The sequence below is a fragment of the Streptomyces sp. NPDC052016 genome (genome assembly GCF_044548445.1).
GTDB lineage: Bacteria > Actinomycetota > Actinomycetes > Streptomycetales > Streptomycetaceae > Streptomyces.
In genome coordinates this window covers 115343-346028 of sequence record NZ_JBIUBX010000002.1, presented here as the reverse complement: position 1 = coordinate 346028, position 230686 = coordinate 115343, and the positions used below count along the sequence as shown (strand labels likewise).

Genomic DNA, 230686 nt, shown 5'->3' with positions numbered 1-230686 from the left:
TGCGTGAGCGCAAGAAACAGCGCACCCGGGACGCGCTGCTGCGCGCCGCGCTCGAACTGTTCACCACCCGCGGATACGAACGGACCACCGTCGACGAGATCGCCGAGGCCGTCGGCGTCTCGCAGCGCACCTTCTTCCGCTACTTCGCCGGCAAGGAGGAGGCCGCGCTCGCCCTGACGGAGATGACGATCGAGCGCTTCGTCGAGGGGATCCGCGCCCGCCCGCGCCACGAGGCACCGATGGAGGCGCTGCGCCAGGCCGTCCTGGAAGGCTGGGACTCGATCCACGAGGTCGTCGAGGCCGTCGCTCCCATCGAGCTGTATCTGCGCATGTACCGGGTGATCGAGTCGACCCCGGTACTGCTCGCCGCCCATCTGCGGCGCTCGGTGGAGATCGAGGAGGAGATCGCGCGGATCCTGGCGGAGCGCGAAGGGCTCGACGTGGACGCCGACCCCCGCCCACGGGTGGCGGTGGCGGTCTTCGGCGGCGTCATGCGGATGACGGAACGGCAGTGGAGCCTCAGCGAGGACTTCAGCCTGGAGGGCATCCGCGCGCTGACGTCCCGGTACCTCGACCAGGTCGGGCCCGCCCTGCTGGGCGGCTGGCGCCCGGCGTGAGGGCGGCCTCGCACCGGGCCCGAGGAGTGCTATGACCATTCCCACGGCCCCCAAAACGTGATCCCCGTCACTCAGGCCACTCGAGACCTTCCCGTTCTCCTAGTGTGTCCTTTCAGTGACTTCCTTCGACACCTCCCCACAACTCAACGCGTGGCGCGCCCTGCTCGCGCTGGCCGTGGTGTTCGTGATGCTGGCGACCACCGGCTGGACCGCCGTGCGCCACAGCCGGGAGACCAGCGCCCTGCGGGCCTCGCTCGCGGCCTGGGAGGACGGCCGGGTCGCCGGACGCGACCTGCCGGACCCGCACGCGGCACCCGCCCGGCTCGCCCGGTTCTTCGCCTCGCTCACCGCGTCCCAGCGCGTCTCGCTCGCCCGGCGCTACCCGCTCGCAGTCGGCAACATGAACGGCGCGCCCGTCGAGCTGCGCTACCGAGCCAACCGCATCGCGCTGCGCGAGCAGACGGGGATCGAGCGCACCCGCATGCGGGACAGCCGGCTGTCGCCCTCCGGGCAGCACGAGGCCGGCCGTCGCATGCAGCGCTTCCAGTCCATGAGCAGGGCCCACCGCCAGATCCTCGCCTTCGACCCGGAGGGCTCCGGCCGGGCCGCCGAGGTCTTCGGCGACCTCGACCGGGCCGAGCGGGTCTCCGTCGTCGTCCCCGGCGTGGACACCGCGCTGCTCACCTTCCAGCGCACCCACCGCAAGTACTCCGCCCCGGTCGGCATGGCCAAGGCCCTGTACACGGCCGAGCACGAGGTGAGCCCCACGACGCGGACGGCCGTGATCGCGTGGGCCGACTACACCTCCCCCGCCGGTCTCGGCATCGACTCGGCCACCGCGATGCGCGCCGAGTACGGCGCCGTACGGCTCACCGCGCTGCTGCGCGCCCTGCCCGGCGGCGCGCCCGTCTCGCTGTTCTGCCACAGCTACGGCTCGGTGGTGTGCGGCGTCGCCGCGCACACGCTGCCCGACCGGGTGACGGACATAGCCGTGGCCGGCAGTCCCGGCATGCGGGTGGAGAAGGCCGCGCAGCTGCGCACCTCGGCCCGGGTGTGGGCGATGCGGGACGCCGACGACTGGGTGCAGGACGTGCCGTACCTGGAGCTCGGCGGCCTCGGGCACGGCGCCGACCCGGTGTCGTCCGCGTTCGGCGCACGGGTGCTGTCGGCACGGGAGGCCAAGGGGCACGGCGGCTACTTCGAGCCCGGCACGGACAGCCTGCGCAACCTCGCCGGGATCGGCACCGGCGCGTACCGGTCGGTGCGGTGTGCCGGCGACGATGACACCTGCCGGGCCGGTTTGTCCGGCACGACGACGGCCGGACGCGCGTAGAGGTGCAGGAATTGCGGCGCGCACGGGGTGGCGACGAAGGAGCGTGTGCCGCATACGATGAGCCGCATGGGTGACGTACTGGCCGGATTTCATGCCGCCTGGGAGTTCGAGTCCGACTCCGTCCTCATCCGCTACGAACGGGGTATGCGCACACCCAAGCTGCTGGCGGCGCTCGGAGAGCGCCGGATCCCCCTGGCGGCGATCGCGGGTGTGACGCTCGAGCCCGGCAAGCGGGGGACCATGGTGCTGCGGGTCGAGCCGCGGCCCGGTGCCGATCCGCTGATCGAGGCGGCGGCGGGGCAGCTGAAGGAGGCGAGCGACCCCTACCGGCTGGTGCTGCCGGCCGAGCGGGAGGTCCTCGCGGAGTACTACGCCGACGAACTGCGGGCGCGGCTGGGCGGATCCGGCCCGGCCGAGCGGTTCCTGGTGGCCGCGCCGGACGCCCCGCTGTCGTTCAAGGCGTACGACGCGAAGGCGTCCTTCGACGGGCGGACCGTGCGCTTCCGGTGGTTCTGGACGGGGGCGTCCTCGGCGAAGTGGAAGGCGGGCGACCAGAGCTTCCCGGTGTCCGGGCTGAGCGGGGTGGAGTGGCGGTCGCCGGAGGTCTTCGAGGGCCACCTGCGGCTGCTGCGGGGCGAGGACGCTCCGGTGCAGGCGGACCAGGACCCGGCGGCCGTGGTGTTCGGGCTGGGCTACGGGGCCGTCCACGAGTCCCTGCCGTTCGCGGCGGCGGTGCTCGCGGCGGTCCGCTCCCGCGGGGCGGTGGCGCCCGTCCCGGCCGCGACCGCCCCGCGCCGGGACCCCGCGGACGTCGCCGAGCGGATCCGTCACCTCGGGGAGCTGCACCGGGCCGGACTGGTCACCGACGAGGAGTTCTCCGTGAAGAAGGCGGAGCTGCTGTCCGAGCTCTAGGGCTGGCGCCGCGGACGGGCGTGCCGGACCGGCGTGTTCTCCCGTACGGCAGGCCCCAGTTGCGGGCGCGGGCAGGGCCGGGCGTGCCCGCGGGGCCGAGCCGCGGGCCGGGACGGCCCCCGCATTCCGCAGGCGGCGTCACTCACGTCCGGCGGACGTGAACGTCATGTCCGCGTACCGGTCGCCCGCCACCTTGCCCGCGATCTCGTCGAGCGTGGCCAGCTCCTCCCCGGTCAGCTCGATGCTCACCGCCCGCGCGTTCTCCTCCACCCGTCCCGGCCTGCGCGTCCCCGGAATCGGGATCACCGGGAGGCCGTGCACCCGGGACCGGGTCTGGGCCCAGGCCAGGGCGATCTGGGCCGGTGTCGCGTCGTGGGCCTTCGCCACCGCGCGGACCGGCTCCAGCAGGGCCACGTTCGCGCCGGCGTTCTCGCCGGTGAAACGGGGCTGCTGGCGGCGGAAGTCGTCGGCGGTGAGGTCCTTGTCGGCGTCGGCGAAGGAGCCGGTGAGGAAGCCACGGCCGAGCGGGGAGTACGGGACGAGCGCGACACCCAGTTCGCGGGCGGCCGGAACCACCCGGTCCTCGATGTCCCGGCTGAACAGCGACCACTCCGACTGCACGGCGGCGATGGGATGGACGGCATGGGCCGCGCGGAGTTCGGCGGCGGTGACCTCGCTCAGGCCCAGGTGCTTGACCTTGCCCTCGCGCACCAGCTCGGCCATCGCGCCGACGGTGTCCTCGATCGGCACGTCCACATCGCGCCGGTGCATGTAGTAGACGTCGATGACGTCGACGTCGAGACGCCTCAGGCTCGCCTCGACGGCCCGGCGGAGGTAGGGGCGGTCGTTGCGGATGATGCGCCGGGTGGGGTCGTCGGGCGGGATGGACAGGGCGAACTTGGTGGCGATGACCACCTCGTCGCGGTGCGCCTTGAAGAACGGGGAGAGGAAGCGCTCGTTCTCGCCGGCGCCGTACGCGTCCGCCGTGTCGTAGAGGGTGACGCCCAGCTCCAGGGCGCGTTCCAGGGTGGCCCGGGACTCCTTCGCGTCGGAGGGGCCGTAGCCGAAGCTCATGCCCATGCAGCCGAGGCCCTGGACGCCGACCTCCGGACCGCCGTCGCCGAGTCGTACCGTCGGGATCCTGCTGTCGGTCATCGGGTCCTCTCCGCCTCGTAGCTGTGGACGCGCGCGGCGTCCGAGTAGAACGTGATCTTCCGGTCGAGCACGGCGAGCGTGTCCTGCAGCTCGGCGATCCGGGCCTGGACGTCCCGCCGGGTCGCCTCCAGCAGCTCGTACCGCTCGCCGTAGGTGCTGTCGCCCTCGCGGACCAGCTCGGCGTACCGGACCATGTCGGCGACCGGCATGCCGGTCAGCCGCAGCTTGCCGACGAGGTCGAGCCAGTCCAGGTCGCGGTTGCTGTAGCGGCGCTGGCCGGTGTGGGAGCGGTCGACGTGGGCCATCAGCCCGATCCGCTCGTACCACCGCAGGGTGTGCGCGGTCAGGCCGGTGAAGGCGACCACCTCGCTGATCGTGTAGCTGTCCTGCCCGTCGGGGCGGGGATGACGCCGTGGTGGTCCGGAGCAGACGTCTGCGGGGCTGGGGGCTTGCTCGGTGGTCACGGGCGTGGTCTGCAACACCGTCATGGGCTCCACGCTAGGACCTTGGAGTGCGCTCCAAGCAAGCGGAATCGGCAAGAAGTCCGAAGGTAGGCTCATGACCATGTCGCTGAACAGCCTCACGCCGATCGAGAACTGGCCGGTCCCCTCCGCCGCGGCGGGCGTCGTACGGGCCGACGGTACGGTCCTGGGCACCCACGGCCCGGTCGGGCAGCGCTTCCCGCTCGCCTCGGTCACCAAGCCGCTCGCCGCGTACGCCGCGCTCGTCGCGTACGAGGAGGGGGCGATCGAGCTGGACGAACCGGCCGGCCCGCCCGGCGCGACGGTCCGTCATCTGCTCGCCCACACCTCGGGGCTCGCCTTCGACGAGCACAAGGTGACGGCTCCCCCCGGGGAGCGGCGGCTGTACTCCAACGCCGGGTTCGAACAGCTCGGCGACCACATCTCCAAGGCCACGGACATCCCGTTCCCCGAGTACCTGCGGCAGGCCGTGCTGGAGCCGCTCGGCATGACGGCGACCTCGCTGGAGGGCTCCCCGGCGAAGGACGGGGTGTCGACGGTGGAGGACCTGCTGCGGTTCGCCGCGGAGGTGCAGGCGCCGCGGCTGCTCGACCCCCGGACGGTCGCCGAGGCGATGACCGTGCAGTACCCGGGCACGAAGGGCGTCCTGCCGGGGTACGGGCACCAGAACCCCAACGACTGGGGGCTCGGCTTCGAGATCCGCGACTCCAAGACGCCCCACTGGACGGGGTCGTCGTCCTCGCCGCGGACGTTCGGGCACTTCGGGCAGTCCGGCACGTTTTTGTGGATCGACCCCGACGCCCAGGTCGCCGCGGTGGCGCTCACCGACCGGGCGTTCGGGCCGTGGGCGACCGAGGCCTGGCCCGGGTTCACGGACGGCGTGCTCGCCGAGGTGAGGGGCGCGGGCGCGGTGCGGTGATCAGCGCGGTGGGAGACTCGGGCGCCGCGCGCTGATCGGCTTCGGCTAACCTCCCTCTGCACAACACCCATAGGGATCTCGGGGGAGAGCGATGGCAGGGGCACAACCGGGCGGCCAGTTCCGCCCGTTGGAGACCGGCGATCCGGCCACCGTGGCGGGCTACCGCCTCGCGGCACGGCTCGGTTCGGGCGGCATGGGGACGGTGTACCTGTCGTACACCCCGGGCGGGCACCCGATCGCCCTCAAGACGATCCGGCCGGAGCTGAGCGAGGACCCCGAGTTCCGCCGCCGGTTCCAGCAGGAGGTCAAGGCCGCGCAGCGCGTGCAGGGCCTCTACACCGCGCCGGTCATCGACTACGACACCGAGGGCACGCAGCCGTGGCTGGCCGTCGCCTACGTGGCCGGCCCCTCATTGTCCTCGGCCGTCGCCGACCACGGACCGCTGCCGGTGCCGTCGGTCCTGCTGCTGCTGGCGGGGATGGCCGAGGCACTGTCGGTCATCCACGGCGCGGGCATCGTCCACCGCGACCTCAAACCGTCCAACGTGCTGCTCGCCTCCGACGGCCCGCGCGTCATCGACTTCGGCATCGCCCGGGCCGCCGACGCGACGGCGCTGACCGGCACCGGGGTCTCCATCGGCACGCCGGCCTTCATGTCGCCCGAGCAGGCGGCGGGGAAGCCTGTCACGCCCGCCTCCGACGTGTTCGCGCTCGGCCAGGTGGCCGCCTTCGCGGCGCGCGGGACGGGGGCGTACGGGGACGGGCCGTCGCACGCGGTGCTGTACCGGATCGTCCACGAGGAGCCCGACCTCAGCGGCTTGCCGGAGCAGCTCGGGTTCATCGCGCGCTGCCTGGCCAAGGACCCGGCCGAGCGCCCCTCCCCCGCCGAGATCATCTCGCTGTGCCAGGAGGCGTCGCCCACGCCGCTGCGCCAGTCCGGTTCCTGGCTGCCGGAGGCTATCGCCGAGCAGATCACCCAGCGGGTGTCGGCGTCGGCGGCGCTGGCGGAGGCTCCGACGGCCGCGGCCGGCCCGGCCCCGGCGGCGCCCACCGCCCCGGTGACCCAGCCGACCCCGCCGCCCACCGCCCCCGTGACCCAGCAGAGCCCGACGCCGCCGCCCGTGGCGCCTCCGGTCCACGCGGCGCCGACGATGGCGGCCGCGCCCGTCGGCGCCCCGCCCGTACCGGCTCCCGCGCCGCCGTCCACCTATCCGCACCCGCCGGTGTACCCGCAGCAGGCGTACGGCCCGCCGACCGCGCCCCGTCCGCCCTTCGTCCAGCAGCCCGCCTGGCGGCCGCAGCCCCTGCCGCCGCCGAAGCAGAACAAGGTGGGCAAGTGGATCGGGATCTCCGTCGGGGTGGTGATGGGGCTGATCTGGCTCAGCAGCTGCGCGTCGTTCCTCAAGGACCTCGGCGACTCGTCTGACAGCTCCAGGAACAGCTCCTCCTCCACCGGCGGCGGTGGCAGCAGCGGTTCCACGAGCCCCGAGCCGCTGCCCGATCCCACGCCGGTCACCTACACGGGGATCAACATCCCCGAGAGCTACTACGTGCGGTTCGCGGACTCGCCGCCGAAGCCGGTCGAGGCCTCCGACGGCAGCAGCCCCCGGTACGAGGGCGACAGCGACCTCTACTACTACGACGCGGGCGGCTGGGACAACGACCGCCTGCTGGGCAGCTACGGCGAGAAGGTCGTCCTGCTGAACAACGCCCAGAAGGGCTCGCTGGCCACCTGCCGGAGCGAGACCCGGTACACGAAGGAGGTCCAGCTCTCCCAGCTCTCCAAGGGGTCGCAGATGTGCGTGCACACCTCCTCCGGCCACATCGCCCTGGTCACCTTCAAGGGCAGCGCGCCGGAGAACGACCCCAGTGACTACGTGTCCGTGGACATCACGGTGTGGCGCAACGCGGAGGAGCCCAGCGCCCAGGAGTGAGCCCGCTCACGCGGACATCTCCCACACCAGCAGCTCCGCCGGGCCCGACGCGGCGACCACCTCCAGGTCCTTCTCGTCCGCGGCGCGCGCCGCGTCCCCCGGCCCCAGCTCGTGCCGGCCGATCGTCACGGTGCCGCGCACCACGTGGACGTACGCGTACGCCGCGTCCGGCACCGCGGCCCGCTCCCCCGCCGCAAGCCGCCGTACGTGCAGCATCGCGGCCGCCTCCGGGACGGCGTACGGGGTGGAGTCGGCGATGCCCCGAACGATCTCGTAGGCGGGGTCGCCGCCGGGGTCCAGGGGGGCCAGCCACATCTGCACGAAGGTCAGGGGGGCATCGGCGTCGTTGCGCTCCACGTGCCGTACCCCGCCCGCCGAGCTGAGCCGCTGCACGTCGCCGGGGCGGACGGTCGTCTCGTGGCCCCGGGAGTCGCGGTGGGTCAGCTCTCCCTCCACCACCCACGTCACGATCTCGGTGTGGCTGTGCGGATGTTCGTCGAAGCCGGCACCGGGGGCGAGCCGCTCCTCGTTGCAGGCGATCAGCGCGCCGAACCTGAGGTTGTCCGGGTCGTAGTGCGCGCCGAAGGAGAAGGCGTGCAGGCTCTCGATCCCGGCCGCCGGATCCCCACCGCGGTAGCGCCCGTCGGCGCGCCGTACGTCCATCACGCCGCCCACGGTAGCCCGCCCGACGCCCCCGCCGCAGACCCCCGGCCTGCCGGCTCCGGCCCGCACAAGCAGCCCGTCCGGCGCTCAAGGACGAGGCCCGCCCAGGGCCGAAGCGGGGGGTCCGAGGGGCGGCGGCCCCCGGCACGGCACCCCCGCAGACACCCGCACGCTTCCAGTGCCGGCCCGCACAAGCAGCCCGTCCGGCGCTCGAGGAGCGGGACCGCCCAGGGCGATCCGGGCACGCACGCAGCCCGTCCGGCGCTTGAGGACGAGGCCCGTCCCAGGCCGAAGCGGGGGATCCGAGGGGCGGCGGCCCGCCACAGCCACCCCCGCAGACACCCGCACGACTTCCAGTGCCGACCCGCACAAGCAGCCCGTCCGGCGCTCGAGGGCGAGGCCCGTCCAGGGCCGAAGCGGGGGGTCCGAGGGGCGGCGGCCCCCGGCACGGCCACCCCGGCAAACACCCCCGCGCATCCAGTGCTGCCCCCGCACAAGCAGCCCGTCCGGCGCTTGAGGACGAGGCCCGTCCAGGGCCGAAGCGGGGGTCCAGGGGGCGGCAGCCCCCGGCACGGGTGCCCGAGGGCGGAGTCCCGAGGGGCACCCGCCGACCCATGCGCACGTCCCGATAAGGCAGTCTTGTCCCCGTGCCCGAACCCGAAACCAGCAACATCGAAGCCACAGTGCACTCCGTCCATCAGCACTCCGCGACGCTGAAGCGGCTGGAGAGGTCCTCCGGCAGCCTCGCCGCCCAGGCGATCGCGCGCATGGACGAGACCCTGCCGTGGTACCGGGCGATGCCCCCGGAGAACCGTTCCTGGATCGGGCTGGTCGCCCAGGCGGGCATCGCCGCCTTCACGGAGTGGTTCCGGCGTCCCGACGCCCCGCAGGCCATCTCCACCGACGTCTTCGGGACCGCGCCCCGCGAGCTGACCCGGGCCATCACCCTGCGCCAGACCGTCGAGATGGTGCGCACGACCATCGAGGTCATGGAGTCCGCGATCGACGAGGTCGCGGCGCCCGGCGACGAGAGCGTGCTGCGGGAGGCGCTGCTCGTCTACGCCCGCGAGATCGCGTTCGCGACCGCCCAGGTCTACGCCCAGGCCGCCGAGGCACGCGGTGCCTGGGACGCGCGGCTGGAGTCCCTCGTCGTCAACGCCGTCCTGAGCGGCGAGGCCGACGAGGGAGCCGTCAGCCGGGCGGCGGCGCTCGGCTGGAACGCGCCGGAGCATGTCTGCGTCGTCCTCGGAACCGCGCCGGACGGGGACTCGGAACTGACGGTGGAGGCCATCCGGCGGGCCTCGCGCCACGCCAAGCTGCAGGTGCTCACCGGGGTGCTCGGCTCCCGGCTCGTCGTCATCGCGGGCGGCAGCGACAATCCGCTCGCGGTGGCCAAGTCGCTGATCGGGCCTTTCGCCGCCGGACCGGTCGTGGCCGGGCCCGTCGTGCCCGATCTGCTCGCCGCGACCCGGTCCGCGCAGGCCGCCGCGGCGGGCCTGAAGGCGTGTTCGGCCTGGCAGGACGCCCCGCGGCCGGTCCTGGCGGACGACCTCCTTCCGGAGCGCGCCATCGCGGGTGACCCGAGCGCGCGCGAGCAGTTGGTGGAGGAGATCTACAGACCGCTGGAGGAAGCGGGGTCGGCTCTTCTGGAGACGCTCTCCGTGTACCTCGAACAGGCGTCCAGCCTGGAGGGCGCGGCCAGGATGCTGTTCGTGCATCCCAACACCGTGCGCTACCGGCTTCGACGTGTGACTGACGTCACCGGTTGGTCGCCTTCGGATGTACGCTCGGCGTTCACCTTGCGCATCGCACTGATCCTGGGGCGTCTGGTGGATGGAGATCCCCAGACCTAGCCTTTTGTCGGGGGCCCACAAAACCCCCTGCCGTTCTTCGTCCTTGTCCTCACGGGCGGCCGTGGCCGCCCTCAAGAGAGAGTGTGAGAGTGCTCGTACTCGTCGCTCCCGGCCAGGGCGCCCAGACGCCCGGCTTCCTGACCCCCTGGCTCGAACTGCCCGGCGCCGCCGACCGCGTCGCCGCGTGGTCGGACGCCATCGGACTGGACCTCGCCCACTACGGCACGCAGGCCGACGCGGACGCCATCAGGGACACCGCGGTGGCCCAGCCGCTGCTGGTCGCCGCCGGCCTCCTGTCCGCCACGGCACTCGGTGACATCGCGCCGAACGCCGTCGCGGGTCACAGTGTGGGCGAGATCACCGCCGCGGCCTTCGCCGGTGTCCTCGACGACAGTGCCGCCCTGACCCTCGTGCGCAAGCGGGGTCTGGCCATGGCCGAGGCCGCCGCGGTCACCGAGACCGGCATGTCGGCGCTGCTCGGCGGCGACCCGGAGGTCTCCGTGGCGCACCTGGAGAAGCTGGGCCTCACCCCGGCGAACGTCAACGGCGCGGGTCAGATCGTCGCCGCGGGCACGCTGGAGCAGCTCGCCGCGCTGAACGAGGACAAGCCCGAGGGCGTCCGCAAGGTCGTCCCGCTCAAGGTCGCCGGCGCCTTCCACACCCACCACATGGCCCCCGCGGTCGAGGCGCTGGCCACCGCCGCCAAGGAGCTCACGCCCGCCGACCCGACGGTCCCCTACGTCTCCAACAAGGACGGGCGCACCGTCGCCACCGGTGCGGAGGTCCTCGACCGGCTCGTCGGCCAGGTCGCCAACCCGGTCCGCTGGGACCTGTGCATGGAGACCTTCCAGGAACTCGGCGTCACCGCGCTGATCGAGGTGTGCCCCGGCGGCACCCTCACCGGTCTCGCCAAGCGCGCACTGCCCGGCGTGAAGACGCTCGCGCTGAAGACCCCCGACGATCTCGACGCGGCCCGCGAGGTCATCGCCGAGCACCGTGCCTGACAAGGAGTCGACGATCATGTCGAAGATCAAGCCCAGCAAGGGCGCCCCGTACGCGCGCATCCTCGGCGTGGGTGGCTACCGGCCCACCCGTGTGGTGCCCAACGAGGTGATCCTCGAGACGATCGACTCGTCCGACGAGTGGATCCGCTCGCGCTCCGGCATCGAGACGCGGCACTGGGCGAACGACGAGGAGACCGTCGCCGCCATGTCGATCGAGGCGTCCGGCAAGGCGATCGCCGACGCCGGGATCACCGCCGAGCAGATCGGCGCCGTGGTCGTCTCGACCGTGTCGCACTTCAAGCAGACCCCGGCCGTCGCCACCGAGATCGCCGACAAGCTCGGCACGAACAAGGCCGCCGCCTTCGACATCTCGGCCGGCTGCGCGGGCTTCGGCTACGGCCTGACCCTCGCCAAGGGCATGGTCGTCGAGGGCTCCGCCGAGTACGTGCTGGTCATCGGCGTGGAGCGGCTGTCGGACCTGACCGACCTGGAGGACCGGGCGACGGCCTTCCTGTTCGGTGACGGCGCGGGCGCGGTCGTGGTCGGCCCCTCCAAGGAGCCGGCGATCGGTCCGACCGTCTGGGGTTCCGAGGGCGACAAGTCGGAGACCATCAAGCAGACCGTGCCGTGGACGGACTACCGCGACGGCGAGGTCGAGCGCTTCCCGGCCATCACGCAGGAGGGCCAGGCGGTCTTCCGCTGGGCCGTCTTCGAGATGGCGAAGGTCGCCAAGGAGGCGCTGGACGTGGCCGGCATCACCGCGGACGACCTGGACGTCTTCATCCCGCACCAGGCGAACGAGCGGATCATCGACTCGATGGTGAAGACTCTCAAGCTGCCGGAGTCCGTCACGGTCGCCCGTGACGTGCGCACCACCGGCAACACCTCGGCCGCCTCGATCCCGCTCGCGATGGAGCGGCTCCTGGCGACCGGCGAGGCGAAGAGCGGCGACACCGCGCTCGTCATCGGATTCGGGGCGGGTCTCGTGTACGCCGCGACGGTCGTTACCCTCCCCTAGGCACTCCGTGCCGGATCATGCGATCCAGTGCGGGACATGCACCACCTGCCGCTGCCGCGGCGGGCGCCACACCCTGAAGAACACCAACGAAGGAGCGCCAACATGGCCGCCACTCAGGAAGAGATCGTCGCCGGTCTCGCGGAGATCGTGAACGAGATCGCCGGGATCCCGGTTGAGGACGTCCAGCTGGACAAGTCCTTCACCGACGACCTGGACGTCGACTCGCTGTCCATGGTCGAGGTCGTCGTCGCCGCCGAAGAGCGCTTCGACGTCAAGATCCCGGACGAGGACGTCAAGAACCTCAAGACGGTCGGCGACGCGACCGACTACATCCTCAAGCACCAGGCCTGAGCCCTGCTTGGGCCGGACGCTGACCGGCCCCGCCACCCGGCGGTGGCGCCGCTGAATCCCGATCGTTGGAGAAAGAATTCCCGTGAGCCCGACCAATCGCACCGTGGTCGTCACCGGTATCGGCGCAACCACACCGCTGGGTGGCGACGCAGCCTCTACCTGGGAGGGCCTGGTCGCCGGCAAGTCCGGCGTCAAGCCCCTGGAGCAGGACTGGGCGGCCGACCAGGCCGTCCGGATCGCGGCCCCGGTCGCCGTGGAGCCCACCGAGGTCATCCCGCGGCCGCAGGCCCGCAAGCTCGACCGCTCGGCGCAGTTCGCGCTGATCGCGGCTCAGGAGGCGTGGAAGGACGCCGGTTTCGAGGGCCGTGCCGGTGACGACTCGAGCGTCGACCCGGACCGCCTCGGCGCGGTCATCGCCTCCGGCATCGGCGGCGTGACCACCCTCCTCGACCAGTACGACGTGCTGAAGGAGAAGGGCGTCCGCCGCGTCTCCCCGCACACCGTGCCCATGCTGATGCCGAACAGCCCGTCCGCCAACGTGGGCCTGCTCGTCGGCGCCCGCGCGGGCGTGCACACCCCGGTCTCCGCCTGCGCGTCCGGCGCCGAGGCCATCGGCTACGCCATCGAGATGATCCGCACCGGCCGCGCCGACGTCGTCGTCGCCGGCGGTACGGAGGCGGCGATCCACCCGCTGCCCATCGCCGCGTTCGGCAACATGATGGCGATGTCCAAGAACAACGAGGACCCGCAGGGCGCCTCGCGTCCCTACGACGTCGCCCGCGACGGCTTCGTGATGGGCGAGGGCGCCGGTGTCATCGTCCTGGAGTCCGCCGAGCACGCCGCCAAGCGCGGTGCCCGGGTGTACGCCGAGGCCGTCGGCCAGGGCATCTCCGCCGACAGCCACGACATCGTGCAGCCGGAGCCGGAGGGCCGGGGCATCTCGCACGCCCTGCAGAACCTCCTGGACCGCACCGACCTGGACCCGGCGGAGATCGTGCACGTCAACGCGCACGCCACCTCGACGCCGGCCGGTGACATCGCCGAACTGAAGGCGCTGCGCAAGGTGTTCGGCGACGACGCCGACCACATGGCGGTCTCGGCGACGAAGTCGATGACCGGTCACCTGCTGGGCGGCGCGGGCGGTGTCGAGTCCGTGGCGACGATCCTCGCGCTGTACCACCGGGTGGCTCCGCCGACCATCAACGTCGAGAACCTCGACCCCGAGGCCGAGGCCAACGCGGACATCGTGCGGGGGGAGGCGCGCAAGCTGCCCGTCGAGGGCCGCATCGCCGCGCTGAACGACTCGTTCGGCTTCGGCGGGCACAACGTGGTGCTGGCGTTCCGTACGGTCTGATCCTCGCCTGAACGGCGTGTGGCCCGGGCTCCCTGTCGGGAGTCCGGGCCACATGGCGTGGTGGGCCGTCCGCGGGCCGGTGAGGGATCGTCACGCCGCGCGGAGGAGCCGCACATCCCCGTCCGGCGCCCCCGGGGCCGGCTGTCCCCGGTTCGGCTCACACGACCTGGTGCAGCCAGCGCACCGGGGCTCCCTCGCCGGCGTACCGGAACGGCTCCAGTTCGTCGTCCCAGGGCTTGCCGAGGAGCTTGGCGATCTCCGCCTCCAGGTCCGTCTCGTCGCGCTGGGACCGCGTCAGCGCGGCGCGCAGGCGGTCCTCGGGGATGAGGATGTCGCCGTGGATGCCGGTGACGGCGTGGAAGATGCCGAGGTCGGGGGTGCAGCTGTAGCGCTCGCCCTCGGCGGTGGCGCAGGGTTCGGCGGTGACCTCGAAGCGGAGCAGGTGCCAGCCGCGCAGGGCGGAGGCGAGCTTGGAGGCGGTGCCGGCCTGGCCCTGCCAGGAGAACTCCGAGCGCCAGGTGCCGGGGGCGGCGGGCTGCCGGATCCAGTCGAGGCTGACGCGCGTGCCGAGCACCCCGGCGACGGCCCACTCGACGTGCGGGCACAGCGCGCGCGGCGCGGAGTGCACGTACAGAACTCCACGTGTCGTCACCGGGACCTCCGGGCAGAGCGGGACAGGCTTGCAGGCTGGCATGGCGGCGGTGGCAGGGCAGCCACGTTGATGGCGAGGCTACCGTGCGGCGGCGCAAGGAGTGTGACGTACCGTCGGTCCCGGTGCCGCGAAACGTCCGCCATTCACCCGGCAGGACGCCTGTGCGGGCGCGTTCCGTTGCTTCGTGCGGGGCCCGGGAACTCCCGGACGTTGTCATGGGTGGGGCCGGCGACCCGTCCGGCCCAGGACGCGCCGGACGACCGAGGGGACACCAGGGATGCGGATGCGAGGCCACCGCTCGCGGGCCGTGGTCGCCGTCACGGCGGCCGCCGTGCTGGGGGCGGCCGGCTGTGACGCCTTCGGCGGGGGCGGTTCCGAACCGTCGGCCTCGAAGGCGCGGCAGGCGAAGCCCTCGCCGTCACCGAGCCCGGTGTGGGACGGCAGCCCGGCCTCGATCGCCGCGGTGGGCGACTCCATCACGCGCGGCTTCGACGCCTGTACGGTCCTGTCGGACTGCCCCGAGGTGTCCTGGGCGACGGGCGGCAGCGCCGAGGTGAACAGTCTGGCCGTACGCCTGCTGGGGGTGTCGAAGGCGGCGACGCACAGCTGGAACTACGCGGTGACCGGAGCGCGGATGGCGGACCTGCCGGCGCAGATGGCGCGGGCGGCCGCCCGGAAGCCCGACCTGGTGACGGTGATGGCGGGGGCCAACGACGCGTGCCGCGCCTCGACGGTCGAGATGACGTCGGTGGCCGACTTCCGCGCCGGGTTCGAGGAGGCGATGCGGACCCTGCGCCGGGCGGCGCCCCGGACGCAGGTGTACGTGGCGAGCGTGCCGAACCTGAAGCGGCTGTGGTCGCAGGGGCGGACCAGCGAACTGGGCAAGCAGGTGTGGAAGCTGGGGATCTGTCCGTCCATGCTGGGTGACGCGGACGTGCTGGGCTCGGCGGCGAACCTGAGGCGCGACACCGTGCAGCAGCGGGTGGAGGACTACAACACGGTGCTGGAGGAGGTCTGCGCCAAGGACGCGCGGTGCCGTTTCGACGGCGGCGCGGTGTACGCGTACCGGTTCGGCACCGAGCAGTTGAGCCGCTGGGACTGGTTCCATCCCAGCAAGGACGGGCAGGCTCGGCTCGCCGAGATCGCCTACCGGCGGATCACCGCCCGGAGCTCGTGACTTAGGGTTCCGACCATGAGCGAACACTTCGGAACACTTTCCGACGGCACCCCGGTGCACCGCTGGACCCTGGAGCGGGCGGGCGTGCGGGTGCGGGTCCTGTCGTACGGCGGGATCGTGCAGTCGGTGGAGGTCCCGGACCGGGAGGGGCGTACGGCGGACGTGGTGCTGGGGTTCCCCGGCCTGGACGGCTACCTCACCCATCCGGAGCCCTATCTCGGCGCTCTCGTCGGGCGGTACGCGAACCGGATCGCGCACGCCCGGTTCCCGCTGGACGGGGTGACGTACGTGCTCGCGCCGAACAACGCGCCCAACTCCCTGCACGGTGGTGAGCGCGGCTTCGACAAGCGGGTGTGGGAGGTGGAGCCGGTCGAGCACGGCCTGCGGCTGAGCCGGGTCAGCCCGCACGGCGAGGAGGGCTTCCCAGGCCGCCTGGAGGTCTCGGCGACGTACACGCTGGAGGAGTCGGGGGCGCTGCGGATCGCGTACGAGGCGGTCACGGACGCGCCGACGGTGGTGAACCTCACCCACCACGGCTACTTCAACCTCGCCGGCTCGGGGAACGTGGGCGGACACGAGCTGAGGCTGGACGCCTCCCGGTACACGCCGGTCGACGCGGACCTGATCCCGACCGGGGTGGCGGAGGTGGCGGGCACCCGCTTCGACTTCCGCTCCGCCCGCAAGGTCGGCGTCGGGTACGACCACAACTTCGTGCTCGACAAGGGCGTCACGGACACGCCCGTGGAGGTGGCCGAGTTGCACGACCCGGCGTCGGGGCGGGTGCTGACGGTGGCGACGACCGAGCCGGGGATCCAGGTGTACACCGCCGACCACCTGGGTGAGCCCTTCGTGCCCGGCGACGGGGTCGCGCTGGAGACCCAGCACTTCCCGGACTCCCCCAACCGTCCTGAGTTCCCGAGCACCGAGCTGCGGCCGGGCGAGGTGTACCGGTCGGAGACGGTGTACGGCTTCTCCGTGCGGTAGGGCTCCGTACGAAGGCGTGAGCCCCGGTCCAGGGGTCAGGTCCCGGACCGGGGCTGCTTGTGGGGCGAGGAGTCCCGCGTCAGACGTTAATCGCCGCGGTGGTCCTGCGGTCCGCGATGGACCTACCCACCTGGATTTCGTACGAACCCTTCACAAAGAACTACCGGTGGACGGCCTCGTGCCCCACGTGGTGGCGCGCCGCGTGAGCGCGACGACGACCTCGGCGCTCTCCCCGGGGCGCGGCGTCGGCACCGGCGGTGTCACCCGCCGGCGGCCACCGCCGCGACGACCTCGATCTCCACCTGCGCCTCCGGGCGGAACAGCCGGGGCACCTCGAAGGTCATGCTGGTGGGCGGGGTGCCGGTGAGGAACTCCCGGCGGACGGCGCCGTATTCGTCGAGGCGGGAGATGTCCGTCAGGTACGTGCGGATGTTGACGACGTCGGCCAGGGTCGCGCCGTGGGCCTTCAGCAGGGCGTCGATGGTCTCGAAGACGCCCCGGGTCTGCTCGGCGAGGGTGGCGCCCTCGGCGATCTGGCCGGAGAGGAACAACAGGGCGCCGCCGTCGGCCTGCTGGACGCGGGCGACCTGGGAGTAGTAGGGGCTGAGGGGCTGGGGCGCGGAAGCGGGGCTGCCGACGGTGATCTCCATGCGGTCGACGCTAGGACCGGCCCCGTGATGCGACAAGCGAATGTCTAGCATGGCCGCCATGCCGAACCCGCATGACGACGCGTCCGCTCCGCCCGACCTCTCCACCGTCTGGCTGCGGGCGTTCCTGGAGGTGGCCCGGCACGGCTCGTTCACCGTCGCCGCGCGCACCCTGGGCTGGACGCAGTCTGCGATCTCCCGGCAGATCTCCTCGCTGGAGGCCGCGTTGGGCGGGGACCCGCTCTTCGACCGGCTGCCGCGGGGGGTGCGGCTGACGGAGGCGGGGCGGGTGCTGGTGCCGTACGCGCGGTCCGTCGTCGAGACTTTGCGGGGAGCCGGGCGGGACCTGGCGGCGCTGCGGGAGGGCACCGGGGGCCGGCTGCGGTTCGGGGCGTTCGCGACGGCCGACGCGGCGCTGGTGCCGCACGCCCTGGCCGCCTTCCGTGCCCGCCGCCCCGGAGTCGGTGTCACGCGTGAGGAAGGTCTCACTCCCGCGCTGCTGGAGCGGCTGACCGCCGGTCACCTCGACCTGGCGGTGGTGTCGACGACCGGCCGCGCCCCGCTCGACGCGTACACCCTGCATCATCTCCTCGACGAGAGCCTGTACGTCGCCGTCCCGGCCGGCCATCCCCTGGCGGGCCGTGCGGGACCGGTCCGGCTCGGCCGGCTCGCCGACGCCGACTGGATCTCGGGCGCCGCCCGCCCCGAGGGCACCCTGCTGGAGGCGGCCCTGCGCGAGGGCTTCCGGCCGCGGGTCGCGCATGTCGTGGGCGAGTGGACGGCCAAGCAGGGCTACGTGGCCGCGGGTCTCGGCGTGACGCTGGTCCCCGCGCTCGCCGCCACCGCCGTACGGCCGGACGTCGTCCTGCTGCCGGTGCTCGACGAGGGCGGTCCGGCGCGGGCGGTGTACGCGGCGGCGGTGCGGGGGCGGTCGCTCGCACCGGCGGCGCGGGAGTTCCTCGCCGCGCTCCGGGAGGCCGCGGCGGCGATCCCGCGCCCCATGGCGTAGACCACACCCGTCACGCGATACTTCCGCCGTCCCGCGCCACGCGCCCCACAGCGACGGAAGGACCCCAACCCCCATGCCCGCAATACGAGTTCGCATCGGCGTCCTCGGCCTGGCCCTCGTGGCCTGCCTCCCGGCACCGGCGGCCCCGGCCGCGGCCGACGCGGCACCCGCACCCACCGTCGAGGAGCAGCGGCTCGACCGGGCGGTCCCGCGGGAGATCCTCGCGGCCTCCGGATTCGACACGGTGGCCCCGCGGTTCGCCCGGCAGCTGGAGGCCGTGCACTCCTACGCCCAGGCGCGTCGCGTCGTCGTCCGCGAGGGCGCGGCGCTGTGGCGGCGGGCCGTGGACCGGGCGCAGGGGCGCGGTCCGGCGGGCGGCGAGCTGAGCCGCGACGACGACCGGCCGCTGTACTGGGCCAGGCTGGGCATGACCCGTGAAGTACGGACGTGGAAGCCCGGGTTCGCGCTGGGCGAGAAACAACGCGACTCGCTGCTGGCCGACTTGGAGCGCACCTCACGCGGCCAGACCGACATCCGCCTCCCCCGCCGTGCCGGCGAGGGGCCGGCACGCGTCCTGGTCACCGGCTTCGACCCGTTCACGCTGGACCGTGACATCCGCATCTCCAATCCCTCCGGAGCGACCGCGCTCGCCCTGGACGGCACGGTGATCGAGACGCCGGACGGCCCGGCCCGTGTGGAGACGGCGGTGTTCCCGGTGCGCTGGCGGGACTTCGCGGAGGGGACCGTGGAGCGGACGCTGCGGCCGTACCTGAGGCACGTCGACCTCTTCGCGACCGTGAGTCAGGGACGCGTCGGCCGGTTCGACGTCGAGCGGACCAACGGGGCCTGGCGGGGCGGCTTCCCGGACAACGAGAACGTGAGCCGGACCGAGACGGTCCCGGTCACCGACCCCGCCTCGCAGCCCCAGTGGACGACCACGACGCTGCCGTACGCGCAGATCGTGGCGGCGGACACCGGCCGGTTCCCGGTGTACGACAACACGTCCGTCACCGAGATCCCGGCGGGTGGCACGGAGGCCGTCGTGCGGCCGGACGGCCCCACCGCCGGGTCGACCGCACGGGCCGGGGGTGGTGGGAACTACCTCTCCAACGAGATCGCCTACCGGGCGACGCTGCTGCGTGACCGGCTCGGCCTGCACGACACCCTGCCGGGCGGTCATGTCCACACGCCCGTGCTGCAGTTCGGGACCGGGAACACCGACCCGGCGACCGGGACGGTGAGCGACCCCGAGTTCGTGCGCAACCGGCTGGACATCGTCGCGCAGGTCCGGGCGATCGTGACGGCGGCGGTCAGTGCGACGGAGCGAACGCCAGGCTGACGCCCAGCCCGGCCAGGACGGATCCGATGACCTTGTTCAGGACCTTCTGGCCGCGCAGCATCAGCGTGCGCATCCGGTCGTGCGAGAAGAACACGGCGACGACGCCGAACCACAGCAGGTGGGCCAGCGACATGAACAGGCCGTAGCCCACCTGCTGGTACACCGGGGTGCCCGGGCCGACGACCTGGGCGAAGGTGGAGACGACGAAGAGGGTCGTCTTCGGGTTGAGGACGTTGGTGAGGAAGCCGGTGCGCAGGGCGGCGAGCGGGGTGAGTTCCGTCCTGCCGGTCAGGTCGATCTCGACCCCTTCCCCGGTGCGGAAGGTGCGGACGCCGACGTAGATCAGGTAGGCCGCGCCGATCAGCTTGATGAGCGTGAAGAGGAAGGTGGAGGACGCGATCAGCAGGCCCACGCCGAACATCGTGTACGTGACGTGCACGAGGACGCCGGCGGCGACGCCCAGGGCCGCGAACAGACCCGTGCGCCGGCCGTGGAGGTAGCTGTTGCGGACGATCATGGCGAAGTCGGCGCCGGGCGCGATGACCGCCAGCACGGTGATGACGGCGACGGCGACCATCTCGGTCATGGCCGGGTGGTCTCCTCTTCACGGCTGCCGTCGACGGCCTCGCCGACGCCTGTCTCCTCCCCCAGCAGCTCCCGCGCCATCAGGGTCGCGCCCGCGACCGCGCCCGGCATGAGGAACACCGCGACGAACGGGACCAGGAAGGCCAGGCCGAGGGGCGTGCCGAAGCCCCAGACCAGTGTCCTGCGGGAGCGGAGCAGGGCGAGGCGGGCGCGCAGGTCGACGCCCCGGCGCTGGAGGGCGACGGAGGTGAGCTCCTCGGTGAGGAAGAAGCCGGTGACGAAGAAGCCGATCACCGGGACGACGGTCTGCCCGAGGAACGGGACGAACCCGAGGGCGAACAGCAGCACGGCCCACAGCAGCGCCCGGGCCAGGACGCGCAGGCTGTCCCGCGCGGAGATCCACAGCTCGCGCCAGAGCGGCAGCCGCGACTCCGGTGCCGTGCCGTCGGGCGAGACGTCACGGTCGACCGTCTCCGAGAGGCTCTCGTAGAAGGGCTGCCCGATCAGCAGCGTGACCGCGGTGAAGGTCAGGACGGACAGGAGCAGGCCGAGGGCGAAGAGCACGATCGTGAGGAAGCCGCGGAACAGGCCCAGCCAGGGGCTCGACCAGTCGTCGGCGAAGGGCGTCGACCAGGCGACGAAGTCCGCGCCCCACACCGCGAGCGCCACGAGCGCGCCCAGGTAGAGGACGAGTGTGATCAGCCCGGGTACGAGCCCGAAGCCGTACTGCTTGCCGTGCCGGGCCACCCACCGCTGGCCCTCCAGAAGGAACTTGAAACCGGCCCCGAGATCGCGCATGCCGGAACTGTAGCGGGTGGCAGCCGACAGGATTCGCACGCCTGCGCGCGCAGGGCGGCTCGATCGACGGTACTGTCGTTCTGTGTGTTGATGCGCACTTCGCGTTCTGTGTGTTGATGCGCACTTCGCGAGTCACTGACAACAGGCGCAGGCCTCCGTGCCCACTCCGGGGCCACCCCCTTCTCGCTCTGCCGACGGGCGAGTTCGTCGTGTGACGGGCGACTCGGTCGTACTTCCGGGGGCCGTTGGCACGCCCTCGGCACGCCGCGGCGTCCCTCCCTCGGCCCGATGCTCCGCACCTCTCTCCGTACCTCTCCGGGAGGAACCATGTCGCATCACGCCAAGCGGTCCAACGCCGGAGACGGGAAGCCCAGGCCGGCATCCGGCGCGGCCTCCGGCATGCCCGTCCCCTCGGCGCCCGGCACGCCCGCCGGAGACGCGGGCGGTATGCCGGTCCCCGGCGGCAGTCCCGCCTCCGTCCGCCCGGAGACGGGTGGGATGCAGGCGCCCGGCATGCGTCCGGCCCCCGGCTCCGGCGGGCAGGACGGAATGCCGACGCCCGGCATGCCCGCCCCGTCCGGGTCGGGCATGCCCAGGCCGACCGACGCCATGTCCGCGCGCGGGGAGCAGCCCGGCGGGGCTCCGCGAAACGCTCCCGTCCCGGGGGGCGGGCCGTCCGCGGCGCCGGGCGACGGCCGCACCCCGCTCCCCCGCTTCGGCGGCCCGGAGGGCATCGCCCCGCACGGCCAGCCCTACGAACCCGGCGTCGTGGAGGTCGAGTTCCGCGACGGCGTCACCCCGGCCGTCACCGAGCGCGGCGAGGGCGCGCCCGCCGAGGTCAGCAGCCTCACCGAGGGGCCGCTCACCGACTTCAACAGCATCCTGGCGGCCAACGGTCTCGTCTCGGCTGAACCGACGTTCGACATCACGCCGGAGGAGGCCACCGCGGTCCAGGCGAACGCGGCCGCGAGGGGCCACGAGACACCGCATCTGGCACGGTTCCTCACCCTCCACTTCGCCGACGACGCCGACACCGTCGCGATCGCGCAGCGCCTCGACGCGCTGCCCGAGGTCCAGCGGGCCGTCGCGGTCCCGACGGCGCTCCCGCCGACGGTCACCGCGGGCGCGGGCACGCTCGCGCCCGTGGCCCCGCTGACCGAGCCGCTGGTGGGGACGAGCGGCACCGTCGTGGTGGACACGGCCACGGGCCTGGAGAACCAGTGGTACCTCTTCCGCTGCGCGGTGGACCAGGCGTGGAGCCGCCGCTCCACGGGCCGTGGAGTGGTGGTCGCCGACGTCGACTGGGGTTACCGGACCTCCCACCAGGACCTCGCGCCGAACATCGCCAGGACGTTCAACTCCTTCGACGGCACGGCCGACGTCACCCACGGCGACTCGGTCGGTCACGGCACCGCGGTGCTGGGGCTGAGCGGAGCCTCCGCCAATCGCGTCGGCATGGCCGGCATCGCGTACGACGCGACCCTGTGGGCGGTGCAGGCCGACTCGGGAACGAGTCCCGGCATCGGCGGCAACCCCTGGGCGCGCGGCATCGACTGGGTGCGCACCACCGACAGCGGCGGGCGGCGCAAGGTCGTGATCCTGGAGGTCCAGACGGGCGCGTTCGGCAACTACGAGCAGGTGCCGTCCGTGAACGCGGCCATCAGGACGGCGATCGCCGAGGGCGTGGTCGTCTGTGTGGCGGCGGGCAACGGCGACCGGGACGCCTCGGTGGCGGACGACGGCACACCGATCCCGGAGACGGGGTCGATCCTCGTCGGCGCCACCGCCTACGACGCCACGGTCAACCGGCGTGCCTGGTTCAGCAACTTCGGTTCCCGGATCGTGGTCTGCGCGCCCGGCGACAGCTCCCACGACCTGACCTGCGACAGCGGCTCCGACTCGGCGTACCGCAACGGCTTCGGCGGTACGTCGGGGGCGGCCCCGAAGGTCGCCGGCGCGGCGGCGCTGATGCTGGCCGCGAACCCCGCCCTCACCCATGCCGACGTACGCCGGATCCTCCGTGCCACGGGCACTCCCGTCACGCCGGATCCGGACCCGGCCAAGGAGGTCGGCACCTTCCTCAACGCCGGTGCGGCCACGCGCGAGGCCGCGCAGGACGCGGTCGGGCGGCTGGAGGTCTTCGCCCGCGGCGGCGACCAGGCGGTGTGGCACAAGTGGCAGACGGCCGTGAACAACGGCTGGTCGGGTTGGGAGTCGCTCGGCGGCTGGGTCGACCTGGTCTCCCACGGCCGGAACGCGGACGGGCGGCTGGAGATCTTCGCCCGGGGCGCCGACCAGGCCCTCTGGCACATGCGGCAGAACACGCCCGGCGGCGGCTGGTCCGGCTGGGAGTCCCTCGGCGGCTGGATCGACGACCTCGGCGCCGCCCAGAACAACGACGGACGGCTGGAGGTCTTCGCGCGCGGCGCCGACCAGGCACTGTGGCACAAGTGGCAGACGGCCGTGAACGACGGCTGGTCCGGCTGGGCGTCGCTGGGCGGCTGGATCGACCTGATGGCCGTCGACAACAACGCGGACGGGCGGCTCGAGGTGTTCGCGCGCGGCGCCGACCGGGCTCTCTGGCACACGTGGCAGACCGCGCCCGGCGGCGGCTGGTCCGGCTGGGAGTCCCTCGGCGGCTGGATCGACCAGCTCGCGACGGCGCGCAACGCCGACGGGCGGCTGGAGGTCTTCGCCCGCGGCGCCGACCAGGCCCTCTGGCACATGCGGCAGACCGCGCCCGGCGGCGGCTGGTCGGGGTGGGAGTCGCTGGGCGGCTGGATCGACATGATCGCGCCCGGCCGGAACGCGGACGGGCGGCTGGAGGTCTTCGCCCGCGGCGCCGACCAGGCCCTCTGGCACACGTGGCAGAACACGCCCGGCGGCGGCTGGTCCGGCTGGGAGTCCCTCGGCGGCTGGATCGACGACCTGCACGTCAGCCGGAACAACGACGGACGGCTGGAGGTCTTCGCCCGCGGCGCCGACCAGGCCCTCTGGCACAAGTGGCAGACCGCGGCCGGCGACGGCTGGTCCGGCTGGGAGTCCCTCGGCGGCTGGATCGACCGGCTCGACGTGGGACAGAACGCCCTCTGAGCGACGGGGCGCGCGTCCTCCGCGGGGCGGCACCGCGGAGGACGCGGTCGTGGCCCGGACTGTCAGGCCTCGGTCTCGCCGGTCGACAGCATCCGCTGCAGCAACCCCCGCAGCACCACCCGCTCCTCCTCCGCGAGTCCCGCCAGCGGCTCGCGGGCGAAGCGGAGCGACTCCCGCAGCCCCTTGGCCACCCGTCGTCCCTCCTCCGTGGCCGCCGCCAGCTTCACGCGGCGGTCGGCCGGGTCGGGGCGGCGCTCCACCAGACCGCGGGCTTCCAGGCGGTCGACGATTCCGGTCACGTTGGACGGCTCGCACTTCAGCCTGTTCGCCAGCTTCCGCATGGGCAGCGGCTCCAGGGAGAGCAGTCCGAGCAGCTTCGCCTGCGCGCCGGTGAGGGCGTGTCCGGCCGCGGCCTCCTCGTAGTCCGCGTGGTAGCGGGCCACGACCTCGCCGATCAGCTCGACGACTTCCATGGTCAGGGCGTCCGGACGAGGGGTCCGATGTGAGGTGGCCATGGTCCGAGGGTACCCCGCTTACTTGACATCCTGAAATATTCAGGAGCATGGTTGTTTCAGGTACTGAACCATTTTCGATCGCAGGCACGTGAAAGGCAGCCCCCCATGTCCGACTCCGCCCTCCCCGCCACCAGCCGCGAATGGCGCCTGCTCAGCCGCCCCGTCGGCTGGCCGAAGCCCGAGGACTTCGAGCTGGCCGAGGCGGAGATCCGCCGGCCCGGCCCCGGTCAGGTGCTCGTCCGCAACGAGTACCTCTCCGTCGACCCCTACATGCGCGGCCGCATGAGCGCCGCGAAGTCCTACGTGGCCCCCTTCGAGCTGGGCAAGGCCATGCAGGGCGGGGCCGTCGGCGAGGTCGTCGCCTCCGAGGCCGAGGGCATCGCCCCGGGTGACCACGTCCTGCACTTCGGCGGCTGGCGCGAGTACGCCACCTTCGACGCGCAGCAGGCCGTCAAGGTCGACCCCGAGGCCGCACCCCTCTCCACGTACCTCGGCGTCCTGGGCATGACCGGCCTCACCGCCTACGCGGGCCTGCTGCGCACCGCCTCCTTCAAGGAGGGCGACTCGGTGTTCGTGTCGGGCGCGGCGGGGGCCGTCGGCAGTCAGGTCGGCCAGATCGCCAGGCTGAAGGGCGCCTCCCGGGTCATCGGCTCGGCCGGCTCCGACGACAAGGTCAAGCTGCTCGTCGAGGAGTACGGCTTCGACGCCGCCTTCAACTACAAGAACGGCCCGGTCGCCGAGCAGCTGCGCGAGGCGGCGCCCGACGGGGTGGACGTCTACTTCGACAACGTCGGCGGGGACCACCTGGAGGCCGCCATCGGCTCCCTCAACCAGGGCGGCCGCATCGCCGTCTGCGGCATGATCTCGGTCTACAACAACACCGAGCCCGCTCCCGGCCCGAGGAACCTCGCCCGGCTCATCCAGACCCGCGGCCGCATCGAGGGCTTCCTGGTCGGCGACCACTACGACCTGCAGCCGCAGTTCGTCCGGGAGGTCGGCGGCTGGATCCGCTCCGGCGAGCTGAAGTACCGCGAGACGGTCGTCGAGGGCATCGAGAACAACCTGGAGGCCTTCCTCGGGGTTCTGCGCGGCGACAACACCGGGAAGATGATCGTCAAGCTGTAGGACTGTCGCCGGTTTTTCGACATGCGGTAACTTCTTTCCGAAACCGCCGTCGATCGTGGGCGCGAGTCGCGGCGGACGAGGAGAAGGACACCGCATGCCCATTCAGCAGTCCGACGTCCTGTACACCGCCGTCGCCACCGCCGAGAACGGCCGCGCCGGGCGGGTCGCCACCGACGACGGCAAGCTCGACCTCGTCGTCGATCCGCCCGTCGAGATGGGCGGCAGCGGCGCCGGAACCAACCCGGAGCAGCTGTTCGCCGCCGGTTACAGCGCCTGCTTCCAGGGCGCCCTCGGTGTCGTCGCCCGCCAGGAGGGCGCCGACGTCTCCGGCTCCACCGTCACCGCCAAGGTCGGCATCGGCAGGAACGACGACGGCTTCGGCCTGATCGTCGAGATCACCGCGACCGTCCCGCACGTGGACGCGGAGACCGCCCGGGCCCTGATCAAGAAGGCCCACGAGGTCTGCCCCTACTCGAAGGCGACCCGAGGCGACATCACCGTGACGCTCGCCTGACACCGGTCGTTGCGCACGGCGAAGGCCGCACCCCTGGACGTGGGGTGCGGCCTTCACCCTCTCCCCTCATCCGGCCAGCGCCGCGCTGTGCACCGCCCTCACGAACCGATCGTTCTCCGGGGCCGCCCCGCCCGGGTAGGCCCAGCGGCGGCGGGTGTAGCCGTAGGCCAGGCCGGAGCGGGGATCGGCGAAGCCCTGAGAGCCCGCGGCGCCGCTGTGGCCGAAGGCGCCGGCGCCGAGGAAGGGGTAGGCCATGGCGGCGGTCGCCTGGAAGCCGAGGCCGAAGGCGCGGTGGCCCTGGGACACCAGGTCGTGGCCGACGGAGTGGATCTGGCCGACCTCGGCGATGGTGTCGGGCTTGAGCAGCGGCGGCCGCCCGTCCAGCCCGCTGACGGCCGCCGCGTACATCCCGGCGATCCCGCGCGCCGCGGCCACCCCGCCCGCGGACGTCGGTCCCTTGGCGCGGACCAGGCGTGAGTTGGCGTGGTCCACCAGGGTCCCGGCGTCCGGCACATGCTCGTTGAACGCGATGGAGCCCAGCGTGTGCGGCCCCGTCGGTGTCGCGTCCAGCACCGCCTGCTGCTCCGGCGTCGGCGCCATCGGCAGCACGCTGCGGAACCGCGGCTCCAGCGCTTCGGGCAGCCCCAGATGGAAGTCCAGCCCGTACGGCGCCCGCACCCGCTCCTCGAACAGCTCCTGGGTGGTACGGCCGGTGGCCCGCCGCACCACCTCCCCGGTGAGCGCGCCGATCACGAGCGCGTGGTAGCCGAACGCCGTCCCCGGCCGCCAGAACGGACGCTGGTCGGCGATCCGTTCGGCGATCGCCCGGTCGTCGGCCAGCTCCTCCTCGCCGAACCCTGCGTCGAGACCCACCACGCCGGCCCGGTGCGCGAGCAGGTCCCGCAGGGTCACCGCACCCTTGCCCTCGGCGCCGAACTCCGGCCAGTAGTACGTGACCTTCCGGTCCAGCTCCAGGGTGCCGTCCTGCACTAGGAGCGCCACCACGAGGTGCGCCGCGCCCTTGGTCGTGGAGAACACGCCGTACAGGGAGTCGGCCGCCGCGCCCTCGCCGGCCCACAGGTCGACGACCTGCCTGCCGTGCACGTACGCGCACAGCTGCCCCTCGTAGTCCGGCCGTTCCCGGGCCACGAAGGCGGCGAACTCCTCCCTCACCGCCTCGAAACCGTCCGCGACGGTGCCGTGGATCTCCTGTGTCATCCGCTCTCCTCAACCAGACCGCTGCTTGCGTGTGCCATGGTGATCAAAGCCTGTGCGACCTGCGGGAACTGGCCCTTCGGGTGGTCCCGGAAGAGGGGTTCCGTGCCGAACAGGACGGCGTGCGGCGCGCTCACGGCCGAGGGCTGCCCGGCGGCGGCCGCGGGACCGCCCGCACCGTCGGCCAGGGCCCGCCAGTGGCCGGAGACGAGCGGGTTGCCGGCGGCGTACGACTGCTCGACACGCACACCGGGGCCCAGCCCGGTGAACCACACCGGCGCGTAGACGAAGCCGTGGTCGGGGGCGCCGGCCGTCACCGGCCCCGCATTCACCACCCGCACCACGCCGTTGGCGTCCCCGTTGCCCTCGACGGCCGTCACGTCCAGCAGCCCGGCGCCCGTGCCGAGCGCGGCCCCGTCGGCGCCCCGCCCGACCAGGCCGTGGCCCTGGAGGAAGGCGTCGAGGGCGCTCCGGGCGGCCACCGTCAGGGCGGCCCGGTCGAGCCCGGCCGACGCGAACAGCACGTCCACCGACGACCAGTCGAAACCGGCGTTGAGGACGGCCGTGGAGACCGGCGTGACGTCGAAGCCCATCTCGCGCAGCGCGAACAGCTCGCCGGCGGTGACGGCGGCGGCGACGCGGACGCGGTGCAGGGGGGTGGTGGCGCCGGTGCGGGAGGCCGTCGTGAAGGAGACGTCGTGCGTACGGGCCAGCTCGGCGGCCTGCCGCCGCGCCGACGCGGGGACGATCACGCTCCCGTCGGCGGCCCGCCGCACCTGCACGCCCTGCCGCAGGAGGGAGTTGAGGGCCGCGACCGCGGCCGGGTCGTCCAGCCGCAGCCGCAGGTCGCCGCGCGGGGCGACCGTGCCGACCGGGACGGCCCGCGTCACCGGCCGCAACGCGGCGGCGGCCGGGGAGCCGCCCTGGACGGCCACCACCTCCGCGCCCCACAGCCGTCCCAGGCTCCAGCCCGAGATGTCGTACATCACCGACACCTTGTCGCTGATGTCCCGCCCGTCGGCGAGCAGCACGTTCGCCAGGCCGCGCTTGGGCTGGCGCATGTCGACGACGTACGAGCCCGTGGCGTACGTCCGGCCGGCGAGGCGGAAGGGCCGGGTCGCGCGGGTGACGCGGACGTCGTTGGCGAGGAGGTGGCCGACGAGACGGGCGGTGGACGTGGGGGTGCTGCCCGCCGGAAGGACGTAGGCGCGCGGGAAGACGGTCGTGTAGACGTCCTCCGGGCCGATGCCCGGAACCCCCGGAACGGTCTCGGCGGACACCGGGACCTGTGCGGCCCCGGCCGCCCCGCGCCGGAACACCTCGATCTGGTCGGCTACGAGCGCGGTCCGCTCGGTCCGGACGAAGTCGAGGGTGGCGCGCAGGGCGGCGCCCGCCACGTCCACGTTGACGGCGGAACGGCGCCGCAGCTCGCTCTCCGGCAGGCTGGTGTAGGCCGCGTTGTTCACCTGGAGGGGGATCTCGACCGTGTGCGCGGCGACCGTGCCGTGGAAGGCGGCGTACTGGGGGGTGAAGATCGGGGGCCAGTCGTCCCAGCCCTCCTCCTGGTCCCGGAACGGGATCTGCGCGGGCCGCACGCCGTCCTTCGCGGGCGTGTAGCCGAGGCCGTTGACGGCGGCCTCCATGCCGAGGGCGTTGGCGTAGGTGTTCTTCAGGAAGAGGTCGTACTCGTAGTTCTCGCCGTGCGGCGGGGTGGTCGGCTCGATGAGGGTGCCGTTGACGTAGCCGTGCAGGTCCAGCATGACGGCCGGCTGCTTGTCGATCTCGATCTGCCGCATCGCGCGCGCCTCGGGCTGGGAGGCGGTGACGAAGTCCCGGTTCAGGTCGAAGCCGTTGGCGTTGGCGCGGGTGCCGGCGATGCGGCCGTCCGGGTTGGCGGTGATGTTGAAGTACAGCCGGCTGTGGGCGAGGAGGTCCCGGGTCCGCCGGTCGTCGGCGGTGGCGAGCTGCTCGATGAGCTCGAGGGAGGCGTCGGTGCCCTCCCACTCGTTGCCGTGGATGTTGTTGTTGAAGAAGACGGGTGTCTTGTACGCCGACTTCAGGGCGGGGTCCCCGGCCGCGACGGCGGGGGCGTTCTCGATGAGCGCGCGCATCCGTTCCTGGTCGCGGGCCTGACGGGGTGTCTCGGGGGCGGTGACGGTGACGAGGTACAGCCGGTGCCCGCCCGCCGAACGGCCCACCACCTCGACGCTCACCCGGTCACCGAGTGCCTGAAGGGCGTTCAGTCGCGGGGCGATGGCGTGGTACGGGGTGAGGCCGAGCTTGAGGGACTTGTCGGCGGGGTTCACGGGGTCGGGGGACAGCACCTGCCGCCGGGGGTAGCCGCGGGTGGCGGTGAGGTCGGGGGTGGGGGCGGTGAGTGCCTGACGGGCGGCGTGCAGCGGGGACCGAGCAGGCGCGGACACGGAGTCGCGGTCGCGGGTGACGGGTCCCGGTTCGGCGCCGGTGGCGGTGTGGGGGGTGAGCCATAAGGAGCCCGTCGTGGTGAGGGCGAGGGCGGCGAACAGGACAGGCCGGGCCGGGGTGGTTCTCGTGGTGCGCACGCGTACCTCCTCTGACTTCCTGCGATTCCTGGGACGGTGCTGCCGGAGATCGGTACGGCGAGGTGTACCTGTTCGACTCAACTGCAACAAGAGGGTGTTGGTGTCATCGGTAGCCCGGATGGCCTACCGCCCGCGCCGGACGCGGCCTTGCCGAGGGGCACCTCGTGCGCGTGAGGCCGGGGGGAGGGGCCGTGATGTCGGGTGCGCCGGCGGGACGGGAACGCGGAGTGGTCCGGCGCACGGGTACAGGTGCGCCGGACCACTGCGGACGGGAACGTCGGCTCAGGTCTGCTTACGGCTCGTCATGAAGCGCTGTACGAGGATGAACGCGCACAGCAGCACCCCGGTGGCGATCTTCGTCCACCAGGAGCTGAGCGTGCCCTCGAACTGGATGATGCTCTTGATCAGGCCCAGGACGAGGACGCCGAACAGGGTGCCCAGGACGTAGCCGGAGCCGCCCGTCAGCAGCGTGCCGCCGATGACGACCGCGGCGATCGCGTCGAGCTCCATGCCGGTGGCGTGCAGCGGGTCGCCGGACTGGATGTACAGCATGAACAGCAGGCCGGCCAGGGCCGAGCAGAAGCCGCTCACCGTGTACACGGCGATCTTCGTGCCGCCGAGCGGGAGACCCATCAGCAGCGACGACTGCTCGTTGCCGCCGATGGCGTACACGCGGCGTCCGAAGCGCGTGTAGTGCAGCACGTAGAAGGCGACGGCGAGCACCACCAGGGCCACGACCGCACCGATCGACAGGTCTCCCATGCCCAGCGACACACGCGTCTGGGCCAGGCTGCTCACCGAGGAGTCACTGATCGAGATCGACTCCTTGCTGATGACCAGGCACAGGCCGCGGAAGAGGAAGAGGCCGGCGAGGGTCACGATGAACGGCTGGATCTCGAAGTTGTGGATCACGTAGCCCATCAGGAAGCCGCCGAACGCGCCGACGCCCAGGGCGAGGAGGACGGCGAGCGGCAGCGGCACCCCCTGACGCTCCACCAGCCAGGCCGTGAACATCGTCGTGAAGCCGATCAGCGAGCCGACGGACAGGTCGATTCCGCCGGACAGGATCACGAAGGTGACGCCGACGGCGGCGACCAGCAGATAGCCGTTGTCGATGAACAGGTTGAGGAAGACCTGCGGTTCGGCGAACCCGTAGTACTGGTAGCGGCTGAGGCCCACGCCGTACATCACGAGGAAGAGCAGGGCCGTCGCCACGACGGGCAGGCGCCGGTCGCCGAGCAGACGCGCGGCCCTGGACGCGGTACGGCTGTCGGCTGCCGTGGGGCTCTGGGTGGTCGCGCTCATCACGACACCTCCATCTTGGGAGCGGCCTCGGTCGTCGCGGCGGTGTCCACCGGCGCCGGTGCCGGCCTGGCGCTTCCCCTCGCGCCGGAGCCGGCGCCGAACCTGGCGCCGAAGACCTTGGCGCGGAACTTCGGGGACTGGAGCAGGCAGACGACGATGACGACGGCGGCCTTGAAGACCAGGTTGGTCTGGGTCGGCACGCCGATGGTGTAGATCGTGGTGGTCAAGGTCTGGATGACGAGGGCGCCGACCACCGTGCCGCCGATGGAGAACCGGCCGCCGAGGAGAGAGGTGCCGCCGATCACCACGGCGAGGATCGCGTCGAGTTCGATCCACAGGCCGGCGTTGTTGCCGTCGGCGGCCGAGGTGTTGGAGCTGATCATCAGGCCCGCGATGCCCGCGCACAGCGCGCAGAACATGTAGACCATGATCTTGATGCGCCGGGACCGGATGCCGACCAGACGGCTGGCCTCGGCGTTGCCGCCGACCGACTCCACCAGCAGGCCGAGCGCCGTGCGGCGGGTCAGCATCACGGTGACGGCCACGACCACGGCCACCACGAAGATGGAGAAGGGCAGCGTCAGCCAGTAGCCGCCGCCGATCAGCTTGTACGGCTCGCTGTTGACGGTGATGATCTGGCCGTCGGTGATCAGCTGGGCGACACCGCGTCCGGCGACCATGATGATCAGTGTGGCGATGATCGGCTGGATGCCCATCCTGGCGACCAGGAAGCCGTTCCACAGACCGCAGACCACCGCGGCCAGCAGGCCCAGGCCCATGGCGAGCAGCACCCCGGACAAGGCGCTCTGGTCGGCCTGGTCGCTGATGTACGAGCAGGCCAGGGCGCCGGTGATGGCGACCACGGCGCCGACGGAGAGGTCGATGCCGCCGGTGGCGATGACCAGGGTCATGCCGACCGCCACCAGGATGAGGGGCGAGCCGAACAGCACGATCGAGACGAGGCTGCCGTAGAGGTGGCCGTCCGTCATCCGGATCGAGAAGAAGTCGGGCGTGAAGGGGACGTTGACGAGCAGCAGGACGACCAGGACCGCGAGGGGCCAGAAGAGGTGATGGTGCGTCAGCGCTCGCCAGCGGGACGGTGTGGTCACTGAGGGGGTGCTCACTGCTGCTCTCCGCTCGCGATGGTCTCCATGATCCGGCTGGTGGTGATGTCGGGTCCGTTGGCGATCCGCGCCACCAGCCGGCGGTCGCGCAGCACTCCGATGGTGTGGCTGAGCCGGAGTACCTCCTCCAGCTCGGCCGCGATGTACAGCACGGACATGCCGTCCTCGGAGAGGGAGACCACGAGTTTCTGGATCTCCGCCTTGGCTCCGACGTCGATGCCGCGCGTCGGTTCGTCCAGGATCAGCAGCTCGGGCTGGGTGATCAGCCAGCGGGCGAGGAGCACCTTCTGCTGATTTCCGCCGCTGAGCTGCCCCACGCGGGCCTCCGGGTTGGCGGGGCGGATGTCCAGCGCCTTGATGTACCGGGCGACGAGTTCGTCGCGCTGGGAGGCCGGGATCGGCCGGGTCCAGCCGCGGGCCGCCTGGAGGGCGAGGATGATGTTCTCGCGCACCGTCAGATCGGGAACCAGGCCCTCGGTCTTGCGGTTCTCCGAGCAGAACGCGACGCCGGCCCCGATCGCGTCGTTCGGGGCGCTCAGGGAGACCCGCCTGCCGCCGACGGTCAGCTTCCCGCTGTCCGGCTGGTCGGCGCCGAACAGCAGCCGGGCGAGCTCGGTACGGCCCGACCCGAGCAGTCCGGCGAGCCCGAGCACCTCGCCCTTCTTGATCTCCAGGTCGAAGGGGGCGATGCCGCCGGTCCTGCCGAGGCCGTCGGCCTTCAGCAGCGTCTCGCCGACGTCCGCGTGCAGCTGGTGGTCGTGGAGCTCCTCCAGCTGGTCCAGGGCCTTGCCGATCATGAGCTGGATCAGCCCGACCTGGTCGAGGTCGCCGACCATGTGCTCGCCGACGAGGGTGCCGTTGCGCAGGACGGTCATCCGGTCGCAGATCTCGTAGATCTGGTCGAGGAAGTGCGAGACGAACAGGATCGCCACGCCCTCGTCCCTGAGCCGCCGCATCAGGCGGAACAGCTCCTGCACCTCGTCGCGGTCGAGGCTGGACGTCGGCTCGTCCAGGACCAGCACCTTGGTGCCCGAGCCCTGGCCGTCGCTGTCGCCGGTGCCCACCGACCGTACGATCGCGACCAGTTGCTGCACGGCCAGCGGGTACGAGGACAGGGGCGCGGTGACGTCGATGTCGAGGCCGAGCCGGTCCACCAGCTCCGCCGCCTCCTTGCGCATCCGCTTCCACTGGATGCGGCCCAGGCGGGTCGGTTCGCGCCCGATGAAGATGTTCTCCGCCACCGACAGGTTGGGGCAGAGGTTCACCTCCTGGTACACCGTGCTGATGCCGGCGTGCTGCGCCTGCAGCGGGCTGCCGAACAGCACGGACTTCCCGTCCAGGGTGATGGTGCCGCCGTCCAGGGAGTAGACCCCCGTCAGCACCTTGATCAGGGTGGACTTGCCCGCCCCGTTCTCGCCCATCAGGGCGTGGATCTCGCCGGGGAAGAGCCGGAAGTCGACGCCCGACAGAGCCCGTACCCCCGGAAACTCCTTGACTATGCCCGTCATCTTCAGGACGGGCCGCGGCTCTGCCATGGCAGCGCTCCTCATGGGATCGGTTCAGGAGATTGCTTCAGGCCCGCAGGGAGCCCCGGGACCGGTGGCCCGGTCGGCCGGTGGCTCCCTGCCGGTGGGTGCGGTCGGTCAGTACTTGCGGTCGGGGAGCGCGGCGGCGGCCTGGTCCTGCATGAAGTCGCTCTCCTCGGTCTTGATCCAGCGCTCGACCGTCTCGCCGTCCTTGACCTTCTTCACGACGTCCATGAGCTGGGGGCCGAGCAGCGGGTTGCACTCGACGATGGCGTTGATCTTGCCTTCGGACATGGCGACGAAGCCGTCCTTCACGCCGTCGATCGAGACGATGAGGATGTCCTTGCCGGGCTTCTTGCCGGCCGCCTCGATGGACTGGATGGCGCCGATGGCCATGTCGTCGTTGTGCGCGAAGAGGACGTTGATGTCCGGGTTGGACTGCAGGAAGGCCGCCATGACCTGCTTGCCGCCGGCACGGGTGAAGTCACCGGTCTGGCTGACGACGATCTTCCAGTCGTCCTTGTGGCTCGCGTCCATGACCTCCTTGAAGCCCTTGGCGCGCTCGATCGCCGGGGCGGCGCCGGTGGTGCCCTCCAGCTGGGCGATCTTCACCGCGCCCTTGTGGCCGGCCTTCTCCAGGACCTTCTCGAGGATCTTGGCGGCGCGGCGGCCCTCGTCGGTGAAGTCGGAGCCGACCAGGGTGACGTACAGGGACTCGTCGGAGGTCTCCACCGAGCGGTCGGTGAGGACCACCGGGATCTTCGCGGCCTTGGCCTCCTTGAGCACCGCGTCCCAGCCGGTGACGACCACCGGGGAGAAGGCGATGACGTCCACCTTCTGCGCGATGTAGCTGCGGATCGCGGAGATCTGGTTCTCCTGCTTCTGCTGGGCGTCGGAGAACTTCAGGGTGTAGCCGGCCTCCTTGGCGGCGTCCTTCACCGACTGGCTGTTGGCGGTGCGCCAGCCGCTCTCCGAGCCGACCTGGGAGAAGCCGAGCGTGATCGTCTTGCTGCCGCCCCCGGAGGAGGAGCCGGAAGCGCCCTCGTCCTTCTTCGCGCAGGCCGCGAGGCCGCCCGCGGCCGCCACTCCGACCGCAGCGGTGAGGAAGTTCCTTCTGTTGAGCATGTTCTTCTCCTTTGAAGAGCCGGCCCGGGAGGGACCCGCTGGTACTCGATGGGACCGGCCGCACTGCGTCCAGCCTGTCGATCATTGTTCGAAATGTCGGCCACACTGCTGGCGAGAGCGGCCTGTCGGTCCGTCAGAGGGGTACGCCCTCGGCTTGCGGGGTGGACGGGAAAGTACTGGCGCGGACGACGAGTTGGGGTTCGATCGCGATCCGGGGCGTGGTGGGTGGCCGGCCCTCGATCAGCTCCAGGAGCAGCGCGATGCCCCGCTTGCCCACCGTCGCGAAGTCCTGCCGGACGGTGGTGAGGGGAGGCGCGAAGAACTCCGACTCCGGGACGTCGTCGAAGCCGACCACGGCGACGTCCTGGGGGGTTCGGACGCCCGCCTCGCGCAGGGCCCGCAACACCCCCAGTGCCATCTGGTCGTTGGCGACGAAGACGGCGGTCAGCCCCCGGCCCACCCAGCCGGCCAGTTCCTGGCCCGCGCGGTAGCCCGACAGCGGACTCCAGTCCCCCCGCAGCAGCATGGGCGGCTCGATGCCCGCCGCTTCCAGGGTGGCCCGCCAGCCCTCGGCCCGGTCGGCCGCCTCCTGCCAGTCCTCGGGCCCGGCGAGGTGCCAGACCCGGCGGTGGCCGGCCGCGAGCAGATGGCCGGTGGCCAGCCGCGCTCCGAGGTGCTGGTCCACGCTGACGCTGGGGATGTCCACGCCCCCGCTGCCCACGACCACCACCGGGAAGGGGTACCGCAGTCCGGCCAGGGCGTCCACCGCCGACCGCTGCGGGGCGATGGCGACCACCCCTTCCACTCCGCCCTCGCTGAGGTGGTCCAGAGCCTCGGACAGCTTCTCCACGGTCAGTTCACGCAGGCTGACCGTCGAGACGAGATAGCCCTCGGCACGCGCCGCCTCCTCGAGCGCGAACAGGGTGCTGGCGGGCCCGTAGAGCGTGGTGTCGGAGGCGACCACCCCCAGGGTCCGGGTGCGCCGGGTCGCCAGGGCCCGTGCGGAGGAGTTGCGGCGGTAGCCCATCTCCTCGATCGCGCGCAGCACCCTGGCCCGCGTCTCGTCCCGCACATTCGGGTGATCGCCCAGGACGCGGGACACGGTCTGGTGGGACACGCCGGCCAGACGTGCCACGTCGGCCATGGTGGGCGGCCGAAGCTGTGCGTGGGTCACGGCCGCACCTCCTTGGCGGTCGTCTGCCGATAAGGCCCGGGACGTGAGCGGTCGACCCCGCGCCACCGGCTTCACGCCGGGCTTCCGCAAGGCCCGACGCCGTCGGCCGGGACGGCGGGTCGAGGTTCTGCGGGCAGGACGCTCACACCTCCCGTACCGGCGTTGGAAGTTGACTTGTTCATGCGGACGTCATTGTGAGCGCTAACAATTCACGACGGTCAAGGGGTGTGCACCGGATGGTCGTCACGGTTGAATAACGTGCCGGCGGCCGGAGTCGGGAACGCCCGCGGTCCGGCCGCACTCGCCGCCCGGCGTCGCGGCCCGCGCACCAGGTCACGACGGCAGGCGGATCCGCCCGGTGCGGCACCGCGTTCTCCGGCGGTTCGAGGCGCGCTCCGCGCCGGCCGACGGCCGCACGCGGATCAGCGGGCCGATGCGGGCCCGATTCAGGCCCGCGCCAGGGATGTTGGCGGTTCCAGGCGGCTGCGGCGCCGTCCGGCACGGGCTCGCCCAGCCGGGCTTCCGCCCGGCACGGGCTCGTCCAGCCGGGCTTCCGGCCCGCACGGGCTCGTCCAGCCGGGCTTCCGCCCCGCACGGGCTCGCCCAGCCGGGCTTCCGCCCCGCACGGGCTCGCCCAGCCGGGCTTCCGCCCCGCACGGGCTCGCCCAACCGGGCTTCCGCCCCGCGCGGGCTCGCCCAGCCGGGCTTCCGCCCCGCACGGGCTCGTCCAACCGGGCTTCCGCCCCGCACGGGCTCATCCAACCGGGCTTCCGCCCGGCACGGGCTCATCCAACCGGGCTTCCGCCCCGCGCGGACTCGTCCAACCGGGCTTCCGCCCCGCACGGGCTCGTCCAACCGAGCTTCCGCCCCGCACGGGCTCGTCCAACCGAGCTTCCGCCCCGCACGGGCTCGTCCAACCGAGCTTCCGCCCGGCACGGGCTCATCCAGCCGGCTTTCCGTACCGCGCGGGCTCGTCCAGCCGACTTTCCGCCCGCTGGAGCGCTCACAGCGGACGCCCGCCCGGCCCAGGCGTCGGAGAGCGATCCGCGGGCGACCGGAGCCCAGGGCCTGTCCTGCGGATCAGGTCGCGGGGAGGAGACGGTGCTCGTTCAGTGCCGGGGAGCGGGGTCCGGCGCGTGCGGCTGCAAGGCGGAGGAGGGCGGTGATGCGGAGAGCGTCGGCAGCCGGCGACAACGCCGCGGGCGGGCGTGCCGGACCCCGCGTCTGCGGCCCGATCCGAACGTCAGGCCCCTAGGAGCACCACCACAGGAAGCGGGTGCACGTCTCCGTCGGAGACGGTTCGGGCTTCGGGGGCTCCTCCGACGGCGTGGGGTCGGCGGTCGGGGCGGAGTCGGAGGCCGACGGGGCCGTCGGCACGGCGGAGCCGGGGAGGGTGGCCGACTGGGCTTCCCTCGGGGTCGGCGTGGAGTCGCTCGGGGACGCCGACGGGGAGGCGGAGGCGCTGGAGGAGGACGAGGCGCTGGGGGAGGGCGAGGCCTCGTCCGCGCCCGCGTCCGTCCTGTCGTCCAGGGGCCGGCCGGACACGCTCGGCTCCTCCGTGGAGCCGTCGATCTCGGAGGACTCGCCCCCGGCCGCAGCCGGGTCCGGCGGGGAGGAGGAGAACCCCGGTGCGTCCACGCCGAGTTCGGCCAGGCTCAGGGCACCCGCCGCCAGGACGAAGCCGGCGGTTATCAGCACCGTACGTCTGCGGCGCCGGCGATGGACGGCCGCCTTGCGGTCGCGACGGCTCGCGTCCGGTGTCGCGGCGGCCGTGCTCCCCGCGCCCCGCCTGCCGCCCCGGCCCTGCTCGCGGCGGCGCTCCGCGCGGCCCCGCGGCTCGCCGTCGTCGCCCTCGTGATCGCCGTGACGGTCGGGACCGTCCTGATCACCGTGGTCGGCCGGAGCGTGACGGTCGGCCGGAGTGTGGTGGTCGAGCGGAGCGTGGTGGTCGACCTGAGGGTGGTGGTCGCCGTACGACTCCGGCTCGGACGCGTCCTGCGGATACGCGCGTAGCTGTTCGGCAGGTGCGCCGCACCCCGGGCAGGCGAGGGCGCCGTTGAGGTGCCGTCGGCACGGGTGGCAGTAGTCCATGACGCGGGAAGACTAGGTGCCCGGAGCGTCGCGTTCCTAGGTGCGCTCGGTGAAAGTTGTGTGGGAACCGGCCATACCGGTGCGGCGACTTGAGTGACCTGGCGCACACCGCTATACGCCACATCCCACAAGGGACGTCGAAACTGCCGAAACCGTTACCTGTTCGACCCATTGACACCCCCGTCGCGCCGTCCATAGTGTCTGGCCAGCATTTCGAACAGGTGACGAAATCTCGAACAGCCGAAAGGTAACTTCCGTGCGCATCACCGGAATCAGCACGCATGTGGTCGGGACGCCGTGGCGCAACCTGACCTACGTCCTGGTGCACACCGACGAGGGCATCACGGGTGTCGGCGAGACCCGCATGCTGGGCCACACCGACGCACTGATCGGCTACCTGCGTGAGGCCGAGGCCAACCACATTCTCGGTTCCGACCCGTTCGCTGTCGAGGACCTCGTGCGCCGGATGAAGTACGGCGACTACGGGCGCGCCGGCGAGATCGTGATGTCGGGCATCGCCGTCGTCGAGATGGCCTGCTGGGACATCAAGGGCAAGGCCCTCGGGGTCCCGGTGTGGCAGCTGCTCGGCGGGAAGGTGACCGACAAGGTCAAGGCCTACGCCAACGGCTGGTACACCACCGAGCGGACGCCCGAGGCCTACCACAAGGCGGCCCAGGGCGTCATGGAGCGCGGGTACAAGGCGCTCAAGATCGACCCCTTCGGGACCGGCCACTTCGAGCTGGACCACGAGCAGACCCTCTACGCCGTCTCCCTCATCGAGGCCGTGCGCGACGCCATCGGGCCGGACGCCGAGCTGATGCTGGAGATGCACGGCCGCTTCTCCCCCTCCACCGCCGTCCGCCTCGCCAAGGAGCTCGCTCCCTTCAAGCCCGCCTGGCTGGAGGAGCCCTGCCCGCCGGAGAACCTGAAGGCGCTGGAGAAGGTCGCCGCCAAGGTCGACATCCCCGTGGCCACCGGTGAGCGCATCCACGACCGCATCGAGTTCCGCGAGCTCTTCGAGAACCAGGCCGTGGACATCATCCAGCCGGACGTCGGCCACATCGGCGGCATCTGGGAGACGCGCAAGCTCGCCGCGACCGCCGAGACGCACTACATGCTCGTCGCTCCCCACAACGTGGGCGGGTCGGTGCTCACCGCCGCCTCCCTCCAGGTCGGCTTCACCTCCCCGAACTTCAAGATCCTCGAGCACTTCAACGACTTCGCGGACGCGGAGATCAAGAAGGTGGTCAAGGGGGCGCCGGAGGTCGTCGACGGCTACTTCCACCTCTCCGACGCGCCGGGCCTCGGTGTCGAGCTGGACGTCGACGCGGCGGCCGAGTTCCCGCAGCAGCAGGCCCGCTTCGACCTGTGGGCCGAGGGCTGGGAGCAGCGCAAGCCGAAGGGCACGCAGAAGTGAGCACCGCCGTCGTCGTCGAGGCGCCCGGCGAGCACCGGCTCACCGAGCACACGCCTCGCGAGCCCGGCCCCGGGGAGGCGCTCGTGCGGGTGCACGCCGTGGGCATCTGCGGCAGCGACCGCGAGGTGTACCAGGGCAACCGGCCCGAGGGGTACGTCCGCTATCCCCTGACGCCCGGCCACGAGTGGTCGGGGACGGTCGAGGCGGTGGGCGCCGGGGTGCCGGAGTCGCTCGTGGGCCGCAAGGTCGTGGGCGAGGGCTTCCGCAACTGCCAGGTGTGCGACCGCTGCCACGCGGGCGAGACCACGCTGTGCACGGACGGGTACGAGGAGACCGGGTTCACCCAGCCGGGTGCGATGGCCGCCACGCTCACCCTGCCGGCCCGGCTGCTGCACGTCCTGGCCGAGGACGCCGACCTGACGGCGGCGGCCCTGCTGGAGCCGGCCGCCTGCATCGCGGCCGCCGCGATCAAGGCGCACGCCCTGCCGGGCGAGCGGGTCGCGGTCGTGGGGACGGGGACGCTGGGCATGTTCGCCGTCCAGTTCCTCAAGGCGGGCTCACCCTGCGAGCTGCTGGTCGTGGGCACGCGCGACGACCGGGAGGCCCTCTCCCGGCGGTTCGGGGCCACCGACTTCCGCACCCGGGACCAGGAGCTGCCCGACGACTTCGACGTCGTGATCGAGACCGCCGGGTCGGCGTCCGCCGCACGGACCGCCGCCTCCCTGCTGAGGCGCGGCGGGCGGCTGGTGCTGACGGGCATCCCGGCGCCGGGCGCCGACGGGCTCGACCCCACGGACCTGGTCGTACGGCAGCTGGAGGTGCACACCGTCTTCGGCGCGCCGCCGGACGCCTGGTCGCACACGGTGCGGGTGTTCGGGGCCGGGCTGCTCGATCCGCTGCCGCTGGTCACGCACGAGCTGCCGCTCGCCGCGTTCTCCGAGGCGATCGAGCTGGTGGGCTCCGGCGATCCGAAGGTGGGCAAGGTCCTGCTCCGCCCCTAGACGTACGCCGGTGCGGGGGCGACCTGACGGCCCCCGTACCGGCGTACACCCAGGCCCCCCATGCCGTGATCCCCGAATATCGTCCGAAATATCGAACAAGAAGGACAGTCTGTGACGCCCGACGCTTCCGCCACGGCCGCCCGCCGACCCGGTGAGCAGGCACTGACCTCCCTCGGCCTGGGCGCGCCCGCCCTCGACCCCGCCGACACCTCCTCCCACACCTTTCCGGGCGGCGGCCGCTGGCGCACCGAGATCCCCTCGTGCGAGGGTCCCGAAGCGCTGGCCGTCGTCCTGAAGGAAGCCTCGCGGCTCGACGTGCCGATCCACCGGATCAGTCAGGGCAGCGGCGTGTGGATGCTGACCGACGCCGAGATCACCGAGATGGTCGAGGCCACCGGTGAGCGGGACATCGAGCTGTGCCTGTTCACCGGCCCGCGCGGCACGTGGGACATCGGCGGCTCGACCCGCACCGACTCGCGCGGCGGGGGCCTGAGAGCCCGCGGCCACGACGCGGTGGCCGGGTGCGTGGAGGACGCCGTCCGCGCGACGGAACTGGGCGTGAAGTGCCTGCTCGTGGCCGACGAGGGCGTGCTGTGGACGCTGCACCGGGCGCGCGCCGCCGGGATCATCCCGGCCGACACCACCCTGAAGGTCTCCGCGCTGATCGGCCCGGTCAACCCGGCCGCCTTCGCCGTGTACGAGCGGCTGGGCGCCGACTCGATCAACGTGCCCAGCGACCTGACGCTGGATCACCTCACCGAGATCCGCCGGGTGTCCGGGGCCCCCATGGACATGTACATCGAGGCTCCCGACGATCTGGGCGGGTATGTCCGGATGTACGAGGTCGCCGAGCTGATCCGGCGCGGCGCGCCGATCTACCTGAAGTTCGGCCTGTCCAAGGCCCCCGGCATCTACCCCTACGGCCACCACCTGCGGGAGCTGACGCTGTCCACCGCCAAGGAGCGGGTGCGGCGCGGCCGGCTGGCCCTGGACCTGCTCGCACGGCACGGGGCTGACGGCGACATGGCCCCGCTGGGGTCGCGGCTGCCCGGCACGCTGCAGCGGTTCGAAACGTCCGCATAACGTTCCGGCCACGCAGCACAAAAACCCTTCACACAAGGCGACGCAGCCGAACACAATCCCACACGCGCATCTTCTTGGCCCTCCGGCACCACCTTCGAGCGGGACTCCACGTCACGGGGCCGAGACCTCCCTCACCACAGCAAGGATGAACACCATGCGTACTCGCAGAGCCGCCCTCGCCGCCATAGCCGGAGCCGCCTCCCTCGCCCTCACCCTCACCGCCTGCGGCCAGAACAGCGAGGGCGGCAGCGAGGAGAGCGCGGGCAGCGCCAAGGGCGGCACCATCGGCATCTCGATGCCGACCAAGTCCTCCGAGCGCTGGATCGCCGACGGCAAGAACGTCGTGGCGGACCTGGAGTCCAAGGGCTACAAGACCAAGCTCGTCTACGGCGAGGACGACCCCGACCAGCAGGTCTCCCAGATCGAGAACCTGATCACCCAGGGCGTCAAGGCTCTCATCATCGCGGCGATCGACAACAAGTCGCTGAACAACGTGCTCCAGCAGGCGAAGGAGGCGAAGATCCCGGTCATCGCCTACGACCGCCTGATCCTCGGCACGCCGGACGTCGACTACTACGCGTCCTTCGACAACAGCAAGGTCGGCGAGCTCCAGGCCAACTACATCGTCGACAAGCTCGGCCTGAAGAGCGGCAAGGGCCCCTTCAACATCGAGCTGTTCGCCGGCTCCAACGACGACAACAACACGAAGTACTTCTTCAACGGCGCGATGAGCGTCCTGAAGCCGTACATCGACAGCAAGAAGCTGGTCGTCCAGTCCGGCCAGACCAACCTGACCCAGGTCACCACCCTGCGCTGGGACGGCGCCACCGCCCAGCGGCGCATGGACGACATCCTCACCAAGTCGTACAAGTCGGCCAAGGTCGACGCGGTCCTGTCGCCGTACGACGGCATCTCCATCGGCATCCTGTCGGCGCTGAAGTCCGACGGCTACGGCTCGGGGAGCAAGCCGCTGCCGGTGATCACCGGTCAGGACGCCGAGCTGGCCTCGGTCAAGTCGATCATCGCCGGCGGTCAGACGCAGACCGTCTACAAGGACACCCGTGAGCTGGCCAAGGTCGCCTCGAACATGGTCGACGCGGCCCTGAACGGCAAGACGCCCGAGACCAACGACACCAAGACCTACGACAACGGCGCGAAGGTCGTCCCGGCCTACCTGCTGGAGCCGGTCAGCGTCGACAAGACCAACTACACCAAGGTGCTCGTCGACGGCGGCTACTACACCGCGGACCAGCTCAAGTAAGCGCAGAACCACACGGATTGGAAGGCACGACCATGGCGGGACCCGTCCTGGAAATGCGCTCGATCGTCAAGACCTTTCCCGGTGTCAAAGCGCTGTCGGACGTCACGCTGAGCGTCGGGCAGGGCGAGGTCCACGCCATCTGCGGTGAGAACGGCGCCGGAAAGTCGACCTTGATGAAGGTGCTCTCCGGCGTCCATCCGCACGGAAGTTACGAGGGCGAGATCCTCTTCGAAGGAGAGGTCTGCCACTTCAAGGACATCCGGGCGAGCGAGCAACACGGCATCGTGATCATCCACCAGGAGCTGGCGCTGGTGCCGTACCTCTCCCTGGCGGAGAACATCTTCCTCGGCAACGAGCAGGCGACACGCGGCGTCATCAACTGGAACGAGACGCTGCGCAAGGCCAGCGAGCTACTGCGCCGGGTCGGTCTCTCCGACCACCCGCAGACCCGCGTCGCCGACATCGGCGTGGGCAAGCAGCAGCTCGTGGAGATCGCCAAGGCGCTGTCGAAGGAGGTGAAGCTGCTCATCCTGGACGAGCCGACCGCGGCCCTGAACGACGAGGACAGCGACAAACTCCTCGATCTCATCCTGGAGTTGAAGAAGCAGGGCATCACCTCGATCATCATCTCCCACAAGCTCAACGAGATCCGCAAGGTCGCCGACTCGGTCACGATCCTGCGCGACGGGCGCACCATCGAGACGCTCGACGTGAAGGCGGCGGAGACCACCGAGGACCGGATCATCAGCGGCATGGTGGGCCGCGACCTCGACCACCGCTTCCCCGAGCGCACCCCGCACGAGGCGGAGGAGGGCGCGGCGCCCGCCCTGGAGATCCGCAACTGGACCGTTCACCACCCGATCGACCAGCAGCGCAAGGTCGTCGACGACGTGTCGATCCACGTACGGCGCGGCGAGATCGTCGGCATCGCGGGTCTGATGGGCGCCGGCCGCACCGAGCTCGCGATGAGCGTCTTCGGACGCACCTACGGCCGCTACGCGGGCGGCACGGTCCTCAAGGACGGCGAGGAGATCCGCACCAAGACCGTCGCGGAGGCGGTCGACCACGGGATCGCCTACGTCACCGAGGACCGCAAGCACTACGGCCTCAACCTCATCGACACCATCAACCGCAACATCTCCCTGACCGCCCTGAGCAAGGTGGCCAAACGCGGGATCGTCGACGAGCACGAGGAACGGCAGGTCGCCGAGGGCTACCGCAAGTCCATGAACATCAAGGCGCCGACCGTCTTCGAGCCGGTGGGCAAGCTCTCCGGCGGCAACCAGCAGAAGGTCGTCCTCAGCAAGTGGATCTTCGCGGGTCCGGACGTGCTGATCCTGGACGAGCCCACGCGCGGCATCGACGTGGGCGCCAAGTACGAGATCTACACGGTCATCGACCAGTTGGCAGCCCAGGGCAAGGCGGTCGTCTTCATCTCCTCCGAGCTGCCCGAGCTGCTCGGCATGTGCGACCGCATCTACACCATGGCCGCCGGACGCCTCACGGGCGAGGTCCCGCGGGCCGAGGCCACGCAGGAAGTGCTGATGCGTCAGATGACGAAGGACAAAGAGGTAACGCGATGAGCACCGAAGTCACCGACAAGAGCCCGGTAGCCGCGCCGCCGGGCAGGAGCGGCGGGACGGGAGGCGGGAACCTGCTCCAGCTGATGCTCGACGGCCTGCGCCGCAACATGCGTCAGTACGGCATGCTGATCGCCCTCGGTCTGATCGTCGCCCTCTTCGCGGTGTGGACCGACGGCGACCTCCTGCTGCCGCGCAACGTGTCCAACCTGGTGCTGCAGAACAGCTACATCCTGATCCTCGCGATCGGCATGATGCTGGTGATCATCGCGGGCCACATCGACCTGTCGGTCGGTTCGCTGACCGCGTTCGTCGGCGCCTTCGCGGCCGTGCTCACCGTCGAACACAACGTGTCGTGGCCGGTCGCGGTCGTGCTCTGCCTGGTGGTGGGCGCGCTCGCGGGCTCGGTGCAGGGGTATCTGATCGCGTACCTCGGCATACCGTCGTTCATCGTCACCCTCGCCGGCATGCTGGTCTTCCGCGGTATGACGGAGATCTTCCTGGAGGGCCAGACCCTCGGCCCGTTCCCGGACGGGCTGCAGAAGATCGGCAACGGCTTCCTGCCCGAGGCCGGCCCGGAGACCAACTACCACAACATCACCCTGCTGCTGGGCCTGGCCCTGATCGTCTTCGTGGTGCTCCAGGAGGTCCGCGACCGCAGGCGCCAGCAGGAGTTCGCGCTGGACGTGGTACCGCGCAACATCTTCCTGCTCAAGCTGGTCTCCATCGTCGCGGCGATCCTCGTGGTCACCCTGCTGCTCGCCAGCTACAAGGGCGCGCCGATCGTGCTGCTGATCCTGGGTGCCCTGGTGGTCGGCTACGGCTACGTCATGCGCAACGCGGTCTTCGGCCGGCACATCTACGCGATCGGCGGCAACCTGCCGGCGGCGAAGCTGTCCGGTGTGAAGGACAAGAAGGTCACCTTCTACGTCTTCCTGAACATGGGCATGCTGGCGGCCCTGGCCGGCCTGGTGGTCGCCGCCCGTCTGAACGCGGCCGGCCCGAAGGCGGGTCTGAACTTCGAACTCGAGGCGATCGCCTCGGCGTTCATCGGTGGCGCGTCGATGAGCGGCGGTGTCGGCACCGTCCTCGGCGCGATCATCGGTGGTCTCGTCCTCGGTGTCCTGAACAACGGCATGAACCTGCTCGGCGTCGGAAGCGACTGGCAGCAGGTCATCAAGGGCCTGGCCCTGCTGGCCGCGGTCGGGTTCGACGTCTGGAACAAGCGCAAGTCCGGTTCGTGAGTCAGACCGGGCCCCGCCGGGAAACCGGCGGGGCCCCACCCTTGCCCCGGGAGGCGGGACGCCGGTGAAACACCTCTTCGGCAAGCTCGCCGACGGCACCGAGATCCACCGTTGGTCCCTGGAGAACGGCGGGACCAGCCTGAAGGTCCTCTCCTACGGCGGCGTCGTCCAGTGCCTGGAGGTCCCCGACCGGCACGGCCGCCACGCGAACGTCTCCCTCGGCTTCGACACCCTCGAGGACCACGTCGCCGGGAGCCCGTACTTCGGCGCGCTGATCGGCCGCTACGGCAACCGCGTCGGCAGGGGCCGGTTCACCCTCGACGGCCGGGCCCACCAGGTCGGCGTCAACGACGGCGTGAACAGCCTGCACGGCGGCCCCGAGGGCTTCGACCGGCGGATCTGGGACGTCGAGCCCGGACTCGCCGAACAAGCCGTCGTTCCCGTCGACCGCGCTGCGGCCCGGACAGACGTACCGGACGACGACGGTCCACTCGTTCGGCGTCTGACCGCCCCCGCCTTCACAGGGGGCGCACAAGTTCCCGCCGATTCCCCGGTGGTTGAACAGCCCCACCCCAGCCTCCGTATGTAAGGACGGCCCGTGCTCCCCCGCGCGGGCCACCCACATGACGACGGGCCCGGTCGTCCCCACCGGACCCGCCCCATACGGAGGTTCCATGGCCGACAACGTCACCTCGCTGTTCCGCAGCACCGCGGCGCACAGTCCGTCGATGGCGGCGCTGACGCGTGAGGGCGGCGACGGGGTCGGCCCGGTCGACTTCTGCATCCCGTGCAACCCGTACTTCCCCACCCCGCAGATGTTCGACGAGATGTCCGCCCGCCTCCGCGACATCATCACGTACTACCCGAGCAGCGCCGACACGATCACCGCCGAGCTGTGCAGCCTGCTCCAGCTCCCGCCGCAGGCCGTGGCCATGGGGAACGGCTCCACGGAGCTGATCACCTGGATCGACCACCTGCTGGTCCGCGAGTCCCTCGCCGTTCCCGTCCCCACCTTCGGCCGCTGGACCGACCAGCCGATGGAGACCGGCAAGCGGGTCGACATGTTCCCGCTCCAGGAGTCCAGCGGCTTCGCCCTCGACCTCGCCCAGTACGCCGAGTTCATCCGCACGCGCGGCACCCGCGTCGCCGTCATCTGCAACCCGAACAACCCCGACGGCGGGTTCCTGCACAAGCACGCGATCACGCAGTTCATGGACGCGATGGCCGACCTGGACCTGGTGGTCATCGACGAGTCGTTCCTGGAGTTCGCCGACGCGGAGGCCGAGCCGTCCGTCGTCCAGGAGGCGATGCTGCGGCCGAACGTCGTCGTGCTGCGCAGCCTCGGCAAGAACTTCGGTCTGCACGGCATCCGCTTCGGCTACCTGGTGGCGAACCCCGCCCTGGCCGGCCGTGTCCGCTCCATGCTCCCCAAGTGGAACCTCAACTCCTTCGCCGAGCACGTGGTGTTCATGCTGAAGGAGCACGGACCCGAGTACGCGCAGAGCCTGATGCAGGTGCGCCGGGACCGCCTGGAGATGGCGAGCCAGCTCTCCGCCCTGCCGGGCCTGACCGTCTACCCCTCCCAGGGCAACTTCCTCTTCGTGCGCCTGCCCGTGGGCGCCGAGGGCACCGTGGTCCGCGACCGCCTGCTCACCGAGCACCGGATCCTGGTCCGCGAGTGCGGCAACAAGATCGGCTCCTCCAGCCGCTTCCTGCGGCTCGTGGTGCGCCCCCAGGTGGACGTGCGTCGCCTGGTGTCCGGCCTGGAACAGGTGCTCTACGGGACCAGGAGGGGAGCCGCCGTGCCGGAGCTGGGCGCCGGGAACGGCTACAGCTCGGGCACGGCGGCCGTGGACCGGCTGGTGGGCGCCACCAACGGCGCCGGCATGCACGGCCTCGCCGCTCAGGCCGTCGGCGCCGCTACGCCGGGGCTCGCCGCGGCTCCGGCCGCCGCCGGCACGCAGATGCCGGCGGCGGCGCAGCCGGCCCCCTCCCACGGCGGCGGGGTGCCGCTTCCGGCGGCGGCCCAGGTGTTCCCGCAGTCGGTCCCCGCTCCGGCGCCCGCCCCGGCTCCGGCCCCCGCGGCGGCCGCCGCGATGGAGCCCGTGCCGGTGCCCGCGCCCGCTCCGCAGGTGGCCCCCGCTCCCGCCGCCGCGATGGCTCCCGCCGCCATGGCCCCGGCCCCCGCCCCGATGGCGCCGATGGCCCCGATGGCTCCGGCGGCCCCGGCGGGTCCGACCCCGCCCGGCGTCCCGGCCCGCGGCGGGCTCACCGCGGCCCAGGTCCGCGGCACCAACGGCCTCTCCCCCGCCGCGACGACCGGCTGGCCGGGCGCCCAGAGCTGGCCGAACGCGGCGGGGATGGGGCAGGTGGGCTGACCGCTCCGCGGAGCGGGGGCCGGGGGCACCGGGCGGGGACAGGCTCGGGCACTCGGCCCCCGGAACCTGCGCCCGCCCCTCGACAGGGATGCCGCGCGGCCATCCGCCGGCAGGGCATCGGGCATCACGTACTGGTCGGCACCCGGGCGACGCGTGACTGCGCGAACTGGTGCAGCAGGAGCGGCAGGCCGATGACGGCGATGACCCAGACGGCGACCATGAGGCGATCGCCCTGGCCGGCGACCGGGTGGGCGATCTCGGTGGCCACCCCGGTCGCCCCTGCGGCGACGACGATCCATCCGAGGGCGCGGCTGTGCCGGAACAGTGCCCAGGCTCCGCCCGTGATGGCCGCCAGGAGCCAGGGACTGCGCGCCTGTTCCTGGCTCCACTGGGTCCAGTAGTGGCCGTTGAGTTCCGCGAGCAGTGACCAGGGAGTGGCGACGTCGGGGTACTCGTAGTGCTGGGTGAAGGTGTCCTGCAGAGTCTCACCGCTGCCGGGCAGCGAGTACCACGCGCTGAGCAGGGCGATTCCCGCCGTCACGGCGCCCGAGAGCGCGGCCAGCAGGACGGTGCCCCGGTGCCGGGTGTCCCTCACCAGGACCAGACAGACCACTGCGGCGGCGGTGAGCGCCGCCGCCAGGAGCAGTGCCCCGGAGTACTTCACGGCTGTGCCGGTGACCAGAGAGGCGCTCAGCAGGACGGTGCCGGCGGCCAGACGGCGGCTGAGCAGCCACCATGCGCCCAACAGAGCGCCCATGGCCAGAGCCAGGACCGGGCCTTCGGTGAGCCCGAAACCGCCCCACCACCCAATGGGACACGCGTAGTAGAAGGCTTGTCCCCCCGCTGCGAACGGCGCGGGAACCCCGGCTGCCCTCAGCAGTGCGAAGGCGAGCAGCCCTCCGGCCACTGTGAAGAGGACCGACGTCACCAGCAGCCCGGAATCGGCCCCCAGAGCTGCCACGAACGGCACCGCGGCGACAGCGAACCCGGGGCGCACTTCGAAGATCCGCTCGTACCGCGGATGATGGGGGGCCAGTCCCTGGGCCCATTTGGTACGGCAGGCCTCCGCACGCTGCTCCACCGACGGGATCTTGTCCTGGGCCAGCGCGAGCGGGTCGAGCTGGATGCGGCGGACCTCGTAATTCGCCTGGTCACGGCAGTATGCCGCCAGCGCGGTCCGGTGAGCCTGCTCGGGGGAGTCCCCCAGCAGCTCCAGGGAAGCCCTGGCATAGCGGTAGGTGTCGTTGGCGGGCAGCAGCGAGGGCTTGCCGACGAGCTGCAGCAGCACATAGGCCACGGCGATCACGGCAGGCAGGACCCATGCGCGTCTCCATGGTGGTGTCCGGCGGCGCGGTGTACCGGTTGCCCCCGCCCCGCGTATCGGCGGATGGGTCGCTCCACCGGGCTCGGATGCGTTGGCCCCATCGGTGGGAAGACCGGCGGATGGCAGGGTGGTCACGGTGCTGCGGCCTTTCTGAGCACGGCTTGCCGGGGCGGGTGACATCGCGGTGACGAGCGGTGATGCCCGGGTGGGGGGAAGCGACGTCTCAGTATCCCTGTGCCGGCCGCCAGGCCCGTCCGTGCCGTGCGCTTCTGCCGTTCACCTCGCACCACCTCTTCCGGTCTCCCCCACGTCCTGGGCCTACCGTGCAACGCGAACGGCTCCCCCCTGGAACCCAGAGGGGAGCCGCCGGTACCGCATTCGCCTCAGAAGGCGGTCGCCCCGAGGCTACGTGAGGATCGAGAGCAGATCCCGCGCAGCCTTGGATACTTCGGGGTCCGGATCATCCAGCAAACGCCGGAACACACCAGCGCCTGCCAGGACGGCATCCCGGCTTGCGGCCTCCCAAGCGATTTTCTCCTGATACTTCTCCGCATCCTTCGCAGACGCGGCGGAGGCAGTGGACTGCCACTGTCTGGCCGAGTAGATCTTGGAAACGAGCACCAGGAGGTCCGCGCGATGGCGAACGGTGCTCTCTCCAGCCAGCTCCACCAGAAACGGCACTACGTGGGGCGTCGCCTCCGACACCACGAAACCAAGGGCGCACACACGGTTACTCAGTTCATGAGTGCCGCACCCGCGGATGCTTCGTCGCCCCAGGCAGCCATGGAAAGGAGCGCTGGGATGTGCCGAGCGGAGCCCTGCGAGTCCTCGAGCTTCCCCCAGGGAACCTGGGGAACTCTCTTGAGAATGCGCCCCATGCCTACCCTCCGTGCATATCGGTGATGCGAAGCCGGGACATCACAGCCTGGCACATGTCGCAGGCCCGGATCGCGCCGTACGACGGCGCGGCCGACGGGGTGTGAACGGGCCCGGGTGAATGGCCGGAGTTCCACCTGGGCGCGCCTCAGCGGTCTCCCTACGATGCGATCGCCCCGGCTCTTCACAGCAACTTCATTGATTCACAGAGTTGTTGTGCGGAGCCGGACGCATCCACCCCCCACCGATCCCACCGAAGGGGAGAGACCATGACAGCTGCGCTGCTCCTGAGCGGTGCCGCCGCTCTCGTCACGGCCGCGCTGCCGGCGCACAACCCGTCCTCCGGGTTCGTCGACCCGCCCCCGGACAAGATCGCCATCAACGTCGCCATGGTCAACGGTTCCGGCTGAGTTCGACTCCCCGAGGCGCTCGCCTTGCCTGCCACCTCGCCCTGAAGCAGCTCCACGCCTGGGGCGTCCCGCACGGCACGGACGTCTCCGACGCCGTCGCGGTGATCGTCGCCGAGCTGGCGGCGAACGCCGTCACCCACGGACGCGTCCCGGGACGGGACTTCGAGCTGCGGCTGTCGCTGGTGCCGGGGAGCGTGCGGGTGGAGGTCACGGACAGCCGTACCGGACCGCTGCCGCCGGGCCCCCGCGCGACGAGGAACTCGCGCACGCTGGACGAAGCCGGGCGCGGGCTGCCGCTGGTGGACGCGGTCGCGGACCGCTGGGAGGTGCTGGACCAGGAACCGTCCCCGGGGAAGACCGTGCGCGCGGAGGTCGACGTACCGGGCTGGCTGTCGCTCTGCAAGCGGACGCTGTGAGGTGCCTCGCCGGACCTAGGGTCCGGCTTCGTGCGCCGCCAGCCGGGAGAGGTCGCGCACCTGGTCCGCGGTCAGATGCCGCACGTCCCACAGCAGGGCGGCCGTATCGGCGACTTCTGTCGGGAGCCCGCCGCTTTCCGCTGCTCGGCGCACGCCGGTCAAGCGTGCCAGGACGTCGACCGGAATGCCGAGCACGGCCGCGAACCCGTGGAGAAGCTCGGCGTCGAGTTGCTTCGTGCCGCGCCCTACCGCGCCGATCGTGGCGGCAGACAGGTGGACGCCCGACATCAGGGACATCACCTTGGCCGCCGAGGACCATCCCAGATTTCTCAGGGCGAGCATCCGCACGAGGAGCGAGCCGTATCCCGGAGGGTACTGCTCGTAAGGGCGCTGCTGCCTCAAAGCGAGGTGTCGTGGTGCCTCGGACAGGGACCGGGCGCGGTCACGCAGTCGCCGCCGGCCGGGCGCGGGCGCGCGCAGTGCGTGTCGCACCAGTCGGGGGAGTTCACGGCCGGCTTCCTCGTCGAGGAGAAGCTCGTCGTCCGGGACGGCCAGGCCCGCGACGAGGAAGAGGTCGGGGCCCCGCATGCCCAGCCGCTCCGCGAGCCGGCGGAGGTTTTCCCCGGTGAGGGGTTGCTCCACCGTGCCGAGGCGTGCCAGGAGAACGTCGGGGCCGGGGAAAGTCGGAGATTCCATTGCTGCTGCCACATCGGGAGAGGTGTGCGGTCGTGTGGATCAAGCCCGCTGGGGGCAGCCTCCACGAGACTGCCCCCAGCAGATACATGTGCACTCAGCGGCCTGGCGGTCCAGCGTAGTAATCCCAGGCACTGTCGGCGAAGTCCCAGCCGTGCCGTCGGAACGCCCGGCGTGTCACGTCGAGCAACGGGGTGTGGCCCCGGGTGTTCGTCGGACGGTAGTGGCCGGAGAAGTTGTCGATCCTGGAGATCCTTCCGCCTTCGTCGACATCGAAGGTGCCCGCCATGGTCACACCCCGACGGTCACCCAGGGACGTGTGGCCGGCATCCGGGTTGAGATCCCACATCGCCTCGTTCTGCATGGCGCGCAGAGAGCCGTCCTGGCGGACGATGAAGTGGTACTCACCAGGGGCGAGAGGAGATCCCGGCGCGATTCCGGCGCTTGCCGGAAGGGTGCCCTGGTCGGTGTGGTCGACGCCCTCACGGAACGGCTCCCAGACCTTGTCGCAGTTGTGGACCAGGACAGGCGCCGCGCCCACCAGCACGTAGTAGGTGTGGACGTCCGTGACGGTCAGGTTGTGGACCGTCGCCTTCCGCGCCGTCCACGCCTCGACCGCGGCGACCTGGATCCAGGTGCCCGAGGACGTCTGGACCCACTGGCCCGGCTTCAGCTCACCGGCGTCGACCCATTCCCGCAGGGACGGCACCCAGAAGGGGTGACCGGCCGTCGCGGTGACGGTCGCCGTCCGGGCCTCGGCGGAGCCGTCGTGGACCTTCAGCGTGATCCGGACGAGGTCCTTGCTGCCCTTGCCGATGATCGTCGCGGTGGCCGTCTGGACGGAGGTCTTCCCCGTCTTCGGGTCCGTGGCGACGACCTTGTCACCGACCTTGACCTTCTCGATCGGCTTGGTCGACCCGTCGGCCATCAGCACCCGCGTGCCGGGCTTGAAGCTGTTGGACTCGCAGGCCGCTGACTGGGCCTCGTCCTTCGCGGTCTCCTTGGCCTCGTTCCTGACCTCCTTCGCGACCTTCTTCGCCGCCCGTTTCACCTGCGACGGCTTCGGCCTCGGCTTCGGCTGGGAACGGGGCTTGGCACGCGGCTTCGGACGGGCCGCCGCCTTGCGGGCCGCCGCACGACGTGCCGCCGCCCTCTTCGCCGCGGCGCGCGCCGCACGGGCACGGGCCTGCGCCGCCGCCCTGCGTGCCGCCGCCCGCTTGGCCGCCGCACGGGCCGCCGCCCGCTTGGCCGCCGCTCGCTTGGCCGCCGCCGCCTTGCGGGCCGCCTCCCGGCGGGCCTTGGCCGCGGCGCGCTTCGCGGCCTCGATCGCCCGCTTGCGGGCGAGGGCCGCCGCCCGACGGGCCGCAGCCTGGGCCGCCTTGCGGGCCGCGATGATCGCCGCACGGCGGGCCGCCGCGCGGATCGCCGCCTGGATGGCGATACGGGCCGCGATACCGATCAGCACCGGGAAGAACGTCCCCGACGGGTCGGAGAACGTGGCCGGCGCGTTGTTGCTGTACGCGTACGGGTTCATCGTGGCCGGCTGGCCGTAGTCGACCATCGGGTCGACCTGGATGAACCGTCCCGTGACGGGGTCGTAGTCACGGGCGCCCAGGCGGGTCAGACCCGTGTCCTTGTCGACCGTGCCCCCGACGAAGCCACGCTCTCCGGGCCAGGCCGAGGGCTGAGCCCCACGCGCCTCACCGAACGGCATCGACTTGCGCCGCGTCACACCCATCGCCGGGTCCGTCATGTTCACGACCGTGTGGGACGTGCCGTGATGGTCGGCGATCATCAGCTGACGGACGCCGCCGGTCGCGCGGACCGTCGTCATGCCGTCGGGGTGCGCGTAGAACCGCTCCGCCTTCGCGGAGGTGTTGGCCGCGTTGACGGTCAGCTCCGCCTCGCCGAGGTAGAGCGTGCGGCTGCCGTCCGCCCCGGTGCGGATGAGGCGTTCGCCGTCCGAGCCGTACAGGTACGACGTGGTCTGCGTGCCACCGCCCTCGACCGGCTGGGACACCTTGCGCAGATTGCCCTCGACGTCGTACTCGAGCGTCTGGTCGGCGCCGCCGTGCTGGCGTCCGACGGTGTTGCCGGCCGCGTCATAGCGGAAGGTGTTGAGACGCTCGCCCTGCGGGCCGACCGACTTGATCTCGGCCAGCGCGTTCGGACCGCCCACGCCCTCCTTCCCGTACAGGTAGGTGCGGGTGACGTCCTTGGCGGCGTCGCCCGTCGGGTCGTGCTCGACGAGCTTCGTGCGGTTGCCCGCCGCGTCGTACTCGTACGAGTTCCAGTACGCGTCCGGACCGCCGACCGTGTCCTTGGTGGGAGCCGCCGTGCAGTCGTCCGCCGTCTTCGGAGTCCAGGCAGAGGTCATCTGCCGCAGCTGGTCGTAGACGAAGCACTGCGTGTCGGTCTTGCCCGCGTCGCCGGACGCGCTGCCGGGAACGTCGGTGACCTTGGTGACGTTGCCGGCCACGTCGTACCCGTACCGCGTCTCGTTGATGCGGACGGGCGAGATGTCCCGGTCGAAGGTGGCCGTCTGCATGCGGCGGGTGAACTCGTCGTAGACGTACGAGCCGTACACCTTCTTGCCGGCCGGGCCGGACTCGGTGCGCAGCAGCTCACCGAAGGCCGAGTACTCGGCGCCCGAGAAGTAGCTGGAGGCACCGCCGACGCCGATGAGCAGGTCGTCGGAGTTGTATCGGAAGACGACCCGTTCGGTCACCAGACCGCCGATGCCCGGCACCGAGACCCAGGCGAGCTTGCCGGTCGGGGTGTACGCGTACTCGTACTCGTACGTGCCGCCGAGACCCGTCTCCTCGGCGGGGATCACCGTGTTGGTCTTCTTCACCCGGTAGGCGCTGTCGTACTCGGTGACCTCCTCCCGGTAGGCGCGGCCGTTCTCGTAGCGGATCGAGGCCGTCGGCAGACCCTTGACGAGGGTGTCGTACGTCCACTCGAGGCGCTTGGGGCCGGTCGGGCTGTCCTCCCGCAGGGAGGTCGGACGGCCGCCCGCGTCGTAGGTGGTGAACAAGGACCGCTTCAGCGGGTCGACGGTCTCGACCACGTTGTCCGCGTTGTCGTACCGCATCTCGGTACGACCACCGTCGGGCTCCGTGACGGCCGTCTGACGGCCCCGCTTGTCGTACTCGAACGTGGTGACGGCGCCGCCGGGGGCGGTCACCTTCCACAGGTTGTCGAGGTCGTCGTACTCGTAGCGAGTGTCACGCCACTTGGTGCGCTCCGCGTTGGTGTACTCGCGGATCCGCTCGACCCGGCCCTCGGCGTCCTCGAAAGTCGCCGTGACCGTGTCGCCCTTCGGCGGGATCGTCGTGGAGACGTCGCCGTCGTGGACGGTCGTCGTGCGGAGCTTCTCGGTGCCGCGGTAGTAGGTGATCTCCGCGGTGGGCTGGCCCATGCCGTCGAAGGTGGTGCGGTTCTGGGACGGGACGTCCTGGTCACCGACCTGGAGCAGCGTCGCCTCGGGCTCGGAGGCGTTGTAGTAGCCGTCGTTCTCCTTCCACTTGCGTCCGACGCTGTCGTAGAAGGTGTCGTTGACGATCCGGCCGTCGCCGACCGCCTCGTCCTGCGTCTGCCGCTCGCGCAGCAGGCCGTCGAGGATCTCGTACGACACGGCGTACTGGCCGTTGTCCTTCAGCGTCCGCGAGGTGACGACCGTCGGGCCGTCGCGGCGGATGGTGTAGTCGTACGTGGCCGTCGGGGTCTGGGTCGCCGGGTCGCGGTCGATTTCCCAGACCTTCAGCAGACGGCCCAGCGGGTCGTACTGCATGGTCGCCGACTTGCCGTTGGCGTCGGTCTCCTTCAGCGGCATGCCGCGGACGTCGTCGAACTCCGTGGTCTCCGTGTGACCGAGCGGGTCGGTGGAGACCTGCTTGGTCGGACGGGCCACCGTCGCCGGCGTGTACGTCACGGACGTCTTGCGGTTGTCCGCGTCCCACGTCGCGACCTCACGCCCGTGGATGTCGTACTCGGTCTTGTCGATGGTGACGTAACCGTCGCCCTTGGCGTTCATCTCCTGGACCTCGGTGGGCAGACCCTTGGTGGGGGCCGCGCCGAAGGCCAGGTTGTCGTAGAGCGTGCGGGTGTCCTCGACGACCTCGCCGCCGGTGGTGCCGCAGGCGCCGAGCGTGGTCTTCTCGCGGGACTCCAGCTCGATCAGGTACGCCGTGGTGTTGCGGGCGTAGGAGACGGTGGAGCAGCGGACCTTGCCGCCGGGCGTCTTCTCCTCGACCTGGTACGGCAAGCCGTAGCTGTCGTACTTGGTGGTCTCGGTGGAGGTGCGCCAGGTGTCGCCCTTGACGCGCTCGCGGGTGCGGACGGTCTCCGGGCGGGTCATCCACGCCTCGAGCGGGGTGGTTCCGGCACGCGTGCGCGTGGCCGTCTTCACCGCCCAGGGGGTGGTGACGGTCGCCGAGTCGACGGCTCCGCCGTCGGACTCGTAGGTGATCTGCTCCAGGAGCTGACCCTGGTACTGGGGCAGGTCCTGGTGGTCCGTGCCGTCACTGGTGGTGACGGTCGAGGACCGGGTGCCCGACGGCAGCTTGTCGCCGTGCAGGCCGCGGAAGTAGCGGTGCTCGGTGAGCTGCTTGACGTCGCTGCCGCCGCCCTGGCGGGTGCGGACGCGCTCGTAGCCGCGGAACTGCGACCAGGTGCGGTGCTTGTTCTCGGTGAACTCGCTGTCGTCGTAGGCCCACGCGGCGCCGCCGAGGAACTCGTACGAGGTGACCTTGGCGGGGCTGTCGGTGACCAGGTCCTCTTCGCGGACCTCGGTGACGACGTACTTGTGGAACCAGTCCTTCACCGGGTTGAGGGCGCCCTTGGGCGTCCAGTACTGCGGGAAGCAGCGCATGGTGTTGGACTCGGGGCTCGCCGGCATCCGCTTCGGCTCCAGGGCCTGGCAGTCGCGCGGCGAGTAGGTGATGCCGATCCGGCCGCCGGTCTCGGTGTCGATGGCGTGGATCCGGTAGCGGGAGAAGGGCGGCAGGCCCTCCACCTTGTCGACGCGGTTGTCCATCTGGATGCCGGAGAAGGTGACCTTCGGCATGCTCGCCGTGCTGCCCGCGCCGTGGCCGGTGCGGGCGATGGACTCCAGCCACAGGGCCGGCGAGGTGCCGTCACCGGTGGCCGGGAAGGACTGCTCCAGAGTCCAGGAGTCGACCGTCTTCAGGGCGCTGCCGGAGAGCACACTGGTCGTGATCTTCGTCAGGCGCTTGGTCGACCAGAACGTCGGGGAGAACTTGTCGGTGCACTTCGCACCGGACGCGCACTCCTGGTCCAGCGGGGTGTCCGGCCAGTACTTGGCGTTGGCGGTCGTCCGCTTGGACTCGGCGCAGTCGAACGTCGAGTTCGGGATGCAGCGCTCGGCGGTGGTGAAGGCGACCCGGCCGGCCGGCTGGACGCCGAACAGCTTGTCGGATCGCAGACCGTAGTCGATGCGCGCGAGCTGGGCGCTGCGGTCGTACCTGGCCTGCTGGTCGGCCTTCATGTTCTGGCCGTAGAAGTTGGTGTACTTCGTCCACCACAGGGTCATGGCGTCGCCCAGCGGGTCGACCACGTAGTCCAGGTTCCAGCGGTAGGCCTGGGCGCAGTCGGAGTCCATGAAGGCGGTGGCGTGGCACGGCTCGCCCGGGTGGTTGCCGAACACCGGCACGGTGAGGGCCGAGTTGGTGACCGTCCCGTCCGGCGCGCCCGGCAGCTTGTTCAGGCCGAAGTGGTACTGCGTGCCGTCGGTCGTGGTCAGGACCCAGTGCTCGCCGTCCTTGGCGCCGTTGGCGGCGCCGGTCTTGCGCTGCAGGCGCGAGCCGTCGTCGTCGGCGGGACGCCACTCGTCGGTGCCGTCCTTCTTGACGAGTTCGGTGGTGTTGCCGCCGAGCGACATCACCACGTGGTCCGAGCCCCAGCACAGGTCACCGCTGTCGCCGGTGTTGTTGGGCTTCTTGCCGTCGACCTCGCCCTTGTCGTCCGAGCACGAGCGGTACTTCCGCTCGATGAAGCCGGGCTCGTAGTCCCAACCCTCGGCGATCCAGGAGGACTGCGCGTTGGTGGAGGCGGTGCGGCCGTCCACGGCCTGCGACGAGTAGGACAGTTCGACCTCGGGCTGCGGACCGCCGGGCACCTCGGGTGCCTCGATCGGGTACGTCCACGCGAAGCCGCCGGAGGACGAGCCCGCCATCCAGGAGCCGGACGGCGACAGCGAGGTCGCCTCGTGGCTGCCGCCGGGACCGGACGCCTCGGCGGCCGCGGCGAACACGGTCGGCGCGGCGGCCAGGTCGGCGGTGCCGGTGACCGTCTTCGCGGTCGGGTCGTTGGCGCCCGGCAGGGCGGTACGGGTACGGCAGCTCTCCAGCTCGGGCGTGGTCAGCGCACAGGCCGGGAGACGGTAGAGCCGGAGCCGGGAGCCCCAGTTGCCGCCGTAGGTGTCCTTGAACGACGTGTAGTCCAGCTCCAGTTCGACGGAGCCGGACGCCGCGGGAGCCAGGCCGTTCCTGGCGGGTGCCGCGGTGAACAGGACGCCCTGGACGCCGGCCTTGCGTGCGGCGGCCGCGTCCTTGACCTGCACCTGGACGGCTGTACCGGCGTCGGCGGTCGCGCGCTTCGGAGTCAGGCCGCGGGTGCGCAGGTTCTTCTTGGCGGCGGTTGCCGCGGTGGTGGTCTGACGGGCCTTCACCATGCCGGTCTGCACGGTGCTCTGGCCCTGGATCCCCGGGGAGACCGGGGTGGCGCCGGTGGTCAGCGGCGCCCGCTTGGGCAGCTTGTCGCGGCTGTCGGTCACCAGCGTCGTGAACGTGTCCGCCGTGACCTTGCCGGCCGCGGGCTTGAAGGTGCCCTCGGCGTCGTCGCGGGTCTTCGCGCGCTTCTTTTCGAAGTCGCGCCCGGGAACGGACCGGTCTCGTTTCACGTCTGAGATCCGGGTGCCTCCGTCGGCGGCGCTCGCGTCGTCGGGTATCAGCCCGACGAACAGAACAAGCCCGACGAAGAGAGAAACGGATCTGTGCCAGTGACCGAAGTAGCGTAGCTGTCTTATCAGTTGGTCCACTAAAGGACCTCCCCCTCACTCACTCTCTGCGATCTCACTCTGTGTGATCGAGTGTTGAACGGTCAGACAGTAAGCGTTGGCGATCAACCTGACAAGCAAAGCCAAGGCAATGCGACAATCCCCACTTTGACTATGCGTTAGTAAAGAAATCCCCTGTTGGCATGTACTGTTCGGCCTCGCGGGTCTGCGTGAAAGGGCTCGCAGCGGGCCCCGGTCGGGGCTCGCACGGCAACGACTCCGGGGGGATTCGCCCATGCCAGAAACATCCCGAAGACAGCGCCCGACCAGGCGCTCGGCGCGGGCCGCGCTCGTCGCGGTGCTCGCCGGCGGGACGCTCGGGCTGACACCGATTTCACCGCTCACGGCCGCCGCGGCCGACACCGACTCGACCACGGTGGCCGCGAACGCCGAGGAGCGCGCACTCCAGGCGGCCGCCAAGAGCGGCAAGCCCGTGGAGGTGGTGTCCGCCCGCACCGAGACCAGTGAGACGCACGCCCTGCCGAACGGCAACCTGCGTACCACCCAGCACACCCTGCCCGTCCGCGTGAAGCGCGAGGGCACCTGGACCCCGGTGGACACCACGCTCACCGAGGCGGCCGGCCGGATCTCACCCAAGGCGGCACCCGGCCGCGTCACGTTCTCCGCCGGTGGCGACACCCGTCTGGTGACCCTCGCCGACCAGGGCGGCGAACTGGCCCTGACCTGGCCGAAGGCCCTGCCGGAGCCCGTCCTGGACGGCCCCACCGCGACCTACCGGGACGTCTTCCCGGGCGTGGACCTGGCCGTGAAGGCCAGCGTGGACGGCTTCAGCCAGGCCCTGATCGTGAAGACGCCCGAGGCGGCGAACCGTCCGGAGCTGGCGGAGGTCGGCTTCGGTCTGCGCACCAAGGGCCTGGACGTCCGGAAGGACACCGCCAACGGCACGCTGCGTGCCGTGAACGCGGCGGGCCAGACCGTGTTCGCGTCCTCCACGGCGCGGATGTGGGACTCGTCGGGGACGACGGAGGAGGAGGCGGCGGCCGCTTCCTCCGCGTCGACGGCTTCGACCGCGTCGAAGGCGTCGACCGCGTCGACCGCCAGGACGGCGGCCGCGGCGAAGACGGTGCGCACCGCGTCCGTCAGCACGGTTCAGGCCACGACGGCCACCGCCGCCGACACCGAGCCCTCCCCGCTCACTCCCGGCACCAACAGCAGCGAGGTCGAGGTCGAGGTCACCGACGACAAGATCGTCCTGACGCCGGACCAGAAGCTGCTCGACTCGCCGTCCACCGAGTTCCCGGTCTACATCGACCCGCGGATGACCGGTACCCGCGAGGCCTGGACGATCGCCTACAAGCCGCACCCGACCAGCAGCTACTGGAACGGCACCGGCTGGGACGGCGGCACCACCAGCGAGGCCCGCGTCGGCTACGAGAACTCCACCGGCGGCACGGCCCGCTCCTTCTTCCGCGTCGGCTCGAAGTTCCTGGCCGGCGTGAAGGTGGTCGACGCGCAGTTCCAGATCACCGAGACGCACTCGTGGTCCTGCACGCCGAAGCCGGTGGAGCTGTGGCTGACCGGTTCGATCAGTTCGTCGACCACCTGGAACAAGCAGCCGTCCTGGGCGACCCGCCAGGACACCCGCAGCGTCGCCCACGGCAACGAGACCTTCGGCTGCCCGAACGCGGGCGTCGACTTCAACGCCAAGGACGCGGCGGTCAAGGCGGCGGCGAGCAAGTGGTCGAACATCACCTTCGGTCTGCGGGCCCCGCAGAGCGCGGAGGACAACAAGGACGAGTACAGCTGGAAGAAGTTCAAGCCGGACGCCAAGCTGATCGTCGAGTTCAACCGTCCCCCGAAGGCGCCCTGGGCGCTGGACACCATCCCCAGCTCCAAGGTCAGCGCCACGGAGTGCGGCAACGGCTCGTCCTACATCACCCTCGGCAACACGGACGTGACGCTGACCGCGCAGGTGTGGGACCCGGACGGCGGTGACGTCAACGTCCAGTTCCACCTGTGGGCGACCGGCAAGCACGACACCTCACCCGGGATCATCTTCGACAAGAAGGTGAAGGTCACCGTCAAGGCGAGCGACTCCAAGGGCGCGCGGGCGAAGGTCATCGTCGGCAAGGACCTGCTGGCCAAGCACATCGCCGCCGCCAACGGCCAGTTCTCGTGGAAGGCCCAGGCCGAGGACGTCGCCGACGCGGGCTTCGCCTCCGACTGGACGCCGACGGCGGGTGCGCCGGGCTGCCGCTTCGGTTTCGACCCGAAGGCGCCGACCGTGATGCCGACCGTCGACTCCAAGGACGACCTGTTCCCCGAGACGACGGCCGACATGGAGCCGGTCGAGGGCGCGCTGGCCCGCACCAAGGGCGTGTTCGAGTTCGGCGCCAACGGCGAGACGGGGGCGACCGAGTACCTGTACGGCCTGGACCGCACCCCGCCGATCAGCTCGGCCAAGCCCACGACGAAGGGCGGTCCGGCCACGGCGGAGATCACCCCGCTCACCCCGGGACCGCACACGCTGTACGTGCGGATCGTGGACACGGGCGGCAACCCCGGCCCGATCTACCCGTACCGCTTCTACGTCAAGAGCCCGGGCGTGACCGACAAGCCCGGTGACGTCAACGGTGACGGTCTGCCCGACATGTTCGCTATCGACGGCAGCAACAACCTGCGTCTGTACGGCGGCACGGGCGCCGGCAGGGTCGCGACGATGATCCCGCTGTCCTCGGGCGGCGGCTGGGGCGGCTCCCTGCTGACCCACCGCGGCGACTGGACCGACGACTTCTACGAGGACCTGGTGGCCCGCCGTCCCGACGGCAAGCTGTGGCTGTACCCGAACAACGGCCAGGGCGAGTTCACCGAGGACACCAAGCAGGAGGTGTACGTCTTCCCGGACCCGGAGACGGAGGTGTCGATCGACCCGGCGACGATCAAGCAGATCGTCTCGGTCGGTGACATCACCCCGGACAGCGAGTCGACCAACCCCGACTTCGTCGCGGTCATCGGCGACCAGCTGTGGTTCCTGCCGGGCTACGCCTACGGCACGGTCGAGTCGGGCTACATGATCGGCAGCAGCGGCTGGGGCAAGATGCAGCTCGCCTCGCCCGGGGACGTCGACGGCGACGGCTTCACCGATCTGCTCGCCCGTGACACCACCAACGGCGGGCTGTGGGTGTACCACGGCCGCAGCCCGGGTGACGCGGACGGCGACGGGGTCTCCGACGGCGGCACCGACCCGGCGTCGCTGGGCTACGGCCCGGGCCGCACGGCGTACGCCACCGGCTGGACCACCTCGGCCCGCCCGCTGTTCACCGCCCCCGGCGACACGAACGGCGACGGCGTCGCGGACCTCTGGACCACGACCGCGAACACCACGGCGGGCCTGGAGTTCCTGCCCGGTCAGAAGACCGGCGTGGGCACGCCCGTGGTCGTCGGCACCGGTGGCTGGCAGGCGATCAAGGCGATCTCCTGAGGTGAACTGATCCATCCGGCGGAAGCGGCCGGTCGCCCTCGGGCGACCGGCCGCTTTGTCTGCCCCCCTTGACCTGACCGGCCGTCACCACAGCGGTGGTGGCGTCCAGTCGGCGTGCCGGAGGGCCGCGCACGGGGTCGCCGCGGACGGGGCCAGGCGGAGGGCCGTGTCGCGCAGGGCGACGGCGGCGGGATGCCCGAGCCGGTGGACCGTCCGGCCTGCCTGGCGGGCGGCGCGGGCGACGGACCGGGTGCGCGGGCGGGCGGCGTACGGCGTCGTGGCGGCGCAGGGCCGACGGGACGGTGGGCCCGGTGGCGAGACAGGAGGCGAGGACGGCCGCGTCCTCCAGCGCCTGGCTCGCGCCCGGCCCAGGTTCGGGGTCATGGCGTGGGCGGCGTCGCCTGGGACCGCGACCCGGCCAGGCTCGCGTGCGTTCCTCGCGCCGTGGAGAGGGCCGCCCGCCCTCGGACACGGCGTGGGCGGGCGGCCCCTTCCCTCACTTCTCGGGGCACTCCTTCCAGGCCATGTGGTACACGGTGCTGATGTCGCCGTCGGTCGAGTCCATGGTCATGAAGCTGACTCTGCCCGGCGAGGACGTGCCCGCGTTGACGCGGATCTCCGTGTTGATGTTGAAGTTGCGCTGGACCCCGCACGGCGCCCAGACGAGTTGCGCCCAGTCGGTGACGTCAGTGGCCTGCCAGTTGTCGTTGTAGGCGCCCGTGAAGGTGTGGTTCTTGAACGCCGTCTGCGACGAGCCCTGGAAGTAGTACGAGGCCCGCTGGACGGCGCTCGCGCCGGGCTGGAGCGAGGCGAAGCCCCGGTAGTCCGCGCTGGCGATGGCGTACGTGAAGCCCTGCGGGACGTGGACGACCAGGTTGAGCTGGCAGTTCTTGCGGAACGCCGTCGGGTCGGAGTTGCCGCCGGCCTGCGCGAGGTAGTCGCTGTAGGTGACGGTGAAGGCCGTGTTGTCCTCGGAGACGGCGACGGCGGCGGTGCCCGCGGGACAGCCGGAACCGTTGACCGTGGCGACGTTGATGACGATCTTGTCCGGGGGCGGGTCGACGAACCCGGAGGACGGGTTGTGCGCGGGTACCGCGGCGGTGACGAGAGCGGCGACGGCGCCGCCCAGGAGCAGGCCACTTGCCATGGTCTCTCCCCTTCGTTCGGATCGGTGGGGGGTGGATGCGCCCAGGCCCCCCACGGCAACTCCGTGAAGATTCAATGGAGTTGCTGTGAAGAGCCGGGGCGATCGCATCGTAGGGAGACCACTGGGGCGCGCCCAGGTGCAACTCAGGCCATTCACGAGGGCCCGTTCACACCCCCGTCGGTCGCGCTGCGCCGCCGTTCCTCGGCGCGGGGCGCGGCGAGGTGGAAAACGCGCATTCCGGGTCCGGGGCGGCGAGGGCGCGCGCCGGACCCGGGTCAGGGTCAGGCCAGGCGGATCACGTTCCAGGACAGCGGCTCCAGTACCGCGGTCAGCGTCCCGTCCGCGGCCGTCGTGCCCTCGGCCGCGTGCGGGGTGACCCGCTCCGGGTCGGCGAGGGTGTTGCGGGCGTCCGGGTCGGCGTCGGCGAGCACGCTGTGCTCGACGACCCGCGAGACGCCCAGGCCGTTCAGGGTCACCTCCAGCGGGAGCGGTTCGGTGCGGCCGCGGTTGACGGCGAAGACGGTGACCGTGCCGTCCTCCGCGCGCACCGCGGTGGCGTGCAGCAGGTCCGCCTCGCCGTACTTCGCCGTCCCGTACGTCGGGGAGTCGACCCGCACGTCGAGGACCTCGCCCCTGCCGTACTTCGACGCCTGCGCGAAGGGGAAGAACGTCGTCTGCCGCCAGGCGGGGCCGCCCGGCTCGGTGAGGATCGGCGCGATGACGTTGACCAGCTGGGCCAGGCAGGCGACGGTGACGCGGTCGGCGTGCCGGAGGAGGGCGATGAGGAGCGAGCCGAAGACGACCGCGTCCGTGACGCTGTAGTTGTCCTCCAGCAGGCGGGGGGCCTCCGGCCAGTCGGCCGGGTCGCCGGTGCGGGCGTGCTCCTCCCACTTGGACAGGTACCAGACGTTCCACTCGTCGAAGGACAGGTTGATCTTCTTCTTCGACTTCAGCCGCGCGCCCACGTGGTCGCAGGTGGCGACGACGTTCTCGATGAAGGACTCCATGTCGACGGCGGAGGCGAGGAAGGAGTCGACGTCGCCGTCGTGCGGCTCGTAGTAGGCGTGCAGGGAGATGTAGTCGACCAGGTCGTAGGTCTCGGCCAGGACCTTCGCCTCCCATTCGGCGAACGTCGGCATCGACTGGCCCGAGCTGCCGCAGGCGACCAGTTCCACGGCCGGGTCGATCTGGCGCATGGCGCGGGCCGTCTCGGCGGCGATCCGGCCGTACTCCTCGGCCGTCTTGTGGCCGGTCTGCCAGGGGCCGTCCATCTCGTTGCCCAGGCACCACAGCCGGATGCCGAAGGGCTCCTTGTCGCCGTGGGCGGCGCGGAGGTCCGACAGGGCGGTGCCGGACGGGTGGTTGGCGTACTCCTGGAGTTCCAGGGCCTCGGCCACGCCGCGCGTGCCGAGGTTGACGGCCATCATCGGTTCGGCCCGGGGGCCGATCTTCTTCAGGAAGGCGATGTACTCGGAGAGGCCGAAGCGGTTGGTCTCCGTGGAGCGCCAGGCCAGGTCGAGGCGGCGGGGGCGGTCCTCGACGGGGCCGACCGAGTCCTCCCACTTGTAGCCGGAGACGAAGTTGCCGCCGGGGTAGCGGACGGCGGTGACGCCGAGCTCGCGGACCAGGTCGAGGACGTCCGTGCGCAGGCCCTCGGCGTCCGCCGTGGGGTGGTCGGGTTCGTAGATGCCGGTGTAGACGCAGCGGCCGAGGTGTTCGACGAAGGAGCCGAAGAGGCGGGGGTTGACCTGGCCGACGGTGAAGGCGGGGTCGAGGGTGAAGCGGGCGGTGTGCATGGGTGCCTTTCGAGGAGAGTGGCTTGTGGTGCGTCTGCGGCCGCGGGCCGTGGTGGGTTCCCGCGTCCACGCGGCGGGGCCGCACGGGAAGGCGGCCCGGCGCCGTCAGAGGACGGTCGGCCAGCCGTTCCTTGTCCAGTGCAGGACGTTGAGCCCCAGCTTGGGGGTGCCGTCGTCCTCCGCGTCGTAGTAGTGGTACGCCAGCCGGTCCGTGCCCCGGTCGCGGAAGACGGACGCGCCGCCCGTGCCCACGTACCGGCCGTGGCCCTCCAGCAGGAGGTCGCCGCCGCCCTCCAGGAGGGGCTTGCCCGTGCTGTCGACGTACGGACCGGTCACGGAGGTCGCGCGTCCCACCTTGATCTTGTACGTCGAGTTCACGCCCGCGCAGCAGGCGTCGTAGGAGGCGAACAGGTAGTAGTGGCGGCCGTGCTTGACGATGTACGGGCCCTCCACCGCGTAGGGCGCGTCCGGGCGGGTCGCCAGGTGGTGGACGGGGGCGCCCGCGATCGCCTTGCCGGTCCCCGGGTCCAGTTCGACCATGCGGATGCCCGTCCAGTACGAGCCGAAGGACATCCACAACCTGCCGTCCGCGCGGATGATCGCCGGGTCGATGGCGTTCCAGGAGTCGGTGCGTTCGGAGGTGAAGACCTTGCCGTGGTCGGTCCAGGTGCCCGGCAGGCCGCTCGGGGACGTCGCGACGCCGATCGCGGAGTGGTTGGAGCCCCAGGAGGAGACCGCGTAGTAGAGCCAGTAGCGGCCGGCGCGGTAGGAGACGTCGGGGGCCCAGGGGTCGCCGGTGGCGTTGTACTCGTACCACCAGCTCGGCGGCTCGGCGAAGGCGTTGCCCGCGTCGGTCCAGTGGACGCGGTCCTCGGAGGTGCGGGCGCCGATGACGCCGCCGGTCGAGTAGGCGACGTAGCCGCCCGACCTGAGCCGGACGACGGTCGGGTCGTGGATGATCTGCTGTCCGGTGATCGGCTGCGGGTCGGGGTAAGGGACGTCCGCCGCGGCCGTGGTCGGCAGCAGGGTGAGAAGGGCCGCGGCGACGACCGCCGCGATGCTGAGGCGCTTCACTGCGTAGCTCCTTAGGGGAGTTACTGGCCCGCGAGGCCGGTGTGGGCGACACCCGCCACGATCTGGCGCTGGAAGAAGACGAAGACGACGATCAGCGGCAGGCCGGCCATGAGGCCGCCGGCCATGAGCTGGGCCCACTGGATGCCGTAGGAGTTCATGACGGTCGCGATGCCGTTCGGCATGGTCATCAGGTCGGGGTTGTTGGTCACCATGTACGGCCACAGGAAGTTGTTCCAGGAGGCGATGAAGGTGAAGATGCCGACCGCCGCCAGGGAGGGGCGGGAGAGCGGGAGCACGATGGTGAAGAAGACCCGCCAGCGGCCCGCGCCGTCGATGAAGGCCGCCTCCTCCAGTTCCCGCGGGATGCCCTGGAAGAACTTGTAGAGGATGTAGACCATCGCGGCGGGCGCGCACTGCGGCAGGATCATGCCCCAGTAGGTGTCGACCATCCCCATCTGCTGGACCGTGGTGAACAGGGGGACGCCCAGGACGGCCGGGGAGATCATCAGGCCGGCCATGACGACGCCCAGCAGGACCTTCTTGCCGCGGAACTCGGTGCGGGCGAAGCCGTATCCGGCGAGCGCGCTGACGGTCAGCACGACGGTCGTGACGCAGACCGAGACGACCAGGGAGTTCACGAACCAGTCGGTGATGTTGCCGGTCTCGAAGAGCGCCTTCCAGGCCTGGCCCGTCCACTCCTCCGGCAGCCAGTGCGGGGGCACCTCGACGGCCTCGGTCTCCGACTTCAGCGAGGTGAACAGGGCCCAGGCGAACGGCGCGAGGAAGACGGCGGAGACGAGCGTGCCGACGAGGGTGAGGACGATCTGGCTGGGCGTCCAGGGCTTGCGACGGTTGACGCGTACGTCGGGGGCGGTGGTCATCGGCCGGCCTCCTCACGGTTGCGCAGCAGCCACATCCGTCCCAGGGCGACGGCCGCGATGAGCACGAAGAAGATGACGGAGATCGCGGAGGCGTAGCCCACGCGGTAGCTGGTGAAGCCCTGTTCGAGGGTGTACTGCACGAAGGAGCGGGTCGAGTTCTCCGGTCCGGGGCCGAAGTCCATCATCACGACGGCCTGGTCGAAGAGTTGCAGTGAGGCGAGGATCTGGAGCGCGATGACCAGGCCCGTGATGTTGCGCAGCAGCGGCAGCGTGATGTGGACCATGCGGTGCCAGGCGTTGGCACCGTCGAGCTTGGCGGCCTCGTACAGGTGGCCCGGGATGCCCTGGAGGGCGGCGAGGTAGAGCAGGAAGCTGAAGCCGACGGTCCACCACAGGGTCTCGATGACGATGGCGAGCATCGCGTACGACTTGTCGGTCAGCCAGGGGGTGTCGATGCCGAGGACGTGGTTGACCATGCCCGTGCCGATGTTGAACAGCCACTGCCACAGGTTGGCGGCGACGGTGGAGGGCAGCAGGAACGGGGCGAAGAAGCACAGCCGCCACAGCCACGCGCCGCGCTCGATGTTGTGGGCGAGCATCGCCAGCAGGAAGGCGAGGACGGTGATGCAGGGCACGACCAGGAGCGTGAAGTACGCGCTGTGGCCGAGCGCGTCCCACATGAGCTGGTCCTTCAGCGCCTCGCGGTAGTTGTCGAGGCCGACGAAGCTCGCGCCCTCGCCGGAGATGTTGGCGTCGGTGAAGCTGAGCCAGACGCCGCGCAGCAGCGGCCAGATCACGAAGAGCGCGAACAGCACGAGGAACGGGGCGACGAACCAGCCGCCGTGCTGGAAGACCTGCCTGCGGCGGACGGTGGCGCCGGCGGCGGCGCTCTTCGCGCGCGCCGGCGCGAGGACGGTCGGTGTACTGGCGGTTGTCATACGACCGCACCTCCCTGCGCGGCGGTCCTGCCGTCCATCGGGTTCCTGGCGGCGAGCAGCTTCGTGAGCGAGCCCCGCATCCGGCGGGCGGCCGCTTCGGGCTTGGCGGAGCCCATGGTCGAGGAGACGACGATCGGGCCGACGTCCTGGGCGAGGACGCCGGTGGAACCGGCGAACCACACCTTCGGCTCGGTGGCCTGGTGGTCCATGGCGCTGACGTACTCGTTCTGCGGTGCGAGCTTCCGGTACCCGGGCGTGGACAGGGTCGGTGTGTAGGCGGGGATGTGGCCGCCGCCGGCCCAGGACTGGGCGTTGCGGACGATGTACGCGGCGAGCCGGTGGGCGCCGTCGTCGGCGGCGCCGCCGCGCTCCGCCTGGTGGGGCAGGACGAAGGCGTGCGACTCGGCGTGGGTGGCCCGCTCGCCGAAGACGGGCGGCAGCGGGGTGGCGCCGTAGTCGAGCTTCGCTCCGGAGAAGACCGGCACCGACCAGTTGCCCTCCCAGGTGAAGGGGGAGCCGTTGATGAACTGTTCGCCGGTGGGCGCGCCGGGGATGGTGTACCCGTCGGTGACGTGCTGCCGCAGGAACTCGAGGACCTGGGTGGCCTTGTCGACGTCGAAGGTGACCTCGGTGTCGGACTCGTCGAACCAGGTGCCGCCGAGCTGGGTGTAGAAGGTGACGAAGAACCACCACTGGAAGTTCTGGTCGTTGGTCCACAGGCCGATGGTCTGCAGGCCCTTCCTGGTGACCTTGCGCGTCTCCTTCAGGCAGTCGAACCACTCGGTGGTGGACGTGATGGGGACGAGCCTGCCGTCGTCGCCGAGCAGCCCCGCCTTCCTCAGCACGTCCTTGCGGTAGAAGCAGAGCTGGACGTGGATGTCGAGCGGGAGCGCGTAGAGCTTGCCGTCGATGACGCCGCGCTTCCACAGCTCGGGGTTGAAGTCCGTCTCCCTCACGCCGTACTTGGCGAGCAGTCCGACGTCCCAGGGGTCCAGGAGGCGGCCGGGTGAGAAGCCGGTGACCCGGCCCAGGTGCATGACGCCGAGGTCCGGGGCGCGGTTGCCCGCGGCCGCCATGGCGAGCTTGGTGTAGAAGGGGTTGCCCCACTGGAGGGTGGAGTCCTTCACCGCGATGCCGGGGTTGGCCTCACGGAAGGCGTCCAGCATCGCGATCATGTTGTAGCCGTCGCCTCCGCTGAAGAGGTTCCAGTACCGCACGCGCGTGTCCGCACCGGAGGCGAGTGCGTCGGCCCCGGTTCCGAGCGCCGCGAAGCCGAAGCTCCCGGCGACGGTCAATCCGCCTGCCGCGGCGAGAAGTTGCCTGCGGTTCAGGCCAGGTCGTCCCATACCTTGCCCCTGTCGTTCGACATGCCGAATAACGCTCGTAACTTCGAACGGGACCGTAGGTTCGATGCGGCCGCGCGTCAATGGTTCTGACACGACTTCTGATAGCGCTTTCTACCGGGGCGCCGGTGCACGGCTTCACGTGACGCGGACACTTCCAGCCGCGTAGGCTCGAACAAGCCGTCGCAGGGCGGCGAGAAGGGGGACCGGATGGACATCGCGGGCGGGCGCGGTACGGCGACCCGGGCCCGGATCGCCTCGGCGCTGCGGCGCGCGAGGAGCGGGCCGGTCATGCGCGAGCTGGCCGGCGACCTCTCCGCCGCGTTGCGGGCGCGGCCCCACCGCCCGGCCGGCGTGCGGGAGGTGTCCCGGGCCCTGTGCGAGGAGATGGCCGCGCTGCGCGGCGGGCGGCCCGTCGAACTGCGCTTCGAGCGGTTCCCCGACGAGTTCGACGTGACCGGACTGTGGGTGGAGTTCCAGGACTTCGACCTCGTCATCGTCGAGGAGCGCGCCGAGGACGTCCAGCAACTGGTGATTCTCGGCCACGAGTTGTGGCATCTGCACGCCGGTCACCGCCATCACCACGCGGCCGCCGCGCACGCGCTGGCCGAGCGTTCCGGCTGGCGCGACCTCGCCCTGGCCGTGGCCGCCCGCAACGGCTCCCGGGAGACCGACGAGGCGGCCGCCGACGACTTCGGGCACCTGCTCGCGGCCGCCGTACGGCCGTACGCGGGCGGGCCGCGGGAGGGCGGGCCGGACCCCGCCGACCGGGTCCAGCGGTCGCTGGGCTACCGGGGACGAGGAGGCCGGGCGCGGTGACGCACGCGATCGCCCTCGACCGGTTCTACATCTCCTTCTGGATCCCCACCGCCGTCCTGTGCGCGGCCCTGGCCATCAAGCTGCCGACCATCATCCGGCTGTGGCGGGACCCGCTGCTGCGCGCGGTGGGCGGCCTGCTGCTGCTCGCCTGCGCCGTCTTCGTCTTCGTGGCGCCCTCGACGATCGCCTGGACCAACCGGGTCACCGGGGTGCCCAACATCTCGGCGCCCTGGTGCTACTCGCTGCTCACCGCCTTCGCCGGCTCCTGCCTGCTCCTGATCATCGCCTGGCGCAACGGCCTGTCCGAGCGCTCCCCCGCGACCCGCCGCGCCATGCGCTGGGTGATCGGCGCCTACACCGGTGTGATCGTCGCGCTGTGGATCCTGTTCTTCCTCGCCGACGCGGACGTGGAGCGGCTGCGGGACCTCGACACCTACTACGCCAACACCCCGTTCATGCGCGAGGAGATCCTGCTCTACCTCCTCGCGCACTGCGTGGCCGTGCTCATCACCTCACGGCTCATCTGGAACTGGGTGCGCACCGACGGCCTGGACGCCTGGCTGCGCTCGGGGCTGGCGTGCCTGGGCGTCGGCTACGGTCTGAACCTGGTCTTCGACGCGTTCAAGCTCACCGCCGTCGTCGCCCGCTGGACCGGGCACGACCTGGACTGGTTGAGCACCAACGCGGCACCGCCCGTCGCCTGCCTGTCCGCCATCCTCGTCGCGGCCGGCTTCATCCTGCCGCACGCCGGACAGTTCCTGCACGACCGGTGGCGGGTACGGGCGGCGTACCGCGCGCTGCGGCCGCTGTACGTGCTGATGCGGACCGTGCAGGGCTCCGGCATCCCGTTCGCCGTGCGGGCCACTCCCGAACTGCGGCTGATCCGTCGGGAGACCTACATCCGGGACGTGCTGCTGGCGCTGTCCCGGCACATCGACGAGGACGGCATCCGGCGCGCCCACGCCGCCGCGCTCGACCTCGGCCACCCGCCGGAGCGGGCACGGGCCCTGGCCGCCGCCGTGGGCATCCAGGACGCGGTCGCCCGCAAGAACCGGGCGCCCGACGACGGGAGCACGACACGTCCCGACACCACGGACCTGCTCCAGGAGATCGGGGCCGTCTCCCGGGCCCTTCGCACCCCAGACGACGTGGCTGCCGTCCGCGCCCGCGCAGCCGCCCCGCATGAGCCTGATCCCCAGGCCCCGGCAGCAGAGAGCAGCGTTCCCGCACATGAGACCGAGACCGTCCACCGCCACGTCCATCACCGCCGCGACTGATCACGCGCCCGAGCTTCCCGCCGCCGTCGTCCTCGGTGGCTCGCTCGCCGGTCTCCTCGCCGCCCGCGCCCTGGCGGACGCCACGGGTGGCCGTGTCACCGTCGCGGAACGCGACACGCTGCCCACCGGGCCCGAGCCGCGCCGGGGGCTGCCGCAGGCGCGGCACGTGCACCAGATGTGGTCGGGCGGAGCGCGGGCCCTGGCGGAACTGCTGCCGGGCATCACCGACCGGCTGCGCGAGGCCGGGGTACGCCGGCTGCCGGTCACCACGGACATGGTCGCGCTGTCACCGTACGGCTGGTACCGGCGGTGGGAGGAGTCCCACCACATGCTCCTGGCCGGCCGCGACCTGCTGGACGCGACGATCCGCGCGGCGGTCCTCGCGGACGACCGGATCGAGGTACTGGAGCGGACCGAGGGGGTGGGGCTCGTCGGCACGGGGGATGCGGTGACCGGGGTGCGGATCAGTGGGGTCGGCCGTGCCGACACCGCCGAGCGTGTCCTGCGGACCCGGATCGTCGTCGACGCCACCGGGCGCGGTTCCCGGGCCGTGCGCTGGCTCGGCGAGCTGGGTCTGGGTGAGCCGCGGCGGCGGGAGGTGGACTCCGGGGTCGCGTACGCCAGTCGGCTGTTCCGGGCGCCGGAGGCGGCCCGCGAGGTGTTCCCCGTCGTCAACGTCCAGCCCGACCCACGCACCGGCGAGCCGGGGCGGGGCGGGGTGCTGCTGCCGATCGAGGACGGGCAGTGGCTCGTCACGCTGTTCGGCTCCCGCGGCGGCGAACCGAGCGCCGACCCGGCCGACTTCGTCCGCTACGCCCGAGAGGAGCTGCGCCACCCCGTCATCGCCGACCTCCTGGGACAGGCCGAGCCTCTCGGCGAGGTGGCGTTCACCCGCACGACCGCGAATCGGCGGCTCTACTACGAGCGCATGCCGTCCTGGCCGGAGAACTTCGTCGTGGTCGGCGACGCGCTGTGCGCCCTGAACCCGATCTACGGGCACGGCATGTCGGTCGCGGCCCAGGAGGCACTGGCGCTGCGCGAGGTGGTACGCCGTCACGGGCCGGGCTCGCCGGGCCTGTCCCGGCGGATCCAGAAGGCGCTCGCCCGGCGCGCCTCCGCCGCCTGGGACCTGGCCATCGGCATGGACGTGTTCTACCCCGGCGCCACCGAGCACGGGCCCACCCTCCGGGAGCGCCTGCTCGCGGCGTACGTGGGGCGCCTGCTGTACACCGCGACCGGCAACGGCCGTATCGCCCGCCGGGTGACGGACGTCACGTCCCTGGAGCGGGGCGCTGAGGTACTGGTGACGCCGGGGATGCTGGTGGCGGCGGCGGTGGGGCCCTTGAAGCCGGCGCTCACCGCTCCGCCGCTGACGGCCGAGGAGTTGAAGAGGGTGGGGTTGGGGTAGTTCGTCGGGCCCGGTTCGTGGAGGTTGAGCGCCCACACGCGCAGCCGCATGTCGGTCAGCCCCCTGGGCGGGGTCCGGTCACCCCGCGAACAGGGGTTGCCGCAGCCCCTTCCCCGCCCCCGGCACCACCAGCAGCGACCCCGCGACCGGGTGCGGGGCGTCCAGGCCGATCCGGGCCGTCGTGATGTACAGGTCGGTCAGGTCGCTGCCGCCGAAGGCGCAGGCCGTGACCCTCGGGGTGGGCAGCTCGAGCACGCGGTCCAGGGTGCCGTCGGGGGTGTAGCGGCGTACCGCTCCGCCGTCCCAGAGCGCCACCCACACGCAGCCGTCCGCGTCGACGGTCAGGCCGTCGGGGAAGCCGGCCCCGTCCTCGATCTCGACGAACGGGCGACGGCCGGAGACCCGGCCGTCGGCGTGGTCGAAGACGTCGACGCGGCGGGTCGGGGAGTCCACGTAGTACATCAGGCGGCCGTCCGGGCTCCAGCCCGTGCCGTTGCTCACGGCCACGTCGTCGAGGACCACCTCGACGGAGCCGTCCCCGCCGAGACGGGACAGCGTGCCGCCGCCGGGGGCCTCGTCGTAGCGCATGGTGCCGGCCCAGAGGGAGCCGTCGGGGGCGACGGCGGCGTCGTTGGCGCGGCGGCCGGGGACGGGCTCGTGGTGCAGCCAGCGGAGGCCCTCTCCGTCGCCGTCCAGCAGGGCGACGCCGTCCCGCAGGTTGAGGACCAGGCCGCCGCCCGCGCGGGGCTTGGCTGCGCCGACGTGTTGGTCGGTGACCCGGACCGTGCGCCGGCCGGTGGCGGGGTCGTAGGTGTGCAGGCGGGCGCCCAGGATGTCGAGCCAGAGGAGGCGGCCGGCCGCCGGGTCCCAGGTCGGGCCCTCGCCGAGGGTGGCCTCGGCGCGGACCGCCACCTCGTACCGGCTCGTGCGCGTCGTCGTCACGCCACGCTCCGGTAGCCCAGCAGCTCCGACAGCTCGGCGGCGCCCTTGGCGGCGAGCTGCTCCAGTTCGGCGCGGCGCTCGTCGCTCCAGCGGATCATGGGGACGGAGATGGAGAGGGCCGCCACCACCTGGCCGGTGCGGTCACGGACCGGGGCCGCCACACAGCTGACGTCCGGGTTGGACTCGCGGCTCTCCACCGCGATGCCCCGCTCCCGGATCTCCGCCAGCGCCTCGCGCAGGGCGCCCGGTTCGGTGATGCTGTTCGGGGTCATGCGGACGAGGTCGGCGTCGTCGGGGATGCGGGCGGTGAGCTCGGCCTCGGGGAGGGAGGCGAGCAGCATCTTGCCCACGGAGGTGCAGTGGGCGGGGAGGCGGCGGCCCGCGGCCGAGACCATGCGGACCGCGTGCGTGGAGTCGACCTTGGCGATGTAGATGACGTCCGTACCCTCGAGGATGGCCACGTGGACGGTCTCGTCGCAGGTCTCGGCGACCGTTCGGGCCACCTGCTGTCCCTCGGCGGCCAGGTCGAGGTGTTCGGCGTACCGGCTCCCGAGCTGGTACGGACGTACGCCGAGGCGGTAGCGTCCGGGCTGTCCGGGCACGGGGACGATGTAGGACCGGGCCGCGAGCGTGGTCACCAGCTCGTGCACGGTGGTGCGCGGAAGCTGGAGCTTGCGCACGATGTCGGGGGCGGAGAGCGTGCCGTCCCCGTCGAGGAAGAGCTCGAGAATGTCGAGAGCCCGGGTCACGGCAGGTACGAGTCGTCCCACGACGGCCCCCTCCCTTGGTCGTCTCAGGTGCCCGCGTTCGAGATTTCAACAGGCGATCGGCATGACGAACACAGGCTAGCCATAGTCGGTGACGCCGGGCAATGGTCGTGAATCCCCCGGCTGCCGGCGGGCCCGCGCCTCACCTCCGGTCCGTACCCGCCGGACGGTCGCCGTCCGCGGCCCGGACCCGGTGGGCGACGATGGACCCCATGCCGTCCGAGAAGCGCCCCGTCAGCCCGTTCACGCCCCGCGCGTTCCAGCTGGTGCTGCTGCGCCGCATGGCCGACCACAACCCGGAGCTGGTGGAGGACGCCCGGCGTGAGCTGGGCGCCTCCCTGGCGGACATGCGGGAGGCCAACAAGCGGTGGCAGGCGATGGTCCGCTCCCCGCGCGCCCGCGGGCCCCTCTCCCGCTACCGGTCGGTCCTCGGCGAGCCCGAGTCGAGGACGCCGCGCCGCATCGGCGACCTCGACTGCGAGGCCCTGCTCTGGCCGCTCCCCCTCTGGCCGGGCCTGCGCTTCGAGGTGCTGGTCGCCCCGAACGGCGCCGTCTGGAACGAGTGGCTGGTGCGCGCCCCCGGAGCCGAGCCGCCCGCCCTGCGCACCCTCGACGACCTCACCCCCTGGTCCTGCACGGTCGACGAGGCCGCCCGCGCCTTCGCCCCCGCCCGCCCCCTGGAGGGCTCGGCCCCCACCCGCTGGGGCCTGGCCTTCACGGCACCGGACGGGCAGGGGGTGCGGCGGGAGGTGGTGGCCGAGTTCACCTGGGGGCTGCTGCAGCGGACAGCGGTCGGTGAACGGCGCTGAGTCCCGGGCGCGCACCCGCTCCCGGCCCGCGAGGCGCACCTCGGCCCTGGGGCCTGCCCGGCGAACCGGGTCGCGGGAGAGCGACGGCGGCTTACGAACCCGGGTGAGCGGGGGTCGGCGTCTGCGGCTGCGAGGCGGAGGAGGGCGTCGACGCGATGGGGGCCCCTTCCCGCACTGGCGAAGGCGGGCGCGGGGAGGCCGGCGACCGACGGCGACGACGCGGACGCGTGGCAGCCCCGGCGTCCGCGGCGTGACCCGCCGGACGGGCCCTCAGCGGGCCGCCGCCAGGATCGCCTCCGTCACGCGCGGCACCGAGTCCGGATGCAGCCACAGGAACAGGTTCGGCTCGACCAGTTCCAGCTCCATCAGGCGGGGCTCGCCGTCCTCGCCGTCGACGAGGTCGACTCGGGCGTAGAGCAGGTCGGGCGCGCCCGGAACGGCGGCCAGCGCGCGCTCGGCCACGGCCAGTTCGGCGGCGGTCGGCTGCCACACCTCCAGGTCGGGGTGGGCCACCTTGTCGGCGTCGTAGGGCGTGCCGGGGGCGAGGACGGCGCCCTTGCGGCTGGCGTGCAGCAGACGGCCGGCGAAAAACTGCAGCGCGCGTTCACCGTTGACGTCGATGCCCTTGAGGTACGGCTGGACCATCGCGGTGAAGCCCTCCGCGTGCATGCGCTCCAGGTGGCGCAGGGCGGTGTCGTGGTCGTCGGGCGTGTACCGGGCGGCGAAACGGGCGCCGGCGCCGGAGGTCGGCTTGACGACGTACTCGTGGTCGGAGGGGAGGCCGGCCGGCTCGCCGGGGGCCAGGTACCGGGTGGGGACGGTGGGCACCCCGGTCTCGGCGAGTTCCCCGAGGTACCGCTTGTCGGTGTTCCAGCGCACCACGCCGACCGGGTTGGCGAGCCGGGTCAGCCCCGCGCAGCGTTCCAGCCACGCGGTGAACTCGGCCGCCCGCCAGCTGTAGTCCCAGGTGGAGCGGATGACGGCGAGGTCGTAGGAGGCCCAGTCGGCGTCGGGGTCGTCCCAGTGCACGGCCTCCGCCTGGGCTCCGGCCTCCTCCAGCGCCCGTACGAGAACGGGAAGGTCGCTGTCCTTGCTGGGCTCCGGGCCGGGGTCGTAGGTGGCGAGGGCGATGCGGGGCACGGGGGATGACCTCCTCGGACGGCTGTACGACGTCCGCAGGCTAACCGGGACCACGGCGTCCCCGGCAACGGGTTCGACCACCGCCTTCGGGCAGGCCCCGGCATCGGTGGCGGAACGCGAAGAGGGGGCGAACGCACAGGGACCTGCGAACGTGGTGGAGACGGGCCGGGGCAGGGCAGGATCGGGCCCGTCGTGCGAGTGACGGGGATCAAACTGCGGGGGCGCCGGATGACACCGGCTCCTGGGTAGGAACGATCCCGTCGTCCCCTTCCCGAAGGAGTGCCCCGCGTGTCCTCTCTCTTTCCGGCCCTGGCGGACCACCCGCCCGGTCAGGTCGCCCTGCGGTTCGGTGAGCGTTCCCTGACGTACGCGGAACTCGCCGCCGCTGCGGGGGCCGTGGGCGAGCGGGTGCGGGGGGTGGGCCGCGTCGCCGTGTGGGCGACGCCCGCCCTGGAGACCGCGGTCGCCGTGGTCGGGGTGCTGCTCGCCGGGGGCGCCGCCGTCCCGTTGAACCCCAGGTCCGGGGAGAAGGAGCTGGGGCACATCCTGGGAGACAGTGCGCCGGGGCTGGTGCTCGCGGCGCCGGGGGACGAACTGCCGCCTCCGCTGCTCGGCGTCGAGCGGATCGACGTCGACGTGCGGGCCACGGGGACGGCCGTCGCGGAGGGTGTCGGCGAGGGCGATCCCGCTCTGATCGTGTACACGTCGGGCACCACCGGCCCGCCGAAGGGCGCGGTCATCCCGCGGCGGGCGATCGCGACGACGCTGGACGCGCTGGCCGACGCCTGGCGGTGGACGGGGGACGACGTGCTGGTGCACGGGCTGCCGCTGTTCCATGTGCACGGGCTGGTGCTGGGGATCCTGGGCCCGCTGCGGCGCGGCGGATCCGTGCGGCACCTCGGCCGGTTCGCCCCCGAGGGCGTGGCGCGGGAGCTGAACGCCGGGGCGACGATGTTCTTCGGCGTCCCGACGATGTACCACCGGATCGCCCAGACCCTCCCCGACGACCCGGGACTGGCCGAGGCGCTCGGCCGGGCCCGGCTGCTGGTCTCCGGCTCGGCCGCGCTGCCGGTGCACGACCACGAGCGGATCACGGCCGCGACCGGGCAGCGGGTGATCGAGCGGTACGGCATGACCGAGACGCTCATGAACACCAGCGTGCGGGCGGACGGGGAGCCCAGGGCGGGGACGGTGGGCGTGCCCCTGCCGGGCGTGGAACTGCGGCTGGTGGAGGAGGACGGGACGCCGATCGCCTCCCACGACGGGGAGAGCGTGGGCGAGATCCAGGTGCGCGGGCCGAACCTGTTCACCGAGTACCTCAACCGGCCCGACGCCACCGCGGCCGCCTTCACCGCCGACGGCTGGTTCCGGACCGGGGACATGGCGGTGCGCGAGCCGGACGGTTACGTGCGGATCGTGGGGCGCAAGGCCACCGACCTGATCAAGAGCGGCGGGTACAAGATCGGCGCCGGGGAGATCGAGAACGCGCTGCTGGAGCATCCGGGGGTGCGCGAGGCCGCCGTCACCGGGGAGCCGGACGCGGATCTCGGGGAGCGGATCGTGGCGTGGGTCGTGCCGGTGGATCCCGCATCACCGCCGGGCGCCGGCGAGTTGGCCGACCATGTCGCCCGGCGGCTCGCTCCGCACAAACGGCCCCGGACCGTGCGGTACCTCGACGCGCTGCCCCGCAACGACATGGGGAAGATCATGAAGCGGGCGCTGGCCTCATGAGCGCGCCCGCCCGTCCCGGGGCGCGGGAGGTCGTCGCCCTCGTCTCCGACGCGTTCACCGAACTCCCCCACGAGGACGCGGAGCCGGCGCCCGACGGCCCCCTCGGCTGGCCCGGATACGACGACTCGCGCGCCCGTGCCGCCGAGCGCACCGGCGAGTCGGAGTCCGTCGTCTGCGGCACCGCGAGCGTCGAGGGCACCCGTGCGGTGCTCATCGCGTTCGAGTTCGGGTTCCTGGGCGGCTCGCTGGGCGAACGCACCGGCGACCGCCTGGAGGCCGCGTACGCCTACGCCCGTGAACACCGCCTGCCGGTCGTCCCGTTGGTCGCCACCGGCGGCAGCCGGATGCAGGAGGGCATGCTCGCCCTCACCCAGCTCCAGCGGGTCGCACGGCAGTCCGCGCTCACCCGGGAGGCGGGGCTGCCGCAGATCGCCGTGGTGCGCGACCCGACGACCGGCGGCGGCTGGGCGACCCTGGGCGCGGGCGCCGACGTGGTCCTGGCGCTGCCGGGCGCCCAGGTGGGCTTCGCGGGGTCCCGGGTGCGGCCACCGGACGCCGATCCGGCCGCCTACACCGCGGAGGCGCAGGTCGCGGCGGGGTCGGCGGACGCGGTCGTGGCGCCGGAACGGCTGCGGGAGACGCTGGGGCGGTGGCTGCGGCTGCTGACCGGCCCGTCGGACGAACCGGCCCCGGTGCCGCGGGCGCTGGGGGCGACGGACCCGCCGTCCTCCGGCTGGGACGCCGTCCGGCGCGCCCGCTCGCCCCGTCGCCCGCGCGCCGCACGCTACCTGGACGCCTACTTCAGCCACCGCGTGGCGATAGCCGGCGACCGGTGCGGCGGCACCGATCCGGACGGCATTCTGTGCGGCTTCGGCGAGCACGAGGGCCGCACGGTCGCCTACGCCGCCCAGACCGGAGCGGCGACCCGGCCCGCCGGGTACCGCACCGCCACCCGGCTGATCCGGCTCGCGGAGCGGCTCGGCATCCCGGTGCTCACCCTGGTGGACACCCCGGGCGCGGCCAACGACGCCGAGGCGGAACGGCAGGGAGCGGGCGCGGCGATCGCCGAGTTGTTCGGCGCGCTCGCCACCGCGCGCACGCCGGTCACCACGCTGGTGATCGGCGAGGGCGGTTCCGGCGGCGCGCTGGCGCTGGCCGCGCCCGGGCGCACCTGGGCCACCCCGGACAGCTACTTCTCGGTCATCGCCCCGGAGTCGGCCGCCTCGATCCTCAAACGCCCCCCGGAGGAGGTCGAGGCGACGGCGAACCAACTGCGCATCCGCCCGCAGGACCTGGCGGAACTGGGCGTGATCCGGACGGACGGCCCCTGAGGTGGCCGATTTCCGTCGCCGTCGGCCGCCGGCGGGACCGGGAACAGGACAACCTCGCGTACCGTCCGTAACAATGGCGGTGCCCAGAGCCGCAGTTCGACGTGACGCCGACGGGCTCGACAGCGACGACGGGCACGACAGCCCGGCAGGGTCTGCACGACCGACAGGAACGACGGGGGCGCCGTGGCAGGAGTGGTGGAGTTCAGGACGGACGACGGTGCCGTGGTCGCCGTCGAGGCCGTCGAGGAGCAGCGGCCCGGCTCGCGGCTGGTGGCCCGTGGCGACGGTACGGTGCAGGCGGCCCGCACGTTCGAGGGCGCCCTGGACGGGGTGCGCACGGCCGCGGAGTCCGCGCTGCGGGTCTTCCGGGACGGCACGCTGCGCCCCGACGGCGTGGAGATCGAGTTCGGGGTGAAGCTGGCGGCCGAGACCGGCGCGGTCATCGCCAAGGGCTCGGCGGAGGGGCACCTCGTGGTGAGGCTGACCTGGTCCCCCTCCCCCGCCCCGGCGCGGGACGGCGAGGGGCCCGCGCGGCGGGGGGCCGGGCGGGACGCTCCTGCCGAACCGTCCTCGGCCCCCGCTGAGGCGCCCGCCGGTGCGCCGGAGCCGTCCGCCGCCCGGCCGGGGACCTCCGCCGCCTCATGAAGAGCGCCGAGTGGCATGCCCGGATCGAATGCGCCGGCCAGGTCGTCGGGGCGGGCTTCCTCGTCACCCCCCGCAAGGTCCTGACCTGCGCGCACGTCGTGCACGAAGGCCCGGCGGACGCGCTGACGGTGACCTTCACCGAGCGCCCCGGCTCCGCCCCCGTTCCGGCGCGGATCGTCGCCGACGGGGGCTGGGCCGGCTCCCCCACCGACCTCGGCGACCTCGCCGTACTGGAACTCGCCGACGAGGTCCCGATCGCGCCGGCCGCGCTCGCACCCGTCGACGCGGCCCACGCACCGCACGGCGCACCCCCGCGCAAGCTCGTCGTGTACGGCTTCCCGCTCGGCTTCGACGAGGGCACCCTCGCCGAATGCCGCGTCACCGCACCGCAGTTGATCCGCGGGGAGTGGATCCAGCTGGAGGCCTGGCAGTCCGACGGCCGCTCGCTCGCCCCCGGGTTCAGCGGTGCCGCCGTCACCCTCGTCGACACCGGCGAGGTCGTCGGCATGGTCACGGCCGACGGCGGCGCGGACGGCGTGCGCAACGGGCGGATGATGCCCACCGAGGTCATGGCCCGCTACTGGCCCGGCCTGACGGGCCTCGTCCCCACCTCCGACCACCGCACCGCCGACCGCGCCCGGCTGCGCGACCTGGTCGAGCGGGCCGTGCGCGCCGGTCTGGACTGCGATCCCGTACGGCTCTACCGGGCCGCCGCCGGCCCGTTCGACCCGGAGCCGCCGGAGGAGGGCTTCGACTCGCTGCGCTCGGCCGCCCTGTTCGTGCTGTGCGAGGTCGACGGCGAGGACGCGGCCGGCACCGTCGCCCGCTTCACCGAGCACGTCGAGGCGTTGTTCCGGGCGCCCGTCGACACGTCCGCCGCGCCCCACTGGTCGCCCATCCTCGTCGACCTGCAGCACAGCGGCGCGGGCGACGGCCAGGTCCTCGTCGAGGTGTCCGCGTACAGCGGGGGACGGCGGCACCCGGTCGGCTCCGACACCGTCCCGAAGGCCCGGCTGACCGCGTACGTCCAGGACCGGATCGAGGCCGCGTTCCGTCATCTGACGCCCGGCTCCGACGAGTTGATCGCGTTCGCGCTGCCCCGCGACTGGATCGACCTGCCCGTGGACCGCTGGGCGAGCGCACCCGACGACGACACCCCGCTCGGCTGTGTGTACCCGCTCGTCGTCACCGACCAGGCGCGCCGCAGGGCCGGCGCCCGGCACCAGCTGACCCGCGTGTGGAAGCGGCTCGACTCCCTGCCGGGCGCGCGCGTGCACCGCGTCGAGTGCGGCGGCGCCGAGGAACCCGCCCGGCTGCGGGTGCGGCTGCGCAAGCCCGACGCCTGTCTCGCCGGCTTCGCCACCGCCCCTGCCGCGGCCCGCACCCGCGCCCACTTCGACACCTCGCTCACCGCGCCCGCCCCGGTCGTCGTGTGGTCGCGGGGCGGCTGCGACAGCGGCCCGGAGGAGCCCTGCGCGGGCGGCGACGGGTGCGCGGGCAAGACGTTCCTGGACGAGCTCGACGCGGTCGTGTCCGGCGTACCGCCCGCCGAACTGCCCCGCAGGATCCTGGACCTGCGCGAGGAGGCCGACGCCGAGGACGGCCACTGGGCGCGGGACATCCAGCTGCTGTGGGACGACCCGCGCGTCTTCACCGACCCGCACTGCGGCACCGCCGCGCACGCCCGCTCGCCCGTGGCCTGACCCGACCCCGGCCCGGCTTCGCCCCGCTCCCCGGAGGCGCCGCGCCTCGACCCGCCCGGCCGTCCCCCGATCACGTCGCCCCGATCCCCCCGCCTCCGCCCACCGAGTACGTCGCACGGAGAGATCCCCCATGCCGCACTGGTCCGTCTACACCGGGAACAGCCAGCCGCACGACGGCATCGACCGGCTGCCCGCCCCGCCACCCTGGCGGGCCTTCGACGGCGAGCCCGTCCTGCGACCGCCGCGGGACGGTGACGACGAGGCGGCCGTCTCCCCCGACCGCGTGCACCGCGCCCGCACGTACGTGGCCACCCCGGAGAGCGTCCAGCTGGTCAACGCCGCGCTGGTCCTGCGCCGCCCGCTGCTGGTCACCGGCCCGCCCGGCACCGGCAAGTCCTCCCTGGCGTACGCGGTGGCGCGGGAGCTGCGGCTGGGTCCGGTCCTGCGCTGGAACATCACCAGCCGCTCCACCCTGGCCGACGGCCTCTACCACTACGACCCCCTGTCCCGGCTGTACGCGGCCCGCCAGGCGGTGTGGCGTACCGGCGACGGCGATCCGTGGGCGGGCGTCCCCGGGGCGGGGATGCCGGGTGCGGGGATGCCGGGCGCGGGGATGCCGGGCGCGGTAGCACCCGGGGCGGGACTGTCCGGGGCGGGACTGTCCGGGGCGGAGACGCCCCGCGGGGCGGAGACGCCCGCGGCACGGGCATCCGGGGCGGGAACACCCGGCGCGGGGATGCCCGGTGCGGGAGCCCCCGGCGCGTGGACGTCCGGCCCCGGGACGCCGGGCACGAGGATGCCCGGGGCCGGCGGTGTCGAGGAGCATCTGCGGCTCGGCCCGCTCGGCACGGCCCTGCTCCCCTACGAGCGCCCTCGTGTCCTGCTGGTCGACGAGATCGACAAGAGCGACCTCGACCTGCCCAACGACCTGCTGAACGTCCTGGAGGAGGGCCAGTACGAGATCCCCGAACTGATGCGGGCCGCACGCCACTCGGCCGACGCCGGCACCGCCGAGGTCCTCGCCGACGGCACCGACACCCCGGTGACCGTGGCCCGCGGCCGGGTCCGCTGCCGCGCCTTCCCCTTCGTGGTGCTGACCAGCAACGGCGAGCGCGAGTTCCCGCCCGCCTTCCTGCGCCGCTGCGTCCGCCTCAAGCTGCGCCGACCCGACCGCGAGCAGCTCACCGAGATCGTCCGCGCCCACCTCGACACGCCGCCCGCCGAGGCGGACCACCTCATCGACCGATTCCTCGCCCGCGCCGCCGACGGCGAACTCGCCACCGACCAGCTCCTCAACGCCCTCTACCTCACCGGGGTCGCGGGCCTGGACGCGGAGTCCCGCGACGCCCTCGCTGACGAGCTGATGCCGTACCTGAGCGCCACGGCGGACGGCGATGGCTTCTGAGGCGGCGCCGGAAGAGGCCGGCGGTAGCGCCGTCGGCAGGCTGGCCGCGCTCCTGACCGCCGCCGGGCAGAACCCGCCGACCCCGCTGGAACTGGCGGAAGTGCTGTGGCTGGCCCGGCAGTTGGACGGGGGCGGGGAGGACGATCGACAGCGGGACGCGGAGAGCACGGCGGCGTCCGCGTCGCCCGCCGGCCCCGGCCTGGCGCCGGATCCCCCCTCCGCCCCCGCCGCCGGGACGCATCACGGCGACGGCCAGGTCGCGCTGCCGCCCGCGACCGAGCGGGCCCCGCTCGCCGCCCCCGCCGACCGCGTCCCCCTGCACCTTCCCGCACCGGCACGGCCAGCACCGTCACCGCCCCGCGAGGAGCCGGGTCCCCCGGGCGGCGGCTCGTCCTTGCTGGCACCGGCGCCCCCGATGCTCCCCCGCCCCCTCGCCCTCCAGCGGGCCCTGCGCCCGCTGAAGCGGAGGGTGCCGTCGGCGCGCGCCCGGCTCCTGGACGAGCGGGCCACCGCCGACCGCATCGCTCGGCTCGGCGCCCACCCGGACGTCTGGCTGCCCGTCCTGCGCCCGGCGCACGACCGCTGGCTGCGCCTCAACCTCGTGCACGACACCGGCCCCACCATGCCGGTCTGGCGGCCCCTGGTCCGCGAACTGCACACCGTACTGGCCCAGTCGGGCGTCTTCCGCACCGTCACCCTGCACCCGGCGGGACCCGACGGCCGCGCCCGGCACGTCCCCGACCCGGCGGACGGACGGACCGTCACCCTGGTCGTCAGCGACTGCATGGGCCCGCAGTGGCGGCCCGGCCCGGCGGGCGACCGCTGGTACGGCACCCTGCGCCACTGGGCCGCCCGGATGCCGCTGGCCGTCGTCCAGCCGCTGCCCGAACACCTGTGGCCGACCACGGCCCTGCCCGCCGAACCGGGCGTGCTGAGCTCCCCGTCCGCGGCCGCCCCGCTCTCCGCCCTCACCTTCTCCCCCCACGACCCGGACGCCGACCTCCCGCACTCCGCCGCCGTACCCCTGCCCGTCCTGGAACCGGGCGCCCCCTGGCTCGCCCACTGGGCGACGCTCGTGGCCGCCCCGGGCGGCGGCCGCACCCCGGGCGCCGCGGCCTGGCTCCCGCCGAGGCCGGGCGCACCGGCCCCGGCCGACGCGGCACCCGACCCCGCCTCCCTGACCGCACGCGACCTCGTCATGCGCTTCCGCGCCACCGCCTCCCCGGAGGCCTTCCGCCTCGCCGGTCACCTGGCGCTGGCCGTGCCCTCCGTCCCGGTGATGCGGCTGGTCCAGCGCGCCGTGGACCGCGATCCGCGCCCGCAGCACCTGGCCGAGGTGATCCTCAGCGGCATGCTCACCGCCGTCCCCGGCCCACCCGGCTCGTACGCCTTCCGCCCCGGCGTGCGCGACCTGCTGCTGCGGACGCTGCCGCGGACGGCGCGCGGGCGCACCCGGGAACTCCTGGAGCGGATGGGCGGATTGATCGACGAACGGGCTGGTCTGGCGGCCGGCGAGTTCCGCGCGCTCACCGACCGCGGCGACGGCACCGGGGGCGGTGAGACCTTCGCGACGGTGAGCGCGGAGACGGTACGACGGCTGGGAGCAAGCGACGAGGAGGCCGTACGGCAGCCGGTGGACGAGGCCGGGGCGGGGACGGTCGGCGGGCGCTACCGGCTGCTGGGACGGCGCGGACCGGGGCGGCGGATGTGGCAGGCCGTGGACACGCGGACCGAGGAGCCGGTCGTCGTCCACCTGTATCCGGAGCAGCCGGTCCCGCACGAGCGGTTCCTGCGGGAGGCCCGTGCGCTGTCGGAGGTCGACGATCCGCACGTGGTACGGGTCCGGGACTTCGGCGTGGAGGGGAAGACGCCGTACCTGGTCGCGGAGTTCGTGGACGGGGTGACGCTGACGGAGCTCATCGAGGGCAGCGGGCCGGGCGTCTCGTTCCCGGTGTTCGCCCGGCTGGTGAGCGAGGGAACGGCGGGCTTGGACGCCCTGCACCGGCGGGGCCTGGTACGCGGGCAGGACGGCAGGGAGGGCCTGCTGTTGCGCCCGGACGGGTCGGTCGTGTTCAGCCGGTTCGCCCTGGGCGAGGGGTCCCGCAGGTGGAACACGGCCTCGGACACCGCGGCCTTCCAGCGGATGCTGGGGCGGCTGGCCCCCCATGTGCCGGCCCCTCCCCGGTTCCGGACGCTCCTCGCCCGCATCGCGGAGGGTGCGATGCCGCCCTCGGCCCCGGCACGGCTCGCGGCAGCCGGAGACGCCGAACCGCCGCTGGGCATCCGGATGTTCGGCTCGCTGAGCGTCAGCAGTGCCCGGGCGCTCCCCGCCGAACCGTCCCCCGAGGCCCAGGCCCTGCTGTGCATGCTGGTCCTGCACTCCGGGCGCCGTATGACCTACGACCAGCTGGCCGGCGGACTGTGGGAACAGCCGCCCGCCGCTTCCGAGTCCGTCCACCGTGTCGACGCCCTGGCCACGGAGCTGCGCCGCATCCTGGGCCCCGGTACCCTCGCCGCCACGTCGGACGGCTACGCCCTGCACGCGGCCGACGCCCACGTCGATCTCTTCCACTGCGAGGACGTTCTCGCCGACCGGTCGTCCGACAGTGACCCGGAAGGACGACGCGCCCTGCTGGAGGACGCGCTCGGCATGCTCCGCGGCACCCCCCTGGACGGCGTCCCCGGCCCCGCCGCCCGTCGGACCCGCGCCCGGCTGCGCTCCCTCAGGATCGCCCTGCGCACCGCGCTGGCGGAGCTCGAGCTGGGGCTGGGCCAGTTCGACAGCGTGGAGAGCGCGCTCGAGGCCCTTCTCCAGGAGGACCCGGACAACGACGAGGCGCACCGCCTGCGGGCCCGCACCCGCGCGGCCCGGCGCGACAGCGCGCCGCCCCCTCGCCCCACCCTCCTCTTCCAGGCCGACACCGGCCTGAGCACCCGCCCCGAGGCCCGTATCTCCCTCGAGTACGCGGTGCACCAGGTCCTCGCCCGCGGCGACCTCACCCCGCAGCAGTACGAGGTGCGGGTGCGCCCCGACGGCTACCACGTCACGATCGACCCGGACGCCTACCTCCTCCCCGTCCTCGCCGCCCTCCTGCGCTGGCTCCCCGGCCCCCTCGCCGACCTGGCGAACGCGCCGCGTCTGCGGGTGACGTTCCAGGAGGGCGGACGGCAGGACGACGAGCCCTTCGAGCCCTTCGAGAGCGTCACCGGTGTCACCGCTCCCGTCGTGGTCCTGGTCACCCCCGGCCTCTACGAGGTCTTCGCCGACAGTTCCGCCGCCTCCGGGCCCCACCGTTTCCACCCGGTGCACGACATCGCCCCGGACCTTCCACCGGTCGCCTGGTACTGCCCGCTGCCGGCGCAACGCGTCGAGGACGAGGAGCGCGACCTGGTGCGGGGGCCGTTCATCACCCGGGACCTGGGTGCGCTGGGCATCCCCTCACCGGGCCGGACCGCCGTCGTCCACACGCGGTCCGACGGTCCGCTCACCCTTCTCGACCCCGCTCGGCCGCACGGCGGACGCCCGCCGCGGCCGGCGACGTACTACGAGGTCGACCTCACCCCGCACCGCGCCACCCACCGGGTGTCCCTGCCGAGTTCCGGCAAGGGGGACTTCACGGGGACGGTGGAGATGTCCTGGTGGGTCACGGACCCGGTGGCGTTCGTGCACGGACAGACGGTGAACGTGCCCGGCCGGCTGCTGGCCCACCTGCTGGAGAACGCGCCCCGCATCACCCGCCGCCACTCCGTGCGCCGGTCGGTCGGCGCTCAGCGTGCGGTCAACACCCAGCTGGGCGGGTGGCCGGTGCCGGGGCTGGCGGTGAGGTGCGAGGTGCGGCTGGGGCCGGAGTGGGCGCCGCCGCCCGAGCCGCGGCGTGCGGCCCCGGTGGCGCGTCCGGCCGGCGAGGCGCCCGCGAAGCGGACGCCGGCCGCTCTGCTCGCCGAGGCCGAGACCGTGCTGCTCGGATTCGACGGACCCCTCGTGCGTCTGTTCACGGCGACGACGGCGCGCCGGGCCGCGCTGGAGCTGCTGGCGCTCGCCGCCGAGTACCGGGACCCCGAGGACGCCCTGACGGGCCGCCCCCTCGCGGCCGCGTCGGCCCGGGAGTCGGTCGTGCATCCGCTGGACGTGCTACGCGTCTTCGCCCGCGATCCGGTCGGGCCCGTCCTGCGGAACCGTCTGGACACGCTGGAGACGGGCGCCGTACCGAACGCGCCGGCCACCCACCGGGCGGTGGCCCTGGTGCACGCGCTGCACGCGTCCGGGCGGCGGGTGGCCGTGGTGACCGACGCGTGCGAGGAGGCCGTCCACCGGTACATGGCGGCGTACGGGCTGCCGCCGACCGGGATCCACGGCCGCGGCCCGGACCTGAGTCTCCTCACGCCGGACCCGGACTGCCTGGTGCGCGCCCTGCGCTCCGGTGGCGCCCCGGCCTCGACGGGCGTCCTGGTGACCTCCTCGGTGGCGGAGCTGACCGCCGCCCGGCAGATCGGTCTGCGGGTCGTCGGCCTCGCCCGCAATCCGACCGTCGAGCAGGAGCTGCGGGGGGCCGGGTGCGAGGTGACGGTGCCGTCGCTGGCACCGGTGCTGGAGGCGGCCCGGGTGCTGTGACGCCACCCGTCCGCCGCCGCACCCCATAGCACCTCCGCGGGCCCGCGCCCGCCCCTCGGCGCGGGACACCACAGACGAAACCCCCGTTCGGCGGCGCCCCGCCCGGACCCCTCCAGCGGGCGCCCGCCCTTCCGGCCCCGCACGATGCCAAGGAGGCCACCGCCCCGGCGGCCCACACAAGGAAGGCCCGCCGGCCCGGCGGCCGCCACGGTCTGCGCTCTCGGGAGGACCCGCCATGACCGCCACTCTGGACCAGTTGCGCCGCTGCCACTTCGCCGTCGACCTGGGTGCGGCACGGACGCGCGTGTACGTGAAGGGAGCCGGACTCGTCGTCGACCAGCCGTCCGCCGCCGCCGTGAACACCCGCACCGGCGCGCTGATCGCCGTGGGAGAGCTCGCCGAGAAGATGACCGGCCGCACGCCCCACTACATCCGTGTCGTCCGGCCCGTCACCGGCGGCACGGTCGTCGACATCGAGATGGCGCAGCGCATGCTGCGGCACCTGATCGGCGACAAGATCCGCCGCCAGCTGCGCCGCAAGCCGTTCCTGCGCGCCGCCGCCTGCACCCCGCACGACGCCGGCCCGCTCGCCCAGCGCGCGACGATCGAGACGCTGGTCGGGCTGGGCGCCCGGCGGGTGGAGCTGGTGGACACGCTCATCGCGGCCGCCGTCGGCTGCGGGCTGCCCGTCGAGCGGCCCGAGGCCACCATGATCATGGTCTGCGGGGCGGCCGCGACCCAGGTCGCCGTGCTCTCCCTCGGGTCGATCGTGACCGCCGAGCGGATTCCCGTCGGCGGGGAGGCCGTGGACCACGCGATCGTGCAGCACCTGCGGCACGAGCACGAGCTGATGCTCCCGAGCCAGTCGGTACGGCCCCTGCAGCTCGCCCTGTCCGGCAACGGGCTCACCCCGCAGGGCCCGTCCCGCACGGAGATCCACGGCCGGGACGTCGCCACCGGTCTCGCCCGTTCCGTCCAGGTCGACACCGCGGCCGTGCGGGACGCGATCGAGACGCCGCTGACCGCGGTGCTCGACGGCATCGGCCGGGTGCTGCGGGAGTGCCCGCCCGACCTTGTGGCGGATCTCGTCGACCGCGGGATCATGATGGTCGGCGGTTCGGCGCTGCTCCCCGGGTTCGACCAGATGCTGCGGCAGGCCACCGGCATGCCGGTGCACATCGCCGATCGGCCCGACATCTGCGCCGCGCAGGGCCTCGGCGCGATGATGGAGGGCAGGATCCGGCCGCTGACGCTGGAGCCGATCTCGACCTGACGGCCCGACACCTCCACCCGACGCCCGGACACCTCGGACCTGCCGGCCCGCGTTCTCCCTCGAGCCCGTCCGTCTCCACCTGCGGATCCCCCATCACGACCCGAGGATCCGCCGGACCTCGTGGCCGGCGTCCCTTGCCACCCCAGAACCCCTTCGTTAAAATAAGATTGCTGTCTGCAAACAAAAAAACAGATCAGCAAATCGAGGCCATAAGAGCTTCGCTCGGAATATTTCTCGAGCACTTGGGGGATTAATTGGGGGGTTTTCCGGCAGCCGGCCGCGACCAGGCCGTGTGCATCACCGGAATGGGCTGGACGACAGCGCTCGGTGACGGCCTCGACGAGGTCTGGCAGCATCTGCTGAGCGGCCGCGACGGCATCCGGGCGTTACCGGAGGACGGCGCTCTGCCCGCACCGGCCGCCGCCCTCCTGACGGACGGCGGTCCGGCCGGGCCTCCGTCCGAGCGTCAGATCTCCCTCGCGGTGACCACCGCGACCGCCGCCCTGCGCCACGCCGGCTGCCCGGCCGGGGACGTCGGCGCCCTCGTCCTCGGCAGCAGCCTCGGCCCCCATGTGGACGACGCCGCCGACCTCTCGCCGCACGCACTGACGGCCGCCGTCGCCGAGCGGTTGGGCGTGGCCCGGTCCGCGTCGGTGAGCACCGCCTGCTCCTCCGGCGCCGACGCCCTCCTCGCCGGCGCCGCCCTGCTGACCTCCGGCGAGGCCGAACGCTGCCTGTGCGGCGGCATCGACCTGCTGACCGCGGGCAAGCTCCTCGGGCACCGGGCGCTCGGCACCCTCTCCGCCTCCGGCACCGTCCGCCCCTTCGACACCGGCCGCGACGGCACCCTCTTCGGCGAAGGCGCCGGCCTCCTGCTGCTGGAGACCCGGGCCGCGGCCGCGGCCCGCGGCGCCCGCGTCCTGGGCGAGCTGCGCGGCTGGGGCGCCTCCAACGACGGCACCGGCCCGACCGCCCCCGACGAGACCGGCGCCGGCGCGGTCCTCGCCGTGCGGCGCGCGCTGGCCCGGGCCGGGGCGGACACCGGCGACATCGCGGTCATCAACGCCCACGGCACCGGCACCCGCGCCAACGACGCGGCGGAGGCGGCCTGTTACGCCACCGTGTTCGGAGACGATCCGGACGCGGTCGTCTTCGCCACCAAACCCGCCTTCGGCCACACCCTCGGCGCCACCGGAGCCCTGGAGGCGATCGCCCTGCTGCTCGCACTGCGGCACCGCACCGTGCCCCCGCTGCCCCACACCCGCACCGTCATGCCCGAGCTCACCCCGGCCCTGGCGACCGACCGCCCCCGGCAGATCACCGGCTCCCTGGGCATCAGCCTCACCCTCGGCTTCGGCGGCTTCAACACCTGCCTGCTGCTGGCCGCGCCGGAAGGAGGCGCCGTATGAACCAGCCCCAGGCCGGCCACGACCAGGTCCATCGGGACCGGTGGTGCCCCGAAGGCGCCGTGATCACCGGCTCCGCCACCGTGCACGTCGACGACCCGGCCGCCGTCCGGCGCCGGATCCCCGGCGTGTACGCCGACCCGGTGGCCTGGCTGATGGCCGAGGCGGTGGCGGCCGCGCTGGAGGACTGCGGCGACGCCGCGCCCGGGCGGCCCGAGGAGGTGGGCGTGATCGGGGTGAGCGAGCACGCGACGCGGCACACCCTGCGCGCGCTCGCCGACGCCGTGCCGCGCGGCCGGCTCTCCCCGATGCGGTTCGCCGGTGCCGGGCCGGGCTCCCTCGTCGGCGTGATCTGCTCGGCGTTCGGCTTCCACGGCCCGGTGTCGATGCTGCCCATGCCCCTCGGGGCGGCCGTGACACCGGTGAGAGCCCTGTGCGGCGACTGGCTGCTCGGTGACCCGCCCGGCGCCGCACACGTCCTGGTCGTCACCCACACCACGACCGACGAAGGTAAACACCGGGCGCAGAGCCTGGTCGTCAGTGGGCCGGCGCCCACGCGGAGGCCCCGGAGAACATGACCCCGCAGAACAAGACGGAGCAGCACCTCGACCCCACCGTGGTCGGCGACTTCCTCGGCCGTGTCGAGGAGGTGTCGCCGGCGGAGGACCCCGGCCGGTCCGAGCTGTCCGCTCTGGTGGACCGGTTCGCCGCGCTGCCCGCCCCGCCCGGCGCGGTCGTCGTCATCGCCCTGCCGAACGGACTGCGCGCCCTGCGGTTCTTCTTCGCCGTCTCCCTCGCCGGCCACACCCCTGTGCTGCTCTCCCCCTCCACCCCCGTCAGCCGGGTCCGTGAGGTGGCCCGCGAGCTGGGTGCCTGCGCCCTGGTGCGGGCGGCGATCAGGACCGAGGGCGTCACCGGCGTCACCCGGACCGGCGGCGCCGACATGGGCGTCTTCACCGGCTGGGACCACCGGCACCACGGGCCCGGCCATGTGATCCTCATGAGCTCCGGCACCTCCGGCATGGCCACCGGCTGTCTGCACCGCGTGGACGCCCTGCTGCGCAACGCCCGCCGCCACGGCCGTTCCATCGGCCAGCGCGCGGACGACACGGTGCTGGTCAGCCTGCCCGTCTACTACTCCTTCGCCCTGGTCGCGCAGGTCCTCGGCGGCCTGGTGAGCGGCTCCCGCCTGGTGATGGCCGGCCCCCCGTTCTCCGTGGCCAACCACCTGGAGACCGTGACCGCCCGGGGCGTCACCGTCTCCTCCCTCACCCCGAGCCTGGTGAAGTCGATCGTCACCGCCGGCGGCGAACTGCCTCCGCCGCTGCGCACGCTCACCGTCGGCGGCCAGGCCCTCGACCCGTCGTACGTCTCCCGGCTGCTGAAGCTCAACCCCGACCTGGGCCTGTACGTGACCTACGGCCTGACCGAGGCCGGACCGCGCGTGTCCACGCTCGCCGCGCACCGCGAACCACCGCACCGGCACGGCTCGGCGGGGCTGCCGCTGGACGGCGTCGAGGTCCTCACCCGCCCCACCGACACCGGCGAGCGGGAGCTGCTGGTGCGCTCGGACACCGTCTACCGGCGCCGGGTGGGCGAGCCCGCGCCGTCCAAGCGCGGCGACCTGATCGAGCCGGGCCTGCTGGCCACCGGTGACATCGGGCACGTGGACGACGACGGATACGTGTACGTCCACGGCCGCTCCTCGGACTTCGCCATGGTGCGCGGCGAGAAGGTGTCGACGGCGACCGTGCGCCGGGCCGCCGAGTCGCTGCCCGGCGTGGTCCGCGCCGCGACCAGGATCGCCGCCGTCGACGAGGACTCCGCCGTCCTGGAGCTCGACGTCTACGTCGACGACGCCGTACCGCCGTCGGAGGCGGACATGCGGCGGCATCTGCGGTCACTGCTGACCCGCAACGAACTGCCGCTGACGGTCCGCATCCAGCCGCTGCGCGCCGGTGAGCACCACAAATGAGGGCTGTCGAACCGCTCACCCTGTACTGCGTGCCGCACGCGGGCGGCTCCGCCCGCAGCTTCACGCGCTGGCGGCGCGAGCTGCCGCCGGCGGTGCGGGCGCAGCCGCTGGAGATCGCCGGCAAGGGCCTGCGCTCGCGCGAACCCCGGCAGGCGACCCTGCGGGAGGCCGCGGCCGACCTCGCCCGGCGCGTCGACCCGCCGGGCCGGTACGCGCTGTTCGGCCACAGCATGGGCGGCCTGCTCGCCTACGAGACGGCCCGCGCCCTGCACGCGCTGGGCCGCCCCGCCCCCGAGTTCCTCCTCGTCGCCGCGACCCGCCCGCCGCACCTCCTCGGCGACTCCCCCTACGGCCCGCTGCTCGAGCTGGGCGACGACGACGCCCTGCTCGACGCGCTCGCCGGCCACGGCCGCATCCCGCCCGAGGTGCGCCGGTCACCGATGCGGCACCGGTTCGTGCCCGTCATCCGCGGCGATCTCGCCCTCGTCGTCGGCCACCGCCCCGACGCCACTCCCGAACCTGTCCCCGGCGACCTCGTCACCTGGTACGGCACCGGCGACCCCGACACCCCGCCCGAGGTGATGGCCGGCTGGCGGCACTACACGCTCGGCGAGCACCGTGTCGAGGGCTTCGACGGCGGTCACTTCTTCCCGCACGAGTGCTTCGGGGAGGTCGCGGCCCGGCTCGCCTGTCTCGCGCAGCGGTGAGCGGGCCGCCGACCCTCGGTCGGCGGCCCGCTCGCTGTCGGTGCCGGTCAGTGCTGCACCGGGCAGCCGTTCCCGCCGCCGCGCACCGGCGCGTCGGTGTCGTGCCGGGTACCGAGCAGCCAGTACGCCTCCTCCGCCGCCCGCCACAGCTCCGGGAAGAGCGCCAGCTGGGAGCGGGCCTCCAGCGTGGCCAGGGACCGGCCGCCCAGGCTCTGCGGCAGCTCGGCCGCGTCGTTCTCGCCGCTCTCCTTGCGCAGGCCCGGCTGACCGCCCAGCTGGGACCAGACCATGATCAGGTGGTGCTGTTTCCAGCCGAGGACACTGGCGTCGAACCTCAGCATCGCCTCCCGGACCAGAGCCAGGGACTGCGCCTCGGGCGAGCGCGGGCCGTCGTAGCCGTCGTCCTGCTGGGCGATCACGTCCTGCGGGGAGAGCCCGGCCCGCTCCAGGGCCTGCTCGTACGCCTTCCACACCGGCCGGGCCACGCGCCGCAGGTTGCGGTAGCCGGGCGAGTCCAGACCGGTGGCGTCCTCGGGCAGGGCGTTGCGCATCATCAGCAGGCTGTGCTGCGGCAGATGGTCGGTGAGCAGCCGCACCGCCTGCACGGTGACCTCGCTCAGCCCGGTGCACCGGTCGAACAGCCGCACCGCCTGCTGGAACCGGTCGTCGTCCAGGTGGGTGAGGGCCCGGCGCAGTTCGTAGTGGACCTGCACCCAGGCGTACTCGGTGATGAGGTGGGTGACCTGGAAGAACCGCTGGTCGGGGTGTTCGGTCTCGCTCTCCGGGACCAGCGCGCCGAGGGCGTCGGTGAGGTTCAGGACGTTCTCGTAGTTGCTGCCGCGGTCGAAGTCGTACGACAGCAGGGCGTTGGGCTCGTCGGGGTTCAGCGAGCGTTTCACCGGGCCGCCCCCTTGGTGAACTCGAGGAGCCAGTGACCGGGCAGCTCGAACCTCCTCGCGTCCGTGAGGGCGAGGCCCACCTCGGCCCCGAGGTCGCGCAGGTCGTCCCTGGTGCGTTCGCGGCCGCCCAGCAGGACCAGCATCAGCAGGTCGGCGTAGGCCGCCATCACCGGGTCCTTGCCGCTGTCCAGCAGCCGCTCGACGACCACGACCCGCCCGCCGGGGGCGAGCGCCTCCGCGCAGCGGCCGAGGATGCGGGCGGCGTCCCGGTCGCTCCAGTTGTGGAGGGTGTTGGCGATCAGGTAGACGTCGCCGCCGGCCGGCATCGGGTCGAAGAAGCTGCCGGCGACCAGGTCGCAGCGGTCCGCCACCGGGGCGACGGTTCCCTTGGCCTCCGCCACGACGCTCTCCAGCTCCAGCAGTGTTCCGCGCAGCGCGGGGTGCTCGGTGAGGAGCTTCAGCAGCAGGGAGCCGTTGCCGCCGCCGACGTCGACGACGTGTCCCACCGACGCCCAGTCGTAGATGCGGGCCAGTTCCGGCACGAGCCGGCTCGCGATGCGGGCGATGCCGGCGTTGAAGGACTTCTCGATGTCCGGATGTGCCTCCAGGTCCGCCCAGAAGGGCCGTCCGTGCGCCTGCTCGTAGACGGGCAGGCCGGTGCGTACGGCGTCCATGAGCCGGCCGACGGCCGGTTCGAAGCGGGCCTCCATCGCCCGGCTGGGGTCCTCGTAGTCCAGCCAGCGGCGCAGGTTGCTCGGATGGCCGGCGAGCAGCACCCGGCCGACGTCGGTCAGTTCGTACGCCTTGCCCGCGCCGTCGGGGGCGTCGGTCTCCGTGAAGAGGCCGAGGAGGCTCACGTAGTGCAGGACCCGGCCCAGGGACTGCTCGTCGGTGCCGGTCTCGGCGGCCAGGGCGGGCACGGTCCGGTGGCCCTGCTCGACCAGGTCGGGCAGGCGCAGCGTCGCGGTCACACGCACGGCGGTGGGTGTGAACCCGGAGCCCAGCGCGAGGATCGTGTTCAACGGGTCGTGACGGAACACGCAGTTGCTCCTTGTCATGCTCGTTCGTGGGGAGGTTTTCGCCGGGCGTCCCGGAGGTCCGGGGCTGGGCCTGAGCGGGACGGGAATGCCGGGGCGCCGAGCGGACGGCCGGGGGCCGCCCGAAGCCGTCGGGAGACGGTCCGGGGGTTTCTCTCTATGTCCGGGGGTTTCTCTCTATTTCGTCGAGGGCGTCGAGAAACCGCACGAGGTCTTCCTGGGTGCCGAGAGAGGTACGCAGGAATCCAGGGAATCCGAACAGTCCCGCATTGCGAACGAGAATGCCGAAATCTGCGGCGAGGCGATCCTGTGCCGAGGCGCAGTCCCGGGCCGCGACCGCGACGAAATTGGTCACCGAGGGAAGGTGTGCGCGCCCCCGCCGGCCCAGTTCGGCGGTGAACCAGCTGCGCCGCTCGGCGGTGGTGCGGCGCACCCCGTCGACGAAGTCGCGGTCGCCGAGGGCGCTGACCGCGGCCGCCTGCGCGAGCCGGTTCACGCTGAACGGCAGCGAGCGCAGCGTGTGCCGCAGCGCGGCGATCAGCGCGGGCCGGCCCACGGCGTAGCCGACGCGGAGCGCGGCCAGTCCGTACGCCTTGGAGAAGGTCCGCAGCGCGACGACCGGCGCGTCCCCGTCCAGCAGGTCTCGGATCTGCGGGGTGCCCGGGTCGGCGAACTCCATGTAGGCCTCGTCGCACACCAGCGGTACGCCGCTGCGGCCCGAGGCGTCCACCAGAGCGGTCAGCTCCTGCCCGGTGTGGGCCGCGCCGCTGGGGTTGTGCGGGTTGCAGAGGTAGCCGATCCCGTGCTCGGGCAGTCGCGCGGCGAACGCGTCCACGTCGACGTCCGTGCCCGACAGCGGTACGGCGGTGCAACCACGGCCGGTGAGCTCCAGGCAGGACCGGTATCCGGGGAACGTGCCGTCGGTGACGAGGCCGGGGCGGGCGCGGTCCCCGAGCGTGAGGGCGGTGGCCAGCACGAGTTCGTCGCTGCCGTTGGCCACGGCGATGTGGTCCGGGGTGACGTCCCAGTGCTCGGCGAGGGCACGGACCAGTTCCCGCCGTTCCGGGTCGGGATAGACGTTGACGCGTTCCAACTCCCGCTCGGCCGCCCGGAGCGCCGCCCGACTGGCACCGCAGGGGCTCTCGCTCAGATGCAGCCGGATGAGGTGGTCGGCACCGGGGACACTCGCGTTGAACGTTTTCGCGGGGGCGGTCGGGGTCGTTCCCCCGGGTGTCGCCGTCCGGGGAGCGCCAGGGGTCGTCGTCCCCTCGGCCGCGGGTGCCCGGGTCACAGGCGGTCCCCCAGGAGGACGCCGAAGCAGTAGCTGCCGACCTCGGCCTCGAGTGTCAGGAAGCAGTGTTCGCTGCCGGCGGGGATGCGCATCACGGCGGGGGACACCAACTCGTGCCGTCGGCCGTCGAGTTGCACCTCGATGCGGGCGCCGCCCTTGGTGGGGGAGACCAGCAGGTACAGCTCGTCGACCGGGTGGGTGTGGGGTGCGGCGACGGGTTTGCCGACCAGGGCGCTCAGCTCGCCGCCGGCGAGCTGTACGGGCAGGCCGCCGAACATGTCGGCGGTGAGGTAGAAGGGCGCGGGCTGGTGGTGCCCCGCCACGGCGAGGGGGACGGGCAGGTCCTCGACGATCTCGGGGCCGGCCGCGGACGGCTCGCTCATCACTGGGCCTCCAGGACGAAGAGGTAGGTGTGCGGCGCGCCGAAGGGGATCGTGCGGCGCAGGTGCAGGCCTCCCTCGCGGAAGAGGTTCTCGTACTCCTCCCGCGTGTAGATCGGGACCCCCATCAGGGCGTGCGCCAGCTCGAAGCCGCTGGAGAACACCGGCAGGGTGTCGCCCTCGCCGCGCGGGCGGACGGTGGTGTCGCCGAGCAGGAAGGTGTGGGCGTTCGGGAACGCCTTGCGCAGCGCGGGGATGACGTCCATCCGGGTGCTCGGGTCGACGAGCAGGTCGTGCAGGAACATGAAGCTCGTCGCGACGTCCACCTGGTCGGCGCCCTCGATGCGGCGGCCGCGGAAGAGGACGTCCAGGACGTCGGCGCAGATCGGCTGGACCCGGTCGGTCAGTCCGTAGCGTTCGACGGTGCCGGCGGCCAGTTCGGTGGCCGAGGCGCTGATGTCCAGGCCCAGGCCGCGGGCGCCGGGGCGGGAGGCGACGAGGCGGCACACGCGTTCGCTGATGCCGCTGCCCAGGTCGGCGATGACGGAGAAGTCGAGTTCGGCGATCTGCTCGTCGAGGAGATGCCGCATCAGCGCCATGTCGGCCTGGGCCGAACCGAGCGCCACCATGGCCTCGTTCCGCAGGACGTCCCGTCCGAAGACGCGTTCTCCGCGCGTTATGGCAGCGGCACCGGCGAACACGTCGTGGTATCCGCCGACCCCCCAGGTGAAGAACCCGATTTTTCTGCGGAGTTCGCTCCAGGCCGGAGCGGGGGTCACCCGGTCGCCGGTCACGACGAGTTGTCCGAAGGCCTCGGCCACGGACAGCAGTTGACGGAAAACGCTTTCGTCCAGCTTCCGCAGTCGACAGTACTCGGTGACATTTAAATGGTTCGACTCGTCGAACCAGGCGAACAGACCGAGTTGCTCCAAGGCGAACACGACATTCGTGGAGATGAATCCGTTGAAAGCGGTGTCGGCGTCGAGCGGCGTCTTCGCGTCTCCACGCCATTCAGGGGGAGGAACAAAGTTTTCGGCTAACTCTTTTATGCCGTCGCGGGATACGGGAGCAGTCACAGGCAGAGCCTTCCTTGTTGATTTCGGTCGGTCGGCGGACAAGCCGGTCGGCCGACCGGTCACGCTGAGGGAGACGTGGCGGCGATACGTTCCACCGCTACCGCGAGTTCGCGGACGGTGGGATGGTCGAAGAACAGTCGATTGGGCAGGCGGAGCCCGAGCTGCCGGCGGAGCCGGATCAGCACCTGTGTGGCCTTCAGGGAATGGCCACCCGCTTCGAGGAAAGAGGTGTCGTCGTCGAAGTCGTCATGCCCGAGGACCTCGACCCACGCGGCTCTGACCTGGTCCTTCGTTGTCTGTGCGGGCGCGCTCACCGGCGCCTTGGAATGCGTCGCGGAATGCGGTTCTGGACGTGTTTTCACACCGTCGTCGCTCAAAAGGGAGTCCCCTGCGTCAGTGTGGCTCACGGTTCGTCGCCCTGGAATCGGCGCAGCCGAAGAACGGCCCCGCGCATGGGCGTGGCTGAGTGAAGTTTCAATTGTTGATCCCCCGTAGAACGGGCGCACAACCGGTGGGTCAAACCGGTTCGGGCCCCTGAGGTGAATGCTCACCATGGCAGCAAGATTGCCGATATCGGAGCGTAGGCAGCGGCCATCGAGCCAGTCAAGGGTCGATTGTCGGCCACCCCCGACCGGCGGTGTCGGCCAGCACTTCGACGCCGCGTGTCAACCGCCCGCAGCAGGTAGGTGCATCGGCCAGCCGGTTGGCCGAAAAGCAAGTTGACGGCCTGAAGTCGGCCCCCCTACGGTCGGTGAGGCGTTTGTTAACGCAGCATTACAGGGCTGCGCGGTGCTGACATGATCCGGCGCGACAGGGGGAATGATGTACGCCGCCACGGGGGACTGCAGACGGGCCGACCGACCGGTTCGGCACTTCGTCGGAGTCCTTTCCGAAATCCACTGAACGTACGATCGCCGACTGCCCGACCAGCAGCCGCCCGATCCTTCGGAGGCCTTGCCGGCCTTTCCGTTCCCGTTTTTCTGTTCCTGTTCCTTCATCCGGTGTCCCTTTGGGCTGCCCGCCGCACGCGGTGCGGGCCCGCGAGGCACCGGCACTCGCCACGAGATGCATCAGGGAAGCGTGTTGAGGCATGCGATTCTGGGCGCCGGCGGAGTGGGGCTCGCCCTCGGGGCGGCGCTGACCCGCGGCGGCCACGACGTCACGCTGGTGATGCGGGAGTCCACCCGGGCCCGCTACTCCGGCGTGATCGACGTCCACAGCAGGCTGCGCGGAGACCACTCCGTGAAGGCCCGCGCCGTCGACCGGCTCGACGAACCGGTCGACGTCCTGTGGGTGACCGTGAAGGCGCCCGCCCTCGGAGCCGCCCTGGCCCGGATCGCCGCGTCATCGGCGCCGGGCGCGGTGGTGCCGCTGCTCAACGGGCTCGACCATCCCCGGCTGCTGCGCGCCCGGTTCGGCACGCGCCAGGTCGTCGGGGCGATCCGTGTCGAGGCCGAGCGCACGGGGCCGGGCCGGGTGACGTGGAACTCGCTGTTCGCCGAGGTCAGTCTGGCTGCGGAGGAGGCGGACCCCGGCGGCACCGCCGTCACCTCCCTCGGGCAAGCCCTGGCCGACGCCGGCATCGGCTGCGTCCACGAGCCGGATGCGGCGAGCGTCCTGTGGCGCAAGCTGGTCCTGTTGCTGCCGCTGGCCCTGGCCACCACCGCGGCCGACGGCCCGCTCGGCGTCGTCCGCCGGCAGGCCGGGCTGCTGACGCTGCTGCACGGCGCCGCACGGGAGGCGTGCGCCGTCGCGGCGGCCGACGCCGTCGCGGTGGACGACCGGAACCTGGTGCGCACCCTCGACAAGCTGCCGGGCCGGACCGACACCTCCCTGCACCGGGACGTGGCCGCGGGCGTCCGGCCCACCGAACTCGCCGCGCTCACCGAGCCGGTGCTGCGCCGCGCCCGGGAGCACCACGTTCCCGTCCCCGCGATCGCCGAACTGGCGCGCAGGGCCGCGGAACGGGAACGGCAGGCGGAAACTCCCGCGCCGCACGGATCCACCTACAGCAATGGAGAGACGTCATGACAGTCGGTTCGGGCGAGAAGCAGGCCGAAGCCCTGGAAGCGACCCTGAAGGAGATCCTCGTCGAGGACCTCTTCCTGGACGTGCCCGCGGACCGCATCGGGGACGACGACGGTCTGCAGGACGTCCTGGGCCTGGACTCCCTCGGGTTCGTGGAACTGCGGGCCCAGTGCGAGCAGCGCTTCGGCGTGAAGATCACGGACGCCGAGTTCACCCCGATCCACTTCCACTCGGTGCGCACGGTGGCCGACCTGGTGCGCACCCTGCGCGCGAAGGCGGCCGGCGAGCACGTGGCGGTCCCGAAGTGAGGGAACCGGCCTCCTCCGAGCAGCTGGACGTCTGGCTCGCCTGCCAGCGGGAACCGGAGTCCGACCGCTACAACGTCACCGTCGACCTGGAGTTCACGCCGGCCGTCGACGTGCCGGCGCTGCGAGCCGCGCTCGGCGACGTCCTGCGCGCCCATCCGGCGCTGCGCGGCGCCTTCACCACCGAGGGCGGCGAGCTGTGGCGCACCACCGAGCCCGACCCGCCGCTCGCCTTCGTCACCGAGCGGATGCCCGGCCGCTACGACCGTGCCGAAGCCCTCGCCCACGCGGTCGTCGCCGCGCGCGCCCCCTTCGACCTCGCCACGGCACCGCTGCTCCGGGCGACCCTGCTGACCGCGGACGGCGGTGCCCTGCTCGCCGTCACGATGCACCACATCGTCTCCGACGGCTGGTCCAGCCGGATCCTCGCCGAGGACCTGGTGGCGGCGTACCGCTCGCGGGCGGCGGGCGGGCCGGGCCCGAGGCCGCGCGCCGTGTCCGACAACGATGCCGACCTCGGCGACCAGGCCTTTCCCGACCACCACGGCATGTCCGGCACGTCCGGCGCGGACGCGGACACCGGCACCGGCACCGGCACCGGCACCGGTTCCGACGACGACGCCGAAGCCGACGCGTACTGGGCCTCCGTCCTGCGCGACGCCCCCGCCTCGCTCGCGCCCCCGCACGACCTGGTGCCCGAGGACGGTTTCCCCGGCTCCTCCGGACGGGTGGAGGTCGTGCTGCCGGCCGAGGTGAACGCGGGTGTCCGTGCCCTGGCCTCCGCGGAACGCAGCTCCCCCGCCGTGGTGCTGCTCGCGGCGTGGTCGGTGCTGCTGCACGCGTGGGCCGGCGAGTCCGAGGGCACCTTCGGCATGGTCTTCGCCGGTCGCCGGGACACCGACGCCGAACGGGTCGACCTGTTCAGCCGGGCGCTGCCGATGCGTGACCGGCTGAACCCGGAGGACCGATTCCTCGAGGTGACGGCCCGGCTGCGCGACCAGATGCTCGACGCGATGGAGCACGCCCACCTCCCCATGCGGCGGCTGCGTGAGATCCGCAGCGAGCAGGCGGACGGGCCGGGCGTGGAGCGCACGGTGTTCATGTACACGCCCGCGTACGAGGACGAGTGGCGCGCCGGCGACGTGACCGTCCGCCGCTTCGACCACCCCGACGAGACGACGAAGTACGAGTTCTCGCTGAACGTGCTGGAGGGCTCGGCCGGCACCCGGCTGTGCGTCTTCTACGACACCGCGCGCTACCGCCCCGCCACCGCCGAACTCTTCGCCGGGGAGCTGCGCGAGCTGCTGGCCCGCGCGGTGGCCGATCCGGCCGCGACCTGCGGCGAGCTGCTCGCGGTCTGCGACCCGGGCCTGCCGGCGGTCGCCGCGCACGGCGCGCCCGTGGTGTCACCGGCGCCGGGCATCCCGGAGCTGGTGCTGCGACACGCGGCCGCCCGCCCGGACGCCGTCGCGGTACGACACGGCGAGCGCGTCCTCACCTACGGCGAACTCGGCGCCCGCGCCGGCGAGCTGGCCGGCTGGCTGCACGCCCGGGGCGTCACCCCCGGCGACACCGTCGCCCTGCTGCTCTCCCCCGGCATCGACACCCCGGTGTTCTGGCTGGCGAGCGCCCTCGCCGGGGCCGCCTACCTCCCCCTCGACCCGGCCTACCCGCAGGCCCAGCTCCAGCTGATTGTGGACGACGCCCGCCCGGCCGTCCTCGTCGTCGACCCGGACTGCGGACCCGACCTCACCGTGCCGGAGGGCACCGCCGTACGGCTCGACCGGGTACTGGCCGACGCACGCGGGGCGGCGGTGCCCGAGGTGCCGTACGACGACGCCGCGACGCTGTGCGTGCTGTACACCTCCGGGACCACCGGCCGCCCCAAGGGGGTCGTGCTGCCGCACCGCGGGCTGGCCCGCCTGTTCCAGCGGCCCGACTTCATCCCGCTCGACGGGACGGACGTCGTCGCGCAGCTGTGCCCGCTCAACTTCGACGGCGCCAGCTACGAGATCTGGGGCGCCCTGACGCACGGCGCCGAGCTCCTCGTCCTCGACAAGCACCTGGTGCTCAGCCCTCGCGAGATGCGGGCCGTCGTCCGCGAGCGCGGGGTGACGACGCTGCTCGTGACGACCCCGCTGCTCAACCGGATCATCGAGGACGCCCCCGACATGCTGCAGTCTCTGCGGCGGGTCTACTTCGGCGGCGAGTTGATCTCGGTGCAGCACATGCGCCGTGCGCTGCGCTGGAGCCGTCCCGGCGTGCTGCTGCACAGCTACGGTCCCACCGAGAACTCCTTCACCTCGACGTGGTTCCCGATCACCGACCTCGCGGCGAACGCCCGCACCGTCCCCATCGGCCGGCCGGTGCCCGGCACCGAGGTGCGGGTGGTGCAGGAGGGCGGCACCCGGCCGGTGCCCCGCGGCGTGCCCGGCGAACTCCTGCTCGGCGGGGTCGGGTTGGCCGACGGCTACCTCAACGCGCCCGGCATGACCGCCGAGCGCTTCGTCACCGACGGCACCGCCCGGCTCTACCGAACCGGCGACCGGGTGCGCTGGACGCCGGACGGCCTGCTGGAGTTCATCGGCCGCAACGACAACCAGGTGAAGATCCGCAGCCAGCGCGTCGAACTCGGCGAGGTGGAGGCGGTACTGGACGCCCACCCGGCCGTCGAGTCGGTCTTCGTCACCACCCGTGTCAACCGGCGCGGCGAGAAGGAGATCGTCGCCTACGCGGTCGCCGCGCCCGGCACGGACCCCGACGAGATCGGCCGGCACGCCAAGCTGCGGCTGCCCGTCTTCGCCGTCCCGAGCCACCTCGTGCTCGTCGACGAGCTCCCGCTCACCCCGACCGGCAAGATCGACCGGCGCCGGCTGCCGGACGTGGACCGGCAGCCCAACCCGCCGACGCCCGCCGCCCCGGCTCCACCCCCGCAGGTTCCCGCCGCCGCCCCGCCCTCCGTCCTGGACGGCGTACGGGCGGCCTGGCGGGCGGTGCTGGAACACGACGGCTTCGGATCCGACCGCAACTTCTTCGACGCGGGCGGCCATTCGCTGCTGCTGGTCCGGTTGCGGGAGCAGCTCAGGCGCACCACCGGCGTCGACGTCCCGGTCATCGACCTGCTGCGGCACGTCACGGTCCGGGACCAGGCCCGTCTGATCGCCACGACCGGCCGGCCGACGGATGCCCCGGTGGCCGCGCCCGCCGCCGGCGCCGTGCCCCGACGGGCCGTCAGGCAGGCGCCGTCGACGCGTCCGGCACGGGCGGGGACGACCGTGGAGCAGAGCCCCCGGCACCACGTCCTCGCCCTCTCCGCCGCCACCGCCGACGCGCTGGCCGTCGCCCGGGAGCGGCTGGCCGCATATCTGGAGGCGCATCCGGAGGCGGCGCCGGCGGACGTCGCGCACACCCTGGACCGAGGTCGCGAGCGGTTCGCGCACCGGTTCGCCGTGGTGGTGGCCGACCGTGCGCAGGCGATCCGGGCTCTGCGCGACGGCCGGGCGACCTGCGGCCACGTCACCGGGGCCGCCCCCGCCGTGGTGTTCGCCTTCGCGGACGGCACCGACCTCGCGCTCCAGCTCCGCCTGGCCGAGCGGTACGCCGAGCGGGGCGTCACCCCGGCGGCCGTGTACGGCGCCGGCAGCGGCAGGATCGCGGCGGCGGTGGTCTGCGGTGCGCTCGGACCGGAGGAGGGGCACCGGCTCGCGGAGGACCGGTCCGCACCGGTACGGGCCATGCCCGCACCGGTGCGCCCCGCGCTGCTGTGGAGCACCGCGCTCGGACCGGTCGCGCCCGACGGGCCCGCCCCGCAGGAGGAACACCTGACGGCCGAGGGCGAGCCCGAGAAGCTGCTCCAGGCCGCCCGGGACCGGCTCGGCGAGGTGGCCGTCGTCGACGTACCGGCGGCGGACCTCGACGACGAAGACCTGCTCAAGACCGTCGCCGCCCTGTGGTGCCAGGGCGTCGAGGCACGGCTGACGCCGCCCGGCCCGGCCCGTCGGCTGCGGCTTCCCGGCCACCCCCTGTCCTGGGCGCATCCCGCCCGCCCCGACCACTCGTGAACGTCCCCGAACCTCGTGAACGTCCCTGAACAAGGAAGGTCCGCATGCCGCACGTACGTGGCGAAGCCGCCGTTCTCGTCGAACCCGGGCGCCTGGAGGTGGAGGAGGTCGCCTTCCGGGAGCTGCGCGAGGACGAGGTCCTCGTCCGCAACACCGTGGCCGCCATCTGCGGCAGCGATGTGCACCGGGTGCGCGCCGAGTCCCCCTTCTTCCGGGACATGCGCGACCACCCCTACCCCTGCCCGGCGGGCTATCCGGGGCACGAGGGCGTCGGTGAGGTCGTGGAGAGCCGGTCGGCGCGGTTCGCGCCGGGCGACCTCGTGCTGACCGTGCCCAACCACGCCTACATGGCGTCGTTCGCCCGCTACCAGACGATCGCCGACCGGTTCCTGCTGCCGGTGAAGGACACCGGGGCGCCGACCGTCCCTCTGATGGCGCAGCAGCTCGGGACGGTCGTCTTCGCGCTGAAACGGTTCTGGCCGGAGCCCGTGCCGGAGGGCCGGACCGCCGCCGTCGTCGGCGTCGGCTCGGCGGGCCTGCTGTTCCTCCAGCTGCTCAGGCACCGCGGTTTCGAGAAGGTCGTCGCGGTGGACCTGGAGCCGGGACGGCTGGAGGTGGCGCGTGCCCTCGGCGCCGAGGCGACCGTGCACGTGCCGGGACAGAGCGCCGAGGACGTCGTCATGGAGCTGACCGGCGGCCAGGGCGCCGACCTCGTCGTCGAGGCGGCCGGCACCGACGGGGCGCGCGAGCACGCGATGCGGATGGTCGGCCAGCAGGGCCGGCTGGGCTTCTTCGGCATGCCCGAGGACTACGAGATGCGCATCCCGTACGCCCATCTCTTCGTCCGCAACGCCCACTTGATCCACGCGGTGGGCGGCGCCCAGCTGGAGCCGGGCCTCGCCTCCTTCCGCACCGCCCTCGACCTGATCGGGGACGGCTCGATCCGCGTCGACGACCACATCACCCACACCTTCGACATCAAGAACGTCGCCGACGCCTTCGACCTCGCGCACACCCGGCAGGACGGGGTCGTCAAGGTCGCGCTCACCTTCGGCTGAGGGAGGTCCCATGTCAGAGCACTCCGCTCCCGTGGCCGTCGTCGGCGTGGGCGGCCGGTTCGCCGAGGCGCCCGACGTCGCGGCGTTCTGGGACAACCTCGTCGCGGGCCGCGACTGCTTCCGGCGCGAGCCGGTGCCGGTCGTGGAGGACCTGGGCGACGACCGGCTGCGGGTCCACTCCTGGGGAACGGCCCCGCACCGGGACACCTACGACAGCGCGCTCGTCGGCGTGGAGGGCCTGGACCCGCAGCACGGCATCCTCCAGGAGTCGCTGTGGCAGGCGGCTGAGGACGCCGGGGTGCGGCTGTCGGCGATCGCCGACCGGACGGCCGTGTACGCCGGCTGCGCCCGCACCAAGCACGTGCCGCGGGCCGCCTTCGACGACGTGGTGCACGTCGACCCGACGTTCGCCGGGCCCTACTTCTCCTACCTCCAGGACCTGTGGGGCGAGTCGCTGATGCTGGACTCGGCGTGCGCCACCTCGGCGGTCGCCGTCCATCTGGCCTGCCAGAGCCTGCGGCTGCACGCCTGTGACTACGCGCTGGCCGGCGCGGTGGCCGTCCAGGAGGACTCCGACGGCTCCTACCTGCGCACCCCGCGCAGCATCTACTCCACCGAGGGCATCGTGCGCCCCTTCGACCGCCGCCACAACGGCGTGGTCCCGGGCGACGGCTCCGGAGCGGTCCTGCTGCGCCGGCTCGACGACGCGCTCCGCGACGGCGATCCGGTCCACGCCGTCATCCGGGGCAGCGCCGTCACCAACGACGGCCGCGCCAAGCCGGGCTTCGTCATCCCCGGCGTCGACGGCAAGGTCCGCGCGGTCCGCCGGGCGCTGGACGCGGCCGGCCTGACCGGCGCCGACGTCGACTACGTCGAGGCGCACGGCGTCGGCATCCCGCTGAACGACCAGATCGAGGCGACCGCCCTGATCGAGGCGCTCGGCACGGACGGGCCACCGGTGGCGGTCGGCTCGGTGAAGGCCTCCGTCGGCCACTGCGACACCGCGGCGGGCATGGCCGCTCTGATCAAGACGTGTCTCGCCCTGGACCACGGCTTCCTGCCGGCGACACCGAACACCGAGGACCCGATCGAGGAGTTCACCGGTCGCGGAGCCCGCTTCGGCATCCTCCCCGAGGGCCGCCCCTGGCCCGCGCACGGCCGCCCCCGCACGGCCGGTCTGATGTCGGCCGGCGTGGGCGGCACCAACGCCTTCCTCGTCCTGGAGGAGGCCCCGGCCTCCTGACCAGCCGGCTCCCCGCCGGCCTCCCCGTTTCCCCTGTCGAACACCGATCAAGGAGCACGCATGTCCGTCACCGCCGACCTCTACATCGAGGTCAAGAACTTCTACGCCCGCCAGATGCGCGTCCTGGACGACCTGGACATCGAGCGGTTCACCGCCACCTTCACCGAGGACGGTTCGGTCGCCCACCCGCACCGCGGGGAGAAGGTGGAGGGGCGCGAGGCGATGCGCGCCAAGATGAAGAGCATGCTCCCGATGTACGAGGGGCTGGTCACCCGCCACTGGTTCGACCACTTCCTGATCGAGCCGGCCGAGGACGACGGCCTGCGCGTCACCTACTACTCCCTGGTGACCCAGACCAACACCGAGGACGAGGTCCACTTCTTCTCCTCCTCCAGCGTCGAGGACCGCATGGTCCGCGAGAACGGTGAACTGCGCATCCGCGCGCGGGTCATCCACCGCGACAACCCCAAGTACGGCCGGGTCATCTGACCCCCTCCCCACCGATCACGCCTCACGAAGGAGGGCAGAGCAGATGGCAGAGCCCTGGGAGCTGCCGCCGGCCGCGTGGAACGACACGGCACGGCCGTTCGAGGACCGGGCGAGCATGATCGACCTGATCGAACGGCGGGTACGGGAGCACCCGGACGCCCCGGCCGTCCGTCTCGGCGAGGGGGAGGTCAGAACGTACGGGCAGCTGTGGGCCGACTCCGGCCTGCTCGCCCGCTTCCTGAGCGGTCAGGGGGTGGGCCCGGGCTCGTACGTCGGCATCCTGCACGAGAACTCGTACGACAGTGTGCGGGCGGTCGTCGGTGTGCTGCGCACCGGCGCCGCCTACGTGCCGCTGGACGCGCGCTGGCCCGCCGCCCGGATCGCCGCGCCGGTGCGGCAGTTGGGCATCGGCTGGCTCGCCACCGGTCATGCGCTGGCGCGCCGGGCTGAGGAGGCCGGGCTCCTCGCGGGCACCGGTCTGCGGCTGGTCTGCACGGATCTGCGCGCCACGGCGCCGGACCCGCTCGACACGGAGGCGGTGGGCCTGCTGTGGGACACCGTCGCGGAGGACGAGGACCTGGCCCGGGCCTCGGGCTTCAACCAGAACCCGGCCGACGACGTCTCCGCCGCCCAGATCGACACCTACGTCTCCCGAGTGCGCGACCTCGTGCTGTCGGTGGCGGACCGGCCGAGGGTCGTCGAGGTGGGCTGCGGCGCCGGTCTGATCGCGGGCGCGCTGCGCGACCGGGTCGCCGCCTACACGGGTGTCGACGTGTCGTCGGTGGCGCTGGAGCGGGCCGGCCGGGAGTACGGCGAGAGCGCGCGGTTCGTGCACGCTTCCGCCGACGAACTGGGCCGGGTGGTGGCGCCGGGCAGCGCCGACGTGGTGGTGCTGGCCAGCGTCGCCCAGTTCTTCCCGGGGTTCGAGTACCTGCGGTCGGTGCTCCGGGACGCGCTGGGCGCCCTGGCGCCGGGCGGGGCGGTGGTCCTCGCCGACCTGGCGGAACCGGGCGAGGGCCATGACGCGGGTCATCTGCCCGTGCCCGCCGCCTGGTTCGACCGTCTGTCCGCCCGGCTCGGCGTGCCGGTCCGGGCGGAGATCCACCGCCGCGACGGGGACGCCTGGCCGCCGGTGCTGCGCCACCGCTACGACGTCGTGCTGCGCCCCGCGCCGACGGAGCCGGTCACCTCGTACGCGCCGGTGATCAGTACGTGGAGCGACGTGGAGGCCGCGCGCGACCTGCCGCTGCCCGCGGGGCCGGGCGCCGACGACTGCGCCTACGTCATCTTCACCTCGGGCTCCACCGGGGTGCCGAAGGGCGTCTCGGTGCGCCACCGCAGTGCCGTGAACGTCATCCAGTGGGTCAACGAGACCTACCGGGTGGGGCCGGGCGACTGTCTGCTCTGGGTCACCGCCCTCACCTTCGACCTCTCCGTCTACGACCTGCTGGGAGTCCTCGCGGCGGGCGCCAGCCTGCGGGTGGTCCCCGCGGCCGAACTCTCCGACGGGGAGCGGCTGCTGGAGATCATGGTGCGGGAGCCGGTGACCTTCTGGGACTCGGCGCCGGCCGCGCTGAGCATGGTGATGTCCTTCGCCGAGGAGCCGGAGGAGGGCGCCCCGGTGCCGAGCCTGCGGCTGGTCTTCCTCAGCGGCGACTGGGTGCCGCTGTCCCTGCCCGACCGGGTCCGGGCCCGCTTCCCGAAGGCCCACGTCGTGGCGCTGGGCGGCGCCACCGAGGCGACGATCTGGTCCAACCACTTCGACGTCGGCGCGATCGACCCCGAGTGGACGAGCATCCCGTACGGCAAGCCGATCCAGAACGCCCGCTACTACGTCCTGGACGACGACCGCAAGCCGTGCCCGATCGGCGTGGAGGGGGACCTCCACATCGCGGGCGTCGCCGTCGCGGACGGGTACGTCGGCGACCCGGAGCTGTCGGCCGCGAAGTTCACGGCGGACACGGTCGGCGGCCGGGAGGGCGAGCGGATGTACGCCACGGGCGACCGGGCCCGCTGGATGGCCGACGGCAACCTGGAGTTCCGGGGCCGCCGGGACGACCAGGTCAAGGTCCGCGGCTACCGGATCGAACTGGGCGAGGTGCTGGCCGCGTTGCGGCAGGTGCCGGGCGTGGTGGACTGCGCGGTCACCACGCTGCGCGGCGACGACGGTCCGCAGATCGTGGCGGGCGTGGCGACGGGCGGCGACGGGCCGGAGCTCTCCGGAGGTCTCGTGCGCCGGCACCTCACCAGGACCCTCCCCGGCTACATGCTCCCCGAGCACGTGCTCGTCCTGCCGGCCCTGCCGGTCGGGCCGACGGGCAAGGTGGACCGGGAGCAGTTGGCCCGGCTCGCCGCCCGCCCCCGGGGAGGCCGGCGGACGTGAGGGAGGAGGGGGACACCCGGCCGGTGCCGGATGTCCCCCGGCCTCGCCCGGCGCTACTTGCGCACGCCCAGCTTCCACACCATCGCCGCCACGGCGTCGGTGTTGACGTCCAGGGCGCGCCGGTCGATGTTGGCGGGGGTGTCGCAGGCCAGGTGGTAGCACTTGTCCATGGCCTCACCGGCGGTGCCGCCCCACTTCGCGGCCTGTTCCGGGGTCTTGATCTCGGCGGAGCCGGTGAAGATCCCGCCGACCCGGACGCCCTTGGCCAGGAACGGCTCGTGGTCGCTCCGGCCGTTGAGGGCGGTGGCGGGTTCGGTGGGGATGCCCTTGGCGGTGAAGTACTGGTTGAAGTGCCGGGCCACATCGGGGCTCTGGTCGTAGACGAAGTACCCGGGGTTGGGCGAGCCGATCATGTCGAAGTTCAGATAGGCGCTGATGCGGGACAGTTCGGCGGGCGGCAGAGTGTTCACGTAGTGGGTGGAGCCGATGTACGTCTCCTCCTCGGTGCCCCAGAAGGCGAACCGGAGGTGCTGGGAAGGGGTGACCTTCTTCGCGGAGACCGTCAGCGCGGTTTCCAGGATGGCCGCCACGCTGGATCCGTTGTCGTTGATTCCAGGGCTGGTGTCCACCGAGTCGAGATGCGCCCCGACCATGAGAACCTTTCCGGACTGACCGCCGCGAGGCCAGTCGGCGATCAGGTTCCAGCTCTTCTTCCCGTTGAATTCGAATTCCTGGAGCGAGGTTTTGTATCCGGCCGCGTCCAGCTTTTCCCTGACGTAGTCCACGGACGCCTGATAACCGGTCGTGCCGTGGGCCCGGTTTCCGTTGTTCGCGTCGGAGATCCGCTGGAGCGCATGGAGGTGCCGCATCACCTCGGCCACCGGAACATCGGGCGCAACACGCTCCTGAACAGGCTCTTCGGCGTGCACACCGGCCGTCCCCAAGAGCAGGACGGACAGCGTGGAGGCCGCGACGACGGCAGGGCGTAACGACTTGAAAGGCACTGCGTATTTCCCCTTTGCGGTGCGGGTGCGGTTTTCCGATCCGGGGTTCCCGTGATCACCATGAATACTTCCACGGCCCCCGGACGCACACCACCCACTTTCACAACCGGAATGAAGCGGACGCTCCTTTTCCGCCAGACCGGCGACAACGGCTTTCTCGGGCGGGGGCACACCGAAAATGACGGGTGCACGGCTTCGCGTGTACTGATGTCCCGGGTGAATTCATGGCGCATTTCATTCCTCGCCCGGCCGCCGTCCACCGGTCCGGCGCCGCCCGGCCCGCGTGGGCGCGGGGCGCGGGAAGCCCGTCGCGCCGTGGACCCACCGGGCGCCCGTCGTTCCCCGGCACGGGCGCCGGCCGGCTCCGCCCCGCGCAAGGGGGCGGAGCCGGCGCTTTCCGGAAGTGCGGGATTCCCCCTGACCGGGCGCCGGTGCTCGGCTAGCCTCGTCTTCTCTTGATGCCGAACTGACGTACGTCGAAAAGCACTTCGGGGGATCAGTGTCAGAACAGCGGCCGGTGCCACCGGGCCCCGACGCGAGCGGGGCAGCCGCGCTGCGCCGGGCCGGCGCCACACCCCTGCGTCCCGCCGACCCGGACCTCGTGGGCCCCTATGTGCCGCTCGCGCTCCTCGGCAGCGGCGGCATGGGCCGGGTCTATCTGGCCCGCCCCGTGGACGACAGCCCCGGCCTGGTCGCGCTGAAGGTGATCAGGCCCGAGTACGCGGAGGACGCCCGGTTCCGGCGCCGGTTCGAGCGCGAGGCGTCGGTGCACGCCCGGCTCCGCACCCCGTACACCCCGAGGCTGTGCGGGACGGGCTTCCGGGACGAACTGCTGTGGATGGCCACCGAGTACCTCCCGGGCCTCGACCTGGCGGAGGCCGTGCGCGAGGACGGCGCCCTGGAGGCGGCCCCGGTATGGCGGCTGACGGCGTGTCTGGCACGGGCGCTCGCCGAGCTCGCCGCCGCGGGGGTCGTGCACCGGGACCTGAAGCCGTCCAACGTCCTGCTGTCCGTCCGGGGCGCGCATGTGATCGACTTCGGCATCTCGAAGGCGGTGGACTCGAGTTCCCTCACCGGCACGGGCAACCGGGTGGGAACTCCGGCCTACATGTCGCCCGAGCACCTCCGGACCGGCCGTTCCGACACGGCGTCGGACGTCTTCTCGCTGGCCGGGACGCTGGTCTACGCGGCGACGGGACGGGCTCCGTTCGGTGACGGCACGGGCGTCGACGTGATGCACCGGGTGGCGTTCGAGGAACCGGATCCGGACCTGCTCGGCGGCATCGCGTCGGCGGACCCGGCCCTCGGCGCACTGCTGTCCGCCTGTCTGGCCAAGGAGCCCGGACAGCGGCCCACCCCGCAGGACCTCGTGGACGCGGCCGCCCCGCACGCCGGGGCGGCCGACTGGGCCGAGCCCCTGCGCGGCAGGGTGCTGGCCCGGCAGGAGGCGTACGAGACGCTGCACCGCCTTCCCGCGGCGCGGAGGTACCGCCCGGGCCCTCCGGACCAGCGGGCGATCCCTCCCGTGCCTCCCGCTCCGGCCCCACCGGCGGAAACCCCCGGCTCTCCGGTCACCCCGCCCTCCGGAGGGCCGCGCCCGTCGGCACTCCGTGTCCGGGGCCGCGGCAAGCCGGCGCGGGCCGTGGTCGCGGCCGCCGCCCTCTGCGCGGTCACCGCGGGCGTCGTCCTCGTGCTGACCCGCCAGGACGCGCCCGCCACGACCGCGCACCCCCCGACGGCCCTCGACGGCCCCGTGGCCGGCGAGGCCGCCTCCCCCGCGCCCGGGGCGGCGGACGGAACCTCTCCCGAGGTCAGGTCGGGCAGCGCTCCGCACGCCGACGGCGCCGCCGAGGACCCCGCGGTCCCGGTGACCCCGGCGCCCGCCTTCGCATCCCCCGACGGCACCCGCCCGGGCGCCCCCTCCCCGTCCGCCGTGGAGTCCGAGCCCTCCGCCGACGTCACGGCATCCCCCGTGAGCCCGTCCCCCACCCCCACGGCCCCGCCCTGGATCTCCGACTGCGCCTACTACTCCGGCAAGGGACGCACCGGCCCGGGGGACAGCGGCAGACGCGTCCTGCAGGTGCAGTGCATGCTGACGGAACGCGGGTACGCCGTGGGCGACGGCGGCGTGGACGGCGAGTTCGGCGCCGGCACGGAGTCCGCCGTACGGAGACTGCAGAGCGACAAGGGCCTGACCGCGGACGGTGTGGTGGCCCGGGAGACCTGGGCGGCGCTGCGCGGCCCGGAGTGACGCCGGCGCGCCGCCCGGCGCGGGTCACCCGCGGGCGGCGCCCGTCACCTCCACGCAGAGGTCGTTGTCGGCCGTGTAGCAGGGACGCACTGCGGCGCCACCGACCGAGCCCGTCGGATAGACGAAGATCTCCTTGCGGTCCGCCACGTCGTCGAACAGGCGCCCCACCCGGATCGTCGGAGCCTCGTCGGCGGATCCGGCCCGCACGGACACGTCCCAGACGTGGCGTCCGGTCGCGTCGTCGGCAACCAGCTCCCCGTGGCCGACGGTGAAGGAGAATCCCCTGCCGTCGTCCTCCACCCGTGGTCGCAGGGTCCGTACGGCGCCGCTCGCGTCCCTGCGGCGCAGGTGGACGGCGGCGCCCTCGGAGAGCGAAGCGCCGTACAGCCGGGCCGTGACGGTCGTCGACCGGTCCGTGACCGCGATGCCCCCGACCTCCGCGTGGGCGGTGCGCAGCCAGGCCCGTACCGCGAGGTGGCCGTCCTTGGTGGGGTACGGAATCCGCACGGCCACCGGTGACGGCCATGCGCGGAGGTGCCCGTCGACGAGGGCCCGCAGGTCGCGCAGACCGGGCCGCAGCCGGCGTTCCGCGGCTCCCGGTTCGGGGAGCAGGCAGGCGTCCCAGTGCCCTTCGGCGAGCGCGATCCGCGGCTCCAGGACGGCGCGTCGGCGGCCGTCGCCCACGGGTTCCAGGTCGAGGACGTGCGGGGTGGTCGCGGGCCGGCCCTTCTCGGGACGCAGCCGCAGCAGCAGTCGGGGTGACGGGAGGTCGTCGGCCTGCGGCCGCAGCACGAAGGTGATCCGGCCGTCGGTGTCGGCCGTGCAGTCGGCACGCGGGTGCGTCTCGTGTGCGGTGCGGGGTTCCGTGGTCATCGCCGCCTCCGGCGTATCGGGCGCAGCGCGCGGGCGGCCGCGGCATGGGCGGTGTCGCGCGCGGCGTACCCCTGACCGACCAGGGCCCGTCGCAGCCGGCCCGTTCCCCGTGCGGCCGGCCGCCCGGTCCTCCTCGCCGACATGGCCTCCTCGATCAGGCGCTCGGCCTGCTCCAGGACGGGCCCGGGGGCGAACCGTCGCGCGTTCTCGACGGCCGTGCGGCCCATCCGCCGGCGCCGCTCGTCGTCGCGGACGAGGTCCAGCAGCGCGGCGCCCAGCGCGTCCCGGTCGCCGACCGGCACCAGCCGTCCGTCGGCCCCGTCCTCGATGATCTCGCCGGGTCCGTACCGGCAGTCGGTGCTCACCACCGGCAGTCCGCAGCGCATCGCCTCGACGATGGTCATGCCGAACGGCTCGAAGTCGGACGCCGCGGCGCCGATCGAGCCCTTGACCCACTCCGCCTCCATGGGCGCCGCGGCGCCCATGAGGAAGACGTTGTCGGACAGGTCGAGGCGGTGGACGAGCGCCCGCAGCCGGGCGTGTTCGTCCCCGTTGCCGTAGATGCGCAGCCGCCAGTCCGGGTGCTCGGCGGCGACCAGGGCGAACGCCTCGATGAGCAGGTCGTACCGCTTCACCGGGACCAGCCGGCCGGCCGCGACGACCACCTTCGCGGTGCCGTCGGCGGCCGGCAGCACCGGATCGGGAACACTGTTGGGCAGGGCTTCGACCCGTACGCCGGGCAGCCACATCTTGCGCCGGTAGGCGGCGGCGTCCGCCTGCGTGACCGTGGTGAGCACGTCGAGCCGGCGGTAGGCCCGGCGCAGCGCGGTGCGCAGCCGGGGCGGATGGTTGTCCAGGGTGAGGTGCTCCTGCCCGACGCGCGCGACGTGTTCCGGCGCCTGGAGGGCGAGGTGCACGTTGAGGCCCGGCCGGGTGCCGATGACCACGTCGGCGCCGATCGTCGCCAGGCACTCGCCGATCCGCTGGTCCGTCAGTTCGCTGTACTGGCGGTGGCGGTACTCGGCGGCGGGGAACACGAGCGCCGGACGCCGGTGGAGGGGATGCGCCTTCTCGTGCCGCAGGTCCACCAGCGGGCGTAAGGAAACTCTCGGGTCCAGGGCGAAGTTGGGGTCCTCGCGGTGCCGGAACACGGACACGATCTCCACGTCGTGCCGCCCGGCCAGCGCCTGGGCCAGATTGAAGGTCGTGGTGATCGTGCCTCCGATCCCGTAGGCGTTGTGGAGCAGGAATGAGATCTTCATGCGCCCTAGACTGCGCCGACTTCCCCGGGGTTGCCCGCTGTTATCGCTTCGTGGTCCGACGGAGCGGGCCGTCCCGGGCGCCCGACGGCCCGGCGCCGGGCGGTGCACGAACACGGCGATGACCCTGCCGAGTCGTACGTCGCCCGCGACGGGTGCCCGTGGGTCGGTGCCGCGTTCCCGCGCCTCGCCGGCGCGCACCGGGGCGTGCCGGGCGAGCGGGCCGTCTTGCCACCGGTACCCGGGTACGGGTTTACCGTCGAACACGTCCCCGCCCGCACGGTGCGGGTGCCCAACGACGGGAGTGGTCACCATGACGACCTGGGTGCCGCGGTCCTGCACGCTGCCCGGCGCAGAGCAGCCGCTGCGGGTCGCGGAGTTCGACGCGTTGTTCGCCGGGCACCTGGCCGGTTCCTCCCGGCCGGACCGGCTGCGGCTGCGGCTGGTGTTCACCGGCGGGCCGGGCGTGGAGGAGACGGTGCGCGACCTGGTGGCCCGTGAGAGCGGCTGCTGCTCGTTCTTCACCTTCACCATCGGCCCCGGCCCGGAGCGGATCCATCTGGACGTCGAGGTGGACGGCGTCCACGAGGGCGTCCTGGACGCCCTCGAACAGCGGGCCGCGGTGGCCTCCGGCCGGGACCTGCCGTGAGTGGCGGCGGCCTGCGCAGCGGTCAGGTCGCGGAGGCGGCCGGGGTGAACATCCAGACCCTGCGCTACTACGAGCGGCGGGGCCTGCTGGCCGAGCCCGGCCGCAGTTCCTGCGGGCACCGCGTCTACGGCGAGGACGCGGTCACCGTGCTGCGGGTGATCAAGGCGGCCCAGCGTCTGGGCTTCACCCTCGACGAGGTGGCCGGGTTGCTGGAGGCCGGCCGCCACCGGCACGGCCGGCCCGTCGCGGGATTCCAGGAGCGCGCCGCGGCCAAGCTCGCCGAGGTCGACGCGAGGATCGCCGATCTGCACACCGTCCGCGCCGCTCTGCTCACCGCGGTCGCCGCGGGTTGCGACGACCTGACGGCGTGCGCGTCGACGCCCTGCTGCCCCCTGCCGTTCGGCGACCTCGCCGCGGGGAGCCGCCACGTCGGCCCTTGCGACTGATCGCCTGAGGGTGACTCATGTGACCGCGATGAGCCGTGGATCACCTGCGCGATCTCCACGGGCGGGCGCCGCCTTCGGGCGGTCACCTCGGAGAAGACCCCAGCGAACACCCCGGGCGACACGCGAGCAGCGCGCTCGGTCCGTCGGGTCGGAGCCGGGACTCCGACCTTCGCAGGGAACGTTTCCCCAGGTCAGAAGGTGGAGGTGGGGCGGGTGGGACTCGAACCCACGGCCGACGGATTATGAGTCCGCTGCTCTAACCGGCTGAGCTACCGCCCCATAGCGGCGTGTCGCGTACATGTGTGCGCGCCGTCTGCCGCAGCATAGCCGCTCATACGATCTCACGCTCCGCCTGGTCCGACGTCGCACGACCATGAGGACCCCGCCGCGACCTGCGCGGTTCCCGCCGGAGTGGAACCCACATGAAAAAGGACCCCTACGGGGTCCTCGATCACGATGCTCCCCCGACTGGACTCGAACCAGTAACCTGCCGGTTAACAGCCGGCTGCTCTGCCAATTGAGCTACGGAGGACCGAGCTCCCCCGACTGGACTCGAACCAGTAACCTGCCGGTTAACAGCCGGCTGCTCTGCCAATTGAGCTACGGAGGAATGCCTCGTTGCATCGAACGTACCTACCTGGGTATTCGCCAGGGGGCGGGCGCTCGCTGCGACACATACATTAGCGCAAGCAGGGGGGTGCTCCGCCAATCGGTTCCCCCGGCACCGATGTCGCACCGCAGACCTACACGAGGGAAGGGTGGCCGTCATGCGCTACCGGCTCACGTTCGTCGTCGGACTCGCCCTGGGCTACGTGCTGGGCACGCGCGCCGGGCGCGAGCGTTACGAGCAGCTGAAGAAGTCCGCCCGGCAGGTGGCGCAGAACCCGGCGGTGCGCAACACCGCGGAGTCGGCGGCGCAGCAGGGCCGCCAGTTCGCGGGCCGGGCCTATCACGTGGTGAGCACCAAGGTCGGGGACCGGATGCCCGACTCGGTCGCGGACCGGGTGCGGTCGCTGCGGGAGCGCTCCGCGCACAGCAACGGGTCGGACGACTGGGGCACCAGTAACACGTAGGGGTGGCGGAGCCGACACGTTCACCCCCCGCGGTGCGGCAGAATTTTCGCCATGGGGATAGTCGCCGGGTTGGACAGTTCGCCCGATTTCACTCGTATCGTCGTCTGCGACACGGACACGGGGGCCGTGCTCAGGCAGGGATATGCGCCGCATCCGGTGGAGAGCCCCGAGGCCGGGGGGCGGGCCAGCGACGTCGATCCCCAGGCCTGGCTGCTGTCCCTGGGGGAGGCGGCCGGCGGGGGCCTGCTCGAAGGGGTGCAGGCCATCGGGGTGTCCTCGCAGCAGAACGCGGTCGTGCCGCTGGACGCGCAGGGCGGCACCGTGCGGCCCGCGATGGTCGGCGGTGACAAGCGGGCGCAGGTCGCGGCCGCCGATCTGATCGACGCGCTCGGCGGGCGCGAGGCCTGGGCGCAGGCCGTGGGCTGTGTGCCGCAGGCCGCGCAGCCGGTGACCAAGCTGCGCTGGCTGGCGAAGAACGAGCCCGACGCGGCGATGCGTACCGCCGTGCTGATGCAGGCCCACGACTGGCTGGTGTGGCAGTTGCTCGGGCGGCCCGTGCGGCGGACCACCGACCGGGGCGGGGCCTCCGGCACGGGGTACTGGTCGGCCGCCACCGGCGGCTACCGGCCCGACCTCGTGGAGCTGGCGCTCGGTCACCAGGCCATGCTGCCCGAGGTGATCGGCCCGTCGGACGCGGCCGGTACGACCCCGGAGGGCCTGCTGATCTCCGCCGGGACCGGCGAGACCATGGCGGCGGCCCTGGGGCTGGGGATCGGGCTCGGCGACGCGGTGGTGTCGCTCGGCGCGTCCGGGTCCGTGATGGCCGTCCACCCCGAGGCGCTCGTCGACCAGACCGGGATGATCACCTCTTTGGCGGACGCGACGGGCATGCACCTGCCGGTCGTGACCACCCTGAACGCCGTACGGACCCTGCGCGGGGCCGCCGAGCTGCTCGGGGTACCGGATCTGGAGAGTCTGTCCGAGCTGGCGATGAAGTCGACGCCGGGGGCGCACGGGCTGGTGCTGCTGCCCTACCTGGAGGGCGAGCGCACGCCGAACCTGCCGCACACGGCGGGCACGCTGGCGGGGCTACGGCGCGAGTCGATGAAGCCGGAGCACTTCGCGCGGGCCGCCTTCGAGGGCATGCTGTGCGGGCTCGCGGACGCGCTGGACGTGCTGCGCGGGCGGGGCGTGGAGGTGCGGCGGATCTTCCTGCTCGGCGCGGCGGCCGAGCTGCCGGCCGTGCAGGCGGCGGCGCCCGCGCTGTTCGGGGCGCAGGTCGTCGTCCCGCAGCCGGCCGACTACGCGGCGATCGGGGCGGCGCGGCAGGCCGCCTGGGCGCTCGGGGTGTCCCAGGGCACCCTCGATCCGCGGATGCCACCGGCCTGGCACGGGCCGGCGGCGCAGGTGCTGGAGCCGGGCGAGGAGCTGGCCGTCGGGCAGGCGGTGCGGCAGCAGTTCGTGTCGGTGCGGGAGCAGACGCATCCGTCGGCGTTCCGCCCGTAGGGCCGCCCGCCGCTCGTGGGGCGGCGGGCGGGAAGAGGCGACCTGGCACACCGCCCTGGCGTTAATCAGTTGAGGTAACGCCGGTGGAGTGTTCGACGATAGGGGCCACGGGCAACCAATGCCCCTACCGCCGACTCCGAGAGACGTAGCGTGCTCATACGACTTCTGCGGACCTATCTCAGGCCCTACAAGAAACCCATCACCCTGCTGGTGCTGCTGCAGTTCCTGCAGACCTGCGCCACCCTCTACCTGCCCACGCTGAACGCCGACATCATCGACACCGGCGTGGTCAACGGGGACACCGGATACATCCTGTCCTTCGGTGGCCTGATGATCGGCATCTCGCTGGCGCAGGTCGTGTGCAACGTCGGCGCCGTGTACTACGGCGCGCGGACGGCCGCGGCGATCGGCCGGGACATGCGTGCGGGCGTCTTCGACCGGGTGCAGTCCTTCTCCGCGCGCGAGGTGGGCCACTTCGGGGCGCCCTCGCTGATCACGCGGACCACGAACGACGTCCAGCAGATCCAGATGCTGGCCCTGATGACGTTCACGCTGATGGTGTCGGCGCCGATCATGTGCGTGGGCGGGATCGTCCTGGCGCTCGGTCTGGACGTGCCGCTGTCGGGGGTGCTCGTCGCGGTCGTGCCCGTGCTGGGCATCTGCGTGACGCTCATCGTGCGGCGGCTGCGGCCGCTGTTCCGGTCCATGCAGGAGCGGCTGGACACGGTGAACCGGGTGCTGCGCGAGCAGATCACCGGCAACCGGGTGATCCGTGCCTTCGTCCGCGACGCGTACGAGGAGCAGCGCTTCCGGAAGGCCAACACCGATCTCACCGACATCTCGCTCAAGGCCGGCAACCTGCTGGCGCTGATGTTCCCGGTGGTCATGACCACGGTGAACCTGTCGTCGATCGCCGTGGTGTGGTTCGGCGCCCACCGGATCGACAGCGGCGGCATGCAGATCGGTGACCTGACCGCCTTCCTCGCCTACCTCATGCAGATCGTCATGTCCGTGATGATGGCCACCTTCATGTTCATGATGGTGCCGCGCGCGGAGGTGTGCGCCGAGCGCATCCAGGAGGTCCTGGGCACCGAGTCGAGCGTGGTGCCGCCGGTGGCGCCGGTGCGGGAGCTGAGGCGGCACGGGCACCTGGAGATCCGGGGGGCGGGGTTCCGCTATCCGGGTGCGGAGGAGCCCGTGCTGAAGGCCGTCGACCTGGTCGCCCGGCCCGGTGAGACGACCGCCGTGATCGGCTCCACCGGCAGCGGCAAGTCCACGCTGCTGGGGCTGGTGCCCCGGCTGTTCGACGCCACCGACGGCGAGGTCCTCGTCGACGGGGTGCCGGTCGCCGACATCGACCCCCGGCTGCTGGCGAGGACCGTCGGACTCGTGCCGCAGAAGCCGTACCTCTTCGCCGGGACCGTCGCCACCAACCTGCGCTACGGCAATCCCGACGCGAGCGACGAGGAGCTGTGGCACGCGCTCCGGGTGGCGCAGGCCGAGGACTTCGTGCGGAAGCTGGAGGGCGGGCTCGACGCGCCCATCGCGCAGGGCGGGACGAACGTCTCCGGTGGTCAGCGGCAGCGGCTCGCCATCGCCCGCACGCTGGTGCAGCGGCCGGAGATCTACCTGTTCGACGACTCCTTCTCCGCCCTCGACTACGCCACGGACGCGGCGCTGCGCGCGGCGCTCGGGCAGGAGACCGCCGAGGCGACCGTCGTCATCGTCGCCCAGCGTGTGGCGACCATCCGCGACGCCGACCGGATCGTCGTCCTCGACGAGGGCCGGGTCGTCGGCACGGGCACGCACGCCGAGCTGATGGCGGACAACGAGACCTACCGGGAGATCGTGCTCTCCCAGCTGACGGAAGCGGAGGCTGCCTGATGGCGGGGCCCATGGGGCGGATGATGGCCGGCAGCGGCCCCGACAACCGCTCGCTGGACTTCAAGGTGTCCGGGCGGCGACTGCTCGCCCAGTTCAAACCGGAGCGGCTGACCCTCTACGGGATGCTGTTCTGCGTGGTCGTGAGCGTCGGCCTGAACGTCGTGGGGCCGAAGATCCTCGGCCAGGCCACCGACCTGGTCTTCGCCGGCATCGTCGGGCGGGAGATGCCGGCCGGGGCGAGCAAGGAGCAGGTCCTGGACTCGATGCGGCAGCGCGGCGAGGGCGAGGTCGCCGACATGCTCCGCAGCACGGACTTCACCCCGGGCGAGGGCATCGACTTCGGCGCCGTCGCGAACGTCCTGCTGTTCGCGCTCGTCGTGTTCCTCGTCGCCGGTCTGCTGATGGCGGTGGCGACGCGGCTGGTCAACGCGGCCGTCAACCGCACGATGTTCCGGATGCGCGAGGACGTGCAGACCAAGCTGTCGCGGCTGCCGCTGTCGTACTTCGACAAGCGGCAGCGCGGTGAGGTGCTGTCGCGGGCGACCAACGACATCGACAACATCGGGCAGACGCTCCAGCAGTCGCTGGGCCAGCTCATCAACTCGCTGCTGACGATCGTCGGCGTGCTGGCCGTGATGTTCTGGCTGTCGTGGATCCTCGCGCTGGTCGCGCTGGTGACCGTGCCGCTGTCGGCGGTCGTCGCCGCGAGGGTGGGCAAGCGGTCGCAGCCGCACTTCGTGCAGCAGTGGCGCTCCACCGGAAAGCTGAACGCCCACATCGAGGAGATGTACACCGGCCACACCCTGGTGAAGGTGTTCGGCCGGCAGGAGGAGTCGGCGCGGCAGTTCGCCGAGCAGAACGACGCGCTGTACGAGGCGGGGTTCCGGGCGCAGTTCAACAGCGGGATCATGCAGCCGCTGATGCTGTTCGTGTCGAACATCAACTACGTGCTGGTGGCCGTCGTCGGCGGGCTGCGGGTCGCGTCCGGCTCGCTGTCCATCGGTGACGTGCAGGCGTTCATCCAGTACTCGCGGCAGTTCTCGATGCCGCTGACGCAGGTCGCGTCGATGGCGAACCTGGTGCAGTCGGGTGTCGCCTCCGCCGAGCGGATCTTCGAGCTGCTCGACGCGGAGGAGCAGGCGCCCGACCCGGCGGCGGGCGTGCGGCCCGAGGAGCTGCGCGGGCGGGTGGCGCTGGAGCATGTGTCCTTCCGCTACGACCCCGAGAAGCCGCTGATCGAGGACCTGTCGCTGGTCGTCGAGCCCGGCCACACGGTCGCGATCGTGGGCCCGACCGGAGCGGGCAAGACCACACTGGTCAATCTGCTCATGCGGTTCTACGACGTCTCCGGCGGGCGCATCACCCTCGACGGCGTCGACGTCGCCGCGATGTCCCGGGACGAACTGCGCGCCGGGATCGGCATGGTGCTGCAGGACACCTGGCTGTTCGGCGGCACCATCGCGGAGAACATCGCCTACGGGGCGTCCCGGGAGGTGACCCGGGGAGAGATCGAGGAGGCGGCGCGGGCCGCCCACGCGGACCGGTTCATCCGGACGCTGCCCGACGGCTACGACACCGTGATCGACGACGAGGGCAGCGGCGTCAGCGCGGGCGAGAAGCAACTGATCACCATCGCGCGGGCGTTCCTGTCCGACCCGGTGATCCTCGTCCTCGACGAGGCGACCAGCTCCGTCGACACCCGTACGGAGGTGCTGATCCAGAAGGCGATGGCGAAGCTCGCGCACGGGCGGACCTCGTTCGTCATCGCCCACCGGCTGTCGACGATCCGGGACGCGGACACGATCCTCGTGATGGAGAACGGGTCGATCGTGGAGCAGGGCGCGCACGCGGACCTGCTCGCCTCCGGCGGGGCGTACGCGCGGCTGTACGAGGCGCAGTTCGCGCAGGCGGTGGCCGAGGTGGACTGAGGTCGCCCCGGGCCGGGACGGGTGGGTGCACTCCCCGCGTGTGGCGGGTGCGGCTGCGCCCACCCTTCCCCGCTCCCGGCCGACAGGCCTCAGTCCAGGTAGCCGCGCAGCTGGTCCGCGAAGGCGTGGTCGCGCAGTTTGCCGAGGGTCTTGGACTCGATCTGCCGTATCCGCTCCCGGGTGACACCGAAGATGCGGCCGATCTCCTCCAGGGTGCGCGGGCGGCCGTCGTCCAGGCCGTAGCGGAGCTGGACGACCTTGCGCTCGCGTTCGCCGAGGGTCGACAGGACGGCCTCCAGGTGCTCCCTGAGCAGCAGGAACGCCGCGGACTCGACCGGGCTCGCGGCGTCGCCGTCCTCGATGAGGTCGCCGAGGGCGACGTCGTCCTCCTCGCCCACGGGTGCGTGCAGGGAGACCGGCTCCTGGGCGAGGCGGAGGACCTCGCCGACGCGTTCCGGCGGCAGGTCGAGCTGGGCGGCGACCTCGTCGGCGGTGGGTTCGTAGCCGCGTTCCTGGAGCATGCGGCGCTGGACGCGGACGACCCGGTTGATCAGCTCGACCACGTGGACGGGGACCCGGATGGTGCGGGCCTGGTCGGCGAGGGCACGGGACATGGCCTGCCTGATCCACCAGGTGGCGTACGTGGAGAACTTGTAGCCGCGGGCGTAGTCGAACTTCTCGACCGCCCGGATGAGGCCCAGGTTGCCCTCCTGGACGAGGTCGAGCATGGTCAGCCCGCGGCCGACGTACCGCTTGGCCACCGACACGACGAGCCGCAGGTTGGCCTCGATCAGGCGGCGCTTGGCCATGCGGCCCATGACGACCAGCCGGTCGAGGTCGAGGGCGAGTTCGCTGTCCAGGTCGGGGGTGTTGCCCAGCTTCTCCTCGGCGAACAGGCCGGCCTCGACCCGGCGGGCCAGTTCGACCTCCTCGGCCGCGGTGAGCAGCGGGATCCGGCCGATCTCACGCAGGTACTGGCGGAACAGGTCCGAGGACGGCCCCGCCGTCTCGGCGGCGCGGGGGGTGGGCGTCTCGACGGGCTCGGGGGCCTCTTCCAGCGCCTCGGCGGGCGGGCCGTCCGGCTCCGGCTCCATGCCGGGCTCCGTTCCGGGTTCCGGGCGCGTACGCGGGTCTGTTTCGGGGTGGTGCGCGGCACGGTTCTGCGGCGGGACCGCGACCAGGACATCCGTCTCGGTGTCCGGTTCCGTGCCGTCGGTACGCGTGTCGTTCTGGGTGAGGGTCTGGGTCTGCACGGGGGCGACCTCCAGGATGTCCGCTGCCGAGAGGTGCGGCAGCGCTGCTTCGAGGGCGGAGTCGGCGGCCTCGCCGCTGTCCGTCCCGTACGCGATGAGCGGAACCGCGGGGGTGGGACCCGCTGGGGACGGATCGGCCGCGCTCCGGGGACTCAGGCACCGGAACCCAGTGTGGAGTACGACACATCGCCGCCACGAGGGGCGTGCGATGACTTTTTGCGTCCGGTCCGTGACCGCCTGGTGACCGTGGCGGGCGGACGGCTCAGAGAGCCGCGGCTCCGTGCTCGCGCAATGCCTGGTCGTACTGCTGAAGGACCCACAGCTCGTTCTGCACGGCGGCCAGTTGCGCCGGGTCGCCGCCCGCGGCGAGGCGGGTCAGCTGGGACTGGACGTCACGGACGCGGCGCTCGACGGCGCGGCGGCGGACCTGGACGAGGACCGTGCCCGCGTACACCTCGTCCACGGCGCGCCGCATGATCGGCTCCACGGCCAGCTCGGTGACCATGGCGCGGACGGTGTCGTCGGGCGCCGCGTCGCGGACCCGGACCAGGTACTCCTGCCCGTCCGGTACGCCGTACTCGGCGCCGCCCGCGTCGAGGATCGCCTGGCGTACGGCGGCGTAGGGGGCGGCGGTGAACTCGTCGACGCCGTACGCGTCGAAGGCCGGGGAGACCAGTTCGGGGCGCTGGAGGGCGAGTTTGAGGAGTTCCCGTTCGGTGGCGTAGACGGGGTTGCGCAGGGTGAGGGCGGGGCCGGAGACGGCGGGGCGGCGGGCGGGTTCGTAGGGCTGGGTGTGGGCGCCGCGGGCCGGCGCGGGTCCCTTGCCGCCGCGGTCGCGGGCCCAACGGGCGAGCTGTGCCACGCGTTTGACGACGAACTGGGTGTCGAGGATGCCGAGCATGCCGGCGAGCTGGACGGCGACCTCGTGCTGGGCGCCGCTGTTCTTGATGCGGGCCACGACGGGCGCGGCCTCGTCCAGCGCGGCCGCGCGGCCGGCCGGGGTGTCGAGGTCGTAGCGGCTCACGATCTGGCGCAGCGCGAACTCGAAGAGCGGGGTGCGGGGTTCGACGAGGTCGGCGACCGCGTCGTCGCCCTTGGTGAGGCGCAGGTCACAGGGGTCCATGCCGTCCGGGGCGATCGCGATGTACGTCTCGGCGGCGAACTTCTGGTCGTCCTCGAAGGCGCGCAGGGCCGCCTTCTGGCCGGCCGCGTCACCGTCGAAGGTGAAGATGACGCGGGCGCTGCCGTTGTCCATCAGCAGCCGGCGGAGGATCTTGATGTGGTCGCCGCCGAAGGCGGTGCCGCAGGTCGCGATGGCGGTGGTGACGCCGGCGAGGTGGCAGGCCATGACGTCGGTGTAGCCCTCGACGACGACCGCGCGGGACGTCTTGGCGATCTCCTTCTTCGCGAGGTCGATGCCGTAGAGCACCTGGGACTTCTTGTAGATCGCCGTCTCGGGGGTGTTGAGGTACTTGGGGCCGGTGTCGGCCTCGTAGAGCCTGCGGGCGCCGAAGCCGACGACCTCCCCGCCGATGTCGCGGATCGGCCACATCAGGCGGCCGCGGAAGCGGTCGATGGGGCCGCGGCGGCCCTCCTGCGACAGCCCGGAAAGGATCAGCTCCTTGTCGGTGAAGCCCTTGCCGCGCAGGTAGCGGGTGAGGTGGTCCCAGCCCTGCGGGCTGTAGCCGACGCCGAAGTGGACGGCGGCGGCCTGGTCGAAGCCGCGCTCGGCGAGGAAGATCCGGCCGGTGTCGGCCTCGGGGCTGACGGCGAGCTGTTCCGCGTACCACTCGGCGGCGATCTTGTGGGCCTCGACCAGGCGGATGCGCTCACCGCGCTGGTGGGAGGGGTTGTAGCCGCCCTCCTCGTACCGCAGGGTGATGCCGGCCTGCGCGGCGAGGCGCTCGACCGCCTCGGAGAAGGTGAGGTGGTCGACCTTCATCACGAACGTGATGGTGTCGCCGCCCTCCTGGCAGCCGAAGCAGTGGAAGAGACCCTTGCTGGGGCTGACCTGGAAGGACGGCGACTTCTCGTCGTGGAACGGGCACAGGCCCTTGAGGTTGCCGCCGCCCGCGTTGCGCAGCTGGAGGTACTCGGACACCACGGCGTCGATCGGGACCGCGTCCCGTACCGCCTTCACGTCCTCGTCGTTGATCCGTCCTGCCACGCGTGAATTCTACGGGGGCGCTGTGACATCCACGGGGCGCCGCAGCGCCCAGTCGGCGGCGCGGGGAACCGCGCGACCTGCCGCCCGCGGCCCGCACCCACCGGGCGACGGCCCCCGGCGGACGCCTAGGCGACCAGGCTCTCCAACGGCACGTGCGGGTCCGCCAGGGCCTCCGTGTCGACCCGCGCGCGCGAGCGCACCAGCTTCTGGATCGGCTCTGTGACGTCCCACACGTTCACGTTCATCCCGGCGAGGACACGGCCCTCCTTCACCCAGAACGCGATGAACTCCCGCTTCCCCGCGTCCCCGCGGATCACCACCTCGTCGTACGTCCCCGGGGGCGCCCACCCGCTGTACTCCATGCCGAGGTCGTACTGGTCGGTGAAGAAGTAGGGCACGCGGTCGTAGGTGACGTCCCGGCCGAGCATCGCGCGAGCGGCCGCGGGCCCGCCGTTCAGCGCGTTGGCCCAGTGCTCGACGCGCAGCGTCGTGTCGAACAGGCCGAGCGGGAAGGACGCCACGTCACCGGCGGCGTAGATGTCGGGGTCGGAGGTGCGCAGCCGTGCGTCCACGGCGACGCCGCCGCCGTGCGCCCGGTCGGCCAGCTCCAGCCCCGCCGCCTCCGCCAGCCCCGTACGGGGAGCCGCCCCGACGGCGGCGAGGACGTCGTGCGCCGGGTGCTCCTCACCGTCGTCGGTGCGGGCCGCGAGCACCATGCCGTCCTGGCCGACGATCTCCGTCAGCCGGACGCCGAAGCGGAAGCGGACCCCGTGCTCGCGGTGCAGCTCGGCGAAGACGTTGCCGAGCTCGGGACCGAGCGCGCCGTGCAGCGGGGTGGGCTCGGGCTCCACGACGGTGACCTCCGCGCCGTACTCGCGGGCCGCCGCCGCGATCTCCAGGCCGATCCAGCCGGCGCCGGCGATGACGAGGTGGCCGTTGTCGCGGCCCAGGGCGGCCAGGACGCCCTTGAGGCGGTCGGCGTGCGCCAGGCGGCGCAGGTGGTGCACGCCGGCGAGGTCGGTGCCGGGGACGTCCAGGCGGCGCGGCTCCGCGCCGGTGGCCAGCAGCAGCTTGTCGTAGTGGACGAGGGTGCCGTCGTCGCCGAAGCGGACCGTCTTCGCCGTGCGGTCGATGGCGTCGACGGTCTGGCCGAGGTGCAGCTCGACGTCGTGCTGCGCGTACCAGGCCGGCTCGTGCACGAAGACGCTCTCGCGGGCCTCCTTGCCGAGCAGATAGCCCTTCGACAGCGGCGGGCGCTCGTAGGGGTGGTCACGTTCGTCGCCGATCAGTATCACGCGGCCGGTGAAACCCTCCGCCCTCAGCGTCTCGGCCGCCTTGGCGCCGGCCAGGCCTCCTCCGACGATGACGAATGTCTGGTCCGCGTCGACCACGTGATGCCTCCTACGGGGGTCTGGGGGATGTCCCCCCAGTGAACGCTGCGTGCTGCCGCCCCACGAGCGTCCCGCACGCAGCGTGAGGGGGGAAGAGGACGTGACCCGATCAGGCCACGCACGGTCACGTTCGGGTCTGTTCGCGGCGCTTTCGCCCCTCGCGTCACAGGCCCCTTCGTCAGACGGGCCGGCCGGTGAGGCGCCCGTGCAGGGAGCGGGCCGAGGCGTCGGTGAGGGAGGCGATCTGGTCGACGACGACCCGCTTGCGGGCCCGGTCGTCGGGCGCCCGGTCGAACCACGCGCGGAACTGGGGGTCGAGACCGTCGGGGGCGCGGGCGGTGAGCGCCTCGGCCAGTTCGCTGATGACGACACGCTGGTCGGCGCGGAGCCGCGTCTGCTCCGCCCGCTGCATGACGTACCGGTCGGCGACGGCCTTGAGGACCGCGCACTCCAGGCGCGTCTCGTGCGGTACGACGAGCTCGGCGCCGTAGCGGGTGAGGCGGCCGGAGCCGTACCGGGCCCGGGTGGCGCCCTCGGCGGCGAGGCAGAAGCGGCCGATGAGCTGGCTGGTGGCGTCCTTGAGACGGGCCTGCGCGACCGCCGTGCCGTCGTAGCCGTGCGGCCACCATTCCTGGTCCTGGAGGCGGTCGAGGGCGGCGGCGAGTTCGGCCGGGTCGGTGCCGGCGGGTGCGTACCGGCCGGCGGCGACCCGGAAGACCTCCTGTCGCTCCGGCTCGGCGTGCAGGCAGTCGGGGTCGATGTGGCCGGCGTGCAGGCCGTCCTCCACGTCGTGCACCGAGTACGCCACGTCGTCGGACCAGTCCATGACCTGGGCCTCGAAGCAGGCGCGGCGGCCGGGGGCCTGCTCGCGGACCCAGTCGAAGACGGGGCGGTCGTCCTCGTAGACGCCGAACTTGGGGGACGCCGGGTCGGTGGGGTGGGCGCCGCGGGGCCAGGGGTACTTGGTGGCGGCGTCGAGGGTCGCGCGGGTGAGGTTGAGGCCGACGGAGCCCTCGGCGGTGAACCGTTTGGGCTCGATGCGGGTGAGGAGCCGGAGGGACTGGGCGTTGCCCTCGAAGCCGCCGCAGTCGTGGGCGAAGTCGTTCAGTGCCTGTTCGCCGTTGTGGCCGAAGGGGGGATGGCCGAGGTCGTGGGAGAGGCACGCGGCTTCGACGAGGTCGGGGTCGCAGCCGAGGGCCGCGCCCAGCTCACGGCCCACCTGGGCGCACTCCAGGGAGTGGGTGAGGCGGGTGCGGGGGGTGGCGTCCCAGGCCTGGCTGCTGGCACCCGGGGTGACGACCTGGGTCTTGCCCGCGAGCCTCCTCAGCGCCGAGGAGTGCAGGATGCGGGCGCGGTCCCGCTGGAAGGCGGTGCGGCCGGGGCGCTTGTCGTGCTCGGGGGCCCAGCGGGCCACGGATGTGGGGTCGTAGGCGATGGGGGGTGTGCCTTCCATGCCTCGACAGTAAGCGGGGGTGGTGACAATCGGGCGCCGGGGCGGGGCGGGTCGTGCCGTCGGGGTGCCGGCCCGTCGTGGCGTGTCGCGTCCACGCGGCGGAGCCGCACCTCGATGCGGTCCCGTGCCCCGAGGGGTCCGCCGCCCGTGTCGGGCCGCCGCCGGTTCCCCGCGCCCCTCAGGCGGCGTTGCTGTTGCCGGCCGCCGCCGCGGACCGGTCGTAGCGGTGCAGGACCAGGCGGGCCATCGCCTCGTGGGTGCCCAGGGGGGCCGAGGCGATCCAGGGGGCCGCTTGCGCGCATTCCGTGGCGAAGCGTCCGGGGGCGGTGAAGCAGGAGGCGACGGCGATGCGGTGGCGTCCTCGGGCGGTGAGGGCGCGGACGGCGGTGGGGACGGTGGGCGTGGCCGTCGTGGCGTAGGCGGGGACCACCGGGACGCCGAGGCGCTGGGCGAGCAGGTGGGCCGTGCGGCGGGTGTCGACGGCCGAGTCGGGGTCGCGGGAGCCGGCCGCCGCGAGGACGACGGCGCTCTCGCGGCGCTCCGTCTCCGTCATGCGGGTGCGCCACCCGGCCTCGACGAGGCGGTCGTACAGGGTGTCCACGAGGAGGGGGTGGGGGCCGAGCGGGGCCGCCACGCGGGTGCGTACCGCCACGGCGCCGGCCATCTCGGGGATGTCCCGCTTGACGTGGTAGCCGCGGCTGAGCAGGAGCGGCACCAGGACGGCCTCCGCCGTGCCGCGGGCCTCGAGGCCGGCGAGGGTGTCCGTCAGCAGCGGCTCGTTGAGCTCGATGTGGCCGAGGTGCACGGGCAGGTCCGGGCGCAGGTCGCGGACGCGGTCGAGGAGGGTGCGGACGGTGCTCAGGGCGCGCGGGTCGCGGCTGCCGTGGGCCACGACGACCAGCGCGGGCGGGCCGGGGCGCCGGCGGCCGTCGAGTGAGACGAGGCTGAGCTGGGCGGCGAGCTGGGTGCTGATCCGGTTCATGATGTGCGCCGTACTGTCGAGGTGGGCGCCACCGGGCAGCGGGCTGCCGGGGCGGGGGGCGGACTCGTCGTACTGGGAGGGCGACGCCGTCATGGACCGATCCTGGCGGGGGGAGGTTGCACGGCCGTTGCGCGACCGTCACGACTATTTTCCGGGCGTTCACCGCGCGGGCGGCGGCGGTGTGAGGTCCGGCTTGCGGGGGTTGGGGCGTGATGTGACGCAGGTGACGGCGGGGAAGGCGAACCCGAGCGGGCCCACCCCCGCGTCCTCCCTGGTCGAAGGGGGGCACCGCATGGGCATACGTCGACCGCGGCTGCCGCGCACCCGGACGGGGTGGCGGCGGCTGGTGCAGGGCGTGATGGGCGCGTGTGTGCTGGGGCTGCTGCCGTCGACCTGGCTGTTCGTGTCGACGGCGGACCGGCTGGGCACGACGGCCGACGCGCCGCGCACCGAGGTAGCCGTCGTCTTCGGCGCCGGGCTGTGGGACGGGGAGCCGTCGCCGTATCTCGCGCACCGGCTGGACGCGGCGGCCGAGCTCTACCGGGCGGGGCGGATCGAGGTCGTGCTGGTCACCGGCGACAACAGCCGCAAGGACTACGACGAGCCCGACGCGATGCGGACCTACCTGACCCGGCACGGGGTCCCGGACGCGCGCATCGTCAGCGACTACGCGGGCTTCGACACCTGGGACTCCTGCGTGCGCGCCAGGAAGATCTTCGGGGTGGACCGCGCCGTGCTGATCAGCCAGGGCTTCCACATCCGGCGGGCGGTCGCCCTGTGCCGGGAGGCGGGGGTGGAGTCGTACGGCGTCGGCGTGGACGCCGTGCACGACGCGACCTGGTACTACGGGGGCGCGCGGGAGGTCCTCGCCGCCGGGAAGGCCGCGCTGGACGCGGTGTTCGAGCCGGATCCCCGGTTCCTGGGGCCGAAGGAGCCGGGGGTGGAAAGGGCCTTGGGCACGGCCGAATGAGCGTCCGGCGCGACCGAGACCATCGGTCTGGAGCCGGGCGACGAGCCGTACGACGCGTACGAGTGCTGACCGGGCGCGCCGACTGAACGAGCCGGGGACGGAACGGCGGCGGCCGCTGCCGTCCCCGGCTCTCCCGTTCCGGGCCGCCCCGTGCCTCACGCCGGGCGGGTGCGGTCGGGGAGGTCACCAGCACACCGCCGTAACAGGACGCCGCACGGCGTGTAACACGGCCGAAGCACGCTGAAAGGCATGCAGACCACCTCGACGCCCACCCACTGCCCGTACTGCGCCCTGCAGTGCGGGATGAATCTGTCGCCCTTGCCACAGGGGGGCGTCGAGGTGGTCGAGCGCACCGACTTCCCGGTGAACCGGGGCGCGCTGTGCGGCAAGGGCCGTACGGCGCCGGCGGTGCTGTCGTCCCGGGTGCGGCTGACCTCCCCCTTGGTGCGCTCCGGCGGCACGCTCGTGCCCGCCACCTGGGACGAGGCGCTCGACCGGATCGCCGGGGAACTGGCGCGGATACGCGCGGAGCACGGGCCGGACGCGCTCGGCGTGTTCGGCGGGGGCGGGCTGACGAACGAGAAGGCCTACACGCTCGGCAAGTTCGCCCGCGTCGTGCTCGGCACCTCGCAGATCGACTACAACGGGCGTTTCTGCATGTCGTCCGCGGCGGCGGCCGGCATCAAGGCGTTCGGCCTGGACCGCGGGCTGCCCTTCCCCCTGGAGGACATCCCGAGGACGGGGTGCGTGATCCTCGTCGGGTCCAACCTGGCCGAGACCATGCCGCCGTCACTGCGCTTCTTCCACGAGCTGCGCGAGAACGGCGGCACGCTGATCGTCGTGGACCCGCGCCGCACCAAGACCGCCGAGCAGGCCGACCTCCACCTGATGCCGCGCCCCGGCACCGATCTGGCGCTGGCGCTCGGACTGCTGCACCTGGTGGTCGCCGAGGGACGCGTCGACGAGGAGTACGTCCGGGAGCGGACCGTCGGCTGGGAGGACGCCCGGGCGGCGGCCATGGCGCACTGGCCGGAGTACGTGGAACGGATCACGGGGGTGTCCGTTCCGCAGCTCCGGGAGACCGTGCGGCTGTTCTGCGAGCCCGAGTCCGCGATGGTGCTGACGGCCCGCGGGCCCGAGCAGCAGTCCAAGGGCACCGACACCGTGGGCGCGTGGATCAACCTGTGCCTGGCCACCGGGCGGGCCGGGCGGCCGCTGTCCGGCTACGGCTGCCTGACCGGGCAGGGCAACGGGCAGGGCGGCCGCGAGCACGGCCAGAAGGCCGACCAGCTGCCGGGCTACCGCAAGCTGGACGACCCGGCGGCGCGGCGGCACGTGGCCGAGGTCTGGGGCGTGGACCCCGACTCGCTTCCGGGGCCGGGGCGCAGTGCGTACGAGCTGCTGGACGCGCTGGGCACGGACGTGCGCTCCCTGCTGCTGATGGCGTCCAACCCGGTGGTGTCCGCGCCGCGCGCCGCGCACATCGAGGAACGGCTCAGGTCCCTGGACTTCCTGGCGGTCTGCGACGTCGTGCTGTCGGAGACGGCCGCTCTCGCGGACGTGGTCCTGCCGGTCACGCAGTGGGCGGAGGAGACGGGGACCACGACCAGCCTCGAGGGGCGTGTGCTGCTGCGGCGACAGGCGATCACCCCGCCCGAGGGCGTCCGCAGCGACCTGGAGGTGCTGCACGAGCTGGCCGCCCGGCTGGGCGTGGAGAAGGGCTTCCCGACCGACCCCGAGGAGGTCTTCGAGGAACTCCGCCGGGCCAGCGCGGGCGGGCCCGCCGACTACTCCGGGATCACCTATCGCCGGCTGGTGGAGGAGAACGGGGTGTTCTGGCCGTGCCCGACGGCCGTCGACACGGACGGCGCGGCCGTCGCGAGCGGCGCCGGTGGGACGGGCGTCGCCGGCGGCACGGGCGGGACGGCCGTCGCCAGCGGGACAGGCGGGACCGCCGTCGCCAGCGGGACGGCCGTCGCGGACGGCGCCGCCGGGACGGACGACTGTGAGGACGCCTCGCTGGACGCGGGCACGGACGACCCTTCGCGGGACGACGAACACGACGAACACGGCGGTCACGGCGGCCACGGCGTCCCGCCCGTCCACCCGGGCACGCCCCGCCTCTTCCTCGACCGGTTCGCGACGCCGGACGGCCGGGCGCGCTTCGTGCCCGTCTCGCACCGGCCCGTCGCCGAGGAACCGGACGACGAGTACCCCGTCCTGCTCACCACCGGCCGCGTCGTCGCCCAGTACCAGTCCGGCGCCCAGACCCGGCGCGTGGCCGAGCTGAACGCCGCCGCGCCCGGACCGTTCGTCGAGCTCCACCCGCGGCTCGCCGCCCGGCTCGGCGCGGCGGAGGGCGATCCGGTGGCCGTCGTCTCCCGGCGGGGCCGTGCGGTGGCACCGGCCCGCATCACCCCGGGCATCCGGCCCGACACCGTCTTCATGCCCTTTCACTGGCCCGGCGAGGGCCGCGCCAACACCCTGACCAACCCCGCCCTGGACCCGACGTCACGGATGCCGGAGTTCAAGGTGTGCGCGGTGCGCGTGGAGGCGGTCGAGCCGTAGTCCCCGGGGCGAGCCGTGACCCCTGGGCGGCGCCGCGGCGTGTCCGGCGCGGCGGGGACACCGACCCGAAGGAAGTGACGCACGCCACATCCAGCTCTGTCACATCGCGCCGGCCCGCTCCGTCAAGAAGGTGTAACCATCCGCCACGGCACTGGAGTTCACCATGGACGCGCGTCTGAACCTCTTCGGCAACCCGGTCGCGGGCACGTTCTTCAAGTACCTCAACTCGGCGGGCAAGGCGGTCTCCGACTCGACGCTGCCGGCCGCGACCCAGGAACTGGTGAAGATCCGCGCCAGCCAGATCAACGGCTGCGGATTCTGCACCGACATGCACACCAAGGACGCCGCGCACGCCGGTGAGACCGCGCAGCGCCTCCACCTGGTCGCCGCCTGGCGGGAGGCCACGGTCTTCACGGACGCCGAGCGCGCCGCCCTGGAGCTGACGGAGCAGGGCACCCGCATCGCCGACGCGGCCGGCGGCGTCACGGACGAGGCCTGGGCGAACGCCGCCAAGCACTACGACGAGGACCAGCTCGCCGCGCTGGTCTCCCTCATCGCCCTCATCAACGCCTACAACCGCGTGAACGTCATCGTCCGGCAGCCCGCCGGGGACTACCAGCCCGGCCAGTTCGGATGACGGGCAGTGGTCCTGCCGGGCGGGCCGGCGGCTCAGCGGCGCCGCCGGGCCCGCCGGCGGCTCCTCAGCCGGCGGTCCAGCCCGGGACGGTCGGCAGCACCTTCTCGGCGACGCGGAGCAGCGCCGCGTCGTCGGGCGGGAGGGTGTCCTGCCGCCAGATCGCGAGCTCGTAGGAGCCGCCGCTGTCCTTCGCGTCCGGGGCGATCAGCAGACTGCGGGCGACGCCGCCGGGGCCGGTCTCGGACTCACCGCCGCCCAGGTTGAAGCGGATGGCGATCGTCTGGCTCGAGTAGAGGACCGCGGGACGGCCCAGGACCGTCCTCTTCTCCGCGCTGTTCAGCAGATTCTCCGTTCCCGCGACCGGGAGGTCGTCGTAGGAGCGGGTGAGCTGCACGGTGTAGGTGCCGAATTTCACGGTCGCCTCGGGGGTGGCCGTCTCGGTGCCGCCCGCCGTCTTGACCGAGCCGTCACTGCCGTAGGCCGTCTGCGCCTGCTCCTTGGGCGTGCCGAGGAGCACCGGCAGGTCCGCGCGGTTCAGGGCCGTGCACAGTTGCGCTCCCGAGATCCGCTGCGAGGGCTCGGCGTCCTCGTCGGCCGAGCAGACCGCCGGCGCGTCCGGGTCCGCTCCCCCGGCGAACCGGTCCTGCACCCACAGCCCGCCCCCGAGAGCCCCGATCAGCGCCAGCGCCGTGACGGCCTGCGCCCACGCGTTCGGGCTCTTCTCCGCTGCGGCGGCTTCCTGTGTCATGTTCCCCATTACCCCCGGTTTCCCCTGGTCACCCTGCTCCCCCGGCGCACGCCGGACGCGCGCGCCGGGGGAGCCTAACGGGTGATCCATTCGCGGGGAAGCGGGTTTACCCGGCCGTGAGCCGCGTAGGGACGGTCAGTTCACGTTCACCGCGCTCCACGCGGCGGCCACCGCGTCGTACTCGGCGCTGCCGGCGCCGTAGAGGTCGCGGGCGGCGTCGAGGGTGGCCGTGCGGGCTCCCGCGTAGTTCGTCGAGGACGTCATGTAGACGGTGAGCGCCCGGTACCAGATCCTGCCGAGCTTGTCCCGGCCGATGCCCGTCACCGTGGAGCCGTCGTGGGTGGGCGAGTCGTAGGTGACGCCGTTGACGGTCTTGGTGCCGCTGCCCTCCGCCAGGAGGTAGGCGAAGTGGTTGGCGACGCCGGAGGAGTAGTGGACGTCGAGGCCGCCGACCGAACTGCTCCAGTAGTCGGCGGAGTTGCCGTCCTTGGAGGGCTTGTCCATGTAGCGCAGGGCGTCCCGGCCGAAGCCGGAGCGGACGATCTTCTCCCCGATCAGGTAGTCGCCGGCGTCGGAGGCGTTGTCCGCGTGGAACTCCACCAGCGTGCCGAAGATGTCCGAGGTCGCCTCGTTGAGGCCGCCGGACTCGCCCGAGTAGGTCAGGTTGGCCGTCTTCGAGGTCACGCCGTGGGTCATCTCGTGGCCGGCCACGTCCAGCGACACCAGCGGGCCGAGCTGGGTGCCGTCACCGTCGCCGTAGGTCATGCAGAAACAACTGTCGTCCCAGAAGGCGTTGTTGTACCGGGTGCCGTAGTGGACGCGGTTGTAGGAGCCCTTGCCGTCGTTCGCGATGCCGTTGCGGCCGTGGACGTTCTTGTAGTAGTCCCAGGTCACGTCCGTGCCGTACTGGGCGTCCACGGCGACCGTCGCGCGGTCGGCGGTCGTGCCGGTGCCCCAGTGGTTGTCGGCGTCCGTGAAGACGGTCGAGGGGGCGCGGCTGACGCAGATGCCGAGGATGCACAGGTCGGTCTTGCCGGCCGCGTCGCCGGTGTAGGTGCCGCCGCGGGTCGGGTCCTTGAGCTGGTACGTGGAGCCGGAGAGCGTCGTCTCCAGCGGGACGGTGCCGCCGTACAGGGACGTGCCGTCGCCGGTGGCCGTCTCCAGGGTGTCCCAGGCGTCGATCTGGGCGCCGGTGCGGGCGTCGGTCAGGACCGCGCGGGCGACCGGGTTGCCGAGGGAGTCCAGGGCCGCCGCGTTCGTCTCCCAGGCCAGCCTGGGGGCGCCGTGGAGGGCGTCGACGACCAGGCGGGGCTTGGCGGTCATCTTCGTCAGGGTCTCGCCGAGGTGCGCGGCGCGCAGGGCGTTCGCGGCGACGTCGGCGGCCTTCGGGGCGGACAGCGCGGGGGTGACCGTGGAGAGGGAGATCTGGCTCCTGGTGGCGCGGTTCGCGCCGCGGTAGGTTCCGTCGGGGGCGAGGTGGACCACGAAGTCGCCGCCCAGGACGGGCAGTCGGCGATAGGTGCGGTCGTAACGGACGTGCTGGGTGCCGTCCTTGTCGACGATGACGTCCCGGACGGAGGTGCTCTGGGCGGAGGTCAGGCCCAGGCTCGCGGCGTGCTCGGCCAGGGCCGAGGCCGCGTTGTCGATCGCGGTGGCCCGGCTCGGCCGGTCCGCCGCGCCGGCGGCGGGGGTGAGTACGGCGGCCAGCAGGGTGGCCGTGGTGGCGGCGATGCCGGCGGTGGCGAGGCGCGAACCTCGGGCGTGCTGCCGTATCCGGCTCATCGGTCTCCTCAGGAAGGCGCCATGGGGCGCGGGGCGGCGCTGACGTGGTCCTGAGATTCAAGAGGGCATGACATGTCATGTCCATAGCCGAACGTGCGGGTGCGGTGCGGGTGCGGTGAGGGGAGAGAATCGTTTCCGTGAGCGCGCCCGAACTCCCCTTCTTCGTCTACGGAACCCTCCGCCCCGGCGAGGTCAACCACGACCTCCTCCTGCGCGGCCGCACCCTCGCCGAGGAGCCCGCCCGGCTGCGGGACGCGGTCCTGTACGACGGCCCCGGCTATCCGTACGCCGTGGAGGAGCCCGGCGGCGTCGTGACCGGGGACCTCGTCACCGCGCTCCCGGAGGACTACGGGCGGCTGCTCACCGAGCTGGACCGGCTGGAGGAGTACCGGCCGGGCGACCCGCGCAACCTGTACGAGCGGGTGGCGCGGGAGGTGGTCCGGGGCGGCGACGGCCGGCCGGTGCGGGCGTGGGTGTACGTCGCCGCGCCGGGCGTCGCGGCGGGGCTGCGGGCGCGGGGGAAGCCGATCGAGGGCGGAGACTGGCGGGACCGCCGCAGTCCCCTCCAGGGCGGGGACCGGCGGGAGGGGGCGGATCCGCGCGGTGAGGGCGGTCACCCGTTCACACCCCCGCGGCCGTAATTCCGCGGGGTGTTCGCCGCGCGGCGATGACCTGCCGAAACGCCCGCACGACCACCCCGGCCGCCGTCCGCCCGACACCCGTTCGCCCCAATCCTGACGCTCTCTCAGGAAGCGCGCTCGCGCCGCTGCCACTTACCTCGGAAGGGCAGGGGCGTGACCGACGCTGCGGCACATGGGGGTGCCGCGGGCCGTGCCCCTCGACGAGCTCGGAGGAGCACGATGCGACGTACCGCCGTCCGACTCCTGACCGGCACCGTGTTCGCCGCCGCCACCGCCGCGGGGGTCGCCGCGCCCGCGTACGGCGCCGGCGGTCTGGAGGTGTCCCCCTCCACCGCGCTGCCGGGCGGCGAGGTGACCGTGGACACGGCGGCCTGTGGGGACGACGGGATAGCGGCGGGTGACGCCGGCGCGGTGGGCGCCGGACGCTTCACGCTGGCTCCCAGCGCGGACGAGGGCAAGGCGATCGGGCACTTCCGGGTGCCGCCGAGCGCGCAGCCGGGGACGTACGAGATCGTCGCGGAGTGCGGCGCGGACGGGCGGAAGCTCACCGGGGACCTGGTGGTGACGCTGAGTGCCGCGCCTCAGCAGGTGTACCCGCGAGGAAGCGTGAAGACGGGGGTCGGTGGCGCACTGGGCCCCGACCCCGTGCAGACCGCGGCCGGTGTGGCGACTCTCGCCGTCGCCGCCGCGGGCGGTACCTGGCTCCTGCATCGCCGGGCGAGAGGCGACGGGTTCTGACGGACACCCTCCGCTGTCCGTCGCCGGTACCGCGTGTCCCCTCCCCCTCCGGGTCCGACGCCCCTCGCGGCCCGGAGGGGGGCACGGGGCTGCTACCGACCGCCGAGAGGGGTTCACTGATGTACAGGGTCGGCAACACCTCCATAGCGGCCGTGACCGTGGCCGCCCTCTTCTCGGGTGCGTGGCTGCTGCACAGCGGCACCGACGGGCACGCCCCGCCGCAGCCGTCCGTCGCCCAGGCGCACCCGCGCCACCCCGACGCGCGCTCCGCGCCCGCCCTGCCGCCCTCCCCGCCCGACCGCATCCGCATCCCGTCGATCGGCGTCGACGCCCCCCTGACGGCTCTGGGACTCACGAAGTCCGGCAACCTCGACGTGCCGCCCCCCGACCGCGAGAACCTCGCCGGCTGGTACGAGGCCGGCACCACCCCCGGTGAGACCGGCACCGCGATCGTCGCCGGCCACGTCGACAACGCCGACGGCCCCGCCGTCTTCTACGACCTGGGCGCGCTGAAGCGGGGCGCCACGATCGAGGTGGCCCGGCGCGACGGCGGTGTCGCGGTGTTCACCGTCGACGCGGTCGAGGTGTACGAGGCCCGCGCCTTCCCCGACAGGAAGGTGTACGGAGCGGCCGGGCGCCCGGAGTTGCGCGTCATCACCTGCGGCGGGGGCTACTCACGGACGACGGGATACAAGGGCAACGTGGTGGTGTTCGCGCATCTCACGGGGGGTCGGGCGGGCTGACCGGCCCGGTGGCCCCCGACGGCCCGGCGAGCCGTCAGGCCAGCCACTGTTCGTACGCCAGGTTCGCCACCAGGGCGAAGACCACCGTCAGCAGCACGATGCGGACGAAACCGCTGCCCTTCTTCAGGGCCGTACGGGCGCCCAGCATGCCGCCCGTGAGGTTGAAGGCGGCCATCACGACCGCCAGTTGCCACAGCACCGCGCCCTGCCAGGCGAACATCGCGAGGGCGCCGGCGTTGGTGCAGCAGTTGACGATCTTGGCGGTGGCGGACGCGGTCACCAGGTCGAGGTGGAGGACGGCGGTCAGGGCGAGGACCAGGAACGTGCCGGTGCCGGGGCCGATGAAACCGTCGTAGAAGCCGATCCCGAGGCCCGCGAGGCCGATCGCGGCGAGGACCCGGCGGGGGCCCACCGGGCCGGTCGCGGGGGCGGTGCCGAAGGCGGGGCGCAGGATGACGAAGGCGGCCACGCCGAGCAGCACCACCATGATCACCGGCTTGAGGACCTCGGTGCTCATCCCGGCGGCGAAGAAGGCCCCCGCCGACGACCCGGCGAGTGCCGCGAGCCCGATCCGGACGGCCACCCCCACGTCGACCGGCGCCTTGCGGGCGTACGTCACGGCCGCCCCGGCCGTGCCGACGATCGCCACCGCCTTGTTGGTGCCGAGCGCGTGCGCGGCCGGGGTGCCGGCCGGCAGTCCCAGCAGCAGCGCCGGGAGCAGCAGGAGCCCGCCACCGCCGACCACGGCGTCGATCCAGCCGGCCGCGAGGGCGGCGAGACAGAGCAGGGCCACCATGGTCAGGGGTATGTCGGGCATGATCGCGACCCTACGGGACCGGATACATGCCCTGTCCATCCACCCGAGCGTCTTCTGAGCTTGCGGCCGGGGTTCCGCCGGGCCGGCCCGGGGCTCGCGCCGGACCCGCGGGCCGGTCGCGGAAAGGCCCCGCGCCCCCGGCTCACCCGCGTCCCCCACCCCCGCCCGAGAACCCTCACAGGTGAGGCCCGCCCCCGCTGAGGGCAGCGTTCCTCGCGGGAAACAACCGTGATGCGACCGGGTAACGTCCGCATCGCACGCTCGACGGCATGACCTCGAATTCGCGTGTGGTGGTGATCGGCGCCGGCCTCGCGGGCGTGCGACTCGCCCGGCGGCTCGGTGAGCTCGGCACGCCCGCGCTGCTGATCGGCGAGGAGGAGCACGTCCCGTACAACCGGGTCCTGCTCGCCGAGGTGCTGGCCGGACGCTACGCCCCCGAGGTGATCGCGCTGCCCGCGCCCGCCGAGCTGGTCCGGGCCCGGGTCACCGGCATCGACCGCGACCGGCGGACCGTGGCCTGCGCGGACGGCTCGGAGATCGCATACGACACGCTGGTGCTGGCCACCGGCTCCAACCCGGTGCTGCCGCCGCTGCGCGGCCTGTTCACGCCGGACCACGTGCTGCCGGAGGGCGTGCACGCGTTCCGCACCATGGACGACTGCCTGGGCCTGTCCAAGGCGGTCCGGCCGGGCGTGCGGGCCGTCGTCATCGGCGGCGGGCTCCTCGGGGTGTCCGCGGCCCGCGCGCTCGCCGTGCGCGGTGCGCAGGTCGTCCTCGCCCAGCAGTCCGAGCGGCTCATGGAGCGCCAGCTCGACCCGGGCGCCTCCGGGCTCGTCCTGCGGCACCTGCGGGACCTCGGCGTCGAGGTGCACACCGAGTGCCGGGTGCGGGACGTGCGCTGCGTCGGCGGCGCGGTCCGCTCGGTGGAGATGGCCGACGGGTACGCCCTCGACGCCGACCTGGTGGTGCTGGCCTGCGGGGTCCACCCGCGCGCCGGTCTCGCCCAGGCCGCGGGGCTCGCCGTCCACAAGGGCGTCCTCGTCGACGACGAACTGCGCACCTCCGACCCGAACGTCCGGGCGATCGGCGACTGCGCCCAGCACGACGGCAACGTCTACGGCCTCGCCGCCCCCGCCCTCGAACAGGCGGACGTGCTGGCCGAGTCGCTCGCCGGGAACGCCGCCGCCCGCTACACCGGCACCCGTTCCCTGACCCGTCTCACGCTCAGCGGACACACCGCCTTCGACCTCGCCTCGTTCGGCGAGACCGAGGCGCGCCCCGGCGACCACGTCGTGCAGCTCGCCGACGCCACCCGCGGCACCTACCGCAAGGTCGTCGTCCGCGACGACCGCCTGGTCGGCGGGGTGCTCGTCGGCGAACTCGGCACCGTCGGCGCGCTCGCGCGCGCCTGGGAGGGAGCAGAGCCGCTCCCGCGCAACGGCGCTCCTCTGCTCCACCTGCTCACCAACGATGGAGGCTCCTGATGTCGGACACCCCCACGATCGTGCTCGTCGGCCATGGCATGGTCGGCCAGCGCTTCCTCGAAGCGCTCGCCGAGCGCGGCCTGACCGCCACGCACCGCGTGGTCGTGCTGTGCGAGGAGCCGCGTCCGGCGTACGACCGCGTGGCGCTCACCTCGTACTTCTCGGGCAGGACGCCCGAGGACCTGTCGATGACCGACATGGGGTTCATCAAGGACCACGGCATCGAGCTGTACGTCGGCGACCCGGCGGAGACCGTCGACCGCGAGGCCCGCAAGGTGACCGCCCGGTCCGGTCTGGTCGTCGACTACGACGTCCTGGTCCTGGCCACCGGCTCGTACCCGTTCGTGCCGCCGGTACCGAACAAGGACGCCGAGGGCTGCTTCGTCTACCGCACCATCGAGGACCTGCTCGCGATCGAGGAGTACGCGAAGACCAGGGCGACGACCGGCGCCGTGGTCGGCGGCGGTCTGCTCGGCCTGGAAGCGGCCGGCGCCCTCAAGGGCCTCGGACTCCAGTCCCACATCGTGGAGTTCGCACCGCGGCTGATGCCCGTGCAGGTCGACGAGGGCGGCGGCGCCGCGCTGCTGCGCACCATCGAGGACATGGGCCTGACCGTCCACACGGGCGTGGGCACGCAGGAGATCGTCACGGACGCCTCGGGCGCCGTGACCGGCATGAAGCTGTCCGACGGCTCCGAACTCGCCACCGACATAGTGGTGTTCTCCGCCGGTGTCCGCCCCCGCGACCAGCTGGCCCGCGACTGCGGTCTGGCGGTCGGCGAGCGCGGCGGCATCACCGTCGACGAGCAGTGCCGCACGGTCACCGACCCGCACGTCTTCGCGATCGGCGAGTGCGCGCTGGCCGCCGACGGCCGGGTGTACGGCCTGGTCGCCCCCGGTTACGAGCAGGCCGAGACGGCCGCCGCGACGATCGCCGCGGACGAGGCCTCCTTCACCGGCGCCGACCTCTCCACCAAGCTGAAGCTGCTCGGCGTGGACGTGGCCTCCTTCGGCGACGCGCACGGCACCACCGAGGACTGCCTCGACGTCGTCTACTCCGACTCCCGCTCCGGGCTGTACAAGAAGCTCGTCATCGGCCGCGACGGCACGCTGCTCGGCGGCATCCTGGTCGGCGACGCCGACGCCTACGGCACGCTGAAGGCCTTCACCGGCTCGGTCCCGCCGGTCTCCCCGGAGGCCCTGGTGCTGCCGGCCGGTGCGGGCGCCCCCGCCCAGCTCGGCCCCTCCGCCCTCCCCGACGAGGCGATCATCTGCTCCTGCCACAACGTCTCCAAGGGCACGATCCGCGGCGCGGTCACCGAGCACCGGTGCACGACCGTGCCCGAGGTCAAGAAGTGCACCAAGGCGGGCACCGGCTGCGGCTCCTGCGTCAAGGTCCTCGGCCAGCTGGTCACCGCCGAGCTGGAGGCCGGCGGCGTCGAGGTCGACAAGGGCCTGTGCGGCTGCTTCGCGCAGACCCGCGAGGAGCTGTACGAGATCGTCCTCGCCCTGCGCATCAACACCTACCAGGAGCTCCTCGACCGCTACGGCCGCGAGGGCGCCCGGGGCGGCGACGGCTGCGAGATCTGCAAGCCGACGGTGGGTTCGATCATCGCCTCCCTGGCGCCCACGATCGGTGCGAGCGGCTACGTCCTGGACGGCGAGCAGGCGGCCCTGCAGGACAGCAACGACCACTTCCTCGCCAACCTCCAGAAGAACGGCTCGTACTCGGTCGTCCCGCGCATCCCCGGCGGCGAGATCACCCCCGAGGGCCTGATCGTGATCGGTGAGATCGCCCGCGACTTCGGCCTCTACACGAAGATCACCGGCGGTCAGCGGATCGACATGTTCGGCGCGCGCGTCGAGCAGCTCCCGCTGATCTGGGCGCGCCTGGTGGACGCGGGCTTCGAGTCCGGCCACGCCTACGGCAAGGCGCTGCGCACCGTGAAGTCCTGCGTCGGTCAGACCTGGTGCCGCTACGGCGTCCAGGACTCCGTCCGCATGGCGATCGACCTGGAGCTGCGCTACCGGGGCCTGCGCTCCCCGCACAAGCTGAAGTCGGCGGTCTCCGGCTGCCAGCGCGAGTGCGCCGAGGCCCAGTCGAAGGACTTCGGCGTGATCGCCACGGCCAACGGCTGGAACCTGTACGTCGGCGGCAACGGCGGCGCCACCCCGCGTCACGCGGACCTGCTCGCCCAGGACCTGTCCGACGCCGAGCTGATCCGGCTGATCGACCGCTTCCTGATGTTCTACATCCGCACCGCCGACCGTCTGGAGCGGACCTCGACCTGGCTGGAGCGGATCCCGGGCGGCCTGGACCACGTGCGGGACGTCGTGGTGGAGGACTCCCTCGGCATCTGCGAGGAGCTGGAGTCCCTGATGGCGGCCCACGTGGCGCACTACGCCGACGAGTGGGCGACGACCATCAACGACCCCGAGAAGCTGGCCCGGTTCGTGTCCTTCGTCAACGCGCCCGACACCCCCGACCCGGTCGTCGGCTTCGTCCCCGAGCGCGACCAGATCAAGCCCGACCTGCCGCTGCTGTCCATCGGCATGCGCCCCACGGAAGACGTCCTGGAAGGAAGCGCCCAGCGATGACCCTGGCACCCGAGACGACCGACCTGAAGGTCCAGCTCAGGCTGGACTCCCCGGCAGACGACTGGTTCACCGTCTGCGACCTGCACCAGCTCGTCCCCGGCCGGGGCGTGGCCGCCCTGCTGCCGGACGGCCGCCAGGTGGCCCTGTTCCGCGACCGCAAGGGCGAGCTGTACGCCATCGACAACCGCGACCCGTTCGGCGGCGCGGCCGTCCTCTCCCGCGGCCTGATCGGCTCCCACCAGGGCCGGCCGTTCGTCGCCTCGCCCCTGCTCAAGCAGCGCTTCGACCTGCGGAGCGGACAGTGCCTGGACGACGAGTCGGTGCGCGTCCCCACGTGGGAGGTACGGACGGCCTGAACGGCCGCACCGAGCCCGTCCGGCGATCGAGGACGAGACCCGTTCAGGGTCGACACGGGGCCGGGGGAGCCCCCGGGCACTGGACAGCGGAGGGGCGGCGGGGGTGAGAGGAAACCCCCGCCGCCCCTCCGCCGCCTCCGCGACGACCACCACCCCGCCTGCCCGCCGACGGCCGTCTCGGCTCAACGCCCGCCCGGGACCGCTCTCTGCAACGGTCTCGACGGCCGCGCCAAGCCTGCGCCCGGGTTCGCGCGGGCTGCCGCCGGAAGGCGGACCACCGCGTCCAGGCCGCCGCGCGGCGCCGGCCGCAGAACCGCCTCGCCGCCGCTCGCGTGGGCGAGGCGCTGCACCAGGGCCAGCCCCAGGCCGGTACCGCCCTTGGGGGCGTCCGGGGCGCGCCAGAAACGGTCGAAGGCGCGGCGGCGCTGCTCCTCGGTCATCCCGGGGCCCTCGTCCACGACGTGCAGCTCCACCCACCCCGCCCCGGTCGGGCGGTGCGGGAAGCGGCGTTCGTGCGGCACGTGACGGCGTGGGTCCAGGGAGACCGTGGACCCCGGGGGCGACACGCGCAGGGCGTTGGAGAGCAGGTTGTCGAGGATCTGCTCGACCGCCCCGGGCACCGCCAGCGCCTCGCCCGCGTGGTCCCCGGCCTGCGCGAGGTGGACGCCGTGCTGTGCGAACAGCGGGCTCCAGGCGCGGTGACGTTCCGCGCACACCCGGTCCAGGTCGACCCGCTCACGTTCGGCGGCGCTCTCGTCGAGCCGGGCCATCGCCAGCAGGCCCTCGACCATCCGGGCCAGCCGGTCCGTCTCGGTCAGCGCGGCGGTGAGGCCGCCCCGGGCGTGCTGGGCGATCTCGTTCTCCAGGTTCTCCAGCCGCAGCCGCAGCGCCGCCAGCGGGGTCTTCAGCTGGTGCGAGGCCTCACCGGCGAAGGCCCGCTGGGAGGCCAGGAGGTGTTCCAGGCGGGCGGCGGTGCGGTTGAAGGTCGCGGCGAGGCTGCGCACCTCCGGCGGCCCCTTGGTGATCGCCACCGGGACGGCGGTGCCGCCCACGGCCAGCGCGTGGGTGGCGCGCTCCAGTTCCCGGATCGGCCGGCCCGTCCAGCGGGCGATGGCGAAGCCCACGGCGACCACCGCGGTGAGCACCCCCAGACCGCCGAGCACCAGCAACAGCCAGACGTGCCGGACCCGTTCGTGCACCGTTCGGGTCGGCACGGTGATGCGGGCGGCCCCCAGCTCCTCGGCGCCGTGCCGCACCGGGGTGGCCACCGCCAGGTACTCCACACCGCCGATGGTGGAGGTGCGCACGTCCGCGGTGGCGGTCCCCTCCAGCGCGGCCGCGATGCCCGGCCAGGTCGCCAGTGTGCGTTCCTCCCGCTCGGACAGCGGGTGGGAACTCGCCAGCAGCGCACCCGACCTGTCCACGATCAGCACCTTGCCGCCGATGCGCTCGGCGCAGTGCGCGGCCCGCTCGGGCAGGTCCTGCGCGGCCCGGCCCGCCGAGATGGACAGCGCGGCGAACGCCGACACCGACTCCGCCTCCTCCTTCGCCGCGTTGGTCACCCGTTCCCGCTCGCCCCGCGAGTAGACGAAGCCCAGCGGGATCTCCAGGCAGACCAGCACCAAGGCGGCGAGGGTGAGGTAACTGAGCAGCAGCCGACGGGTCATCGACAGGCCGCCGGGTGGGTGTCCGTGGCGTCGTACGGCGGCGGCGGCCGGTACGCCGACGACGTGCGGGACGGCTCGTCCGTCGACGGGGGGCCCGGCGGGCCGGTGTGCACCGCCAGCCGGAAGCCCACCCCGCGCAGGGTCTGGATCCACGCCGGGTCGCCCAGCTTCCGCCGCAGCGTGGCGACATGCACGTCCAGCGTCTTGGTCGGCCCTTCGTAGTGCGGGTCCCACACCCGGTCCAGGATCTGCTGCCGCGAGTACACGGCCCCCGGGTCCTCGGTGAGCAGCGCGAGCAGCTCGAACTCCTTGGGCGTCAGCACCACCGCCTCCTCCCCCACCCAGACCTGCCGGGTCCGCCGGTCGACGACCAGGGGGCCCACGGCGCCCTCAGCGGCCCCGGGGGGCGGGGGTACGGGGTCGTGGGGAGCGGTGGAGGGAGTGAAGGTGGTGGTGGGGGCGTCGGCGGTGACGGGAGCGGGAGCGGCGGGGGCGGGCTCCCGGGTGGTGGTGACGGTCGGGTCGGCGCCCGGGACCTCGGGGACGGACGGGGCCGTGAACGCGACCGCCGCGGCACCGCCCGCCGTAAACGGCTCGCCCCCGAACGGCTGCTGGGCGCCCGCGAGCTCCTCGCCCCGCGCCCCGTGCCGGCTCCGCCGCGTCACCGCCCGCACCCGCGCCACCAGCTCCCGCATGCTGAACGGTTTCGCCAGGTAGTCGTCGGCGCCCAGCTCCAGACCCAGCACCCGGTCGGCCTCCTCGCCCCGCGCGCTCAGGATGATGATGGGGACGTCGGACGTCTGCCGGATCCCCCGGCAGACGTCGATGCCGTCCATGTCCGGCAACCCCAGGTCGAGCAGGACGACATCGCCGTACGGCCCCCTCAACCCCTCGCCTCCGGTGCGGACGTGATGCACCGCCAGCCCGAAGTGCCCGAGACCCTCGACGAGCGGCTCGGCGATCGTCTGGTCGTCCTCGATGAGCAGGACTCGTGCGCCCATGCGTTCCCGTCTCTCCCGTGAACAGAATTCGCGTGTTCCGTGTTCCGTGTTCCGTGGAATCGACACGCTACAAGAACGGTCGAAAAACGTCCCGCGCATGTCGGTCGATGTGATCAGCGGCTCAGCACCGAACGAAAACTGTCCGCATTCTGTCGGCGATTTAGTGTGCTCCTAACCTTCGCCTGGCAGAGCCTCCTCTACGGTGGTGCAGGCCTGGCCGGAACTCCCCTCCGGTCAAGCCGTGACCTGCACTGATCCAGGTCCGGAAAACATCACCGGGAGGAACCGTGAAGGCATTGCTGGACCGCGCCCGTTCGTTCAGGCGACGGGTCGACTTCGAAAGCGGCGAATACCGGAGGCTGGCCGACGGCCAATATCCCGAGGCGCTGTTCATCACCTGTTCGGACTCCCGGGTGATACCCGCCCTCATCACGGGCGCACGGCCCGGCGAGATATTCGAGCTGCGCAATGCGGGCAATATCGTTCCGCCGCACGGCCGAGCGGGCGCCTCGGGCGAGGCCGCCACCATCGAGTACGCGTTGGAGGTGCTCGGCGTTCAGGACGTCGTGGTGTGTGGTCATTCCCACTGCGGCGCGATGGGCGCCCTGAAGTCCGGCGACGACCTGTCCGCCCTGCCCGGGGTGGACGCCTGGCTGCAACTGGCCCGGCCGAGGCTGGCTCCCGTCCTGGACGGCGTCATCGAGGATCCGCGCCTGCCGGAGATCGCCCAGCTGAACGTCGTCAACCAGCTCGCGGCGCTGCGGAGTTACCCGTCGGCACGGCGCCGCCTCGACGAGGGACGGCTGCGGCTGCACGGCTGGTACTACGAGGTGGACACCGGCCAGGTGCACGAACTGGACGAGGACGGCCTGTTCCGGGTGCACGCGGCATGAGCGGCGCACACGCCCGGCACGCCCGGGGCCGGGGCACGGGGCCGGAGGCCACGGGACGCACCTTCCGGGAGGCCGGCGGGACACCGTTCTCGCGCCCGCGGTCCAGGACCGTCCCGCAGGACGTCCCGATGCCTGAACCCCCCACGCGGGGCCCCGACCTCACGGAGCCGGGCTTCACGGAGCCGGGCTCAACGAACCCGAGCTTCACGGCTCCGGGTTTCTCCGCCCCCGACTTCGCGGGTCCCGACCTCACGAGGCTGGACTTCGCGGGCCCCGACGTCACGGCCCCCGAGGCCGACCCGTCGGAGGCCGGAAGGCCGACGGGCAGGAGGTCCGCGAAGCCGAGGGCCTGGAAGGGCTCGGGCGGAAAGGGCTCGGACGGCGAGGAGTCCGCCGGGAAGGGATCCGCCGCCAGGGGCGCCGCCGGGAAGGCGCCGAAGGGCGACCTGGCCACCGAGATCACCGCCTCCCTCGTCGTCTTCCTGGTCGCGCTCCCCCTGTGCATCGGCGTGGCCGTCGCCTCCGGGGTCCCCGCCGAGCTGGGCATCATCTCGGGTGTCGTCGGCGGTCTGGTGGTGGGCGCGGCCCGCGGCAGCACGCTCCAGGTCAGCGGCCCCGCCGCCGGTCTCGCCGCGCTGGTCGCCGAGACGGTCCTGGAGCACGGCGTGGCCATGCTCGGCGTGATCGTGCTGTTCTCCGGCCTCCTGCAGATCGTCCTCGGACTGGTGCGGCTCGGCCGGTTCTTCCAGGCGATCTCCCTGGCCGTCGTCCAGGGCATGCTCGCGGGCATCGGCCTGCCGCTGATGTTCAGCCAGGCGTACCCGGCCGCCGACGCGAAGGCGCCCGGCACCCCGATCGAGAACATGGCCGGCGTCCCCGGCCTGTTCGCAGACACGGTCAGCGACCCGCAGTCGATGATCGCGGCAGGCCTGGGCATCGTCACGGTCGTGCTGAGCTTCCTGTGGAAGAAGGTGCCTGGCCCGGTCCAGAAGGTCCCGGCGGCCCTGGTGGCGGTGGGCATCGGCATCGCGGTCGCCGCGCTGCCCGGCGTGGAGGTGAACACCCTCCAGGTCGGCAACCTGCTCGCCTCCGTCGACGTACCCGGCGCGGAGCAGTTCGCGGGCCTAGCGGACGCCGGGATCATCACCGCGATCCTGACCTTCACCGTGATCGCCTCCGCCGAGTCCCTGTTCACCGCGGCCGCCGTGGACCGTATGCACGACGGACCGCGCACCCGCTACAACCCCGAGCTGATCGCCCAGGGCGCCGGCAACACCGTCGCCGGGCTCCTCGGCGCGCTGCCCGTCACGGCGGTCGTGGCCCGCAGTTCGGCCAACGTGCAGGCCGGCGCCACGACCCGCCTCTCCCGCACCTTCCACGGCCTGTGGCTGCTCGCCTTCGCGCTGCTGCTTCCCCAGGTGCTGGCCCTGATCCCGATCTCGGTCCTCGCGGGCGTGCTGATCCACAGCGGCTGGAAGCTCTTCGCACCCGCGGAGTTCCCGAAGATGTGGCGGCAGGACCGGGGCGAGTTCGCGGTCATGACGCTCACCACGCTGGTCATCGTCGCGACGGCCCTCCTGGAGGGCGTCCTGATCGGCCTCGCGGCCGGCATCGTGCTCGCCGCCGTGCGGATGTCCCGGACCGTCATCCGCCAGCACCTCGAGGACGACACCGCGAAGGTGGTCATGGCCGGGAACGCGACCTTCCTGCGGCTGCCCCAGGTCATCGAGGCCCTGGAGGCCGCCGCCGAGGCGCGGAAGCCTCGCATCCGCCTGGACCTCACCGGCGTCGCCCACCTCGACCACGCCTGCCGCAGCCAGGTGGAGGAGTTCGTGGCCCAGCAGCGCGGCAAGGGCCTGCGGGTGGAACTCCTGATGCCGGGGCCGGCGGAACGACCGGGGCGGGAGCCGGGCGCGGACCGGGCCGGGGACGCGGAGCCGCCGACCGGTCGCCCCCGCCCGCCGACCGCCCCGCTGCCCCGACGCCCGACCACCGCCCCGGCGGCCGCCTCCGCCGCCCCCGGCCCGACCGCCGAGTGGTTCTACCTGGACACCAGGCCGATGCCGGAGGACTTCGCGGAGCGGTACGCGCAGGAGTACGCGCCGCGTTCCACGTCCGCGGACCGGCCGGAGCACGCACAGGGGCATCCCCAGGAGTACGCACAGGGTCATGCGCCGGAGTCCTCGTCGGGGTACTCCCCGGGGTACGCCTCCCGCTGACGGCCCACCCGTACGCCACCCTGCGCTCACCCCGGGCCGGGTCCGACCGCGCCCGGGGCCGGGTCGGACCCGCAGTCACGGGAGGAGAGCGGCGTCACCCGGGGCCGAGGGCTCCCGCCGCCTGTGCCTGAGGGCGGCCGTCAGCCGCCCTTCATCCGGTAGGTCACCCCGGTCAGCCGTTCCGACTCCGCCCACAGCAGTTCCCCCGCCCGGTCGTCGAGTGTCCAGGGCGCCCGCCACGAGGGGGCGGGCGCCCCGCGCCACATCGCCAGGGACGGGCCGGTGAAGGAGTCGGGCGTCACGTCCGGCGCGGTGGCGGCGTACAGGGCGGGCAGCGCGCCCGCCTCGGCGGGCTGGGCGAAGAAGCGGTTGCCGATCTCCACGAGCCGCTCGGCGGCCCGGCGCCCCTCCGCCCGGGGCCCTGCGGTCTGCAGGTTGGTCGCGGCGTACCCGGGGTGCGCGGCGACCGCGGTGACGTCGCTCCCGGCCGCCGCCAGCCGGCGTGCGAGCTCGTGCGTGAAGAGCAGGTTGGCGGTCTTGGAGCGGCCGTAGGCGACCCAACGCCGATAGCTCCGCTCGGAGTTGAGGTCCCGGAGGTCGATGTTCCCGAGCAGGTGGGCCATGCTGGAGACGGTCACCACGCGCGCGCCGGGCGTGGTGAGCAGCGCGGGCAACAGCAGTCCGGTGAGGGCGAAGTGGCCGAGATGGTTCACCCCGAACTGCGTCTCGAACCCGTCGGCGGTCGTGCCGTACGGCAACGCCATCACGCCCGCGTTGTTGACGAGCAGGTCGAGCCGTTCGCAGGGAAGGCCGGCCGCGAACGCCCTCACGGAGGCCAGATCCCCGAGGTCCAGGAGCCGCAACGCGACGTCTCCGTCGGGCACTTCGCGGGCCAGCCGCTCGAGGGCCTCCTGCCCCCGCGCCTCGCTGCGGCAGGCGAGGACGACCCGGGCCCCCTTGCGGGCCAGCTCCCGCGCGGTGACGTAGCCCAGACCGCTGTTGGCGCCGGTGACGACGGCGGTGCGACCGTCCTGGCCGGGGATGTCTCGCGTGCTCCAGTGGGACATGGCCGTCCTCCCTCCACTGCTGTCCCCAGCCTAGGCACTCCGCCGTCACGGCGTGTCCACGACACGGCCACCCGGCGCTTCTAGCCTCCCTGAGCGCACGACCCCGCTGCCGACCGGCGGCGGGGCGGTCACGACACCCTCTGGGAGTGAGCGTGGAACGTCGTACCCTCCTGCGTGCGGCCGTGCTGGGCGGATCCTCCGCGGCGCTCGGCGGAACCCTGTGGCGCGGCGCCGCGTACGCGGCGCCGGCGCAGCCCGGCGCCGGCCCGTACGGGACGCTCGGCGCACCGGACGCCAACGGCATCCGCCTTCCGAGCGGCTTCACCAGCCGGGTCATCGCCCGCTCCGGGCAGACGGTGCCCGGCACCTCGTACACCTGGCACAACGCCCCGGACGGAGGAGCCTGTTACGCGGACGGCAGCGGCTGGATCTACGTCTCCAACTCGGAGATCAGCCCGAACGGCGGCGCGAGCGCGGTGAAGTTCTCCTCGACGGGGACGATCACCTCGGCGTACCGCATCCTCTCCGGCACCCGGACCAACTGCGCGGGCGGCAAGACGCCGTGGAACACCTGGCTGTCCTGCGAGGAGGTGTCGCTGGGCTACGTCTACGAGACGGACCCCTGGGGGGTGAAGGCGGCGGTGCAGCGGCCCGCGATGGGCCGCTTCAAACACGAGGCGGCCGCCGCCGACCCGGTGCGCAAGGTGGTCTACCTGACCGAGGACGAGACGAACGGCCGCTTCTACCGCTTCGTACCGACGACCTGGGGCGACCTGTCCTCCGGCACCCTCCAGGTCATGGTCGCCGGCACCGCCACGTCCGGCTCCTTCACCTGGGTGAACGTCCCCGACCCGGACGGCTCCCCCACGACCACCCGCACCCAGGTGTCGGGCTCCAAGTCCTTCAACGGCGGCGAGGGCTGCCACTACGCCGACGACACGGTCTGGTTCACGACGAAGGGCGACAACCGCGTCTGGCAGCTCGACCTCACCACCCACACCTACCAACTGGCGTACGACGACTCCCTGGTCACGTCCGGCACGGCCCCCCTCACCGGGGTCGACAACATCACCGGCTCCGCCTCCGGCGACCTGTTCGTGGCGGAGGACGGCGGGAACATGGAGATCTGCGTGATCACGCCGGACGACGTCGTCGCGCCGTTCCTCCGCATCGACGGCCAGTCGGCCTCGGAGATCACGGGCCCGGCCTTCTCCCCCGACGGCACGCGCCTGTACTTCTCGAGCCAGCGGGGCACGTCGGGCAGCTCGTCGGGCGGGATCACCTACGAGGTGCGGGGCCCGTTCCGCGTGTAGGACCGGCTCGGGCGGCTGACAGGAATCCGACGGCTCGATTGAAAGGAACCTGACAGCCGCAGAGAGGAACACGGTCGGACGGCGGCTCGTTACTCGCCAACGAAGTTCAAACTGGAAGCAAAGCCGGAAGCACAGCAGTCCATGGCGAGCCCGCCGCCCGACCCCACCCCCGGAGGCACCGACATGACCGCCAACCCCTCCCGCCGCACCGTCCTCGGCGGCACCCTGGCCGCCCTCACCCTGGCCGCCACGGCAGCGCCCGCCGAGGCCGAGTCCGGCGCCGGCCGGGCGACTTGGCCCACGGTCTTCCCCCTCCCCGACGGCTGGCTCCCGGAGGGCATCACCATCGGCAGCAGGCCGTTCGCCTACATGGGCTCCCGCGCCGACGGCGGCATCTACCGCACCGACCTGCGCACCGGCGAGGGCACGGTGCTCCACGAGGGCGGCGCCGGGCTCGCGTCCATCGGCCTGAAGCTGGACGACGACGGCCTGCTGTACGTCTGCGGCGGCGCCGGCGGAACCGCGAAGATCATCGACTCCCGCTCGGGCAAGCTGCTCACCACCCACCAGCTCACCCGGAACACCGCGCCGTTCATCAACGACGTGGTCCTGCACAAGGACCGGGCCTGGTTCACCGACTCCCGCGACGACGTCCTCTACGGCGTCCCGCGCGGCCGCACCGGCGAGATCCGCGCCCTCCCCCTCACCGGCGAATGGGTGCAGGCGCCCGCCGGAACCAACAGCGCCAACGGCCTCGTCGCGACACCCGACGGCCGCGGCCTGATCGTCGTCAACGCGGGACAGCTGTACAACGTGAGCCTCAGGACCGGCCACGCCACCAGGATCACGCTGACCGGCGCCGCCGACGTGACCAACGGCGACGGCCTGGTCCGCATCGGACGCACCCTGTACGTCGTACAGAACCGCCTGAACAAGATCACCGTCTGGGGCCTCGACAGGACGGCGACCACCGCCACCCTGACCCGCACGATCACCTCCCCCCACTTCGACGTCCCCACCACGGCGGCCCGCTACGGCAACCGCCTCTACCTGGTCAACGCCCGCTTCACGAGCCCGCAGACCCCGGAGACGACGTTCACGGGCGTGGCCGTACCCCTCTGACCCGCCCGCCGGCCGCACAGGGGCGGCCCCCGCATTCCCGGGGAGGGGCCGACGCCCGGCGGCGTGATGTCCGGCATGATGAGCGGCATGCAGACGACCATCCGCCGAAAGGCACATGCCGCGTAACCGCCCGGGCGCCCTGCGCGCCGCCGCCACCCCCGGCCCCCGTACCCGCCCCGTCCCCCCACCGAGCCGCATACCCGGCCTCTCCGCGCGCACCAGCCTGGCCGTCCACCGGGCCGACCCCTCCGGCACCACGGTGAGCGCCCTGCGCGCCTACCGCGCCTTCCTCGCCCAGCCCGGCCGGCGCCCCCTCCACCCACGCGCATCGGCATGCCCCGCCTGCCCCGGTTGCGCCCTGGACGACGTCCGCGAGGCGCGCGACGTCCTGGCCGGGACGGTCCCGCTCCTCCCCCCACGCCCCCGCGCCGAACTGTCCCGCACCCTGGCCGCACTCGACCGCCGCTACCGCCTGCGCACCCTGCCCGACCCGAGGGTGGACGGCACGGAGCCGTGGTGGCGCCGGCGGCTGGCGGAGGGGGCGGAGGGATGGTGACGCCGACCCGCGGGGACCGAGGCGCGGGACTCCGCCGGCGCCGTCCCCTCTCACGCGGGCAGCAGCCGCGACAGTTCGGGGCGGATCCGCTGGGCGAGGTAGGCGTGTCCGGCGTTCGTGGGGTGCACGCCGTCGCTTCCGATGAACCGGTGAGCGGATCCGGTGAACCACCCGCGGCGCACCGCGGACACGTAGCGGATGCCGAGTTGCGCCGCCGCGGCCGAGACCGCCTCGTCGATCGGGTGCGAGCCGATCGGCTTCGGATACGAGTAGATCGGCCCGACGACCAGGATGCGCGCACGGGGCAGCCCCGCACGGAGACGACGCAGGGTGTCCGCCGCGGCGGCTCGGGTCTTCGTCGGCCCGCCGTCGTTGCGGGAGCCCTCGACGATCACCACGTCCGGCTTCGCGGCCACGGCGTCCTTGACCCGCTGCGGGTACGGCCGTCCGCCCTTCTGCCGACCACCGGTGGTGTAACCGGTGCCCCCCTTGCCGTCGAGACGCAGCGTCAGTCCGAGCTGCTTGGCGACCAGCGAGGGCCAGCCGTGCGGCCCCTTGCCGCCCTGGGCGCTGCCGCCGGCGATGCTGTCCCCCAGGACGAACAACTTCAGCCGCGGGGCGGCAGCGTCGGCCCGGACGTCGGCGCCCGTGGCCACGAGGGCGCAGAACAGGGTCACCAGCACCGTTGCGCGGCATGTCAGCCGTGTCGCACATATGCCCATGCTTCAGAAGCTAAGGCGCGTGACCGGGCGCTTCACCGATGGACTACTCCGAACGGGTCACCGTGGGAACGCCCACCACGCAGAGGAGAGGGCGGCACCCCCGCACGGGTTGCCGCCCTCTCTTGGTGCACCGGAGCCGCCGCGATCGGTACTGAGGGTCGGGGACCGCAGCGGCTCCGGGGTCAACGGGAGATCAGTGGTGACCGCCGATCCGGCGAAGATCCGCGGTCACCGCCGATCACCGAGGCTCAGCGGTGGTCGCTGCCCTCCGACTGCGTGGCCGCCCGCCCCGCCTCCAGCCGCGCCACCGGGATCCGGAAGGGGGAGCAGGAGACGTAGTCGAGGCCGACCTCGTGGAAGAAGTGGACCGACTCCGGGTCGCCGCCGTGTTCGCCGCACACGCCGAGCTTGAGGTCGGGGCGGGTACGGCGGCCCGCCTCCGCGGCCGACTTGACCAGGGAGCCGACGCCGTCCTTGTCGATCGTCTCGAACGGGGAGACGCCGAAGATGCCCTTCTCCAGGTAGGCGGTGAAGAAGGAGGCCTCCACGTCGTCCCGGCTGAAGCCCCACACCGTCTGCGTCAGGTCGTTCGTGCCGAAGGAGAAGAACTCCGCGGCCTCGGCGATCTGACCGGCGGTCAGCGCGGCGCGCGGCAGCTCGATCATCGTGCCGATCGACAGCTTGAGGGTGACGCCCGTCGCCGCCTCGACCTCCGCGATGACCTGGTCGGCCTCCTCGCGCACGATCTCCAGCTCCTGGACCGTGCCGACGAGCGGGATCATGATCTCGGCGCGCGGGTCGCCCTTGGCGTTCTTGCGTTCGGCCGCCGCCTCGGCGATGGCGCGGACCTGCATCGTGAACAGGCCGGGGATGACCAGGCCGAGGCGCACGCCGCGCAGACCCAGCATCGGGTTCTGCTCGTGCAGGCGGTGTACCGCCTGGAGCAGGCGCAGGTCGTTCTCGTGGGACTCCTGGCGGGACTCCGCCAGGGCCACGCGGACCGACAGTTCGGTGATGTCGGGGAGGAACTCGTGCAGCGGCGGGTCGAGGAGACGGATCGTCACCGGCAGGCCGTCCATCGCCTCGAAGAGCTCGACGAAGTCCTGCTTCTGGAGGGGGAGCAGCTCCTTCAGGGACTCCTCGCGCTCGGCCTCCGTGTCCGCCAGGATCAGGCGCTCGACCAGTTCGCGGCGGTCGCCGAGGAACATGTGCTCCGTGCGGCACAGGCCGATGCCCTGCGCGCCGAAGCGGCGGGCGCGCAGCGCGTCCTCGGCGTTGTCCGCGTTGGCCCGGACGCGCAGGCGGCGCTTGCGGTCGGCGAAGGCCATGATGCGGTGGACCGCCTCGACCAGTTCGTCCGCGTCGTCGGCGCCGGCGTGCATCCGGCCCTCGAAGTACTCGACCACGGGGGACGGGACCACCGGGACCTCGCCCAGGTAGACCTTGCCGGTCGAGCCGTCGATGGAGATGAGGTCGCCTTCCTCCACCACCCGGCCGCCGGGGACCGTCATCCGGCGGCGCTTGGTGTCGACCTCCAGCTCCTCCGCGCCGCACACGCAGGTCTTGCCCATGCCCCGGGCCACCACGGCGGCGTGCGAGGTCTTGCCGCCCCGGCTCGTCAGGATGCCCTCCGCAGCGATCATGCCGTCGAGGTCGTCGGGGTTGGTCTCGCGGCGGACGAGGATGACCTTCTCGCCGGAGCGCGACCACTTCACGGCCGTGTACGAGTCGAAGACGGCCTTGCCGACGGCCGCGCCCGGCGAGGCGGCGATGCCCCGGCCGACCTGCTCGGTCCTGGCGTGCTCGTCGAAGCGGGGGAACATCAGCTGGGCGAGCTGGGCGCCGGTGACGCGCTGCAGCGCCTCCGTCTCGTCGATCAGGCCCTGGTCGACGAGCTGGGTGGCGATGCGGAAGGCCGCGCCCGCGGTGCGCTTGCCGACGCGCGTCTGGAGCATCCACAGCTGTCCGCGCTCGATGGTGAACTCGATGTCGCAGAGGTCCTTGTAGTGGTTCTCCAGCGTCTCCATGATGCCGAGGAGCTGGTCGTAGGACTTCTTGTCGATCTGCTCCAGCTCCGCCAGCGGGACGGTGTTGCGGATGCCCGCGACGACGTCCTCGCCCTGGGCGTTCTGGAGGTAGTCGCCGTAGACGCCCTGGTGGCCGGAGGCGGGGTCGCGGGTGAAGGCGACGCCGGTGCCGGAGTCGGGGCCGAGGTTGCCGAAGACCATGGAGCAGACGTTGACCGCGGTGCCGAGGTCGTGCGGGATGCGCTCCTGGCGCCGGTAGAGCTTGGCGCGGTCGCCGTTCCAGGAGTCGAAGACGGCCTTGATCGCGAGGTCCATCTGCTCACGCGGGTCCTGCGGGAAGTCGCGGCCGGCCTCGGTCTTGACGATCTTCTTGAACTTGGTGACCAGCTTCTTGAGGTCCGCGGCCTCCAGCTCGGTGTCGACCGTGACCTTCTTGGCCGCCTTCGCCGCCTCCAGGGCCTCCTCGAAGAGGTCGCCGTCGACGCCGAGGACGGTCTTGCCGAACATCTGGATCAGGCGGCGGTAGGAGTCCCAGGCGAAGCGGTCGTCGCCGGCCTGCTTGGCCAGGCCCTGGACGGACTTGTCGGAGAGGCCGATGTTGAGGACGGTGTCCATCATGCCGGGCATGGAGAACTTGGCGCCGGAGCGGACCGAGACGAGGAGGGGGTTGTCGGCCTGGCCGAGCTTCTTGCCCATCTTCTCTTCGAGGGCGACGAGGTGCGCACTCACCTCGTCACGCAGTGCCGCCGGCTCCTCGCCGCTGTCGAGGTAGACCTTGCAGGCCTCGGTGGTGATGGTGAACCCGGGAGGGACCGGCAGGCCGAGGTTGGTCATCTCGGCGAGGTTCGCGCCCTTGCCGCCGAGGAGGTCCTTGAGGTCCTTGTTGCCCTCGGTGAAGTCGTAAACGAACTTCACGCCCTCAACGCTCGCTGCCTGCTCAGCTACGTGGGGATCTTTGATTTCCGACACGGGTCTCGACTCCTCGAGGACGCGGTGGCTGCCCTGACGGCGAGGAACATACCCAGATCGAAGGCGTCTGGGTACGTCCACTTGTGCGTCATGCGCCTGTAACCAGTCGTCCGCCAGGGGATCGAAAGTCAAGACTGGGCAAGCGCTGAGCGGCTGATGTTTTCACTTCTTGAACGCAAGCACCTTCACGACCTCTATTTTACGCTCAGATGAGCACTGCGCAGCCCGTCTGATTTCGATCGATGAACGATCAAGGGATGGCACTCAGTGCCACCCCTTGAGGAAGTGCATCCGAGCATGATCCGCTCATCTGAGCGCCACCCCTATCAAGGGTGGCGAGAATCACGCTCTTTCGAGCGTCGCGATTTCACCATGCGGACGCGCCTCGGGACGGAAACAAGCTCGTCACACGCCGAGCGCGACAGGCGCCCCTTCGCACCGCGCGAGCAGGCGATCCTCGACCTCAGGCGCCCGTTCGCGGGGCGCCGGTCCGCGACCTCAGACGCCGGTCCGCGACGCCGACGCCGCTCCGCGACTGTCCGCGACCTCAGGCGCCGGTTCGCGACCTCAGGCGCCCGTCCGTGAGGTCAGGCGCCCGTCCGCGACGTCACACGCCGAGCGCCAGCAACCGCTCCTCCACCCGCTCGGGCGCGTAGAGGTGCTCCACGACCAGCGCCCCGGCCCCCACCAGCCCCGCCCGCTCCCCCAGCCGCGAGGTCACCACCTCCAGGCGGGCGGTGGAGCGGGGCAGCGCCCGCTGATACAGCAGTTCGCGCACGCCGGTGACGAAGGGCGTGCCGGCCAGGTCCCCGGCGATCATCAGCACCCCGGGGTTGAGCAGGGTGACGACCGTCGCGAGCACGTCGCCCACCTGGCGCCCGGCCTCCCGGGCCAGCGCGGCCGCCCTCGGGTGCCCGGCCGCCAGCAGATCGCGCACGTCGGACCCGGAGGCCGCGGGGACCCCCGCCTCGGCCAGCTTCCGGGCCACGGCGCCACCGCTCGCGACCGCCGCGAGGCAGCCGTAGGAGCCGCAGCGGCACAGCGCCTCCGTGCCCACACGGATGTGGCCGATGTCGCCGGCGCCGCCGTCGACGCCCCGGTAGATCGTGCCGTCGACCACGACGCCCGCGCCGATCCCCGTCGAGACCTTCACGAGCACGAACGCCGAGCAGTCCGGGTGGGCGGTGCGCTGTTCGCCGTACGCCATGAGATTGGCGTCGTTGTCGATGAGGACCGGGACCGGTGGCGCGCCCGTGCGTTCCGTGACCGCCCTGGCGAGGCGGCCGCGCAGGTCGTGGCCGTCCCAGCCGGGCATGATCGGCGGCTGGACGACCCGGCCGGTCCCGCTGTCGACCGGGCCGGGGACGGCGAGGCCGACGCCGCAGACCTCGTCCGCCCGGTGGCCGGCCTTCTCCAGGAGCTCGCCGAACCAGCGGCCCAGCTCGTCGAGGACGGCGTCCGGGCCGTCCTCGACGACCAGCGTGCCCGAGTGTTCGGCGAGGATCTCGCCGTTCAGGGACAGTACGGCCGCGCGCGCGTGGCGGGTGTCGAGGTCGGCGGAGAGGACGACCGCGTGCGCGTCGTCGAACTCCAGCGTGATGGAGGGGCGTCCGCCCAGCGGGGAGCCGACCGGGCCTCCCGCGCCCTCGCGCAGCCAGCCCGCGCGGAAGAGACGGTCCAGCCGCTGTCCGACGGTGGCGCGTGAGAGGCCCGTGGCCTGCTGGAGGGCACCGCGCGTCGTCGCCCGCCCCGTGCGTACCAGTGCGAGCAGATCTCCGGCGCCGGCCTGGCCGACGCCCCTGCCGGTCCGTCCCGGCCGTCCGGTCATGCACACCCCCTTGTGTTTCCCAAGTTTGCCTTACATATTGAGTTTTGCGTGTTAAATGGACGTAACCCTACGGTAGCCATGGCCGAACCGGGTTGCTTGTGCCGTCGTCGCCGCTCTCCCGGGGAGCCCCGAGTGGATCGCACCGCCCAACTCGTCGCCCGCCCAGCGGAGCGCACCTCCGTATACGATCCCGGCACCTCGGCCGGGTCGTTGCACCTCAGAGCGGTGGCGGTACTCGAGCGCAACTGGACGGGCACGTCGACGGTGCCCTCGCGGCGGCTGTACCCGCACCAGTGGTCCTGGGACTCGGCCTTCATCGCGATCGGGCTGCGGCACGTGTCGCCGCGCCGGGCCCAGACCGAGCTGGAGACGCTGCTGGACGCCCAGTGGGGCGACGGGCGGATCCCGCACATCGTCTTCAACCCCTCCGTGCCGCTCGACGCGTACTTCCCGAGCCCCGACTTCTGGCGCTCCTCGACCGCGGGGCGCGCTGCGGGCGCCCCGCGCACCGTACAGACGTCCGGCATCGTGCAGCCACCCGTGCACGCGCTGGCGGCCTGGCTGGTGCACTGCGCCGACCCGGGTCTCTCGCGGGCGCGCGGCTTCCTCACCCGGGTGTACCCCCGGCTTGCCGCCTGGCACCGCTATCTGCTGCACCGGCGGGACGCGGGCGGGGGCGGGCTGGTGTCCGTCGTGCACCCGTGGGAGCAGGGCATGGACAACGCCCCCTCGTGGGACGCCCCGCTCGCCCGGATCGCCCCGGCCCCGGCCCGCTCCTTCCGCCGCGCCGACCTCGACCACGGGGCCGCGGAGGACCGGCCCACGGACCTGGACTACGGGCGGTACGTGCGGCTGGCGGCGGACTACCGGGACCGGGGATACCGGGACGGGCCGGGCGAAGGGTACGGGGAGGGGGCCCGCGAGGGGGACCGGGGCGGGCCGGGCGGGGAAGGCGCGACCGGCGGGGGCGACTTCGCCGTCGAGGATCCCGCCTTCAACGCGCTGCTCATCGCCTCCGAGCACGCGCTGGCGCGCATCGCGCACGAGTTGGGCGCGACGGGCACGGCCCGGCAGGTGCGTGCCGGGCGGCTGACGGCGGCGCTCGTCGACCGGCTGTGGGATCCGGCGCAGGGGCTGTTCTTGTGCCGGGACGTGCGGGGCGGGGGGCTGATCCGCGAGCGCGGGGTCTCCGGGCTGGTGCCGTTGCTGCTGCCCGGCCTGCCGCGCGAGATCGCCACCGCCCTCGTGGAGACCCTGCGCGGCCCGCACTTCGGGCTGGGCGGCGCCACCCGCCTCGTGCCCAGCTACGACCTGCTCGGCGAGGCCTTCGACCCGCACCGCTACTGGCGCGGCCCCGCCTGGTTCAACACCGGCTGGCTGCTGGAGCGGGGCCTGCGGGCGCACGGCGAGCGGGCGCACGCGGACGCGTTGCGCGCGGCCGTGCTGGACATCGCGGGCACGTCGGAGTTCGCCGAGTACGTCCACCCGTACACGGGTGAGGCCTGCGGGGCGACCGGCTTCAGCTGGACCGCCGCGCTCACGCTCGACCTGCTGCACGACACGGCCGGCCTGTACGGCACGGCCCTGTACGACACGGACGACCAGGACGACCAGGACGACCAGGACGACACGGACGCGGCCTGTACGACACCGGAAGCGCCAGGGACGACACCGCACTCAAGGGAGGGGACCGGGGATGACGGACCGGCATCATCTGCTCGTGTACGGCGGGACGTTCGCCGCCGTCGGTGACCGCGGGGACATCAGCGGCGTGCGGGGCGCCGGTGCTCCGGACGGGTTGTTCGTCAGGGACGCGCGGCACCTCAGCCGCTGGCAGCTCACCGTCGACGGGGCCGTGCCCGAGGTGCTCGTGCCGGTCGCGGACGGGGACACCGCGCGGTGCGTGCTGGTCCCGCGCGGCGGCCGCACCGAGCCGCCGGCGTGCACGATCTTCCGGGAACAGGCGGTCGGGGACAGCTCGTTCGTGGAGCTGCTGCGGGTCGTCAGCAACCGCCCGGTGCCCCTGACGGTCCGCCTGGCGCTCACCGTGGACGCCGACTTCACCGACCAGTTCGAACTCCGCTCCGACCACCGCACCTACGCCAAGGCCGGCGCCGTCCGCAGCCGCCAGGTCCTCGACCACGGGGTGGAGTTCACCTACCGGCGCGGTGAGTGGCGGTCCGTGACGGCGGTGAGCGCCGAGCCCGCGCCGGACGCCGTGGAGGAGACCGGCACCGGCGCCCGCCGCCTGGTGTGGAAGCTGGAACTGGAGCCCCAGGGCTCGGCCGCGCTGACCCTGCGGGTGATGGCCCGCCCGCACGGCGAGAAGCGGGCGCTGCGCGTGCCCAGCTCACCGGCGGCACTGAACGGGACGTTACTCGCGCAGGAGGGCGAGTTCGTGGAGGGCGTGGCCTTCCCGACCGGCTGGCCCGAACTGGCCGCGGCCTGTGCGCGCGGCCTCGCGGACCTGGCCGCGCTGCAGGTCCCGGCGACCGGCCCGGACGGCGAGGAGGTGCGCGTACCGGCGGCGGGCGCTCCCTGGTTCCTGACGCTGCTGGGCCGGGACGCCCTGCTCACCTCCCTCTTCGCGCTCCCCTACCGCCCCCGCCCGGCGGCCGCCACGCTGCTGGCGCTCGCCGCGACCCAGGCCACCGAGACCGCCCAGGAGTCCGTCGCACAGCCCGGCAAGATCGTCCACGAGGTGCGGCACGGCGAACTCGCCCACTTCCGCCAGGTCCCCTACGGCCGCTACTACGGCTCGGTGGACGCCACCCCGCTCTTCCTCGTCCTCCTCGGCGCGTACGTCGAGCAGACCGGCGACGCGGCCCTCGCCCGCCGGCTGGAGCAAAACGCCCGCGCGGCCGTCGGCTGGATGCTCGACCACGGCGGCCTCACCTCGCGCGGCTACCTGGTCTACCGCGCCGACCGGGGCGGCCTCGCCAACCAGAACTGGAAGGACTCCCCCGGCGCCATCTGCTCGGCCGACGGCACCCGGGCGAGCGGCCCGGTGACGGCGGCGGGGGCGCAGGGCTACGCGTACGACGCGTTGCGCCGCACGGCGTGGGTGGCGCGCGCGGTGTGGGCGGACGAGACGTACGCGGACCTGCTGGAGCAGGCCGCCGCCGATCTGCGCGACCGCTTCCAGCGGGACTTCTGGATGCCGGAGCACTCCTTCCCCGCCCTCGCGCTGGACGGGGAGGGCCGCCGGCTCGACGCGCTGGCCTCCGACGCGGGCCATCTGCTCTGGTCCGGGCTGCTGGACAAGGAGTACGGGGAGGCGGTCGGCCGGCGCCTGCTGGAGCCGGACTTCTTCTCCGGCTGGGGCGTGCGCACCCTGGCGGCCGGGCAGCCGGCGTACCACCCGCTGTCGTACCACCGGGGTTCGGTATGGCCGCATGACAACGCGCTGATCACGCTCGGTCTGGCCCGCTACGGTCTGCACGACGAGGCCCGTACGGTCGCCCACGGCCTGGTCGACGCGGCGACCGCGACCGGCCACCGGCTGCCCGAGGTCCTCGCCGGGTACGGCCGTGACACCCACGCCGAGCCGGTGCCGTACCCTCACGCCTGCGTGCGGGAATCCCGTTCGGCGGCGGCCCCGTTGGCACTGCTCACGGCGGTGGGCGGCGCCTAGGGAGGTCTCTTCCGGAGGGCGCCGTCCGCCAAGGCGCCCCTCCGAAGGGGGGCTTGGCCGGGTGTTTGCACGGTGTTTGCCGGCCGCGGGTCGAGCGGGGTGAACACCGGCCGGGAGCAAGCCGTACGAAACGGTGGCGGACCCGATCCCCCCGGGCGGATCCGCCGATCCACCCGGCTTCGTACGGAAGGACCCTCGGGTGCCCGTCTTCACACGCTCTCGCCCGTCGCCCGACCTGAAGGAACCCGAGGACGCCGCGGCCGGCGTGCGGGACGCGGAGGAGGGTGCGGAGCCCGGCGCCGCGCCCCGCACCCTCAGGGACCGCGTCGCGCACTGGCGTGCCTGGCGGAGCCGGTACCCGCGCGCCGCGCGGGGGCTGTGGCGGACGGCGACCGTGCTGTCGGCCGTGCTGGTGCTCGGGGCCCTGCTGCTGCCGAACCGGCTCGACGCGCTCCAGTTCAACCGGTTCACCCGGCTGCCCGGGGAGGCGATACTCGGCGCCGCCGTGCTGCTGGCGCTGCCGCGCCGGCCGCGGGTGGCCGCAGCGGCGCTGGCCGGGGCCTCCCTCGGGGCGCTGACCGTGCTGAACGTGCTCGACATGGGCTTCGTCGAGTACCTGGGCCGCGACTTCAACCTCGTCCTGGACTGGATCCTGCTGGACGACGCCCAGTCCTACGTGGCGGACTCGATGGGAGGCACCACGGCGTTCGCCGCCACGGTCGGCGTGTTCCTCCTGGTCGCCCTGCTGGTCACCGTGACGGCCCTGGCGACCGTCCGGCTGGCCGGGCTGCTGGCGCGCGACACCCGGCGGGCGACCCGGGCCACGCTGATCTCCGGGACGGCCTGGATCACCTGCTCCATCGTCGGTCTGCAGAACGCCGGCGTGCCCGTCGCCTCCTACCGCGTCGCGGACACGCTGGTGAACGAGGCCCGGCAGGTGCGCACCACACTGAAGGACGAGGCCGCCTTCGCGAAGGAGGCCCGCACCGACACCTTCGGCGCCACCCCGCCCGCCCAGCTCGTGCCCGACCTGCGCGGCAAGGACGTGATCTTCACCTTCATCGAGAGCTACGGCCGCAGCGCCATCGAGGACCCGGTCATGGCGCCCGGTGTGGGCGAGACCCTCGAGACGGGCACGCGGGCCCTGGCGCAGGCCGGTTTCCAGGCCAGGAGCGGCTGGCTGACCTCGGCGACCTTCGGCGGCAGCAGCTGGCTCGGCCACTCCACCGCGATGTCGGGCCTGTGGGTCGACACCCAGCAGCGCTACCGCACGGTCATGGCCAGCGACCATCTCAGCCTCACCAAGGCTTTCCGGAAAACCGGCGCCTGGGACACCGTCGGCATCATGCCCGGGGTGCAGAAACGCTGGCCGGAGGCGGAGTACTACGGCCTCGACAACGTCTACGACGCCTTCGAGATGGGCTACCGGGGGCCGAAGTTCAGCTGGTCGACGATGCCCGACCAGTACGCGCTGGAGGCGTTCCAGCGGCTGGAGCACGGCAGGGAACGCGACAGGCCGCTGATGGCGGAGATCATCCTGACCTCCAGCCACCAGCCCTGGGCGCCGATCCCGACGATGGTCGGCTGGGACGAGCTGGGCGACGGTTCGGTCTTCGAGGGCATCGAGAAGGCCGGGAAGGACGCCTCCGCCGTCATCGACGACTCGGCCGAGTCCCGTGAGGAGTACGGCAGGTCGATCCAGTACTCGGTGACCGCCCTCACCCAGTGGCTGGAGCGCTACGGCACCGACGACACCGTCCTGGTGTTCCTCGGCGACCACCAGCCCATCGCCCGGGTCAGCGGCAGCGACGCGAGCCGCGACGTGCCGGTCTCCGTGGTCGCCAAGGACCCGAAGGTCCTCGACAAGATCGCCGGCTGGAAGTGGACGGAGGGACTGAAGCCCGCGCACGACGCCCCGGTGTGGAAGATGAGTTCCTTCCGTGACCGCTTCCTGCTGGCGTACGGGTCGACCCCGCACCCCAGCGAGGGCTGAGCGTCAGCCGCCGGAGGTGTCCAGCTCCGCGTCCTCGCCGACGCCCGCGCAGTCGTACGGGTCCTTCAGCCAGCCGTCCGGCAGCACCACCCGGTTATTGCCGGACGTACGGCCTCGGGGCCCGTCGGCGCCGACGGGCCAGGGCTGGTCGAGGTCCAGCTCGTCGAGCCCGGCCCGCAGTTCCTCCAGGGAGGAGGTGACGGCGAGCCGCTTGCGCATCTCGGAGCCGACCGCGAAGCCCTTCAGGTACCAGGCGACGTGCTTGCGGAAGTCGACGACGCCCTTGGACTCGTCGCCGATCCACTCGCCGAGCAGGGTGGCGTGCCGCACCATGACGTCGGCGACCTCGCGCAGCGCCGGGCGGGCGACGTCCTCCGGGCGCCCCTCGAACGCGGCGACCAGGTCCGCGAACAGCCACGGCCGTCCCAGGCAGCCCCGGCCGACGACCACGCCGTCGCAGCCGGTCTCGCGCACCATCCGCAGGGCGTCCTGCGCCGACCAGATGTCGCCGTTGCCGAGGACGGGGATCTCCGGGACGTGCTCCTTCAGGCGGGCGATGGCGTCCCAGTCGGCGGTGCCGCCGTAGTGCTGGGCGGCCGTGCGGCCGTGCAGGGCGATGGCGGTCACGCCCTCCTCGACGGCGATACGGCCGGCGTCGAGGTAGGTGATGTGGTCGTCGTCGATGCCCTTGCGCATCTTCATCGTCACCGGGAGGTCCCCGGCGCCGCTGACGGCCTCGCGCAGGATGGCGCGGAGCAGGTGGCGCTTGTAGGGCAGCGCGGAGCCGCCGCCCTTCCTGGTCACCTTCGGGACCGGGCAGCCGAAGTTCAGGTCGATGTGGTCGGCGAGGTCCTCCTCCGCGATCATGCGGACGGCCTTGCCGACGGTCGCCGGGTCGACGCCGTACAGCTGGATCGAGCGCGGCGTCTCGGTCGCGTCGAAGTGGATCAGCTGCATGGTCTTCTCGTTGCGCTCGACCAGCGCCCGGGTGGTGATCATCTCGCTCACGAACAGGCCCTTGCCGCCGCTGAACTCCCGGCACAGGGTCCGGAAGGGCGCGTTGGTGATCCCGGCCATGGGGGCGAGGACCACGGGTGGCTGGACGGCGTGCGGGCCGATCCGCAGGGTCGTGTTCTGTGGGGGCGCGGTCGTGGGCATTCCCCCATTGTCACGCACGCGGGAGGGTGGACGGATCAAAATCTTGGCGGAGTCATTAGTTAACCGCACTATCGATGCGGGCTACGATGGTTCCCATGCCCGAGCTCAGCCATCGCCGACGTCTGGTCGTCCTCGCGATCTGCTGCATGAGCCTGCTGATCGTGAGCCTCGACAACACCGTCCTCAACGTGGCCCTGCCCGCGATGGAGCGCGACCTGCACGCCACCACCGCCGGCCTGCAGTGGACGATCGACGCCTACACGCTGGTGCTGGCCGCTCTGCTGATGCTCGCGGGCTCCACCGCCGACCGGATCGGCCGCCGGAAGGTGTTCCTGGCGGGCCTGGTCGTGTTCTCGGCGGGCTCCCTGCTGTGTTCCCTCGCGCCGAACCTCGATCTGCTGATCGCGGCCCGCGCGGTGCAGGCGGTCGGCGGCTCGATGCTCAACCCGGTCGCCATGTCGATCATCACCAACACTTTCACCGACCCGCGTGAGCGCGCGCGCGCGATCGGCGTCTGGGGTGCGGTCGTCGGCATCTCCATGGCCGCCGGCCCCCTGGTGGGCGGCCTGCTGGTGGAGTCCGTCGGCTGGCGCTCGATCTTCTGGGTCAACCTGCCCGTCGGCCTCGCGGCCCTCCTCCTCACCCTGCGCTTCGTGCCCGAGTCCCGCGCCCCCAGGGCCCGCCGCCCGGATCCCGTCGGCCAACTGCTGGTCATCGCGCTCTTCGGCTCCCTGACGTACGCGATCATCGAGGCGCCGACGGCCGGGGCCGCGGTGAGCGGGCCGTTCGCGGCGGTGGCGCTTGCCGCGCTGCTCGGCCTGCTGTGGTACGAGCCCCGGAGGGACGAGCCCCTCATCGACCTGCGGTTCTTCCGGTCGGCGCCGTTCAGCGGGGCCACCGTGATCGCGATCAGCGCGTTCGCCTCGCTCGGCGGGTTCCTCTTCCTGTCCACGCTGTACCTGCAGAACGTACGCGGCCTGGACGCCCTGCACGCCGGCCTGTGGATGCTGCCCATGGCCCTGCCGACGTTCCTGTGCGCACCCCTGTCCGGGCGGCTCGTGGCCGGCAAGGGGCCGCGGCTGCCGCTGCTGATCGCCGGGGTCGCGATGACGGCGAGCGGCGTCCTGTTCGCCGCGTTCGACGCCGAGACGTCCGATGTGACGCTCTTCATCGGGTACGTGCTCTTCGGCATCGGCTTCGGCTTCGTGAACGCGCCGATCACCAATACGGCGGTGTCGGGGATGCCGCGGAGCCAGGCGGGGGTCGCGGCGGCCGTCGCGTCCACCAGCCGGCAGCTGGGCCAGACACTCGGGGTCGCCGTGGTGGGCGCCGTGCTGGCGTCGGGCATCGGTTCCTCCTCGTACCGCGACGCCTTCGTCTCCGCCGCCGTGCCCGGCTGGTGGATCCTGGCCGGGTGCGGGTTCGCGGTGCTGGTGGTGGGTGCGGTCAGCAGCGGGCGGTGGGCCCGGCGAACGGCCGAGCGGGCCGCCGAGCAGCTGGACGCGTCGGAGGTGCGGGAGGCGGCCGGCGTGGGGGCGTGAGCCGCTGCCGGCGCTCCTCACCGCTCATCGCCCCTCCCCTCACTCCCCCTCGACGATCTGGTTCAGCAGGGGCAGCGCACCGCCCGCCGCGGCCAGTCCGGCGCCCGCCGCGTCGGCCCAGGCCTGACGGGCCGCGTACACGAGCGCCCCGGCCAGCAGCCCGACGAGGGCTGCCAGCAGGAAGACCAGTGCGGCCCGGACGCTGATCAGCGACGGTGTCGAAGCCGCCCGCGGGGACCGGGTGTGCTCGGGCTCGTGGGGTGCCGGGTGCGTCATGGCCTGCTCCTCGTGGTCGTCGTCCATGCCCGGCCACCGTGCGGGGCAAGGCCGTTCGGACGCATCGGGGGACAGGGAAACCGCCGGAAACCGCCATGCCGTTCGACCACGGGGACTAGCCTGCTTTCCGAACCTCTCCGAACGATGCCGGAAATCTCCGAACGCCAGGGAGGAACGGTGGCCCCGACGCCATCACCCGACCCGTCGTCCGTCCACACCGCCGCCGAACTGGCCCACGCCCTCCTGGAGTTACGGGAGAAGGCGGGCAGGAGCTACCAGAGTCTCGCCGGGGCGACCGGTCTGTCGACGTCGACCGTGCACGGCATGTGCACCGGGAGGAGCCTGCCCCGGCCGGACTCGCTCAGGCTGTTCACCAAGGCCTGCGGCGCGGACCCGGAGCGATGGCTGAAGGCGCTCGTCCGGGTCCGGCGCGGCCAGCTCAGGCGAGGCCTGCTGCGGGGCGGTTCCGGGTGGTCCCGCGGCACCGCGCAGCCGGCGTTCCCCGGCGCGGACGTGACGATCCGGCTCGCGCCCTGGGTGAACATCTGGGAGCAGAAGTCCCTGTGCCACCTGCCCCTCCGGCAGGTCCCGGGGCCGGAGGACGCGGAACTCACGGACATCTCGCGCCCGCTGGCGGCGTTCCCGCTGTCGCTCGGGCCGCTGAAGGACAGCTCGGTGTCCGTGGAGGCCGTCGCCCAGTACCGCGGGATCACCGTGTCGGTGCGCTCGCCGGAGCAGTTCTGGGCGCTGGTGGGCGCCGACATCGCGCTCGCCCGGGACGGCAACGTGCTCTGGCTGGTCAGGCAGAGCGAGGTCCTCATCGGCCGGAACGACCCACGGCAACTGCGCCAGCTGCGGCTGGTCTGGCTGACGTTGTTCCAGCTCCTGCTGCACTCCGACGCACCGGAGGCGTGCGACTGGCCGCCCCGCCAGATCGTCGAGGACGTCTACCACGTCACCCGAGCGCGGCCCACCCGCGCCAAGAAGATCATGGACTGGCTGCTGGAGGTCTTCCCCGTCACCGACATCATGGGCAGCCGTCTGCGCCAGGCGCACGAGCGGTACGTGGCCGAGCGGCTCCCGGACGTGTCCCACGCCGACGCGCTGCCCTTCACGCGCAAGCTCGTGCCCGTGGGCCCGGTCGACGTCGCCGTGCCGGGCGACGGATCCGGCGGCTACACGTTCCAGGTGATGCGCAGCCCGCTCACCGTCGGCGACATGGCGGCCCTCTGGCCGGAGCGGGTGGAGAAGGGCGCCGATCCCCGGCTGCCGTACGTCCTCGGCGCCTGGGACGACGAACGCGGCGACGCACTGGGGCGGTTCCTGAAGGCGCTCATCGACCGCTGCCTGCTGAAGAGCGGCTCCGAGCCGGGCGAGAAGTGGATCTGGGCCGTGCCCACGGCGGCCGAGTGGCTGGCCCTGTCCGGCTGCGCGGCCGACGGCCGCCCCTACCCGTGGGGAGCGGAGCCGGCGCCCACCCCCCGGCACGCCAACCTCAGCTTCCCGGGCCGCAGGCCGACGGTGCAGCCCGTCGAACGGCTGCCGTCCGGGCGTACGCCGGCCGGCGTCTGGGACTGCTGCGGCAACGTCCACGAGGTGGTGGAGTGGCGGCCGGACGGTCTGGCCCGCGCCGAGCCGGCCCTGTCCGACCTGCGGCTGGCCGGCGGCAGCCACCGCAACGGCCCGGCCAACGCCTCCTGTCTGACCTTCCGCCCCTTCGTCCGGGCGCCGGGCGCGTCCCGGCGCAACGTCGGCCTGCGCCTGATCCGCTACCGCGGTGAGCACACCGAACTGCGCGTGGAGGCGCTCAGGGCGTTCCGGGCGTCCCGCAAGGGCGCACCGGACCGGCGCCGGTCGCGCGGCCGAGCGGCCTCCCCGGCCGGGGCAGGACACGGGTCGGTCACCTCACCGCCGGATCCTCCCTGTTGATCTCGGAGGTGCCGCACACTCCTTGGTGCGCGAACAGAGTCGATGTCCTCGGACGCGGGGAGGCGTCATGCCGGCGAACAACACGAGCAGGGTGCGCCGCTGGGACCGGCACGGGCGGGAGCACGTGGTCCGGGTGGAGCGCAGCGGCGTGCAGCGCACGGTCCGGTGCGACACCTGCGGCTGGCGGAAGGGCGCCCAGTTCCTCCCCTGGCTCAAGGCGGAGGAACACCTCGCGGAGGCGCACCAGGCGACGGTGGACCCGACAGCGGCTTAGGAGAGCGCGGGCCGGCCCCGGACGGCCGGTGCGGACCGGCCGGCTCGGGGCCCTCACGCCCGCGCGGGACGCGCCGCCCCGGACGGACGAAAGGCCAGCTCCGGCGGGATCCCCCGCCGGAGCCGGCCTCGTCCGCGATCCGCGCCTAGCAGCCGATCAGGCGGCCGGCCAGGTAGCTCTCGATCTGGTCGAGCGACACCCGCTCCTGCTTCATCGAGTCACGCTCACGCACGGTCACGGCGTTGTCCTCGAGCGTGTCGAAGTCGACGGTCACGCAGTACGGCGTACCGATCTCGTCCTGGCGGCGGTAGCGGCGGCCGATCGCGCCCGCGTCGTCGAACTCGATGTTCCAGTGCTGGCGCAGCGCCTGGGCGAGGCCCTTGGCCTTCGGCGACAGCTCGGGGTTGCGGGACAGCGGGAGCACGGCGACCTTCACCGGGGCGAGGCGGTGGTCGAGGCGCAGCACCGTGCGCTTCTCCAGCTTGCCCTTGGCGTTGGGCGCCTCGTCCTCGACGTAGGCGTCGAGCAGGAAGGCGAGCATCGCGCGGCCGACACCGGCCGCGGGCTCGATGACGTACGGCGTCCAGCGCTCGCCGGCCTCCTGGTCGAAGTAGGAGAGGTCCTGGCCGGAGGCCTTGGCGTGGGCGGAGAGGTCGTAGTCGGTGCGGTTGGCGACACCCTCCAGCTCGCCCCACTCGTTGCCGCCGAACTGGAAGCGGTACTCAATGTCGGCGGTGCGCTTGGAGTAGTGGGAGAGCTTCTCCTTGGGGTGCTCGTACCAGCGCATGTTCTCCTCACGGAGACCCAGGCCGGTGTACCAGTTCCAGCGCTGCTCCATCCAGTACTCCTGCCACTGCTCGTCCTCGCCCGGCTTGACGAAGAACTCCATCTCCATCTGCTCGAACTCGCGGGTGCGGAAGATGAAGTTGCCCGGCGTGATCTCGTTGCGGAAGGACTTGCCCATCTGCGCGATGCCGAACGGCGGCTTGCGGCGCGAAGTGGTCTGCACCTGAGCGAAGTTGGTGAAGATGCCCTGCGCGGTCTCGGGGCGCAGGTAGGCGATGGAGCCGGAGTCCTGCGTCGGGCCGAGGTGGGTGGAGAGCAGGCCGGAGAACTGCTTGGGCTCGGTGAACTGGCCCTTGTTGCCGCAGTTGGGGCAGTTGACGTCCGCGAGGCCGTTCTCCGGGAGGCGGTTGTGCTTGGCCTCGTAGGCCTCCTCCAGGTGGTCCGCGCGGAACCGCTTGTGGCAGGAGGTGCACTCGGTGAGCGGGTCGGTGAAGGTGGCGACGTGACCGGAGGCGACCCAGACCTCGGGGGCCAGGATGACGGACGAGTCGATGCCGACCACGTCCTCGCGCGACGTCACCATGTAGCGCCACCACTGGCGCTTCAGGTTCTCCTTGAGCTCGACACCCAGCGGTCCGTAGTCCCAGGCGGCACGCTGACCGCCGTAGATCTCACTGCAGGGGAATACGAAGCCACGGCGCTTGCTCAGGCTGACGATGGTGTCGATCTTGTCGGCGGCCACGGTGCTCTCTTCATTACGACGACGGGCGACGAAGCGAGATGCTTCCAGCGAATGATTCAGGGTACCGGCGGGGGCTCCCCCACGACCAAATCGGTGGGGTCCCCGGAGACCGCCGAAGCCGCCCGGGAGCCCCGAAACAGCCCTTACCCGGCGCTTACCCCGCGCTTTGTTGACAACGGTTTCCATATTTGTTGAAAATGACTGTCATGAACGTACGACGACTCATACCGGGGACCGCGGTCGCCGCGGCCACAGCGCTCGGCCTCGCCACCCTCTCGGCCTGCTCGGACGAGAGCGCCGCCGCCGGCAACACGGATAAGTTCGACGTCGTCGCGTCGTTCTACCCGATGGCCTTCCTCGCCGAGCGCATAGGCGGCGACCACGTGAAGGTCAGCAGCCTGACCCAGCCCGGCCAGGAGCCCCACGACCTGGAGCTCAGCGCCAAGCAGCGCGTCCAGGTCGAGGAGGCGGACGCGGTGCTCTACCTCAAGAACCTCCAGCCCTCCGTGGACGACACCGTGGCCCAGGCCGGGGTCAAGACGAAGATCGACGCCGCGGAGCTCACCTCGCTCGAGGAGCACGGCACCGAGGTCGGCGGCCACGCGGCCGAGCACGACGAGGAGCACGAGGGGCACGAGCACGAGGAAGAGGGCGGCCTCGACCCCCACGTCTGGCTCGACCCGGTCAAGTACGCCGAGGTCGCCAAGGGCGTCGGCGCGGCCTTCGAGAAGGCCGACCCGGACCACGCGGCCGACTACAAGAAGAACACCGCCGCCCTCGTCTCCGAGCTCGGCGCCCTGAACACGAAGTTCGAGACCGGCCTGGCGAACACGAAGACCAGGGTCTTCATCACCACCCACGCCGCCTTCGGCTACCTCGCCGAGCGCTACGGGCTGACCGAGGAGGCCATCAGCGGCCTCGACCCCGAGTCGGAGCCCAGCGCCGCGCGCGTCAAGGACCTTGAGAAGATGGCCGAGGCCGACGGGGTCACCACCGTGTTCTACGAGACCCTCGTCAGCGACAGGACCGCGAAGACCATCGCCAAGGACGCCGGACTGAAGACGGACGTCCTCGACCCGATCGAGGGCATCACGGAGAAGTCCCGCGGCAAGGACTACTTCGCGGTGCAAGAGGCCAACCTGAAGGCGCTGCAGGCGGCCCTGGGAACCAAGTGATCGTTACGGAGGGCGTCATGGACGCACAGGGCGAGCCCGTCATATCGCTGCGCGGTGTCCGCGCCGAACTGGGCTCACGCCCCGTCCTGCGCGGCATCGACCTCACCGTGCACCGCGGCGAGGTCGTCGCTCTGCTCGGCGCGAACGGCTCCGGGAAGTCCACGGCCGTGCGCAGCGTCATCGGCCAGGTGCCGGTGACCGCCGGGCGGATCGAGCTGTTCGGCACGGACCGGCAGCGCTTCAGGGACTGGCGGCGCGTGGGCTACGTACCGCAGCGCACCACCGCCGCCGGCGGTGTCCCGGCGACCGTCACGGAGGTGGTCTCCTCCGGACGCCTGTCCCGGACCCGGTTCGGCGTCCTGCGCAAGGCCGACCACCAGGCCGTACGGCACGCCCTCGACCTCGTCGGCATGGCCGACCGGGCCAAGGACTCCGTCGACTCCCTCTCCGGCGGCCAGCACCAGCGGGTGCTGATCGCCCGCGCGCTCGCCGCCGAACCCGAGCTGCTGATCATGGACGAGCCGATGGCCGGCGTCGACCTGGCCAGCCAGGAGGTCCTCGCCCGGACCCTCCGGGAGCAGGTGGCGGCCGGTGCGACCGTCCTGCTCGTACTGCACGAGCTGGGGCCGCTGGAGCCCCTGATCGACCGGGCGGTCGTCCTGCGCGACGGCTGCGTGACGCACGACGGCCCGCCGCCGCGCGCCGTCGGCCAGCACGCGCTGCCCGGCCACGACCACGTACACCCGCACGCACCGGCGGGCGCCGAACCGATCCGCACGGGACTGCTGAGCTGATGGACTTCCTGAACTACGCCTTCATGCAGCGGGCGCTGCTCGCCGCGGTCCTGGTCGGCATCACCGCCCCCGCCGTCGGCATCTACCTCGTGCAGCGCCGCCAGGCCCTCATGGGCGACGGCATCGGCCACGTAGCGATGACCGGCGTCGGTCTCGGCTTCCTGCTGTCCTGGTCCCCGGTGTGGATGGCGACGGCCGTCTCCGTCCTCGGCGCGGTCCTGATGGAGCTGATCCGCTGGTACGGCCGCACCCGCGGCGACATCGCCCTCGCGATGCTCTTCTACGGCGGCATGGCCGGCGGCGTGATGTTCATCAACCTCGCGCCGACGGGCTCCAACGCCAACCTGAACTCGTACCTGTTCGGGTCGTTGTCGACGGTGTCGGAATCGGACGTGACGGCCATCTGTGTGCTCGCGGCCTTCGTCGTCCTCGTCACCCTGGGGCTGCGCCGTCAGCTCTTCGCGGTCAGCCAGGACGAGGAGTTCGCGCGCGTGACCGGGCTGCCGGTGCGCGCCCTGAACCTGCTGACGGCGATCACGGCGGCGGTCACCGTGACGGTCGCCATGCGGGTCGTCGGCCTGCTGCTGGTCTCGGCCCTGATGGTGGTCCCGGTGGCGGCGGCCCAGCAGCTCAGCCGCAGCTTCGCGGCGACCTTCGCGATCGCCGTGGCCATCGGCATCACCGTGACCATCGGCGGCACGGTGACCTCGTACTACCAGGACGTCCCGCCCGGCGCCACGATCGTGCTGCTGACCATCGCCGCGTTCGTCGCGCTGACCGCGCTGGCGGCCCCGCTGGCCCGGCGACGCGCCCGCGCGCTCGCCGCCGCACAGCCTGCCGGGGACCCGGCGGAGTGTGCGATTCCGGCCACCCGGGGAGCGGGCGGGGGAGCAGGCGTCTGACCGCGCACAGCCCGGGCTGGCACAATGGCCCGGCAAGGCGCAGACGTGAGGAGGCAACGGTGACGACCGCTGGATCGCCCGTGAAGGGCCGCGCCACCCGGCAGCGTGCCGCAGTGGCGGCGGCGCTCGACGAGGTCGACGAGTTCCGCAGCGCGCAGGAACTCCACGACATGCTCAAGCACAAGGGCGACTCCGTCGGGCTGACCACGGTCTACCGCACCCTCCAGTCCCTCGCCGACGCAGGTGAGGTCGACGTCCTGCGCACCTCCGACGGCGAGTCCGTCTACCGCCGCTGCTCCAGCGGCGAACACCACCACCACCTGGTCTGCCGCACCTGCGGCAAGGCCGTCGAGGTGGAGGGCCCGGCGGTCGAGAAGTGGGCCGAGGCGATCGCCGCGGAACACGGCTACGTGAACGTGGCGCACACGGTGGAGATCTTCGGCACCTGCGCGGAGTGCGCGACCGTCAAGAACTGACGCACCTCCAGGCAAGAACTGACGCACCTCAGGGCATCATGTCGCCCCGGTCGACACAGGAGTAGGACCCGTCGTCGCCGCGTCCCACGCTGTCGTACGACCAGCAGTGCAGCATCGGCGCGAGCGTCCACGTCCGCAGCGCGACGAGCGCGCCGAGCACCGTGAGGGCCAGCCGTCCGCCCCGGCTCCGCCACCCGGCGCACGCCAGTCCACCGACCCCCACCAGGGCCGCGAACACCAGCAGGGCGACGACCAGTGGCGCCGTGTTCTCCCGCAGCCCCGGAAACGACTCCGTCTCGACGGTGGCACCGAAACCGATCAGCACCGCGCCACGGCGAGGGCGAAGAGCGCGGCGGCGCCGCAGCCGCGGGCCACTCCCGTGCCCCTGCGTCCGCGGCGCTCCGGGCGCTGCTCGATCAGGACTGGTCGCCCTCCATCGCCAGCAGCTCCTCGTTCGGGATCGCTCCGCCGAACCGCCGGTCCCGGGAGGCGAACTCCACGCAGGCCCGCCACAGGTCGCGGCGGTCGAAGTCCGGCCACAGCACGTCCTGGAAGACCATCTCGGCGTAGGCGCTCTGCCAGAGCAGGTAGTTGGACGTGCGCTGTTCGCCGCTCGGACGCAGGAACAGGTCCACGTCCGGCATGTCCGGGTAGTACAGGTACTTCTGGAGGGTCTTCTCGTTGATCTTGGACGGGTCGAGGCGGCCCGCCTTCACGTCCTCCGCGAGTGCCTGCGCGGCGTCGGCGATCTCCGCGCGGCCGCCGTAGTTCATGCAGAAGTACAGGGTGAGCAGGTCGTTGTCCTTGGTCTGCTCCTGGGCGACCTGAAGCTCCTTGGCGACCGACTTCCACAGCTTGGGCATACGGCCCACCCAGCGCACCCGGATGCCCAGCTCGTCGAGCTGGTCGCGGGTCTTGCGGATGAAGTCGCGGTTGAAGTTCATCAGGAAGCGCACCTCGTCGGGCGAGCGCTTCCAGTTCTCGGTGGAGAAGGCGTACAGGGAGATGTTCCGCACGCCGATCTCGACCGCGCCCTGGAGGACGTCCAGGACACGCTCGGCGCCCACCTTGTGCCCCTCGGTACGGGGCAGCCCGCGCTCCTTGGCCCAGCGGCCGTTGCCGTCCATGACGATCGCGACATGCTCGGGGACCAGCTCCCCCGGGAGCTTCGGCGGGCGGGCGCCGGACGGGTGCGGCTCAGGCGCCCGGTACTCGCGCCGCCGGCGCCCCAGGATCCCGCGTACGACCATGTGCCTCTCGTCTCCTTCGCTGCTTACTTTTCCACGTACCGAAGGGAGCGCAGGCCGCGCTCCAGATGCCAGTGCAGGTAGGCGGACACCAGCCCGCTGCCCTCCCGGACGTACCGTGCCTCGCACGCGTCCGCCGTCTCCCAGTCTCCCGTGAGCAGCGCGCCGAGGAGCTCCAGCGTCCGCGGCGACGGTACGACACTGCCGGGGACCCGGCAGTCGGCGCACACGGAGCCCCCGGAGGCCACCGAGAAGAAACGGTTCGGTCCCGGCATGCCGCACTTCGCGCAGTCGCCGAAGCTGGGCGCGTACCCGTTGACGGCGAGGGAGCGCAGCAGGAAGGCGTCGAGGACGAGGTGGGGCGCGTGCTCACCGCGGGCGAGGGTCCTGAGCGCCCCGACGAGCAGCAGGTACTGCTGCACGGCCGGCTCGCCCTCGTGGTCGGTGAAGCGCTCGGCCGTCTCCAGCATGGCCGTGCCCGCGGTGTAGCGGGCGTAGTCGCTGACGATCCCGCCGCCGTACGGCGCGATGGTCTCGCTCTGGGTGCACAGCGGCAGTCCCCGCCCGACCAGTTCGCTCCCCCGGGCGAAGAACTGCACGTCGACGTGGGAGAAGGGTTCGAGCCGGGCGCCGAACTTCGACTTGGTCCGCCGCACACCCCGGGCGACGGCCCGCACCCGGCCGTGGCCGCGGGTGAGCAGGGTGATGATCCGGTCCGCTTCGCCGAGCTTCTGGGTCCGCAGGACGACGCCGTCGTCCCGGAAGAGGCTCATCGCGCACCGCCCCGGGTCTTCGGACGGGGGTGCGGCCCGTGGCACGGCCGCCGCGTCATGCCGTGTCCCGCGCGGTGACGCGGCATGACGCGGTGCGCCTCACCCGGCCTCCGGGTGCGCAGCGGGACGCCGTCGTCGCGGAACAGACTCATGGGCCCATTCTCGCCTACCCGGAGGGGGCCCTGTCCCGGCACCCGCTACGCTCGCCCGGTTCCTGGCCGGAGGAGGTGCGGTGGCGAGGCGTGCGCTGGGGCGGTCGTTCGGGTGGCTGTGGGGCGCGTACGCGGTCAGCGCGTTCGGGACGCGGCTGGCGTTCGACGCGTTCGCGCTGATCGCGGTCCTGGTGCTGCACGCCGGACCGGCCGAGGTGGCGGCGCTGGCGGCCGTGGGGCCCGCGGTGGGGGCGCTGCTGGCCGTGCCGCTGGGGCCGTGGGTGGAGTTCCGCCGCAAGCGGCCGGTGATGGTCGCGGCGGACCTGGTGCGGTGCGCGGCCCTGCTGAGCGTCCCGGCGGCCTTCGCGCTCGGCGGGCTCGGGATCGGGCAGTTGCTGCTGGTGTCGGTCGTCGTCGCGGCGGCCGACATCACGTTCACGGCGGCGAGCGGCGCCTTCCTGAAGGCACTGGTGCCGCCCGAGGACCTGCTGGTCGCGAACGGCCGCTTCGAGTCGACGACCTGGACCGCCACCATGCTCGGGCCGCCGCTCGGCGGGGCCGTGGTCGGCCTGTTCGGACCGGTGGTGACGGTGGCGACGGACGCGGTCAGCCATCTGCTGTCGGCGGCGGGCCTGTGCGCGGTCCGCGGACGCGAGGCGCGTCCGGTGCGCGAGGGCGCCACGGGCCGGCTGCGGGCCGGCGACCTGCTGGAGGGCTGGCGCCATCTCCTCACCCACCGCACCCTGCGCCCGCTGTTCCTGAACACGGTCCTGGTCAACGGTCTGATCATGGCCGCGTCGCCGCCGCTGGCCGTCCTGATGCTGGGTCCGCTCGGCTTCGCGCCCTGGCAGTACGGCCTCGCCTTCGCCGTCCCCTGCTCCGGCGGGCTGATCGGTTCCCGGCTGGCCCCCAGGCTGGTCATCCGGTACGGGCGGCGCCGGGTCCTGCGCGTGGTGGGGACCCTGCGCGTGTGCTGGCCGCTCGGGCTGGCGTTCGTCGGGCCGGGCGCCGGCGGGCTGGCGCTCGTCATGGCCGTCGAGTTCGGGCTGATCACCTGCATGGGCGTCTACAACCCGGTCATGGCGACGTCCCGGCTGGAGCTGACCCCGGCGGACCGGGTCACCCGCACGCTGTCGGCGTGGTCGGTCTCCAGCAAGGCCTCCGTCGCGGCCCTGACGGCCCTGTGGGGTGTCCTGGCGGCCTTCACGGGCCCCCGTGCCGCCATCGCTCTCGCGGGCGTGCTGCTGCTGACGACACCGCTGTTGTTCGCAACCGGACGGCGGGGGCGGGCGTCCCTCACCGAGGGGTCCCCGAAGATCGCCCCGCGGACCACCGCACCCGAGCGAAGGAGAGAACGATCTTAGGCTTCCGTCCCACCCCGGCCTCGTCCCCGGCCCCCGGTACCGCCCTTTCCCCGGCCTCCGGCAGGGGCTCGGCCCCGGCCCGCCGCACCCTCCTCACGGCCGGCGGCGTCACCGCGGCCGGCCTGCTGACCGGGCTCGCGAGCGGATCCGCGCACGCCACCGCGGACGGCGTCACCGCTCGCCTGCGCGCGCTGGAGGAGCGGCACGGCGCCCGCCTCGGCGTCTTCGCCCACAACGTCCGCACCCGGCGCTCGGTGCGCCACCGGGCCGACGAGCGCTTCCCGGTCTGCTCCCTGTTCAAGGTCCTCGCGGCGGCCGCCGTCCTGCGCGACCTGGACCGGGACGGCGAGGTGCTGGCCCGTCGCGTCCACTACACGGCCGACGCCCTGGTGGAGAACTCCCCGGTCACCGAGGAGCACGTGGCCGACGGCATGACGGTCGCCGAGCTGTGCGAGGCGGCCATCTGCCGCAGTGACAACACGGCCGGGAACCTGCTCCTGCGGGAGCTGGGCGGCCCGCGGGCGATCACCCGCTTCGCCCGCTCGATCGGCGACCGCGTCACCCGGCTCGACCGCTGGGAGCCGGACCTGAACTCGGCCGAGCCGTGGCAGGTGACGGACACCACGAGTCCGTACGCGATCGGCCGCTCCTACGCCCGGCTGGTGCTGGGCGGCGCGCTGGAGGCCGGTGACCGGCGGCGGCTGACGGACTGGATGCTCGCCAACGAGACGAGCGTCAACCGCTTCCGCAAGGGCCTGCCGCCGACGTGGACGCTCGCCGACAAGACCGGCGGCGGCTGGTACGGCGCGAACAACGACGCCGGGATCGCCTGGACGCCGGAGGGCGCCCCGGTGGTCCTGGTGGTCCAGCTCGTCAAGCCGGACCGCGACGCGGCCTACGACCACGACCTGATCGTCGAGACCGCCGCGCTGCTGGCCGAGACCCTCGGCTGAGCCACCGGTGACGGGCCCGGCCCGGTCGCGTCACACGGCGTCCGGGTCGGTCCCGTTGGTGAGCACGGGGACGCCGTCGGCCATGTCGTCCAGCAGGCCGCTCAGTGCGGGCTCGTCCTCCGGCTTCCGGGCGGCGTCCCACACCGTGTTGAACCGCCGGATCAGGGTCTCGACCCGGTCCGGGTTGGCGTTCACCGTGGTCGACGAGATCGCTTCCCTCTGGTCCGCCTTGATCTCGTAGGACATGGCCCGGTCGAAGACGATGAAGTCGATCATCGTGCCGGGGCCGAGCCGGCGCGCGATCCTCTCCTGGCGCACCACCCGGACCTCGATGCCCCTCTCCCCCTGCTCCTTGCAGACCGCGGCGAGGGAGGCGAGGGAGTCGTGGTCCTGGCCCTCCTTCATGATGAACACGCGCCTGATCGTGACGCGTCGTTCGTCGATCGCCCGCCCCTGTTCGGTGAGGTAGCGGCCGGCCGGCTCACTGGTCCAGAAGCCGTCGTCGACGACGGTCGTGCTCACGGCGTCGAGGCTCTCCCTGGTGCCCTTGGTGAGGTTGATGAGCCAGTCGTGGTTCTCCCCGGGGCACTCGGCGCTGAGCTTGGTCAGTTCCTCCATCTGGCCGGCGAGGCGGTTGATCTCCTCGTGTGCGAACTCGTGGAGGATGTCGGGCCCCATGGACACCACCTTCGTGGCGTGTTCGGCGAGCCGGGGCACTCCGTCACCGCGCAGTTTCTCCACCTCGTTGAAGAGCTTGGTGGCCTCGCCTATGTCGGCGAAGCGCTTCTCCACCACGTCTTTCAGCTCGCCCAGCTGGTTCACGAACGACGCCATGAACTGCACGATCAGCACCGTGCCGCCGCACAGCACCGACAGCACCAGTTGCCAGGGACCCTCCTCCTTCGGCAGCAGGACGTTGGTCAGGACGTAGACCACACCGCCCACCACGACGGTGACCAGCAGTTTCAGCGTCAGTTGCCGGGCTGCGTCACTGTCGGGCCGCTGCGGACCGTTCCTGAAGGAGTTCGTGGGTGCGCTCATCTCTCTTTCTCCCCCCGTCGGGATCGTGCGTGGACTGGAGCGACAGGACGTCGCACGGATGTCTTCAGGACGCCGTCAGCGGGGCGCCGAGGGCGTCGCGCTGGGTGAGGATCGCCTGCAGCAGCAGCTGGTCGCGGACGCGCCGCACCTGGGTCTCCCACTGGCGGCTGAAGCCGGGCTCCCGCTCGAGCACGTCCCACAGGGCCTCCAGGGACCGCTCGACGCGGGCCTTGGGCAGCCACAGGTGCAGCAGGTGGTCGACGAGCGGGCGCAGGACCTTCAGCGCGGCCCTGCCGTCCGCGGAGCCGAGCCGCAGGCCGTCGAGCTTGTCGACGACGGTGGTCAGCAGCCAGTCGTGCAGGGCGAGGTCCTCGCACAGCGCGGCTGCCGCGGCCGGCGTGGTGCCGGGCGGCAGCCGTAGGTCCAGGGTGCGCAGTCCGTCGTCGGCGACGGTGAAGCGCAGGGGCGGCTCCGCGCCGCCGGAGTCGGGTGACGCGGCCCAGCGGACCCGGGTGTCGATCGTGGTGAGCGGCGGGTCGAAGGAGTCCAGCAGCAGGCGGGAGATCCTCGACAGCTGGCCCTCGGCGATGGATCCGACGTCCAGCTCGCCCTGCTCCTGACGCGTCAGAAACCCCTCCGCCACGGCTCGGGGGGACACTCTGCCGACGGGGACCAGGACGCCGGGCCGTACCAGGTAGTAGCCCCAGGGGCGGCGCCGGTCGGGGCCGGCGGCGGGGACGGAGAAGTGGGCGGTGGCCTGGAGCACCCGGCCCTCGACGAGGGCCGCCCGGGCGGTCACCGTGCCGACCGCGCGGACCTTGGCGCCGCCCGCGGTGGGCAGCCGGCAGTCGACGCCGGTGAGGACGTCCGGGGAGACGGCGTACCGGTTGGGGCGCCGGGAGAGCCGGACGCGTTCGTCGGCGCGCAGCCTGAGCAGCCGTTCGGCGACCTGTTCGTCCACCGCGTCCCGGGTGGGCAGCAGGCAGGTGCGGACCTCCCCGCAGGCGAGGAGGTCGTCGGTGGTCCTCTCCGGGGCGCCCATGTCACAGCCCCGGCGGGAAGACGTAGGAGGTGCGGTCCACGACGCCCGCGGGCACGGGGAAGCCCTCGCCGGAGGAGCGCTCGCCGACCTGCCGCAACGCCTCGGCCTCGACGTGGACCTGGTCGAGGATGACGCGTACGGCGTGCTCCACGGGCAGGAACCGGGCCGGGAGGATGCTGCACGTGGCGTACGCGGTGAAGGGCGCGGCCAGCGGGTTGAGGCGGACGACGGGCGGCAGGGCGTCCCACTCGGCCGGGAACTCCTTGGCGTCCCACGGGGCGGGGGTGAGCACCGCGCGGCCGTTGTCGCGCAGCAGCCCCAGCCGGACGAGCTGCCACACGGCGGCGAGGAAGGCGCAGGACCAGGTGCGTTCGTCCTCGGGTCCGCTCCACAGTTCGACGTCCATGAAGACGGAGTGGCCGCGGGCGCCGGTCTCGCTCGGGGGCTCCCAGACGCCGCCGGCGGACTCCAGTGCGGAGGAGGTGCGGTGGGTGGGGGCGCGCCGGCCGTTGGTGAGCCAGCCGGTGCGGCTGACGGGCGGGCGGAAGCCGTTGCTGCCGGGCGGCGGGGACTCCACCAGCCGGTGCAGGACGGACTCGGCGAGTTCGGCGCGGTCCCGCCGGCCGGGCTCGGCGACGGCGCAGCCGGACTCACGGGCCAGGTAGTCGATGGTCAGGCCGGCCTGCGCGGCCGCCTCCAGCAGCGGGGGTATCAGTTCGGCCGGGGTGGACAGGCGGCTGAAGTAGTCGTCGATCAGGAAGCAGGTGCTGATCCGGGGGCGCCTGCCGGCCGGCAGCGGGCCGACGCCGGCCCGGGCGGCCTCCACCCAGGGCCGTACGGCCGCGAAGTGGCGGCGCAGCCGGTCGGGGCCCTCGACGAAGTCCTCCATGTACAAGTGCCCTAATTCCAGGGAGAGATGGGAGAAGGGAACGGATTCCGTGCGTGGCTGCGCGCTGGTCTCCCGGAAGACGGTTTCCGGTCCGCTCACAGCTGCCCCCAGTACTTGTCGTCGGTGAGGCGCTGTGCGAGTTCGCCCATCTTCTGCCAGGTCTCGACGTTGGCGATCCGGCGGTCGTGCACGTCCTCGTCGGTGATGAGCCGTTCCTGCCACTGCAGGACGGGTTCCAGCGGAATCGCGGACAGCACCCGGGTCTTGCCGATACCGCGGCCCGCCGCGATTTCCTCCAGCTGGGTGTCGCACTGCCGCATCCACGCGTACTGGGCGGGCGAAACCTGCGACCACAGCGGCGACTCGAGATTCGGCACGGCGGCCCGTACGAAGCGGATCGCGGCGGAAAGCGCGTCGGAGTCGTGGCCCATGGCGATTCCGGCCTGCACAATGCCCTGTTTCCCGTACACGAGTTCGGCGGCCGCCATCACGTGCTGACGGGTCCAGCGGTGATACACCAGCCAACGGGTTTTCAGGCGGCCGAGCCCTCCGCGCGGTGAGGTGGCGGCGAGCGCGAGGTCCATCGCATAACTGCGTCCGGCGCTCAAGTCGACGATGATGACGTCGAATTCGCGCTTCAGGCGCAGGACGAGGTCCACGCACCGGTGCAGGTTCTCCTCGTCGGTGACGAACTCGCCGCCGGTGCGGTCCCCGGGAAGGAGCACCAGCCGCCCCGATCCGCCGGGCCTGCTGCGCAGGTGGGGGTGTTCGGTGCGGGCCCAGACGTCGACCCGGAGGGGTTCGCCGGTCTTGCCCTTGAGGTACGAGTGCAGGCCGCGGCCCTCGGCCTCGCCGAGGACGTCGGGCAGGTCGAACACGGCGGCCGCGGTGGGCGAGCCGAAGTCGAAGTCCAGGTAGCAGACGTCGTCCCCGTCCAGCGCGCGGTGGTAGGCGAGGTTGGCGCTGGTGACGGAGCGGCCGGTGCCCCCCTTGTCGGAGGCGGCGAAGACGAGCACGTCTCACACCCCCCGGGACCCGGAGTCGCCGCGGGCCCGGGCGAGGGTGTCCAGACGGGTGAGGATGCCGAGGGCGAGCGCGTAGGCGGTGCCGGGCTGTTCGTCGACCAGGAGGCGGGCGCGGCGCAGGTCCGCCTCGATTCCCTTGATCTCCTCGCCCTGGGGGCTCTTGGGGGCGGGGGCGGGCTGTTCCATCTGCTCCTTGCCGAAGAGGTGGGCCGCCTCGCTGATCAGTGCCCTGGCCAGCAGGGAGAGTTCGGAGCTGCGGATCGGCGGCTGGTCGTAGAGGGCGTGCGCGGCGACCATGCACTCGGTGACGCGCTCGGTGACGGACCAGGACAGGGGGCCCTGGCGCTTCGGTGTCTCGGGGTAGGCGGCGTGCACGTTGTCCCACAGGCCGACGCCGTCGCCCTCGGTGATCCGGCGCTGCCAGAGGTGGTCGAGGATGTCCTCGGCGAGCCGCAGCAGCCGGTCCTGGGAGGCGATGTTCCGTGACAGCGAGCAGAGCTGGATGGTCCGCTTGAGCAGCTGCGCGGAGAAGTCCGTCATCGTCCACTTCATGGCGGGGCCGAGGGCCTCGCTGCCCAGCAGCGGCAGGGTGACGCCGGGGTCGTGCAGGACGATCGCGGGGTCGTCGCGGGTCATGCCGCTGGTGATGCGGCCGCGTTCGGCGAGGCGTTCCATGACCTTGACGGTGCGGGTGAGGTCGTCGTCGGTGGCGCGGCGGCGGACCAGGTCGTGCACGAGGATGGAGGCGACGGAGAGGGAGAAGTACTCCGACTCCAGTTGCTGGAGGGTGGTGCGCCAGGGGATCTCCTCCAGCGGCCAGGTGCCGTCGCCGAAGCGGGCGATGGCCGACCAGTACTGCTGGGTGATCTCCCAGCGCAGCCGGAGCGCGTCGGCCAGTTTCTGCTGCTCGGCGGTGAGCAGACCGAGGACGAGCGTGCGCTCGGAGAACAGGTCGGGGATGCCGTCGAGGGCGACCACGGTGAAGTAGAGGTACGGCGTGGGGTGGGCGACGCCCGCGGGCTGCTTCCCGATGCCCTCGGCGGTCTGCGGTTCCACCTCGATCTCGGGGGCGCCCTTCACCACGCTCCAGGCCCAGCCGCACTCGAACAGGCGGTTCTCGTTGCGCAGTTCGTCCGTGACGTCACCGTCGAGGCCGAGGGTGACGCTCTCGCTGATGACGGCGCGCAGGGCCCTGAAGCGGTCCTGGAAGCGGTGCAGGACCTGCCGTTCGGAGAGCCGGCCCTGGCCGAGCAGGCGGGTGAGGGCCTGCCCCTGGTCGGAGGAGATGTCGACCACGTTGACGGTGAAGGAGCGCAGCAGGTTCACCATGGCGGCGGTCAGCCGGGCGCTGGTGGCCTCCCGGAGCCGGTCGATCTGGGCGAGGGTGCTCGCACGCTGGGTCTTGCCCCGGTAGACCTTGAGGAAGCCGAGGGTGGCCAGGCACAGGGTGACCGACATGGAGTAGGAGTCGACCACCCCCAGGTTCCGCTGTTCCTTGGCGAGTTCCTGCTGGGAGTCCTCGGCGGCGAAGTAGTGGCCGCCGGAGAAGGTGGGGCTCTCCTCGCCGCGGTGCTTCTCCATGAAGTCGGCGAGGACCTTGACGAGGTTCCCGGGGATCTCACTGGAGTCGCCGGCGCTCCTCAGCGACCTCTCCACGTCCCGCTGGGTGGTGTCGGGGTCGTCGAGACGGAACGCGGCGATTTCGGTGGCGGGGTACAGCAGGCACAGCAAACGCTCCGCGTCGGCGACGCTGCTGCGGCCGCCCCATTCGCCCCAGTCCCATTCACCGTCGTCGAAGGAATGGCGGGCGATGGCCTGCCACACTTCGAGCAGATTCTGTCTCGGCTTGATCTGCATGCCCATTCCCCTCGCACAGGCCCGTCACCACGGATAAGAACGGATCAGGAGTCAGACTTTCCGTCGCCCGCAGGCCAGGATCATTCCCGTGTATCCGGTGCGCACCAGTTGTTTGGGATTGGCCATGCGGTGGATCGTGACACCCTCCGTGTAATCCTTCAGCACGGAGCGCACCTCTTTCGCGTCGATATCGCGGGCCGGGAATTCGTGGGACCCGACGCGATATCCCTCGGAATGCTCCATGAAGGCGGCGGCGAAGGGGGAACCCGGATTCAGCGCGCTCATGAAACAGCCCACGCCCCGGCGGAATTCTTCGAGCGAGGTGGTGATGGACTCGGCGACGAAGAACATGGTGCCGAGATCCCAGCGTTCGTCCTTGCCGCACAGGTCGAAGAGACTGCCCGCCACGGGTTTTCCGACGGCTTCCTTGAACCGCGCCCTGGGGTCCATGCCGAGGTCGGCGTATTCCGGCTGTTCGCGCAGGACGTCCCAGAACTGGTCCCAGTTCGCGTCGTAGCCGGCGAGCTGGCTGTCGAGGTAGTCGAGGTTCCTCGCGGACCGCTCCAGGAGGGTGACCCGGTCGCACCAGGGCAGCATGGCGAGGGCGGGATAGAGATTGGGCCCGGCGCCGACGTCGATACCGGCGGCCACGCGGCCCGCGCGCCCTTGGAAATGATCACGGAAGTGGTCGCGCACCCGGGAGAGGATCTCCCTGTCCACTGGCTGGATCTCGATGTAATTGCGCTTGATGTACTCGTCGGGATCGAAGGCGTCCCAGGGCACATCGGCATTCTTTACGTCAGCTGTGGGCGATCCCGAGGTCATTGGTTCAGCCTAGCAGTACGCGGGGGTCTTGAAGGTGTGGATGCACCGGGCAATGATGGACGATCAGGTATGCATATCGCACAAGACGCAGCACCCCAGCCATTCACTTTGTCGATCCTTCACAAGGGGACGGTATGACTCCTCTTCCCGGAGATCGTTTTCCGTCGGCCGCCGGTTCGACGGTGAGCCAGGTGTCCGGAGAAAGGCGCTTACGGATCCGAGCGGCCACGGAGGAGGACCTCCCCCATATCGTCCGTCTCGACGCGGAGGCCTTCCCGGCCGACCCGTACCCGTACTTCGTGCTGCGCCAGCTCCTGGCCTCCTTCCCGGACTTCGTGTTCGTGGTGGAGGACGGCGAGGACCTGGGCGGCTATGTGCTGTCGACCCCGCCGAACGCGGCGCGGAGCTGGATCCTCAGTCTCGGCATCGCCCCGGACCTGCGCGGCCAGGGCCTCGGACGGCAGCTGATGACGCACATCCTGACGCATCTGCGCGCGGAGGGCGTCCACTCCGTCTCGCTGTCCGTGGAACCGGGCAACGACACGGCCGTCGCGCTCTACGAGTCCCTGGGCTTCGCGCCGGACCCCGGCGGCCCCCGCAAGGACTACTTCGGGCCCGACGCGCACCGCCTGCTGATGACGCTCACCCTGTGACGCCGGCGACGCCCTCCCGGGCGAACCTCCGTACGTAGCCCCGCTGCCAGGGCGTCTCCACGGCGTGCCGGTCGTAGTGCCGGCGTACGAACGCGACCGCCTCACCGGCCGGTACGCCGTCCAGCACCGCCAGACAGGCCAGCGCCGTCCCCGTCCGGCCGCGTCCTCCGCCGCAGGCGACCTCCACACGCTCGAACGCCGCCCGCCGCCAGGCCTCGACGAGCGCCGTCCGCGCGTCCGCGCGGTCGGCGGGGAGCCGGAAGTCGGGCCAGCGGATCCACCGCGCCTGCCAGGAGACCGGCGGGGGCGGGGAGCCGAGCAGGTAGAGGCCGTACGCGGGGCCGGGCGCCGTCGGGTCGAGGGGCCGGCGCAGGCCGCGCCCGCGCACCATCCGCCCGGACGGCAAGGCCAGGATGCCGGGCGCGTCCGGCCGCCAGGCCCACTCCCCCCGCTCTTCCCGCTCCCGTCGCTCCGCCCGCCCGTGCTCCGGTTCCCTCTCCATGGCCCCATTCGAACCCGTCCGCGATTCCCGGGCAACCGATTCCGCCCGGCCGGTGGTCTGGAGGGCGAGGAGGGAGCTTGATGCAGGCCGAACTTGAGGCCCGGTTCCAGGAGTTCGTCAGGGCGCAGTGGTCGCGGCTGGTCCGCACCGCGTATCTGCTCACGGGCGACGCCCACCACGCGGAGGACCTGACCCAGACGGCACTGGCCAAGGCGTACCGGTCCTGGCGGCGGATCGTGCGCAGCGACAGTCCGGAGGCGTACGTCCGCCGGATGCTGGTCAGCTGCAACAGCGACCGGTTCCGCAAGCGGCGCGTCGCCGAGGCGCTGACCGCGGCGCCGCCCGAGACGCCGGAGCGCGACGAGGCGGTCGGGCAGGTGGAGGAGCGCGGCTCCCTGCTCGCGGGGCTGGCCCTGCTGCCCGCCAAGCAGCGGGCGGTGGTGGTGCTGCGGTACTGGGAGGACCTGTCCGAGGCGGAGCTGGCCGAGGTGCTCGGCTGCTCGCCCGGCACGGTCAAGAGCCAGGCGTCGAAGGGGCTGGCCAAGTTGCGCGCGTACCCTTCCCTGGCACGCATCGGCACAGGGGCGGGGAACACTTCCCTGGCAGCCCGTACACCACCGCCGCACCAGGGAGTCCCCATGCCGTTCCCCGTCCCGCTGACCGGTGTCGTCCCGCCCCTCTGCACGCCCCTGACCCCGGAGCGGGAGGTGGACGTGGACTCGCTGCTGCGGCTGGTCGACCACGTCGTGGCGGGCGGGGCGCACGGGCTGTTCGTGCTCGGTACGACGTCGGAGGCGGCGTATCTGACGGACCGGCAGCGCCGGCTGGTCGTGGAGGCGACCGTGGCGCACGTCGGCGGTCAGCTCCCGGTGCTGGCCGGGGCGATCGACATGACGACGCCCCGGGTGCTGGACCAGGTCGCGTCCGTCACGGGGGCGGGCGCGGACGCGGTGGTGGTGATCTCCCCGTTCTACGCCCGTACCCATCCGGCGGAGATCGCCCGCCACTACCGTCTGGTCGCCGCCGCGAGCCCGGTCCCCGTCCTGGCCTACGACCTGCCGGCCGCCGTCCACACCAAGCTCCCCGCCGACGTCGTCGTGGAACTGGCCGCGGACGGCGTACTGGCCGGGCTGAAGGACTCCAGCGGTGACCTGGCGGGCTTCCGGGAGGTCGTGACCGGCACCCGGGCGCACCCCGGCTTCAGCGCGCTGACCGGCTCCGAGCTGATCGTCGACGCGGCGCTCGCGCTGGGCGCGGACGGGGCGGTGCCCGGTCTCGCCAACGTCGACCCGCACGGCTACGTCCGCCTCGACCGCCTCTGCAGGACCGGCGAGGCGGAGCTCGCGCGGGCCGAACAGGAGCGGCTGTGCGCCCTGTTCGGCATCGTCCGCGCCGGCGATCCGGCCCGGATGGGCGCCGGTTCGGCGGCGATCGGCGCGTTCAAGGCGGCGCTGCACCTCCTGGGCGTGATCACCTGCCCGGCGACCGCGGAGCCCCAGATCCCGCTGTCCCCGGGCGAGGTGGAGCGGGTACAGGGCCACCTGATCGAGGCCGGGCTCCTCTGACGCACGACGGCCGGTCCGCGGCGGACGCCGGGCTCCGACGGGCGGCCACCAGCCGCTCGCGGGCCCTGCTGCGTGTGCGGTCGGTACCGAACCGGTGGCCGGCCCGGGACCGGCCGCCCGCCGCGGCGGGTGGGTGCGCTCGGGGATCGGGCGGATCACCCGCCCTTCCCCGGGGACACCAGCCCCGACTCGTAGGCGACGATGACCAGTTGCGCCCGGTCCCGTGCGCCCAGTTTGCCCATGATGCGGCTGACGTGGGTCTTCGCGGTGAGCGGGCTGAGGCCCAGCGTCTCGGCGATCTCGGTGTTGGTGAGGCCGCGCGCGACCAGGGCGAGCACCTCGCGCTCCCGCTCGGACAGGCACTCGGGCCCGCCGGTGGCGGTCGGCGCGAGGGGGCTGCGCAGGAACCGGGCGATCAGCCGGGCGGTCGGTCCGGGCGACAGCAGCGCCTCACCGGCGGCGACCGTGCGGATGGCGTCGAGGAGGTCGGCGGGCCGGGTGTCCTTCACCAGGAACCCGGAGGCGCCCGCGCGCAGCGCCTCGACGATGTTCTCGTCGGTGTCGTACGTGGTCAGCACCAGCACCCGCACCCCGGCGAGGTCCTCGTCGGCGGCGATCAGCCGGGTCGCCTCGATGCCGTCGAGGTCGGGCATGCGGACGTCCATCACGACCAGGTCGGCGCGCTCGGCCCGGGCCAGCTCGACGGCCTCCCGCCCCGTGCCGGCCTGCCCGACGACCTCCATGTCCGGTGCCGACGCGACGAGCATCGCGAACGCGGCGCGCACCAGCGTCTGGTCGTCGGCGAGCAGCACCCGGATCGGACTCATCGTTTCTCCCCCATGGGCAGTACGGCGCTCACCTCGAAGCCCTTCCCCTCCCGCGGCCCCGCCTCCAGCGTGCCGCCCACGCTGCGGGCCCGCTCCCGCATGCCGACCAGCCCGAACCCGGGCGCCTGGGCCCCGGTGCCGGCCCCGTCGTCGGCGACGGTCACCCGCAGGGCGCCGTCCTCCTCGCGCACGAGCACCCGCACGTCCAGATCGTCCCGTCCACCGTGCCGTACGGCGTTGGTGAGGGCCTCCTGCACGATCCGGTAGGCGGCCGCGCCGACCGCGGGCGGTACGTCGCCGTGCCGTACCGACAGCTCGACCGCGGCGCCCGTCGCCCGGGCGGTCTCGGCGAGGTCCGGCAGGCCGTGCAGGCCGGGAAGCGGGCCGCGGATCTCGGGCGCGCCGGGGTCGCGGAGCACCTCCAGCGTCGTCCGGAGTTCACCGCGGGCGCTGCGGCAGGTCTCGGCGATGTCGTCGAGGGCCTGGGCCACGGCCGTGCGGTCGAGGCGGTCGGGGTCGGCGGCCAGGACGTGCGCGGCGACGGAGGTCTGCACGCCGATGAGGGTGATGGTGTGCGCGAGCAGGTCGTGCAGGTCGCGGGCGATGCGCAGGCGCTCCTCGGCGACGCGGCGGCGGGCCTCCTCCTCGCGGGTGCGTTCGGCGCGCAGCGCTCGTTCCAGGGCGGCGGCGGCGTTCTCGCGGTGGACGCGGATGTAGCCGCCGAAGACCAGGACGGCGACGATCCAGCCCAGGATCCGCAGGAACTCCACCATCCCGTCGAGGTTGGTGAGCGCGTTGAGGGTCAGCGTCACCCCGATGACGAGCGAGCCGACGGTCAGCGTGCGGCGGGCCGTGCTGGTCACCGCGATGGTGTAGAGGACCACCATGGTGGGGGCGATGGGTGCGGTGTGGTTGTAGTCGAGACCGTGGTACGGCGCGACCAGGGCCATCATCAGGCCCAGGACGAGCAGCGGGCGGCGCCTGCGCCACACGAGCGGCACATGCGCGGCGAGCAGCAGGGTCCAGCCGAGCACGTCGAGCCGGCGCCCGTCGACGACGGCCACGGCGAGCACCGAGTCGACGACGGCCAGCCCCGCGGCGAACCAGGCGTCCGCGCGCGGATGTCCCACCCACCGCTGCACCGTTCCCCCTCTCCCCCGCCCCCATCCTGCACGAGCGGGCGCCCCTCCGGCAGGGAGGGGCGCCCTCGGGTCAGCTGCCGACCGGTTCACGCTCACGCGTCCGTTCCGGCTCCGGTGCCCGCGACAGCCGCCCCGGCCACCACACCCTCCGTCCGAGCGCCACGCTCGCGCTGGTCACCAGGTAGGTGCGGACGAGGAAGGTGTCCAGCAGGACCCCGACGGCGATCACGAAGCCCAGCTCGACCAGTTGCACCAGCCCCATGTTGGTCAGCACGGCGAAGGTCGCGGCGAGGACCAGCCCGGCGGAGGCGATGACCCCGCCGGTGGTGCGCAGTGCGGTGAGCGCGGCGGCGGCCGGTTCGGCACCCCGCAGGGACTCCTCGCGCATGCGGTGCATGAGGAAGATGCCGTAGTCGACGCCGAGCGCGACCAGGAAGACGAAGGACAGCAGGCCCAGTCCGGGATCGGTGCCCTCGAAGCCGAACACCGGCCCGAACAGCAGTCCGCCGAGGCCGAGCGCGGCGCCCCACACCGCGACCACGGCGGCGGTGAGCAGCAGCGGTGCGACGAGGGAGCGCAGCAGCACGACGAGGATCAGCAGCACCGAGAGCAGGACGAGCGGTACGACGACGAGCCGGTCCCGGGCGTTGGTGTCCTCCAGGTCGATCTGCTGGGCGCTGGCCCCGCCGACGTAGGAGCCGTCGAGGCGTTCCCGCAGGCGTTCGATGGTCGCGGTCTCGGCCGCCGACTGGGGTGGCGCGGACACGGTCACGGAGATCTCGGTCCAGCCTCCTCCGGTACGTCCCTCGCGGACGTCGTCGACGCCTTCGACGTCCCGGATCGCGGCGAGGGTGGCGTCGGCGCGGCCGGCCGGGGTGAGCACGTCGACGGGTTGGGCGGAGCTTTCCGGGTAGGCCGCGGCCAGGGTCTCCAGGGCGGCGACCGACTCGGGCCTGTCGACGAAGGAGTCCTGCTGCTTGACCGTGCCGGGCAGGTTGAGGGCGCCCAGGGCGAGCGCGCCGAGGAGCACCGCTCCCCCGGCCAGCACGGTCAGCGGACGACGGCCGGCGGAGGTGCCCATGGCGGCGAACAGCGACCGGCGGGCCTTGGGCGTGCTGCCGTAGGCGGGCACCAGCGGCCAGAAGACCCGGCGGCCGAGGAGGACGAGGACGGCGGGCAGCAGCGTCAGCATCGCCACCAGCGCGCACAGCACGCCGACGGTGCCGAGCGGGCCCATGCCCCGGTTGGAGTTGAGGTCGGCGGCGAGCAGGCACAGCAGGCCCGCAGCAACGGTCCCGGAGGAGGCGAGCACGGCGGGCCCGCAGCCGCGCAGGGCGGCCCGCATGGCGTCGTAGGGCCGCTCGATCCGCCGGAGTTCCTCGCGGTAGCGGGAGACGAGCAGCAGGGCGTAGTCGGTGCCGGCGCCGAAGACGAGGATGGTCATGATGCCGGAGCTCTGGCCGGACACCGTGGTGCCGAAGGCCTGGTTGAGGCCGTAGGCCACGCCCATGGACAGGTAGTCGGCGACGCCGGCCACGGCGAGCGGCACCAGCCACAGCACCGGGCTGCGGTAGATCAGGATCAGCAGCACGGCGACCACGGCGACGGTGGTGTAGAGCAGCGGCCCGCCGAGCGACTCGTAGACCTTGGCCGCGTCGGTGGTGAGCGCCCCCGTCCCGCCCACCTGGACCGTCAGCCCGCCCTCGCCGTGGGCGACGTCGCGTACGGCGTCGACGAAGGCGTCCCGCTTCTCCTCGTCGGTGCCGGGCTCGTTGCTGGCGACGGGGTACATGAGGGTCGTGCCGTCCTCGGACGGGATCCCCCGCGGAGTCCCGGTCAGCACGTGCTCCCCCGCGACCCGCGTGACCTGTTCCCGCGCCGTGGCCCGGTCGGCTGCCGTCAGTCCGCCGTCGCGGTGGTAGACGAGCACCAGTTCCGTGGTCTCCCCGCCCGGCAGCTGCTCCTGGAGCTCGGCGGCCCTGGTGGAGTCGGCGTTCGCGGGCAGGTAGTCGGTGACCCGGTCGTGCTGCACGTCGGCGAGTTTCGCGGCGAACGGCGAGGCGATCGCCAGCACGCCCACCCACAGCGCGAGCACCACCCAGGGGATGGCGCGCTTGCCCTTCGTTGTCCCGGCCCCCATGAGTCGGGCCCTCCCTTCGGCGCGGATGTCCGGTTGCGGCTTCCAGACTTCCGGGCCGGGAGGGCCGGATCGTCGGGCGGGAGGGCGAGACGGCGGGTACTGCGCGGGGTGGCCGGACGGGCCGATTACTCCCCGGGGAGTATCGAGACCGGGCGGGACGCCGGCCGGTGCGGCGCTACGACGGCGTGCGCGCCGCCGCCAGCAGCCTGGTCACGTCGTCCGCGCGGAGGGTGAGCGCCGCGCCGACCGTGGCCAGCACCTCCCGCTCCGCCGGTGTGTACGGCCCGTCGGCCAGCGCGATCCGGGCCCCCTGGAGCAGGATCGACTCGCGGCCGACCGGCGCGAGGTGCGGGGCGAGCGGGTCCAGGGCCTCGTGGAGCTCTATGGCGAGCCCGGGGGCGCAGGGTTCGCCGTAGGCGCGGCCGGTGTCGGCGGCGAGGGCGTCGACGAGGGCGGCGAGCTGTTCCCGCGTGCAGTCGGGGAAGCCGGCCGCGCGCACGGCCACGGCCGCCGTCTCCAGGGACGTGCGGGCGCAGGTGCCGCCCGCGGACAGGACCGCGAGGGCGACGGTGTGGACGGCGTCGCGGAGCATCGCGGAGAAGCGGGTGGTGGTCGGGTGGTCGAGGACGTCGGTGCCGAAGTGGCGCAGGCAGGCCGCGCACTCGACGACCGGTCCGCTCGCGCCGCGCGGCAGCACGGGCACGCCCAGCAGGGTGAAGCGGCGGTGGCCGGTCAGCCGCTGGTAGTTGCGGTCGCCGCCGCAGCCGGGGCAGAAGAACTCGCCGTCCCCGACGGACGTCCACGCGGTGCGGGTGCCCAGCATGCGGGCAAGCCCGGTGGCACGGCCGTCTCGTCCCCGTCCTGGCAGCACGTCGTACCTCCGTAACTCCCCCACAGCCTTACGAGCGCGGGAGATACCCGGGGGCACCGTCGCCGCACGTCTGCGTGATGTTAGCCACATCACGGAGGCGGAGTCAGCACCCTGGACGAGACCTTTCCGTGACCTCCACGCAAGGATGGCCGAGAAACGACGGGCCCCGACCGCCGTGTTGGGCGGTCGGGGCCTCGAAACTCCCGGTCTGGATGGTCAGCGCGTCGCGCGGTTGACGGCCGAGACGACCGCCTTCAGCGACGCACGCGTCGTGTTCGCGTCGATGCCGATGCCCCACAGGACCTTGTCGCCGATGGCGCACTCGATGTAGGAGGCGGCCTGCGCGGAGGCGCCCTCGCTCATCGTGTGCTCCTGGTAGTCCAGCAGGCGTACGTCGACGCCCACGCCCTCCAGGGCGTTGAAGAAGGCCGAGATCGGACCGTTGCCGGAGCCGGTCAGGACGGTGTCCTCGCCGTCGACGGTCGCCTCCACGGTCAGCGTGTCCACGCCGTCCGTGTCGGTGGTCGACTGGCCCGTGCGGACCTGGATGCGGCCCCACGGGTTGTCGGGGTTGGGCAGGTACTCGTCCTGGAAGGTCGCCCAGATGTCCTTCGGGGTGACCTCGCCGCCCTCGGCGTCCGTCTTCGCCTGGATGATCTTGGAGAACTCGATCTGCATCCGGCGCGGCAGGTCCAGTTTGTGGTCGTTCTTCAGGACGTACGCGATACCGCCCTTGCCGGACTGCGAGTTGACGCGGATGACGGCCTCGTAGGAGCGGCCGACGTCCTTCGGGTCGATCGGCAGGTACGGGACGGCCCACTCGATGTCGTCGACGGTGACGCCCTTGGCGGCCGCGTCGGCCTCCATCGCGTCGAAGCCCTTCTTGATGGCGTCCTGGTGGGAGCCGGAGAAGGACGTGTAGACCAGGTCGCCCACGTACGGGTGGCGCGGGTGGACCTCCATCTGGTTGCAGTACTCCCACGTGCGACGGATCTCGTCGATGTCGGAGAAGTCGATCTGCGGGTCGACGCCCTGGGAGAAGAGGTTCATGCCCAGGGTGACCAGGTCGACGTTGCCGGTGCGCTCGCCCTGGCCGAACAGGCAGCCCTCGACACGGTCGGCGCCGGCCATCAGCGCCAGCTCGGCGGCGGCGACGGCGGTACCGCGGTCGTTGTGGGGGTGGACGGACAGGCAGACGTACTCTCGGCGGGAGAGGTTGCGGCCCATCCACTCGAAGCGGTCGGCGTGCGTGGACGGCGTCGAACGCTCCACCGTGGCCGGCAGGTTGAGGATGATCTCGCGGCCCGGGCCGGGCTGCCAGACGTCCATGACCGCCTCGCAGACCTCGAGCGCGAAGTCCAGCTCGGTGTCGGTGAAGATCTCGGGGCTGTACTGGTAGCCGAACTCGGTCTCCGGGCCCAGCAGCTTCTCCGCGTACTCCATCACCAGGCGCGTGCCGTCCACGGCGATCTGCTTGATGTCGTCCTTGGAGCCGCGGAAGACGACGCGGCGGAAGACGGGGGCGGTCGCGTTGTACAGGTGGACCGTGGCGCGCCTGGCGCCCTTCAGGGACTCGACGGTCCGCTCGATCAGGTCCTCGCGGGCCTGGGTCAGCACGGAGATCGTCACGTCGTCCGGGATCGCGCCCTCTTCCTCGATGATCGAGCGCACGAAGTCGAAGTCGGTCTGGCCGGAGGCCGGGAAGCCGACCTCGATCTCCTTGTAGCCCATCTTGACCAGCTGGTCGAACATCCGGCGCTTGCGCTCGGGCGACATCGGGTCGATCAGGGCCTGGTTGCCGTCGCGCAGGTCCGTGGAGAGCCAGCGGGGAGCGGCGGTGATCCGCCGGTTCGGCCAGGTCCGGTCGGGGAGGTCGACCTGCTCGTACTGACCGTACTTGTGGGTCGGCATGTGGCTGGGCTGCTGGCGGTTCGCCATGATGCGGTGGCTCCTCAGGGTGTCCGGAAGGACGGCCGACGACGCAACGCCAAGCTCCGCGGGGAGGGGGTCGGCCTCGACTACAGGCCCTCGCCGCGGCAGCTAAGGAGAAGCAGCCCGAAACGCATAGTGCTCCGCACTGTAGCCGAGCCGCATCGGGCACGCGGACCTGTTCCAGTATGCGGGACCGGCGGGACGAACAGGGCAAAACGTGCGGTATACCACTCGCGGCGTTGCACAGGACCCTTTGTCACCGTTTTTCACCGATCATGGTTGCTCGTCGTGACAGGTGGATCACGGAGTGCAAGGGTGCCGGGCATGACGACTCACGGGGGCTTCGAGCCCGTCTTCTGCACCGTCGTACCGCCCCACGTCCTCGACCGGCTGGCGCGCAACGACGACCCCGCGCTCTCCGGTCCCGCCCGGCGCACCCTGGTCCGCGACGGCGAGCTGCGCTCCCGGCGCCGGGTGACCACCGAGTTCCGCCTGGCCGCGGCTCCGGCGGCGAAGGCGCCGTCGGACCAGCCGCTGCGCACGATCTACGACGCCGGGCACGGGACCGCCCTGCCCGGCACCAAGGTCCGCGGCGAGGGCGAGGACCCGGGCCGCGACGCCACGGTCAACCGCGCCTACGCCGGCCTCGGCGCCACCTTCGAGCTCTTCCTCAAGGCCTACGGCCGCCACTCCATCGACGGCGACGGCCTCCCCCTGGACGCCACCGTCCACTACGACGAGGACTACAACAACGCCTTCTGGAACGGCGAGCAGATGGTGTTCGGCGACGGGGACGGCGAGATCTTCCTCGACTTCACCAACTCCGTCGACGTGATCGGCCACGAGCTGGCGCACGGCGTCACCCAGTACACGGCGAACCTCACCTACTACGGACAGCCGGGCGCGCTCAACGAGTCGATGTCCGACGTGTTCGGCGCGCTCATCAAGCAGTACACGCTCGGCCAGACCGCCGCCGAGGCCGACTGGCTCATCGGCGCCGAGCTGCTCGCCCCGGGCGTCACCGGCCAGGCCCTGCGCTCCATGAAGGCCCCGGGCACCGCCTACGACGACGACGTCCTCGGCAAGGACCCGCAGCCCGCGACGATGGACGACTACGTGCGCACCGGCCGCGACAACGGCGGCGTCCACATCAACTCCGGCATCCCCAACCACGCGTTCTACCTGGCCGCCACCGCCATCGGCGGCTTCGCCTGGGAGAAGGCGGGACAGATCTGGTACGACGTCCTCGCCGGCGGGGAGCTCGGGGAGAGGGCCTTCTTCACCGACTTCGCCAAGCTGACGGTGAAGGCGGCGCGGGAGCGCTTCGGCGACGGCGGGGAGGAGTTCCAGGCCGTGGAGAAGGCATGGGAGCGGGTGGGCGTGCGGATCCTGTAAGCGGATCCGGCAGGCCGGTGTTCCCGCGCGGGACACTTCCGTACTAGACAGGTCCCATGCGTATTCAGGTGAGGCGCACGGGCGGGTTCGCGGGCATCGAGCGCCGTGCCGAGGTGGACACCTCGGGGCGGCCCGACGCCCAGGAGTGGCACGCCCTGGCCGAGAAGGCGGTCGCCGCCGGCCGGGGCGCGCCCCCCGCCGGGGTGCCGGACGGCTTCAGCTACGAGATCACCGTGGACGGGAAGAGGGTGTACGCGGCCGACCCCGGGCTCACGGGGGAGCAGCGGAAGCTGATCTCCAGGGTGCTGAAGGAAGGGGCGTGACGCGCTGTTCCGGCCGGGGCGTTGACTTGGGTTACCCGCGGTACGGATGATCTCGCCCATGGTGACTGATCCGCACGACGAGGCGACCCCGATCCCCCGGTTCCCGGCCGGTTTCCTGTGGGGCGTGTCCACCTCCGCCCACCAGATCGAGGGCGCCGCCGACGAGCGCGAGCCGTCCGTGTGGGACATCTTCACGGCCGAGCCCGGGCGGGTGAAGGACGGCTCCACGGCGGCGGTCGCCTGCGACCACTATCACCGCTACCCCGAGGACGTGGCCCTGCTGTCCGGCCTGGGCGTGGACGCGTACCGCTTCTCGGTCTCCTGGCCCCGGGTGAACTCCCCCGGCGGACTGGACTTCTACGACCGACTGGTGGACGAGCTGCTGACGGCCGGCGTCCGCCCCGTCCCGACCCTCTTCCACTGGGACCTGCCGGCCCGGCTGGACTGGCTGGAACGGGACACGGCGTACCGCTTCGCCGAGTACGTGTCGGTGGTCGTGGAGCGCCTGGGCGACCGCGTGAAGAAGTGGATCACCCTCAACGAGCCGGCGGAGCACACCCTGCTGGGCCACGCCCTCGGCACCCACGCCCCCGGCAGGCAGTTGCTCTTCGACGCCCTCCCGGCCGCCCACCACCAGCTGCTGGCACACGGCCTGGCGGTCCGGGCGTTGCGCGCGGCGGGCGCCACGGACATCGGCATCGCCAACTCCCACGGCCCGACCTGGCCCGCCTCCCAGGAGCCGGCCGACCTCGAGGCCGCGGCCTTCTACGACGTCCTGCTGAACCGCCTGTTCGCGGAACCGGTCCTGCTGGGCGCCTACCCGGAGGGCCTGGGCGAGCTGATGCCCGGGGACGTGCGGTCCGACCTGAAGGTGATCGCGGAGCCCCTCGACTTCTACGGCGTCAACTACTACGCCCCGACGCGGGTCGGCGCCCCGCAGGGCGCGGAGATCGAGTTCGGCGGGGTACGCGTCCCGGCCGAACTCCCCTTCTCCGTGCGGGAGATCGAGGGCGTTCCGGTCACCGACTTCGGCTGGCCGGTGGTGCCGGAGGGCCTGACGGAACTGCTGACGACCTTCCGGGACCGCTACGGCGACCGCCTTCCCCCGGTCGTCATCACCGAGAACGGCTGCAGTTACGAGGGCGTCGACGACCAGGACCGCATCGCCTACCTCGACGGCCACCTCCGCGCCCTGCACCGGGCCGTGGCGGCGGGCGTGGACGTGCGCGGCTACTTCGTGTGGTCGCTGCTGGACAACTTCGAGTGGGCGGAGGGCTACGCGCGCCGCTTCGGCCTGGTGCACGTGGACTACGAGACGCTGGCCAGGACCCCGAAGGCGTCCTACGTCTGGCTGCGGGACGTCCTGCGAGCCCAGAGATGACGACAGCCCCCGCCCCGGCCGGGGCGGGGGCTGTCAGACCCCGTCGGGCCGGCCCGGGCGGGCCGTGCGCCTACAGGTCTCGAGCGTCCCGGGCCCGCAGAGACGCGGGGGGTCGGCGGGGGCCACGAGGACCGCTCAGAAGCCCAGCTTCCGCAACTGCTTCGGATCCCGCTGCCAGTCCTTCGCGACCTTCACGTGCAGGTCCAGGAAGACGGGCGTGCCCAGCAGTGCCTCGATCTGCTTGCGGGACTTGATGCCGACGTCCTTCAGGCGGCGGCCCTTCGGGCCGATGATGATGCCCTTCTGGCTGGGGCGCTCGATGTAGATGTTCGCGTGGATGTCGAGGAGGGGCCGGTCGGCGGGGCGGTCCTCGCGGGGCAGCATCTCCTCCACGACGACGGCGATGGAGTGCGGCAGCTCGTCCCGCACCCCCTCCAGCGCCGCCTCGCGGATCAGCTCGGCGACCATCACCTGCTCGGGCTCGTCGGTGAGGTCGCCCTCCGGGTACAGCGCGGGCCCCTCCGGCAGCAGCGGGATCAGCAGGTCGGCCAGCAGGTTCACCTGGGTGTCCCCGACCGCGGAGACCGGAATGATCTCCGCCCACTCGATCCCCAGCTCCTTGCCGAGCCGGTCGATCGCGATGAGCTGCTCGGCGAGCGCCTTGGAGTCCACGAGGTCGGTCTTCGTCACGACGGCGACCTTCGGCGTCCGCTTGATCCCGGCCAGCTCCTTGGCGATGAAGCGGTCGCCGGGGCCGATCTTCTGGTCGGCGGGCAGGCAGAAGCCGATGACGTCGACCTCGGCCCAGGTGGTGCGGACCACGTCGTTCAGCCGCTCGCCCAGCAGCGTGCGCGGCTTGTGCAGCCCGGGGGTGTCCACCAGGATCAGCTGCGCCTCGGGCCGGTGCACGATGCCCCGGACCGTGTGCCGCGTGGTCTGCGGACGGTTGGAGGTGATCGCCACCTTCTTCCCGACCAGAGCGTTCGTGAGGGTGGACTTGCCCGCGTTGGGGCGGCCCACGAAGCAGGCGAAGCCGGCCCGGTGCGCGGCCTCGGCCGACTGTTCGGATGACTGGGTACGAACGCTCATGGCGCCCATTGTCCCTGATCCACCGGGCCCCGCCGTACAACCGCCCGAAGCGGCCCCGGCCGGTGAGATCCCGGAAACCCGTACGCAACGAAACGTCACGGAAACACACCCGTACGCCACCGGAAACGCGCTGCGGTGAATCTCTGACGAGCCCCCGCCCCGTTGGAGACGACCGTGATCCTTGCCGCCGCGCAGGTGGACACCGGCGACACCGCCTGGCTGCTCGCCGCCACCGCCCTCGTCCTGCTGATGACACCGGGCCTGGCGCTCTTCTACGGCGGCATGGTCCGCACCAAGAGCGTCCTCAACATGCTGATGATGAGCTTCGTGTCGATCGCGCTGGTCACGGTGGTGTGGCTGGCCGGCGGCTACTCCCTCGCCTTCGGCGACGACGCCTTCGCCGGCCTGATCGGCAGCCTCGATCACGCCGGCATGGCGGGCCTCGGGCCGGACAGCGTCCAGGGGACGGTCCCCACCCTCCTCTTCGCCACCTTCCAGCTCACCTTCGCGATCATCACGGCGGCCCTGATCAGCGGCGCGATCGCGGACCGCGCGAAGTTCGCGGCCTGGCTGGTCTTCGTCCCGGTCTGGGCGCTCGCCGTATACGTTCCCGTCGCCCACTGGGTGTGGGGCCCGGGCGGCTGGATCCTGGAGAGGCTCGGCGCCCTGGACTTCGCGGGCGGCCTCCCGGTCGAGATCACCTCCGGCGCCTCCGGACTGGCCCTCTGCCTGGTCCTCGGCCCGCGCCTGGGCTTCAAGAAGGACGCCATGCGTCCGCACAACCTCCCCATGGTCGTGCTGGGCGCCGGCCTGCTCTGGTTCGGCTGGTTCGGCTTCAACGCGGGCTCGGCCCTCGGCGCCGACGGGCTCGCGGCCGCGGCCTTCCTCAACACCCTCGCCGCCGGCTGCACCGGCCTGCTCGGCTGGCTCTTCGTCGAGCAGAGGCGCGACGGCCACCCGACCACGCTGGGCGCGGCCTCCGGAGCGGTGGCCGGCCTGGTCGCGATCACCCCGTCCTGCGGCTCGGTGTCGCCGCTCGGCGCCCTGGTCGTCGGCCTCGCCGCCGGCGTCGTCTGCTCGTACGCCGTGAGCTGGAAGTTCCGGCTGAACTACGACGACTCGCTCGACGTCGTCGGCGTCCACCTGGTCGGCGGTGTCATCGGCACCCTCCTCATCGGCGTCTTCGCCGTCGAGTCGATGACGGGCGGCACGGAGGGCCTGCTCTACGGCGGCGGCCTCGCCCAGCTCGGCAAGCAGCTGGTGGCCGTCGTCGCGGTGGCGGCGTACGCCTTCCTCGTGACGTACGGCATCGGCAAGCTGCTCGACAGGACGATCGGCTTCCGCGCGGACGAGGAGCACGAGCACACCGGCCTGGACCTTACGGTGCACGCCGAGACCGCATACGATCACGGCGTCCTGGGCCACGGCGCCCCGGTCAGCTCCCACTCCGCCCCCTCCGCCCAGAAGGCCAAGACCCAGGCATGAAGCTCATCACCGCGATCGTCAAGCCGTACCGTCTCGACGAGGTCAAGACCGCCCTGCAGGAGCTCGGCGTGCAGGGCCTGACGGTCACCGAGGCCAGCGGCTACGGCCGGCAGCGCGGCCACACCGAGGTGTACCGCGGCGCCGAGTACCAGGTCGACCTGGTGCCCAAGGTCCGTATCGAGGTCGTCGTCGAGGACGCGGAGTCCGACGCCGTGATCGACGCCATCGTGCGGGCCGCGCACACCGGCAAGATCGGCGACGGCAAGGTGTGGGCGCTGCCGGTCGAGACCGTGGTGCGGGTGCGGACGGGCGAGCGCGGGCCTGACGCGCTTTAGCCTCCGGCGGTTCGGCCGGTCTTTGACCGCGCCTGCGTGGGGGCTGGTCGCGCGGTTCCCCGCGCCCCCGAGGAGTCGCGGCGGAGCCTGATCAGGAAGCGGCCCCCTCCTGCGATTCCGGCCGCCACCACCGCCACCACCAGCCACGGCACCGCCAGGAACGACGTGCTCGCCGATTCCTTCGTGTCCCTGGCGGTCGCCGTCAGTGTCACTTCCGCCCGGTCGAGCTGAGGGGCGTCGTTCCAGCGTTCCGTCAGGTGGACGCGCTGGCCGGGGAAGAGCTGGGAGGGGACCTTCCTCAGGTCGCGGGTCAGGAGCGTGCGGCCGAAGAGACCGCTCGCCCTCAGTTCCACCGCGGGTTCGAGAGTGACGTTCCCCGTGTTGCGCAGGGTGTAGGAGATCGTCGCCGTGCCGGCGCCGAAGCCCGGGACCAAGGGCTGGTGGTGACTGACGCGGACGTCCTCGACGGTGAGCGCCGGCAGGGTGGGGCCACCGACCTGGAGGTGGACGCGGGCGCCGACCGCCCGCCGCACGCCGAGCGCTACCGAGCCGTCGCCGCGGTCGACCCGCTCGTCGAGGGCGACGATCGCTCCGGGATGGTCGCCGGGCTCGGCGTCCCGGGGCACGCGGAGGGTGAACGGCACGGTGACCGTCCCGCGGCCGGGCACGGTGACCCGGTCCTTCGGGAGCACGGCCCACGCGCCCACGCCCCGCATCCTCTCCCCCGCGGACTTCACGGCGAAGCCTCCGTCGCGGGCGGTGTTGTAGGCGTCGGCCGCGTAGAGCCGGAAGGTGAGGGGCCGGTCCGTCTTGTTTGCGACGACGACCTTGTCGGCGATCGTCTGCCCGGGATCGGCGGACACGTGGAAGTACGGCCGCGCGGCGACGGCCGACGAGACGGGGTAGACGGACCAGCTCCCGTTGTCGGCGGCCCGGGCCGGGCCGGCGCCGAGCAGCGACAGGAGGAGGGCCAGGAGGAGGACGGGCGACGTGCGCATGGGTGCGGACCCCCACGGGCGGTGGATGAACGGCGAGGTGGACGGGCGGGTGCGGACCTGTGGGGCGGTCGCCCGGCCACCGGGGAACGGACGGGTCAGGTGAGCGTGAGCGTCAGGACGCCGGCGTACGAGCCCGGAGGGGTGAACGCCGGGACGTCGAGGGAGAGTTCGGCGTTCGCGGTGAACTCACCGCCGGTGAGCGTGCCGTCCGGTGCGGACGCGAGGGTCGCCCCCGCGCTGCCCACGACTCCGGCCGACCCGGCCTGACAGGTGCTCGGGCTGCCCGCCTTGGTGGTGCACGCGGGCCTCCAGCTCAGCTTGCCGGCGTCGATCTTGGCGCCGGGTCCGCTGAAGTCGGTGACCTTGCCGGTCAGGGACCAGCCCGCGGGTCCGCCGCGGAAGTCCTTGACGGTCACCGCGTTGAGGCCTCCGGTCGAGGGGGCGCCGGAGCCGAAGGCGACAGGTGACATCGTCACGGCGTCCCCGGCCTGGGACATCGACAGGGTGCCCGCCTTCACGGTCGTCGTCAGCTTCTGGCTGCCCTCGGGTACGGGCTGGTCGTCGATGACGACGTACGCGACGGGCCCGGCGCCCTTCTCCGCGCTCCACGCGCCGCCCTCGTACGCCACGACACCGGTCGTGGTGCGGTCGTTGACGACGAGCGAGCCGCTGAGGCGGCCCTGCGCGTCGGCGGTCACGGTCGCGGTGTCGGCCGTCTGGACGGCCCCGGAGCGCCCGGCCAGGGTGACCGTCGCGCCCGGCGTGAAGTCGCTGCCGGTGACGGTGACCGCGGCGCCCGGCGCGCCGGAGGCCGCGCCCAGCTGGATGGCACGGGTGTTGGCCGGCGGGTTGTCGGCCGCGGTGACCGTCTCCGACACCGGGGCGGGCGGGTCGGTCACCGTGCAGGGGGTGTCCAGCTCCAGGATGTAGCTGGTGTGGATGTTGTAGTCGCCGGGCGACAGCGTGATCGCGCCGGGCGCGGTGACCGTGAAGGCGCCGGTCATGGAGAACGACGGGAAGGTACCCCGGCCGGGCACCGGGTCGTTCTTCTTCGGGCCCGCTACCGTGACGCTGCCGGTCTGCGCCCCGCCGAGGGTGACCTTGCCCGTCGGCGTCATGATGTCGGCCGGCAGGGCCAGGTCGGTGGGGTTGCTCGCGGCGGGCGTGACCACCGTGTAGGTCACGGTGACGGTGTCGCCGACCTTCGGGGTGGCGTTGTCCACGGTGATCTTCGCGGTGGTGGTGCCGTCGATCGGCGGGATGCCCGCGATGGGCGGCGGGACGCAGTGCGTGGGGAAGTCCACGTTCGCGGCCGCGGCGGCGGGCGCCGCCAGTGCCCCGCCCGCGGTGACCGCGAGGGCGGCCGCCCCGAGCAGCGCGGTCCAGTGCCGTCTTCGGGTTCTCGGGATCCGGTGGGGTGTCACACCCATGGTTTGCCCCCTCCTGAGGGATGCGGGCGCAGCGGCTATTCTGCGCCGACAGGGGGCATTGAGCGGGGGACGGCGTGAGAAGTCAATGGAGATGCCGTGGTGAACTGATGGACCGTCAACTTCCTTGCAGGTACGGAAGCTGACGGTCCGCTGCACGCTTCTCAGTCGAACACGAACGGGCCCGGCGACTGCGGTCCGGTCGCCGTGCAGGTGATGGGGATGCCGAAGACGGTCATCCGCAACGACCCGCCGTACGCCTCCAGGCTGTCGCCCGAGGCCACGGTCCCGTCGAGCGGTCCGACGGTGACCGGGTCACCGACGGCCATCGCCGGGTTCCTCGTGCCGGTGAAGGCAACGGCGGTGCCGTCCGGCTTCACCAGGGTCAGCGTCGAGCTGATCGTGTCCTGGCCCAGCGCGAGCGGCGCGGTGATCGCGGTGGACGTGAGGGTGAGGGTGGCGGCGGTGCCGTCCTGGGCGGCCGTGAGGGTGGCCTCACCGCCGCCGAAGACGCCGCAGTTCGCGGTGATGGCCGCCGCCTGTGGGGTGACGGCGACCGCCGTCGGCGCGAACGCCAGCCCGGCGGCCGCGAGGCCTCCGGCCAGCAGTGCCGCACCTGTTCCTGATCGCTTGCCTCTCATGGGCATTCCGCTCCCTTCCCGAGTGACGGGAATCCATGTGGGGGGTGGATGGCGGGAGATGCTCCGGCGGACGGCCGCCCGTGCGGGTGGGTGCGGACACCTCGCCCGGGACAATCTGACGGTCCGTCGGATCCTACGGGATCCATTGATGCGCGGGAGACAGGAGGCGGCAAGGGTGTTTTCCGGCCGACGCCGTCAGCCGGCGGTGACGGTCAGCCGAACCGTCCCGTCCGGCCCGGCCACCAGAACCGGTGTCGCCGGTCCGCCCAGGTCGGCGACCGCGGCCCGGTCCGCCTCGGCGGCGCCCTCCGCCTCCGTCACGACGGCGGCCGCCTCCAGCGACTTCGCCCCGGACGCCACCGCCATCGCCACCGCCGTCCGCAGCGCGCTCAGCCGCAGGGACGGCAGGGCGACCGTCGCGGCGACATACGTACGTCCCGTCTCGTCGCGTACGGCCGCCCCCTCGGCCACGCCGTTGCGGGCCCGCGCGGAACGGGCCAGGGTGACGATCTTGCGGTCCTCGGGGTCAAGCGCGTTGCTGTCGGTCATGCCCCCGAGCATACGTAGACGCACCGCTCCTCAACGGCCACGGGGTACATCGCGCCCCGCCGCTCCTGACCGGCCACAGGGGGCACATCGCGCCCCCGCCGCTCCCGACCGGCCACGGGTGTACATCGCGCCCCGCCGCCCCTAACCGGCCACGGGGTACATCGCGCCGCGCCGTCCCTCCGCCGAGGCCAGCCACTCCAGCTTCGCCGACGTGTTCTCCTCGTCCAGGGGCGTGTGCAGGACGATCGACAGGTCCGGACGGGCCGGCACCTTCACCACCGTGCCCTCCAGGACCAGCAGGCCCACCAGCGGGTGGTCCAGCTCCTTGCGGATCTGCCCGGGATCCTCGATGTCCCGCTCGTTCCACAGCGCCGCGAACTCGGGGCTGGCCCGCTTCAGCCGCGCCAGCACCTCCTGGAACCCCTCGTCGTCGGGGCAGGCCGAGCACGCGGCGCGGAACTGCGCGACCACCGTGCGCGCGTTGCGCTCCCAGGAGGCGGAGCGGGAGCGGTACAGCGGGTCGGTGAAGAAGTCGACGATGCAGTTCTGCGTGATGCCGGGACGCATGCCGAGGACCATCGCGGCCGCGTCGTTGTACATCACGCAGTTGTAGTACATGTCCATGATGTGGGCCGGATACGGCATCCACGTGTCGATCAGCCGCCGCAGCCCGTCGCACATGTCCCGCTTCTCGGGCGCCACTTCGGGCGCGGGCGGGTTCAGCCCGGCGAGGACGTACAGATGGCGCCGCTCGGCGTTGCTGAGGCGCAGCACCCGGGCGACGGAGTCGAGGACCTGCGGGGAGACGGAGATGTCCCGCCCCTGTTCCAGCCACTGGTACCAGGAAGCGCCCACCCCGGCGAGCACGGCGACCTCCTCGCGCCGCAGCCCGGGCGTCCGCCGCCGCGCGCCCCCGTCCGGAAGGCCGGCCTCCGCCGGGCTCACCCTGGCCCGCCTGCTCATCAGGAACTCGCGCAGTTCCCGCAGCCGATGAGTCTTCAGCGCGTCCGTCGTCGCCACCTCGGGCACGAACCGATCCCCCCGTCATGTCTGGTGGTGCCACCACCAGGACAACTTCCCGCTCCCCACGGCTATTCCGCCGCCCGCAGGCTCGTCACCATGGCGATCGACACCACCACCAGAACCTCCCCCGTACGGGGAACGCCCGACGCCTCCAGGCTGTCGACGCGCGACAGACTCGTCCTCTTCGTCCTGTGCGCGGCCCAGTTCATGGTCGCGCTCGACTTCTCCGTCCTGAACGTGGCGCTGCCCGTCCTCGGCGCCGACCTCGGAATGAACCCCTCGGCGCTGCAGTGGGCGGTCACCGCGTTCGCGCTGCCGTCCGGCGGTTTCCTGCTGCTCTTCGGCCGCATCGGCGACCTCTACGGCCGCCGCCGGCTGTTCCTGACCGGTCTCGCCCTCTTCGCCGCGGCCTCGGTCCTGGCGACCGTCGCCTGGGACCCGGCGTCCTTCCTCGCCGGACGCGCGCTGCAAGGGCTCGGCGCGGCGGCCATCGTCCCGACGGGCATGTCGCTGCTGACCACGACCTTCGCGGAGGGCCCGACCCGCGACCGGGCCCTGGGCATCTCGGGCACGCTGATGTCGCTGGGCTTCACGGTCGGCATGGTGGCCGGCGGTGTCCTCACCGACACGCTCGGCTGGCGCTCGACGATGGGCCTGCTCGCCGTCTTCGCGCTGATCGTGCTGCCGCTGGCCCCCGGACTGCTGCCCGAGTCGCGCACCCCGGAGCGCCCGCGCCTGGACGTGCCGGGCGCGGTCACCGTCACCGGTGGACTGCTCTGCGTGATCTACGCCCTGTCGACGGCCGCCGACCACGGCTTCGCCCGGGCCGACGTGATCACCACGCTGGTCGTGGGCGTGGTGCTGCTGACGGCCTTCGCGGTGGTCGAGTCCCGTACGGACGCGCCCCTGGTCTCGCTGCCGATGCTGCGCCGCCGCACGGTGGCCTGGGGCAACCTGGGCGGCCTGGTCACCTTCTCGATGATGTCCACGGTCGTCTTCGTCCTGACGCTGTACCTGCAGGAGGTGCTGCGCCTGTCCGCCTTCGAGACGGGCCTGGTCTTCGGGGTGCAGGGCGTGCTGTCGGTGGTCGCGGGCTCCTTCACCCCGAGGGTGATCGGCCGCTTCGGCGCCCGCCGCACGCTCGTCGGCTCCCTCGTCGGCCAGGGCGCGCTGGTCGCCGCCCTGCTGGGCCTGAACGCGCACACCTGGTCGGTGTGGCTCGCGACGGCCGCCGTGTCCCTGGCCAGCATGTGCCACCTGGGCGCGATCATCTCCTACGGCCTGACGGTCACCTCCGGTGTCCCGGACGAGGAGCAGGGCCTGGCCACCGGCCTGGTGACCTCGACCCAGCAGATCGGCATCACGGTCGGCATCCCGCTGCTCGGCGTCCTGGCGACGACCTCGGACGATCTGCTGTCCGGCGTCCACACGGTCCTCGCACTGGACACGGCGATCGTGCTGGCGGCTGCGGTCCTGGTCGGCCTGGGCCTGCGCACCCGCCGCACCGCCTGAGGCGGCCGCGCCACCGTCCCGGGACTGCTCCTCAGGGGCGGTCGAGCCGGAGCCGCTCGGCGCGGGGCAGACCGGCCACCACCAGGTCGTACGAGTCCTCGATCAGCTCCCGGACCAGACGGTCCGGGAGGTCGCCGTCGACGGTCACCGTGTTCCAGTGCCGCTTGTTCATGTGGTAGCCGGGGGCGATCAGGCCGGGGTGCTCGGCGCGCAGCCGGACCGCGTCCTCGGGGTCGCACTTGAGGTTGACGGCCAGCGGCCGTGCGTCGAGGGTCGTGAGCGCGAACATCCTGCCCCGGACCTTGAAGACCGAGATCTCCGGCCGGAAGGGGAAGTCCTCCACCACCGCGTTGAAGGACAGGCAGAACGCCCGCAGCTCCTCGGGGGTCACTCGGGCTTCTCCTCCACGGCGGGCTCCACCGGCCCCACCGGCTCCACCAGGACCGTGACGACCTTGTTCCGGCGGCCGGCCGCGGCCTCCGCCGTCAGCCGCAGCTCCCGCCCGTCGGGCAGCTCCACGACGCTCGACGCACCGGCGATCGGCACGCGGCCCAGCGCCTTGGCGAGGAGGCCGCCGACGGTCTCCACGTCCTCGTCGTCGTACTCCTCCAGGTCGTACAGCTCGCCGAGGTCGGTGATGTCGAGGCGGGCGGTGACCCGGTAGCGGCCGTCGCCGAGCTCCTCGACCGGGGGCAGTTCGCGGTCGTACTCGTCGGTGATCTCGCCGACGATCTCCTCGAGGATGTCCTCGATGGTGACGATGCCCGCCGTGCCGCCGTACTCGTCGATGACGACGGCGACGTGGTTGCGTTCCCGCTGCATCTCGCGCAGCAGGTCGCCGGCGTTCTTGGTGTCGGGCACGAAGGCGGCGGGCCGCATGGCCGTGGAGACGAGTTCGCTCTCGCTGTCCCGGCTGATGTGCGTCTTGCGGACCAGGTCCTTCAGGTAGACGATCCCGACGATGTCGTCCTCGCTCTCCCCGGTGACCGGTATCCGCGAGAAGCCCGAGCGCAGAGCCAGGGTGAGGGCCTGGCGGATGGTCTTGTAGCGCTCGATGACGACCAGGTCGGTGCGCGGGACCATGACCTCGCGGACGAGGGTGTCGCCCAGCTCGAAGACGGAGTGCACCATGCGGCGCTCCTCGTCCTCGATCAGCGACTCCTTCTCGGCGAGGTCGACCAGCGCGCGCAGCTCCGCCTCGGAGGCGAAGGGGCCGCGCCGGAAGCCCTTGCCGGGGGTGAGCGCGTTGCCGATGAGGATGAGGAGGGACGGGATCGGCCCCATGATCCTCGCCAGCGGCAGCAGGACGTACGCCGCGGCCGTGGCCGTGTTCAGCGGGTGCTGGCGGCCGATGGTGCGCGGGGACACGCCGACGGCGACGTACGAGACGAGGACCATGACGGCGATCGCGATCAGCAGGGCCTCGGCGGTGCTGTCGAACTCCTCCAGGCAGGCGTACGTGATCAGCGCGGCCGCCGCCATCTCGCAGACGACGCGCACCAGCAGCGCCACGTTCAGGTAGCGGGTGGGGTCGGCGGCGACCTGGGCGAGCCTGGCGCTGCCGCGCCGGCCGGACCGTACGGCCTCCTCGGCGCGGAAGCTGGAGACGCGCGCGAGGCCCGCCTCCGCGCAGGCGGCGAGCCACGCGACGACGACCAGGGCGATCGCGCCGGAGACGAGAGTCGGGCTCATGACACGGTCGGGGCCGGGGACGGGCCCGTCAGGCCCTTCTCCGCGCGCCAGCCGTCCACGATGGCCGCCTGCAGGCCGAACATCTCGGCCTTCTCGTCGGGTTCCTCGTGGTCGTAGCCGAGCAGGTGCAGCACGCCGTGGACGGTGAGCAGCTGGAGCTCCTCGTCCATGGAGTGCCGGGTGGGCGCCTCGGCCCCCTGCTTGGCCGCGACCTCCGGGCAGAGCACGATGTCGCCGAGGAGACCCTGCGGGGGCTCGTCGTCGTCCTTCGACGGCGGACGCAGCTCGTCCATCGGGAAGGACATGACGTCCGTCGGCCCCGGCAGGTCCATCCACTGGATGTGCAGCTGCTCCATGGCGTCGGCGTCCACGACGATCACCGAGAGCTCGGAGAGCGGGTGGATGCGCATCCGCGCGAGCGCGTAGCGGGCGACGTCGAGGATCGCCTGCTCGTCGACCTCGGTTCCGGACTCGTTGTTGACGTCGATCGACATGGTCGTGCTCGGTCTACTTCCCCTTGTGCCCGGACTTCCCCCGGCCGCCCTTGTGCGTGCCGTTCTCCGTGCCGTGCTTGGTGTCGTACTGCTCGTACGCGTCGACGATACGGCCCACCAGCTTGTGCCGTACGACGTCGTGGGACGAGAGCCGGGAGAAGTGCACGTCGTCGACGCCCTCCAGGATCTCCTGCACCTGGCGCAGACCGCTCTTGGTCCCGTTGGGCAGGTCGACCTGGGTCACGTCACCCGTGATCACGATCTTCGAGTCGAAGCCGAGGCGGGTGAGGAACATCTTCATCTGCTCGGGGCTCGTGTTCTGGGCCTCGTCCAGGATGATGAAGGCGTCGTTGAGGGTCCGGCCGCGCATGTAAGCCAGCGGGGCGACCTCGATGGTCCCCGCGGCCATGAGGCGCGGGATCGAGTCCGGGTCGAGCATGTCGTGCAGCGCGTCGTAGAGCGGGCGCAGGTACGGGTCGATCTTCTCGTAGAGCGTGCCCGGGAGGAAGCCGAGCCGCTCTCCCGCCTCGACCGCCGGCCGGGTCAGGATGATGCGGTTGACCTGCTTGGACTGCAGGGCCTGGACCGCCTTCGCCATGGCCAGGTAGGTCTTGCCGGTGCCCGCCGGCCCGATGCCGAAGACGATCGTGTGCTTGTCGATCGCGTCGACGTAGCGCTTCTGGTTGAGGGTCTTCGGTCGGATCGTGCGGCCACGCGAGGACAGGATGTTCTGCGTCAGTACCTCGGCCGGGGTCTCCTGGCCGTCGCTCGTCCCGTTCTCGCTCGCCCGCAGCATGGCGATCGAGCGTTCCACTGCGTCCTCCGTCATCGGCTGCCCGGTGCGGAGCACCAGCATCATCTCGTCGAACAGGCGCTGGATGAGGGCGACTTCCCGCGGATCGCCGACCGCGCTGATCTCATTGCCCCGGACGTGGATGTCGGCCGCCGGGAAAGCCGTCTCGATCACGCGCAGGAGCGAGTCTCCGGATCCCAGCACGGTCACCATGGGGTGCTGGGCGGGAACGGTGAACTGTGCTCTCGCCTTGCCCTGCGCGGGCGTATGAGCTGTCGGTGTCTGAGTCATAGGCCGGCCCGAAGGCCTCTACGTCCTCCCGGATGCGTCTCGCCTGCCACGAGGGCGGCCTGGCGAGTTCTAGGGTACGCCAGGGGGCTGACAAGCCTGTAGGACTTTTCCCCGGCCCCGGGTCGGCGCGGCGGCTACGCGGAGCGGCCGAAGCCGATGGTGGGGACCGCCCGGCGCCGGGGCCAGGGGGCGGTCTCCTCGTCCGGCAGCAGGTGCGTCAGGAACTCGTACCTGCTCAGGGCCTCGGGGGCCTGTGACTCCACCGACTGCACCTTGCGCCACCAGGCGGCGATCTCCCACCAGCCCGGGGCGGAGAGCGAGCCGCCGAACTCCTGGACCGAGAGGGCGGCGGTCAGGCCGGCGAAGGCCAGCCGGTCGGCGAGCGGCCAGTCCGCCAGGGTGCCGGTGACGAAACCGGCCACGAAGACGTCCCCGGCGCCGGTGGGGTCGAGGGCCTCCACGGCGATCGCGGGGACCTCGGCGGACTCGCCCGTGCGCCGGTCCACCGCGTAGGCGCCCTCCGCCCCGAGGGTGACGACCGCGCACGGTACGTACTCGGTGAGGGCGTGGGCGGCGGCGCGGGGGCAGGAGGCGCCGGTGTAGCGCATGGCCTCCTCCGCGTTCGGCAGGAAGGCCTCGCAGTGCTCCAGGTCGGCCAGGCCCGCCAGGTCCCACGCGCCCGTGTCGTCCCAGCCGACGTCGGCGAAGAGGCGGGTGCCCCTGCTCGCGGCCTGGGCGATCCAGGGGGCGCGGGTGCCGGGCGTGAGGGAGGCCACGGCGGCGCGGGCGGGGGGCGGGCAGGCGGGCGCGGGCTCCTCCGGGGGCGGTTCGTGACCGTGGGAGACCATCGTGCGCTCGCCCTCGTACGCCATCGAGACGGTGACCGGGGAGTGCCAGCCGGGGACCGTGCGGGAGGCGGTGAGGTCGATGCCCTCGCCCTGTTGCAGGGCGTCCCAGCAGTACTCGCCGTAGTGGTCGTCGCCGAAGGCCGCGGCGAGGGACGTCTTCAGGCCGAGGCGGGCGAGGGCGGTGGCCATGTTGGCGACGCCGCCGGGGCTCGACCCCATCCCGCGTGCCCAGGACTCGGTCCCGCGCACCGGGGCGGAGTCGAGCCCGGTGAAGATGATGTCGAGGAAGACGGTGCCGGTGAGGTAGACGTCCCAGGGCGGGTCGGTATGTGTGCGCCGGCCGGCCAGCGGGTCGACGTGCGGTGGTCGGTGGTGTCCCTCTCCGGTGGACGTGATGGACACGGTCACGATGCGCTCCCTGACGTGGTGCCGATCTGGCCAGTGTGCACCACGGCGCCGACGAGCCGCCGCGGGTCCCGCCCGGCCCGTGCTCGTGTCAGGCGGGGGCGGTCCCGGGGAGCGCGCCGCGGGCCGCGCCCGGTGAGGTCTCCGGTGCGGGGGCGGCGGCGGGCGCCGGTGTCGCGCGGGTGCGGACCCGGTCGTTGCGGCCGCCTCCCCGTACCAGGAGGACGCTCAGCGCGGCCAGGAAGCCGACCACCGTGAGGCCCACCAGGCCGGCCTGGGTGGAGCCGGTCGTGTCCTCGATGATCCCGAAGGCGGTCGGGGCGACGAAGCCGCCGAGGTTGCCGATGGAGTTGATCAGGGCGATGCCGGGGGCGGCGGCCCGGGCGTCGAGGTAGCTCTGCGGGATCGTCCAGAAGATCGGGGAGGCCGGTTTGAAGCCCATCGCGGCCAGGCACAGCGCGCCCAGTCCGGCCCAGGGCGAGACGAACACGGCCAGCAGGGTGCCGCAGCCGCCCAGGACGAGCAGGGTGATCAGCACCGGGCGCCGTTTGCCGATGCGGTCGGAGAGCCGCCCGCTGACGTACACGGCGGCGATGGCGCACAGCCACGGCACGGACGTCAGCAGCCCGACCTCGAAGGAGCTCAGCCCGCCGATGTCGTCCACGATCGACGGCAGCCAGAAGGTGACCGCGTACAGGGCGACGTTGATCGCGAAGTAGATCCACAGGAAGAGCAGCATCTGGGGGTCGGCGAGGAGCTTCCAGCGGGAGACGGGGCCGGCGGTGCCGCGCTGCGCGTCCCGCGCCTCCTGCTCGGCGTCGATGACGGCGACGAGGCCGGTCTTCTCCTCGTCGGTGAGCCAGTCCGCCTTCTCGATGCCGGAGTCGAGGAAGCGGTAGACGACGAAGCCGAGGACGACGGAGAAGACGCCCTCGATGAAGAACATCCACTGCCAGCCGGCGTGGCCCCAGATGCCGTGCATCTCCATCAGGGCGCCGGAGACCGGGCCGACGACGACCGTCGCGGTGCCCGAGCCCATCAGGAAGATCGAGGTGGCGCGGCCCCGGTGGGAGTCGGGCAGCCAGCGGCTGAAGTAGTAGATGACGGCCGGGAAGAAGCCCGCTTCGGCGACGCCGAGCAGGAAGCGCAGGGCGTAGAACATCTCGACGCTGTCGACGAAGGCCATCGCGGTCGCGACGACGCCCCAGCTGATCATGATGCGGGTGAGCCAGACCTTGGGCCCGTACCGCTCCATCAGGATGTTGGAGGGGACCTCGAAGAGGGCGTACGCGATGAAGAAGATGCCGGCGCCGAGGCCGAACGCGGCGGCGGACAGGCCGACGTCGGCGCGGAGTTCGTCCTGGGCGAAGCCGAGGTTCACGCGGTCCATGTAGTTCGCCACGAACATGACGAAGAAGAGGGGGACCACGCGGCGGAAGATCTTGCGGACGGCCGACTCGACGGCCGGTGGGTGTGCTGCCGGGGCGGGGTGTCGTACTGCTGACACGAGCGGCTCCGATCGTGGGCAGGGCGGGGGGAGTGGGGTGGTTCACCAGCGGGGCACGGAGGGGGTGACCCACGCGGGGTCGGCGACGCGCATCGCGGCCGCGTCGTCGCGGTCCTTGAGCGAGCCGTCGTCGTCGAGCCACCGCTGGTGGAGGGCGGCCAGCCGGTCACGGTCGAGTTCGACGCCGAGGCCGGGGGCGTCGGACACGGTGACCTTGCCGCCGTCGAAGGTGAGGCGCTCGGTCAGGACGTCCTCCGACTGCCAGGGGTAGTGGGAGTCGCAGGCGTGGTGGAGGTCGGGGACGGTCGACGCCACGTGGGTCATGGCGGCGAGGCTGATCCCGAGGTGGGTGTTGGAGTGCATGGACACCCCGACGCCGAAGGTGCGGCAGACGGCGGCGAGTTGCTGGGTGTTGCGCAGGCCGCCCCAGTAGTGGTGGTCGGAGAGGACGACCTGGACGGCGTCGCGCGTGAACGCCTCCTTGATCTCCGCGAAGGTCGTCACGCACATGTTGGTGGCGAGCGGCACGCCGGTCCTCGCCGCCACCTCGGCCATGGCGGGCGTGCCGAGCGCCGGGTCCTCCAGGTACTCGAGGACGTCGCCGAGTTCCGCCGCGACCCTCAGCGAGGTCTCCACGCTCCAGGCGCCGTTGGGGTCGAGCCGCAGCGGGTGCCCGGGGAACGCCTCGGCGAGGGCGCGTACGGCGGCGATCTCCTCGTCCGGCGGGAAGACCCCGCCCTTGAGCTTGAAGGAGGTGAAGCCGTAGCACTCCTTGAAGCGGCGCGCCTGCTCGACAACCCCGGCCGGGTCGACGGCGGCGCCCCAGTCGTCCTTCTCGCAGGTCACGCCCTCGGGGTGGTCCGCCCACTTGTAGAAGAGGTACGCGCTGTACTCGACGGCGTCGCGCACCTTGCCGCCGAGCAGGGTGTGGACGGGCAGGCCGAGCGCCTTCCCGAGGGCGTCGAGGCAGGCGACCTCGAAGCCGGAGACGACGGACAGCCGCAGCTTGTCGGCGGTCTGCACGCCCCGCAGTCCGCCGACGTCGACCTGGCCGGAGACGCGGGAGCTGTCGACCGCGACCTCGTCGGCGAGGGTGAACAGCCCGTTGAGGTCGCTCACCTGGCGGCCGACCAGTTTGCCGGCGAACGGACGGGCCAGTTCCAGGTACTTGGTGTCGCCGTAGGTCTCGCCGACGCCGGTGACGCCGTCGGCGGTCACGACCTCCACGATGAGCCGGGGGGTGTACGGCTGGTGCACGCCCTGGGTGTTGAGGAGGGGCGGGTCGGCGACCAGGATCGGCGTCAGCCGTACGTCCGTGACGGTGAGGTTCACAGGGTGGCTCCTACGAGGTCGAGGCCGGTGGTGAGCAGGGTCCTGAGGTCGGCGAGGTCGGCGGCCGGCGGTTCGGTGAGGGGGGCGCGGACGGGTCCGACGGGACGGCCGCGCAGGCGGGCCGCGGCCTTCACGAGGGAAACGGCGTATCCGGGGGCCCGGTCGCGCAGTTCGACGAGCGGGACGTAGAAGTCGCGCAGCAGCTTCTCGACGGTCTCGTCGTCGCCCTCGCGCAGGGCGGCGAAGAAGGCGTTCGCGATCTCGGGGGCGAAGGCGTGGACGGCGGAGGAGTAGGCGGGGACGCCGACGGTGGCGTAGGCGCGGGCCTGGATCTCCGCGGTGGCGGCGCCGTTGAAGAAGAGGAAGTCGTCGGGCGCGGCGAGGGTGAGGCGCTGGAGGCGGTCGAGGTCGCTGTGGCCGTCCTTGAGGCCGATGACGGTCGGGATGCGGGCGATGCGCCGCAGCGAGGCCGCGGTGAAGGCGACCTGGCCGCGCTGGTAGGCGATGAGCGGCAGCCGGGTGCGGGCCGCGATGTGCTCGAGCTGGGCGACGAGGCCGTCCTGCGGGGCGGTGACGAGGTAGTGCGGCAGGACGAGGAGCGCGTCGGCGCCGGCCTCCTCGGCGATGCGGGCGAAGCGGACGGCCTGCGCCCAGCCGTAGCCGACGCCGGCGACGACGGGGACGCGGCCGGCCGCCTCCTCGACGGCGATGGCGACGACCCGGCGGTACTCGTCCTCGTCGAGGGAGAAGAACTCGCCGGTGCCGCAGGCGGGGAAGACGGCGCCGGGGGCGGTGGCCAGTTGGCCGGCGACGTGCGCGCGGAAGCCGTCGGGGTCGAGGGAGCCGTCGTCGCGGAAGCTGGTCAGCGGGAAGGACAGCACGCCGTGTGCCATCCCCTCGCCCAGCCTGCGCGCCACGGCCGCCGTCTCCGCGCCGGTGTCGGAACTCACCCTCGCTCATCTCCCTGTGTAGACGTCATCTACGTATGAAGATGGAGGTTAGATAGATGAACGGGTCCCGTCAATGGTCCGGACGCATGCGACCCGCCGGATTACCATCGGCGCATGTCGGAGACAGGGGGCGCCGGGGGCGTCCGCGAGGTGAAGTCCGCGGCGCGCACGGTGGAGCTGCTGGAACTGCTCGCGGCGCGCGGGGACCGGCCCGCGCGGCTGCAGGAGCTGGCGGACGAGCTGGGCGTGCCGCGCAGCTCGATGTACGCCCTGCTGCAGACCCTGATCAGCAGGGGCTGGGTCCGGACGGACGCGACCGGCTCCCTCTACGGCATCGGCATCCACGCCCTGCTGACCGGCACCAGCTACCTCGACTCCGACCCGCGGGTGCGCCTGGTGCGGCCGTATCTCGACGAGGCGTCCGAGGCGCTGGGCGAGACGATCCACCTGGGCCGGCTCGACGGGCGGGACGTGGCGTACCTGGCGACCCGCGAATCGCACGAATACCTGCGCACCATCAGCCGCGTCGGGCGACGGCTGCCCGCGCACGTGGGCGCGCTGGGCAAGGCGCTGCTGGCCGAACGCCCCGACGAGGAGCTGCCCGAGGGGCCCTACGAGGCCTTCACCCCCCACTCGCACACCACCCGCGCCTCGCTGCTGGCGGATCTCGCCCGGGTACGGGCGCGCGGCCACTCCGTCGACCGCGAGGAGGGCGTCCTCGGCATCGTCGGTTTCGGGTTCGCGCTGCGCTACGAGGTGCCCGCGCAGGACGCGATCAGCTGCTCGGTGCCGGTGGCCCGGCTGACGCCGGAGCACGAGCAGCGGATCGTCGCGGTGATGCGGGAGATCAGGGCGAAGATCGAGGCGACGGCGCCCGGGGCGGCCGGGGCGGTCAACTGGCGCTAGCGGCCTTCGCCGTTACCCGGCCTCCCCCGCCTCCTGGCGCCGGCGGCCTTCGCCGCTACCCGGCCTCCCCCGCCTCAAACCGATAGTGATCCACATCACCCGGCCCGCGCTTCTGCCGGCATCGCGTGCTTGATACAAATTGCCCGCGCGTTCCTGTCCGTCGACGGTCGTCGCCCCTCCCCTCTTTCGAGTCTTTCGAGCCGCTTCTCTTCGCACGCCCTGGAACGCCCGTGTTCTCCCCCCGCACCACTCCCTGGCCCCTCGTCGCCCTTTTCACGGCCGGGTACCTCGCCCCCTATCTGCTGCCGACCGTCGTCGGCCGCCTCGACGCCGGACTGCCCCTGACGGCCACCCAGGCGGGCGCCGTCGGCAGTGCGCTGCTGCTGAGTTCGGCGTCGGCCGGGTTCTCCCTGGCCTCGCGCGTGGAACGCATCGGGGCGCGCACCCTGGCCCGGATCGGGCTGACCCTCGCCGTCCTCGGGTACGGCGGGGCGGCGCTCGCCGGGAGCGTGCCGGCGGTGGTCGCGGGCGCGGTGCTCGGCGGCTTCGGCTCCGGTACGGCCACGACGGTCGCCGCGACCCGGATCGCCGCCCAGACCGACCCGCACCGCGCCTCCGCGTTCGGCCTGCTCGGGGTCTCCGCACTCGCGGGCGCCGTCTATCTGACGGTCCCGCACCTCGGCGCGGGGCACGGGCAGCCGCTGGCCGCGATCGCGCTCACCGCCCTGGCCGTCTGGCCGCTGACGGGGCGGCTCCCGGGGCGTACGGCTCCGGCGCCGGCCCGGCGGGACGACGCCCCCTCCCGCCGCCTGCCCCATCTGCGCTCGGGACTGGTCCTGGCCGCGGCGATGCCCTGCTGGTCCCTCGTGCAGAACTCCCTGTGGGGAGTCAGCGGGCGGATCGGGCTGACGCAGGCTCACCTCAGCGAGGCCGCCGTGGGCGCGGTGTTCGCCGTGGCGCTGGGCGCCGGGCTGGTGGGCGTCCTGAGCGCGGGAGCGCTGGGCCCGCGGCTGGGGCGGGCGCTGCCCATCGGCGGCGGGACCGTGCTGATCGCCGGGTGCATCGTGGTGAGCGCCTCGGCGACCGGGCTGGGGAGCTTCGCGGCCGGTGAGATCGCCTGGAACGCGCTGTACCCGATCGTCCTGTCCTACCTGATCGGGCTGGCCGCCTCGCTCGACCCGCGCGGGCGCTGGGCGGTGCTGGTCGGCTCGGCGTCCTCGCTGGGGACGGCGGCGGGTCCGCTGACCGGCAGCGTGCTGTCGGCCCGGGCCGGCTTCCCGGCGATGGGCCTGGTCCTGGGCGCGGCGTTGCTGGTCGTGGCCGTGCCGATGACCGTGGTCGCCCTGCACACCGGCGGTCGCCCGCTCCTGCCGGGCGCGGTACGCCGCAGGGGCGGCACCCCGGCCGCCGTGGTCGCCGCGACCACCGGCGCCCCGAACGGCCCGGTCCCACAGATCGGCGCCCCCGAGCAGCCGGTCGTGGACATCCCGGTGGACACCCCGGCCCCGCCCACCCGCAGCGCCTACGACACGGCGGGGCCGCGGCGGGCGGCGGGCATGACGGGCGCCGGCGACTGAACGGACCCCGGCCTCTGCGGAGGCCGGGCTCCGAGCCCGCCGGCGACTCGACGGCCCCCCGTTCGGTGCCTCTGTTGAGGCCCCGAACCGAGCCCACCGGGCCCTCCCGCCGACCCTGCCGAATGCCGGACGAGCCGCCCGGCCGGGGGCCATCCCCTGCCCTGGGCCGGGCCGGGCCGAACACCCGAGTCCCGCCCGCCGACCCGTGCCGAGGCCGAAGCCAACCCGGCCCAAGGTCGCCTTCCTCTACCTGCGCGGCAGCGCGGCCGTCCACCTGATCGGCGGCAAGGGCTCCGGCGCCTACTCGCTGCTGGAGGCGGCCGGGGCGGTGGACGCGGGCACGGCGGCCGGCCGGGACAGGCCGTTCACCCCGATCACCACCGAGGCGCCGGCCCAGGCGCAGCCGGACGACATCCTGATGACGACCAAGGACCTGGAGTCGGTCGGCGGCCTCGACGGCCTCCTCCGGATCCCCGGCATCGCCCAGACCCCGGTCGGCATGAACCGCCGGGTCGTCGACATGGAGGACGGCGTGCTCCTCGGCTTCGGCCCGCGCACGCCGCTCGTCATCGACATCCTGGACCGCATCCACCGGGCCTCCTGGTCAGGAGGGGAACTCGTAGGCCTCCACCTCGGCGAGGTACCGCGCCCGCCGCTCCTCGTCGTCCTCCAGGAAGGAGGCGACGAAGGAGTTGCGGGCGAGCTCGCGCAACCGCTCCTCACCCAGTCCCAGGGTCTGCCGCACGGCGTCGAAGTTGTCGCCGACGTAGCCGCCGAAGTAGGCGGGGTCGTCGGAGTTGACCGTGCAGACGAGCCCGGCGTCGAGCATCGCGGGCAGCGGGTGGTCGGCGAGGACGTCGACGGCGCGCAGCCGGACGTTGGACAGCGGGCACAGTGTCAGCGGGATCCGCTCCCGCACCAGCCGCTCCACCAGCACCGGGTCCTCCATGCACCGCAGACCGTGGTCGACCCGCTCCACACCCAGCACGTCGAGGGCCTCGGTGATGTACTCCGGCGGGCCCTCCTCCCCGGCGTGCGCGACACGCCGCAGCCCGAGCGCGGCGGCGGCCTCGTACACCTCACGGAACTTCACCGGCGGGTGCCCGACCTCGGCGGAGTCCAGCCCGACGCCGGTGATCCGGTCGAGGTAGGGCTTGGCCGCCTCCAGCGTGTCGAGGGCCGACTCGGCGGACTCGTCGCGCAGGAAGCACAGGATCAGCCGGGTGGAGACGCCGTGGCGCACCTCACTGCTGCCGAGCGCCCGCCACAGCCCCTCGACGACCGTGCCCATCCCCACCCCGCGGGAGAGGTGGGCCTGCGGGTCGAAGAAGATCTCCGCGTGCCTGACGCCCTGCGCGGCGGCCCGGGCCAGGTAGGCGTCGGCCAGGTCCTCGAAGTCCCGCTCGGTGCGCAGGACCGCCATCAGCTCGTAGTACAGGTCGAGGAAGGACTGGAGGTCTTCGAACCGGTACGCCTCGCGCAGCTCTTCCGTGTCCGCGTACGGCAGCGCGACCCCGTTGCGCGCGGCCAGCTCGAAAGCCAGCTCGGGCTCCAGGGTGCCTTCGATGTGCAGGTGCAGTTCAGCTTTGGGGAGGGGCATCAAAGCATCGTACGGGGGTTTTACCGCCGTTTCGGAACCGGCACCCGCAGCAGGTCGTGCGCCACCGTCAGCTCCCCCTCGAACCCGGCCGCCCGCGCCTGCCGCTCGAACTCGTCCGGCTCCGAGTACCGCTGACTGAAGTGGGTGAGCACCAGATGCCGGACGCCGGCGTCCCGGGCCACCCGAGCCGCCTGGCCAGCGGTCAGGTGGCCGTGCTCGATGGCGAGTTCCATGTCGTCGTCGAGGAAGGTCGACTCGATGACGAGCATGTCGCAGCCGTCGGCCAGCGCGTGCACCCCGTCGCACAGCCGGGTGTCCATGACGAACGCGAACCGCTGCCCGCGCCGCGCCTCGCTGACGTCCTCCAGGCTGACGCCCCCCAGGGACCCCTCCCGCTGGATCCGGCCGACGTCGGGCCCCTTGATGCCGTGCGCGGCGAGCCGCTCGGGCAGCATGCGGCGGCCGTCGGGCTCGGTCAGCCGGTAGCCGTAGGACTCGACGGGGTGGGAGAGCCTGCGGGCCTCGAGCGTGTACGAGGCGGTCGTGGCGAGGGGCCCGTCCGTGTCGACCGGGGCCTCCGTGATGCCGACGGTCTCGCGGTAGGCGGTGGCGTACCGGAGCCGGTCGAAGAAGCGCTGCCCGGAACGCGGGTAGTGGGCGGTGACCGGGTGCGGGACCTTGTCGAGGTTGATGCGCTGGATGACCCCGGCCAGACCGAGGGAGTGGTCGCCGTGGAAGTGGGTGACGCAGATCCGGTTCAGGTCGTGGGCGGCGACCCCGGCGCGCAGCATCTGGCGCTGCGTGCCCTCCCCGGGGTCGAAGAGGAAGCCCTCGCCGTCCCAGCGCAGGAGGTAGCCGTTGTGGTTGCGGTGCCGGGTCGGGACCTGGCTGGCGGTGCCGAGGACGACCAACTCGCGTACGGACACGGCGGCTTACCCGGGGGGCCAGTGCAGGCCACGGCCGCCGAGGACGTGCGCGTGGGCGTGCCAGACGGTCTGGCCGGCGCCGCTGCCGGTGTTGAAGACGATGCGGTAGCTCTCCAGCTTCTCCTCGTCGGCGACCGCCTTCGTCTCCCGCAGGACGTCGGCGGCGAGCTGCGGCGCCTCGGCGGCGAGGGCGGCGGCGTCCACGTGGTGCGCCTTGGGGATCACCAGGACGTGCGTGGGCGCCTGGGGGTTGATGTCCCGGAAGGCGAGGGTCGTCCCGGTCTCCCGCACGATCGTCGCCGGGACGTGTCCTTCGACGATCCTGCAGAACAGGCAGTCCTCCTGCGGCTCACCCGACATACGGCCTCCTCCGGACGGTGATCGCGTACGGGGGCATGGTAGCGCCGTCGGTTCCGGGCACTCACCGACGTCGCTTCCCGCGGGTGCGCCGAGGACCGGCCCTTCCAAAGAACCGGTTGCGAAAAAGCGTTGCAACGATCCCTTTGCAAGGCTGCCTCCGTTTTCATGAACGAGCCCCGGGACCCGCAGGTCCGCGGTCTCGACGCCCGCTCCCTGCGCGGCCTCGCACACCCCCTGCGCATGCGGCTGCTGGACGCCCTGCGCTTCGGCGGACCGGCGACCGCGTCGCAACGCGCGGAGAAGCTGGGCGAGTCGAGCGGCGCCACGAGCTACCACCTGCGACAGCTCGCCGCGCACTGCTTCATCGAGGACGCCCCCGATCGGGGCAACGGGCGGGAACGGTGGTCGAAGGCCGTCCACCAGGGCCTGCGCTTCGACGACGCCCTGCTCACGGACGCCGATCCGGAAGTACGCGGCGCCGCCGACACCTACGTCCACCAGGTCGCGACCACCCAGACCCGGGACCTGTCGACATGGCTGGGAAACCGCCCGACATGGCCGGAGGAGTGGAACCGTACCTGGGACATGAGCAGCGCGACGCTAGGGCTCACGCCCGAACTCACCCGGGAACTCGTCGAGAAGATGCACGCGCTCGTCGACGCCTACCGCGACCGGGCCGCCGGCGAGGACGACGCCCACACCGCTCAGGTACGCATCCACACGCACGCGTTCCCCCTCACCACCGAATGAGAGGCCACGGCCCGATGCATCCCGAGACGCACCTCGCCCTACACCACCTCCGCGCCGCCGAACTGCGCGCCGAGGCCGACGCGTACCGTCTCGCCGCCGCGGCCCGCCGCCGGGACCTCCGTACCCGCCTCGGCCGGACCCTCGTGGAGGTCGGCCTGCGACTGGCCGCCGCGCCCAGGACGGCGGCCGCCGTCTCCCAGGGCGATCACGCACGGCATCACCCGACGGCGGACGTCCCGCACCGGCCGCGCCCGTCCGCCGGCACGGCGCCGGGGCGGCACACCCCGGGCGCGGGCGTCGCGCCCGCACGGGCAGGCGTGCGAGCGCCGGTCACGGCAACGCGGGCGGTACCTTCGCCGGCGTCGACTCCAGCGCCGCCAGCGCCAGTGCCACCGCCTCGTCCAGCTGCACGTCCCGCCCTGCCGCGTGGTCCTGCGGCCGGATCACCACCTCCACGTCCGGATCGACGCCGTGGTTCTCGACGCCCCACCCGTACCCCTCCAGCCAGATGGCGTACTTCGGCTGGGTGACCAGCGTCCCGTCCACCAGCCGGTACCGGCTGTCGATGCCGATGGTCCCGCCCCACGTCCGCGTGCCGACCACCGGCCCGATCCCCAGCGCCTTGACCGCCGCGTTGACGATGTCCCCGTCGGACCCGGAGAACTCGTCGGCGACCGCGACCACGGGCCCCCGGGGCGCGTCCTCCGGGTAGCTGTACGGCCGCATCCCGCGCGGCACGTCCCAGCCGACGATCCGTCGCGCCAGTTTCTCCACGACCAGCTGGGAGGTGTGCCCGCCCCGGTTCTCCCGCACGTCGACGACGAGCCCCTCGCGGGCCACCTCGACGCGCAGGTCGCGGTGGAGCTGTGCCCAGCCGGAGCCGACCATGTCGGGAACGTGGAGATAGCCGAGCCGGCCGCCGGACTTCTCGTGCACGTAGGCCCGCCGGTCCGCGACCCAGGCGTGGTAGCGCAGCGGCTCCTCGTCGTCGATCGGCACGACGACGGCGTGCCGCGGCTCGCCGCCGCCGGACGGCGAGATCGTCAGCTCGACCGCCTTGCCCGCCGTACCGACGAGCAGCGGTCCGGGACCGGTGACCGGGTCCACCGGATGTCCGGCGACGGCGACGATCGCGTCGCCGGCCCGCACGGCGACGCCCGGCGCGGCGAGCGGGGAGCGGGCGTCGGGGTCGGAGGTCTCGGTGGGCAGGATGCGGTCGATGCGCCAGCTGCCGTCCTCGTGGCGGGAGACGTCGGCGCCGAGCAGGCCCTGGCGGCCGCCGCCGTGGCTGCCGTGGGGTACGACGTAGGCGTGCGAGGTGCCGAGTTCGCCGTGCACCTCCCACAGCAGGTCGACCAGGTCGTCGTGGGTCGCGACGCGGTCCAGGACGGGCCGGTAGCGGTCGAGGACGCCGTCCCAGTCGACGCCGCCCAGGTCGGGGCGCCAGAAGTTGTCGCGCATGATGCGGCCGGTCTCGTCGTACATCTGCCGCCACTCGGCGGCCGGGTCGACGGTCTGGCGGATGCGGCCGAGGTCGACGGTGACGTTGGTGTCGCTGTCCTCGTCGCCGGAGGCGCGCCGGTCGCTGGGGACGACCCTGAGCTTGCCGTCGGACCACAGCAGCAGCCGTTTGCCGTCGCCGCTGACGTCGAAGTCGTCGACGTCGGAGGCGAGGTGCTCGAGGCGGTGCTGGGCGAGGTCGTAGCGCTCCAGCTCGGTGTGCGGGTCGGGGTCGTCGGGCGTGGCGCGGGAGGCGCCGAGGACACCGCGCACGGGGTGGCGCAGCCACAGCACGCCGTCCTTGGCGGCGCGCAGCGTGGAGCAGCGGCCGGCCTCGACGGGGAACGGGATGATCCGGTCGGCCAGGCCCTCGAGGTCGATGCGGGTGGCCGGGGTGCCCTCGCTGTCGGGCGTCTCGTCCTTGTCGGGGGCCTCGAAGGGGCGGCCGTGCCGCTGCGGGCCGAACGGCGACGGCGTGGTCGCGGCCAGGGTGATCAGGTGCGGGCGGGCGCCGGCCACGAAGGACAGGTCGAAGGCGTGCTGGTCGTAGACCGGGTCGAAGGCGCGCGTGGACAGGAACGCGAGGTGCTTGCCGTCGAGGGTGAAGGCGGGCGAGTAGTCGCGGAAGCGCAGCGGGGTCGCCTCGGTGACCGACAGGTCGGTGGTGTGGGCGAGCCTGAGCTGGCTGAGCGGGCGGGGGCCGGGGTGCGACCAGGCGAGCCAGCCGGAGTCGGGTGAGAAGACCAGGTCGCTGACCTCGCCGTCGTCGCTGCGGTCGACCTCGCGGACCTCGCCGGTCTCCCGCTCGACGAGCAGCAGCCGACCGTCGTGCGCGGCGACGGCGGCCCGGCTGCCGTCGGGTGCCATGGCGAGTTCGAGGACCCGGCCGAGGCGTCCGGCCGCGAGCCGGCGGGCGGTGGCCCCCGGGGCGAGTCCGGTGGCCGGGGCGAACTCGAGGGCGTCCTCGCCCTCGGCGTCCGTGACCCACACCACCCACTCCTCGCCGTCCGCGCGGAAGGTGCGCGGCAGCCTGGCCCGCACCCCGGGTTCGGCGGCCAGCGCGCGGGCGGGACCGGAGCGGTGGGTGATCCAGTGGACGGCGCCCCGCACCTCGACGGCGCTGCCGCGCGCGGTGTGGTCCGGGGTGGCGGACCCCAGCCACCGGGCGGCGGACACCGGACGCGGCCGCCGGTCGGTGCGCTGCCCGCCGAGCCGCACCTCGAGCCGGCGCGGCTCGGCCCCGTCGAGGTCGTCGAGGATCCACAGCTCACCGGCGCAGACGTAGACGACCCGCCGCCCGTCACCGGCGGCCTGCCGGGCGTAGAAGCCGTCGAGCGGGGTGTGCCGCCGCAGGTCCGAGCCGTCGGCGAGGGACGAGTACAGCGCCCCGGTGCCCTCGTGGTCGGACAGGAAGGCGATCCTCTCCCCCGCCCACACCGGGTACTCGATGTTCCCGGCCAGCTCCTCGTGCAGCCGCACGAAGTCCCCGGCGCCCTCCCCGTCGCCGTTTCGGTCGATCCACAACTTGCCCGCCGTACCGCCCCGGTAGCGCTTCCAGTGGGCGGCCTCGCGGCCCATGGGCGCGGACAGCAGTACGGTGTGCGGGCCGTACGCGACGGCGCCGACGGGCCCGTAGGGCAGGGTGGTCGCCGGTCCGCCGTCGAGCGGGACCGCGCGGGCCCAGGTGCGGCGCAGGCTCGCCCGGTCGTGGGCGCCGAGCGCGAGCACGCGACCGTCGGGGGTCCAGCCGCGCACCTGGGTGCGGTGACTGCCCCAGTACGTCAGCCTGGTGGACGGTCCGCCGTCGACGGGGGCTATGTGCACCTCGGGGGCGCCGTCGCGGGTGGAGGTCCAGGCGACGGTGGTGCCGTCGGGCGAGATGCGGGGCAGGGAGACCGGCATGTTGTCGGCGCTGACCCGCCAGGCGCGCCCGCCGTCGAGGGGAGCGAGCCACACGTCGTCCTCGGCGGTGAAGGCCACCAACTCGCCGTGCAGGTGCGGGAAACGGAAGTACGCAGCAGGCGTCGCGGACTGTGTCACCCGATCACTCTAAGCAAGGGCGGGTCGCACGGACAGGGGGCGGGATCACTTGCCGCCCTGCTCACCCGTGTTCACTTGCCCTCGACGGGTCCGCAGTCCCGGTCGCCCGGGCACCAGACGGTCTCGGTGACGGTCACGGTGACGGTGGGCCGCCCCGGCTCCGCCGGCTGCCCGGAGCCGGGCGGGTCGACGGGTGAGGGCGTCGCGGATTTGCAGTCGCCGAGTCCGCTGACCCGGAAGAGCTGCTCGTCCCCCACGTCCGCCTTCAAGTCCCCCCGCACACAGGAGCCGTCGACCGCGCGCGTGACCTGCCCGTCGACGGTGATGTCCCGCCCGTCGGCGGTCTCCCCCTGGCAGTCGACGGACGCGACGGTCTCCTCGCCGGAGGTGCTCCCGTTCCCCTCGCCGTAGTCGGCCGTGCACGTCAGCCACTGCACGTCGACGTCCCGCCGCTCGATCTCGGCCGTGGCCGTCTCGTCGGTGGTGTACGCCACGGTCGCGGCGCTGAGCCCACCCGGTTCACACGCCACGACCCCCGCCACGGCGCCGACCGCGAGTCCCGCGACGGCCACCGCGCGCATCCCGTGCACCCGCACCCGAATCCGCCTCGAAGCCCCCATGAGGGGCAGCCTGCCACCGTAGCGGCGACCGCGGTAGGGCACTTACCGCCACTCGTGGCCCGCCCGCTACCGTGGCCCGATGAGCGACCGACGCCGCCTGCGACGACTCGTCGTCGACGACTCCACCACGTACATGTGGACGATCCGTCACCGGCACGAGGACGGCACCGGCTGCGCCGAGATCCTCACCCTGCACCAGGACGGCGTCCGCACCCGGATCGTCTTCCGGTCCGGCGAGGGGCGGTACGCCGGGGGCGGTTACCCCACCCACTCGGGCGGCGTGGGCGACCGGGACCACCACCTCAACCTGCACGAGCCGGGCACCGTGCGCGCCTTCGTGGAGGAGGCCCGGCGGCGCGGACTGCTGCCGCACGACGGCGAACTGGACGGCTGGGAGCTGTTCCGGGCCGTCGCCGTCAGCCGCGCGGCAGCAACCACTCCTGAAGTGCCGCGAGATCGCCCTCCGGGTCCTTGATCCGCCGATCCGGTCGAGAGCGAGAACCTCCCGTACGGACCCTGCTCCGCCCCCGACGTCACGGGGGGCGGGCCGACGGGTCAGGACCAGCGGCCGGTCCGCCCCAGGATCAGGGCCGCGGCCGCCGTCCCGGCGGTCGAGGTGCGCAGCACGGTCCGCCCCAGCCGGTACGCCTTCGCGCCCGCCTCCGCGAAGAGCGCCAACTCCTCGGGGGAGACGCCCCCTTCGGGTCCGACGACGAGCACGATCTCGCCCTCGCCGGGGAGTGGGGCGGTGGCGAGCGGCTCACTGCCGTAGTCGCGGTCCTCGTGGAGCACGGCGGCGAAGTTGGCCCGCGCGAGAAGGGCCGCGACCTGCCGGGTGGTGGCCGCGTCGGCGACCTCGGGGAAGCGGACCCGGCGGGACTGCTTGCCGGCCTCACGGGCGGTGGCCCGCCACTTCGCGAGCGCCTTCAGGCCGCGCTCGCCCTTCCACTGCGTGATGCAGCGGGAGGCCGCCCACGGCACGATCGCGTCGACGCCGGTCTCGGTCATCGTCTCGACGGCCAGTTCGCCCCGGTCGCCCTTGGGCAGCGCCTGCACGACGGTGATCCGCGGCGACTCCGCCGGTTCCTCCACCACGTCCGTCAGGCTCACCACCAGCCGGTCCTTGCCCTCGGCCGCGACGACCTCGCCCGGCGCCCAGCGGCCGGCCCCGTCGGTGAGGACGACCGCCTCACCGGGCCGCAGCCGCTTCACCGAGACGGCGTGCCGCCCCTCGGGCCCGTCCAGCACGAACGCGCCACGTGCGGCGGGGAGTTCCTCGACGACGAACACGGGCGCGGTCATCGGACACCGCTCCCCTCGGCGCCGCCGCCCGACAACGCTGTCCACGCCGCGTCGAGTTCGGCCGCCAGCACCTCCACGAGCTGTCCGGCCGGCAGTTCACGGGCCATGCGGTGGCCCTGTCCCGCCCACAGCGCCATGCCCTGCGCGTCGCCCGCCTTGGCGGCCGCCTTGCGCAGCGGCGAGGTGAGGTGGTGGACCTCCGGGTAGGCGGCGGGCGCGTACGGGCCGTGCTCGCGCAGGAAGCGGTTGACCAGGCCGCGGGCCGGGCGGCCGGAGAAGGCACGGGTCAGCTCGGTGCGCACGAACAGGGGGTTGGTCAGCGCCTGCTTGTGCACGGCGGCCGCGCCGGACTCGGGCGTCGCCAGGAAGGCCGTACCCAGCTGCGCGGCGCTCGCGCCGGCCGCGAGGACCGCGGCGATCTGGCTGCCGCGCATGATGCCGCCGGCGGCCACCAGCGGCAGGTTCACCGCCTCGCGGACCTGGGCGATCAGCGACAGCAGGCCGATGCCGCCGCCGTCGTTCTCCGGGACGTCCCGGTGGGTGCCCTGATGACCGCCAGCCTCCACGCCCTGCACGATCACCGCGTCCGCGCCCGCCCGCTCCACGGCGAGGGCCTCCTCGGCGGTGGTGGCGGTGACCAGCGTGAGCGTCCCGGCGCGGCGCAGGGCGTCCAGCACCTCCCGGGCGGGGACGCCGAAGTGGAACGACACCACCGGTACGGGGTTGTCGAGCAGCACCGCGAGCTTGGCGTCGTAGCCGTCGTCCCGGCCGCTGTCCGGGTCGCCCAGCTCCGTCTCGTACCAGGCGGCCTCGCCGGCCAGCTGGTGGGCGTAGATGTCGACGGCGCCCGCGTCGAAGGGCGCGGCGCCGGCCGCTCCGGTGGAGCCGGTGCTCGCACCGGGAGACTCCGGCTGCGGCATGAACACGTTCACGCCGAAGGGGCGGGCGGTGAGGCTCCGCAGCTGCTTGATCTCCTGGTACATGCCGTCGGCGGTCTTGTACCCGGCGGCCAGGAACCCGAGCCCGCCGGCCTCGGACACGGCGGCGGCGAGCCGCGGGACGGAGACGCCGCCCGCCATGGGGGCCTGCACGATCGGATAGGGGAAGAGATCGGTCAGCGCGGAGGACATGACGGCATGTTGTCACGTCCCCCGAACAAGTCCGAATCGGGTCTTCCGCTCGGTGACCCGTCGACGAGCGCCGGCCTCTCCGGCCCGTGCGGTGCTGGGAGGCGAGGCCCGTTCGGGGCCGGAGCGGGGCCCGGGGGCGGCAGCCCCCGGAGACGGGACGGGCAAGGGCGGCGGGGGCGGGAACGCCCCCCGCGGCCACCCCCGGTCAGCGACCGTTGAACGCGTCCTTCAGCCGCGAGAACAACCCCTGCTGCCCCGGCTGGAACTGCCCCTGCGGCCGCTCCTCGCCCCGCAGCTTGGCCAGCTCGCGCAGCAGCCGCTCCTGCTCGGGGTCCAGCTTCGTCGGTGTCTGGACCTCGACGTGGACGATGAGGTCGCCCCGCCCGCCACCGCGCAGGTGCGTCACACCCCGGCCGTGCAGCGGGATCGACTGGCCGGACTGGGTGCCGGGCCGGATGTCGACCTCCTCCAGGCCGTCCAGCGTCTCCAGCGGCACCTTCGTGCCCAGGGCCGCGGCGGTCATCGGGATCGTCACCGTGCAGTGCAGGTCGTCGCCGCGCCGCTGGAAGGTGGGGTGCGGCAGCTCGTGGATCTCGACGTACAGGTCACCGGCGGGGCCGCCGCCCGGGCCCACCTCGCCCTCGCCGGCGAGCTGGATGCGGGTGCCGTTGTCGACACCGGCCGGGATCTTCACCGTGAGCGTGCGACGCGAGCGGACCCGCCCGTCGCCCGCGCACTCCGGGCAGGGGGTGGGCACCACGGTGCCGAAGCCCTGGCACTGGGGGCAGGGACGCGAGGTCATGACCTGGCCCAGGAAGGACCGCGTCACCTGCGACACCTCACCGCGGCCGCGGCACATGTCACAGGTCTGGGCGGTGGTGCCCGGCGCCGCGCCCTCACCGTTGCAGGTGGAGCAGACGATCGCCGTGTCGACCTGGATGTCCTTCGTCGTGCCGAAGGCCGCCTCGTCGAGGTCGACCTCCAGCCGGATCATCGCGTCCTGGCCGCGACGGGTGCGCGAGCGCGGCCCGCGCTGGGACGCCGTACCGAAGAAGGCGTCCATGATGTCGGAGAAGTTGCCGAAGCCGCCGGCGCCGAAGCCGCCCGCGCCGCCGCCCGCCTGCGAGAGGGGGTCCCCGCCGAGGTCGTAGACCTGCTTCTTCTGCGGGTCCGACAGCACCTCGTAGGCGGCGTTGATCTCCTTGAACCGCTCCTGGGTCTTCGGATCCGGGTTGACGTCCGGGTGCAGCTCGCGTGCGAGCCGCCGGAAGGCCTTCTTGATCTCTTCCTGCGACGCGTCGCGGCGCACGCCGAGAACGGCGTAGTAGTCCGTGGCCACTTACGACTCCGCCAGGATCTGTCCGACGTACCGTGCCACTGCGCGTACCGCTCCCATCGTTCCCGGGTAATCCATGCGGGTCGGTCCGACCACGCCGAGCTTGGCGACTGCCTCGCCGCCCGAACCGTAGCCGACCGACACCACGGAAGTGGAGTTGAGCCCCTCGTAGGCGTTCTCGTGCCCGATGCGCACGGTCATGCCCGAATCCCCCGCCTCGCCCAGGAGCTTGAGGAGCACGACCTGCTCCTCGAGGGCCTCCAGGACGGGCCGGATGGTGAGAGGGAAGTCATGTGCGAAGCGGGTGAGATTGGCGGTGCCGCCGATCATCAGCCGCTCCTCGTTCTCCTCGACGAGGGTCTCCAGCAGG

The 230686-nt window shown here is 72.6% G+C and carries 187 protein-coding genes, 3 tRNA genes and 5 pseudogenes (2 of these 195 cut by a window edge); 97 read left to right on the top strand and 98 right to left on the bottom strand.

Annotated elements, in window-relative coordinates; genetic code table 11:
- The 3 genes from ACIHAR_RS04595 to ACIHAR_RS04585 all read left to right on the top strand — a co-directional run.
- Positions 1-617: the 3' portion of a TetR family transcriptional regulator gene (locus tag ACIHAR_RS04595; protein WP_365454731.1), read on the top strand. It extends 10 nt beyond the left edge of the window; the window shows 617 of its 627 coding nt (coding positions 11-627); its start codon lies off the left edge, out of view; it ends in the stop codon at positions 615-617.
- 115 nt (positions 618-732) lie between these two features.
- The gene (locus ACIHAR_RS04590; protein WP_400016856.1) at positions 733-1950 is read left to right on the top strand and encodes an alpha/beta hydrolase; all 1218 of its coding nucleotides are present in this window, start codon (positions 733-735) and stop codon (positions 1948-1950) included.
- A gap of 57 nt (positions 1951-2007) precedes the next feature.
- A complete protein-coding gene (locus ACIHAR_RS04585) occupies positions 2008-2862 on the top strand; it encodes a DUF4429 domain-containing protein (RefSeq protein ID WP_400016962.1) in 855 nt (284 codons plus the stop codon).
- A 138-nt stretch (positions 2863-3000) separates the two neighbouring features.
- Here ACIHAR_RS04585 and ACIHAR_RS04580 read toward each other — a convergent pair whose 3' ends face one another.
- Positions 3001-4017, bottom strand: coding sequence for an aldo/keto reductase (locus ACIHAR_RS04580; protein ID WP_388750683.1), 1017 nt, complete (start codon positions 4015-4017; stop codon positions 3001-3003).
- The gene (locus tag ACIHAR_RS04575; RefSeq protein ID WP_365454721.1) at positions 4014-4505 is read right to left on the bottom strand and encodes a MerR family transcriptional regulator; all 492 of its coding nucleotides are present in this window, start codon (positions 4503-4505) and stop codon (positions 4014-4016) included. Before ACIHAR_RS04575 ends, ACIHAR_RS04580 begins: the two co-directional genes overlap by 4 nt.
- Before the next feature lie 76 nt (positions 4506-4581).
- Between ACIHAR_RS04575 and ACIHAR_RS04570 the strand changes: the two genes are divergently transcribed.
- Together ACIHAR_RS04570 and ACIHAR_RS04565 are read left to right on the top strand one after the other, a co-directional pair.
- Complete coding sequence (locus ACIHAR_RS04570) at positions 4582-5418, top strand: serine hydrolase domain-containing protein (RefSeq protein ID WP_400016960.1); 837 nt, start codon at positions 4582-4584, stop codon at positions 5416-5418.
- 91 nt (positions 5419-5509) lie between these two features.
- The gene (locus ACIHAR_RS04565) at positions 5510-7351 is read left to right on the top strand and encodes a serine/threonine-protein kinase (RefSeq protein WP_400016852.1); all 1842 of its coding nucleotides are present in this window, start codon (positions 5510-5512) and stop codon (positions 7349-7351) included.
- 6 nt (positions 7352-7357) lie between these two features.
- Here the strand turns inward: ACIHAR_RS04565 and ACIHAR_RS04560 are convergent, their stop codons facing one another.
- A complete protein-coding gene (locus ACIHAR_RS04560) occupies positions 7358-8014 on the bottom strand; it encodes a pirin family protein (RefSeq protein WP_365455163.1) in 657 nt (218 codons plus the stop codon).
- Positions 8015-8661: 647 nt separating this feature from the next.
- On the opposite strand from ACIHAR_RS04560, the gene fasR reads away from it, so the two are divergent.
- The 5 genes from fasR to fabF all read left to right on the top strand — a co-directional run bounded on the left by fasR (position 8662) and on the right by fabF (position 13594).
- Positions 8662-9867, top strand: coding sequence for a fatty acid biosynthesis transcriptional regulator FasR (gene fasR, locus ACIHAR_RS04555; protein ID WP_400016850.1), 1206 nt, complete (start codon positions 8662-8664; stop codon positions 9865-9867).
- Positions 9868-9956: 89 nt separating this feature from the next.
- Positions 9957-10871, top strand: coding sequence for an ACP S-malonyltransferase (locus ACIHAR_RS04550; protein ID WP_365454712.1), 915 nt, complete (start codon positions 9957-9959; stop codon positions 10869-10871).
- 16 nt (positions 10872-10887) lie between these two features.
- On the top strand, positions 10888-11889 hold the full coding sequence (locus ACIHAR_RS04545) for a ketoacyl-ACP synthase III (RefSeq protein WP_365454709.1): 1002 nt from the start codon (positions 10888-10890) through the stop codon (positions 11887-11889).
- 102 nt (positions 11890-11991) lie between these two features.
- Positions 11992-12240 carry an acyl carrier protein gene (locus ACIHAR_RS04540; RefSeq protein ID WP_030341284.1) on the top strand — a complete coding sequence of 83 codons (249 nt, stop codon included), beginning with the start codon at positions 11992-11994 and terminating at the stop codon, positions 12238-12240.
- An 82-nt stretch (positions 12241-12322) separates the two neighbouring features.
- Positions 12323-13594 carry a beta-ketoacyl-ACP synthase II gene (fabF, locus tag ACIHAR_RS04535; protein WP_365454706.1) on the top strand — a complete coding sequence of 424 codons (1272 nt, stop codon included), beginning with the start codon at positions 12323-12325 and terminating at the stop codon, positions 13592-13594.
- A 157-nt stretch (positions 13595-13751) separates the two neighbouring features.
- Here the strand turns inward: fabF and ACIHAR_RS04530 are convergent, their stop codons facing one another.
- Positions 13752-14246 carry a DUF3145 domain-containing protein gene (locus tag ACIHAR_RS04530; RefSeq protein ID WP_365454703.1) on the bottom strand — a complete coding sequence of 165 codons (495 nt, stop codon included), beginning with the start codon at positions 14244-14246 and terminating at the stop codon, positions 13752-13754.
- A 277-nt stretch (positions 14247-14523) separates the two neighbouring features.
- Here ACIHAR_RS04530 and ACIHAR_RS04525 point away from each other — a divergent pair, with 277 nt between their 5' ends.
- Together ACIHAR_RS04525 and ACIHAR_RS04520 are read left to right on the top strand one after the other, a co-directional pair.
- Complete coding sequence (locus ACIHAR_RS04525) at positions 14524-15423, top strand: SGNH/GDSL hydrolase family protein (protein ID WP_400016844.1); 900 nt, start codon at positions 14524-14526, stop codon at positions 15421-15423.
- A 15-nt stretch (positions 15424-15438) separates the two neighbouring features.
- The gene (locus ACIHAR_RS04520; protein WP_365454697.1) at positions 15439-16407 is read left to right on the top strand and encodes an aldose epimerase family protein; all 969 of its coding nucleotides are present in this window, start codon (positions 15439-15441) and stop codon (positions 16405-16407) included.
- Between the two features lie 260 nt (positions 16408-16667).
- Here the strand turns inward: ACIHAR_RS04520 and ACIHAR_RS04515 are convergent, their stop codons facing one another.
- On the bottom strand, positions 16668-17057 hold the full coding sequence (locus ACIHAR_RS04515) for a RidA family protein (protein WP_365454694.1): 390 nt from the start codon (positions 17055-17057) through the stop codon (positions 16668-16670).
- Between the two features lie 49 nt (positions 17058-17106).
- On the opposite strand from ACIHAR_RS04515, the gene ACIHAR_RS04510 reads away from it, so the two are divergent.
- Together ACIHAR_RS04510 and ACIHAR_RS04505 are read left to right on the top strand one after the other, a co-directional pair.
- Positions 17107-18063 (top strand): LysR family transcriptional regulator, encoded by a 957-nt coding sequence (locus ACIHAR_RS04510; protein ID WP_400016840.1) that lies wholly within the window; start codon positions 17107-17109, stop codon positions 18061-18063.
- 73 nt (positions 18064-18136) lie between these two features.
- Entirely contained in the window at positions 18137-19402 is a 1266-nt protein-coding gene (locus tag ACIHAR_RS04505; RefSeq protein ID WP_400016837.1) for a pyroglutamyl peptidase, read from the top strand.
- On the opposite strand, the gene ACIHAR_RS04500 is transcribed toward ACIHAR_RS04505, so the two are convergent.
- Positions 19374-19988 (bottom strand): LysE family transporter, encoded by a 615-nt coding sequence (locus tag ACIHAR_RS04500; protein WP_365454685.1) that lies wholly within the window; start codon positions 19986-19988, stop codon positions 19374-19376. The two genes, ACIHAR_RS04505 and ACIHAR_RS04500, sit on opposite strands and share 29 nt — an antisense overlap.
- Positions 19985-20785, bottom strand: a complete 801-nt coding sequence (locus ACIHAR_RS04495) for an EI24 domain-containing protein (RefSeq protein WP_365454682.1) — start codon at positions 20783-20785, stop codon at positions 19985-19987. The genes ACIHAR_RS04500 and ACIHAR_RS04495 overlap by 4 nt, the downstream gene beginning before the upstream one ends.
- Before the next feature lie 327 nt (positions 20786-21112).
- On the opposite strand from ACIHAR_RS04495, the gene ACIHAR_RS04490 reads away from it, so the two are divergent.
- The gene (locus tag ACIHAR_RS04490; RefSeq protein WP_400016834.1) at positions 21113-23878 is read left to right on the top strand and encodes a S8 family serine peptidase; all 2766 of its coding nucleotides are present in this window, start codon (positions 21113-21115) and stop codon (positions 23876-23878) included.
- A gap of 62 nt (positions 23879-23940) precedes the next feature.
- Here ACIHAR_RS04490 and ACIHAR_RS04485 read toward each other — a convergent pair whose 3' ends face one another.
- A complete protein-coding gene (locus tag ACIHAR_RS04485) occupies positions 23941-24393 on the bottom strand; it encodes a MarR family transcriptional regulator (RefSeq protein ID WP_365454676.1) in 453 nt (150 codons plus the stop codon).
- Positions 24394-24498: 105 nt separating this feature from the next.
- On the opposite strand from ACIHAR_RS04485, the gene ACIHAR_RS04480 reads away from it, so the two are divergent.
- Both ACIHAR_RS04480 and ACIHAR_RS04475 read left to right on the top strand, forming a co-directional pair.
- A complete protein-coding gene (locus ACIHAR_RS04480; RefSeq protein WP_400016831.1) occupies positions 24499-25518 on the top strand; it encodes an NADP-dependent oxidoreductase in 1020 nt (339 codons plus the stop codon).
- Positions 25519-25612: 94 nt separating this feature from the next.
- Positions 25613-26032: an organic hydroperoxide resistance protein gene (locus ACIHAR_RS04475; RefSeq protein WP_365454670.1), complete on the top strand. Its 420-nt coding sequence runs from the start codon at positions 25613-25615 to the stop codon at positions 26030-26032.
- A gap of 66 nt (positions 26033-26098) precedes the next feature.
- Here the strand turns inward: ACIHAR_RS04475 and ACIHAR_RS04470 are convergent, their stop codons facing one another.
- From ACIHAR_RS04470 to ACIHAR_RS04435, 8 genes are all read right to left on the bottom strand, one after another.
- Positions 26099-27250, bottom strand: coding sequence for a serine hydrolase domain-containing protein (locus ACIHAR_RS04470; RefSeq protein WP_400016829.1), 1152 nt, complete (start codon positions 27248-27250; stop codon positions 26099-26101).
- A complete protein-coding gene (locus tag ACIHAR_RS04465; RefSeq protein ID WP_400016827.1) occupies positions 27247-29808 on the bottom strand; it encodes a M14 family zinc carboxypeptidase in 2562 nt (853 codons plus the stop codon). Before ACIHAR_RS04465 ends, ACIHAR_RS04470 begins: the two co-directional genes overlap by 4 nt.
- Before the next feature lie 282 nt (positions 29809-30090).
- A complete protein-coding gene (gene yjfF, locus ACIHAR_RS04460; RefSeq protein ID WP_365454661.1) occupies positions 30091-31113 on the bottom strand; it encodes a galactofuranose ABC transporter, permease protein YjfF in 1023 nt (340 codons plus the stop codon).
- Entirely contained in the window at positions 31113-32222 is a 1110-nt protein-coding gene (locus tag ACIHAR_RS04455; RefSeq protein WP_365455160.1) for an ABC transporter permease, read from the bottom strand. The genes yjfF and ACIHAR_RS04455 overlap by 1 nt, the downstream gene beginning before the upstream one ends.
- Positions 32223-32233: 11 nt before the next feature.
- Positions 32234-33772: a sugar ABC transporter ATP-binding protein gene (locus tag ACIHAR_RS04450; protein WP_400016824.1), complete on the bottom strand. Its 1539-nt coding sequence runs from the start codon at positions 33770-33772 to the stop codon at positions 32234-32236.
- Between the two features lie 108 nt (positions 33773-33880).
- Positions 33881-34888, bottom strand: coding sequence for an ABC transporter substrate-binding protein (locus ACIHAR_RS04445; RefSeq protein WP_365454655.1), 1008 nt, complete (start codon positions 34886-34888; stop codon positions 33881-33883).
- A gap of 133 nt (positions 34889-35021) precedes the next feature.
- Positions 35022-36062, bottom strand: a complete 1041-nt coding sequence (locus tag ACIHAR_RS04440) for a LacI family DNA-binding transcriptional regulator (protein ID WP_400016820.1) — start codon at positions 36060-36062, stop codon at positions 35022-35024.
- 1251 nt (positions 36063-37313) lie between these two features.
- Positions 37314-38153: a hypothetical protein gene (locus tag ACIHAR_RS04435; RefSeq protein ID WP_400016817.1), complete on the bottom strand. Its 840-nt coding sequence runs from the start codon at positions 38151-38153 to the stop codon at positions 37314-37316.
- Positions 38154-38409: 256 nt separating this feature from the next.
- Here ACIHAR_RS04435 and ACIHAR_RS04430 point away from each other — a divergent pair, with 256 nt between their 5' ends.
- The 8 genes and pseudogenes from ACIHAR_RS04430 (at position 38410) to ACIHAR_RS04395 (ending at position 48117) form a co-directional block, all read left to right on the top strand.
- On the top strand, positions 38410-39570 hold the full coding sequence (locus ACIHAR_RS04430; protein ID WP_400016815.1) for a mandelate racemase/muconate lactonizing enzyme family protein: 1161 nt from the start codon (positions 38410-38412) through the stop codon (positions 39568-39570).
- Positions 39567-40571, top strand: a complete 1005-nt coding sequence (locus tag ACIHAR_RS04425) for an alcohol dehydrogenase catalytic domain-containing protein (RefSeq protein WP_365454640.1) — start codon at positions 39567-39569, stop codon at positions 40569-40571. The genes ACIHAR_RS04430 and ACIHAR_RS04425 overlap by 4 nt, the downstream gene beginning before the upstream one ends.
- Before the next feature lie 111 nt (positions 40572-40682).
- Positions 40683-41654: a hypothetical protein gene (locus ACIHAR_RS04420; RefSeq protein ID WP_365454637.1), complete on the top strand. Its 972-nt coding sequence runs from the start codon at positions 40683-40685 to the stop codon at positions 41652-41654.
- 154 nt (positions 41655-41808) lie between these two features.
- The gene (chvE, locus tag ACIHAR_RS04415) at positions 41809-42915 is read left to right on the top strand and encodes a multiple monosaccharide ABC transporter substrate-binding protein (protein WP_365454634.1); all 1107 of its coding nucleotides are present in this window, start codon (positions 41809-41811) and stop codon (positions 42913-42915) included.
- 32 nt (positions 42916-42947) lie between these two features.
- A complete protein-coding gene (mmsA, locus tag ACIHAR_RS04410) occupies positions 42948-44498 on the top strand; it encodes a multiple monosaccharide ABC transporter ATP-binding protein (RefSeq protein WP_365454631.1) in 1551 nt (516 codons plus the stop codon).
- Entirely contained in the window at positions 44495-45739 is a 1245-nt protein-coding gene (gene mmsB, locus ACIHAR_RS04405; RefSeq protein WP_365454628.1) for a multiple monosaccharide ABC transporter permease, read from the top strand. Before mmsA ends, mmsB begins: the two co-directional genes overlap by 4 nt.
- 64 nt (positions 45740-45803) lie before the next feature.
- Positions 45804-46154, top strand: a pseudogene (locus tag ACIHAR_RS04400) (galactose-1-epimerase); the annotation flags it as partial.
- 259 nt (positions 46155-46413) lie between these two features.
- A complete protein-coding gene (locus ACIHAR_RS04395; RefSeq protein ID WP_400016808.1) occupies positions 46414-48117 on the top strand; it encodes a pyridoxal phosphate-dependent aminotransferase in 1704 nt (567 codons plus the stop codon).
- 124 nt (positions 48118-48241) lie between these two features.
- Here ACIHAR_RS04395 and ACIHAR_RS04390 read toward each other — a convergent pair whose 3' ends face one another.
- Positions 48242-49423 carry a hypothetical protein gene (locus ACIHAR_RS04390; protein WP_400016806.1) on the bottom strand — a complete coding sequence of 394 codons (1182 nt, stop codon included), beginning with the start codon at positions 49421-49423 and terminating at the stop codon, positions 48242-48244.
- 423 nt (positions 49424-49846) lie between these two features.
- Positions 49847-50149, bottom strand: a complete 303-nt coding sequence (locus ACIHAR_RS04385) for a hypothetical protein (RefSeq protein WP_365454619.1) — start codon at positions 50147-50149, stop codon at positions 49847-49849.
- A gap of 437 nt (positions 50150-50586) precedes the next feature.
- Between ACIHAR_RS04385 and ACIHAR_RS04380 the strand changes: the two genes are divergently transcribed.
- The gene (locus ACIHAR_RS04380) at positions 50587-50727 is read left to right on the top strand and encodes a hypothetical protein (RefSeq protein ID WP_400016973.1); all 141 of its coding nucleotides are present in this window, start codon (positions 50587-50589) and stop codon (positions 50725-50727) included.
- Positions 50724-51143, top strand: a complete 420-nt coding sequence (locus ACIHAR_RS04375) for an ATP-binding protein (protein ID WP_365455157.1) — start codon at positions 50724-50726, stop codon at positions 51141-51143. The genes ACIHAR_RS04380 and ACIHAR_RS04375 overlap by 4 nt, the downstream gene beginning before the upstream one ends.
- Positions 51144-51158: 15 nt before the next feature.
- Here the strand turns inward: ACIHAR_RS04375 and ACIHAR_RS04370 are convergent, their stop codons facing one another.
- Both ACIHAR_RS04370 and ACIHAR_RS04365 read right to left on the bottom strand, forming a co-directional pair.
- The gene (locus tag ACIHAR_RS04370; protein WP_365454616.1) at positions 51159-51839 is read right to left on the bottom strand and encodes a hypothetical protein; all 681 of its coding nucleotides are present in this window, start codon (positions 51837-51839) and stop codon (positions 51159-51161) included.
- A 94-nt stretch (positions 51840-51933) separates the two neighbouring features.
- Positions 51934-58758, bottom strand: coding sequence for a polymorphic toxin-type HINT domain-containing protein (locus ACIHAR_RS04365; protein ID WP_400016803.1), 6825 nt, complete (start codon positions 58756-58758; stop codon positions 51934-51936).
- A 391-nt stretch (positions 58759-59149) separates the two neighbouring features.
- Between ACIHAR_RS04365 and ACIHAR_RS04360 the strand changes: the two genes are divergently transcribed.
- Entirely contained in the window at positions 59150-62356 is a 3207-nt protein-coding gene (locus ACIHAR_RS04360) for a VCBS repeat-containing protein (RefSeq protein WP_400016800.1), read from the top strand.
- 84 nt (positions 62357-62440) lie between these two features.
- Here the strand turns inward: ACIHAR_RS04360 and ACIHAR_RS04355 are convergent.
- The 7 genes and pseudogenes from ACIHAR_RS04355 to ACIHAR_RS04325 form a co-directional block, all read right to left on the bottom strand.
- A pseudogene (locus ACIHAR_RS04355) lies at positions 62441-62776 on the bottom strand (FAD-dependent monooxygenase); the annotation flags it as partial.
- Between the two features lie 76 nt (positions 62777-62852).
- Positions 62853-63503 (bottom strand): DUF4360 domain-containing protein, encoded by a 651-nt coding sequence (locus tag ACIHAR_RS04350; protein WP_365454607.1) that lies wholly within the window; start codon positions 63501-63503, stop codon positions 62853-62855.
- 281 nt (positions 63504-63784) lie between these two features.
- Positions 63785-65299 carry an alpha-N-arabinofuranosidase gene (locus ACIHAR_RS04345; RefSeq protein ID WP_365454604.1) on the bottom strand — a complete coding sequence of 505 codons (1515 nt, stop codon included), beginning with the start codon at positions 65297-65299 and terminating at the stop codon, positions 63785-63787.
- 105 nt (positions 65300-65404) lie between these two features.
- Positions 65405-66373, bottom strand: a complete 969-nt coding sequence (locus tag ACIHAR_RS04340; RefSeq protein WP_400016794.1) for an arabinan endo-1,5-alpha-L-arabinosidase — start codon at positions 66371-66373, stop codon at positions 65405-65407.
- A 20-nt stretch (positions 66374-66393) separates the two neighbouring features.
- On the bottom strand, positions 66394-67254 hold the full coding sequence (locus ACIHAR_RS04335) for a carbohydrate ABC transporter permease (RefSeq protein ID WP_400016792.1): 861 nt from the start codon (positions 67252-67254) through the stop codon (positions 66394-66396).
- Positions 67251-68192 (bottom strand): carbohydrate ABC transporter permease, encoded by a 942-nt coding sequence (locus tag ACIHAR_RS04330; protein WP_400016789.1) that lies wholly within the window; start codon positions 68190-68192, stop codon positions 67251-67253. The genes ACIHAR_RS04335 and ACIHAR_RS04330 overlap by 4 nt, the downstream gene beginning before the upstream one ends.
- Complete coding sequence (locus ACIHAR_RS04325; protein ID WP_400016785.1) at positions 68189-69538, bottom strand: extracellular solute-binding protein; 1350 nt, start codon at positions 69536-69538, stop codon at positions 68189-68191. Before ACIHAR_RS04325 ends, ACIHAR_RS04330 begins: the two co-directional genes overlap by 4 nt.
- A 207-nt stretch (positions 69539-69745) precedes the next feature.
- Here ACIHAR_RS04325 and ACIHAR_RS04320 point away from each other — a divergent pair, with 207 nt between their 5' ends.
- Genes ACIHAR_RS04320 through ACIHAR_RS04310 form a run of 3 tightly spaced genes read left to right on the top strand, consistent with a single transcriptional unit; the run spans position 69746 to position 73039 of the window.
- On the top strand, positions 69746-70354 hold the full coding sequence (locus ACIHAR_RS04320) for a toxin-antitoxin system, toxin component family protein (RefSeq protein ID WP_365454589.1): 609 nt from the start codon (positions 69746-69748) through the stop codon (positions 70352-70354).
- A complete protein-coding gene (locus ACIHAR_RS04315; RefSeq protein ID WP_400016783.1) occupies positions 70351-71631 on the top strand; it encodes an MAB_1171c family putative transporter in 1281 nt (426 codons plus the stop codon). The genes ACIHAR_RS04320 and ACIHAR_RS04315 overlap by 4 nt, the downstream gene beginning before the upstream one ends.
- On the top strand, positions 71585-73039 hold the full coding sequence (locus tag ACIHAR_RS04310; protein WP_365454583.1) for a pyridine nucleotide-disulfide oxidoreductase: 1455 nt from the start codon (positions 71585-71587) through the stop codon (positions 73037-73039). The genes ACIHAR_RS04315 and ACIHAR_RS04310 overlap by 47 nt, the downstream gene beginning before the upstream one ends.
- A 78-nt stretch (positions 73040-73117) precedes the next feature.
- On the opposite strand, the gene ACIHAR_RS04305 is transcribed toward ACIHAR_RS04310, so the two are convergent.
- Together ACIHAR_RS04305 and ACIHAR_RS04300 are read right to left on the bottom strand one after the other, a co-directional pair.
- Positions 73118-73981 carry an SMP-30/gluconolactonase/LRE family protein gene (locus tag ACIHAR_RS04305; protein ID WP_400016780.1) on the bottom strand — a complete coding sequence of 288 codons (864 nt, stop codon included), beginning with the start codon at positions 73979-73981 and terminating at the stop codon, positions 73118-73120.
- On the bottom strand, positions 73978-74751 hold the full coding sequence (locus ACIHAR_RS04300; protein WP_365454577.1) for an IclR family transcriptional regulator: 774 nt from the start codon (positions 74749-74751) through the stop codon (positions 73978-73980). Before ACIHAR_RS04300 ends, ACIHAR_RS04305 begins: the two co-directional genes overlap by 4 nt.
- A 200-nt stretch (positions 74752-74951) precedes the next feature.
- Here ACIHAR_RS04300 and ACIHAR_RS04295 point away from each other — a divergent pair, with 200 nt between their 5' ends.
- The gene (locus tag ACIHAR_RS04295; RefSeq protein ID WP_400016776.1) at positions 74952-75557 is read left to right on the top strand and encodes a hypothetical protein; all 606 of its coding nucleotides are present in this window, start codon (positions 74952-74954) and stop codon (positions 75555-75557) included.
- Positions 75558-75827: 270 nt separating this feature from the next.
- On the opposite strand, the gene ACIHAR_RS04290 is transcribed toward ACIHAR_RS04295, so the two are convergent.
- Positions 75828-76697 carry a hypothetical protein gene (locus ACIHAR_RS04290; RefSeq protein ID WP_365454571.1) on the bottom strand — a complete coding sequence of 290 codons (870 nt, stop codon included), beginning with the start codon at positions 76695-76697 and terminating at the stop codon, positions 75828-75830.
- 288 nt (positions 76698-76985) lie between these two features.
- Here ACIHAR_RS04290 and ACIHAR_RS04285 point away from each other — a divergent pair, with 288 nt between their 5' ends.
- The 11 genes from ACIHAR_RS04285 to ACIHAR_RS04235 all read left to right on the top strand — a co-directional run bounded on the left by ACIHAR_RS04285 (position 76986) and on the right by ACIHAR_RS04235 (position 93485).
- A complete protein-coding gene (locus ACIHAR_RS04285) occupies positions 76986-78428 on the top strand; it encodes an acyl-CoA synthetase (RefSeq protein ID WP_400016773.1) in 1443 nt (480 codons plus the stop codon).
- Entirely contained in the window at positions 78425-79759 is a 1335-nt protein-coding gene (locus ACIHAR_RS04280; RefSeq protein WP_400016770.1) for a carboxyl transferase domain-containing protein, read from the top strand. Before ACIHAR_RS04285 ends, ACIHAR_RS04280 begins: the two co-directional genes overlap by 4 nt.
- 183 nt (positions 79760-79942) lie before the next feature.
- A complete protein-coding gene (locus tag ACIHAR_RS04275) occupies positions 79943-80404 on the top strand; it encodes a CU044_2847 family protein (RefSeq protein ID WP_400016768.1) in 462 nt (153 codons plus the stop codon).
- A complete protein-coding gene (locus ACIHAR_RS04270) occupies positions 80401-82107 on the top strand; it encodes a trypsin-like peptidase domain-containing protein (protein WP_400016766.1) in 1707 nt (568 codons plus the stop codon). Before ACIHAR_RS04275 ends, ACIHAR_RS04270 begins: the two co-directional genes overlap by 4 nt.
- A gap of 130 nt (positions 82108-82237) precedes the next feature.
- Positions 82238-83512: an AAA family ATPase gene (locus ACIHAR_RS04265; RefSeq protein ID WP_400016763.1), complete on the top strand. Its 1275-nt coding sequence runs from the start codon at positions 82238-82240 to the stop codon at positions 83510-83512.
- On the top strand, positions 83502-88124 hold the full coding sequence (locus tag ACIHAR_RS04260; RefSeq protein WP_400016761.1) for an SAV_2336 N-terminal domain-related protein: 4623 nt from the start codon (positions 83502-83504) through the stop codon (positions 88122-88124). Before ACIHAR_RS04265 ends, ACIHAR_RS04260 begins: the two co-directional genes overlap by 11 nt.
- Before the next feature lie 235 nt (positions 88125-88359).
- Positions 88360-89397 (top strand): rod shape-determining protein, encoded by a 1038-nt coding sequence (locus ACIHAR_RS04255; protein WP_365454550.1) that lies wholly within the window; start codon positions 88360-88362, stop codon positions 89395-89397.
- A 290-nt stretch (positions 89398-89687) separates the two neighbouring features.
- The gene (locus ACIHAR_RS04250; protein WP_365454547.1) at positions 89688-90806 is read left to right on the top strand and encodes a beta-ketoacyl synthase N-terminal-like domain-containing protein; all 1119 of its coding nucleotides are present in this window, start codon (positions 89688-89690) and stop codon (positions 90804-90806) included.
- On the top strand, positions 90803-91381 hold the full coding sequence (locus ACIHAR_RS04245; protein ID WP_365454544.1) for a hypothetical protein: 579 nt from the start codon (positions 90803-90805) through the stop codon (positions 91379-91381). The genes ACIHAR_RS04250 and ACIHAR_RS04245 overlap by 4 nt, the downstream gene beginning before the upstream one ends.
- Positions 91378-92778: a class I adenylate-forming enzyme family protein gene (locus tag ACIHAR_RS04240; RefSeq protein WP_400016755.1), complete on the top strand. Its 1401-nt coding sequence runs from the start codon at positions 91378-91380 to the stop codon at positions 92776-92778. Before ACIHAR_RS04245 ends, ACIHAR_RS04240 begins: the two co-directional genes overlap by 4 nt.
- On the top strand, positions 92775-93485 hold the full coding sequence (locus tag ACIHAR_RS04235; protein ID WP_400016753.1) for a thioesterase II family protein: 711 nt from the start codon (positions 92775-92777) through the stop codon (positions 93483-93485). The genes ACIHAR_RS04240 and ACIHAR_RS04235 overlap by 4 nt, the downstream gene beginning before the upstream one ends.
- Before the next feature lie 47 nt (positions 93486-93532).
- Here ACIHAR_RS04235 and ACIHAR_RS04230 read toward each other — a convergent pair whose 3' ends face one another.
- The 6 genes from ACIHAR_RS04230 to ACIHAR_RS04205 all read right to left on the bottom strand — a co-directional run bounded on the left by ACIHAR_RS04230 (position 93533) and on the right by ACIHAR_RS04205 (position 98545).
- Positions 93533-94384, bottom strand: coding sequence for a hypothetical protein (locus ACIHAR_RS04230; protein ID WP_365454535.1), 852 nt, complete (start codon positions 94382-94384; stop codon positions 93533-93535).
- Positions 94381-95424 carry a methyltransferase gene (locus ACIHAR_RS04225; protein WP_365454532.1) on the bottom strand — a complete coding sequence of 348 codons (1044 nt, stop codon included), beginning with the start codon at positions 95422-95424 and terminating at the stop codon, positions 94381-94383. Before ACIHAR_RS04225 ends, ACIHAR_RS04230 begins: the two co-directional genes overlap by 4 nt.
- A gap of 154 nt (positions 95425-95578) precedes the next feature.
- A complete protein-coding gene (locus ACIHAR_RS04220; RefSeq protein WP_400016750.1) occupies positions 95579-96712 on the bottom strand; it encodes a pyridoxal phosphate-dependent aminotransferase in 1134 nt (377 codons plus the stop codon).
- Entirely contained in the window at positions 96709-97095 is a 387-nt protein-coding gene (locus ACIHAR_RS04215; protein WP_400016747.1) for a cupin domain-containing protein, read from the bottom strand. Before ACIHAR_RS04215 ends, ACIHAR_RS04220 begins: the two co-directional genes overlap by 4 nt.
- The gene (locus ACIHAR_RS04210; protein ID WP_400016745.1) at positions 97095-98033 is read right to left on the bottom strand and encodes an SAM-dependent methyltransferase; all 939 of its coding nucleotides are present in this window, start codon (positions 98031-98033) and stop codon (positions 97095-97097) included. Before ACIHAR_RS04210 ends, ACIHAR_RS04215 begins: the two co-directional genes overlap by 1 nt.
- A 194-nt stretch (positions 98034-98227) precedes the next feature.
- Positions 98228-98545: a phosphopantetheine-binding protein gene (locus ACIHAR_RS04205; protein ID WP_365454520.1), complete on the bottom strand. Its 318-nt coding sequence runs from the start codon at positions 98543-98545 to the stop codon at positions 98228-98230.
- A 706-nt stretch (positions 98546-99251) separates the two neighbouring features.
- On the opposite strand from ACIHAR_RS04205, the gene ACIHAR_RS04200 reads away from it, so the two are divergent.
- From ACIHAR_RS04200 to ACIHAR_RS04170, 7 genes are read left to right on the top strand one after another with little or no spacing between them, the layout of a single operon-like run.
- Complete coding sequence (locus ACIHAR_RS04200) at positions 99252-100199, top strand: 2-dehydropantoate 2-reductase (protein WP_365454517.1); 948 nt, start codon at positions 99252-99254, stop codon at positions 100197-100199.
- Positions 100196-100504, top strand: a complete 309-nt coding sequence (locus ACIHAR_RS04195; RefSeq protein WP_365454514.1) for an acyl carrier protein — start codon at positions 100196-100198, stop codon at positions 100502-100504. Before ACIHAR_RS04200 ends, ACIHAR_RS04195 begins: the two co-directional genes overlap by 4 nt.
- Positions 100501-104562 carry an amino acid adenylation domain-containing protein gene (locus ACIHAR_RS04190; protein ID WP_400016739.1) on the top strand — a complete coding sequence of 1354 codons (4062 nt, stop codon included), beginning with the start codon at positions 100501-100503 and terminating at the stop codon, positions 104560-104562. Before ACIHAR_RS04195 ends, ACIHAR_RS04190 begins: the two co-directional genes overlap by 4 nt.
- A gap of 44 nt (positions 104563-104606) precedes the next feature.
- A complete protein-coding gene (locus ACIHAR_RS04185) occupies positions 104607-105620 on the top strand; it encodes a zinc-binding dehydrogenase (protein ID WP_365454508.1) in 1014 nt (337 codons plus the stop codon).
- Positions 105621-105630: 10 nt separating this feature from the next.
- Complete coding sequence (locus ACIHAR_RS04180) at positions 105631-106863, top strand: polyketide synthase (RefSeq protein ID WP_365454505.1); 1233 nt, start codon at positions 105631-105633, stop codon at positions 106861-106863.
- 60 nt (positions 106864-106923) lie between these two features.
- Entirely contained in the window at positions 106924-107352 is a 429-nt protein-coding gene (locus ACIHAR_RS04175; RefSeq protein ID WP_365454502.1) for a nuclear transport factor 2 family protein, read from the top strand.
- Between the two features lie 43 nt (positions 107353-107395).
- Positions 107396-109735 (top strand): amino acid adenylation domain-containing protein, encoded by a 2340-nt coding sequence (locus ACIHAR_RS04170; protein WP_400016734.1) that lies wholly within the window; start codon positions 107396-107398, stop codon positions 109733-109735.
- Between the two features lie 53 nt (positions 109736-109788).
- Here ACIHAR_RS04170 and ACIHAR_RS04165 read toward each other — a convergent pair whose 3' ends face one another.
- Positions 109789-110604, bottom strand: coding sequence for a M28 family metallopeptidase (locus tag ACIHAR_RS04165; RefSeq protein WP_400016732.1), 816 nt, complete (start codon positions 110602-110604; stop codon positions 109789-109791).
- A gap of 652 nt (positions 110605-111256) precedes the next feature.
- On the opposite strand from ACIHAR_RS04165, the gene ACIHAR_RS04160 reads away from it, so the two are divergent.
- Entirely contained in the window at positions 111257-112990 is a 1734-nt protein-coding gene (locus ACIHAR_RS04160) for a protein kinase (RefSeq protein WP_400016728.1), read from the top strand.
- Between the two features lie 24 nt (positions 112991-113014).
- Here the strand turns inward: ACIHAR_RS04160 and ACIHAR_RS04155 are convergent, their stop codons facing one another.
- Together ACIHAR_RS04155 and ACIHAR_RS04150 are read right to left on the bottom strand one after the other, a co-directional pair.
- Positions 113015-113863 (bottom strand): transferase, encoded by an 849-nt coding sequence (locus ACIHAR_RS04155; RefSeq protein ID WP_365454490.1) that lies wholly within the window; start codon positions 113861-113863, stop codon positions 113015-113017.
- Positions 113860-115125, bottom strand: coding sequence for a glycosyltransferase family 4 protein (locus ACIHAR_RS04150; protein ID WP_400016725.1), 1266 nt, complete (start codon positions 115123-115125; stop codon positions 113860-113862). The genes ACIHAR_RS04155 and ACIHAR_RS04150 overlap by 4 nt, the downstream gene beginning before the upstream one ends.
- Positions 115126-115435: 310 nt before the next feature.
- On the opposite strand from ACIHAR_RS04150, the gene ACIHAR_RS04145 reads away from it, so the two are divergent.
- Together ACIHAR_RS04145 and ACIHAR_RS04140 are read left to right on the top strand one after the other, a co-directional pair.
- Entirely contained in the window at positions 115436-115771 is a 336-nt protein-coding gene (locus tag ACIHAR_RS04145) for a hypothetical protein (RefSeq protein WP_365454484.1), read from the top strand.
- Positions 115768-116217 carry a MerR family transcriptional regulator gene (locus ACIHAR_RS04140; protein ID WP_400016723.1) on the top strand — a complete coding sequence of 150 codons (450 nt, stop codon included), beginning with the start codon at positions 115768-115770 and terminating at the stop codon, positions 116215-116217. Before ACIHAR_RS04145 ends, ACIHAR_RS04140 begins: the two co-directional genes overlap by 4 nt.
- 205 nt (positions 116218-116422) lie before the next feature.
- Here the strand turns inward: ACIHAR_RS04140 and ACIHAR_RS04135 are convergent.
- The 3 genes from ACIHAR_RS04135 to ACIHAR_RS04125 form a co-directional block, all read right to left on the bottom strand.
- A tRNA-Ile gene (locus tag ACIHAR_RS04135) sits at positions 116423-116496 on the bottom strand.
- A gap of 180 nt (positions 116497-116676) precedes the next feature.
- A tRNA-Asn gene (locus ACIHAR_RS04130) sits at positions 116677-116749 on the bottom strand.
- 5 nt (positions 116750-116754) lie between these two features.
- Positions 116755-116827, bottom strand: a tRNA-Asn gene (locus ACIHAR_RS04125).
- A gap of 157 nt (positions 116828-116984) precedes the next feature.
- On the opposite strand from ACIHAR_RS04125, the gene ACIHAR_RS04120 reads away from it, so the two are divergent.
- The 4 genes from ACIHAR_RS04120 to ACIHAR_RS04105 all read left to right on the top strand — a co-directional run bounded on the left by ACIHAR_RS04120 (position 116985) and on the right by ACIHAR_RS04105 (position 122608).
- Complete coding sequence (locus ACIHAR_RS04120; RefSeq protein ID WP_365454478.1) at positions 116985-117290, top strand: YtxH domain-containing protein; 306 nt, start codon at positions 116985-116987, stop codon at positions 117288-117290.
- Between the two features lie 51 nt (positions 117291-117341).
- On the top strand, positions 117342-118796 hold the full coding sequence (locus ACIHAR_RS04115; RefSeq protein ID WP_365454475.1) for an FGGY family carbohydrate kinase: 1455 nt from the start codon (positions 117342-117344) through the stop codon (positions 118794-118796).
- Between the two features lie 150 nt (positions 118797-118946).
- Positions 118947-120680, top strand: coding sequence for an ABC transporter ATP-binding protein (locus tag ACIHAR_RS04110; protein WP_365454472.1), 1734 nt, complete (start codon positions 118947-118949; stop codon positions 120678-120680).
- Entirely contained in the window at positions 120680-122608 is a 1929-nt protein-coding gene (locus ACIHAR_RS04105) for an ABC transporter ATP-binding protein (RefSeq protein WP_400016718.1), read from the top strand. Before ACIHAR_RS04110 ends, ACIHAR_RS04105 begins: the two co-directional genes overlap by 1 nt.
- Before the next feature lie 89 nt (positions 122609-122697).
- Here ACIHAR_RS04105 and ACIHAR_RS04100 read toward each other — a convergent pair.
- The 5 genes and pseudogenes from ACIHAR_RS04100 to ACIHAR_RS04080 all read right to left on the bottom strand — a co-directional run bounded on the left by ACIHAR_RS04100 (position 122698) and on the right by ACIHAR_RS04080 (position 129947).
- A pseudogene (locus tag ACIHAR_RS04100) lies at positions 122698-124021 on the bottom strand (RNA polymerase sigma factor).
- Positions 124022-124123: 102 nt separating this feature from the next.
- Entirely contained in the window at positions 124124-126028 is a 1905-nt protein-coding gene (dnaG, locus tag ACIHAR_RS04095; protein WP_400016715.1) for a DNA primase, read from the bottom strand.
- A gap of 125 nt (positions 126029-126153) precedes the next feature.
- Entirely contained in the window at positions 126154-127419 is a 1266-nt protein-coding gene (locus tag ACIHAR_RS04090) for an FAD-dependent oxidoreductase (protein ID WP_365454463.1), read from the bottom strand.
- A gap of 178 nt (positions 127420-127597) precedes the next feature.
- Positions 127598-128872, bottom strand: a complete 1275-nt coding sequence (locus ACIHAR_RS04085; protein ID WP_365454460.1) for a deoxyguanosinetriphosphate triphosphohydrolase — start codon at positions 128870-128872, stop codon at positions 127598-127600.
- 178 nt (positions 128873-129050) lie between these two features.
- Positions 129051-129947: a sirohydrochlorin chelatase gene (locus ACIHAR_RS04080; RefSeq protein WP_400016712.1), complete on the bottom strand. Its 897-nt coding sequence runs from the start codon at positions 129945-129947 to the stop codon at positions 129051-129053.
- A 199-nt stretch (positions 129948-130146) separates the two neighbouring features.
- On the opposite strand from ACIHAR_RS04080, the gene ACIHAR_RS04075 reads away from it, so the two are divergent.
- The 3 genes from ACIHAR_RS04075 (at position 130147) to ACIHAR_RS04065 (ending at position 134029) form a co-directional block, all read left to right on the top strand.
- Positions 130147-130824 carry a vancomycin high temperature exclusion protein gene (locus tag ACIHAR_RS04075; protein WP_400016709.1) on the top strand — a complete coding sequence of 226 codons (678 nt, stop codon included), beginning with the start codon at positions 130147-130149 and terminating at the stop codon, positions 130822-130824.
- Positions 130825-131073: 249 nt separating this feature from the next.
- A complete protein-coding gene (locus ACIHAR_RS04070) occupies positions 131074-133392 on the top strand; it encodes a molybdopterin oxidoreductase family protein (protein ID WP_400016707.1) in 2319 nt (772 codons plus the stop codon).
- A 163-nt stretch (positions 133393-133555) separates the two neighbouring features.
- Entirely contained in the window at positions 133556-134029 is a 474-nt protein-coding gene (locus ACIHAR_RS04065) for a carboxymuconolactone decarboxylase family protein (RefSeq protein WP_388750472.1), read from the top strand.
- Between the two features lie 64 nt (positions 134030-134093).
- Here the strand turns inward: ACIHAR_RS04065 and ACIHAR_RS04060 are convergent, their stop codons facing one another.
- Both ACIHAR_RS04060 and ACIHAR_RS04055 read right to left on the bottom strand, forming a co-directional pair.
- Positions 134094-134777: a DUF6215 domain-containing protein gene (locus tag ACIHAR_RS04060; protein ID WP_365454445.1), complete on the bottom strand. Its 684-nt coding sequence runs from the start codon at positions 134775-134777 to the stop codon at positions 134094-134096.
- A 135-nt stretch (positions 134778-134912) separates the two neighbouring features.
- The gene (locus ACIHAR_RS04055) at positions 134913-136559 is read right to left on the bottom strand and encodes a M4 family metallopeptidase (protein WP_400016702.1); all 1647 of its coding nucleotides are present in this window, start codon (positions 136557-136559) and stop codon (positions 134913-134915) included.
- Between the two features lie 137 nt (positions 136560-136696).
- On the opposite strand from ACIHAR_RS04055, the gene ACIHAR_RS04050 reads away from it, so the two are divergent.
- The 3 genes from ACIHAR_RS04050 (at position 136697) to ACIHAR_RS04040 (ending at position 138681) form a co-directional block, all read left to right on the top strand.
- Positions 136697-137200 carry a gamma-glutamylcyclotransferase family protein gene (locus ACIHAR_RS04050; RefSeq protein WP_365454439.1) on the top strand — a complete coding sequence of 168 codons (504 nt, stop codon included), beginning with the start codon at positions 136697-136699 and terminating at the stop codon, positions 137198-137200.
- A gap of 219 nt (positions 137201-137419) precedes the next feature.
- Positions 137420-137938 (top strand): hypothetical protein, encoded by a 519-nt coding sequence (locus tag ACIHAR_RS04045; RefSeq protein WP_400016701.1) that lies wholly within the window; start codon positions 137420-137422, stop codon positions 137936-137938.
- 119 nt (positions 137939-138057) lie between these two features.
- On the top strand, positions 138058-138681 hold the full coding sequence (locus ACIHAR_RS04040; protein ID WP_365454433.1) for a class F sortase: 624 nt from the start codon (positions 138058-138060) through the stop codon (positions 138679-138681).
- Between the two features lie 34 nt (positions 138682-138715).
- On the opposite strand, the gene ACIHAR_RS04035 is transcribed toward ACIHAR_RS04040, so the two are convergent.
- Complete coding sequence (locus ACIHAR_RS04035; RefSeq protein WP_365454430.1) at positions 138716-139498, bottom strand: TSUP family transporter; 783 nt, start codon at positions 139496-139498, stop codon at positions 138716-138718.
- Between the two features lie 269 nt (positions 139499-139767).
- Between ACIHAR_RS04035 and ACIHAR_RS04030 the strand changes: the two genes are divergently transcribed.
- Genes ACIHAR_RS04030 through nirD form a run of 3 tightly spaced genes read left to right on the top strand, consistent with a single transcriptional unit; the run spans position 139768 to position 143935 of the window.
- On the top strand, positions 139768-140982 hold the full coding sequence (locus tag ACIHAR_RS04030) for an NAD(P)/FAD-dependent oxidoreductase (RefSeq protein WP_400016698.1): 1215 nt from the start codon (positions 139768-139770) through the stop codon (positions 140980-140982).
- Positions 140982-143579 (top strand): nitrite reductase large subunit NirB, encoded by a 2598-nt coding sequence (gene nirB / locus ACIHAR_RS04025; RefSeq protein WP_400016694.1) that lies wholly within the window; start codon positions 140982-140984, stop codon positions 143577-143579. The genes ACIHAR_RS04030 and nirB overlap by 1 nt, the downstream gene beginning before the upstream one ends.
- Entirely contained in the window at positions 143576-143935 is a 360-nt protein-coding gene (nirD, locus tag ACIHAR_RS04020; protein ID WP_365454421.1) for a nitrite reductase small subunit NirD, read from the top strand. Before nirB ends, nirD begins: the two co-directional genes overlap by 4 nt.
- Before the next feature lie 182 nt (positions 143936-144117).
- Here nirD and ACIHAR_RS04015 read toward each other — a convergent pair whose 3' ends face one another.
- Together ACIHAR_RS04015 and ACIHAR_RS04010 are read right to left on the bottom strand one after the other, a co-directional pair.
- Positions 144118-145602, bottom strand: a complete 1485-nt coding sequence (locus tag ACIHAR_RS04015) for an ATP-binding protein (RefSeq protein ID WP_400016691.1) — start codon at positions 145600-145602, stop codon at positions 144118-144120.
- Entirely contained in the window at positions 145599-146603 is a 1005-nt protein-coding gene (locus ACIHAR_RS04010; protein ID WP_400016688.1) for a response regulator transcription factor, read from the bottom strand. The genes ACIHAR_RS04015 and ACIHAR_RS04010 overlap by 4 nt, the downstream gene beginning before the upstream one ends.
- Before the next feature lie 287 nt (positions 146604-146890).
- Here ACIHAR_RS04010 and ACIHAR_RS04005 point away from each other — a divergent pair, with 287 nt between their 5' ends.
- Positions 146891-147496: a carbonic anhydrase gene (locus ACIHAR_RS04005; protein ID WP_365454412.1), complete on the top strand. Its 606-nt coding sequence runs from the start codon at positions 146891-146893 to the stop codon at positions 147494-147496.
- 128 nt (positions 147497-147624) lie between these two features.
- Positions 147625-149715: a SulP family inorganic anion transporter gene (locus ACIHAR_RS04000; RefSeq protein WP_400016683.1), complete on the top strand. Its 2091-nt coding sequence runs from the start codon at positions 147625-147627 to the stop codon at positions 149713-149715.
- Positions 149716-149855: 140 nt separating this feature from the next.
- On the opposite strand, the gene ACIHAR_RS03995 is transcribed toward ACIHAR_RS04000, so the two are convergent.
- On the bottom strand, positions 149856-150782 hold the full coding sequence (locus ACIHAR_RS03995; protein WP_365454406.1) for an oxidoreductase: 927 nt from the start codon (positions 150780-150782) through the stop codon (positions 149856-149858).
- 152 nt (positions 150783-150934) lie between these two features.
- On the opposite strand from ACIHAR_RS03995, the gene ACIHAR_RS03990 reads away from it, so the two are divergent.
- The 3 genes from ACIHAR_RS03990 (at position 150935) to ACIHAR_RS03980 (ending at position 153773) form a co-directional block, all read left to right on the top strand.
- Complete coding sequence (locus ACIHAR_RS03990) at positions 150935-152095, top strand: alkaline phosphatase PhoX (protein WP_400016680.1); 1161 nt, start codon at positions 150935-150937, stop codon at positions 152093-152095.
- Positions 152096-152278: 183 nt separating this feature from the next.
- Positions 152279-153217, top strand: coding sequence for a superoxide dismutase (locus ACIHAR_RS03985; RefSeq protein WP_365454400.1), 939 nt, complete (start codon positions 152279-152281; stop codon positions 153215-153217).
- Positions 153218-153332: 115 nt separating this feature from the next.
- Positions 153333-153773, top strand: coding sequence for a hypothetical protein (locus tag ACIHAR_RS03980; protein ID WP_365454397.1), 441 nt, complete (start codon positions 153333-153335; stop codon positions 153771-153773).
- A 50-nt stretch (positions 153774-153823) separates the two neighbouring features.
- Here ACIHAR_RS03980 and ACIHAR_RS03975 read toward each other — a convergent pair whose 3' ends face one another.
- The 3 genes from ACIHAR_RS03975 to ACIHAR_RS03965 form a co-directional block, all read right to left on the bottom strand.
- Positions 153824-154495, bottom strand: coding sequence for an SGNH/GDSL hydrolase family protein (locus ACIHAR_RS03975; protein WP_365454394.1), 672 nt, complete (start codon positions 154493-154495; stop codon positions 153824-153826).
- Between the two features lie 248 nt (positions 154496-154743).
- Entirely contained in the window at positions 154744-157491 is a 2748-nt protein-coding gene (gene ppdK, locus ACIHAR_RS03970) for a pyruvate, phosphate dikinase (protein ID WP_400016674.1), read from the bottom strand.
- A gap of 607 nt (positions 157492-158098) precedes the next feature.
- Entirely contained in the window at positions 158099-159319 is a 1221-nt protein-coding gene (locus ACIHAR_RS03965) for an ROK family protein (protein ID WP_365454388.1), read from the bottom strand.
- Positions 159320-159451: 132 nt separating this feature from the next.
- Here ACIHAR_RS03965 and ACIHAR_RS03960 point away from each other — a divergent pair, with 132 nt between their 5' ends.
- The 3 genes from ACIHAR_RS03960 (at position 159452) to ACIHAR_RS03950 (ending at position 164946) form a co-directional block, all read left to right on the top strand.
- The gene (locus ACIHAR_RS03960) at positions 159452-161071 is read left to right on the top strand and encodes an MGH1-like glycoside hydrolase domain-containing protein (protein WP_400016670.1); all 1620 of its coding nucleotides are present in this window, start codon (positions 159452-159454) and stop codon (positions 161069-161071) included.
- On the top strand, positions 161016-162953 hold the full coding sequence (locus ACIHAR_RS03955) for a glycogen debranching N-terminal domain-containing protein (protein ID WP_365454382.1): 1938 nt from the start codon (positions 161016-161018) through the stop codon (positions 162951-162953). The genes ACIHAR_RS03960 and ACIHAR_RS03955 overlap by 56 nt, the downstream gene beginning before the upstream one ends.
- Before the next feature lie 199 nt (positions 162954-163152).
- On the top strand, positions 163153-164946 hold the full coding sequence (locus tag ACIHAR_RS03950) for a CDP-alcohol phosphatidyltransferase (RefSeq protein WP_400016667.1): 1794 nt from the start codon (positions 163153-163155) through the stop codon (positions 164944-164946).
- A gap of 3 nt (positions 164947-164949) precedes the next feature.
- On the opposite strand, the gene dusB is transcribed toward ACIHAR_RS03950, so the two are convergent.
- Positions 164950-166104 (bottom strand): tRNA dihydrouridine synthase DusB, encoded by a 1155-nt coding sequence (dusB, locus tag ACIHAR_RS03945; RefSeq protein WP_400016665.1) that lies wholly within the window; start codon positions 166102-166104, stop codon positions 164950-164952.
- Between the two features lie 95 nt (positions 166105-166199).
- Between dusB and ACIHAR_RS03940 the strand changes: the two genes are divergently transcribed.
- On the top strand, positions 166200-167645 hold the full coding sequence (locus ACIHAR_RS03940; protein ID WP_400016662.1) for an MFS transporter: 1446 nt from the start codon (positions 166200-166202) through the stop codon (positions 167643-167645).
- Between the two features lie 39 nt (positions 167646-167684).
- Here ACIHAR_RS03940 and ACIHAR_RS03935 read toward each other — a convergent pair whose 3' ends face one another.
- A complete protein-coding gene (locus ACIHAR_RS03935; protein ID WP_365454373.1) occupies positions 167685-167948 on the bottom strand; it encodes a hypothetical protein in 264 nt (87 codons plus the stop codon).
- Positions 167949-168098: 150 nt separating this feature from the next.
- On the opposite strand from ACIHAR_RS03935, the gene ACIHAR_RS03930 reads away from it, so the two are divergent.
- A complete protein-coding gene (locus ACIHAR_RS03930) occupies positions 168099-169850 on the top strand; it encodes a helix-turn-helix domain-containing protein (RefSeq protein ID WP_400016659.1) in 1752 nt (583 codons plus the stop codon).
- Between the two features lie 67 nt (positions 169851-169917).
- The gene (locus ACIHAR_RS03925) at positions 169918-170124 is read left to right on the top strand and encodes a hypothetical protein (RefSeq protein WP_365454367.1); all 207 of its coding nucleotides are present in this window, start codon (positions 169918-169920) and stop codon (positions 170122-170124) included.
- Between the two features lie 145 nt (positions 170125-170269).
- Here ACIHAR_RS03925 and ACIHAR_RS03920 read toward each other — a convergent pair whose 3' ends face one another.
- Complete coding sequence (locus tag ACIHAR_RS03920) at positions 170270-171652, bottom strand: glycine--tRNA ligase (protein WP_384658178.1); 1383 nt, start codon at positions 171650-171652, stop codon at positions 170270-170272.
- A 206-nt stretch (positions 171653-171858) separates the two neighbouring features.
- Between ACIHAR_RS03920 and ACIHAR_RS03915 the strand changes: the two genes are divergently transcribed.
- The 4 genes from ACIHAR_RS03915 to ACIHAR_RS03900 are packed head-to-tail and all read left to right on the top strand — an operon-like array spanning position 171859 to position 174999.
- Positions 171859-172827: a metal ABC transporter substrate-binding protein gene (locus ACIHAR_RS03915; RefSeq protein WP_400016655.1), complete on the top strand. Its 969-nt coding sequence runs from the start codon at positions 171859-171861 to the stop codon at positions 172825-172827.
- Positions 172828-172844: 17 nt separating this feature from the next.
- A complete protein-coding gene (locus ACIHAR_RS03910) occupies positions 172845-173621 on the top strand; it encodes a metal ABC transporter ATP-binding protein (RefSeq protein WP_365454358.1) in 777 nt (258 codons plus the stop codon).
- Positions 173621-174523 carry a metal ABC transporter permease gene (locus ACIHAR_RS03905; protein WP_365454355.1) on the top strand — a complete coding sequence of 301 codons (903 nt, stop codon included), beginning with the start codon at positions 173621-173623 and terminating at the stop codon, positions 174521-174523. Before ACIHAR_RS03910 ends, ACIHAR_RS03905 begins: the two co-directional genes overlap by 1 nt.
- Positions 174524-174582: 59 nt before the next feature.
- On the top strand, positions 174583-174999 hold the full coding sequence (locus tag ACIHAR_RS03900; RefSeq protein WP_388750398.1) for a Fur family transcriptional regulator: 417 nt from the start codon (positions 174583-174585) through the stop codon (positions 174997-174999).
- 28 nt (positions 175000-175027) lie between these two features.
- Here the strand turns inward: ACIHAR_RS03900 and ACIHAR_RS03895 are convergent, their stop codons facing one another.
- The 3 genes from ACIHAR_RS03895 to recO all read right to left on the bottom strand — a co-directional run bounded on the left by ACIHAR_RS03895 (position 175028) and on the right by recO (position 177019).
- On the bottom strand, positions 175028-175324 hold the full coding sequence (locus tag ACIHAR_RS03895; protein WP_400016648.1) for a hypothetical protein: 297 nt from the start codon (positions 175322-175324) through the stop codon (positions 175028-175030).
- A 91-nt stretch (positions 175325-175415) separates the two neighbouring features.
- Complete coding sequence (locus ACIHAR_RS03890; RefSeq protein WP_400016646.1) at positions 175416-176249, bottom strand: isoprenyl transferase; 834 nt, start codon at positions 176247-176249, stop codon at positions 175416-175418.
- Positions 176250-176272: 23 nt separating this feature from the next.
- Complete coding sequence (gene recO / locus ACIHAR_RS03885; protein ID WP_365454343.1) at positions 176273-177019, bottom strand: DNA repair protein RecO; 747 nt, start codon at positions 177017-177019, stop codon at positions 176273-176275.
- 232 nt (positions 177020-177251) lie between these two features.
- On the opposite strand from recO, the gene ACIHAR_RS03880 reads away from it, so the two are divergent.
- Positions 177252-178535, top strand: a complete 1284-nt coding sequence (locus ACIHAR_RS03880; RefSeq protein WP_365454340.1) for an MFS transporter — start codon at positions 177252-177254, stop codon at positions 178533-178535.
- 122 nt (positions 178536-178657) lie between these two features.
- Positions 178658-179488 carry a class A beta-lactamase gene (gene bla / locus ACIHAR_RS03875; protein WP_400016956.1) on the top strand — a complete coding sequence of 277 codons (831 nt, stop codon included), beginning with the start codon at positions 178658-178660 and terminating at the stop codon, positions 179486-179488.
- Positions 179489-179518: 30 nt separating this feature from the next.
- Here bla and ACIHAR_RS03870 read toward each other — a convergent pair whose 3' ends face one another.
- The 6 genes from ACIHAR_RS03870 to ACIHAR_RS03845 form a co-directional block, all read right to left on the bottom strand.
- Positions 179519-180529, bottom strand: a complete 1011-nt coding sequence (locus ACIHAR_RS03870) for a DUF6879 family protein (RefSeq protein WP_365454337.1) — start codon at positions 180527-180529, stop codon at positions 179519-179521.
- Between the two features lie 64 nt (positions 180530-180593).
- Positions 180594-181571, bottom strand: coding sequence for an SCO2521 family protein (locus ACIHAR_RS03865; RefSeq protein WP_400016641.1), 978 nt, complete (start codon positions 181569-181571; stop codon positions 180594-180596).
- 1 nt (position 181572) lies between these two features.
- Positions 181573-182559, bottom strand: a complete 987-nt coding sequence (locus tag ACIHAR_RS03860) for an SCO2522 family protein (RefSeq protein ID WP_365454331.1) — start codon at positions 182557-182559, stop codon at positions 181573-181575.
- On the bottom strand, positions 182556-183476 hold the full coding sequence (locus ACIHAR_RS03855) for an SCO2523 family variant P-loop protein (RefSeq protein WP_365454328.1): 921 nt from the start codon (positions 183474-183476) through the stop codon (positions 182556-182558). Before ACIHAR_RS03855 ends, ACIHAR_RS03860 begins: the two co-directional genes overlap by 4 nt.
- Positions 183477-183479: 3 nt before the next feature.
- Positions 183480-185342, bottom strand: coding sequence for an SCO2524 family protein (locus ACIHAR_RS03850; RefSeq protein WP_365454325.1), 1863 nt, complete (start codon positions 185340-185342; stop codon positions 183480-183482).
- Positions 185343-185393: 51 nt separating this feature from the next.
- Positions 185394-186125, bottom strand: coding sequence for an SCO2525 family SAM-dependent methyltransferase (locus tag ACIHAR_RS03845; RefSeq protein ID WP_400016639.1), 732 nt, complete (start codon positions 186123-186125; stop codon positions 185394-185396).
- Positions 186126-186358: 233 nt separating this feature from the next.
- Between ACIHAR_RS03845 and ACIHAR_RS03840 the strand changes: the two genes are divergently transcribed.
- Complete coding sequence (locus tag ACIHAR_RS03840; protein ID WP_365454319.1) at positions 186359-186820, top strand: N-acetyltransferase; 462 nt, start codon at positions 186359-186361, stop codon at positions 186818-186820.
- Here the strand turns inward: ACIHAR_RS03840 and ACIHAR_RS03835 are convergent.
- Positions 186810-187211: a protein phosphatase gene (locus ACIHAR_RS03835; protein WP_365455148.1), complete on the bottom strand. Its 402-nt coding sequence runs from the start codon at positions 187209-187211 to the stop codon at positions 186810-186812. The genes ACIHAR_RS03840 and ACIHAR_RS03835 overlap by 11 nt on opposite strands.
- Positions 187212-187402: 191 nt before the next feature.
- Here ACIHAR_RS03835 and ACIHAR_RS03830 point away from each other — a divergent pair.
- A pseudogene (locus ACIHAR_RS03830) lies at positions 187403-187867 on the top strand (SigE family RNA polymerase sigma factor); the annotation flags it as partial.
- A 93-nt stretch (positions 187868-187960) separates the two neighbouring features.
- A complete protein-coding gene (locus ACIHAR_RS03825; RefSeq protein WP_365455145.1) occupies positions 187961-188887 on the top strand; it encodes a dihydrodipicolinate synthase family protein in 927 nt (308 codons plus the stop codon).
- Between the two features lie 155 nt (positions 188888-189042).
- Here ACIHAR_RS03825 and ACIHAR_RS03820 read toward each other — a convergent pair whose 3' ends face one another.
- From ACIHAR_RS03820 to leuA, 5 genes are all read right to left on the bottom strand, one after another.
- Complete coding sequence (locus tag ACIHAR_RS03820) at positions 189043-189714, bottom strand: response regulator transcription factor (RefSeq protein WP_365454316.1); 672 nt, start codon at positions 189712-189714, stop codon at positions 189043-189045.
- Positions 189711-190844 carry a histidine kinase gene (locus tag ACIHAR_RS03815; protein WP_365454313.1) on the bottom strand — a complete coding sequence of 378 codons (1134 nt, stop codon included), beginning with the start codon at positions 190842-190844 and terminating at the stop codon, positions 189711-189713. Before ACIHAR_RS03815 ends, ACIHAR_RS03820 begins: the two co-directional genes overlap by 4 nt.
- Positions 190845-190926: 82 nt before the next feature.
- On the bottom strand, positions 190927-192996 hold the full coding sequence (locus ACIHAR_RS03810) for an MMPL family transporter (protein WP_400016632.1): 2070 nt from the start codon (positions 192994-192996) through the stop codon (positions 190927-190929).
- Positions 192997-193171: 175 nt separating this feature from the next.
- Positions 193172-193867 (bottom strand): TerB family tellurite resistance protein, encoded by a 696-nt coding sequence (locus ACIHAR_RS03805; protein WP_365454307.1) that lies wholly within the window; start codon positions 193865-193867, stop codon positions 193172-193174.
- Between the two features lie 216 nt (positions 193868-194083).
- Positions 194084-195805, bottom strand: coding sequence for a 2-isopropylmalate synthase (leuA, locus tag ACIHAR_RS03800; RefSeq protein ID WP_365454304.1), 1722 nt, complete (start codon positions 195803-195805; stop codon positions 194084-194086).
- A gap of 318 nt (positions 195806-196123) precedes the next feature.
- Between leuA and ACIHAR_RS03795 the strand changes: the two genes are divergently transcribed.
- Genes ACIHAR_RS03795 through ACIHAR_RS03785 form a run of 3 tightly spaced genes read left to right on the top strand, consistent with a single transcriptional unit; the run spans position 196124 to position 198898 of the window.
- Positions 196124-197194 (top strand): M4 family metallopeptidase, encoded by a 1071-nt coding sequence (locus tag ACIHAR_RS03795; protein ID WP_365454301.1) that lies wholly within the window; start codon positions 196124-196126, stop codon positions 197192-197194.
- Positions 197195-197250: 56 nt separating this feature from the next.
- Entirely contained in the window at positions 197251-197517 is a 267-nt protein-coding gene (locus tag ACIHAR_RS03790; RefSeq protein ID WP_365454298.1) for a protealysin inhibitor emfourin, read from the top strand.
- Positions 197518-197575: 58 nt separating this feature from the next.
- Positions 197576-198898: a GH1 family beta-glucosidase gene (locus ACIHAR_RS03785; protein WP_365454295.1), complete on the top strand. Its 1323-nt coding sequence runs from the start codon at positions 197576-197578 to the stop codon at positions 198896-198898.
- A gap of 135 nt (positions 198899-199033) precedes the next feature.
- On the opposite strand, the gene era is transcribed toward ACIHAR_RS03785, so the two are convergent.
- Positions 199034-199996: a GTPase Era gene (gene era, locus ACIHAR_RS03780; protein ID WP_365454292.1), complete on the bottom strand. Its 963-nt coding sequence runs from the start codon at positions 199994-199996 to the stop codon at positions 199034-199036.
- A gap of 165 nt (positions 199997-200161) precedes the next feature.
- Between era and ACIHAR_RS03775 the strand changes: the two genes are divergently transcribed.
- Together ACIHAR_RS03775 and ACIHAR_RS03770 are read left to right on the top strand one after the other, a co-directional pair.
- Entirely contained in the window at positions 200162-201472 is a 1311-nt protein-coding gene (locus ACIHAR_RS03775) for an ammonium transporter (protein ID WP_400016624.1), read from the top strand.
- Positions 201469-201807 carry a P-II family nitrogen regulator gene (locus tag ACIHAR_RS03770; protein ID WP_365454286.1) on the top strand — a complete coding sequence of 113 codons (339 nt, stop codon included), beginning with the start codon at positions 201469-201471 and terminating at the stop codon, positions 201805-201807. Before ACIHAR_RS03775 ends, ACIHAR_RS03770 begins: the two co-directional genes overlap by 4 nt.
- On the opposite strand, the gene ACIHAR_RS03765 is transcribed toward ACIHAR_RS03770, so the two are convergent.
- The 5 genes from ACIHAR_RS03765 to ACIHAR_RS03745 form a co-directional block, all read right to left on the bottom strand.
- On the bottom strand, positions 201804-202805 hold the full coding sequence (locus tag ACIHAR_RS03765; protein ID WP_400016621.1) for a WxL protein peptidoglycan domain-containing protein: 1002 nt from the start codon (positions 202803-202805) through the stop codon (positions 201804-201806). The genes ACIHAR_RS03770 and ACIHAR_RS03765 overlap by 4 nt on opposite strands.
- Positions 202806-202900: 95 nt before the next feature.
- Complete coding sequence (locus ACIHAR_RS03760) at positions 202901-204235, bottom strand: beta-xylosidase (RefSeq protein WP_400016619.1); 1335 nt, start codon at positions 204233-204235, stop codon at positions 202901-202903.
- A 161-nt stretch (positions 204236-204396) separates the two neighbouring features.
- On the bottom strand, positions 204397-204873 hold the full coding sequence (locus tag ACIHAR_RS03755) for a hypothetical protein (RefSeq protein WP_365454277.1): 477 nt from the start codon (positions 204871-204873) through the stop codon (positions 204397-204399).
- A gap of 195 nt (positions 204874-205068) precedes the next feature.
- Complete coding sequence (locus tag ACIHAR_RS03750; protein WP_365454274.1) at positions 205069-205422, bottom strand: cytidine deaminase; 354 nt, start codon at positions 205420-205422, stop codon at positions 205069-205071.
- Positions 205423-205563: 141 nt separating this feature from the next.
- Positions 205564-206451 carry a helix-turn-helix transcriptional regulator gene (locus ACIHAR_RS03745; protein ID WP_400016615.1) on the bottom strand — a complete coding sequence of 296 codons (888 nt, stop codon included), beginning with the start codon at positions 206449-206451 and terminating at the stop codon, positions 205564-205566.
- 90 nt (positions 206452-206541) lie between these two features.
- On the opposite strand from ACIHAR_RS03745, the gene ACIHAR_RS03740 reads away from it, so the two are divergent.
- Positions 206542-207957: an MFS transporter gene (locus ACIHAR_RS03740; RefSeq protein ID WP_365454268.1), complete on the top strand. Its 1416-nt coding sequence runs from the start codon at positions 206542-206544 to the stop codon at positions 207955-207957.
- 31 nt (positions 207958-207988) lie between these two features.
- Here the strand turns inward: ACIHAR_RS03740 and ACIHAR_RS03735 are convergent, their stop codons facing one another.
- The 8 genes from ACIHAR_RS03735 to ACIHAR_RS03700 form a co-directional block, all read right to left on the bottom strand.
- A complete protein-coding gene (locus ACIHAR_RS03735) occupies positions 207989-208348 on the bottom strand; it encodes an MmcQ/YjbR family DNA-binding protein (RefSeq protein ID WP_365454265.1) in 360 nt (119 codons plus the stop codon).
- Positions 208345-209649 (bottom strand): hemolysin family protein, encoded by a 1305-nt coding sequence (locus tag ACIHAR_RS03730; RefSeq protein WP_400016610.1) that lies wholly within the window; start codon positions 209647-209649, stop codon positions 208345-208347. The genes ACIHAR_RS03735 and ACIHAR_RS03730 overlap by 4 nt, the downstream gene beginning before the upstream one ends.
- Positions 209646-210143 carry an rRNA maturation RNase YbeY gene (gene ybeY, locus ACIHAR_RS03725; RefSeq protein WP_384658078.1) on the bottom strand — a complete coding sequence of 166 codons (498 nt, stop codon included), beginning with the start codon at positions 210141-210143 and terminating at the stop codon, positions 209646-209648. Before ybeY ends, ACIHAR_RS03730 begins: the two co-directional genes overlap by 4 nt.
- 13 nt (positions 210144-210156) lie before the next feature.
- Positions 210157-211227, bottom strand: coding sequence for a PhoH family protein (locus ACIHAR_RS03720; RefSeq protein WP_365454257.1), 1071 nt, complete (start codon positions 211225-211227; stop codon positions 210157-210159).
- A gap of 134 nt (positions 211228-211361) precedes the next feature.
- On the bottom strand, positions 211362-212483 hold the full coding sequence (locus ACIHAR_RS03715) for a PfkB family carbohydrate kinase (protein WP_365454254.1): 1122 nt from the start codon (positions 212481-212483) through the stop codon (positions 211362-211364).
- An 88-nt stretch (positions 212484-212571) separates the two neighbouring features.
- Positions 212572-213909, bottom strand: a complete 1338-nt coding sequence (locus ACIHAR_RS03710; RefSeq protein ID WP_400016953.1) for an MFS transporter — start codon at positions 213907-213909, stop codon at positions 212572-212574.
- Positions 213910-214029: 120 nt separating this feature from the next.
- Positions 214030-215319, bottom strand: coding sequence for a glucarate dehydratase family protein (locus ACIHAR_RS03705; RefSeq protein ID WP_400016599.1), 1290 nt, complete (start codon positions 215317-215319; stop codon positions 214030-214032).
- Positions 215316-216212, bottom strand: coding sequence for a 5-dehydro-4-deoxyglucarate dehydratase (locus ACIHAR_RS03700; RefSeq protein WP_400016951.1), 897 nt, complete (start codon positions 216210-216212; stop codon positions 215316-215318). Before ACIHAR_RS03700 ends, ACIHAR_RS03705 begins: the two co-directional genes overlap by 4 nt.
- 171 nt (positions 216213-216383) lie before the next feature.
- Between ACIHAR_RS03700 and ACIHAR_RS03695 the strand changes: the two genes are divergently transcribed.
- The 3 genes and pseudogenes from ACIHAR_RS03695 to ACIHAR_RS03685 all read left to right on the top strand — a co-directional run.
- A complete protein-coding gene (locus ACIHAR_RS03695) occupies positions 216384-217175 on the top strand; it encodes an IclR family transcriptional regulator (RefSeq protein WP_365454247.1) in 792 nt (263 codons plus the stop codon).
- Between the two features lie 230 nt (positions 217176-217405).
- The gene (locus ACIHAR_RS03690) at positions 217406-218752 is read left to right on the top strand and encodes an MFS transporter (protein ID WP_365454244.1); all 1347 of its coding nucleotides are present in this window, start codon (positions 217406-217408) and stop codon (positions 218750-218752) included.
- Between the two features lie 214 nt (positions 218753-218966).
- Positions 218967-219344: pseudogene (locus tag ACIHAR_RS03685) on the top strand (ABC transporter substrate-binding protein); the annotation flags it as partial.
- 12 nt (positions 219345-219356) lie between these two features.
- Here the strand turns inward: ACIHAR_RS03685 and ACIHAR_RS03680 are convergent.
- Genes ACIHAR_RS03680 through ACIHAR_RS03670 form a run of 3 tightly spaced genes read right to left on the bottom strand, consistent with a single transcriptional unit; the run spans position 219357 to position 221638 of the window.
- Positions 219357-220352: an adenosine deaminase gene (locus ACIHAR_RS03680; RefSeq protein WP_365454241.1), complete on the bottom strand. Its 996-nt coding sequence runs from the start codon at positions 220350-220352 to the stop codon at positions 219357-219359.
- A 20-nt stretch (positions 220353-220372) separates the two neighbouring features.
- Positions 220373-221278, bottom strand: a complete 906-nt coding sequence (locus ACIHAR_RS03675) for a ribonuclease Z (protein ID WP_400016593.1) — start codon at positions 221276-221278, stop codon at positions 220373-220375.
- Between the two features lie 6 nt (positions 221279-221284).
- The gene (locus ACIHAR_RS03670; RefSeq protein ID WP_365454235.1) at positions 221285-221638 is read right to left on the bottom strand and encodes an HIT domain-containing protein; all 354 of its coding nucleotides are present in this window, start codon (positions 221636-221638) and stop codon (positions 221285-221287) included.
- Between the two features lie 165 nt (positions 221639-221803).
- Here ACIHAR_RS03670 and ACIHAR_RS03665 point away from each other — a divergent pair, with 165 nt between their 5' ends.
- Positions 221804-222388: a helix-turn-helix domain-containing protein gene (locus ACIHAR_RS03665; RefSeq protein ID WP_400016591.1), complete on the top strand. Its 585-nt coding sequence runs from the start codon at positions 221804-221806 to the stop codon at positions 222386-222388.
- Between the two features lie 38 nt (positions 222389-222426).
- Here ACIHAR_RS03665 and ACIHAR_RS03660 read toward each other — a convergent pair whose 3' ends face one another.
- The 3 genes from ACIHAR_RS03660 to ACIHAR_RS03650 all read right to left on the bottom strand — a co-directional run bounded on the left by ACIHAR_RS03660 (position 222427) and on the right by ACIHAR_RS03650 (position 226548).
- A complete protein-coding gene (locus ACIHAR_RS03660; protein WP_400016970.1) occupies positions 222427-222597 on the bottom strand; it encodes a hypothetical protein in 171 nt (56 codons plus the stop codon).
- A gap of 121 nt (positions 222598-222718) precedes the next feature.
- Positions 222719-225928, bottom strand: coding sequence for a S41 family peptidase (locus ACIHAR_RS03655; RefSeq protein ID WP_365454229.1), 3210 nt, complete (start codon positions 225926-225928; stop codon positions 222719-222721).
- Between the two features lie 71 nt (positions 225929-225999).
- Positions 226000-226548, bottom strand: coding sequence for a hypothetical protein (locus ACIHAR_RS03650; RefSeq protein ID WP_400016587.1), 549 nt, complete (start codon positions 226546-226548; stop codon positions 226000-226002).
- Between the two features lie 79 nt (positions 226549-226627).
- Here ACIHAR_RS03650 and ACIHAR_RS03645 point away from each other — a divergent pair, with 79 nt between their 5' ends.
- A complete protein-coding gene (locus ACIHAR_RS03645) occupies positions 226628-227023 on the top strand; it encodes a hypothetical protein (protein ID WP_365454223.1) in 396 nt (131 codons plus the stop codon).
- 80 nt (positions 227024-227103) lie between these two features.
- On the opposite strand, the gene ACIHAR_RS03640 is transcribed toward ACIHAR_RS03645, so the two are convergent.
- From ACIHAR_RS03640 to hrcA, 4 genes are all read right to left on the bottom strand, one after another.
- On the bottom strand, positions 227104-227850 hold the full coding sequence (locus ACIHAR_RS03640) for a 16S rRNA (uracil(1498)-N(3))-methyltransferase (RefSeq protein ID WP_400016584.1): 747 nt from the start codon (positions 227848-227850) through the stop codon (positions 227104-227106).
- Complete coding sequence (locus ACIHAR_RS03635) at positions 227847-228980, bottom strand: nitronate monooxygenase (RefSeq protein WP_400016581.1); 1134 nt, start codon at positions 228978-228980, stop codon at positions 227847-227849. The genes ACIHAR_RS03640 and ACIHAR_RS03635 overlap by 4 nt, the downstream gene beginning before the upstream one ends.
- A gap of 205 nt (positions 228981-229185) precedes the next feature.
- Positions 229186-230319 (bottom strand): molecular chaperone DnaJ, encoded by a 1134-nt coding sequence (gene dnaJ / locus ACIHAR_RS03630; protein WP_365454214.1) that lies wholly within the window; start codon positions 230317-230319, stop codon positions 229186-229188.
- A protein-coding gene (gene hrcA, locus ACIHAR_RS03625; RefSeq protein WP_365454211.1) for a heat-inducible transcriptional repressor HrcA crosses the window boundary here: on the bottom strand, positions 230320-230686 show its end. It continues 650 nt past the right edge of the window; 367 of the gene's 1017 nt are visible here — the last part of the coding sequence; its start codon lies off the right edge, out of view; the stop codon is at positions 230320-230322.

Excerpts from the sequence above, each read along its gene's own strand:
- ACIHAR_RS04585 (WP_400016962.1), top strand. The coding sequence starts at position 2,008 with ATGAGCCGCATGGGTGACGTACTGGCCGGATTTCATGCCGCCTGGGAG.
- ACIHAR_RS04580 (WP_388750683.1), bottom strand. The coding sequence starts at position 4,017 with ATGACCGACAGCAGGATCCCGACGGTACGACTCGGCGACGGCGGTCCG.
- ACIHAR_RS04575 (WP_365454721.1), bottom strand. The coding sequence starts at position 4,505 with ATGACGGTGTTGCAGACCACGCCCGTGACCACCGAGCAAGCCCCCAGC.
- ACIHAR_RS04570 (WP_400016960.1), top strand. The coding sequence starts at position 4,582 with ATGTCGCTGAACAGCCTCACGCCGATCGAGAACTGGCCGGTCCCCTCC.
- ACIHAR_RS04565 (WP_400016852.1), top strand. The coding sequence starts at position 5,510 with ATGGCAGGGGCACAACCGGGCGGCCAGTTCCGCCCGTTGGAGACCGGC.
- ACIHAR_RS04560 (WP_365455163.1), bottom strand. The coding sequence starts at position 8,014 with ATGGACGTACGGCGCGCCGACGGGCGCTACCGCGGTGGGGATCCGGCG.
- ACIHAR_RS04545 (WP_365454709.1), top strand. The coding sequence starts at position 10,888 with ATGTCGAAGATCAAGCCCAGCAAGGGCGCCCCGTACGCGCGCATCCTC.
- ACIHAR_RS04540 (WP_030341284.1), top strand. The coding sequence starts at position 11,992 with ATGGCCGCCACTCAGGAAGAGATCGTCGCCGGTCTCGCGGAGATCGTG.
- ACIHAR_RS04525 (WP_400016844.1), top strand. The coding sequence starts at position 14,524 with ATGCGGATGCGAGGCCACCGCTCGCGGGCCGTGGTCGCCGTCACGGCG.
- ACIHAR_RS04520 (WP_365454697.1), top strand. The coding sequence starts at position 15,439 with ATGAGCGAACACTTCGGAACACTTTCCGACGGCACCCCGGTGCACCGC.
- ACIHAR_RS04515 (WP_365454694.1), bottom strand. The coding sequence starts at position 17,057 with ATGGAGATCACCGTCGGCAGCCCCGCTTCCGCGCCCCAGCCCCTCAGC.
- ACIHAR_RS04510 (WP_400016840.1), top strand. The coding sequence starts at position 17,107 with ATGGCCGCCATGCCGAACCCGCATGACGACGCGTCCGCTCCGCCCGAC.
- ACIHAR_RS04505 (WP_400016837.1), top strand. The coding sequence starts at position 18,137 with ATGCCCGCAATACGAGTTCGCATCGGCGTCCTCGGCCTGGCCCTCGTG.
- ACIHAR_RS04500 (WP_365454685.1), bottom strand. The coding sequence starts at position 19,988 with ATGACCGAGATGGTCGCCGTCGCCGTCATCACCGTGCTGGCGGTCATC.
- ACIHAR_RS04495 (WP_365454682.1), bottom strand. The coding sequence starts at position 20,785 with ATGCGCGATCTCGGGGCCGGTTTCAAGTTCCTTCTGGAGGGCCAGCGG.
- ACIHAR_RS04490 (WP_400016834.1), top strand. The coding sequence starts at position 21,113 with ATGTCGCATCACGCCAAGCGGTCCAACGCCGGAGACGGGAAGCCCAGG.
- ACIHAR_RS04485 (WP_365454676.1), bottom strand. The coding sequence starts at position 24,393 with ATGGCCACCTCACATCGGACCCCTCGTCCGGACGCCCTGACCATGGAA.
- ACIHAR_RS04480 (WP_400016831.1), top strand. The coding sequence starts at position 24,499 with ATGTCCGACTCCGCCCTCCCCGCCACCAGCCGCGAATGGCGCCTGCTC.
- ACIHAR_RS04475 (WP_365454670.1), top strand. The coding sequence starts at position 25,613 with ATGCCCATTCAGCAGTCCGACGTCCTGTACACCGCCGTCGCCACCGCC.
- ACIHAR_RS04470 (WP_400016829.1), bottom strand. The coding sequence starts at position 27,250 with ATGACACAGGAGATCCACGGCACCGTCGCGGACGGTTTCGAGGCGGTG.
- yjfF (WP_365454661.1), bottom strand. The coding sequence starts at position 31,113 with ATGAGCGCGACCACCCAGAGCCCCACGGCAGCCGACAGCCGTACCGCG.
- ACIHAR_RS04450 (WP_400016824.1), bottom strand. The coding sequence starts at position 33,772 with ATGGCAGAGCCGCGGCCCGTCCTGAAGATGACGGGCATAGTCAAGGAG.
- ACIHAR_RS04445 (WP_365454655.1), bottom strand. The coding sequence starts at position 34,888 with ATGCTCAACAGAAGGAACTTCCTCACCGCTGCGGTCGGAGTGGCGGCC.
- ACIHAR_RS04435 (WP_400016817.1), bottom strand. The coding sequence starts at position 38,153 with ATGGACTACTGCCACCCGTGCCGACGGCACCTCAACGGCGCCCTCGCC.
- chvE (WP_365454634.1), top strand. The coding sequence starts at position 41,809 with ATGCGTACTCGCAGAGCCGCCCTCGCCGCCATAGCCGGAGCCGCCTCC.
- mmsA (WP_365454631.1), top strand. The coding sequence starts at position 42,948 with ATGGCGGGACCCGTCCTGGAAATGCGCTCGATCGTCAAGACCTTTCCC.
- mmsB (WP_365454628.1), top strand. The coding sequence starts at position 44,495 with ATGAGCACCGAAGTCACCGACAAGAGCCCGGTAGCCGCGCCGCCGGGC.
- ACIHAR_RS04395 (WP_400016808.1), top strand. The coding sequence starts at position 46,414 with ATGGCCGACAACGTCACCTCGCTGTTCCGCAGCACCGCGGCGCACAGT.
- ACIHAR_RS04380 (WP_400016973.1), top strand. The coding sequence starts at position 50,587 with ATGACAGCTGCGCTGCTCCTGAGCGGTGCCGCCGCTCTCGTCACGGCC.
- ACIHAR_RS04370 (WP_365454616.1), bottom strand. The coding sequence starts at position 51,839 with ATGGAATCTCCGACTTTCCCCGGCCCCGACGTTCTCCTGGCACGCCTC.
- ACIHAR_RS04360 (WP_400016800.1), top strand. The coding sequence starts at position 59,150 with ATGCCAGAAACATCCCGAAGACAGCGCCCGACCAGGCGCTCGGCGCGG.
- ACIHAR_RS04350 (WP_365454607.1), bottom strand. The coding sequence starts at position 63,503 with ATGGCAAGTGGCCTGCTCCTGGGCGGCGCCGTCGCCGCTCTCGTCACC.
- ACIHAR_RS04345 (WP_365454604.1), bottom strand. The coding sequence starts at position 65,299 with ATGCACACCGCCCGCTTCACCCTCGACCCCGCCTTCACCGTCGGCCAG.
- ACIHAR_RS04335 (WP_400016792.1), bottom strand. The coding sequence starts at position 67,254 with ATGACCACCGCCCCCGACGTACGCGTCAACCGTCGCAAGCCCTGGACG.
- ACIHAR_RS04330 (WP_400016789.1), bottom strand. The coding sequence starts at position 68,192 with ATGACAACCGCCAGTACACCGACCGTCCTCGCGCCGGCGCGCGCGAAG.
- ACIHAR_RS04325 (WP_400016785.1), bottom strand. The coding sequence starts at position 69,538 with ATGGGACGACCTGGCCTGAACCGCAGGCAACTTCTCGCCGCGGCAGGC.
- ACIHAR_RS04320 (WP_365454589.1), top strand. The coding sequence starts at position 69,746 with ATGGACATCGCGGGCGGGCGCGGTACGGCGACCCGGGCCCGGATCGCC.
- ACIHAR_RS04310 (WP_365454583.1), top strand. The coding sequence starts at position 71,585 with ATGAGACCGAGACCGTCCACCGCCACGTCCATCACCGCCGCGACTGAT.
- ACIHAR_RS04295 (WP_400016776.1), top strand. The coding sequence starts at position 74,952 with ATGGACCCCATGCCGTCCGAGAAGCGCCCCGTCAGCCCGTTCACGCCC.
- ACIHAR_RS04280 (WP_400016770.1), top strand. The coding sequence starts at position 78,425 with ATGAGCGCGCCCGCCCGTCCCGGGGCGCGGGAGGTCGTCGCCCTCGTC.
- ACIHAR_RS04270 (WP_400016766.1), top strand. The coding sequence starts at position 80,401 with ATGAAGAGCGCCGAGTGGCATGCCCGGATCGAATGCGCCGGCCAGGTC.
- ACIHAR_RS04265 (WP_400016763.1), top strand. The coding sequence starts at position 82,238 with ATGCCGCACTGGTCCGTCTACACCGGGAACAGCCAGCCGCACGACGGC.
- ACIHAR_RS04260 (WP_400016761.1), top strand. The coding sequence starts at position 83,502 with ATGGCTTCTGAGGCGGCGCCGGAAGAGGCCGGCGGTAGCGCCGTCGGC.
- ACIHAR_RS04255 (WP_365454550.1), top strand. The coding sequence starts at position 88,360 with ATGACCGCCACTCTGGACCAGTTGCGCCGCTGCCACTTCGCCGTCGAC.
- ACIHAR_RS04245 (WP_365454544.1), top strand. The coding sequence starts at position 90,803 with ATGAACCAGCCCCAGGCCGGCCACGACCAGGTCCATCGGGACCGGTGG.
- ACIHAR_RS04240 (WP_400016755.1), top strand. The coding sequence starts at position 91,378 with ATGACCCCGCAGAACAAGACGGAGCAGCACCTCGACCCCACCGTGGTC.
- ACIHAR_RS04235 (WP_400016753.1), top strand. The coding sequence starts at position 92,775 with ATGAGGGCTGTCGAACCGCTCACCCTGTACTGCGTGCCGCACGCGGGC.
- ACIHAR_RS04215 (WP_400016747.1), bottom strand. The coding sequence starts at position 97,095 with ATGAGCGAGCCGTCCGCGGCCGGCCCCGAGATCGTCGAGGACCTGCCC.
- ACIHAR_RS04195 (WP_365454514.1), top strand. The coding sequence starts at position 100,196 with ATGACAGTCGGTTCGGGCGAGAAGCAGGCCGAAGCCCTGGAAGCGACC.
- ACIHAR_RS04185 (WP_365454508.1), top strand. The coding sequence starts at position 104,607 with ATGCCGCACGTACGTGGCGAAGCCGCCGTTCTCGTCGAACCCGGGCGC.
- ACIHAR_RS04180 (WP_365454505.1), top strand. The coding sequence starts at position 105,631 with ATGTCAGAGCACTCCGCTCCCGTGGCCGTCGTCGGCGTGGGCGGCCGG.
- ACIHAR_RS04175 (WP_365454502.1), top strand. The coding sequence starts at position 106,924 with ATGTCCGTCACCGCCGACCTCTACATCGAGGTCAAGAACTTCTACGCC.
- ACIHAR_RS04170 (WP_400016734.1), top strand. The coding sequence starts at position 107,396 with ATGGCAGAGCCCTGGGAGCTGCCGCCGGCCGCGTGGAACGACACGGCA.
- ACIHAR_RS04165 (WP_400016732.1), bottom strand. The coding sequence starts at position 110,604 with ATGCGGCACCTCCATGCGCTCCAGCGGATCTCCGACGCGAACAACGGA.
- ACIHAR_RS04155 (WP_365454490.1), bottom strand. The coding sequence starts at position 113,863 with ATGACCACGGAACCCCGCACCGCACACGAGACGCACCCGCGTGCCGAC.
- ACIHAR_RS04150 (WP_400016725.1), bottom strand. The coding sequence starts at position 115,125 with ATGAAGATCTCATTCCTGCTCCACAACGCCTACGGGATCGGAGGCACG.
- ACIHAR_RS04145 (WP_365454484.1), top strand. The coding sequence starts at position 115,436 with ATGACGACCTGGGTGCCGCGGTCCTGCACGCTGCCCGGCGCAGAGCAG.
- ACIHAR_RS04120 (WP_365454478.1), top strand. The coding sequence starts at position 116,985 with ATGCGCTACCGGCTCACGTTCGTCGTCGGACTCGCCCTGGGCTACGTG.
- ACIHAR_RS04115 (WP_365454475.1), top strand. The coding sequence starts at position 117,342 with ATGGGGATAGTCGCCGGGTTGGACAGTTCGCCCGATTTCACTCGTATC.
- ACIHAR_RS04105 (WP_400016718.1), top strand. The coding sequence starts at position 120,680 with ATGGCGGGGCCCATGGGGCGGATGATGGCCGGCAGCGGCCCCGACAAC.
- ACIHAR_RS04085 (WP_365454460.1), bottom strand. The coding sequence starts at position 128,872 with ATGGAAGGCACACCCCCCATCGCCTACGACCCCACATCCGTGGCCCGC.
- ACIHAR_RS04080 (WP_400016712.1), bottom strand. The coding sequence starts at position 129,947 with ATGACGGCGTCGCCCTCCCAGTACGACGAGTCCGCCCCCCGCCCCGGC.
- ACIHAR_RS04075 (WP_400016709.1), top strand. The coding sequence starts at position 130,147 with ATGGGCATACGTCGACCGCGGCTGCCGCGCACCCGGACGGGGTGGCGG.
- ACIHAR_RS04070 (WP_400016707.1), top strand. The coding sequence starts at position 131,074 with ATGCAGACCACCTCGACGCCCACCCACTGCCCGTACTGCGCCCTGCAG.
- ACIHAR_RS04065 (WP_388750472.1), top strand. The coding sequence starts at position 133,556 with ATGGACGCGCGTCTGAACCTCTTCGGCAACCCGGTCGCGGGCACGTTC.
- ACIHAR_RS04060 (WP_365454445.1), bottom strand. The coding sequence starts at position 134,777 with ATGACACAGGAAGCCGCCGCAGCGGAGAAGAGCCCGAACGCGTGGGCG.
- ACIHAR_RS04055 (WP_400016702.1), bottom strand. The coding sequence starts at position 136,559 with ATGAGCCGGATACGGCAGCACGCCCGAGGTTCGCGCCTCGCCACCGCC.
- ACIHAR_RS04045 (WP_400016701.1), top strand. The coding sequence starts at position 137,420 with ATGCGACGTACCGCCGTCCGACTCCTGACCGGCACCGTGTTCGCCGCC.
- ACIHAR_RS04040 (WP_365454433.1), top strand. The coding sequence starts at position 138,058 with ATGTACAGGGTCGGCAACACCTCCATAGCGGCCGTGACCGTGGCCGCC.
- ACIHAR_RS04035 (WP_365454430.1), bottom strand. The coding sequence starts at position 139,498 with ATGCCCGACATACCCCTGACCATGGTGGCCCTGCTCTGTCTCGCCGCC.
- ACIHAR_RS04030 (WP_400016698.1), top strand. The coding sequence starts at position 139,768 with ATGACCTCGAATTCGCGTGTGGTGGTGATCGGCGCCGGCCTCGCGGGC.
- nirB (WP_400016694.1), top strand. The coding sequence starts at position 140,982 with ATGTCGGACACCCCCACGATCGTGCTCGTCGGCCATGGCATGGTCGGC.
- nirD (WP_365454421.1), top strand. The coding sequence starts at position 143,576 with ATGACCCTGGCACCCGAGACGACCGACCTGAAGGTCCAGCTCAGGCTG.
- ACIHAR_RS04015 (WP_400016691.1), bottom strand. The coding sequence starts at position 145,602 with ATGACCCGTCGGCTGCTGCTCAGTTACCTCACCCTCGCCGCCTTGGTG.
- ACIHAR_RS04010 (WP_400016688.1), bottom strand. The coding sequence starts at position 146,603 with ATGGGCGCACGAGTCCTGCTCATCGAGGACGACCAGACGATCGCCGAG.
- ACIHAR_RS04000 (WP_400016683.1), top strand. The coding sequence starts at position 147,625 with ATGCCTGAACCCCCCACGCGGGGCCCCGACCTCACGGAGCCGGGCTTC.
- ACIHAR_RS03995 (WP_365454406.1), bottom strand. The coding sequence starts at position 150,782 with ATGTCCCACTGGAGCACGCGAGACATCCCCGGCCAGGACGGTCGCACC.
- ACIHAR_RS03985 (WP_365454400.1), top strand. The coding sequence starts at position 152,279 with ATGACCGCCAACCCCTCCCGCCGCACCGTCCTCGGCGGCACCCTGGCC.
- ACIHAR_RS03980 (WP_365454397.1), top strand. The coding sequence starts at position 153,333 with ATGCCGCGTAACCGCCCGGGCGCCCTGCGCGCCGCCGCCACCCCCGGC.
- ACIHAR_RS03975 (WP_365454394.1), bottom strand. The coding sequence starts at position 154,495 with ATGGGCATATGTGCGACACGGCTGACATGCCGCGCAACGGTGCTGGTG.
- ACIHAR_RS03965 (WP_365454388.1), bottom strand. The coding sequence starts at position 159,319 with ATGACCGGACGGCCGGGACGGACCGGCAGGGGCGTCGGCCAGGCCGGC.
- ACIHAR_RS03955 (WP_365454382.1), top strand. The coding sequence starts at position 161,016 with ATGACGGACCGGCATCATCTGCTCGTGTACGGCGGGACGTTCGCCGCC.
- dusB (WP_400016665.1), bottom strand. The coding sequence starts at position 166,104 with ATGCCCACGACCGCGCCCCCACAGAACACGACCCTGCGGATCGGCCCG.
- ACIHAR_RS03940 (WP_400016662.1), top strand. The coding sequence starts at position 166,200 with ATGCCCGAGCTCAGCCATCGCCGACGTCTGGTCGTCCTCGCGATCTGC.
- ACIHAR_RS03935 (WP_365454373.1), bottom strand. The coding sequence starts at position 167,948 with ATGGACGACGACCACGAGGAGCAGGCCATGACGCACCCGGCACCCCAC.
- ACIHAR_RS03925 (WP_365454367.1), top strand. The coding sequence starts at position 169,918 with ATGCCGGCGAACAACACGAGCAGGGTGCGCCGCTGGGACCGGCACGGG.
- ACIHAR_RS03915 (WP_400016655.1), top strand. The coding sequence starts at position 171,859 with ATGAACGTACGACGACTCATACCGGGGACCGCGGTCGCCGCGGCCACA.
- ACIHAR_RS03910 (WP_365454358.1), top strand. The coding sequence starts at position 172,845 with ATGGACGCACAGGGCGAGCCCGTCATATCGCTGCGCGGTGTCCGCGCC.
- ACIHAR_RS03905 (WP_365454355.1), top strand. The coding sequence starts at position 173,621 with ATGGACTTCCTGAACTACGCCTTCATGCAGCGGGCGCTGCTCGCCGCG.
- ACIHAR_RS03890 (WP_400016646.1), bottom strand. The coding sequence starts at position 176,249 with ATGGTCGTACGCGGGATCCTGGGGCGCCGGCGGCGCGAGTACCGGGCG.
- recO (WP_365454343.1), bottom strand. The coding sequence starts at position 177,019 with ATGAGCCTCTTCCGGGACGACGGCGTCGTCCTGCGGACCCAGAAGCTC.
- ACIHAR_RS03870 (WP_365454337.1), bottom strand. The coding sequence starts at position 180,529 with ATGAGCGCACCCACGAACTCCTTCAGGAACGGTCCGCAGCGGCCCGAC.
- ACIHAR_RS03865 (WP_400016641.1), bottom strand. The coding sequence starts at position 181,571 with ATGGGCGCCCCGGAGAGGACCACCGACGACCTCCTCGCCTGCGGGGAG.
- ACIHAR_RS03850 (WP_365454325.1), bottom strand. The coding sequence starts at position 185,342 with ATGCAGATCAAGCCGAGACAGAATCTGCTCGAAGTGTGGCAGGCCATC.
- ACIHAR_RS03835 (WP_365455148.1), bottom strand. The coding sequence starts at position 187,211 with ATGGTGCGCGGGCGCGGCCTGCGCCGGCCCCTCGACCCGACGGCGCCC.
- ACIHAR_RS03825 (WP_365455145.1), top strand. The coding sequence starts at position 187,961 with ATGCCGTTCCCCGTCCCGCTGACCGGTGTCGTCCCGCCCCTCTGCACG.
- ACIHAR_RS03820 (WP_365454316.1), bottom strand. The coding sequence starts at position 189,714 with ATGAGTCCGATCCGGGTGCTGCTCGCCGACGACCAGACGCTGGTGCGC.
- ACIHAR_RS03810 (WP_400016632.1), bottom strand. The coding sequence starts at position 192,996 with ATGGGGGCCGGGACAACGAAGGGCAAGCGCGCCATCCCCTGGGTGGTG.
- leuA (WP_365454304.1), bottom strand. The coding sequence starts at position 195,805 with ATGGCGAACCGCCAGCAGCCCAGCCACATGCCGACCCACAAGTACGGT.
- ACIHAR_RS03795 (WP_365454301.1), top strand. The coding sequence starts at position 196,124 with ATGACGACTCACGGGGGCTTCGAGCCCGTCTTCTGCACCGTCGTACCG.
- ACIHAR_RS03790 (WP_365454298.1), top strand. The coding sequence starts at position 197,251 with ATGCGTATTCAGGTGAGGCGCACGGGCGGGTTCGCGGGCATCGAGCGC.
- ACIHAR_RS03785 (WP_365454295.1), top strand. The coding sequence starts at position 197,576 with ATGGTGACTGATCCGCACGACGAGGCGACCCCGATCCCCCGGTTCCCG.
- era (WP_365454292.1), bottom strand. The coding sequence starts at position 199,996 with ATGGGCGCCATGAGCGTTCGTACCCAGTCATCCGAACAGTCGGCCGAG.
- ACIHAR_RS03770 (WP_365454286.1), top strand. The coding sequence starts at position 201,469 with ATGAAGCTCATCACCGCGATCGTCAAGCCGTACCGTCTCGACGAGGTC.
- ACIHAR_RS03765 (WP_400016621.1), bottom strand. The coding sequence starts at position 202,805 with ATGCGCACGTCGCCCGTCCTCCTCCTGGCCCTCCTCCTGTCGCTGCTC.
- ACIHAR_RS03760 (WP_400016619.1), bottom strand. The coding sequence starts at position 204,235 with ATGGGTGTGACACCCCACCGGATCCCGAGAACCCGAAGACGGCACTGG.
- ACIHAR_RS03755 (WP_365454277.1), bottom strand. The coding sequence starts at position 204,873 with ATGAGAGGCAAGCGATCAGGAACAGGTGCGGCACTGCTGGCCGGAGGC.
- ACIHAR_RS03750 (WP_365454274.1), bottom strand. The coding sequence starts at position 205,422 with ATGACCGACAGCAACGCGCTTGACCCCGAGGACCGCAAGATCGTCACC.
- ACIHAR_RS03740 (WP_365454268.1), top strand. The coding sequence starts at position 206,542 with ATGGCGATCGACACCACCACCAGAACCTCCCCCGTACGGGGAACGCCC.
- ACIHAR_RS03730 (WP_400016610.1), bottom strand. The coding sequence starts at position 209,649 with ATGAGCCCGACTCTCGTCTCCGGCGCGATCGCCCTGGTCGTCGTCGCG.
- ybeY (WP_384658078.1), bottom strand. The coding sequence starts at position 210,143 with ATGTCGATCGACGTCAACAACGAGTCCGGAACCGAGGTCGACGAGCAG.
- ACIHAR_RS03720 (WP_365454257.1), bottom strand. The coding sequence starts at position 211,227 with ATGACTCAGACACCGACAGCTCATACGCCCGCGCAGGGCAAGGCGAGA.
- ACIHAR_RS03700 (WP_400016951.1), bottom strand. The coding sequence starts at position 216,212 with ATGGCACACGGCGTGCTGTCCTTCCCGCTGACCAGCTTCCGCGACGAC.
- ACIHAR_RS03695 (WP_365454247.1), top strand. The coding sequence starts at position 216,384 with ATGTCGGAGACAGGGGGCGCCGGGGGCGTCCGCGAGGTGAAGTCCGCG.
- ACIHAR_RS03680 (WP_365454241.1), bottom strand. The coding sequence starts at position 220,352 with ATGCCCCTCCCCAAAGCTGAACTGCACCTGCACATCGAAGGCACCCTG.
- ACIHAR_RS03670 (WP_365454235.1), bottom strand. The coding sequence starts at position 221,638 with ATGTCGGGTGAGCCGCAGGAGGACTGCCTGTTCTGCAGGATCGTCGAA.
- ACIHAR_RS03665 (WP_400016591.1), top strand. The coding sequence starts at position 221,804 with ATGAACGAGCCCCGGGACCCGCAGGTCCGCGGTCTCGACGCCCGCTCC.
- ACIHAR_RS03650 (WP_400016587.1), bottom strand. The coding sequence starts at position 226,548 with ATGGGGGCTTCGAGGCGGATTCGGGTGCGGGTGCACGGGATGCGCGCG.
- ACIHAR_RS03645 (WP_365454223.1), top strand. The coding sequence starts at position 226,628 with ATGAGCGACCGACGCCGCCTGCGACGACTCGTCGTCGACGACTCCACC.
- ACIHAR_RS03640 (WP_400016584.1), bottom strand. The coding sequence starts at position 227,850 with ATGACCGCGCCCGTGTTCGTCGTCGAGGAACTCCCCGCCGCACGTGGC.
- ACIHAR_RS03635 (WP_400016581.1), bottom strand. The coding sequence starts at position 228,980 with ATGTCCTCCGCGCTGACCGATCTCTTCCCCTATCCGATCGTGCAGGCC.